Here is a 226,918-nt window from a genome sequence, read left to right as displayed (position 1 = left end):
GCGCGATAAGGTCCTTTTCGAGCGAGCGCAGTTCGCGCAGGCGCTCGCGCACATGGCCCAGATGCGAATCCAGCGCGACGCAGGCCGCGTCGCAGTCGGCCTTGCTGCGCAGGTCGAGCGCCAGCAGCGTGCGCACCTCGTCGAGAGACATGTCCATCGCCCGGCACAGGCGGATGAAGCGCAGCCGGTGCACGTCGGCGTCGCTGTAGATGCGGTAGCTGTTGTCGCTGCGCGCTTGCGGCGCGATGAGGCCTTCCTTCTCGTAGTAGCGGATGTTGGCGGCGCTCACGCCGCTGCGGGCGGCGGCGTCGCCGATGCGATAGCCCTGTTCATTGGCCATGGGTGAATCTTCAAGTGACTTCAAGGTCTGGCATGGTGGCATCGCGGCGCTCGAAGCGCAACGGATCATCAACTGGCCCACGCCCGCCATAATCATTCGATGCCAGATCAGCCCCCTTTCTCCCCTGCGCCCGCAGGTGCCATCACCGACGTCGCCGGCATCGAGGTCGGCCACTACAGCGACCCTCGCCGGCCCACCGGGTGCACCGTGATCCTCGCGCGCGAAGGCGCGGTCGCGGGCGTGGACGTGCGCGGCGCCGCACCCGGAACGCGCGAGACCGACCTGCTCGCACCGGGCAACTTCGTCCAGCAGGTGCACGCGGTGATGCTCTCCGGCGGCAGCGCCTGGGGCCTGGCGGCTGCCGATGGCGCGATGCGCTGGCTGGAGGAGCGCGGCGTCGGCCTCGATGCGCGGTACGGCACCATCCCCATCGTTCCGGCCGCCGTGCTGTTCGACCTGCCTGTCGGCGACGCGCGTATCCGGCCGGACGCTGCTGCAGGCTACGCTGCCTGTGAAGCCGCCTCGTCCGCTCCGCCGGCCGAGGGCAACGTGGGGGCCGGCAGCGGCGCGCTGGTGGGCAAGTTGTTCGGCATCCACCGGGCGATGAAGGGCGGGATCGGCACGGCGTCGGTCACGGTCAACGGCGTGACGGTCGGCGCGCTGATCGCCTGCAACGCGCTGGGCGACGTGATCGACCCCGACACCGCGCAGGTCGTGGCCGGTGCCCGCACCGAAGACGGCAAGGCGCTGCTCGACACCCGCCGCGCCCTGCTCCGCGGGCAACTGCCCAAACCGTTATTGGCAGGAACCAATACGACGCTGGGCGTCGTCGCCACCGACGCCGTGCTCACGAAGGTGCAGGCCAACCGCCTGGCTACCGTGGCGCACGATGGACTCGCGCGTGCCATCAATCCTGTTCACACGATGAGCGACGGCGACACGCTCTTCGCGTTGGCTACAGGTCGCGTGCCCCTCGAAGGCGACGCGCCGGGCATGACGGTCCTGAGCACGATGGCAGCCGAAGTCGTGGCAATCGCCACGTTGCGCGCGGTGCGCGCCGCGAAGTCGGTCCGCATCGGCGAGAGCTACTTTCCCTGCGCGGCGGACCTCGGCTAGCCTCTTCCGTCGGGCATAGCCCTTTGGTCGCAACGGGCAGCCACGATCGCGGAGACGCCGACGACGGCAATCAGCAGCAAGGTACCGAAACCGGAGTACAGCAGCAGCATCAGCGGCGAGATGATCGAATAAAGATGGCGGCCGGCGATGAGCAACAGCACCGCCAGGGCCAGCAGTGCCATGGAGAGCTTTCCCAGGAAGGCCAGTCGGGTCTTGAAGTTCGTCATGATCGGCGCAAGAGTGGCAAAGGTCAGGCAAGGAATGGCCGGGGCCGCGTTTCCGCTATTGGGCGCGCCACGAAGACCTTCATCAATAACCGGGCGGATGTATTGACGTTTGCACGAAGCCTTGCTAGGGCAACGGTGCGTGCGCGCTTCGCAAGCGCTTTGTAACGAGGGCCGCCTCAAAGCCACTGAAAATGCCGCTGCCTCGACAGCCTCGAACAACATCAAGCGCCCGTTTCACTTCACCGCATGCCTCAAGCCATACGCCTTTTCCTTCTTTCGATCCGTGACTTGATCGCTTCCGCAGGTCCGGTCATCTTTCTCGTCATCGGGCTGCTGGTCGCGGCCTACTGGTGGCTCCAGCCCCAGCCACCCAAGCAAGTGACGCTCGCGACCGGCCCAGCCGGAAGCGCCAACGCGGAATTCGGCAAGCGCTATGCCGCAGCACTCAAGACCAGCGGCATCGAGGTCGTGCTCAAGCCGACCGACGGCTCGCTCGACAACCTGCAACTGCTGCGCAGCGATGGCGCAGACGTGGCCTTCGTGCGCGGCGGCAGCGCCGACCCGGTGAAGGACGAAGAGACCGGCCTCACCTCGCTCGGCAGCCTGTTCTTCGAGCCTCTCTGGTTTTTCTACCGCACCGAGGCGGCCCGCAAGGTCGACCGCAAGACCGCGACGCTGACCTCGCTCACGCAGCTGAAGGACCTCCGAATCAACGTCGACAAGCCCGGCAGCGGCGTGCCCGACATCATGGAACGGATGTTCCGCGCCAATCACATGGATCCGGCGACCTTGAACCTGTCGAACCTCGAACAGACGCCGGCGACCGAGGCGCTGCAGGCCGGCCTGCTCGACGTGATCGTGCTGGCCTCGGCGCCGCAGTCGCCGCTTGTGCAGCGCCTGCTGCGTGCCCCGGACATCCAGCTCATGGATTTCGCGCAGAGCGACGCGTACTCCCGGCGCTTCGCCTTCCTGCAGCCCGTGACCTTGCCGCGCGGCGTGGTCGACCTGGCGGCCGATCTGCCGTCGCACGACGTGTCGCTGCTGGCAGCGACGACCTCGCTGCTGGCGCGTGAGCAGACCCATCCGGCCCTGCGGCAACTGTTCGCGCAAAACGCCCAGACGCTGCATGGCGGCGCGGGGTGGTTCAACCGGGCACGCGACTTTCCGAATACCCGCACGAGCGAACTGCCGGTGAGCCCCGAGGGCGACCGCGCGATCAACGGCACGCCGCCCTTCTGGCAGCGCTACCTGCCTTTCTGGGCCAGCAACCTGGTCGAACGCATGTGGCTGGTGCTGGGTGGTCTGCTGGTGTTGATGCTGCCGCTGAGCCGCGTGGTGCCGCCGCTATACCAGTTCCGCGTGCGCCGCCGCGTGTTCCGCTGGTATGCCCGGCTGCGCGATGTCGAGGCACGGCTCGAATCGGGCAAGGGCTCGCACGATGCGCTCGTCAAGGAGTTGGACGATCTCGACCGGGTCGTCAACAAAGTGGCGGTGCCGCTGTCCTACGCGGACGAGTTGTACGCGTTGCGCAACAACATCTACGCGGTCCGCAAGCGTGTGATGGCGAATTCGCCGCGCGACGAAGCGGCCATCGCTGCCGCCCATTCGGCCTGAACGACACCCAGGAATACCGCGGAACCGGCTCCGCCGGGCCGCCGGTATTGCCCCCGGCAGGGGGTGGGCGAAGCGACACGAAGTGCGCGAAGCCTGGGGGCGAGCTATCTCTCCAGGCGCAGCAGTTTGCCGTTGCTGCTATCCGTGAGCAGATACAGCCAGCCGTCCGGCCCCTGGCGGACGTCGCGGATGCGGTCGCCGCGATCGGCAAGAAGCCGTTCGGCCGCTGTCACGGAGTTGCCGTCGAGGGTGAGGCGCCAGAGCGCCGTGCCGGCGAGTGCGCCGATGAAAAGATTGCCCTTCCAGGCCGGGAGCGCATCGCCGGTATAGAAGGCCATCCCGCTCGGCGCAATCGATGACTTGGCCGTTCCCGGCGTCCATGCCGAACCATCGATCTTCTGCCAATAGATGAGCGGCTGTTCCATGCCAGCCTTGGCAGTGCCCTCGCCGACCTGGGTGAGCGTCCCGTATTCCTGCCCGTAGCTGATGACAGGCCAGCCATAGTTTCGGCCGGGCAGCGTCAGGTTGACTTCGTCGCCACCTTGCGGGCCGTGCTCGCTGGTCCAGAGATCTCCCGTCGTCGGATGCAGTGCGGCTCCTTGCGGATTGCGATGCCCGTAGCTCCAGATGTGCGGCTGCGCGCCCGGCGTGGACGCGAACGGATTGCCGGGTGCCGGCGCGCCGTCGGTGGTGATGCGCACGACCTTGCCATTGCCGCGCGTGAGGTCCTGCGCAAAGGCGCGTTGCGTGTCGAGCAGGCGTTCGCCCATCGTGACGAAAAGATAACCGTTGCGATCGAATGCCAGGCGCGAGCCGAAATGCGCAGCGCTGTCCACCTTCGGCGACTGCCGGTAGATGACGACCACGTTGCCAAGGCTGCGGTTGGACGTATCGAGTTCGGCCCGCGCGACGGCGGTGCCGTTGAGGTTGGGATTCGATCCGTCACGCTCGGCGTAGGTGAAGTAGATGCGCCGGTTGCTGGCGAACGCGGGATCGACCGCCACATCGAGCAGGCCGCCCTGCCCGACCACGGCAACCGCCGGAACGCCACTGACCTGGTCAGCGCCACCATTGACGGGCGTACCGTCGGCGTTGCGCAATCTCAACTGCCCGCCGCGCTGCGTGATGAGCATGCGCTTGTCGGGCAGGAAGGCGAGGCCCCAGGGCGTGTCGAGGCCTGTCGCGACCTCGGTGACCTTGAAACTCATCGGCGCCGTAGGACCCGCGGGAGCGGCGGGAGGCGGCGTGGACGGAGTGTTGGTCGGTTGTGCGGGCGGTACCGCCGGCGAAGGGACGATCGCCGTGGCGCCCACGCCAAAGGCTGCGACCGAAATGTTGGCGCCGCCGCCGCCACCTCCACAGCCTGCAAGAAGCCCCAGCGCCGCCGCGAAGCATCGAATTGCCGCTTTCATGCCCGCCCCTTCTCGCACTTGCCGCGCCGAACTGGAATGAGCCGGAGTTTGCCCCTCGGCAGCGCCTTGCGGCGCCCGGATTAGCCCTTGTTACTTCAGCGCCTTGAAGCGCATCCGGTGTGGCTTTGCGCCTTCTTCGCCCAGGCGCTTCTTCTTGTCGGCTTCGTACTCCTGGTAGTTGCCGTTGAAGAAGGTCCACTGGCTGTCGCCTTCGGCCGCGAGGATGTGCGTCGCGATACGGTCGAGGAACCAGCGGTCATGGCTGATGACCAGCACGGAGCCCGCGAATTCGAGCAGCGCGTCTTCGAGCGCGCGCAGCGTCTCGACGTCCAGGTCGTTCGACGGTTCGTCCAGCATCAGGACGTTGCCGCCCGCGATCAGGGTCTTGGCCAGGTGCAGGCGACCACGTTCACCGCCGGACAGCGTGCCGACCTTCTTCTGCTGGTCCGCGCCGTTGAAGTTGAAGCGCCCGGCATAGGCCCGGCTCGCCATCTGGAACTTGCCGACGTTGATGATGTCGAGGCCGTTCGAGATGTCTTCCCAGACGGTCTTTTCGTTGCCGAGCGCATCGCGGTTCTGGTCGACGAAGGCCATCTTGACCGTCTGGCCGATCACCACTTCGCCCGAATCCGGCGTTTCCTTGCCTGCGATGAGCTTGAACAACGTCGACTTGCCGGCGCCGTTCGGGCCGATGATGCCGACGATCGCGCCCGCGGGGATCTCGAAGCTCAGGTTGTCGATCAGGACGCGGTCACCGAAGGACTTGGTGACGTTCTTGAACTCGATGACCTGGTTGCCCAGGCGCTCCGCCACCGGAATGAAGATTTCCTGCGTTTCGTTGCGCTTCTGGTATTCGAAATCGCTCAGTTCCTCGAAGCGGGCCAGACGCGACTTGCTCTTGGCCTGGCGCGCCTTGGGGTTCTGGCGCGACCATTCGAGTTCCTTCTTCAGGGCCTTGGCGTGGGCTTCCTCGCTCTTCTGCTCTTGCGCGAGACGTTCGCCCTTCTGCTCCAGCCACGTGCTGTAGTTGCCCTTCCATGGGATGCCGCGGCCGCGGTCCAGTTCGAGGATCCACTCGGCGGCGTTGTCCAGGAAGTAGCGATCGTGGGTGATGGCCACCACGGTGCCCGGAAAGCGCTGCAGGAACACTTCGAGCCACTCGACGGATTCGGCGTCCAGGTGATTGGTCGGTTCGTCGAGCAGCAGCATGTCGGGCTTGCTCAGCAGCAGGCGGCACAGCGCGACGCGGCGCTTTTCACCGCCGGAGAGCACGCCGATGTTGGCGTCCCATGGCGGCAGGCGCAGTGCGTCCGCGGCAATTTCGAGCTGGTGCTCGGAGTCGGTGCCGGCGGTGGCGATGATGGCTTCGAGCTCGGCCTGCTCGGCGGCCAGCGCGTCAAAGTCGGCGTCTTCGGCGCCGTAGGCCACGTACACCTCCTCGAGGCGCGCTTTGGCGGCGTAGACGGCGCCCATCGCTTCCTCGACCGATTCGCGCACGGTGTGCGCCGCATTCAGCTTGGGCTCCTGCTCCAGGTAGCCGATCGTGAGACCGGGCATGGGCAACGCCTCGCCTTCGATCTCCTTGTCGATGCCGGCCATGATCTTCAGCAGCGAGGACTTGCCCGAGCCGTTCAGGCCAAGTACGCCGATCTTGGCGCCGGGGAAGAAGGAAAGCGAAATGTCCTTCAAGATCTGCCGCTTGGGCGGCACGGTCTTGCTGACCTTGTTCATGGTGTAGACGTACTGGGCCATCAGATTGCTTGCATTCCAGAGGGTGAGAGGGATTGCGCGTTCGCCCGGAACGGGGCGCGCCGAACCAGCGATTATCGACTCATGCGACAATAGCGTCTGTTGCCGGGTCCAGTTGCCCGCAACGCCGGCTCTCTGCCGGGGACGAAGAAAGCCTTTCTCTCTCAAAGGACAGGCTTTCAGGCTCCCACTTCTGACCTTCATCCGCCCTTACTGGCTCGACGTCCGACTTGACGCCCGAGCGGGTGGATACCACTGCGCCGTGTAGGGCGCTTGTTGAACTCAATGAACTTTGATGAACTGAAGCTGGCCCCGGCCATCTTGAAAGCCGTGCATGAGCAGGGCTACGAAACCCCCACGCCGATCCAGGCGCAGGCGATTCCCGCCGTCCTCGACGGCCATGACCTTCTGGGCGGCGCCCAGACCGGCACCGGCAAGACCGCTGCCTTCACCCTCCCCCTGCTGCACAAGCTCACCATGAGCCGCAGCGCCACCAACAAGTTCGGCGGCACCGGCGTTCGCGCCCTCGTGCTGACCCCCACGCGTGAACTCGCGGCCCAAGTCGAGGAATCGGTCCGGACCTACGGCAAGTACCTGCAACTGAGTTCGACCGTGATCTTCGGCGGCGTCGGCATGAACCCGCAGATCAGCAAGCTCAAGAGCGGCGTCGATATCCTCGTGGCCACTCCCGGCCGCCTGCTCGACCTGCAACAGCAGGGCATGCTCGACCTTTCGACGGTGCAGATGCTCGTGCTCGACGAAGCCGACCGCATGCTCGACATGGGCTTCATCCACGACGTGAAGAAGATCCTGGCGCTGGTGCCCAAGGAAAAGCAGAGCCTGCTGTTCTCGGCCACCTTCAGCGACGAGATCCGTGACCTCGCCGCTACGCTGCTGAAGAACCCGCAGAGCATCCAGGTCACGCCGCGCAACACCACGGTGCAACGCATCACGCAGGTGATCCACCCGGTCGGCCGCGGCAAGAAGAAGGCGCTGCTCGCGCACATCATCAACGAGCACAACTGGAGCCAGGTGCTGGTGTTCACCCGCACCAAGTTCGGCGCCAACAGCGTCGCCGAATTCCTGACCAAGAACGGCATCCAGGCAATGGCCCTTCACGGAAACAAGAGCCAGAGCGCACGCACGCAGGCCCTCGCCGGCTTCAAGAGCGGCGACATCCGTGCGCTGGTCGCGACCGACATCGCCGCTCGCGGCATCGACATCGACGAACTGCCCCACGTCGTGAACTACGAGATCCCGAACGTCAGCGAAGACTATGTGCACCGCATCGGCCGCACCGGCCGCGCGGGCGCCAGCGGCGAGGCCGTGAGCCTGGTCTGCCTGGACGAAGAAGGCTTCATGCAGGAGATCGAACGCTTCACCAAGCAGCAGATCCCGGTCAAGACGATCGAAGGCTTCGGGCCCGAGGAAGGCGAACGCGCCGAGCCCATCGCCATGGGCCGCCAGACCATCTGGGGCGGCGCCGGACGTCCGCCGAGCCGAGACGTGATGCAAGCTGCCGCCAAGGCGGCCCGTCAAGAAATGATGCAGCGCATCCGCGAGAACAAGGCCGGCCAGGGCGAACGCGCTGGCGGCGGTGGCAATGGCGGGGGCCAGCGTCGCGGCGGCGGCAACGGTCAGGGCCAGGGTGCCCCGGCCGGTCGCAGCGCCAATGGCGGTGGCCAGGGTCAGGGTCAGCGTGGTCAGGGCGGCCGCGGCCAGGGTCCGGCACGCGGATCGCAAGGACCGGCGCGCGCGCCGCACCATGCACCGGTGCACCATCATCATCACGACCACTTGCCGCATGAAGAGCGCCAGCCGCGTCATCACGGCAACAGCCACAGTCCGACGCAAGCCGATGCGGTGGCGCACCTGCGCGCCGAAGCGCTGGCAGGCGGCGGCGCAGCAGGCCAGCCCGATCCGTTGCGCACGAGCGTCGACAGCCTTGGCGGCGGTCGCGGTCGTCGCGGCGGCGGTGGCGGTGGCGGATACGGCGGCAATCGTTCCGGCGGTGGTGGCGGCGGCGGCCGTTCGGGTGGCGGGCGCTCCGGCGGCGGCTACAGTGGCGGCGGTGGCGGCGGTGGCGGATACGGCGGCGGTGGCCGTTCGTTCGGTCGCTGAGAATTCGACCATCCTGCAGACAAAAGGGCGCTTCGGCGCCCTTTTTCATTGGTGCCCGCCTTTCGGTGGAAACCTCTGAATCCAAAGAAGACAGTTCCTGTAGACCCGACTGGCAGTGCTTTTCTAGACTCCTGGAGTCCCTTCGCAGCAATCCCGGCTGCAGCCGACGCCCTTCAGTTTCGCGGAGTCCGCCGACAACTGAACCGGGCCACTCCAGCGTCTCCGACAGTCCCAGGAAATCATGACTTCTCGTACCCATCGGCGGGCACGACCCGTGGTGGGTGCTCGCCTTGCTTCCAATCTCGCCGTCGCAGCGCTTGCGGCTGCGTCCTTCAGTTCCCACGCGCTGATCGCACCAACGCCCGGACCCATTGCCGAAGAACTGCGACAGCAGGATCGCGAACGCACGATGCACGAACAACAGCAGCGTCGCATCGTCGATGACCGCCTGGCGCCCGCGGTCACCGATGGGCAAGCCTTGCCGAAGGATGAGGCGCCGTGCTTTCGCATCGATCAACTCGCGCTCTCGGGCGAACTCGCTGACGACTTTCGTTGGGCACTGGAATCCGCCGGTCACTCCGGCGGCGTGGTCGATGACTGGCATGGCCGCTGCCTCGGCCCGGTCGGCGTGAACGTGCTCCTGGCACGCGTGCAGCAGGCAATCAGCGCCAAGGGCTACGTCACGACCCGCGTGCTCGTCGGGCCGAAGGATCCGACGACCGGAACCTTGGCTCTGGCGCTGGTGCCCAGCCGCATTGCCGCCATCCGCTTCAAGGACCTCAAGGATGGCGGGAAGCAAGCCGACGTCACGAGCCTGCGCGGTGCGATCCCTGCGCGGGTTGGCGACCTGCTCAACATGCGCGACATCGAGCACGCGCTGGAGAACCTCAAGCGCCTGCCCACTGTCGACGCCGACATCCAGATCGAAGCGCCCATGGCGCCCGATGCCCGGCCAGGTGACAGGGAACTGGTCGTCACCTACATACGCAAGCGCCCACTGCGCTGGAGCCTGAACCTGGACGACAGCGGCATCAAGACCGAGGGCAAGATCCAGGCAGGAGCCACTGTCGCGTGGGATGGCCCACTCGGCCTGAACGATCTTTTCCAAGCCAGCCTGAACCACGACGCCCTCGATCACAAGGGACAGGGCAGGAGAGGGCAGACCATGCATTACTCCGTCCCTTACGGCTACTGGCTGCTGAGCGCGACGGCCTCGCGGAGCGACTACTTCCAATCCGTCACAGGCCTCGCGGACAACTACACAGGCAACACGAACAACACCGAACTGCGCCTGTCACGTTCATTCCACCGCGGCGGTTCGCGCAAGAGCACCACGTCGATACGCGCCTTCCACCGCAGGTCGCGCAGCTCCGTTGAAGACGCCGGCATCGCCCCCCAGAACCGCGTAGCCGGCGGCTGGGAGACCAGCCTCAATCATCGCGAATTCATCGACAAGGCAACGCTGGACGGCACACTGGCCTACCGCCGAGGCACTGACGCCTTCACTTCGCTCGAAGCGCCGGAAGCGTCGTACGGCGAGGGCACCTCGCGCATGAAGCTGTTCACGGCCGAGGTCAGCCTGAAGGCACCTTTCAAGGTCGGCAGCGAGCGACTGCGCTACGGCTCGCTTTGGCGAGGGCAGTGGAATCGAACGCCCCTCGCGCTGGAAGACCAGTTCGCGATTGGCGGGCGCTACACGGTGCGCGGCTTCGATGGCGAGAACAGTCTCCTGGGCGAGCGCGGCTGGTTCATTCGCAACGACCTTGGCTGGGCCGCCGGCCAGAGCGGAGCGGAACTCTATGCGGGCGTGGACTACGGGCACGTCGGCGGTGCTGCCGCCAAGGATCAGGTAGGTGATGAACTGGCCGGTGGCGTGGTGGGTGTTCGTGGTGCCTACCGGGGCCTCAGCTATGACTTCTTCCTGGGAGCACCCATCAGCAAGCCAGAGGGCTTCCCCACCGCGAAGATCGCGGCGGGCTTCAACCTGAACTACGCCTTCTGACTTCTTCGAGTCCCCTCACCCGAGCCGCTTCCCACTCTGCCGGTCGAAGAGATGCACGCTCTCACTGGCAATCACCAGCCCGACCATCTGATCAGGCTGCGCATCCACCCGCCCGTGGATGGCGAGCGTGATCTTCGCATCCCCGACTTCGACCAGCAGTTCCGTCTCCGCACCCGTCGGCTCGACCACGATGACCTTGGCCGGCACGCCGTTGGCCGGATCCGATAGCGTCATGTCGCCCGGCCGGACACCGTAATGCACGGTCTTGCCCTCTTCCGCCGCCGTTCCGGCAGGCACCGGCCACATCGCGCCGTGCGCCTCAACGGTGCAGCGCCCATTGCTGCGCCGTACGGTCCCTTCGATCACGTTCATCGCCGGTGAGCCGATGAACTGCGCGACGAACAGGTTGTCCGGCCGGTCATAGAGTTCGAGTGGCGTGCCGATCTGCTCCACCGCGCCGTCATGCATCACCACGATGCGATCGGCCATGGTCATGGCCTCGATCTGGTCGTGAGTGACGTACACGGTGGTGGTCTTCAATCGCTGGTGCAGCGCCTTGATCTCCGCGCGCATCGCGACGCGCAGCTTCGCGTCGAGATTCGACAACGGCTCGTCGAAGAGAAACACCTTGGGATCGCGCACGATGGCGCGCCCCATCGCGACGCGCTGCCGCTGGCCGCCCGAGAGCTCTCGTGGGTAGCGTCCGAGCAACTTGTCGAGATTGAGGATCTTCGCCGCATCCGCCACGCGCTTCTCGGTCACGCCCTTGTCGGCGTTGCGCAGGCGCAGGCTGAAGCCCATGTTCTCGCCCACCGTCATGTGCGGATAGAGCGCATAGCTCTGGAACACCATCGCGATGTCACGGTCCTTCGATTCGAGTTCGTTGACCACGCGGCCGTCGATCATGATCTCGCCACCGGTGATGTCCTCCAGGCCCGCCAGCATCCGCAGCAAGGTGGACTTGCCGCAGCCCGACGGCCCGACCAGTACGACGAACTCGCCGTCCTCGATGTCGAAGCCGAGCCGCTCGATGATCTGTGTCTTGCCGTAGGACTTCTGGACGTTCTGAAAAGTGACTGATGCCATGTTGTTCTATCTCCCTTAGCTCTTTACAGCTCCGGCCGTGATACCGCCGACCATGTAGCGTTTGAAGGTGTAATAAATCGCCGCAGGAGGCAACGCGTAGATCAAGCCTGTTGCCATGAGCAGTTCCCATGGCGAATCGTCGGCCGCGAGGAAGTTGCCCAGCGCTACCGCGAGCGTCACGCTGCGGTCGTTCGACAGCAGCAGGAAGGCATAGAGATACTCGTTCCACGCCAGCAGCAACGCATAGGTACCGACCGCGACCAGCGACGGCACCATCAGCGGCAGATACACCAGCCTGAAGAGTTGCAACGGCGATGCGCCATCCATGCGCGCAGCCTCATCCAGCTCGTAGGGCAGCTTGTCCGAAGCCTGCTTGAGCACCCAGATGCAGTACGGCGAGGCGATGGTCACCATCGCGAGGATCAGCGACCACTGGCTGTTGAGCAGACCATAGTTGCCCATGGTCTTGTACATCGGCACCGCCAGGAAGGCTGCGGGGATGAAATAGGTGAAGAGCGCCATGTTCATCACCGTGCGTCCACCCTTCACCCGCAGACGGCTGATAGCGAAGGCGGAGGTGGTCGCGACGAACAACGTGATCGCACCGACCGCAACCGCGATCAGCACGGAGTTGCCAAGCTGCACCCAGAAGTGATCGAGATAGAAGTGCCTCTGATGAAAGACCGTGCTGAAGTTGTCCAGCGTCGGCGACTTCGGCCACAGGCGACCACTCGTCGCTTCGCCGCGCGGCGAGATCGCGAACAGCACCATGTGATAGACGGGGATGATCGTCCACAGGAACACGGGGATGCCGATCAGCAGGAGCTTGGCCTCGGTGCCGACGGACTTGAGGGTCCAGCGCTTCATTTCGCCCTCCGACGAGCCGCCTCTAGGAGGGCGAGCGCCCCCTCGGGGGGCAGCGAACACACGCAGTGAGGAGCGTGGGGGTTCATTTCGAGAGCCTCTTCATCATGAAATACACGAGGGGCAGGATGAGCGGCAATGCCACGACGATCGAAGCCATCGACAGATCGACCTGATCGAGTCGCAAGTACCGAATGCCCAGCGTGGCGAGTACGTGCGTCAAGTCAGCCGGACCACCGCCGGTCAACAGGTAGACACTGTTGAAATCACCGAGCGTCCAGATCATCGACAGGATCAGCGACGTCACGTAGAGCGTGCGCAGCGCCGGCCAGCTGATGAACTTGAACTTCTGCCACGAAGTTGCCCCGTCCACCGACGCGGCCTCGTACTGCTCCGTCGGTATCGAAAGCCGGCCCGCCACCAGGATCAGCGTCCAGAACGGCAGCGACTTCCAGATGTGCATCAGCATCGCGAAGCTCAGTGCGAGCGTCGGGTCGTTGAGCCAGTTCGGCCCGTCGAGCCCGGTCAGGTGAAAGATGGTGCTGTTGATCACGCCCCACTCGGGGTTGAGCATGAAGCGCACCGACAGGATGGTCGGGATCGACGGCACCGCCCACGGCAGGATGAAGATCCCCGCGAGGATCTTGATCCACCAGCGCGACTGCACGAAGAAGCCCGAGAGCACCAGCGCCACCAGCATCTTCACGTTGATGGCCACGACCAGGAAGATGATCGTGTTGATGACCGACCGGAAGAAGATCGGGTCGGCCACCAGGTGCTCGTAACTCTGCGGATGGCGTGCCAGCCAGAGGCCGTAGCACACCGGGTAGAGCACGAAGATCACGAACACCAGCAGATAGGGGATGACCATCAGTCTCCCCCAGAACTGCCAGCGCCCGAGCTTGATGGCAGGTGTCGCGGCGGTGCCGGCCGCGGTCACGGCGCTTGCGGTCGAACTCATGACTGCCTCTCCGGACTTTCGGTTTTCGTTGCCCCCCAGATCGTTCCGCCCGGAACGAAAGGCCAGAAACCCCGCGGAACCGGCTTCGCCGGGCCGCCGGGGTTGCCCCCTGGAAGGGGGTGCCCGAGCCACACGCAGTGGGCGAGGCTGGGGGTGATCATCACCGTGCAACCGTCTTGATGCGCTCGATCATCTCGTCGACCGCCTTGTCCACCGGCACCTTGTCGCTCACGACGCGGTTCATCGCCTTGGCCCACACGTTCTCGTTGTTGAGGATGGTGAACTTGTAGTTCTTCGTGAATTCAAAGGTCACCGTGCCCGCGGCGTACTGGTTGAAGACCGACTTGCGATGCGCATCGGCCTGCCAGAACGGGCTCGCCTGCCCTGCCTTGGTCACCGGGAACCAGCGGCCCAGCGAGCCTTCGACGTACGGCGTGAGGTTCTCTTCCTGCATCAGGAAGGAGACGAACTCCTTCGCGCGCTGCTTGTTCTTGCCGTCCTTGAACACCACGCCCGTCTTCACGGCCGTGCGGTAGACCATCTTGGTGCCGTCGGGCTTGGTCGGGAAGCCGGCCGTGCGGATGCGCTCGAAGTAGTTCTTCTTGGCTTCCTCGCGCTGCTCCGGCGTGAGCGTCGCGTTGTTCGAATCGTCGAGCCACTTGGCGGGCAGCGAGATCGTCGCGTTGTGCGTCATCACGGTCGTCTTGTTGTGGAAGGCGACGTTGTTGTCCGGGTCCTTCCAGCTCGTGGACGACGGCGGCGTGCAGCCCTTCTGGTAGGGCGCCACGTAGTCGGTCATGGCGCCGATCAGGCCTGCGCGAACGGCGGGATCGTCGACCAGCAGCTTGCCGCTGTCGCTGACCATCTTGACGTTGTACGCATCCGCGAAGGTCAGGAACGAATAGAACGAGTCGCTCGAATCCACGCCCATCGGCATGCCCGTGCCGAAGGTGCGCTTGCCACTCTTCTGGCGGCTGGCCGGCTGCACCTTCTCGCACCAGAACGACCAGTAGTCCTTCCAGGTGGTCGGGATGTCCGACTCCTTGAAGCCCGCCTCCGCCAGCATGTCGATCCAGTAGTTGATGTGCATCGTCTGCTGCTTGATCGGGAAGGCGTAGTAGGCCTTCGACTTCGTCTGGTCGTTGTAGAGGAAGGTGGTCTCGACCGTGTTGGGCGCGAAGCGCGACGCCATCGGCCCGATCACGCTGCTGATGTCCTCCAGCTTGCCGTCGTACGCCCATTTGCCGGTGACCTGGAAGTCGTAGACGTCAGCGTAGGCCACGTCGGGCGGGCTGCCCGAATCGAGCGCGGAGACGGTCTTGGGGATCATGTCCTGCACCGGGTACTGCGACAGTTCGACCTTCACACCCTTGTGCTTCTCCTCGAACTTCTTGATGGCGGCGAACAAGGCGTCGTCCTCCGCCTTGTAGAAGCCCTTGACCCACCAGACGGTGAGCTTCTCCTGTGCCGAAGCCTGGCCTGCGACGGCAAGGCCCAGGGCCATCAACGTCGGTATCACGAGTGCTTTGAGTTTCATGCTTCTGTCTCCTTGTTTTTTGCGACGGGGTCGCTCGGTCCACGAGCGGAGGGTTGGGAAACTGGAATCCGTGGCGCGCCTCAGGCGGCAGCCTTGAGACGGGGTGGCGGACGGCTGAGTCGCGGCAGGCGCCGGCGCGAGCCGATCACCTCCTCGATGTCCTCGCGCGCACCGTCGATCAGCTTGATGATGGCCCGCTCGGCACGCGCCGGGTTGTGCGCGATCACCGCATCGAGCACCGCGCGATGCATCGGCAGCGATTGCGCCGGGCCGTCCTTCTTGATGGTGGAAATCTCGAAGCTCGTTCGCAGCAAGGCATGCAGCGCCTTGCTCATCTGCGCGAGCATGCGGTTGTTCGCGGCGCGGAGCAGGCCGTGATGAAAGCGCAGGTCGAAGGTCACGTAGTCGCCGCCGAACTCCACCGCGTGCTTCATGCCGGCGTACGCGGCTTCGATTTCCTCGATGTCATCCGCCGTCGCCCGCTCGGCGGCGAGCCGAACCGCTGCCGGCTCGACCGCTCGGCGCAGGTCCTGCAGGTCGCGCAGGAACTCGGGCGTGAGGCCGGCACGGGCCTGCCAGGTGATGACATCGGGGTCGAACCAGTTCCAGCGATCGTCGGGCAACACGCGCGTTCCGACCTTGGGACCGGTCACGATCAGCCCCTTCGCCACCAGCGACTTCACGGCCTCGCGCACCACGGTGCGACTGACGCCGAACTCCTCGCACAGGAGGGGCTCCGCCGGCATCGGTGCCCCGATGGCGTAGCGGCGCGACACGATCGCCTCGCCCAGAAGGTCGAGCGTTCTGCCGTGGGTGTTCTTGGTCACTGGAGGCAACGCCCTCAGGCATCCACTGGCGTGAGCAGGGGTTGGCCCGCAAAGTGCGCGCGCAAGTTGTCGAAGGTCAGTTGTCCCATCGCCTCGCGCGTCTGCTTCGTGCCGCTGCCGATGTGCGGGGTCAGCACCACGTTGGGCATGGCGCGCAGTTCCTCGGGCACGTTGGGCTCGTTCACGAACACATCGAGCCCGGCGCCGGCGATGACGCCGTCGCGCAATGCTTCGATCAGCGCGGGCTGGTCGACGACCGTGCCGCGCGCGACATTGATGAGGTAGCCGTCGGGTCCGAGCGCCTTGAGCACGCGCGCATCGATCATGCCGCGCGTGGCTGCGCCGCCGGGCGTGATGACGACCAGAAAGTCGACCGCCGCCGCGAGCGATGCGGCGTCGGGGTAATACATGTAGTTGAGGTTCGGGCGTGGAGAGCGCGCTGTGTAGGCAATCTCCATGCTGAAAGCGGCGGCGCGGTGCGCGATCGCCTGGCCGATGCGTCCGATACCGACGATGCCCAGCCGGCTGCCCGTGACCTTGCGGCTCAGCGCGATCGGCCCATTGGGCCACTCGTTGGCACGCACGAAGCGGTCGGCCTGCGGAATGCGGCGCGCCACTGCGAGCATCAGGCCGATGGCGAGATCGGCCACGTCGTCGTTGAGCACTTCGGGCGTGTTGGTGACCGGCACGCCGCGCTCGTGCGCCGCCGCGACGTCCACACCGTCGTAGCCGACGCCGAACACCGAGATCACTTCGAGCGCCGGCAACTGCGCGATCAACTCGCGCGGCACCCTGGCTTCACCGTTGGCAACCACGCCGCGGATGCGCGGCGCCACGCTGGCGAAGGCCGCGGGGTCGCTCACGTGGATGCGGTCATGGATGGTGTATTCGCCGCGCAGCGCCTCCATGAGGAAGGGCATCAGGGGCGCGACGACCAGCAGTTCAGGCCGATCGACGCTTCTGGCGGCGGCGCTCATACCTTGATGCCCAGCTTCTGGACCAGTTGCTTGAAGTACTCGTGATCGCGCTGCATCGCCTGTCCGAAGGCCTCGGCATCGAGGTACGCGAAGCCGAGGTTGATCTTCTCGAGTTGCTCGCGAAGCATGGGCTCGTCGGCGGCCTTGCGCGTCGTGGCGCGCAACGTCGTCGCGATCTCGGGCGGCGTGGCCTTGTGCACGGCGAGGCCGCGCCAGGTGCCGATCGACAGGTCGATCTTGCGTTCCTTCAAGGTAGGAACCTTGTCGAAGGCCTTCAGGCGCTGATCGGCCATGACGGCGAGCATCTTCAGCTTGCCGCCCTGCACGTGCGCCGCGACTTCGCCCGGGCTCACGGCGACCGCATCGATGTGACCGCCGAGCAGTGCGACCACGCCGGGTGCCGCCCCCTGATAAGGCACATGGTTGAACTTGACGCCGGCCTTGTCTTCGAGGCCCGCGGCCGCGAGATGCCAGATCGAGCCGTTGCCGGAATTGCCGACCTTCATGTCGCCCGGCTTCGCCTTGGCTTCGGCGAGGAACTCCTCGATGGTGTTCCACGGCGCCTCGGTGCGCACCGTGATCGCCGCTGGGTCCGCATTGAGGCGTGCGATGGGCTGGAAGTCCGCGTAGGTGAACTTGGAGAGGCCGAGGTGCGGCAAGATCACGAGCTCCGCGATCACCACGCTCACCTTGTATCCGTCGGGCTTTCCGTTGAGCACGTCGCTCATGCCCACCACGCCGCTCGCGCCGGGCTTGTCGTTGACGACGAAGGGCTGCGGGAAGTGATTCTTCGCCGCTTCGGCAAAGGCGCGCGCCAGTGCGTCGGTGCCGCCGCCGGCCGATGCGGGCACGACGAGTTCCACGGGCTTGGTCGGATAGGCGTCGGCTTTCACTGCGAAAGCCACTGGCAGCATCGCCGCGGCGCCCAGGCCCTGCAGCATGCGGCGGCGCCTTGCATTGATGGAATGGGGCATGGGAAGGTCTCCTGCTGAACCGGTTTCAATGTCGAATCTGCACTCGACAACGCCGGTCTGCAGCGCTGTCGATTCAAATCATATGATGATTGAAATCGATGCCCCGCAGGACAAACCCTGATGGTCGGCGCGCGTCGGAACAAGAGCGCCTTGGCGCAGCGCGCATCAGCCTTGCGGTGCCGGACCCTTTGCGCGCACCACGAAGCGTCCCGCACGGGCGCCGGTCGCACGGCCCTCGGCCGTATAGCTCAGCACCCCGTTGACCCACACGCGCTCGATGCCTTCGCTGAACTGCCGCGGCTGTTCGAAAGTCGCGCCGTCCTTCACGCGCAGCGGATCGAACAGCACGACGTCGGCCATGCAGCCCGCCTTGATCAGACCGCGCTCGCCGATGCGAAAGCGCGAGGCGGACATGCCCGTCATCTTGTGGATTGCCTGTTCCAGGCGCAGCAGGCCCTTCTCGCGCCAGTAGTTCGCAAGCACGCGCGGAAAGGCTCCCCACAGGCGCGGATGCGGCCGCTCGTCGTGCGGCAGACCATCGGAGCCAATCATCGAGAGCGGGTGCGTGATCACGCGCTGCACGTCGTCCTCGCGCATCTGGAAGTAGCAGGCGTTGCCGGGCTTCAGGCGCACGGCGGCATCCTTCTGCGACACGCCCCACTCCGCCGCGATGTCCGCCAGGTAGCGTCCGCCCACCTCGGGATGCGGCTGGCTGCCGGTGATGAGGATGTCGATGATGCCGTCGACCAGGTCTTCCCGCAGCACGGTGGAGCCGGCGGTGTAGGGGTACACGTCCATGCCGATCTCCTGCCCGCGCGCGAGTTCCTCGATGAGCGGCAAGGTCTCTCGCGTGCGCCCCCAGTTGTCGGGGCCGGCGCACTTGTGGTGCGAGATCACCAGCGGAAGGCCGGACTGCCGTGCGGTCAGCGCAGCTTCCTGCAACGCCGGAAGAATGCCTGCGAGTTCGTCGCGGATGTGCGTCGCATACACGCCGCCATTGCGCGCAGCCACGCTGGCTACCGCGACCAGCTCGTCGACGTCGGCCGCAAAGGCTTCCTCGTAGAACACGCCGGATGACAGCCCCAGCGCGCCCGCGTCCATCGCCTCCTGCATGTCGGCGGCCATCGCCGCGCGTTCCGCTTCGTTGGCGGCGCGGTCCAGCGCCGGCACATGGCGCATTCGCAGCGCGGTGTGCCCGAGCAGCGCCGCGACGTTGACGCCGGGTCGGGCCGCGTTCACCGCATCGGCGTAGGCGCGCATCGTGGCGTGACGGAACTGCCCGCGGCCCAGCAGCGAAAGCGGTGCCAGCGGCGCGTCGGTCACCACCGGCGCGAGCGAGATGCCGCAGTTGCCCACGATCACCGTGGTCACGCCTTGCGACAGTTTGGGCAGCATGTCGGCCTTCTCGATCGCCGCGGCGTCGTCGTGCGTGTGCACGTCGATGAAGCCGGGGGCGATGACCAGGCCGGTGCAGTCGATCTCCTCCGCCGGCTCACGAAGGCTCGCCAGCAGTTCGGGCGAAGTGGCACCGGGCGACGCGACAGACGCGATGCGATCGCCGACCAGCAGGACATCACCGAGCCAGCCGGGACTGTCGCTGCCATCGACGATCTGGCCGCCCCGGAGCAGCGTGGGCCGTGTGTCTTGCATCGTCATGCTCTCTCGTCGTCGGTTGTCTCGGTCGCGCCCGAATACTCTGCGCTGTCGAACCCGTGCTTGTGCAGCAACTGCTTGAACTGCTGGAGCCCGCGCGTGGCGACGGGCCCGAGCTTCTGCGCGAGGCGCACCATCAGGATCTCGATCACGACGAGGTGCGCGAGATAGGCTTCGGTGCCGACGCGCATCACCGCATCCTGCGGCACCGAGACACCGATGACCAGGTCGGCGATCTCGGCCAGTTGCGTGTCGGGTTGCGTCAGCGCCACCACCGTGGCCCCTTGCGACCGGGCGAAGCGCGCCGCCTCCAGCGTGTAGGGCATGCGTCCGACGTGCGAGATGACGAAGGCAACGCCGTCGGGCCCCAGCGTGCTGGCCGAGACCAGTTGCTGGTGCGCATCGAAGATGGCGTTGGACGTGCAGCCCAGCCTGAACAGGCGGCTCTGCAATTCGCTCGCCATGAAGGTCGACGCGGCACCCACCGAATAGCAGTCGATGCGCCGCGCGGCGGCCAGTCGTGTGGCGACCTCATCGAGCACGCCGACGTCGATGCGGCGTCCCAGCTCGGTCAGCGACGACACGGCCGCGTGAATGATCTTGCTGGTCACGTCGCCCGCGCTGTCTTCGGCGAGCACGCTGCGGTGCAAGTACGAACCCGTGACGGCGAGATCCTGGGCCAGAGCCAGCATGAACTCGCGCACGGATTCGAAACCGAAGCTGCGGCAGGTGCGCACGATGGTCGGCATCGAGACGCCGGCCTGCTGCGCGAGTTGCTCCACCGTGGCGGCCACGGCTGCGCGCGGGTCCTCGAGAACGCATTGCACGACGCTGCGTTGTGCAGCCGGCAATTCGGCCATGCGCTCGCGCAGGCGCTGCAGGAGATGGACTGCGGAGTCGTTCATCGGTGCCCTCAAAAGCGCGTGCTGATGGCGCCGGTCACGGCCCCGTCGTCTTCGACCAGTGCGAGCCAGCGCCACTTGTCGAAAGTGGTGCAGGGATGCGAGATGCCCAGCGCCACGCGATCGCCGACATGCGGCACAGGGCCTGCGGGATCGAAGCGCAAGTAGGCATGCTGGTCGTTCAGTGCACTGATCGTCCAGCCGGCAGGCGCTTCGACCGACGAGCGTTGGCCGCGCGGCGCGTGGCGCACCGGGATCGGCATTTCGAGATCGTAGGAAATATCCCGCCGACCACAGGTCAGCAATGCGAGACCCGCCTCTGGCACGGACTGCACCATGGCCCAGACCTCCAGCGCCGCTCGCAGTGATTCATCGAGCCCTTCGCGCTGCTCGACCTGCTTGAGAAAGCGCGCGTAGTTGCCATTGTCGTGCGTGATGTAGCAGCCCGAACGCAGCACGCCCTGCACAGGTCGCGACAGGCCCTGTGCCCGCAGCAGCGGCACGACCAGGTCGAACACAGCCGAACCGCCGGCCGTGAGCATCACGGTGTCGTCGCAGAAAAGGTTCTCGGCGTCGCAGCAGCGCGCGATCTCGAGCACGCGGTTCACCAGCCCGGTGACTTCGCGTGCGTCGTGTGCGCTGTCGCAGCGGGCCAGGCCGCCTTCATAGCATTCGATGCCGCCGAGCTGCACGACGTCCGAGCGCGCGATGGCCGCGGCCAGCGTGAGTGCCTCTTCCAGCGTCCGGACGCCGGTACGCTGGCCCGGTATGCCGACTTCGATCAGGACATCGAAGCGGCGCCTGCATTGCCGCCGCTGCGCCCAATCCTCGATCAGCGCCAGTTGCGCGAGCGAATCGACCAGGAACCACACGCGCAGGTCGTTGTGCCCGGCCAGCAGCATGTCCAGTCCGTCGAGGTCTGCGTCACCCATCACCTGGTTGGCGATGATGGCGCGACGGGCGCCCGCCTCCACGCCCACGGCGAGCTGGTAGATGGTCGCGAAGGTCAGGCCCCACGCGCCGCCGGCCAGTTGCTGCGCGAAGAGTTCGGGGGACATCGTCGTCTTGCCGTGCGGTGCCAGCAAAACGCCCTTGCGGCGCGCGTAGTCCTGCATCCACGCGATGTTGTGTGCGAGCGCGGAGCGGCGGATCACGGCCAGCGGATACGACAGGTCGTCGGCCAGCACGTTCCATCCCTTCTGGCCGATGTCCGCGGCGCGGCATGGCACGGCCTCGAGTGGATAGCTCTTGCTGCGGTGATCGAGGATGAGCTCTTCCGTCATGTGTGTCCCTTGTTGAAGTTCTCGATGATGGGCCAGGGTCGGGCAAAGATCAAAGATCGTTGCGCCAGCAGGCGTGCCAGTGCCCGGGTTGTACTTCGCGCAGTTGCATGTCGGCGCTGGCGCAGCGTTCTTCCGCCAGCGGGCAGCGGGTGCGGAAGACGCAACCCGAAGGCGGGTTCGCCGGGCTCGGCAAGTCGCCCTGCAGCAGCGGCACCACGCGCCGCTGCGCGGGATCGGGAATCGGCGCCGCGGCCAGCAGCGCGCGCGTGTACGGATGCTGCGGTTGCGCGTAGAGCGAGTGGGTCGGCGCGATCTCCATCACGCGGCCGAGGTACAGCACCACGACGCGATCGCACAGGTACTCGACCACGTCGAGATCGTGCGAGATGAAGAGCAGCGTCAGCCCGAGATGCTCCTTGAGTTCGCCCAGCAGGTTGACCACCTGCGCCTGGATCGACACATCAAGCGCCGACAAGGGTTCGTCGGCCACGATGAACTGCGGCTCGACCGCCAGCGCGCGCGCAATGCCGATGCGCTGGCGCTGCCCGCCCGAGAACTCGTGCGGAAAGCGCTCGGCATGCTCGGGGCGCAGGCCCACCTGCTGCAACAGTTGCTCGATGCGCGGCTTGCGTGCGGCACCCTTGGCGAGGCCGTGCGTGTCGAGCGCCTCCGCGAGCACGTCGCGAATCCGCATGCGTGGGTTGAGGCTGGCATACGGGTCCTGGAAGATGATCTGGACCTTGGAGCGCAGCGGCCGGAACTGCGATTGCGACATGCCCGCCAGATCCTGCGGAGCCGCTTCCGATCCCTGCGGCTGGTAGAGCATCTGGCCATCGGTCGGATCGACCAGGCGCGTGAGAAGACGGCCAATGGTGCTCTTCCCCGAGCCCGATTCGCCGACGAGGCCGAGCGTCTCGCCCTTGCGGACGGTGAAGCTCACGTCGTCCACCGCGCGCACGGGATGGCTGCCCTTGCCGAAGTACTTGCGCAGGTTGCGGATATCGAGCAAGTTGTCGCTCGCCAGTGCTTCAGTCGTCATGCTGCCTGCTCCTCGATGAACCCGATGCAGCGCACCATGCGCTGGCCGCCGGCCGATTCGAGCCGGGGCATGCGCGCATCGCAGGCCTCGCGGCGGAATGAACATCGCGGCGCGAAAGCACATCCCGGCGGCGGCGAGAACGGACTCGACACCTGCCCCGGGATCGCCACCAGTTGCGGCCGCCTGCCGCCCGGMGCGGCWGGCGCACCACGGCGCCGCGCCACACCCGGCAGGCAGGCCAGCAGGCCGCGCGTATAGGGATGGTCCGGCCGCGCGAAGAGATCGCGCACCCGCGCCGATTCGACGATGCGCCCGGCATACATCACGGCGACGGCATCCGCGTACTGCGCGACCACGCCGAGGTTGTGCGTGACGAACAGCATGCTCATGCCCGTCTCCTTCTGGAGGCGGCCCATCAGCGCGAGGATCTGCGCCTGGATGGTGACGTCGAGCGCGGTGGTCGGCTCGTCGGCGATCAGCAGCGTCGGGTTGCATGCCATCGCCAGTGCGATCATCACGCGCTGTCGCATGCCGCCGGAAAGCTGGTGCGGATACTCGCGTACCCGTTGCGCGGCGGCGGGAATCTCCACCAGCTCCAGCATGCGCTGCGCATGCGCGAAGGCGGCCTTGCGATCGAGCTTGAGGTGCAGCCGCACCGACTCGGCGATCTGCTCGCCGATGGTCAGCACCGGGTTGAGGCTGGTCATGGGCTCCTGGAAGATCATGCCCAGTTCGTTGCCGCGCAGCGCGCGCTTCTCCGACTCGGGCATGGCGAGCAGGTTGACCCGGCGCCCATCGCGCCGAACGAACCACGCCTCGCCCTCCACTTGCGCGTGCGAGGTCTTCGCATGCAGGCCCATCAGGCTGAGGCTCGTGACGGATTTCCCCGAGCCGGATTCGCCCACGAGGGCCAGCGTTTCTCCGGGACGGATGGCAAAGGACACGTCGGCCACGCTCTGGATGCGGCCGGCCTCGGTCGCGAAGGAGGTGGACAGCCCTTGCACTTCGAGGCGAGGGATCGTCAGGGTGTGGGTGTTCATGCGGCCTTCCTCAGCTTGGGATCGAGCAGGTCGCGCACGCCATCGCCGAGCATCTGCAGCGAGAGTGCGGTCAGCACGATGGCGAGGCCCGGGCAGAAGATCGTCCAGAAGGCCTTGTCGGCGTATTCGAGGCTGCCGGCGATCATCGTGCCCCAGGTCGGAATGTCGGGCGGCACGCCGACGCCGAGAAACGAAAGCCCCGCCTCGGCCAGGATCGCGTAGGCGAAGATGAAGGTGACCTGCACCAGGATCGGCGACATCAGGTTCGGCAGGATGTGCTTGCGCAGGATGCGCGGCGTGCGCACGCCGAGCGCGCGCGCCGCATCGACGAAGAGCAGTTCGCGAAGCACCAGCGTGGTGGCACGCACCACGCGCGCCACGCGCGGCGTGTAGACGATGACGAGCGCGAGCATCACGTTCCACAATGACACACCGAGGATCGAGACGAGTGCGATGCCGAGGAGGATGTCCGGGAAGGACATCATCGCGTCGACGACGCGCATGATCGGCGCATCGAGCCGGCGGAAGAAGCCGGCGAGCATGCCCATCAGCGTCCCGAACAGCACCGCGCCGGCCGCGGTGACGAAGCCGATCAGCAGCGAGTAGCGCGCGCCGTGCACGATGCGCAGCATCACGTCGCGGCCCAACTCGTCGGTGCCGGCCCAATGCTCCAGGGACGGCGCATGCAGGCGGTTGCTGATCTCGATGGCACCCGGATCGGCATCCGAGAGCCACGGATAGACCAGCGCGACGCCCACCACCAGCAGCAGAACCAGCGCCGCGGCCAGCACGACCTTGCGCGAAAACAGGCGGCGCGCGATCGGCATCGCACCGGCGAAGAAAGAAGAGACGGCGGCTTTCATTTCGACTCCAGCCGGATGCGCGGATCGACGAGCGTATAGATGAAGTCGACACCGAGATTGATGAACACGTAGATCGCGGCGATGACCAGCAGCGTGCCCTGGATCACCGGATAGTCGCGGCGCAGCACCGCGCGCACGACCAGGTTGCCGACGCCCGGCAGGTTGAAGACGGTCTCCGTCACCACCGTGCCGCCGATCATCAGCGCGAGCGTGAGGCCCAGCACGGTGACGATCGGCACGAGCGCATTGCGCAGCACGTGCTTGACCATGATCACGCGCTCCGGCAGGCCCTTGGCGCGCGCGGTGCGCACGTAGTCCTCGCCGAGGATGTCGAGCATGGAAGCGCGCGTGAAGCGGATGATCAGCGCCGAGTTCAGCAGGCCCAGTACCAGCGCGGGCAGTAGCAGATGGTGCAGCCGCTCGTGCAACGAGGCGCTGGGGTCACCGTAGCCCGAGGTGGGAAACCAGCCGAGCTTGACCGCGAAGAACTGGATCAGGATCAGCCCCAGCCAGAAGCTCGGGATGCTGGCGCCCAGCATGGCCACGCCGCTCACGGCCTGGTCGGCCGCGCTGCCGCGCCAGATGGCAGCGGCCATGCCGGCAGGGATGCCGATCAGCGCCGCGATGGCGACCGCGAACAGCGCGAGGAACATCGTCGGCTCCGCGCGCTCCATCAGCGCCTGCGCCACCGGGCGCTGGAGAAACAGCGATTGCCCCAGGTTGCCCTGCAGCAGTTCGCCCACCCACAGCACGAACTGCGTCGGCAGGGGCTTGTCGAGGCCGTACTGGGTACGGGCCTTGGCGATGTCCTCGGTGGTCGCCTGGTCGCCAAGCAGCAGCGCGACCGGGTCGCCCGAGGCGAGGCGCGTGAGCGCGAAGACCAGCACAGCGACGATGGCGAGCACCACCACCGCCCCGGCGAGGCGGGTGAGCAAGAAACGCAGCATGGGGAGAGTTCGCTGGAGTGGGGTTTACTTGGCGAGGCCGGTGTTCCAGAAGAACGGCCAGATCGCGGGCGTGTAGCCCTCCAGCTTGGCCGAGCGCGCAGACAGGCTGTTGAACTTGCCGACTTCGATGAAGGGCACCTCGTCATACACGGTCTGCTGCACCTGGCCCCACAGCGCGCCGCGCTTGGCGTTGTCGGTTTCCTGGTTGAAGGCGGTCAGCGTCGCCTTCTTGGCCGGGGTTTCCCACCAGCCCGGCGCACCGTCGCCCAGTTGCGGCGGCGAGAGCATTGGCTCGGGGAAGAGGCCCGAATGCGTGAAGTACACGTCCCAGAGCTTCGCATCGTTGCGGCGCTGCACCAGCGTGGCCCAGTCGACCACCTGCAGGTCGGTCTTGAAGCCGGCCTTCTTGAGTTGCTCGGACATCACGAGCGCCATGTTGTAGTGGAACTCGTACTGACGGCTCGCCATGATGCGGATCGGCTGGCCGTTGTAGCCGGCCTTGGCGGCGAGGTCCTTGGCCGATTGCGGATTGCGCGAGTTGTAGGCGTTGCTGCCGGCCGCCGAGTAATACGGCGTGCCCTTCGGGAAGAAGTTGGGCTCGACCACGAAGAAGCGGTTGTCGCCGAAGCCGGCCGCCATCAGCTCGCCCTGCCCCACCGCGGTCTGCACTGCGCGGCGCAGCGGTTGCGAAGCCAGCACACCTTCCTTGGTGTTGAACACGATGTAGGGGAAGCCGAAATTCTTCGTCACGATCGGCACGACGGCCGGCGCGCCCTTCTCGATGCGGCCCACCGCCTCGACCGGGAGCAGGTCCGCGTACTGGAACTGGCCCGAGAGCGAGCCTTCGACGCGCGTATTGGCATTGGGCACTGGCACGAAGCGCAGTTCGTCGAGCAGCGCCTCGCGTCGTCCGGCGTAGCCGCTGGGCGCTTCCTTGCGGGAGGTGTAGCCGTCATGGCGCACCAGCACCGTGAACTGGTCGGGGCGGCGCTCCTTGAACTTGTAGGGGCCGGTGCCGATGAATTCCTTGAGCTGCGGCGCGATGCTTTCCTTGGCCATGATCGCGGCCATGCCGCTGGGCAGTGCGAGCTGGGCGAGCAGCGGCGCATACGGACTCTTCAGCTTGAGCTCGACGCTGAGCGGCCCCTTGGCCGTGAGCGACGCGACTTCCTTGCCCACCGACTTGCCGCGCGGCGACAGTTCCATCCAGCGCTGCAGCGAGGCGACGACGTCATCGGCGTTCAGGTCACGGCCGTTGTGGAGCTTGACGCCCTTGCGGATCGCGATGGTGTAGGTCAGGCCGTCCTTGGAGACCACCGGCATGCCCTCGGCCAGCATCGGTGCCACGTTCCAGTTGGCATCGAAGGTGTAGAGCGGTTCGTAGACGTGCTGCATGATCGTGCCGACGAGATCCGCGGTGCTGATCATCGGGTCCAGGCCCTGCGGCTCGCCGACCATCGCCAGGTTGGCGGCGCCGCCCTTGGCAGGTTCGGCGAATGCGGCGGCAGGCAGCAGGCCGAATGCGACGGTTGCGGCGAGCGCGCCGGCGACGGTTCGCCATCGCGATGCGCGCACCGGGTTCAGTTGAGAAAAACCAGATGTCGGTACAGTGATGGCGGTTGTTTGCATCGCGGCTCCATGAGTAATAACATTACATCGGCGATCGTATTTCCAGCGGTTTGCTACGTCAAACAGGGGTTTACCCTGATCTTTTCTGTAATTTCATTACACAAACACCATCATGTCCAAAGTTGAAATGCTCGGCCAGTCACCGATTGCCTCCGATCGCCAGGCCCGTCCCCTCTCGCCCGCCACCCGCGCGGGCGACTTCGTCTTCGTCTCCGGCCAGGTGCCGACCGATGACCAGGGACAGGTGATCGTCGGCGGCATCGAGGCGCAGACGCGCCAGGTGTTCAAGCGCATCGAGCAGGCGCTCGCACTGGCCGACTGCACGCTCGCCGACATCGCGAAAGTGAGCGTGTGGCTCAATGACGCACGTGACTTCGGCAGCTTCAACCGCGTCTACATGGAATGCCTGGGCGACCACCGGCCTGCGCGCTCGACGGTCGAATCGCGCCTGATGATCGACGCCAAGGTCGAGATCGACGTCACAGCCTACAAACCCCGAGCGAGCTGACATGAGCCACACCCGCCTGGTTGCCGTCGATTGGGGCACGAGTTCGCTGCGCGGCGCGCTGCTCGACCCCGATGGGCGGGTGGTGGACGAACAGAGCCATTCGCGCGGCATCCTCACCGTGAAGCACGGCGGCTTCACCGAGGTGTTCGAAACGCTCTTCGCCGAGTGGATGCGGCCCCGAGGTACGCGCTGCCTGATCTCGGGCATGGCCGGCAGCAAGCAGGGCTGGGTGGAAGCGCCCTATTGCGCCTGCCCTGCGGGCCTGGTCGAAGTGCGCGACAAGATCATGGAGATCGAGCCCGGCCGCATCTCGATCGCGCCCGGGCTGAGCGACACGCACGATGGCGTGCCCGACGTGATGCGCGGCGAAGAGGTCCAGATCTTCGGCGCGATGGCGCTCACCGGCATCCACGACGGCCTGTTCGTGCTGCCCGGCACGCACAACAAGTGGGCCCGGGTGAAGAAGGGCATGGTGACCAGCTTCCGCACCTTCATGACGGGCGAGTTCTATGCGGTGCTGAGCCAGCATTCGATCCTTTCTCGCACGATCGACACCTCGGCGTCGCTGGACGAAGCGGCCTTCCTCCAGGGCGTGACGCAGGCCGACAACGGCCAGGGCCTTCTGCACAACGCCTTCGGTGCACGAACGCTGTCGCTCTTCGACCGCATGCCGGCGCGCGAGCTGTCCAGCTACCTCTCCGGCATCCTCATCGGCGAGGAACTGCGCACGCAATCGGTCCACGCCGCCGGCGAGGTCGTGCTGATCGGCACGCCCGCGCTCACGCAGCGCTACATGCTGGCCCTGCAGGCTTCGGGCACCAAGGCCAGGACGCTCGGTGCCGAAGCCACCTGGGCGGGCCTGCATGCGCTTCATTCACTGAACCACAGAAAACAATGACCACGCCCTTCGACAAATTCTCCGGCGCGATGCGCCACCTGCCGCTGGTGGCGATCCTGCGCGGCCTGACGCCGGCCGAGGCGCCCGCGGTGGGCGACGCCATCGTCGAAGCCGGATTCCGCCTGCTCGAAGTGCCGCTCAATTCCCCGCAGCCGCTCGACAGCATCGCGCTGATGCGCCAGCGTTATCCGGATGCGCTGGTCGGCGCAGGCACGGTGCTGAGTGCGCAGCAGGTTCGCGATGTGCATGCGGCCGGCGGCGAACTGATCGTTGCGCCGAACTTCAACGCCGACGTGGTCGCCGAGGCGGCGCGACTCGGGCTCGTGAGCCTGCCGGGCGTGATCACGCCGACCGAGGCATTCGGCGCGCTCGCCGCCGGCGCCACGGGGCTCAAGCTGTTCCCGGCCGAGTTGGCCTCGCCGGCGGTCGTGAAGGCCCTGCTGGCGGTGCTGCCCAAGGGCACCCCGTTGATGCCGGTCGGCGGCATCACGCCCGACAACATGGACCAATGGCGCGCTGCAGGCTCGGCTGGTTTCGGCATCGGGTCCGCGCTCTACAAGCCCGGCAAGTCGGCCGAGGCGGTGCGGGAAGATGCGCTGCGTTTCGTCGCCGCCTTTGCCGGCACGCTGCGGGCCTGAGCACGGATCGACACGCCATGTCCGCTGACTCCGACTTCGCCAGCCCTGCCGTCCGCACCCTTCGCCAGGATCTCGCGCTCGCGCTGCGCGCCGCCGCGCACCACGGCCTGTCCGAAGGCGTGTGCAACCATTTCAGCGTCGCGCTGCCAGGCAAGGAAGACCGCTACCTGATCAATCCGCGCGGCCTGCACTGGAGCGAGATCGGCCACGACGACATCGTGCTGATCGATGTGCACGGCGAGGTGCTTGCGGGACGGCATCGGGTCGAGCCGACGGCCCTCTTCATTCACGGCGCTGTCCATCGCATCACGGGCCACGCGGTGGTGCTGCATTGCCATATGCCCTACGCGACGGCGCTGACGCTGACGGCCGATCGCGCCCTCGACCCGACACTGAGCCAGAACGCGATGCGCTTCATGAATCGCATCGCGATCGACGCCAGCTACAACGGACTCGCACTCGACGACCGCGAAGGCGAACGCATCGCCAACACCATGGCTGGCAAGGATGTGGCCTTCCTCGCGAACCACGGCGTGATCGTGGCGGGTGCGAGCATCGCGCATGCGTACGACGACCTGTACTACCTGGAACGTGCCTGCCTGCACCAGGTGATCGCGCAATCGACCGGCCGGCCGCTGGTGCCGGTCGATGCGGCCCTTGCCGCGCACGTGGCTGCGCAGATCCAGGGCGAGAGGGAGCAGTCCGATCTGTTCTTCGAGGCGCTGCGGCGCATGTTGCCTGCGCCTCGGCCGCACCCCGCTCAGTCCGCCTGAATTCTCGACGCCTTGACGACTTCGCCCCAACGCGCCAGTTCCGCCTTGCTGAAGTCCCCGAGCTTCTTCGGATCCATGTAGTCGGCCGCGGCGCCCTGCTCGGCCGCTTTCTGCTGGAAGGCCTGCGTGGCGGTGATCTTGCCGATCTCGCTGCTCAGGCGGTCGATCACCGCTTGCGGCGTCCTGGCCGGCGCGAATACCGCGAACCACGAGGTGGCATCGAGCTTGGGCATGCCGGCCTCGGCTGCCGTCGGGACGTTGGGCAGCGAAGGCAGCCGCGCCTTGCCGGTGACCGCCAGCGCACGCAGCTTGCCGGCCTGGATGTGCTGCATGAAGGGCGGTGGCGTGCCGAAGGTCATGTCGACCTGTCCGCCCAGCAGGTCCTGCAACGCGGGGCCTGTCCCCTTGTAGGGGACATGCGTGAGCTGGATGCCGGCCTGCTGTTCGAGCATCGCGCCAGTCACATGCTGGAGGGACCCGTTGCCCGATGACGCGTAAGTCAGCTTGCCCGGGTTGGCCTTGGCGTAGGCGATCAGCTCGGCCAGGTTCTTCGCAGGCACGCCCTCGCGCACGACGATGACCTGGGGCGCGCTGAGTACGTTGGCGACCGGACGAAAGTCCTCCGCCGCCCATTGCGGCTTCTGCGCGCTCACGTGCGGCGTGATCACGTGGTAGCCGGAGTACTGCATGAGCAGCGTGTAGCCGCTCGGATCGGCACGCTTCACCGCGATGGCGGCGATCGCGCCGTTGCCTCCGCCCTTGTTGTCGACGATCACCGATTGGCCGAGCGCCTTGCCCAGCGGATCGGCCAGCATGCGTGCCGAGATGTCGGTCGTGCCGCCGGGCGCGGTGGGCACGACCAGCGTGATCGGGCGGCTCGGATACGGCCCGTCTTCGGCGATGGCCAGTCCCGCGCCGGCAACGCCGAAAGACGCGACGAGCACGGCCAGCGTGCGGCGTACGGATGGGGTCTTCTTGAAGCTCATGTCTGTCTCGCTTTGGTTGGAAATATCAGAGGGCTCGCGCCATGGCACGTTCACGAATGGACGCGAAATCGGCGGGCACCGGATGCAGGTCGAGCCGGCGGCCGGCCTTGACGATCTGGCTCGGAATGTCATGGCCGATCAGCGCGGGCAGGCGCTTCGATGCCTCGATGAGGAGCGGGAGATCGACGCCGGTGCGATAGCCCATCAGTTCGAGCGCATGGACGATCTCCTCGCTGCACACGTTGCCGGTGGCACCGGGCGCGTAAGGGCAGCCGCCGATGCCGCCGAGCGAGGCATCGAAGCGGTCGGCGCCGGCGTCGATGGCCGCGATCACGTTCGCGAGGCCCATGCCGCGCGTGTTGTGGAAGTGCAGCGTGACCTCGCTGTCCGGCCAGCGCACGCGGAAGGCTGCGGTGAGCGCCGCGACCTGCCCGGGGTAGGCCATCCCGGTGGTGTCGCACAGTGTGACGCCGCGCGCGCCCATCTCTTCGATGAAGCGATGGCACCAGTCGAGCACGGTCGACACCGGCACGTCGCCTTCCATCGGACAGCCGAAGGAACAGGAGAGCGACACGTTGACCGGCACCCTCGCCTGTCGCGCCAGCGCATTGACTTCCGACAGCGCAGCGAAGGATTGCTCGCGCGTCATTCGCAGGTTCGCCAGGTTGTGGCTTTCACTGGCCGACATGACGAGGTTGAGCTCGTCGGCATCCGCGTCGATGGCTCGCTCCGCACCGCGCACGTTGGGCACCAGCGCGCTGTAGACCACGCCGGGCCGGCGTTCGATCTCGCGCAGCACGATCTCCGCATCGCGCAAGGCGGGGATCGCTTTCGGCGACACGAAGGCCGTCACTTCGATCTTCGCCATGCCGGCTTGCGACAGCGCATTGACCAGTGCGATCTTGTCTTCAGTGGGCACGAAGGCCTCTTCGACCTGCAGGCCGTCGCGGGTGCCGACCTCCTGCATGTGGATGCGACGGCCGGCGCCGTTCCAGGGCGCTTCATCGAGATTCATGCGACCACCTTCCTGCTGCGCAGCGCAGCAATGTCTTGTGTTGAAAAGCCGATTTCCCCGAGCACTGCGTCGGTGTCGTCGCCGAGGTGCGGCGCCGAAGAGCGCACAGTGCCGGGCGTGCCGAGCAGCTTGGGCACGACGCCGGGCACGTCGACGACGTAGCCGTCGCGCGTGGTCTGCTGGAGGATCATGTCGCGCGCCCGGTAGTGCGGGTCTTCGTCGATGTCCTTGGCGGTGTAGACCTTGCCGGCGGGCACGCGGGCCTCGCCGAGCAATGCGAGCACGTCGGCCACCGTGCGGGACTGCGTCCACGCCTCGATCGCCTCGTCGAGTTGCGCGACGCGCGCCACGCGGCCGGCGTTGTTGGCGAGTTCGGCGTCGACGCCGAGGTCGTCGCGGCCGATCACCTGCATGAGCCGCTTGAAGATGCTGTCGCCGTTGCCCGCGATGAGCACATAGCCGTCGCTGCACCGATACGCGTTCGACGGCGCAATGCCCGGCAACGCGCTGCCAGCGGCCTCGCGCACCGCACCGAAGGCGCTGTACTCCGGCAGCAGGCTTTCCATGACGTTGAACACCGCTTCGTGCAGCGCCACATCGATCACCTGCCCCTGTCCGCCATTGACCTTGCGGTGATAGAGCGCGGTGAGGATGCCGATGGTGCCGTGCAGCGCGGCCAGCGTGTCGCCGATCGAGATGCCGCAGCGCACCGGCACGCGGCCCGGTTCGCCGGTCAGCTGCCGCAGCCCACCCATTGCCTCGCCGATGGCGCCGAAGCCGGGCAGGTCGCGGTAGGGGCCGGTCTGGCCATAGCCCGAGATGCGCAGCATCACGAGGCCCGGATTCAGCTTCGACAGCACGTCGTAGCCCATGCCCCAAGCTTCGAGGGTGCCGGGGCGGAAGTTCTCGATGAGCACGTCGGCTTCGGCGATCAGCTTGCGCGCGATGTCCTGTCCCTCGGGGCTGCGAAGGTCGAGCGCGATCGAACGCTTGTTGCGCGACTGCACCTGCCACCAGACGGAGGTGCCTTCCTTGATCAGCCGCCAGTTGCGCAATGGATCACCACTGCCCGGGGCCTCGATCTTGATCACGTCGGCCCCGAATTCGCCCAGCGTCTTGCCTGCGAAGGGGCCGGCAATGAGTTGGCCCATTTCGATGACGCGCACACCCTTCAGCGCGGCCGGCGTCATCGGAATGTTGGATACGGATTCTTCGTTCATGCGCGTTGTCTCCAGGGAGTGCATGAATTCTCGAATCGCAGGCCTTGCAAGGGAACGACAAAGCCGCGGAGCCTGCTTTCGCAAAACGCGAAAGCGGACACGGGTTTCCCCGGAGCAGTGACCGCGGTGCAGCTGGCGCCGGGCCTCGGCGAATGAAGGGACCAGCGGCGGGCAGTCTGCATCTTGCGAGGTCGGATCGCCTGACTACAATTTGTGTGCTTAAAACAAAGCACTACACCTCGGTCCCGCGGTGCCCGGCTGAGAGCGAGACGCGGCGGGAATCCCGTAGAAGGCCGTTTGGGGTGTTTTTCAGGGTCGGCCGGGCTCACCGGAAGGTCATCATGACGACAACGATTGCGCAACAGGTCTGCGTCCAACTCCATGACCGATTGACCGCGGCCGAAGCCGGGCTGGCAGCGGACGGCCTGGCATCTCCAGTTCTAGTAGCCGTCGTAGCAGAGTTTCGGCGGAAGTTCTCGAAAACTCGGCCTGCGCTGGAAGGCGACTCTGGCCCAGGCCAACGCGAGGCCATATTCGAGCTTGAGCAGGCAGCCGATAGCGCCAAGTGGGCGGCATTGGCCGACCCGGGCGCGTCCGAAAACGCCAAGCTGACAGTCATCGCCGCTCATGACTCCATATGCTGGTTCAAGGCGACCGGCAGTCTGCTCGACCGAGAGTACGCCGAACCAGACCCGCTCGCCTCGGTCGCCGAATGACCGCGGTCGCGCGCTGCGGCCGGCAGTCCCCAGGCAAGCGCCTTTCACACTCTATTTGGCGACGCCAAGAGGTGGTCGATCAGGAGGCGCACATGCCGCGGCACTGCGCTCGCGTCCCGCAAGCCAATGAGGAGGCGGCGCGCGGCCCACGCATCCTGGAGAGCGATCTGACGCAGGTTCATCGAGCGCAGATGAGGCTGGATCGCCTCGCGCGGCAGCACCGCGACGCCCAGCCCGGCCGCCACCATCTGGCACATCGCATCGAAGCTGCGAACCTGCAGCCGCATCTTCAGGCTTCGGCCCAGCGCCTTGGTTTCGGCCTGCAGGCGCTTGGCGAGTGAGGTGCCCTTGGGCAGGCTGACGAAGTCGTAGTCGATGGCTTCCTCGAAGCGCACCGTCCGGCGTCGTGCCAACGGATGGCCCTGGGGCACCACGAGAACCAGCCGGTCCTCGCGGTAGTTCATCTGGTGCAGGCCGAAGGCAGGAGTGCGGTCCGCAAAGATGCCGAGGTCGGCGCGGCCGTCGAGGACCGCCAGCACCACTTCGCCGCTGTCCTCTTCCTCGAGCTGGATGCGGATGCCCGCGTTGGCGCGGACAAAGGACGAGATGTCCGACGGCAGGAACTGCGTCACCGCCGACGTGTTGGCCCATAGTCGCACGACGCCCACCAGGCCGGTCGCGTAGTCCGACAGGTCAGCCGCCAGTTGATCGACGTCGCTGAGGATGCGTTGCGCATGCACCTGCAGCGCCTGCCCGGCCACCGTCAGGGTGATGCCGCGCGAATGGCGCTCCATCAGCACCGCACCGACGGCGGCTTCGAGGTCGGTGATGCGCTTGCTGGCGGCACCAATGGCGAGGTTCGCCAGTTCGGCGCCCTTGCTGATGCTGCCGCTGCGCGCCACGAGGCTGAAGAGCGACAGCGAGAACAGGTCGAGCCGGTGGAGATTCACGGGTTGGCGGTGCGCGGGACCATCACCTCATTCTGCACTTCCGAGGCGCGACAATCGGGGCTTCTCCACCTTGGAGGTTCGCTATGTTCCGATCCGACGACGCCGGCAAGCTCGTGCTTCGCCTTGGCCTTGCCTTCATCCTCCTCTTCCACGGAATCAGCAAGCTGCACTCGGGCGTCGGCTTCATCTCGGACATGCTGGCATCGCATGGCTTGCCGGCCGCGCTGGCCTACCTGGTCTACGTGGGCGAGATCGTGGCGCCGCTGCTTCTCATCCTCGGCATCTTTACGCGGCCGGCCGCCTGGATCATCGTCATCAACATGATCGTGGCGGTCGCGCTCTTCGGCTCCAAGGAACTGCTGGTCATTGGCAATACCGGCGGATGGGCCCTGGAACTGGAAGGCCTGTACCTCGTAGCGGCGGTGGCCGTGGCCCTGCTCGGCGCCGGCCGCTTCAGCCTTGGCGGAAAAGACAACAACTTCAATTGAGCGGCTAGCTCGCTGCCGCGTACGGCGGCGCTTCGGCCGAAAGCCCCTGCTTCACCTGCCGCGTCAACGGATCGGCCAGCACTTCGAACTGCCCTGCTTCCAGCGCCGCAAGCGTCTGCGCGACCACATCGTCGGGCGACGCCTTGGGGCCGGTGATCTTGCTCGTCATGTCGGTGTCCATGAACGCAACGTGCAGGCTGAGGACTTGCGTGCCCTGCTCGCGCAGCGCATTGCGCAAGCCATTGCTCAGCGACCATGCCGCCGATTTCGATGCGCTGTAGGTGGCGGAGGTCGGCAGGCTGAGCCAGCTCAGGATCGACAGCACGTTCACGATCGCGCCACCGCCGTTCGCCTTCAGCACCGGCGCGAAGGCCCGGCTCACGGCCCAGGGGCCGAAGAAGTTGGTTTCGAACTCGGCCCGCGCCGATTCGAACGCGTCCGGCGTGCCGAGCAGGTTCACGCCGCGCGAGATGCCCGCGTTGTTGATCAGCAGGGTCACGTCGCCGCACTCGCGGGCCGCGGCTTCCGCCTGTTCGGGGCTGGTCACGTCGAGCGCGATAGGGTGCACTCCGGCGAGCGTCACGCTCTTGGGATCACGCGCTGCGGCGTAGACCTTTTTTGCGCCGCCAGCGAGGGCGGCCTTCGCGAAGGCAAGGCCCAATCCGCGATTGGCGCCAGTAATGAAGACGACGGAATCCTTGACTTTCATGATGACCTTTCGAGAGTTTCGACGACCGAATCAGGAGGGTTGAAGCCGGCGCAGCAGGCCCGCGGTGGTGCGCGGCCAACCCACGCGTCCGAACCATGCACCACCGGCGATGGCGGACGCGTTGACCACGCCATAAACCACCAACGCCACCCCTTGCAGGAAGAACACGTTCACGAGTGCGCCGCCCCAGCGCAATGCGAGCCAGCCGCCAAACCCGGCGACGATCAGCCGGGCGACGTTGCCCAGCACAGGCCAGAGCAGCCGGCCGGCGCCCTGCGACGCGAAATAGAGCACCAGCCCGACACCGAAGAAGCCATAGAACGGCCCGACCGCACGCAGGTACTGCGAACCGGCTTCGAGCATGGCGGGATCACTGCCGAACAGCATCAGCCACGGACGCGGGAACAGCGCAGCCGCGAGCCCGATCGACCCCGAGAGTGCGAATGCGATGGCCGCGCCCGCCCATGTGGCGCGCAAGGCGCGTTCGCGCTGGCCCGCACCGATGCAGGTGCCAACCATCGCGACCAATGGCGCGCCGAGGCCGAACACCAGCGGCACGAGCAGGTATTCGAGCCGCGAAGCCGTGCCGTAGCCCGCGATCGCGCCCGGACCGAAGTGCCCCGAGAGTGCCGTCGCAATGCCGATCGCCAGGTTGGTCGCGACCGTCGACACGGCGCCGACGAGGCCGATGTGCAGGATGTCGCTGAACAGCGGCCACTGAAAGCGCGCGTTGGTCCACGACGGCTTCAGCAGGCTGGCATCCGAGCGGAGATAGGCCCACAGTGCGATGGAGCCGCCCAGGTAGTAGATCAACAACGCGACCGCACCACCCGCGATGCCGAGGCCCGGGATCGGACCCCAGCCGAAGATCAGCAACGGCGACAGCGGGATGAGCACGACGACGCCCGCCACGGTCACGTTCGCAGGCACGGCCATGTTGCCCGTGCCGCGGATCACCGCTGCCAGTGAATTGAAGATCCACACCAGCACCGCGCCCGCGAAGGCGACGTGCGAATAAGTCAACGCCGCCTGGAGGGAATCGCCCGTTCCACCCATGAGCGTGTAGAGCCAGCGCCCACCCAGGAGCAGCGCGAACATGAAGAGCAGGCCGAACCCGATCGCGATCGCGATGGCATGCAGCACCAATGAATCCGCGTCGTCACGTCGACCAGCGCCCAGCGCACGCGCGATCGCCGACGCGATGCCGCCGCCCATCGCGCCTGCCGAAGTCATCTGCATCAGCATGACGATCGGGAACACCAGCGCCATGCCTGCCAGTGCGTCGGTGCCGAGCTTGCCGACGAAGTAGGTTTCGATCAGGCCGACCGAGGCCTGCGCAATCATCACCAGCACGTTGGGCGCGGCAAGGCGCAGGAGTGTCGGCACGATCGGCGCCTCCAGCAGGCGCTGGGTGCGTGGGTCGACGGGGCTCACGCAGCTGCCTTGGCCAACAAGGCCGGCCGCGATTCGCGGATCGGCAGATTGATCAGCGCGGCACCGGCGGCCAGCGCGATATCGATGTACCAGATGATGTCGTAGCTGCCCGTCGCCTGGAACACATAGCCGCCGAGGAACGCGCCGAGAAAGCCGCCGATCTGGTGCGCGAGCATCACGATGCCGAACAGCATCGCCATGTTGGCAGGACCGAACATCTTGGCAACCAGGCCTGCGGTCGGCGGCACTGTCGAAAGAAAGGTCACGCCCATGACGGCCGCGAAGACCAGCATGACGGCCGGCGTCTTGGGCGCCAGGAGGAAGACGAGCACCGCGATGCCACGCGTCGCATACAGCAACGCCAGCAGCGACTTCATCCGCCAGCGACCGACGGCCCAGCCCATGAGCAGGCTGCCCACGATATTGAAGAGGCCGATCATGCCGAGCGCCCAGCCGCCGATCTCCGGTGGCAATCCGCAGGCCGCGACCACGCCAGGCAGGTGTGTCGCGAGAAACGCAACGTGAAAGCCGCACACCAGAAAGCCGAGGCTCAGGTAGCGGTAGCTGGGTGTGGCAATGGCCTGGCTGATCGCCTGGCGCGCCGTCAGCGGCTTGGCGCCGCTGGCCGCCGCGGATTGCGCGGCGAGTTGGTTCGAATTGCCCTTCAGCACGAACACGGCCGGCAGCGCGAGCAGGATCAGCACCGCCAGCCACTGCATCGCGCTCGCCCAGCCGACCGTTGCCATCAGCCCGATCGCGATCGGTGCCATGGCGAACTGCCCGAAAGAGCCGCCTGCATTGACGACGCCGGTGGCCAGGCCACGCTTGTTCGCCGGCAGCAGGCGCGTGGTCGCGGCCATCAGCACCGACGGACCGGCCATGCCCGCACCGCCTGCGGCCAGCACGCCGATGGCGAAGATGAGGCCGCCGGTCGAAGTCATCATCGGCGTGATGAAGGTACCGAGTGCCACCAGCAGCACGCCGATGAAGATCACGCGGCCCGTGCCGATGCGATCGGCCACCGCGCCCGCGAAGGGCTGCGTCAGCCCCCACCACAACTGCCCGAACGCGAACGCGAGGCTGATGCTGCCGATGCCGAGGCCTGTGGATGTGTTCACCGACGAAAGGAAGAGACCCATCGTCTGCCGCACACCCATGGTCAGCGAAAACGTGCCGGCCGCAGCCAGCAGCACCAGCCATACGGCATAGCGCGCGACGGGTGTCGTGCCCGCGGTGGACTTGTCATTCATCGAGCTCTCCCTCTCCGGCTTCGCCGCTGTCTCGCAATAGCTCGATGCTTTCGTCGATCATCGTGTGCAGCGCCACGACCCGCTCGATGCCCAGCTTCTCGTTGAATTTTTCCTGCGCGATGCGCCAGTGGCGCTGCGCCTCGGTGCGCTTCTTGCGTCCCTCGCTCGTGAGCGCGATCAGGCGGCTGCGTGCGTCAGGCCCTTCGCTCTGCGTGAGCCAGCCGGCGGCCACCATGGGCTTGAGGTTGCGCGTCAGCGTCGACGCCTCGATCCCCATGGCCTGCGCAAGGTCGACCGGCCGCACCGGCCCCAGGTGGAGCACGTTCGACAGCAGCGAGTACTGCGTCGTCTTGAGCCCGCTCTTGGCGACCTCGGCGTCGTAGTGACGTGCGACCTGGCGCATCAGGCGCCGCAGCCGGAAATTGGTACAGCCTTGCGGCTTCACGGTAGCATCCATGCCGATGATTGTAGCTACAATCATTGCATATGCAACCTTTGAGGGAATGTGAATGACATCGACGGATCGACTGGCGGCCTGGATCGCCGAAGAGGACGCCATCAACGAGCGCCTCGATGCGGGGCCCGGCCCTGGCGTCGCCCGCCCCGAACAGGTCGCCGGCAAGACCGGCCTCGAACTGATGGAGATGATGCTGCGCGCCGAGATTCCCTATGCGGCCATCGCCAAGACGCTGAGCTTCCAGATCATCGAAGTCGGGCCCGGAAAGGCGGTCTTCCAAGGCACGCCGCGCGCGGAACACCTGAATCCAATGGGCGGCATCCATGGCGGCTGGTTCGCCACCCTGCTCGACTCCGCCCTGGGCTGCGCGATCCACACCATGATGCCCGCGGGCCGTGGCTACACGACCGCCGAACTGAGCGTGAACCTGGTCAAAGGTCTCACCATCAAGGTGCCGCGCGTGCGCGCCGAGGGCAAGGTGATCCATTGCGGGCGACAACTTGCGACGGCCGAGGCCCGGCTGGTCGGCGCCGACGGCACCCTCTACGCCCACGCGACGACGACCTGCCTGGTGTTCGAGATGCCGAATCGCTGACGCTCCGGGGCGTGCAATTGCCCCGATCTTGTAGGTGCATTGCCCAAGCAGGCATTCGCGCCAGTGAAAATCATTCTCATTGGCGCACACGTTGCGCCGATGCTTTCAATTCACTGCCGGGAGAAGGACCATGCATCAACACCTCAGCGCGCCTGCTCGCGCGATCAGCGCCCTGGGCTGCGTCGCCGCCGCGATGCTCGCCTTCAGCGCGCCTGCCCATTCGGCGACCGAAGAACTCACCCTCTACACCACGCGCGAACCCGGCCTGATCCAGCCGCTGATTTCGGCGTTCAGCGCCCAGAGCGGCGTCAAGGTCAACACCGTGTTCGTGAAGGACGGCCTCCTCGAGCGCGTGAAGGCCGAGGGCGCCCGCTCGCCGGCCGACGTCCTGATGACCGTCGACATCGGCAACCTCATGGATCTGGTGGAAGGCGGCGTCACCCAGCCGGTGAAATCGGCGACGCTCGATTCAGCCATCCCGTCCAACCTGCGCGGCGCGGACGGCCATTGGTATGCGCTGTCGATGCGTGCGCGCGTGCTCTATGCCGACAAGAGCCTGCCGATCACTTCGTTCCGATACGAAGACCTCGCGGACCCAAAGTACAAGGGCAAGGTCTGCATCCGTGCGGGCCAGCACCCCTACAACACGGCGCTCGTCTCGGCGATGATCGCGCACGACGGCGAAGCCAAGACCGAACAATGGCTGCGCGGCGTCAAGTCCAACCTGGCGCGCAAGGCCACGGGCGGCGATCGCGATGTGGCGCGCGACATCCTCGGCGGCATCTGCGACGTGGGCCTCGCGAACTCCTATTACGTGGGCCAGATGAAGGGATCCAAGGAGGGCACCGACGCGCGCAAGTGGGGGGATGCCATCAAGGTGATCAAGCCGACCTTCGCCAACGCGAAGAGCGGCGGCACGCACGTCAACATCAGCGGCGCCGCGGTCGCGAAGAACGCGCCGCAACGGGCCAACGCGGTCAAGTTGGTCGAGTTCCTGGTGTCGGAGCCGGCGCAGGCGCTGTACGCCGAGATCAACTACGAATACCCGGTGCGCAAGGGCGTTGCGCTGGATTCGATCACCGCATCCAGCATCGGTGAATTGAAGGTCGACCCGCTGCCGGTGGCGGAGATCGCCAAATACCGCAAGCAGGCCAGCGCATTGGTCGACAAGGTCGCCTTCGATCAGTGACGCATCTGCGGCATCTGCGAATTGTCGGCGCCGTCTGGCGGATCGCGTCGATGGCCATCGCCCTCGGCGTCCTTGCGCCGGTCCTGAGCCTCGCCTGGCTCGCGGTGGGCTCAGGCCTGTCGCACTGGTCTCATCTTGCCCAGCACGTGCTTCCGCAGGCCGCGCTCAACACGGCGCTGCTGCTGTCCGGCGTCGGCGTGCTGGTTCTGGTGATCGGCACGGGGTGCGCGTGGCTGGTCACGGCGTGCGACTTTCCGGGTCGCAGCGTGCTGCACTGGGCCTTGCTGCTGCCGCTGGCCATGCCGACGTACATCGTCGCCTTCGCCTATCTCGACCTGCTGCATCCGATCGGCCCGGTGCAGGGCGCGATCCGCTGGGCGCTGGGCTTCGACAGCCCCCGCCAGTTCCGGCTGCCCGACCTGCGCTCGATGCCCGGCGCGATCTTCGTGCTGGGCTTCGTTCTCTATCCGTACGTCTACATGACGGCGCGCGCCATGTTCATGACCCAACCCGCCCACCTGATGGAAGCGGCCCGCACGCTCGGTGCCAGCCGCGCGGGTGCCTTCTTCCGTGTCGCGCTGCCGCAGGCCCGCCCCGCCCTGGCCGTGGGACTGAGCCTCGCGCTGCTGGAGACGCTCAACGACATCGGCGCCTCCGAATTCCTCGGCATCCAGACGCTCACCGTCGCGGTCTACACGACCTGGATCACGCGTTCCGATCTGGCGGGCGCTGCACAGATCGCGTGTGCCATGCTGTTCGTGGTGGTGGCGCTCGTGCTGCTCGAACGCAACGGCCGGCGACACCAGCGATTCGGATCGGCCCAGCGCATGCGCGCGATCCGGCCCCGCCGGCTGCACGGTGCGTCGGCCTGGGCGGCCACTGCCGCCGCCGCATTGCCCGTCCTGCTGGGCTTCGTGGCTCCTGCCCTCTACCTCGCCTGGGAAACGACCAAGCGACTGCGCATGGGCGGCGGCATTTCTTCAAGCCTGATCGCGAGTCTCGGCAACACGATCGGGCTGGCTGCCGGCGTGACCGTGGTCACCGTCGCCGCAGGGCTCGTCGTCGCCTGGGCAGTTCGCAACCAGGGCTCGATGGGCAACGGCGCACGCTGGCAGGCGCGCGCCGCCGTCCTGGGCTACGCGGTGCCAGGGACCGTGCTCGCGATCGGCTTGCTGACGCCGGCTCTCGCCTTCGATGGCGCCCTGGGCTCATTGATCGGCCATCCCGGCCTGCCGCTGATGAGCGCGGGCATCGTGGTCGTCATCGGCTGTGCGATACGCTTTCTCGCGATGCCGGTCGGCGGCATCGAGGCCGGGCTGGCGCGCATTCCGCCTGCGCTCGAACAGGCCTCGCGCCTGCTCGGCGAGACCGCGAGCGGTACGCTGCGCCGCGTGCACCTGCCGCTGCTTCGACCGGCCATTGCCGCGGGCGCGCTGCTCGTCTTCGTCGACGCCATGAAGGAACTGCCAGCAACCCTGCTCCTGAGGCCTGCGAACTTCGACACCCTCGCCACCTTGCTTTACGGGGAAGCGGCACGCGGCACCTATGAAGAAGGCGCCATCGCGGCGCTCGCGATCGTTCTGGTGGGACTGCTGCCCGTCGTGCTGCTCGCCCGCAACGGCCTCGGCGCGCGGGCGGAGGTTGCCTTATGAGCGCGGCGCTCCAACTCGATGACGTGCGCCTCGCGTACGAAGGCACGCGCGGCCTGCACACGGTCGTCGACAGCTTTTCGCTTTCGCTCGAGGCAGGGGACATCGCCTGCCTGCTCGGCCCTTCCGGCTGCGGCAAGACGACGGTGCTGCGCGCCATCGCCGGCTTCGAGCCGGTTCGCGCAGGCACGATCCGGCTCGGCGACAGCCTGCTCTCCTCGGCCACGACGCACGTGCAGCCCGAGCGTCGACGCGTCGGAATGATGTTCCAGGAATACGCCCTGTTTCCCCATCTCACAGCCGCCCGGAACGTGGCCTTTGGCTTGCGACGGTTGGCACGCGAGGCGCAAAGGCAGCGCGTCGCCGCCATGCTCGCGCTGGTCGGTTTGGCCGATGCCGGCGAACGCCATCCGCATGAACTCTCCGGCGGCCAGCAGCAACGCATTGCGCTGGCCCGCGCGCTCGCGCCGGAACCGGCGCTGCTGCTGCTCGATGAGCCGTTTTCGAACCTGGACGCCGCGACGCGCGAACGACTGACGGCCGAAGTGCGCGACATCCTCAAGGCCGCGGGCCAGACTGCCGTCCTCGTCACGCACAACGAGGCCGAGGCCCACGCCATGGCCGATCAGGTCGGTGTCATGCACGACGGACGTCTCGCGCACTGGGCTGCAAGCGTGCGCCCGGCGCGCGACAATGGGTGAACGATCACTCTTCGCCCCCACGACATGCGACTCCTTCACACCATGCTGCGCGTTGGCAATCTCCAGCGCTCCATCGATTTCTACACCCAGGTGCTGGGCATGCAACTGCTGCGCACGTCCGAGAACCCCGAGTACAAGTACAGCCTCGCCTTCGTCGGCTACGAGGGCAATCCGGCCCAGGCCGAGATCGAGCTGACCTACAACTGGGGCACCGAAAGCTACGAACTGGGCACCGCCTACGGCCACATCGCGCTCGGGGTGCCCGATGCGTATGCGGCCTGCGAGAAGATCAAGTCGGCCGGTGGCAACGTCACGCGCGAAGCGGGGCCGGTCAAGGGCGGCACGACGGTGATTGCGTTCGTGACCGATCCCGATGGCTACAAGATCGAGTTGATCCAGCGCGCGGAAGGCGCCGGCGGCGGCGGATTGCGCTGAGGGTCTCGGCTCAACAGCCGAGCAGATCCGCCAGCACCCCGATGTCGCGCGCATGCAGCGTGTTGTCGGGATTCGGCGAGACATCCTTCGGACGCGCGGGCCCGAATTCGTTCGGGCGCTCGATGTAGCCAGTGCGCAGACCGCAGCCTCGCGCGGCGGCGAGATCGTCATGATGAGCGGCGGCCAGCATCACCTGGTTCGGCGTCACGTCGAACACCGCGGCGACGCCAAGATAGGTGCGCGGATCGGGCTTGTACGCCTTGAACACCTCGGCCGACAGCACGCAATCCCATGGCAGACCCGCGCCCTTTGCCATCTCGGTGAGCAGCCCGATGTTGCCGTTAGAGAGGGTGCAGATGATGTACTTGCGCTTCAGCCGCGCCAGCCCCTCGACCGAATCCGGCCACGCCGGCAGGCGATGCCACGCCTTGTTGAGCTCGCGCTTGCGCGCCGAGTCCAGATCGATCACGCCGAAGTCGCGCAGCACGCCTTCGAGGATGCCCATGTGCAATTCGTCGAGCAGCGTGAAGCCGCCCTCGCCTGCCGCGAGGCGTTCCATCACGCCCTTCATCGCAGGCTGGTATCCCGCGCGCCATGCCAGCGCGAAGGCGCCGCCGTCGATGCCCGGCAGGATACGTTCGGCCTCGGCGGCAATGCCGGCGTACCAGTCGACCACCGTGCCGAAGACGTCGAAGGCAATGACCTTCAGGTCACTGCCGTCCAGCACCGCGCTCATCGTGCGAGCTGGCTCGCCTCTCGCGCGAGCGCTTCGATGCGGGTCCAGTCGCCGGCCGCGATGGCGTCGGTCGGCACGATCCACGAGCCGCCCACGCAGGCGACGTTGGACAGCGCCAGGAACTCGTGCGCATTGCCCGCGTGGATGCCGCCGGTCGGGCAGAACTTCACGTCGCCGAAAGGCCCTTGCCAGGCCTTGAGCATCGCGAGGCCGCCGGCCTGCACCGCGGGGAAGAACTTGAGCTCGGTCAGGCCGTCTTCCTGCGCCATCATGACTTCGCTGCCGGTCGCCACGCCGGGCAGCAACGGCAGGCCGAGATCATGGCAGGCCTTGCCGACGGCGCGCGTGTAGCCGGGGCTGACGCCGAACTTCGCGCCGGCCAGCGCCGAAGCCTGTGCATCGGCCGCGCTGCGGATCGTGCCTGCGCCGGCGACGGCTTCGGGCACTTCCTTGGCGATGGCCTCGATGCATTCGAGCGCCTCGCGCGTGCGCAGCGTGACCTCGAGCATGCGGATGCCGCCTGCGACCAGCGCCCGTGCCAGCGGCACCGCATCCTTCACGTCGTGCAGGACGATGACCGGAATCACCGGGGCGTCGCGCATCACGTCGAGCGCGGAGATCGAATCTTTCACAGCCATGTGCAGGCTCCTTCTTCGGCAGTCAATGCATTGCGGCGCATGCCGGCAAACAGGTCGCGGCCCAGGCCGTGACCGTTGGCGGTGCGCAGTTCTTCGGGCAGGGTCGCCGTTTCGCGCGCGGCCCATTCGTCTTCGGGCAGCAGCACGGTGAGTGTGCCTGCGATAGCGTCGAGGCGGATCAGGTCGCCGTCGCGCACCTTCGCCAGCGGCCCGCCGGCCGCAGCTTCGGGCGACACATGGATGGCGGCCGGAACCTTGCCCGAAGCGCCGCTCATGCGCCCGTCGGTGACCAGCGCCACGCGGAAGCCCTTGCCCTGCAGCACCGACAGCGGCGGCGTGAGCTTGTGCAGCTCGGGCATGCCGTTGGCCTGCGGACCTTGCCAGCGCACCACGCAGACCACGTCGCGTTCGAGTTCGCCGGCGGTGAACGCCTGCTGCAAGGCAGCCTGCGACTCAAATACGCGGGCGGGCGCCTCAACCACATGCCGGTCGTCCGGCACCGATGACACCTTGATGACGCTGCGGCCGAGGTTGCCGCTCAGCAGCTTCAGGCCGCCAGTGGCGCTGAAAGGCGTCGACACGGGCCGCGCGACAGCATCGTTCTTCGACGGCGCGGCCACGTGCCACTGGAGCACGTGTTCATCGGACGGCGCGCCCGTCAAGGTCGGAATGTTCGCGAACTCGCGAATGCCGCCGGCGCGAACGCTGAGCACGTCCTCATGCATCAGCCCGGCGTCGAGCAGTTCGCCGATCACGAAGCCGGGGCCGCCCGAAGCCTGGAATTCGTTGACGTCGGCGCTGCCGTTGGGATAGACCCGCGTGAGCAACGGCACCACTTCCGACAACTCGGAGAAATCGTTCCAGTCGATGAGGATGCCCGCGGCGCGCGCCACGGCAACCCAGTGGATCAGGTGATTCGTCGAACCGCCGGTCGCCAGCAGTGCGGCCATGGCATTGACGATCACGCGCTCGTCGACCATTTCGCCAATCGGCGGCACGGCGTACGCGGCATCGGAGGCGCGCCCCAGCACGGTGCGCACCGCCTCGCGCGTGAGCGCCTCGCGCATCGAATCGCCGGGCTGGATGAAGGCCGTGCCCGGCACATGCAGGCCCATCGCTTCGAGCAGCATCTGGTTGCTGTTCGCGGTGCCGTAGAACGTGCAGGTGCCCTGCCCGTGATAGGCCTGCATTTCCGCATCGAGCAGGCCCTGCCGGCCCACGAGGCCCTGCGCCGCCTGCTCGCGCACCTTGGACTTCGCGCTGTTCGACAGGCCCGAAGGCATCGGCCCGGCGGGCACGAACACCGTCGGCAGGTGCCCGAAATGCAATGCGCCGATGAGCAGCCCCGGCACGATCTTGTCGCATACGCCGAGCAGCAAGGCGGCGTCGAACATGTCGTGCGTGAGCGAGACCGCCGTGCTCATCGCGATGACGTCGCGGCTGAACAGGCTCAGTTCCATGCCGGGCGTGCCCTGCGTCACGCCGTCGCACATCGCTGGCACGCCACCGGCCACCTGTGCGGTCGCGCCAAGGCGGCGCGCCTCGTGCTTGACGATGTCCGGATAGCCCTGGTATGGCGCATGGGCCGAAAGCATGTCGTTGTAGGCGGTGACGATGCCGATGTTGGGCGCGCGTTCGCTCACCACCCTGAACTTGTCGTTGGCCGGAATGCCTGCGACCGCGTGCGCCACGTTGGCGCAGCCCATGCGGTCGGAACCGCGATCGCGGTTGCGGGTTTCGGTCAGACGCTGGAGATAGGCGCTTCGGAGCGTTCGGCTGCGCACGCGGATACGCTCGGTGACGTCGCGGACTGTGGGGTGTGTAGTCATGGGGTGGGTCGCTCTGCCGGAAAGCCGCCATGTGACGACGGCTCGGAAGTACATGGTATCAAGTCGAAATGAAAAAGCCCGGTCAGGCCGGGCTTTTTCACTCACGCGCGCAGTGCGGTATCAATCCACCAATTTGACTTCGACGCGGCGCGCTTCGGCGTTGTTGCCCGAACCGGCAGTCACTTCCGGCTTCTTCATCTCGACCTTATCCGCCGGAACACCCAGACCCGTGAGCACGTCGCGCACCATCTCGGCGCGCTTCTTGGCGAGTTGCTCATTGATGGCCGGATCGCCGGTCGTGTCATGGAAGCCCGAGACGACCGCCTTGTGGCCGCTCTCGACACCCTTGATCACGGCAGCCAGTGCCTCGGCGGCGCCCGGTGCCAGGTCGGCACTGGCCGTGGCGAAGTAGAAATTGACGATACCGCCCACGACGCGGATGCTCGCGCCGTCCGGAATGACGATCGCCACGGTTTCCGTCACGACGGCGATGGTGGTCCTCGGCGCCGCGGCCGCTGCCACCGGCTGAGCCGATGCGCCGGCCACATGGCTCTTGTGGTACAGCACGATCCCGATCACGAGGAAGATCACCAGCGCGATCAGGCCCATGACGAAAGCGAGGATGAAGTTCTGCTGACTCTCGTCGTCTACTGTGGCGGACATGGGGGGGTCTCCGTAGTTGAGGGGTCGGTAAATAATGGTGCGGTGAACCATGACCGCCAAATTGTAGGCGTCGCCCCTCCGGCTGCGGGCGACCCCGGTCCGCCTGGCCTGGACCCCATGCCCAAGCCCCTGCGCGACCCCAAGCCGATGCTCGACCGCGTGATCGCCGAATGGGGCGGGCACGAGGATCTCTGGCTCTTCGGCTACGGCTCGCTGATCTGGCGGCCTGACTTCGGCTTCGTCGAACGGCATCCCGCGCGGGTCCATGGCTGGCATCGCGCGCTGAAGATGTGGAGCCGGGTCAACCGCGGCACGGTCGAAAACCCCGGGCTGGTGTTCGGCCTGTTGTCGGGCGGCAGTTGTCGCGGGATGGTGTTCCGCGTGCCCGCGGCGGACGCCCTCGAAACCCTCGGCCGCCTCTGGCTGCGCGAGATGCCCACCGGCGTCTACGACCCCAAGTGGCTCGAATGCGTGACGCCGCATTCCACCGTGCGCGCGCTGGCCTTCACGCTGTCGCGGCGAAGCCCCAATTTCACCGGCGAACTGAGCGACGATCGCTACCGGCAGATCTTCGAGAGCGCGGTGGGCCGCTACGGCAGCTCGCTGGACTATGCGCAGCAGACCTTGCTGGAACTCAAGCGCCACGCCATTCACGACGCGGCACTGGCGCGGCTCTGCAAGCTCGCGGAATCCCGGATGTCGGTATCGGCGCAGACCGACAGCGGAGCGCCGCACGCTCCGGTATACCCTCCTCCATCGGTATCCGATTCCACATCCAAGGAGTAGCCATGCCCCGTCGCTTCATCGCCCCTGCGGCAGTCCTCTTCGCGGCCAGTGTTCTCGCCGCGTGCGGCACCATGGGATCCGGCGCGGGCGTCACGGCCAATCTGGCACCCACCGGCGCGATCTCGCCGAACCCGACCATGGGCAAGGTGACTTTCAAGGCGCTGGAACATGGCGTGCGGGTCGAAGGCGAAGTGCGCGGCCTGGCACCGGGCACGGAACACGGCTTCCATGTCCACGAAAAAGGCGATTGCGGCGACAACGGCAATGCGTCCGGCGGCCATTTCAATCCTTCCGGCGGCACGCACGGCAAGTTCGCCGCGCCCGGCAGCCATGCGGGCGAACTGCCAAGCCTGGTGGCCGACTCGAGCGGCGTCGCACGCTTCAGCGTCGATGTGCACGTCATTTCGCTGACCGAAGGCGCCTCCAACAACGTGGTCGGACGCGCGCTGGTGGTGCACCGCGACCGTGACGACTACACCTCGCAACCGGCCGGCAACTCCGGCCCGCGCATCGCCTGCGCGGTGATCACGCGCGGCTGAGCCGCTCCCGCATCAGCGCCTCGGCGCGCGCAAGTTCCTCGGGCGTGTCGATGTCAGTCACGATGCCGACGTCGTCGACCTCCACCTCGACGACCTGCCGCGCGTCTCTCAACGCCCGGAGGACCGGCGCCGCACCCTGGTTGCCGGACAGCGCTGCGAGTTGCGGCCCGCAACTCGCAGCGAAGCCGACGGGGTGCCCTCTCGCGCCGCGGTAGTGCGGCTGGGCGGCCATTGCCGGGTCGACCAGCGCACGCGCCACAGCCTGCAAGGTGGCCGGCTGCACCAGCGGCAGGTCGGCCGGAAGAATGAGCCAGCCTCCCGCATCGGACGTGGCACGCACAGCAGCCGCGATGGAGTCGCCCATACCTGGATGGCCCACATCCTCCAGGCGCCACGGCAGACCGCTGGCGCGCACGGCAGCCAGCGTGTGCGCGAGCACGGTCGCTCCGGCCAGCGGAGCCTGAAGCTTGTGGCCGACCCCGCCGGCGGCGCGGAAGCGCTCGCCGCGGCCCGAGGCGAGCACGATGACGATGGGCGACAGGGGCGTGGGCGCACTGGACATGGTGCGCAGTATCTCCGCTTCGCATGCGCAACAATGGCGTCATGATGAGTTCCCCCAACGAAGCGCTGGCCGCGCTGCGCAAGAGCTACGAGCGCGCCGAGCTCGACGAAGCCAGCAGCGCCGCCGATCCGCTGCAGCAGTTCGAGCGCTGGCTCGCCGAAGCCATCGACGCGAAACTGCCCGAGCCCAATGCGATGACGCTGGCCACCGTCGGCGGCGACCTGCGGCCTTCCACACGCATCGTGCTGATCAAGGGCTACGACGCGCGCGGCATCGTCTGGTACACCAACTACAACAGCCGCAAGGGCCAGGACCTCGCGGGCAATCCGTGGGCGGCCCTCCAGTTCCACTGGGTCGAGTTGGAGCGCGTGGTGCGCATCGAAGGCCGCGTCGACAGAGTCGATGACGCCGAAAGCGACGCGTACTTCGCAAGCCGCCCTCTCGACTCACGCATCGGCGCCTGGGCCAGTCCGCAGAGCGAGGTGATCAGCGGACGCGACGTGCTGCTGAAGAACGCCGCGGTCCATGCGGCGAAGCACCTGCTCTCGCCACCGCGCCCGCCGCATTGGGGCGGCTTGCGGCTGGTGCCCGATCGCTGGGAGTTCTGGCAGGGACGCAAGAGCCGCTTGCACGACCGACTTCGCTATCGCCAGGAAGACGGCGAATGGGTCCGCGAGCGGCTCGCGCCCTGAGTCGGTCGCTGGCACGTCTACCCCAAGGAGGGGACTCGCGCGAAAATTGGGTCGCCACGCGGAAGGATTCGCGGCCACAATCCGCCTCATCCTTGGATCAGGAGAGTGAAGGTGATGCAGGCCCTGGAGCTCACCGCGGACCGCGCCGTCGGGTGGTCGGTCGCGGCTGACCGAAAGAAGGCCCTTCAAAGCAAGGCGCGTTGGACGGTCTTCGGGTTGTCGATCGCGGGCGCGCTGTTCGCCGCATTGGCCAGCCAGTTTCCTGAAGACATGCCCGGCTCGTATCGCCGAGCGATCGTCGCTGCGCTGGCGGCCGGGCTCCTGGCCTTCGCGACCCTCATCACCAGTCGCTTCCTCGGGCAGGAGAAGACCCGGGGCTGGGTGCTGGCCCGGGCCACCTCGGAGGCACTCAAGCGCGAAGCCTTCCGCTTCGCCGCGCAGGCAGCTCCCTACGACGGAGCCGATGCCTCGAAGAGGCTCACAGAGGAGCGCACCAAGATCGAGGCCGCCGCCGAGAAGGCCGGCGCACCCGCGGACGACCCGGGGCGCAAGGGGTCGTCGCCGCGCGTCCTGTTGTCGCCTGAAGACTATCTCCAGAAGCGGGTCGTCAGTCAGGCCACGGACTACTATCGGAAGAATGCCGCGAAGTACGCCAAGACTTCGAAGTTGCTCCGGCGCGGCGAACTCGTCCTCTCCGCCGCGGCCACGCTCATCACGGTGTACGCCGGCGCCTTCGGCAAGACCTTCGTCGCGACCGGCGGCATCACCTTCGACTGGGCCGCGCTGACGGCGGTGCTCACGACCGTCACGGGCCTGATCCTCGCGCACATCGAATCGTCGCGGCTCGATCACCTCGTCGACACCTACCTCGCAACCGCGAGGCGGCTCGAAGACCGGACGCTGGAATTCGATGAGGCCAAGGCCGACCCGAGCATCTGGTCCGCCTTCGTCAACCGCTGCGAGGACATCATCGCGGCGGAGAACACCTCATGGGTTGCCAAATGGGCCGAGGACAAGCCGTAGTCCGGCCCCAAGCGCGAATGACCGGGACGGATGAACTCCTCAACCCGTACAGCGTCGGCGGCTCGCTGGGCGATCCGCGCGGCTTCGGCTTTTTCGGGCGCGAGGACGTCTTCGAGTTCGTGCTCCAGTCGCTCCAGACGGTGCGGCGCGCGCCCGTGGTGTTGTACGGGCAGCGGCGGATCGGCAAGTCGTCGGTGCTGCGGCAGTTGCCCCGGCATCTGCCGAGGGGTACTGTCAGCGTCTTCTTCGATCTCCAAGGCCAAGCTGCGCTGCCGCTGGACACCGTCCTCTACGGGCTGGCGCGCGAGATCGCCCCCGCCTGCGGATTGACGCGGCCCGGCCGCGAAGAGATCGATTCCGACAGCTTCCCCGAATTCCTGCAGCGGGCCTACGCGGCACTGGGTTCGCCGAGGCGGCTGGTGCTGCTCTTCGACGAATTCGACGTCGTCGACGGTGGCGCCGCGACCAATGCCGCCGAATCCACCTTCCTGGGCTATCTCGCCAAGCTCATCGACATGGACCCGCAGCTCGGCATCGTGATGGTGATCGGCCGCAAGGTCTCCGAATTGTCGGAAGAGTTCGTCGGCGCGATCCTGCGAAACGCGGTGCAGCACCGGCTGGTGAGGCTGACACGACCTCAGTCCGATGCGCTCGCGGTGCAACTCGGCGCCAACGCGCTGGCTTTCGACGAAGCGGCTCTCTCCAAGCTCTATGCGTGGGCCGCGGGCCACCCCTACTGCACGCAGCTCCTGTGCAACGTTCTCTGGCAGCGGCGCATTCGCAACGCCGTCTCCCTGCCAGTCGCCGTCACGCAAGTCGATGTCGAAGCAGCCGTGGCGCCGGCGATCGAATACGGCACGAGCGGCCTGAACTGGATCTACGACGGCCTCGACGCGCCGGCGCACCGCCTGTTCCTGGCCGCGCTGGCCGAGTTGCAGGGCGAGCACCACGGCCGCTCGGCGAGCATGAGCGAGATCGAGAAGCGTCTCTTCAGCCAGGGCGCGCCGATCGACGCGATGGAACTGCGCACGTCGCCGGCGCGGCTTGCGAACTGGGACGTGGTAGACGGCACCTCGGCGGGCTACCGCTTCGCGGTCCCGATGGTCGGCGTCTGGATTCGCGCCAACCGCCCGCTGGTCGAGCTCGAGGCCCAGGCCCGGCTTGCCAATCCACGGGCGTGGCGGCTGTACGAGTTGGCGGTGACCAGCCAGGAAGCCGGCCAGCAGGCCGAGGCGATCGACCTGTACGAGCAGGCCGTGTCGGCCAACCCGGCGCTGATCGAAGGCTTCCTCGGCCTCGGCGTGCATTACCGGCTGCGCGGCAAGCCCGGCGACCTGGACAAGGCGATCGCCGCCTTCGAACGGGCGCTCGACCTCGATCCGGCCGGGCCGCGCACCGGGCTGCTCGAAGCGCTGGTGGAGAAGATCGAGCGCAGCGGCCACGACGACGACGCCCTCGTCAAGGCCTTCAGGCGCATCGTCGAACTCGACGCCGACAGCGCGGAGGCCGCGCACGCACGGCGCCGGCTCGATCATCTGGCGCGGATCAGGATGCCGATCCCGGACCGTCACGCCGAAGCGGAGCGCCTGTTCGAGGCCCTCGACGACAAGGAGGGGCTGCGCGCCATCGAAGATGCCAGGACGACGCTGGCGCCAAGGCGCACCGTCGAGGGCGTCGCGGCACTCGTGGTGCTGCTGGGTTTCTCCCTTGCCCCATTGCTCTTGATCGACCCCATTGCCAAGCACTGGCCCGCGTCCGACGCCAGTCTGCTCTGGCTCCGGCGGGGCTTCGTGGCCGCGGGCGTCGGCGCGTTTCCGGTGTTGGTGAAAGTGTTGACCGTGCGGAGCATCAGCCTCCTCGCGCTGATCTCTCTGGCCTGCGCGGCCGTCACGCTGATCGCCTCGGCATTCGACATCAACCTGTTGCTGTGCGCATTCGGCGGCTTCGTGCTTGCGGCGCTCCTGACCGAAACGCTACTCCCCGGCCCGAAGCCGTCCGACGAGCTCGCGTCGCCCTCGCTGGAGTCCAAGGATGATCCGCCGATGGCCAGCCTGGCGCTGCGCGCTGCGTCCTGGCTGCAGCGCTATGCGCTCCGTGTCGAGGAGAAAGAGCGATGAGCCTGACGGATCTGCCTGCTGACGATGCCCCGCTGCTGCCGGATTGCTTTCATGGCCGCAGGAACGAACTCGACGTGGTGTGTGGCCGCCTGCGACAGGCGGAACTGCTGAGCAGCCAGGTGATCGGCGGGCCGTGCTGCGGCAAGACGTCCCTGCTGCGCTATCTCACCAGCGACCATGCCGGCGAGACGCTGGGCAGCGCCCGTCACCTGATCCGGGTCTACGTCGATGCGCCGCCGCTCGGCGCCGAGTCGGTGCCGGTCGACTTCTGGATCCATGCTTTTCGCGAACTCCGGACCACCGAGAGCGCCAAGGCCGTGATGGCAGCGCGGCCGGAGATCGGCCAGGCGCTCACCCATGCCCTGGAACGTGCCACGAAAGGACAACTCGATCTGTTCGACCTGCAGGATGTCTTCGACAGCTTCGCGGTCGCCGGATACCCGGTGATACTGCTGGTCGACGAGTTCGACACTGTGATCGCCAACGACCGCTATCTGCCCCCGGCGGAGTTCTTCAACCAAGTGCGCAATCTGTGCAACCGCATGCCCCGGGGGCTGGCCTTCGTCGCCTCGGCCTCGCGCCCGCTGTCCGACGTCGGCGGCGTTGCGGCCGGGCCCTCGCCACCGTACAACCACTTCCTGACGGTGCCGATGGAGCCGCTGGGCGAGGAAGACGTGCGCCTGCTGGTCGACCGGCTCGCCGCCCGTGCGGCCGTCACCGTCGCGAGCGATGCCTGGCGGTTGCTGGCGAAGGTATCGGAAGGCCAGCCGATGGTGGCCAGCCGCCTGACGCGCAAGCTCATCGAGGCCTCGGCCGAAGGACGCGCCTTCGGGCTGGCCGAGTGTCAAAGCCTCGTCGAAGATCCTGACGGCCCGGTGGCGCAGCTCACGCGATCCATCCTGACGATGATGAACGCGGTCGAACGGCAGGCGCTAACGACCGCCGTCGAGAAACCAAAGACGCTCACCGACGCCCAGCGCCACCTGCTGTATCGACTGCGCAAGTACGCGCTCCTGCCGCTGGGCGTCGATCACAAGGAGCTGTCTTGAATCCGCTCCAGCAGAGCCTGCGTGCATCGCTGCAGCACTCCATCGCCCAGTACGCCAGCAAAGAGTCGCTGGCACGCGGCAGCCCGGCGACCTTGCGCATTTCCGTGCAGGCCACGGAGGCCGCGCAGTGGCAGGACGGCGTTGTCGCACTGATGCGGCCGGCGCCGAAGGGCTCGCATGACGCGCGCTGGGCGGCCGCCCGCCTGTCGCATGCAGTCTTCGTCGACCCGCCACCGAATGTGGAATTCGGTTATCCGCAAGTGCGGGTCTATTCGGCCGCCGTGCTCGCAGCGCTGGCCGCCGGTCATCCGGCCGCCACGCGCGCCGCGCTGGCGCTGCCGGGGCCGTACCATGGCCTCGACGAATCGGCATGCGTCGAGTACCTCTTGCTCGGCCTGCTCGATGCGCTGGCGGCTCCTCATCCGGCGCTGGAGGAGATCGTCCTGCTGGAGCCGCTGGACATCCGCCGCGTGCTCATCGCCGACAAGTTGCGTGAGCTGTTCCCCGACGCCACTGACGCATCCGCCTGGACCTTCGAATACTACCCCGCGAACGAAGCCAGCCAGCATGCAAGGGCGCCTTTCGAGCAGCGGCTGACGATCCAGGACACGCTCGCGGCCTTCATCGCGATGCCTTTCGCCAGCCGGATGTCGGACGTCTTTCACTACGGCATCCAGAAGCCCGCGCTGCGTTGCAAGTTCAGGCCGGAGCGGCTGGACTTTGAGCATTTCACCGGCTCCATCGTCGAGCAGATCAAGGAGCGCATCCAGCAGGCGCATCTCGTGATCGCCGACGTGACCGGCGGCAATCCGAATGTGTTCCTCGAAATCGGCTACGCGTGGGGCAAGGGCCGGCCGACGCTGCTCCTGCACGGCAAGGGACGAATGGCGGCAACGCGCGCAAAAAGCCGCCCGCCCTTCGACGTTGCCGCCGACAGCCGCATCGACTACGAAAGCATCGAGTCACTGGACAAGCAACTCACCGAAAAGCTGAAAGCGCTGCACGTCGACTTGCGCCGACGCGCAGCGCGCGAGGATTGACTGGCTACAGGCGATCCGCCAACGCCATCACCACCGACAGCGTGACCAGCGCCAGCGACGTCGACATCACCACGCTCGCCGTCACCAGTTCTTCCGCCGTGCGATAGCGCTGCGAGAACAGGAAGACGTTCGCGCCGATGGGCAGTGCCGCGGCCACGACCATCACGATCAGCGGCAACCCGCGCAGTCCCAGTGCCAGGCCGATGCCCATTGTCAGCAACGGATGGACCACGTTCTTGACCACGGCCTGCACCAGCGCGCCTCGCCAGTGCGCACCGACCGGCGTCAACGCAAGCGTGATGCCGACCATGACCAGCGCCACCGGACTGAAGGCACCGCCAAGCAAGGCGATCGGCGTGTCGATGGCCTCGGGCATACGGAGGCCTGTCTGGGCGAACAGCAGGCCCGCGATGATCGGCAGCGGCACCGGGTGGATGATCGCGTTGTAGAGCGCCCGGCCCACGGTGCGCATCATCGAGCGGCGCTCCTCCCCTGTCGTCGACGCGTGCTCGTGGGCCACCGCGAGTTCGAGGACCACGGTTGCGCTCGTCAGCAGCACCAACGAGTGCAGCGAAATCAGCGTGAGCAGCACGATGGTGCCGTCGGGACCGTAGGCGAGCCCGATCAGCGCGATGCCGATCATCACGGTATTGCTGTAGGTATTGGCCAGCGCAAGCACGGCGGCCGTCCGGTTGAAGCCGCGCCACAGCATGGTGACGGCGAAGATCAGCCCCGCAGCGATGAAGTACGCGGCGACCGGCCGCAGGCTCAATTGCTCCACATGGACCGTGCTCATCGACCGGAACAGGAGCGCGGGCGCGAGCAGCAGGAAGATCAGGTTCGACAAGTCCCGCACCGCCTTGCCGCCGACCCATCCCCGCCGCCCTGCCAGGTAGCCCGCGGCGATGAGCAGCACGACAGGCAGGAGCGAGGAAAGTACGGATGAATTCACCGCGGCGAGGATACATGGCGACCAGCTGCCGGCCGCCGCACGATGCCGGGGTGCGAGCCTAGACGGTGGGCAGCCGCTCGAACTGGTCGAGCCGATCGACAGGCGATCGCAGCGAGTTCACTTCGAGGCTGTCGACGACCGCCGACGGCACGCCGTTGCGCAGCCAGCCGCATATCTCGGCAAGCTGTTCGGGCGTGCCCTGCACCATGATTTCCACCGAACCGTCGGACCGGTTGCGGACCCAGCCCGTGATGCCGAGTGCGCGCGCGTGGCGCACGCAGGTCTCGCGGAAGCCGACGCCCTGCACGATCCCGCGTACGCGGGCCAACCGGCTTTCCACCGAACAGTCGTGATCTTCAGGGCGCATGGGCCGACTCCGCGAGTTCCACATTCCTTCGCTTCCGGAATCAAGTTGCAGTGCCAACGGCCCGATGGTCGCGCTCATGTCTTCCGGGCGAAAACGGTAGTTTCCCTCTGAAATGCTTTCGACCTACAGGGACTAGAACGACGCCCGCAAGCCCAGCTTCAGCGACCGCCCCGGCAACGGCGCATTGGGGTATACGGTCGTCGTCAGGATCGAGGTCGCGCTGTAGGCCAGCTGGTTGGTGATGTTGTCGATGCGCGCATACCAGGTGAGGTTGGCGCGCTGCACCCGCATCTTGTAGGTGAGCGAGGCGTTCCACAGCGTGAAGGCGTCGGTCGCGCGGTCGCCGAGCGGCGGCACGCGATCCTGTGCAGCGTTGTAGTCGAAGCCGAGACGTGCGATCCATGGCCCATTGCCATACGCAAGAGTTGCGCCTACGCGTGCGGGCGCGATGCGGGGCAGTGGCTGGTGGGTGTCCGTGTTGACCGCTCGCACGAGATCGCCGCGCCATTCGAGATCCAGCGTCGCGGCATCGTCGAGGCGCGAAAAGCCATCGGTGCCGAGCAGCCGCAGGTTGCCATTCGCCTCGATGCCGGTGAAACGCGCGCGCACGCCCCGGTAGACGTATTCCGCGAAGGTCTCGGGGAACAGCAAGCCTTCAGGCGTGTCGACCGGCGGCGGATCGACTTCGCCATCCACACTGCGCTCTCGCCCGGTCGCCGTGAGTCCGATGTAGTTGCTGAATCGTGTGTAGTAGGCGTTCACGCGGGCGGTGTTCGGACCAGACTTCCACTGGGCGCCAAAGTCCAGGCCCGTCGACTTTTCCTCCTTCAGGTCCGGATCACCGATCTCCCACGCCGCGGTCGCGACGTGCGGGCCGTTCGCGAACAGTTCGTAGTCCTTGGGTGCACGCTCGGTGTAGGCGAGGTTGGATGTGAGCTGCCATTGCAGCGTGAGGTTGACCAGAGCGCCGAATGCGGCACTGCTCGGGCTGAAGTTCCGCTGGCCCACGAAGAAACGCGTGACGGCCGGGTCATCCGGCAAGCCGAGCGACTGCACCTTGACCTGCTCGGTCCGGGCGCCGAAATTGAGCCGCCCCCACGAGGTGCCCAGGTCCTCGGTCACGAAGAGCGCGTTCGACCGCGTGCGGCTGTTCGGTGCGAATGCTTCCTCGCCCGCCGCAGAGAAGCGGCCGCTCTCGCTGGTGAAGCCGACGATGCCCTGGAGGTTGCCGATCGGCCGGTGGCGTGCTTCGAGCCGGAAATCGTTGCTGTCGTTGGTGAAGACCGTGCCGGGCTCGGGACCTTCGAACTCGGTGTGGCGGTACTCGGTGCGGCTCGCCTTCGCGTGCACGTTGGTGAAGAAGCCCCCCGGCTGCCACTCGCCCTCCAGCGCGTAGCGGTCGGACTTCATGCGGATGGTCACGTCGTCCTCGGCCACTGTGCCGTAGGTGCTGCCGTACGTGCTCATCGATGCGCCGAGCCATCCCTGGTCGAAGAACATCGTGCCGCCGACCGCGCCACCCTCCGCCTGATTGGCCGAGTTGCACAACTTGTAGGCGATGCCGGGCCGCTGCGGATTGGCGCAGGGGATCGCGATCGGCACCGAGGCGTCGTCCGAATCGCGCCGGAATGCATCGACGTGCAGCGCATAGCGGTTGTTGCCGCCTTCGAGCACCACGCCGCCGGCCTTCTCGCGGTTGCCGGTCGCGAAGCCCACGTCGGCCCGTCCGCCGAAGCCGTCGATCGGCTCGGTCGGGATGCGGTTGTCGATCACGTTGACCACGCCACCCACAGCGCTGCCGCCGTACTGCAGGGCGGACGGCCCGCGCAGCACTTCGAGTCGATCGGTGACGAGGACATCGACCGGCACCGCGTGGTCGTAGCTCAGCGCCGAAGCATCGGGCGCCGCACCGCCGTTCTGGAGGATGCGGATGCGGTCGCCGTCCTGGCCGCGGATAGTGGGCCGGCTGGCGTTCGGTCCGAAGTAGGTGCTGTTCACGCCCGGCACGCCGTTCAGTGTCTCGCCGAGCGTCGACTGGGACTTGAGAAGCAGCGCATCGTTCGACAGCGAGGTGGTCGGCGCGATCAGGTCGGCGGCGCCGAGCGGATTGCCGGTGACGGTGACTTCACGCAGGGTGGGGGGAGCATCCGCGCCGGATTGGCCCCAGGCGGCAGATGAAAGAAGGGAAAGCACGGCAACGCCCACGGCGCTGCGACGAAGGAAGGATCGCATCTTTGAACACTCGTTGAATCAATGGACAGCCGGCCGCGTCCCGCAAGGCGGGAGCAGCTCGGCAGCAAAGGGGATTCAGCGAGTAGGAGGCGGGCCGCGCGCGTCGAAGAGCGCGACCCATCGGGCGAGTGCCTCGCCCTCGAGCCAGGCGAAGGTGGCCGCCGGCAGCATGACCGGAAGGATCACCACCGGCACGCAAAGTGCGGCCGCGCCATGGGAAAACTGGTCGTACAGCCGGCAATCGGCGTCGGTGTGATTTCCGAACAGCGCGAAGAGACCGCCTTGCGCGTGGCGCGCGTCCGCGGTCTTCGCCGTGCTGCCTTCGTGAGCGGATGCTGTCGGTGCCAGTTCCGCCGAAGGATCATGCAAGGTGCGGTGCATGAAGCCGAGCGTCGTCGCGAGCCACAGCGCGAACGCCAGCGCACAAACGATGGCGCGGGTTCGGGTTCGACTGCGGTGGGCGGCGAGACGCATGGGGTCCGAAGAATACCCCGGCTCACAAGGAAGAAATCTCGGGCAACGAACGGGACCGGCGCGCGCTGCCTCGGCTTGACGCAATCGGGGCGGCTCACTACATTAATAACCCGCCAGTCATTAACCCTCTCCCATGCCCGCCCCTCGATTCCTCAGCGACAAGCTTTGCGCCGTGCGTACCAAGCGCGAGCGTCGCAAGGAAGCCCGTCCCGGCGAGCTGCTGGAAGCGGCACTCGACCTCTTCGTCGACAAGGGCTTCGCGGCTACCCGCTCGGAAGAAGTCGCCGCCCGGGCCGGCGTCTCCAAGGGCACTCTCTTCCTCTATTTTCCGAGCAAGGAAGAGCTGTTCAAGGCCGTGGTCATCGAGAACCTCGCCGGACGCTTCACCGAGTGGAACAAGGAATTCGACGAATACGAAGGCACCACGGCCGACATGCTGCGCTATTGCATGCGCATCTGGTGGGAGCGGGTCGGCTCGACCAAGGCCTCTGGCCTGACCAAGCTCATGATGAGCGAGGGGCGGAACTTCCCCGAGCTGGCCGAGTTCTACCGGCGCGAAGTGGTGCGGCCCGGTCACGAGCTGCTGCGCCGCATCCTGCAACGTGGCATCGACCGCGGCGAATTCGCGCCGGTCGACGTCGAGCTCGCCATCTACACCGTCATCGCCCCGATGATCTTCCTCATGCTCACGAAGCATGCGGCGGCCATCTGTGTCGACGGCGAAACCGAAATCGACCCCGAGAAATACCTGGCGATCCAGGCCGAGACCGTGCTGCACGGACTTAGCTTGCCGCCGAGAGCGCCTGCATGAAACGAAATCTGAAGTGGGTCATTGCGGCCCTGGTCCTGATCCTGGTCGTCGGCGGCGTGCTGCGCGCCGTCGGTGCGCGCAAGGCGCACCAGGCCGCGATCGCCGCGGGCGACACGGTCAAGGAAACCGTCGTCGAGCTTTCGCCCGCGGACGTGGTGCGCGTCAAGCGCCGCGAGCTTGCGGAAGCGCTGTCGGTGTCGGGCACGCTGAAGGCGGTGGACTCGGCACAGGTCAAGGCCCGCGTGGCGGGCGAACTGATCGGCCTCACGGTGCGCGAAGGCGACAACGTCACCGCCGGACAGGTCATCGCGCGCATCGATCCGATCGAATACCAGTCGCGCGTGCGGCAGGCGCAGGAGCAGGCCGATTCGGCCCGCGCGCAGGCCGAGGTGGCGCAGCGTACCTTCGACAACAACAAGGCGCTCGTCGATCAGGGCTTCATTTCCCGGACGGCGCTGGAGACCTCGCAGTCGAACCTCAATTCCGCGCTGTCCACCCACCGTGCCGCGCTCGCGGCCGTCGAGATGGCGCGCAAGTCCCTCGACGACACGGTGCTGAAGAGCCCCATCACGGGCCAGGTGTCCCAGCGGCTCGCGCAATCGGGCGAGCGCGTGGGCGTCGACACCAAGGTGATCGAAGTGGTCGACCTGAGCCGCATCGAGGTCGAGGCCACGGTCGCCGCGGCCGACTCGGTGGCGGTGCGCGTGGGCCAGCGCGCCACGCTGCAGATCGAAGGCAGCAGCAGCGTCGACCCCAAGAGCGGCGAGCGCAGCGTCGGCGCCACCGTGGTGCGCGTGAACCCAAGCGCGCAGGCGGGCAGCCGCAGCGTGCTGGTCTACCTGCGGCTGGATCGCAGCACCGGCTTCCGCCAGGGCCTGTTCGCACAGGGCACGATCGACGTGGGCCGCACCGAGACCCTCGCGCTGCCCTTGTCCGCGGTGCGCACCGACAAGCCTGCACCCTACGTCCAGCTCGTGATCGACGGACGCATCGTGCACCGCCAGGTCGAGACCGGCCTGCGCGGACTGGCCGAGGGCCAGACCATGATCGCGGTGAGCGGAATCGACGACGGCGCGGTCGCCGTAGCGGGCAGCGTTGGCCCACTGCGCGATGGCACGGCCGTGCGCCTGGCGCCGGTCGCGGCGACCACCGCCCGCACCGCGCCCTGAGCGACGCAGCGCCATGTGGTTCACTCGCGTCAGTCTCAAGAATCCCGTCTTCGCGACGATGCTCATGCTCGCGCTGGTGGTGCTCGGCATGTTCTCGTACCAGCGCCTGCAGGTCGACCAGTTCCCGAACATCGACTTCCCGGTCGTGGTGGTCATCACCGAATACCCCGGTGCCTCGCCCGAAATCGTCGAGAGCGAGGTCACCAAGAAGATCGAGGAAGGCGTCAACTCGATCGCCGGCATCAACGCCCTCACCTCGCGCAGCTATGAAGGCCAGTCGGTCGTCATCATCGAGTTCCAGCTCTATGTCGACGGACGCAAGGCCGCCGACGATGTGCGCGAAAAGGTCGCGGCCGTTCGGCCGCTGTTCCGCGACGAGGTGAAGGAGCCGCGCGTGCTGCGCTTCGACCCGGCATCGCGCGCCGTCTGGTCGGTCGCCGTGCTGCCGGAAGGCGACAAGGACAAGCAGCCCAGCGCCGTCGAACTCACCAACTGGGCGGACCAGGTATTGAAGAAGCGGCTCGAGAACGTGCGCGGCGTCGGTTCCGTCACGCTGGTGGGCGGTACCAAGCGCGAGATCAACATCTACCTCAACCCGCAGGCCATGGAGGCCTTCGGCGTCAGCGCCAGCCAGGTGGTCGAAGCGGTGCGCAGCGAGAACCAGGCGCTGCCGGTCGGCTCGGTGCGCTCGCTCGAACAGGACCGAGTGGTGCAGATCGACGCGCGCATGGAACGACCGGAGGACTTCGGCCGCATCATCGTCACGCGCAAGGGCGGCGCGCCGATCCGCGTCGACCAGGTCGCGACCGTGAGCGACGGCGCGCAGGAGCTCGACAGCCTCGCGCTCTACAACGGCCAGCGCACGCTGCTGCTGTCGGTGCAGAAGGCGCAGGACGAGAACACCATCCAGGTGGTCGACGGACTGCAGAAGGCGATTGCCGAGATCAAGCCGCAACTGCCGCCGGGCGTGCGGCTCGAACCCATCGCCGATGCCTCGCGGCCGATCCGCGTCGCGGTCGAGAACGTGCGGCGCACGCTGATCGAAGGCGCCGTGCTCACGGTGCTGATCGTGTTCCTCTTCCTGAACTCGTGGCGCTCCACCGTCATCACCGGCCTGACCTTGCCGATCGCGCTGATCGGCACCTTCTGGTTCATGGCGATGTTCGGCTTCACGATCAACATGATCACGCTGATGGCGCTGTCGCTGTGCGTGGGCCTGCTGATCGACGACGCGATCGTGGTGCGCGAGAACATCGTGCGCCACGTGCAGATGGGCAAGCGCCCCTACCAGGCTGCTCTCGACGGCACGCAGGAGATCGGCCTCGCAGTGCTGGCGACCACGCTGTCGATCGTCGCGGTGTTCCTGCCGATCGGCTTCATGGAAGGGATCATCGGCAAGTTCTTCCACGAGTTCGGCATCACGATCGTCGCGGCAGTGATGATCTCGATGTTCGTCAGCTTCACGCTCGACCCGATGCTGTCGAGCATCTGGCACGACCCCGCGATCGACACGCACGGCAAGCGCGGGGCGCCCGTCACCTTCTACGACAAGACCATCGGCCGCGTGACCGGCTGGTTCGACCGCGCGACGGAGCGCCTGGCCGAGGGCTACCAGTCCATCCTGCGCTGGGCCTTGGTGCACAAGCTGGCGACGCTGGGCGCGGCGCTGGGCATCTTCATCGCGAGCATCTTCATGGTGCCGCTGCTCGGTACGGAGTTCGTGCCCAAGGCGGACTATTCCGAAACAGCCATCAACTTCTACACACCGGTCGGCTCGTCGCTCGAAGTCACGGAAGCCAAGGCGCGCCAGGTCGAAGCGGTACTGCGCGAGATGCCGGAGGTGCGCTACACGCTCACCACCATCAACACCGGCGACGCGCAGGGCAAGATGTACGCGAGCATCTATGTGCGGCTGGTGGATCGCAAGGCGCGCAAGCGCAGCGTGGACCAGATGTCGACGGTGCTGCGCGAGCGCCTGCGCTCGGTGCCGGGCATCACGGTCACGCACGTGGGCCTTCGCGATTCCGTGGGCGGCAACAAGCCCGTCGAGTTCTCGCTGCAAGGCCCCGACCTGAAGGAACTGGAACGCCTGACCGCAAAGGTGATGGAGGCGATCCGACCGATCCCGGGCCTGGTCGATCTCGATTCGAGCCAGAAGCCGAACAAGCCCACGGTGAGCGTCGTCATCCGCCGCGACGCCGCATCGGACCTCGGCCTCGGCGTGACGCCCATCGCCACCGCCCTGCGCACGCTGGTCGCCGGCACCACCGTCGGCAACTGGCGCGCGCCCGACGACCAGACCTACGACGTCAACGTGCGGCTCGCGCCCGAGGTGCGAAATTCCCCGCAGGACCTCGCGCGGCTGCCCTTCGTCAGCACGGCGGTCGGCGCGAACGCCGACGGATCGAGCCGCATCGTGCGCCTGTCGCAAGTGGCCGAGGTGCGCGAATCCACCGGACCGAACCAGATCAATCGCCGCGCCCTCGCGCGCGAAGTCAGCATCAATGCCAACGTCGACGGGCGCTCGGCGGGCGAAGTCTCGGCCGACATCCGCCAGGCGCTCGCCGGCATCGCGTTCCCGCCCGGCTACGGCTGGCAGTTCAGCGGCTCGACCAAGAACATGCAGGAATCCTTCGGCTATGCCGTGTCCGCATTGGCGCTCGCGATCATCTTCATCTACATGATCCTGGCGAGCCAGTTCAAGAGCTTCCTGCAGCCGCTGGCGCTGATGACGGCATTGCCGCTCACCCTGATCGGCGTCGTGCTGGCGCTGATGTTGTTCGGCTCGACGCTGTCGATGTTCTCGATCATCGGCGTGGTCATGCTGATGGGCCTCGTCACCAAGAACGCGATCCTGCTGGTGGACTTCGCCATTCGTGCGCGCGAGCCCGGCGTGGCCGACGACGGCAGCACGGTACCGGGACTGCCGCGTGCCGAAGCGCTTCTGCTCGCGGCACGCGTGCGGCTGCGGCCCATCCTGATGACGACGCTGGCGATGATCTTCGGCATGGTGCCGTTGGCCTTCGCGATCACCGAAGGCTCGGAGCAGCGCGCACCCATGGGGCAGGCCGTGATCGGTGGCGTGATCACCTCGTCGCTGCTCACGCTGGTGGTCGTGCCGGTCGTCTATTGCTACATGGACGACCTCGCGAACTGGGCACGTCGCCGCTGGAATCGCGCGCCCGCGTCGATCCCTGTCAAAGAACCGACGGAGCCCATGCCTAAAATTGAGGGTTTGTCCTGAGTCCCCCACTAGGAAGAATCACATGAATCCCACGCCTACCCTGGAGCGCCTGCGCTTCAACATGATCGAACAGCAGATCCGCCCCTGGGATGTGCTCGACCTCGAAATCCTGGACCTGCTCAACAACATCCGGCGCGAGGACTACGTGCCCGAGGCCCATCGCGCCCTGGCCTTCTTCGACATGGAGATCCCGCTGGAAGGCGCGACCGCGAAGGAAGCCGGCCAATTCATGCTTTCGCCCAAGGTCGAAGCGCGCATGCTGCAGGACCTGCACATCCAGAAGCAGGAGTCGGTGCTCGAGATCGGGACCGGCTCCGGCTTCATGGCCGCGCTGCTCGCCCACCGCGCCGCCCAGGTGCTGACGCTGGAGATCGACCCCGGGCTGGCCGCTTCCGCCGCCGAGAAGCTGCGCCGCAACGGCGTCATGAACGTCGAGGTGCGCCATGCCGACGGCGCCCAGCCACTGCCCAGCGGCCCGACCTTCGACGTGATCGTGCTGAGCGGCTCGGTCGCGCGCATTCCCCAGGGCCTGCTCGGCTCCCTCAAGCAGGGTGGCCGGCTGGCGGCAGTCGTCGGCGACGAACCGATGATGCGCGCCCACTTCGTCACCCGCACGAGCGAAGGCAAGTGGGAAACCATCCAGCCGTGGGACACCGTGGCACCGCGCTTGCTCAACTTCCCGGCGCCTTCGCGCTTCAACTTCTGATCCACACGATTTCATGATCGATCAAATTCGTCCGGCCGAGCTTGCCGACTGGTTCGCCCGCAATCCGAGCGCCATGCCGGTGGTCCTGGACGTGCGCGAGCCCTGGGAACTGCACACCGCCAGCGTGGTGCCCCAGGGCTTCACCCTGGCGACGATCCCGATGAACGAGCTCCCCGCCCGTGTCGCCGAACTCGATGCCGGCCAGCGCATCGCCTGCCTGTGCCATCACGGTGCACGCAGCCAGCGGGTGGCGGCCTTCCTGGCCCAGAGTGGCTTCGCCGAGGTGGCGAACATCGCCGGTGGCATCGATGCGTGGTCCGCGCAGCACGATCCCTCCATACCAAGGTACTGATGCTCGCCCCCAGGCTTGCCCACTTCGTGTGGCCGCCCACCCCCTGCCGGGGGCAACCCCTACGGCCCGGCGAAGCCGGTTCCGTGGGGTTTCCCGACTTTTGCGGCCGAAGCGCGGTCAATGCGTTGCAACGCTGCTGCTGCTACTGAATTCTTCTAGGACATTTCATGCCCGTTCCCAGGTCTCTTCCTCTTTCGGCAGCGCTCGCGATCGTGTTCGCAACGGCGATTGCGCTGCCGGCTCACGGCCAGAGCCTGATCGAACTCTATGACTCGGCGCGCGGCTATGACGCGACCTATCAGGCGGCGCGCGCGCAATATGACGCGAGTCTGGCGCGGGCGGCGCAGGCAAAGGCAGGCATCCTGCCGGCAGTGGGGCTGTCGGCCAATGCTTCGGCCACGCATCAGGAGCTGTCGACCGACAACCTTTCCGCGACCCGTGGCTTCCCGAACCAGTCCGCCGGCATCAACGCGACACAGCCGCTGTACCGGCCCGCAAACTGGGCCGTCTACGAGCAGAGCAAGCGCCAGGTCGACATCGCCGAGGCCACGCTGACCATCGCCGAGCAGGACCTGGTCGTGCGCGTGAGTCAGGCCTATTTCGACGTGCTCTCCGCGCAGGACAGCCTCGCGCTCGTGCGCGCGCAGAAGATCGCCGTGGCTGAGCAACTCGCATCGGCCAAGCGCAATTTCGAGGTCGGCACGTCCACCATTACCGACACGCGCGAGGCGCAGGCCCGCTACGACCTCGTGATCGCCCAGGAGATCACGGCCGAGAACGACCTGCAGGTCCGGAAGATCGCGCTCGACCAGTTGGTCGGCCGACCGGGCGCGAACCCGACGCCCCTGGCCGCGCCGGTGGTGCTGCCGACGGTGCCGGCCGACATGAACACCTGGGTGCAACAGGCCGAGGACGTGCACCCCGCCATCACGCAGGCGAAGCTCGGCCTCGAGGTGGCCAAGCTCGAAGTGGACAAGGCCCAGGCCGGCCACAAGCCCACGCTCGACGCGCAGCTCGGCTACAACGCCACGAACAACCCGAACGGCACGAGCACCAGCACCAGCACCGGCCGCGTGAACGTGCGGGCCGCGAGCATCGGCGTGGTGTTCAACCTGCCCCTGTTCGCGGGCTTTGCGACCGAGAACCGGGTCAAGGAAACGCTGGCGCTCGAAGAGCAGCAGCGCCAGATCCTCGAATCGACGCGCCGCAACGTCTCCCAGGCCACGCGCACGGCCTATCTCGGGCTGATCTCGGGCGCCGGGCAGGTCAAGGCGCTCGAAGCCGCCGAGTCGTCCAGCCAGAGCGCACTCGACGCCAACCGGCTGGGCTACCAGGTCGGCGTGCGCATCAACATCGACGTGCTCAACTCGCAGAGTCAGCTCTTCCAGACCAAGCGCGACCTCGCGGTTGCGCGCTACAACGTGCTGGTGGGCAACCTCAAGCTGCGCCAGGCCAACGGCACGCTGACGCCGGGCGACCTCACCACCGTCAACGACACGCTGGCGACCAACGGCCGTGCGACCGTCGGCAGCGAGGCTTCGCCGAACCAGCCTTCCGCCGCCACAGTGAGCCCTGTGCCCGTGCCAGCGAATCCGGTCTTCGTGATGCCGCCCGTGACGATGCCGCCTTTCAATCCGCAGCCGCCGACGATGCCCGTGCCGCCCCCGCCGCCGGTGATCGTCGTGCCGCCTACACGCTAGGCCTGCCGGCCCTCGGCGAATCCATCATCTCGTGCACCAGGCGATGCGTCGAAAGTGCGGGCGTTGCTCTCCATGCTCGACGAATTCGAGCCCATGTTCAACATCGTCGAACCCTGATCCGTTGACGGAACGCCACATTCCGCTTGGCGGTAAGTGACGACTCCGGTCGACCCGCGCACAATGGTTCGAACCGCCCGGCATCACAGATCGCCAGGCTTGTCCGAAGGAGGGTTCGGCCATGCGATGTGCGTCTCCGCAAGTGCCCGGCAAGGGCGCTTCAGCCCGGCGGCCCCCCGTCGGGTTGGGGGTGCACGTCGCTCGCGCGTGTACGCGTCTGGCGGCCGTCGCCGTCCTCGGCGCGAGCGGTTCCGGCGTCTTTGCGCAATGCACGCCGGCGCCGATCGGCGCCACGGGCCTCTGCCCCGCCGGCGTCGGTCCTGGCGCCATCGCTGAACCACAAGCCGGCGCCTACCTGGGCGACCAGCGCCTGTCGAGCTTTGTCTTCGTGCACAGTCTTCAGGATCGATGGGGGGATTCCTCGCCCGACAACCCCCGCACCGTGTGGTTCCGCGGGGGTGGCCTGGGGATGGCTTCGGGCAGCCCCGGCGGACTCGATGCGAACAGCAACGCGTGGATGATGCAGGGCGGCGGGGACGTGGCGAAGTTCTCGCTGTTCGGCGGCACCGACCGGCTGCATCTGGGCGCGATGGCCGGCTATGCCGGAGGGAGAACCGATGCGAATGTGCCAGGCGCTCCCTTCCAGGCGCGTGGTGAGACCTCGGGTGGCGGTGCAGGCATGTACGGCACCTGGTACCAGAACGATCGAACCCGGCTTGGCTGGTATGCAGACGTCTGGGGCCAGTACTCGCGGTTCAGCAACCAGGTCCAGCCCGGCTTCCCGGATCGCTCGAACTACGACTCGCAGGTCGGCATGCTGTCGGCCGAGACCGGCTACGCGATTCGATTGGGCGAGGCCAGCAACTGGGTGATCGAGCCGCAGGGCCAGATCATCTATCTGCACAACCGTTCGTCCCCTTCCGCTTCCTATGGGGCGATCGATCCCCTGGGAAGCAGCGTCGAAGGAACGCACAGCGGGTTCGCATCGAGGCTGGGGGTGCGCCTGCGCGGAACCGGAATCCAGGACTTGGGCTGGCGAGTGCGTCCTTATGCGGCGTTCAACTGGTGGTATGACAACACGGGCGAGGAGCTCGTGGCGAACCCGTATTCGATACGCGACCTCTACCCGGGCAGCCGCTACGAACTGAAGGCAGGCGTCAATGTCGATCTCAGGTCGGGCTGGGCAGGCTGGGGTGACCTGGGATGGCAATGGGGCAACCAGAACTACCAGGCGTGGACGGTGCGGGGCGGCATGAAATACGCGTGGTAGTCGTTGCTCGCCCCCAGGCTCGCGCACTTCGTGTCGCTCTCCACCCCCTACCGGGGGCAACACCAGCGGACCGGCGGAGCCGGATCCGCGGTGTTTCGCGAAGGGGCCATGCTTTGCTGGCCGCGCAGTTGGGGCCTGCTATTCCAGGTGGGGTTCGGGGCGTTCTTCGGGGGTGGGGGACGCCTGTTCTGCGATGGTTAGCAGGGCGGTTGCCGTGCGTTCGGCGGCGCCTCGGTTGGCGGATGCGAAAGCGAGGGCGGCTTGGGACATGGCTTCGCGGCGGTCCTGTTTTTCTACCAGTTTCAGGGCGGCGGTGACGGCGTGTTCCATGTCGGCGACTCGCAATGAGGCGCCGGCGGACAGGGAGAGTTCGGCGGCTTCGGCGAAGTTGAAGGTGGAAGGGCCCATGATGACCGGGCAGCCGCAGGCGGCGGCCTCAATCAGGTTCTGGCCGCCCAAGGGTTCGAAGCTGCCGCCCAGCAACGCGACGTCGGCTAGGCCGTAGTAGAGCGCCATTTCGCCGAGGGAATCGCCTAGCCAGATCTCGGCTTCCTTGGGGGCGCCGGCGGCGCTGCGGCGGGCGACGGCGAAGCCGTTGGATTCGACCAGGGCGGCCACTTCGTCGAAGCGCTGGGGATGACGGGGCACGATCATCCATTGCACGTCGTGCACGCGCTTGGCGATCGACTGGATCGCATCCTGCGCGGGCGGCACGGGGGCCAGGGCGCCGAAACGCTTGAGGACGTCGAGGAGTTGCTGTTCCTCGCCGTCGCGTGAGCTGGCGAAGACGACGACGGGGCGCGGCAGTTGGCCACGCAACTTGGTGGCCGTGGCGAGTTGACGGGCGTCGGGGGTGGCGTCGAACTTGAGGTTGCCGAAGACGCCGGCCACCTTGGCGCCCAGCGAGACGAGTCGGTGCGAATCGGCCTCCGTTTGCGCCCACACGGCCGCGAGGGATGAATAGGCGGGGCGCGCGAGCCACGCCAGGCGCTCGGCGCCGGCGAGCGACTTCTCGTTCAGGCGCGCATTGGCGAGCACCAGCGGAATGCCGCGTTCGGCGCAGGCGGCGGTCATCTCGGGCCAGACCTCGGTCTCCATCAGCACGCCGATGCGCGGGCGGAAGCGATCGAGAAAGCGCGCCACCGGCTCCGGCGCGTCCCATGGTTGCCACACCTGGAGGTCGCCGGGTTCGAGCAGCTTGGCACCCTCTTCGCGACCCGTGGCCGTGCCGTTGGTGAGCAGGATCGGGATGCCCGGAAACTGACGGCGCAGCTCCTCGATCAGGATGCCGGCCGCGCGGGCCTCGCCGAGCGATACCGCGTGGATCCAGCACCAGCCCGTGCCGTTGGCAGCTTCGTCGTAGTGACCGAAGCGCTCTTCCACGGCATGCGCATAGCCGGGCTCGGCCGCTGCGCGCCGCCGGAGCTTGCGGCGGACCAGCGGCTGGGCCAGGGTGGTGAAAGCGCCGTAGAGGCGCAGCAGCAACGAACGCACGCTCGATGGATCAGTGGGCGGCTTCGGCCAGGGTGGCGTCCGGCTTGGCGCTCTTGAGCAGCGCGAGCATCTCGCCTTCGATGCGATGGAGCGCGGCCTCGGTCTGGCCCTCGAAGCGCAGCACCAGCACCGGCGTGGTGTTCGACGCGCGGATCAGCCCGAAGCCATCGGGCCAGTCGACGCGCACGCCGTCGATGGTCGACACCTTGGCCGGCGCAGCGAACTTCGCGGTCTTGACGAGCTGGTCGACGACCGTGTGCGGCTCGCCCTCGGCGCATTTGACGTTGAGCTCGGGCGTCGAGAAGCTGGTCGGCAAGGCGTTGAGCACGTCGCTGGCATTCGGGCTCTTGCTCAGGATCTCCAGCAGGCGGCATCCGGCATAGGTGCCGTCGTCGAAGCCGAACCAGCGTTCCTTGAAGAAGATGTGGCCGCTCATCTCGCCGCCCAGCGGCGAATCGATTTCCTTCATCTTGGCCTTGATCAGCGAATGACCGGTCTTGAAGATCAGCGGCTTGCCGCCGGCGGCCTCGATGGCCGGGCCCAGGCGCTGCGAGCACTTCACGTCGAAGACGATGGTGCCGCCCGGCACGCGCGACAGCACGTCCTGCGCGAAGAGCATCATCTGGCGGTCCGGATAGATGTTGGTGCCGTCCTTGGTGACGATGCCCAGCCGGTCGCCGTCGCCGTCGAAGGCCAGGCCCAGTTCGGCGTCGCCCGCCTGCAGCGCCGCGATGAGGTCCTTGAGGTTCTCCGGCTTGCTCGGATCGGGATGATGGTTGGGGAAGTTGCCATCGACCTCGCTGAAGAGTTCGGTGACCTCGCAGCCGATGGCGCGCAGGATCGCCGGGGCCGATGCGCCCGCGATGCCGTTGCCCGAATCGACGACGATCTTCAGCGGGCGTGCCAGCTTGATGTCCCCCACGATGCGCTGCGTGTAGGCCTCGGTCACGTCGACCTTGCGCACGCTGCCGCCGGGTGCGAGTTTGGCGCTGTCGGCTTCCATCACCTTGCGCAGGCCCTGGATCTCGTCGCCGTAGATGGCGCGGCCGGCCAGCACCATCTTGAAGCCGTTGTAGTCCTTGGGGTTGTGGCTGCCGGTGACCTGGATGCCGCTGGTCGCCAGGGTGTGGGCCGCAAAGTAGAGCATGGGGGTGGTCACCGCGCCGACGTCGATGACCTCGATGCCGGTGGCGACCAGGCCCTTGATCAGCGCGTTCACCAATGCGGGGCCCGAAAGCCGCCCGTCGCGCCCCACTGCCACCGACTTCTCCCCGGCCGCACGCGCTGCGCTGCCGAAGGCCTTGCCGAGTGCCTCGGCGACTTCCGCGTCGAGCGTGGTGGGCACCACGCCGCGAATGTCGTAGGCCTTGAAGATCGATGCGCTGAGTTGCATGAAGGCTTCCCCTGAGAAGTTCAAGAAATGAAGACCATTGTAGGCATGGCCTCCCGGGGCCAGATGTCCGGAAATGGCCAATCCTGCTCGTACGCCGCCGTATCATCCTTCCATGTCCCCCGCCCCAGCCGCCACCGCCGGACTCGAGGGCGACGCCTGTTACCTCGCCATGAAAGCGCACGACGCGCGCTTCGACGGCTCGTTCTTCACCGGCGTGACCTCGACCGGCGTCTATTGCCGCCCGGTCTGCCGCGTCAAGCTGCCGCGGCGCGAGAACTGCTGCTTCTTCCGCCATGCGGCACAGGCGGAGGCGGCGGGATTCCGTCCCTGCCTGCGCTGCCGGCCCGAACTGGCGCCCCGGGCTGCGAGCTGGTCGACCGAGGACGCATCGCGCATCCTTGCCTTGCAAGCCGCGCGCCTGATCGACGAACCGGACGCCTGGTCCGAGGACGGCCCCGGCGCGGCCCGCATCGCCGCGCGGCTCGGCGTCAGCGACCGCCACCTGCGCCGCATCTTCGAGACGCAATTCGGCGTCTCGCCCCTCCAGTACCTCCAGACCCGCCGCCTGCTGGCCGCGAAACAGCTCATCGCCGACACGCGCCTGCCGATGACGCAAGTGGCGATGGCGAGCGGCTTCGCGAGTGTCCGCCGCTTCAATGCAGCCTTCCTGACGCACTACGGCCTCAACCCCAGTGCGCTGCGCCGTGCCGGTGCTCCGGCGGGTGACCGCGAGGACGCGGCGGTGAACGTGCGCCTGGGCTACCGCCCTCCGTACGACGGCGATGCCATGCTGGACTTCTTTGCGCGTCGTGCCTTGCGCGGCGTCGAGGTGCTGAGCGACACAGGCGGAACACGACAGTTCGCGCGCACGCTGCGCGTGACGCAAGGCGCACGCACGCTCGAAGGATGGCTGCAGCTTCGCTTCGATCCGCTGCGCGAGCAGGTCCTGCTGCGCGTCTGCGAATCGCTCGCCGCGGTGCTCCCAACCGTGATCAGCCGCGTGCGCGCCATGCTCGATCTCGACGCGGAGCCGATGGCGATCAACAGCGCCCTGCATGCGAGCTTCCCGCTCGGCGACGGATTGCGCGTACCGGGCACGGTCGACGGCTTCGAGCTTGCGGTGCGCGCCGTGCTCGGCCAGCAGATCACCGTGGCCGCGGCGCGCACGCTGGGCGCGCGGCTGGTGCAGGCCTTCGGCGAGCCGATCGTCACGCCGATCGAGGGCCTTGACCGCCTGTTCCCGACACCCGCCGCCATCGCCGCAGCAAGCGGCGACGCGCTCGGGCAGTTGGGCATCGTGCGGCAGCGGCAGGCGGCGCTGCTCGCCGTGGCGCGCGAAGTCCTCGACGGCCGTCTCGCATTGCATGCCGGGGCGGACGTGCCCGCCACCCTCGCCGCGTTGCAGGCCCTGCCGGGCATCGGCGACTGGACGGCGCAATACATCGCGATGCGCGCCCTGCGCTGGCCAGATGCCTTCCCGGCCGGCGATGTCGCGCTGCAGAAAGCGCTCGGCGTGACGACGGCACGCGCCGCGGCCGAGGCTTCGCTCGCGTGGCGGCCCTGGCGCGGCTACGCGGTGCTGCGCGCCTGGCACAGCCCCGCACCTTCACCTTCCAACACGGCCGACGCGACGGCCGCTTCATTCCCAACACCTTCCAGCGTCACAGGTTGACCGCCATGAAATTCAGGAACGCCATCATCTACACCACCCACATCGACAGCCCGCTCGGCGGCATCACGCTCGCAGCGACGGACAAGGGCCTTGCCGGCGTCTGGTTCGACCAGCAACGCCACTGGCCAGACATGACCGGATGGCAGCCCCGTGACGACCATCCGGTACTCCGCGAAGCCGCCGTGCAACTCGGGGACTACTTCACCGGTCGCCGGCAGCATTTCGACCTGCCGCTGGACCTCTCCCATGGCACGGCCTTTCAGCAATCGGTGTGGCAGGCGCTGCTCGCCATCCCGGCGGGCAAGACGACCAGCTACGGCGCGCTCAGCGTCGGTGTCGGCAATCCGGCCGCCGTGCGTGCCGTGGGCGCGGCCGTCGGACGCAATCCGATCAGCGTGATCGTGCCTTGCCATCGCGTGCTGGGTGCCGATGGCTCGCTCACCGGCTATGCGGGCGGGCTCGAACGCAAGACCGCGCTGCTCGAACTGGAAGGCGCACTGTGAGCGAAGGCGAATGCACCGCTGAAATCGCTGCAGCCAAGCCGTCCGCCGCGATACCGAAGCCCAAGGCCGCGCAGCCGGCCAGCCGACGATGGCTGGTAGACCTCTTGCTGCTCGGCATGCTGTGGGGCGCGTCTTTCCTGTTCATGCGCATCGGCGCCGCGGAGTTCGGTGCGCTGCCGACCGCCGCGGTCCGCGTGGGCATCGCGATGGTGTTCCTGTTCCCTCTCCTGCTCTTCCGGGGCCAATGGTCCAGCTTCAGGCAGCACTGGAAGCCAGCGCTGGGCATCGGCGTGCTCAATTCCGGCTTGCCCTTCGCCTTCTTCGCGTTCGCGCTGCTGACCATCAACAGCGGCCTCGCAGCGGTCATCAATGCGACCGTGCCGATGTTCGGCGCGTTGGTCGCGTGGGCGTGGTTCGGCGACCGTCCCGACCGCTCGCGCATCCTCGGGCTGGTGATCGGCTTTGCGGGTGTTGCCATGCTGGCGGGCCGCAGCGCGGGCTTCCATTCGGGCGCCGACGAAAGCGCGGCGCGCTGGGCCATCGCATCCTGTCTCGCGGCATGCGTCTGCTATGCCTTCTCGGCGAGCCTGACGCGCAAGCACCTGGTCGGCGTTCCCGCACTGGCGACCGCGACGGGCAGCCAGATCGGCGCCACGCTCGCGCTCGCGCTGCCGGCCCTCTGGCTCTGGCCCGCGCAGATGCCGAGCCTGCAGGCGTGGCTTGCGCTCATCGCCGTCGGCACCGCCTGCACGGGGCTGGCCTACATCCTGTTCTTCCGCCTGATCGAGGCCGCGGGGCCGGCGCGGGCCTTGACGGTGACCTTCCTGGTGCCGGTGTTCGCCCTGTTCTATGGGGCAGTTTTCCTCCGCGAGGAGATCACGCAGTGGATGCTGATCTGCGCAGTGGTGATCGTCTGCGGCGTTGCGCTATCGACGGGGCTTGTCAGGCTGGGCCGTCGAACCGGAGCTTCCTGAAGCGCCATCGCTCGACGAATCCTGGATCAGCGTGGCCACTACGTTGATCGAGAGCGCCAGCACCAGCATGTTGAAGGCGAAGGACACCACGCCATGCACGAGCGTGATCCGCCGCATGTCGCGCGATGTGACCTGCACGTCCGACACCTGCGAGGTCATGCCGACCACGAAGGAGTAGTAGAGGAAGTCGAAGTAGTCCGGCTCCAGCTTGCCCGGAAAGTCGAGCCCCGGCCCCTGCTCGTCGGGATCGATTTCCGCCTGGTAATAGCGGTGCGCATAGTGGAAGGCGTAGATCGTGTGGATCGTCAGCCACGAACTCGTGAGCGCGGCCAGCCCCAGCGCGATGAGCCCGATGCGCTCCATGCCGCGCAGGTTGGGCACTTGCCGCAGCAGCGTCAGGATCACTCCCACGCTGACGCAGACCGCGACCAGCATGATGACCAGGAGCCAGACCCTGGGCGGGTCCATCGACTGCGCGCGCAAGCGGGTGCCGTCCGCGTCCAGGGTCTCCGCCAGCCACCAGGCGGGCAGCAGGTACACCGCTGCGGCGGTGCACCAGCCCACCAGCCCGCATGGCCCGGGGGCGAGCGGCGTGAAACCCATGCCCAGCCCCACCAGCAGACCGATGACGGCCCCGCACAGGAGCCGCTGGCCCCCTGACATCATGACGAATTGCTTGCGCATGCGGCCCACTGTAGCCTCTCCAACTCTTGCAACTCACCCAACTGATCCGGTCGATTGGCGCGACACTGAGACTGTTCTTTCGCCGTGCGATGGGCGACAGTCATGAAAACCGATGAACCACGCATGAAGACCCCACGCCGTTTGCAGGCCCTGCCGCGATGCGTCGTGGGCGCGTTCGCGCTCGTCGCCTCGACCCTGGTGCCGACCCACGCCGCCCCGCCCGCTCCCGGACATGTCCCCGACACCATCGAGCAGCGCGCCGCAGCCTGCATCGCCTGTCACGGCCGGGAAGGTTCGAGCACCGAGGCCGCCTACTTCCCCCGCCTGTCGGGCAAACCGGCGGCCTATCTCTTCAACCAGCTGCAGAGCTACCGTGACGGCCGTCGCTTCAACTCCGACATGACGCACATGGTGCAGCACCTGTCGGATGCCTACCTCCGCGAGATCGCGGACTACTTCGCGGGCATCGACCTGCCCTATCCGCCCGTGCCGACCACCACCGATGCGACGCCGCAGATGCTCGCGCATGGCAAGGCGCTGGTATTCGAGGGCGACTCGGCGCGCGGCATTCCTGCGTGCGCGCAATGCCATGGCCAGGCGCTGACGGGGGTGCTGCCGGGCATTCCGGGGCTGGTAGGCCTGCCGCGCCTCTACCTGTCGTCGCAACTCGGCGCCTGGGTCACCAGCGACCGCCATGCGCTCGAACCCGACTGCATGGCGCAAGTGGGCCGCAAGCTCACGACAGCCGACATCAACGCGGTGACGAGCTGGCTGGTCCTGCAACCCGTGCCGGCCCATCCCAAGCCGGAGGCCAACCCGCCAAGCCCGGTTCCGATGGCGTGCAGCGCGCTGAACACCCGTTGATCCCGCCATGCGACGCCTGCTCTACCTGCTGACCTTTCTCGCCACCCTCGCCGTGCTGGCGGGACTGGCCGTCATCGCGCTCAACCTGCGCGGCGAAGACAAGCTCCCCGACCCACCCGTCGCATTCAACCCCACGCCCGACCAGATCGAACGCGGCCGCTACCTGGCGCTCGCCGGCAATTGCGCCGGCTGCCACACGGCCCGTGGCGGCGCGCCCTACGCGGGCGGCGTCGGCATCGAAACGCCTTTCGGCACGATCTTCGCCAGCAACCTCACGCCGGACCCCAATGCCGGCATCGGCGGCTGGACCTCCGCGCACTTCTGGCGCGCCCTGCACAACGGGCGGTCGAAGGACGGGCGGCTGCTCTACCCCGCTTTTCCGTATCCGAACTTCACCCGCGTGACGCGCGAGGACTCGGACGCGATCTTCGCGTACCTGCAGAGCATCCCGCCCTCGCCCACGCCGAACCTCCCGCACGACCTGCGCTTTCCCTACGACACGCAACCGGCGCTGGCCGTGTGGCGGGCGCTCTCCTTCACGCCGGGCACCTACGTCCCCGACCCGGCGAAGCCGGCCGAATGGAACCGCGGCGCCTACCTCGTCGATGGCCTCGGGCATTGCATCGCCTGCCACGGCACGCGCAACGCGCTCGGCGCCACACAGGAGAAGCTCGGCCTGTCGGGCGGACTCATCGCGGTGGAGAACTGGTATGCGCCGTCGCTCACCTCGAAGCGCGAGGCAGGTGTCGCCGACTGGGACCCGAAGGACGTGGCCGAACTGCTCAAGAACGGCCGCTCGGCGCGCGGTTCGGTGATGGGGCCGATGGCGGACGTCGTGTTCGGCAGCACGCAGCATCTGGACGACGCCGACTTGCGCGCCATGGGCGTGTACCTGAAGACCTTGCCGAACACCGCGTCCGCCGCGCCGGCTTCGACGTCCACGACATCGCGCCGCGATCCGCGCGTCATGGAGCGCGGCGGACGGATCTTCGACCAGCGGTGCGCCTATTGCCACGGCGATCAGGGGCAAGGTGCCGAAGGCGCCTACCCGCCGCTCGCGGGCAATCGCGCGGTGCTGATGGACTCGGCCGTGAACCTGATCCAGATCGTTCGCCATGGCGGCTTCCTGCCTTCCACCGGCGGCAATCCGCGGCCCTATGGCATGCCGCCTTTCCGCTACGTGCTCGACGACACCGATGTCGCGGCCGTGCTGACCTACGTGCGCGGCTCCTGGGGCAACGATGCGCCGCCGGTCACGCCGCGTGACATGCTGCGCCGCTGAGTGCGGCCCTCAGAACGATCCCGGCGGCGCCTTTGCGGTGCGCTGGGCGCGCCGGATGGGCGCCAGCATGCGCGCCAGCGTCGAGCGTGCCGATCCGACGAGTTCGCCGATGGGCGCCTTGAAGGTGTCCGCCGACAGCGATTCTCCCGGCGGCACGGGCGACAGGCCGCACTTGCGCAATACGCGGTTGAGCTGGTGCACGCGCGCCACCCTGCGCGTGACCGAGGTGTAGAAGTTCACGCCGATCGAGATCGCCACCCCGTCCCCGGGCGAAGTCCAGTCGCGATCCGAGCGCGTCATGTGCGGCGAAGTGCTCGGGAAGTACACGCCATCGCCCGGGCGCGTTTCGAACTCGTGGCTGCGCGCCTTGAATTCTTCCTTCAGGCGGACCCTGCGCAGCGAGTGCGCGACGATGAAGTCCTCCACCGCGTCGGCGGGCACGACGACCCGGTCCGTGTGGTCCCAGACGTTCATGACCTTCCGCCCGCGCAACTGGAGCCAGAAGTTGTTCTCGCGGTCGATGTGGAAGGGGGTGACCGACGGCGGCGCCGAGATGAAGATGAAGCCGGTCACCATGAAGATGTCGGGCTGCTCGCGCTCGATGGTCTCGCGCACGTTGTCCAGAATGTTGTTGAGCAGGGCCTGGTAGCGCGGAATGGCTTCGACGTTGTAGAGCGCGATCCACGATCCCGGCTCCTCGATGCGTCGGAAGACCTCCTCGATGCTGCGCCCGTCCGGGTGCTGGCTGTCGTGCGCGAAGCCCGAAGCCTGCGTGAGGCCCGGCCGGACGAAGCGGCATTGCTTCATCGGCGAGAGCTCCCTGGCCAGCGCTTCGAGCTCTGGCAACTGGAACAGCGGATGCTCGTGATAGTTGTGATGGAGCCGACCCACCTTGTGCGTCGTGAAACCAGCCGGGTCGTCCACCCAGAGCCGGCAATTCGACGTCAAGGCCGCCATCCGCTCGATGTCGCTAGCGCCCATGATTCCTCCAGGAACTGTGCAAAAAGCATAGCGGAAGTAACACCAAATTACTATTAACTGGCGGGATATGGCGAAAGTAGGTGTCTGCCCTGTCCCTTGACCCTCCCATGATGTCAAGGTTGATACTCCTTTCATCCGCCGCATCTGCGGCTCGAAGAACAGGAGATTTCGAATGAACAGCAGCCTGGCGCTGTCACCCGGCGCGAGCGACCTGAAGGAATGGTCGCTTCCGATCGAAGGCATGACCTGCGCGTCGTGCGTGGCACGGGTGGAACGGTCGCTCAACGGCGTCCCGGGCGTGACGGAGGCGAGCGTCAACCTCGCCACCGAAGCGGCCAGCGTCCAGACCGATGGGTCGGTGTCGCTGGGCACCTTGCGCGCCGCCATCGAGAAGGCCGGCTACACCGTCGGCGAAACAGCGCCGCCGCCCGAAAGCGCCGGAACCTCCGGCGCGCCGGCCGCAAGACCGCGCAAGCGCAACGACGCCTGGCCCGTCATCGCCGCCGCCATCCTCTCCGCGCCGCTGGTGTTGCCTATGGTCGGGCTGCTATTCGGCGAGGAATGGATGCTCGACAGCTGGCTGCAACTCGCGCTCGCGACGCCCGTCCAGTTCTGGCTGGGCGCGCGCTTCTATCGCGCCGGCTGGAAAGCCCTCAAGGCCCGCGCCGGCAACATGGACCTGCTCGTCGCCCTCGGCACGACGGCGGCCTATGGACTCAGTGTCTACCTGCTCTTCAAACACGCAGGCCACGGCGGCATGCCGCACCTGTACTTCGAAGCGTCGGCCGTGGTCATCACGCTCGTGCTGCTGGGAAAGTGGCTCGAGACGCGGGCCAAGCGGCAGACCACCGAAGCCATCCGCGCATTGAACGCGCTGCGGCCTGATCGCGCCCGGGTTCGCCGCGACGGCATCGACCATGACCTTCCCCTGGCGCAAGTCGGGATCGGCGACCTCGTCGTCGTCCGGCCGGGCGAACGCATGCCGGTGGATGCCCTGGTCATCGAGGGTGCGAGCGAACTGGACGAGTCGCTGATCACCGGCGAAAGCCTGCCTGTCACCAAGCAGGTGGGCGACGCCGTCACCGGCGGCTCCGTCAACGGCCAGGGCCTGCTGGTGGTTCGCACCACCGCCGTGGGCGCGGAATCGACGCTGGCGCGCATAGTGCGGCTGGTGGAATCCGCGCAGGCAAAGAAGGCGCCGATCCAGCGCCTCGTGGACCAGGTCAGCAATGTGTTCGTGCCGGTGGTCATCGGCATCGCGTTGCTGACCTTCCTGGGCTGGGGCCTCGTCACGGGCAACTGGGAAACGGCCATCCTCAACGCCGTCGCCGTCCTCGTGATCGCCTGCCCCTGCGCATTGGGTCTTGCGACGCCGACCGCGATCATGGCCGGCACAGGTGTCGCCGCGCGCCACGGCGTGCTGATCAAGGACGCGGAAGCGCTCGAAGTGGCGCACAGCATCCGTGTCGTCGCCTTCGACAAGACGGGCACCTTGACCGAAGGCCGCCCGGAACTGGTCGCGTTCGAAGCCGTGGATGGCGATACCAGTGCCCTGCTTCGCGCCAGTGCCGCGATCCAATCGGGCAGCGAGCACCCCCTCGCGCGCGCTGTGCTCACTGCGGCAAGGAATGCGGCAGTCGATGTTCCACGCGCTGGCGCGGTGCGCGCCGTCGCGGGACGCGGCATGTCGGCGACCGTCGACGGCCGCGAACTCCGGCTGGGCAGCACCCGCTACATGCGAGAACTTTCGGTGCCGCTCGGCAAGCTCGATGCGCGCGCGACGCTGTTGCAGTCGGAAGGCCGTACCGTCTCGTGGCTGGCGGACGTTACGGCGCGCCCCACGCTCATCGGCCTGCTCGCCTTCGGCGATACGCCCAAGGCGAGCGCGGCCGAGGCCATCCGCCGGTTGCATGCGCAAGGGATTCGCACGGCGCTGGTCTCCGGCGACAACCGCGGCAGCGCGGAAGCGATCGCGCGCCTGCTGAAGATCGACACCGTTCGCGCAGAGGTGCTGCCGGAGGACAAGGCGACGATCATCGCGCAGCTGAAGGCGGGCGGCGAGCGCGTCGCCATGGTCGGCGACGGCATCAACGACGCGCCGGCACTGGCCGCGGCCGATGTCGGTATCGCGATGTCCACCGGCACCGATGTCGCCATGCACGCGGCCGGCATCACGCTCATGCGCGGCGATCCGGCGCTCGTCAGCGACGCCATCGACATCTCGCGCCGCACCTACGCCAAGATCCGGCAGAACCTGTTCTGGGCCTTCGCATACAACGTGGTCGGCATCCCGCTGGCCGCCTTCGGCATGCTGAGCCCCGTGATCGCTGGTGCAGCGATGGCGTTCAGCAGTGTGAGTGTGGTGAGCAACGCGCTGCTGCTGCGGCGCTGGAAGGGAAATGCGCAATGAGCGAAGCCGGGGCAGGAATGGAACCCTTCAACATCGGCGAAGCCGCAGCCCGATCGGGCGTGTCGGCCAAGATGGTTCGGCATTACGAATCTCTCGGCCTGATTCCCGACATCGGCCGTACGGATGCGGGCTACCGCCAGTACACCGAGAACAACGTGCACACGCTGCGCTTCATCCGCCGTGCACGGGACCTGGGCTTCAGCATGGCCGAGATCGCGGAACTGCTGAAGCTGTGGCAGAACAAGCAACGTGCCAGTGCGGACGTCAAGCGCATCGCCCTCGCGCACGCCGAGGACCTGCATCGCCGCATCGAGGAAATGACCGCGATGAAGCGCACGCTGGAGCAGCTCGCGCATTGCTGCCACGGCGATCACCGCCCGGACTGCCCCATCCTCGACGAGCTCGAAAGATAGGGCGAACCTTCACGCGGCTCAGTGCCCCAGCACTTCGCCACGCGGCACTGCCGCTGCCGCGTGCGGCGTCACGGCCTGCTTGACCAGCAAGGCGATTGCCGACACCAGGCCAGCCGCAGCGATCACCGTGAAGACCTGCGCAAAGCCGAACTGCCGCCGCGTGAGTTCCGCCACGAGCAGCGAGCCGGCGATGCCGCCGAAGCGACCCATGCCCAGCATCCAGGAGACACCCGTGGCGCGCCCCGAAGTCGGGTAGAAAGCCGCGGCGAGCGCCGGGAGCGAGGACTGGGCGGTGTTCATCAGCACGCCGGCGACGAACACGACGACCACCAGCGTGGCGACGTTGCCGCTCGACTGCCCGATGGCCCAGATCGCGACGGCGGTGAGCGCAAAGCCGACGGCGATGATGCGGTTGGGGTTGAAGCGGTCCATCAGGAAGCCGAACAGCACCGCACCGACGCCGCCCAGCGGGAACAGCGCGGCAATCAGGCCCGCGGTCTGCGTGTCGAGCCCGGCCTCCTTGAACAGGATCGGCATCCAGTTGATGAGCGCGTAGAAGATCACCAGGCCCATGAAATAGGCCAGCCACAACATCAACGTGCCGACCACGTAGGAGCCCGACAGCACCAGCGCGATGCCGGTCTTTCCGCTGCTCGCGGGCGCGGCTTTCTCGGTCATCGTGAAAGTGGTGGCGCTGGACGCCGATGCGGAAATCTTCACAAGCACGGCACGGATCTTCTCCGCCGCCTGGCGCTTGGCCACCATGTAGCGCACCGACTCCGGCAACCACATCACCAGCGGCACCAGCAGCAGAAGCGGCACCGTGCCGCCCAGCACCAGCACGCTGCGCCAGCCGAAATGCGGGATCATCCATGACGCCAGGAATCCGCCGAACGCGGCGCCGAGCGGGAAGCCGCAGAACATCAGGTTGGTCATGGTGGCGCGTCGGCTGTCGGGGCAGTACTCGCTCATCAGCGTGACGGCATTCGGCATCGCGGCGCCGAGTCCCACGCCGGTGACGAAGCGCAGGACCGCGAGTTCGTCCAGGCTGGTCGCGAAGCCGGACCACAGGCACGCCACGCCGAACACGATGACCGAGAGAATGAGCAGCCGTCGTCGCCCGAGCCGATCGGACAACGGCCCAGCAGCGAGCGCACCGAAGGCCAGGCCGAACAGCGCCGCGCTCAACACAGGTCCGAGCGCCGGTTTCCCGACCTGCCATTCGGTGAGCAGCGACGGCGCGATGAAGCCGATCGCCGCGGTATCGAAACCGTCCAGCAGGACGATGATGAAGCACAAGGTGAAGATCAGCCACTGGAAGCGGGAAAACCGCTTCTCGTTGAGGAAGGTCTGCACATCGAGGGCAGGGGTTGGCGACGACATTTTTTTATCTCCCGTGGGTTGTCATGCAGCGCAGGTGCTGCGGGTGCGGCGCGATGTCTCCAACGCCGATCGGTGGCTCGCCTCGCGCCTATCGGTTTTCGAAGCGGTTGTAGTCGAGGATGCCGGCCTCCAGCGATTGGTCCTTCTGGTAGCGATCGATCACCGCGTCGCTGAAGGCCCAGAAGTCCGGATTCGTGCGCCGAACGGCCCAACGCCTGGCGAAGGCCGCGTAGTCGGCCTCGGAGCGGAGTTGGCCAACGGCGGCGGTCATCGCCGGCAATTCGCTGGCCTTCACGCGGTAGAACGCATTCGGATAGGCGCCGATCACGCCGGGGACGACTGTCAGCGTGTCCTCATCGGGCCGCAGCTCGCGGCGTTCGCCGAGCAGGTGCGACACGCTGCCATGCGCGGTATTGCGGATCAGGCTGAAGGTGCGCAGGTTGCCATCGGGCGTTTCGACCACCAGCAGCGAGCTTTCGGGCAGCCATTGCAGTGCGGCCCCATGCACGCTCTCGAGTTCGTGAAGCGGCGTCCTCAACGCAGGCGCGACATGCCGGTCGATATCGAAACGCAGGTCCAGCACGGGCGCGAGACGGGTCTTCATCAATCCGAGCAGTTCGCGCTTCGGATCGGTCGTCTTGAACGGGATGCGGCTCTCCAGATCCAGCGTCGTCGCCGGACCACCATAGACCTGCTCGCGCGTGTCAAGGCTGTCGCCGCGGTACCACGCGTCCCGCGTTGCCTTTCGTTGTGCCTTGGGCAGCATCACGATGAAGTTGAACTCGCCTTCCATGCGCAGGAAGTCCATGTAGAGCCGCGAATTGAGCTGATGCCCGACATTGCCGTAGACGTCGTAGTTGGCGACCAGCAGGTAATGGATGCGCTCCAGCAGCGGATAGCCGATGACCCACGCTGTCTTGGGCGACTCGCCCACCATGCCCTTGACGACACTCGCGCTGTCGAAGTGCCGGAAGACCGTGAGCGCCGCGTTGTCGTTGCGACCGTCGCCGTCCCAGATCATTCGCAGGTCGAGACTGCCCGGCCCTTGCAGCGATTGCGCAAGGAAATCCGACTTGGCCTTCAGGTATTCGTTCTCGAGCTTCGCGTAGTACAGCCACGGGATCAGGACTTCGGTGTTGCTGCTGCCGGTCGGCAGGCGCAGCAGGTTGGCGTCCCGCGCCAGCAGGTTCGACTGCGCCGCGTCGAAGGCATCGGTCGGCGCCTGGAAGACGACCCAGAAGTGGTCGTCGATGACATCGAGCGCCATCTGGCCACGGCACACCGGCCCCTTGATGAAACCCATGATCGTGAACTCGGCCTCGTCGAGCATGAAGCGGTAGCGAGCGCTGACCGGCAAGGCCTCGAAGGTGGAGAACGGATTGGCGGCCGTGTCGGCGCTGTAGCCCGGCAAGCGGTTCACCGCAAACGGCGCATCGATGAACAGTGCCCGCCAGCGCGCCATGCGTTGGGCGCCCAGCGCGTAAGGCATGTGCGTCTTGGCGACGATGGTCTCTCGCTCGGGCACGATCCGGTAGTACACGCGTTCCACACCGGGATCGTCGACCGGACGGCGGCTCGCGATCAGTTGCACCGGCTGGCCGGGCGGCGTGGCCGACCGCACCAGCTTGAAGTACTGGCGCTGCGGGTCGTCGTCGAAGTAGAGGTGCGCGAGGAAGAGATGCTCGTAGGCATAGCGGCTGAAGAGCCTTTCCTTCAGCGAATCACCGTTGAAGAAGCGTTCCCACTGCGCCACGCGCTGCATCGCCAGCGGCGTCGGCGCGGCCGGGCCTTCATAGGGGGCGCCCTGCTCCAGCCAGCGAGTCAGCGTGTTGTGCTCGGCCGCACTCAGGCCCGGCAGTCCGAAAGGCATGCCGCCCTGAGGCATCGCGCGCTCATAGTGATCGATCTCCGGGCCGGCCGGGCACATCGCCGAGCGGCCGATGGAGAAATCGAGTCCACCGCCGACGACGCCTTCGGTCGGCAAGGGATGCTGCTGCTTGAGCATGAGCAAGCGGTACATCAATCCCGCGGTGCGGTTCGCTTCCGGCGTCGGTGCATGCTCGTTGAGCACCGGGAAGAAGCCGCGCTCACGCCATTCCGAAGGCTTGTCCGCATCGACGAACAGGCGTGACGGTGTCGCGGCCAGCAGCCGGCTGGCGTCGTACACGGGCGTCTTGCTCGCACCGCGCGCCAGCCCTTCCCACGCCGTTGTCTTGAGCTGGCAAGGCCCGTCGTAGCAGGCGTGGCAAGCCACGCACCGGCGGTCGAGGATGGGCTGGATCGTCTGCGCGTACGACTGCCCCGCTGGCGGCGCCATGGGGTGGTCGAAGCGCTGGGGGTCGGACGGACCGAAAAGGTCGTCGAACCGGTGGGTGGCGATCGTGGTGCAGGCAGCGATCAGGAGGACGAGTGTGAACAGGGATGCGACACGACGCATGCGAACAGCCTTGGATTGCGGGGATGGATCGCCCACTGTACCCGGAGCGCCATGACAAACTGGCGTCCCGCCTACTGTAGAAAACGAAAGACGGACGCGTCTACGCGAAACGTCCCGGCCTTCGCTCGAAATCTCGACACCGAAGCAGGAGGCTTCCGGGCACAAGCATTCTCGCGCTCAGCGCACCGCCTCCATCCGGGTCACGACGAGCCTTCCGTCCACCATCTCGGCCCTGAACCGCACCTTGTCGCCCGTCTGCACCGCATCGAGCATGCGGCTGTCGCCAACCTTGAACACCATCGTCATGCCCGGCATGTCCAGATTGGTCAACGGCCCGTGCTTCAGCGTGACCCTGGCGTTTTCCTTGTCGATCTTGCGCACCTCGCCCTCGCTGAGGTCGCCGGGCGCGGACTGCGCATGTGCGAAGCCGGACATGGCGACCACGCTCGCGAGAAGTGCCTTTCGAAAGCCGAACATCCTTGGTTCCTTTGCTGCTTGTGAATGATCAATGACCTGCATGCCCGCGCGGCTTGCGGACCTGCACTTCGATGCCGGGCGCCGGCGCGCCGCTCGGCGGCATTGCCGACGACCCCGTGCCGCGCGCACGCGGCGCCTTCGCCGCCGGCGCCGCCAGTTCGTGCGCGGCGGTGCCCGGCGGATGCCTGAACCAGCCGGGGTTCGAGTAGTCGCCCGCCTTCTGCCCCTTGCGCACCTTGACCACGCTGAACATGCCGCCCATCTCGACCGAGCCGAACGGCCCCTCGCCCCCCATCATCGGCACCGTGTTGTCGGGCAAGGGCATCGCCATCTCGCTCATGTCGCCCATGCCGCGCTCGCCCATCACCATGTAGTCCGGGATGAGCTTCGTGATCTTGCCGACCACGTCGCGGTGGTCCACGCCGATCATCGTGGGCACGTCGTGTCCCATGGCGTTCATCGTGTGGTGGCTCTTGTGGCAATGGAAGGCCCAATCGCCCTCCTCGTCCGCGAGGAACTCGATCTGCCGCATCTGTCCGACCCCGACGTCGGTCGTCACCTCGGGCCAGCGCGCGGCCATCGGCTTCGGTCCGCCGTCGGTGCCGGTGACGACGAACTCGTGACCGTGCAGGTGCATCGGGTGGTTCGTCATCGTGAGATTGCCGAAGCGGATGCGGACCTTGTCGTTGTGTCGCACGTTGAGCGAATCAATGCCCGGGAAGATGCGGCTGTTCCAGGACCAGAGGTTGAAGTCGAGCATGGTCATGATTTTCGGCGTCGCGCTGCCGGGCTCGATGTCGTAGGCATTGAGCAGGAAGACGAAGTCCCGATCGACCTCGTCGATGAGCGGATGCGGGGCCTTCGGATGCGTGATCCAGAAGCCCATCATCCCCATCGCCATCTGCACCATCTCGTCCGCGTGCGGGTGGTACATGAAGGTGCCCGGCCGGCGCGCGACGAACTCGTAGACGAAGGTCTTTCCCGGCGCGATGGCCGGCTGCGTGAGTCCCGAGACGCCATCCATGCCGTTGGGCAGGCGCTGACCGTGCCAGTGGATGCTGGTGCCCTCGGGCAGCTTGTTGGTCACGAAGATGCGCACCCGGTCGCCCTCGACGACCTCGATGGTCGGCCCCGGCGACTGGCCGTTGTAGCCCCATAGGTGCGCCTTGAAGCCGGGCGCCATCTCGCGCACCACCGGTTCGGCGACGAGGTGGAATTCCTTGACCCCCTTGTTCATGCGCCAGGGCAGCGTCCAGCCGTTGAGCGTGACGACGGGGTTGTAGGGCCGTCCGGTCGCGGGCGACAGCGGCGGCATGGTGTCCGGCCTGCCCTGCAGCACCGGCTCGGGCAAGGCGGCCATCGCCACCTTGTGGACCGATGCGGCTGCGATCGCACCGGTGATGGCGCCAGCGGCGCCCAGGAAATTGCGTCTGTGCGTCATGTTCGTCAATGGGTGGTCGCGGAGGTGGGCCTGCCGACGAGCGACGCGGCGAGCGCGGCATCGGCGAGCCAGAACTGTTGCTGGGCGTTGATCGCGGCCATCACGCTCGCGATCTGCTCGCGGGTCTCGGCGAGGAGTTCGAAGACGCCGATCAGCATGCCGTTGTAGCGAAGCATGTTTTCCTCGGCCATGGTCTTGCGCAGCGGCACGACCTCGTCGCGGTAGTGCCGCGCGATGTCGTAGGCGGTGCGGTAGGCGGAATAGCCCTCACGCAACTGCGAAGTGGCACTGCGCACCGCTGCGTCGTAACGATGGGCCGCGGCGAGCGCCTGCGCATTCATCGCATCGCGCCGTGCCGTTCCCCAGTCGAAGAGCGGCAGGCGGATGTCGAGTTCGTAGCCGTCGCGATTGGCCCTCGCGCCGTTGACGAAGAAGGTGTCGTGGCGCGCGCCCGCTTCGACGTCGACGAAGGTCGACAGCAGGTTCAGCCCTTGGGACTTCCCTGCCACGTCGAGTTGCGCCCGTGCGAGCCGGACGTCGAGCCGCTGGTCGTTGGCCGCCCCGGCCACGTCGCTCGCATCGCGCGGCGCCTTGGGCAGATCGGGCAAACGCTCGGGCAACTGGAGCCTTTCCGCCTGCGCATCATCCAGCCCGAGCATGCGAACGAGTTCCTCGCGTGCAGCGCCGGTCGCGTGCTGTGCGGATGCCAGTTGCGTTGTCGCGTCCGCGAGGAACACCTGTTGCCGCGCCCGCTGGAGCTTGCTGAAGTTGCCCACCTGCTGCATGCGCCGGGCGAGTTCGGCGCTGGCCTGCGCGGCCTCGTTCACCTGCACTGCATATTGGAGCGACTGTTGCGCCGCCACCGCGCGCACCCAGGCCTGGCGCACCTGGGTCACCTGGTCGATCACCGCCGAGGCGAGTTGCAACCGCACCTGCTCCGACTGGCTCTTCGACAGGGCCATGCGTTGCGGCAGCAGGATCAGGTCCACCAACCCGACGGACAGCAGGCGGCCCAGTTCGAGTTCGTCGACGAGCCGCAGGCGCTCGAACTTGAAGACCGGGTTCGGAAGCCGGCCTTCCTGATTCGCCGCCGCAATGTCGGCCCAGCCTTGCGCGAGCAGCGCCTGCACGGCCGGACTGTTGGCGAGCGCAACCTGCACTGCATCGGTTTCGGAAAGCGCGCGCGACAGCAACTCGTCGGCGAACGCCATGCGGGCCTTGCGCTGTTCGTCGGTGCGGCTGAGTTCCAGCTTGCCGTCGGTGAACTGCGATGTGCTGGCGTTGGTGTCGTTCAACACCTCGTCGATGCCGACCGACGCGCAACCGGAAAGCAGGAATGCCGCGGCGGCAAGCGCACCCGGTGACAGGGCGCGCCTCACCCGGGCGCCTGCCACCCGGGCAGGCAGTGTGGCCGGCCAACAGGCCGGCGATGAAAGAGACATGGAGTCCTCGCGATGATCATGAACGGAGCGCGCCAGCGGACCCGCGATGGGTCAGGCGACGCACGATGCATGGAGGGCGCGTCAAGCCGCACCGGTAGCACAAGGCGGCCGGTGGCGCGACGCGATCAGGCGCGAGGAGGTTTGTCGGGAACGTCGGTTGCGAGCTTCGCCATCGCGCTCGCCGGCTCGGCCAGATCGGCCTGCGGCAAGGCGTGAAGCAACGCAACCTGTGTGCTGTCCGTCAGGGCGACGGCATGGCACGCGACACAGGTGGAGCACTTGGCGGCGCCATCGCCATGCGCGTGCGAGGTGTTCGTCCCGCTGTCGGGATGGGCTTGCGCCGCAGCGTCATGGTGGTGCGCGGCGCGGTCGCCGAGGACGCCATGGCCCGAATGACCGGCGTGCGAATCCGCCTTCGCGACCTTGGCGGCGGACTGCTGCGGGCCACAGAGGGCCATCGACGCGGCCGCATACCCCTGGAAGGGTACGGCCAACATCACCAGCCACAACAGGAACACGCGCACGCGGAACATCCGCAGGATTCTACGTCCCGAGCGCTGCGATTCACCGGCTCACTGGATCACCCTGTCTGCCCGGTTCATCACCGACCGCGGCACCGTGAAGCCGAGCCGCTTGGCCGTGTTCAGGTTGATCAGCAGCTCGAACTTCGTCGGCTGCTCGATGGGCAGGTCCGCGGGCTTGGCGCCCTTGAGGATCCGGTCGACGTACCGCGCGCCGTCCTTGCCTTCATTGACATAGCCGGGCCCGTAGGCCATGAGGCAACCGTTCTCGGCGTAGTCGCTCCGGGCGCAGATCGTCGGCAATCCGTTCTCTATCGCCAGTTCCGCGATCAGCTTCTGGTTGGAGTTCGCCACCGGATTCAGCGTGACCCACACCGCCGTGGCGCGCGCCTTGACGGCATCCTTGAACACCTGCGCGTACCTGTCGGCGCTGGTGGCCTCCATCGAGTAGAGCTGGATCCCCAGTTTCTCGGCCGGCACCTGGCTGGCTTCCCACTGCGGGATGGAGCCGGGCGCATTCGGGTCCCACAGCACCGCCACGCGAACCGCCTTGGGATCCGTCTCCTTCAGGAGTTCCAGCCGTTTACCGGTGAGGATGGCCGCCACGTTGGTGACACCGGTGCTGTTCCCGCCCGGCCGTGCCAGGCTCTCGGCCAGTCCGGTGGCGATCGGATCGGTGACGCCCATGAAGACGATGGGCACTGTCGAGGTCGTCTTCGCGGCGGCCTGCGCGGCGTTGGATGTCACCGCGACGAGGATGTCGACGTCCATCCGGACCAGTTCGTCCGCCAGCATGGGGAGCCGCCGCAGGTCCTGACTTTCGTGGCGGTAGTCGATAAGGATGTTCTGCCCTTCGACATAGCCGAGGTCGCGCAGCCCTTTGCGGAACGCTTCCAGCCGCGGCGCGTCGGCGCTGGCCGAGACGGCTGCCAGGTAACCAAGGTGCGGCATCTTCTTCGGCTGCTGGGCATGCGCGAGGGAGCCGACCACCAGCGCAGCGCCCAAAAGAAGCCCCAGGATCTTGCTGCGCATCGATGTCCTCCATGTTGCCAGCAGCGCGAGGTCCGATTTTGCGCCGCTTCCGGGCCATCGCCGGAGTGCATGCGCGGTATCGGGTCGGCCAATAGGCCTAAGACGGCCGCTCTTCCCATCGGACGGATGGCGTTGTCCAATTGGCGGCACATGACGCCCCCGGAATCGTCCCCCGCCTCGCTCGCTGGCGATCTCGCGCCGCCGGCCCGCGCCCGACGATTCGCGGTGTTGTCGCAGGCGGCGCGGGACGTCCACCGCGGGCGCCTGTTCCGCAAGTACCTGCTGCTGATCCTCTCGCTGGTGACGACCGTCCTGCTGGCGTCCAGCGCGATCGGCCTCTATTTCTCCTACCAGGAGAACAAGGCGGCGCTGACCAGCTTCCAGCACGAGAAGGCGGTCGGAGCGGCCCTGCGCATCGAGCAGTACGTCCAGCAGGTCTCCCAGCAGCTGGCCTATGCATCCCTCGCGCAGCTCGACGCGTCGGACCTGGAATCGCGGCGCACCGAGTTCTGGCGGCTGCTGCGCCAGGCGCCCGAGGTCACCGACATCGCCCAGCTCGACCGGGCGGGCCGCGAACAGATCGCCGTCTCGCGGCTGGGCATGGACGTCATGGGCTCCGGCAAGGATCGGTCGGCCGAAGCGCCTTTCCGCGAGGCGCTGCCCGACGCCCCCTGGTTCGGGCCGGTCTATTTCAACCGCGACACGGAGCCCTACATGGTCGTGGCGATCCGCTCCGGCGGCGCGAAAGGCCCCGTCACCATTGCCGAGCTGAATCTCAAGTTCATCTGGGATGTGGTGTCGCGCATCCAGATCGGCCAGAAGGGCAAGGCCTACGTGGTCGACAGCAACGGCCTGCTGGTGGCGGACCCCGACATAGGGCTGGTCCTGCGCAAGACGAGCGTGGCCTCGCTGCCGCACGTGCAGGCCGCGGCGGCGGACGGCGCCATCGAAGAGCAGGCGATGGTGTCGCGCGACATCGGCGGCGCCACGGTGCTGACCTCGATGGCGCCGATCAAGTCGCTGGGCTGGAAGGTGTTCGCCGAGCAGCCGATCGCCGAGGTCTACGCCAAGCTGAACGCATCGCTCCTGCGCGCCGCGGTACTGCTGCTCGCAGGCCTGCTGATTTCCGCGGTGGCGGCCTCGATGCTGGCACGCAGCATGGTCCAGCCGATCCGCACCCTGGCGCGAGGCGCGCGGCGCATCGGCGAGGGCAATCTCAACCAGCAGATCGTCGTCAACACGGACGACGAGCTGGAGGGCCTGGCCGACCAGTTCAACCGCATGTCCGCACAGCTTCGCGGGTTGTACGGCGGGCTGGAACGCAAGGTGGAGCTTCGTACCGCTGAACTGAGCTCGGCGCTGGAATTCCAGACCGCAACGGCCGAAATCCTCCGTGTGCTCAGCCGCTCGCCGACGGACCTGCAGCCGGTCCTGCAGGCGGTCGCGGAGCGCTCAGTGCTTCTCTGTCGCGCGCACGGAAGCCGCGTCTGGCTCCCGGACGGCGATCACTTGCGGTCCATGACGAGCTATCACACCGAGGCAGGCATCGAATCGGGCCGCGACGAAGTGCTGCCCATGAGCAAGGGGTCCGTGGTCGGTCGCGCCTTCGTCGAGCGCCGCACCGTGCACGTGGAAGACGTCGCAAAACTGCTCGATTCGAGCTATCCCGATTCCCGCGACCCGCAGACGCGCCACGGCTTCCGCACCGTGCTGGCCGTGCCGATGCTTCGCGAAGGCGCGTCGGTCGGTATCATCGCCGTGCTCCGGAAGCAGGTGCAGCCCTTCTCGAACGCCGAAGTACGCCTGGTGGAGACTTTTGCCGACCAGGCGGTGATCGCGATCCAGAACGCCCGGCTGTTCCAGGAGATCGAGGACAAGAGCCGGCAGCTCGAGATCGCCAACCAGCACAAGTCGGAATTCCTGGCGAACATGTCGCACGAATTGCGCACGCCGCTGAATGCCATCATCGGCTTCTCCGAAGTGCTGACCGAGCGCATGTTCGGCGATGTCAACGACAAGCAGATGGAATACCTGCAGGACATCCACTCATCGGGCCAGCACCTGCTGACGCTGATCAACGACGTGCTGGACCTGTCGAAGATCGAGGCCGGCAGGATGGAGCTCGACCTGACCTGCTTCGACCTCGGCCTGCTGCTGGACAACGCCCTCACCCTCGTGCGCGAACGCGCACAGCGCAATGGCCTGTCGATGTCGCTGCAGGTGGACGAAGGCCTGAACGAATGGGTAGCGGATGCACGCAAGGTCAAGCAGGTGGTGGTGAACCTGCTGTCCAACGCGGTGAAGTTCACGCCCTCGGGCGGCAGCGTGCGTCTCACCGCCCGGCGCATCGAGAACGCCGGGCAGCCGATAGCCGAAGTGAGCGTGGTCGACACCGGCGTGGGCATCGCCCCCAAGGACCAGGCGTTGGTCTTCGACGAGTTCCGCCAAGCGGGCGGCGATTACCTGCGCAAGGCCGAGGGCACCGGGCTGGGCCTGTCGCTGGCCAAGCGCTTCGTCGAACTGCATGGTGGAACGCTGGGCGTCGACAGCCGCCTCGGCGAAGGCGCGACCTTCACCTTCACGCTGCCGCTCCTGACCCTGGAGGCCATTGGATGAGCACAATCCTGATCGTCGAGGACAACGAGAAGAACATGAAGCTGGCGCGCGACATCCTCCAGCACAAGGGCCACGTCACGCTGGAGGCGAAGACCGGCGAACAGGGCGTGCGGCTGGCGATCCTGCACGAGCCCGACCTGATCCTGATGGACATCCTGCTGCCCGGCATGGATGGCATCGCCGCCCTCCACCGGATCCGCGAACAGCCGGCCCTGGACGCCACGCCCGTCATCGCGATCTCGGCCTCGGTCATGCCCGATGCGCAGCACAACATCGTCAACTCGGGCTTTGACGCATTCCTGACCAAACCTGTCTCGCTCAAGCCCTTCCTCGAAGCCGTGGATCGCCTGCTGAACGAAGGGCGTGCGAAATGAGCGCCCACATCCTGGTCGTCGACGATGTCGCGCAGAACCTCCGGCTGCTCTCGGACCTGCTGAGCGCGCGCGGCTACCGCACGAGCACCGCAGCAACCGGCGAAGACGCGCTCGCCAGCATCGCCGCCGACCCGCCCGACCTCGTGCTGCTCGACGTGATGATGCCGGGCATGAACGGCTACGACGTGTGCCGCGCCATCCGCGCCGATCCGGCCTGCGCGGTCCTGCCGGTGGTGCTGGTGACTGCGCTCGACCCGGAACAGGAGCGCGTGAAGGGCCTGAACGCCGGCGCGGACGATTTCCTGAGCAAGCCCATCAACCAGGCCGAACTGATGGCGCGCGTGCGCTCGCTGTTGCGGGTGAAGACGCTGTACGACGAAGTCCAGCGGCAACGCACGGAACTGCAGGCATGGAACGCCACGCTCGAACAGCGCGTGCAGGAGGCGGTGCAGCAGCTCGAACGCGTGGGCCAGCTCAAGCGCTTCTTCTCGCCGCAACTGGCCGAGGCGATCCTGGCCGGCGGCACCGACGACCCGCTGCGAAGCCACCGGCGCGAGATCACCGTCGTCTTTCTCGACCTGCGCGGCTTCACCGCGTTCACCGAGACCGCGGAGCCCGAGGAGGTGATGGCCGTGCTGGCCCAGTACCATGCCGCGATGGGGCGGCTGGTGCTCGCCCACGAAGGCACGCTGGAGCGCTTCTCCGGCGACGGCATGATGATCTTCTTCAATGATCCGCAGCCCATCCCCGATGCACCGGCGCGCGCACTGCGCATGGCTGTCCAGATGCAGGCGGAGATGGCCGCGTTGAGCGGGCAGTGGCGCCGGCGCGGGTACGACCTGCACATGGGTGTCGGCATCGCGCAGGGCTTTGCGACCCTCGGCGGCATCGGCTTCGACGCGCGCATCGACTATGGCGCCATCGGCACAGTGACCAACCTGGCGGCGCGACTGTGCGGCGAGGCCGGGGGCGGGGAGATCCTGATCTCGCAGCGCGTCCTCAGCGCGTTGCAGGACGGTGCGCCGAGTGCCGAGTGGTCGATGCAGGAGGTGGGCGAGCTAGAACTCAAGGGCTTCCAGCGCAAGGTGCCGGCGTGGCGCGTGGTGGTGGCTGCGGGCTGAGAATCCTCTTAGGATGGAGCCATGAAAATGTCGGAAGCAACCAAAGGCCCGTCGGCATCGGAACTCATCTCGGAACGAATCGCGGAACTTGGCGACTGGCGCGGGGAGACGCTCGCCCGCATGCGCGAGCTCATCAAGGCCGCGGACCCCGAGGTCGTCGAGGAGTGGAAGTGGATGGGCACGCCGGTCTGGTCGCACGACGGCATCATCTGCACCGGAGAGTCCTACAAGGACAAGGTGAAGCTCACGTTCGCCAAGGGCGCGGCCCTCAAGGACCCGGCTCGTCTCTTCAACGCAAGTCTCGACGGCAATACACGCCGCGCGATCGACATTGCCGAAGGGGAAGAAGTCGACGCGTCCGCCTTCAAGGCGCTCGTCCACGAGGCGATTGCCCTCAACGCTTCCAAGTCGAAGCCATCGAAGAAGGCGAAGTCATGACCGATCCGCTGCACATCGTGTGCCCGCACTGCCACACCACCAACCGCGTGCGCCAGGCGCAGCTCGGCAGTGCGCCGGACTGCGGCAACTGCCATCAACCGCTGTTCACAGGTCATTCGACCGCACTGGACGAGGCCTCCTTCGACCGCCACGTGGCGCGAAACGAACTCCCCGTGCTGGTCGACTTCTGGGCCCCGTGGTGCGGCCCGTGTCGCCAGATGGCGCCAGGCTACGAACAGGCGGCGGCTCAGCTCGAGCCCAACGTGCGGCTCACGAAGGTCGACACCGAAGCGGTGCCGGCCCTCGGCACGCGCTTCAACATCCGCAGCATCCCGACACTCGCGCTTTTCAAGGGCGGACGGGAAGTCGCCCGTCAGGCCGGCGCGATGGGCGCGGCCGACATCGTCCGCTGGGTGCAGGCCAACTCAAGGTAGTTCGGCAGCCTGCGACTGCCATCACCGCGCGGGAAGCGCGTCGGGATCGGCGCGCGAATCGATCTTGAGCTGGAGAAAGGCCAGGTCGAGCCAACGACCGAACTTGGTGCCGACTTCCGTCAGAAGGCCGACTTGCTCGAATCCGAGCTTCCTGTGCATCTCGATCGAGCCGACGTTCTTCGCATCGATGCCCGCGACCAGCACATGCTTGCCGATGCGGCGTGCGCGCTCGATCAGCGCCACCATCAACGTCTTGCCGATGCCCGCGCCGCGGCAATCCTTGCGGACATACACCGAGTGCTCAACGGTGTGGCGGTAGCCGTCGAAGGCCCGCCAGTCGCCGAATGACGCGTAGCCGGCCACGGCGCCCGCGCCGTCGATGGCCACCAGCACCGGGTAGCCGGCCCGCTGACGATCGGCGAGCCAGGCGGCACGGTTCGCGGCGTCGACGATTTTCTCGTTCCAGATTGCGGTGGTGTGAAGCACCGCGTCGTTGTAGATGGCGACAATGCCTTCGATGTCGCCTGCTTTCGCATCTCTGACCTGCATCTCTCTTCTCCGGGAGGCCGCAGGGCCCCATGGCCGGATTCTCGCCCAGCCCCGAGCTGCAGGCCAATGGGCAGCCAGCCGTCGGCCTGCGCGCCCGGAGCAGTTGACACCCCTCGGGCCATATCTATGATCGACCGGCTGTACGCGCCACCAACTCCCAAGGCACGCCCCGATTCGATATCAAGCGCAACCGCGTCGAAGGCGCCACGCCGTTGGACGGCGCGCGCTTCGACGCCGTGCGCGCAATCAGGATGAACGAAAGACACGAATGCGCAGACACGCCTCGATCGTGAAGTGGGCCAGCACGCTGCTCGCCGCCCTGGCCATGAGCGGGCACGCAGAGCCCGTTCAATGGCGCGGCGAGTTCGTCTACTTCGCCGATTCCGCGATATTCACCGATTGCGCCAGCGGCAAGCCACGGCCCGTGGCCATCCACGACGACTACCTCGCGCTCGAACGCGCCTACCTGCACTGGCGAAGCGCGCCGGGCGCTCCCCTGCTGGTGAACTTCGTCGGCCGGCTCGAAATCATGGAGCCGATGGAAGGCCCCGCGCGCGAGCACATGGTCGTCGACAGGCTCGCATCGGTGGAGCCCGGAAACACCTGCGAGATGGTGTCGACCGGCAAGCCGAAGCCGAGGGCTTCTCTCAGAGACACCTACTGGAAGCTGGCGGACATCGGCGGCACGCCGGTGAAGATGACGCCCACCCAGCAGCGCGAAGTGCGAATCACCATGGCGAGCGACGGTTCGCGCCTGATGGGATTCAGTGGATGCAACCAGTTGGTCGGCAGCTACGAGGCCGACGACCGCAGCCTGCGCTTCCAGGCCGCCGGCACGATGATGGCCTGCGAGCCCGAACTGATGGAACTCGAGCGCAACGTGCTGCAGGCGCTCGGTGTCACCACGGCCTACCGCATCGAGGGCGAGCGCCTGATCCTCGTMGGCGCGGACGGCAGGAAACTCGCGACCTTCGACGCCGTCTACCTGCGCTAGTCAACGCCCGCGATCGCGGAAGTAGGCCGGCGTCTGCCCGGTCCACTTCTTGAACGCCTTTCGGAAATTCGACACGTCGGAGAACCCGCTGCGTGCGGCGATCTCGTCGACCGACAGGTCCGTGCGTTCGAGGAACTCGATGGCGAGCCGCTCGCGTATGCCATCGATGAGCGCCTGGTAGGTAGTGCCGGCCTCGACCAGGCGACGGTGCAGCGTGCGCGTCGACAGGTTCAGCTGCTCGGCCATCTGCTCGGCGCGCGGCAGGTCGTCCATCCGGTTGAGGCATGCCTGCCGGATGGTCTTGACCAGCGCGTGCTCCTGCCCGATGTCTTCCAGCATGCGGCTGCAGAAACTCGCACACACATCGGCCGTGATCGGGTTGGCATTGGGCAGCGGCCAACTCAGCCATGCCGCATCGAACTCCCATTGCATGACGCCCGCGTCGAACTCCACAGGGCAGAGCATGACTTCTTCATAGCGTGCGGCGTAGGACGGTGCCGGATAGGGCAACAGAAGCCGGCGGCCCTTGTACGGGCGCTCCGTCACGTGGCCGATCAACGCCTGGATCGAGCTGAACCAGAACTCCGTCGCCAGGGGCAACAACGCGCCGAGCGCGATGACGTCATGCCCCTCGAAAATGGCCGCGTCGCCCTCGACCCGGAAGCTCTTCTCGAGCACCGGCCCCGCCAGCCGCACGTGCTTGATCCCGAAGGCGACGGCATCGGCCATGGTCGCACTGGTCAGGACGGCGTAGCCGAAGACACCGAAATCAGAGATGCGCTGGCGCTGGCCGGCGATGAGGCCGATCGCCGGCTCCGGACTCAGGCGCTTCACATTGCCGAACAGCGCGATCTTCTGCAGGTGGGAGATGCGCGCTTCCGGATCGGAGATGGCGCTCGGGGCGACGCCTGTCCCTTCGAAAAGCGCATCGGCACCGACGCCGAGGTCCGCCATCGAATCGACCAGGGCCGCCAGCCCCAGCATGCTGTGCGTCGGCGCGCCGAGGTCGCTTCCATAGCGGGCGACGATGCGTGGCGGCTTGCTGGCCAGGGCTTCTTTGGGCACGGTGGTGAGACGGGGGGGATCGCTGCGAATGTTGTGGCCGATTTTCACCCGAATGTGTCGAACTTGAACCTAGGCTTTCTCCCGGGGAGGCCCTAAATTCGAAGGCTGCCGGCGCGGCGCCTCCCCGAGCGGACCGCGAAGAAAAGGAGACACCCTTGAACGACACCACAGACATGCGGCATGTGGCCGCGGCCGCAGCCAGCGAACGCGTGCTGCGCCTCTTCGCCGAGCAACAGGCGGCTTTCAGCAAACACCCCTACCCCGGCGTCGACGAGCGTCGTACCCAACTCCGGGCCCTGAAGCGGCAGGTCCAGCGCTACCAGGATGCGTTGGCCGAGGCCATGAGCAGCGACTTCGGCTACCGGTCCGAGGCCGAGTCGAAGATGCTCGACATGCTGGGTTCGATGCTGGAGATCAACCACGCGATCTCGCACGTCCGGCGCTGGATGAAGCGCAGCCGCCGCTCGACGGAACTCCTGTTCCTCAGCAACAGCGTCGAGGTGCGCTACCAGCCCAAGGGCGTGGTGGGCGTGATCGTGCCGTGGAATTTCCCGATCTACCTCGCCGTGGGACCGCTGATCGCAGCCCTCACGGCAGGCAACCGCGTGATGATCAAGATGCCGGAGGTCACGCCTGCGACGAACGCGGTGCTCAAGGCCCTCCTGGCGGAAGTCTTCCCTGAGAACCTGGTGGCCGTGGTGGGCGAAGAGCTCGCGGACCCCAACGTGTTCACCTCGCTGCCTTTCAACCACATCGTGTTCACCGGCTCGCCGGCGGTCGGCCGCATCGTGATGCGCACCGCGGCGGACAACCTGACGCCGGTCACGCTGGAGCTGGGCGGCAAGTCCCCGGCGCTCGTCACGCGCAACTACCCCGTCGACGATGCGGCCACGCGCATCACGCATGGCAAGTCGGCCAACTGTGGACAGATCTGCGTGTCGCCCGACTACGCGCTGGTGCCGCGAGAACGCGTCGATGATTTCATCGCCGGGGTGCGGCGCACCGTCGGCCGTTTCTACGACGGCAAGACCGACGGCAACGCGAATTACACCTCGGTGGTGAACGAACGGCAGTATCAGCGCGTGCAGTCGCTGCTCGACGATGCGCGCGCCAAGGGCGCCCGGGTCGAAGCCTGCGCGCCGATGCCCATCGGCGAAGGGCGCCAGATGCCCCTGCACATCGTGACGGGCCTGACGCCCGACATGCGGGTGATGCACGAAGAACTCTTCGGCCCGATCCTGCCGGTCGTGCCCTACGACACCATGGACGAAGCCATTGCCTTCATCAATGAGCGCCCTCGCCCGTTGGCCCTCTACTGCTTCAGCCATGACGGCGCCGAACGCGACCAACTGCTGCGCCGGACGCACTCGGGTGGTGTGTCCGTGAACGACTGGGGCTGGCACGTGGTGAACCATGACGCGCCCTTCGGCGGCATCGGCAATTCCGGCATGGGCACCTACCACGGCGAGGAAGGCTTCCGAGAGCTGTCGCATGCGAAGACGGTGTTCCAGCGCCAGCGCTTCTTTCCGATCGACCTCTTCTACCCGCCGTACGGATCGTTCATCCAGCGAATGGCCTTGAAGTTCTTCCTCGGCGAGGCCGATCCAAAGGTGGCAGGAACACACGCCGTCCCATCCAACAAAGAGCAAGCATGAGCATGGAAGAGTTCGACTACGTCGTCGTCGGTGGCGGCTCGGCCGGCTGCGTCCTGGCATCGCGACTCAGCGAGGATCCCGGCGTGACGGTCTGCCTGCTGGAAGCAGGCGGCAGCGACAACAGCATCTTCGTCCAGGCACCTGCGGCGGTCGTGGCCATGCTGCCGATTCCGTTCAAGAACTGGGCATTCAAGACCGTGCCGCAGAAGGGCCTGAACGGACGCCGGGGCTACCAGCCGCGCGGCAAGGTCCTCGGCGGATCGAGTTCGACCAACGCAATGCTCTACGTCCGGGGCAATCGCTGGGACTACGACCATTGGTCGTCCCTCGGCAACCGGGGTTGGTCATACGAGGATGTGCTGCCGTACTTCAGGCGCGCCGAGAACAACGAGACCCATGTCGATTGCGGCTATCACGGCACGGGAGGCCCGCTCAACGTTGCGGAGCTTCGCAGCCCCAGCGCGCTGAACCAGGCCTTCCTGAAGGCGGCCGCGATGAGGGGTGTCCCGAACGTGCGCGACTACAACGGGGCCGAGCAGTTCGGCTCGTTCATGTACCAGGTCACGCAGAAGAATGGCGAACGCTGCAGCGCGGCCAAGGGCTACATCACGCCTCATCTGGCGCGCCCGAACCTGAGCGTGAAGACGAACGCACAGAGTTCGCGCATCGACTTCGAAGGGCGGCGCGCACGCGGCGTCACCTACACGGCTGACGGGGCGGAGAAGCAGGTTCGTGCGCGTCGCGAAGTCATCGTCTCCTCCGGCGCCTTCGGCTCGCCCCAACTCCTGATGCTGTCGGGCATCGGCCCCGGAGAGGCCTTGCAGCAGATGGGCATCCCGGTGGTCGGCAACCTGCAGGGCGTCGGCGAGAACCTGCAGGACCACATCGACCACGTTCAGAGCTATCGCGCGCGCAGCGACTCGCCGACGGTCGGGCTGTCGCTGCGTGGCGGGATGACGGTCGCGCGTGCGATCCCGGAGTGGAAGAAGCACAGGACGGGACTGATCACCACGAACTACGCCGAATCGGGTGCGTTCGTTCGCTCGTCGCCGGACGTGACGGTGCCAGACTTGCAGATGGTTTTCGTGGTCGCGATGGTCGACGACCACAGTCGCAAGATGCATCTGGGCCACGGCTACTCGTGCCACATCGAGGTCCTGCGGCCGCACAGCCGCGGCAACGTGAAGCTGGCCAGCCGCGACCCGCGCGCCGCACCACTCATCGATCCGAAGTTCCTGGACGACAAACGCGATCTCGATCTGCTGGTGAAAGGTGTGCAACTCCAGATGGGCATCCTGCAAGCGAGCCCCTTCGACCCCTATCGCGGGAAGATGCTCTATCCGGTCGACCGCAACGACACCGCTGCCATTGCCGAGGACATCCGCAACCGCGCCGACACCCAGTACCACCCCGTAGGCACCTGCAAGATGGGTGTGGCCAGCGACCCGATGGCCGTGGTCGACGATCGCCTTCGCGTGCACGGCATGGAAGGCCTGCGCGTGGTCGACGCGTCGATCATGCCGACGCTGTGCGGCGGCAACACCAACGCGCCGACCATCATGATCGGCGAGAAGGCGGCGGACATGATTCGCGCCGACGCCCGGGCCTGATCGCGTCGCGGTCGCCCACCCCATTCCAGAAACCACAGAGACAATTTCAATGAAGAGCAGCACACGCGGCATCCTCGCCGCGCTCATCGCATCCGCACTCGCGTCCGGCGCTTTCGCACAAGCGGCCGACGGCCCCGCCACCTTGCCGAAGCCAGCGACACCCGCGACCGAACGCGCCAACCAGGCGGCGGCCCGCAGCATGGCCTTCAATGACAAGCGCGACTTCGAGGATGCGACACGCGGCCTGATCGCGACCATGCCCGACGCCCTCGTGAAGACGGCCGACGGCAAGCTGGTCTGGGACGCCGATCGCTACGACTTCATCAAGGGCGACGCGCCCGCCACGGTGAACCCCAGCCTCTGGCGCCAGGAAAAGCTCAACAACGCACGCGGCCTCTTCAAGGTGACCGACGGCATCTATCAGATCCGCGGCTACGACATCGCCAACATCACGCTCGTGGAAGGAAAGACGGGCTGGATCGTCATCGACACGATGCTCACGGCGGAAATCGCCCGCGCGACGATGGCCTTCGCGATGGAGAAGCTCGGCAGCAAGAAGCCGGTGGTCGCGGTGATCTACACGCACAGCCACGCCGACCACTACGGCGGCGTGCGCGGCGTGATCAACGAGGCCGACGTGCAGGCCGGCAAGGTCAAGGTCATCGCACCGCAAGGTTTCATGGACAACGCCGTCGCCGAGAACGTGCTCGCCGGCAATGCCATGAGCCGGCGCGCCATCTACCAGTTCGGCGCGGGCCTCGATGCCAACGAGCGCCAGGGCGTGGGCAGCGGGCTGGGCAAGGCGCTCAGCAGCGGCACGGTCGGGTTGATCCCGCCCACCGACCTCATCACGAAGACCGGCCAGGAAATGACGGTGGACGGGGTTCGCATCGTGTTCCAGATGGCGCAGGACTCCGAGGCGCCGTCGGAGATGATGTTCTACTTCCCGGACAAGAAGGCGCTCTGCCTCTCCGAAGTGCTTACGAAGCACATGCACAACGTCTACACGATCCGCGGCGCGAAGACGCGCGACGCCTTGTCGTGGAGCAAGTACGCCAACGCTACCATCGACCTGTATCCCGACGTCGAAGTCGCCTTCGCGAGCCACCACTGGCCGACCTGGGGCGGCGACAACATCCGCCAGTACATGGCGAACCAGCGCGACACCTACCGCTTCATCCATGACCAGGCGATGAACCTCGCCAACAAGGGCCAGACGATGGACGAGATCGGCAATGCCGAGTTCTTCCCCAAGGGCCTCGCGACCGATGCGAGCTCACGTGGCTACTACGGCACGCTCAGCCACAACCTGCGCGCGGTCTACAACTACTACCTCGGCTACTACGACGCCAATCCGGCCAGCCTCCACAAGCTGCCGCCGACCGAGACGGCGAAGCGCTACGTCGCCGCGATGGGCGGCGAGGCCGCCGTGCTGGCGACGGCGCGCAAGGCCTTCGATGCCGGCGACTACCGCTGGGTCGCCGAGTTGGTGAACCACGTCGTCTTCGCCAACCCGGACAACGCCGCGGCACGCGCGCTGCAGGCCGACACGCTCGAACAGCTCGGCTATCAGTCGGAAGCCGGCACCTGGCGCAATGCCTACCTGGTGGCGGCGAAGGAACTGCGTGACGGCAACCTCAAGCCGCCGACATCGACCCAGGGACCCGACGTGGTGCGCGGCATGGACCAGGAACTGCTGTTCGACTACATCGCGCTGCGACTGGACCACGAGAAGACGGACGGCGTGAAGGCGAACATCAGCATGGAGTTCACCGACCTGAAGGAAACATGGGCGCTCGAACTCTCGAATTCGGTGCTCAACAACACCAAGGGCCGCGTGCTGAAGAACCCGGACGTCAAGCTCTCGCTGACACGCCCGGCCTTCCTGGCGATGCTGCTGCAGGGCAAGAAGCTGCCCGACATGGTGCAGGCAGGCATGGTGAAGGTCGAGGGCGACCCGAAGGTGCTTGCCGCGGTGTTCGCGAACGTCGAGACCTTCGCGCCGTCGTTCAACGTGGTGACGCCCTGATCCTTCACTCGGCCGGTGGCGTGTGCCACCGGTCCTTCGGCACCAGCACGGGGTCAGCGGGCTGCAGCACGAAATGGGGCGACATGATCTGCACGCCGTATTCGTTGAAGACGTCCTGGATGTGGCTGTGCAGCGCAGAGAGCACATCGAACTTGAACGCGCCGGTGTGCATGAAGACGTTGAGCTCGTATTCCACGTAATAGTCGAGCAGGTGGATCTGCCGCACGGTCGGCTCGATCGTGTCGAGCAGTTCCGGCGTGCGCTTCGCGGCCATCTTGAGCATGGCGTGGACCTGGCGCCATGGCGCGTCGTAGCCGATCGTCACCGAGGTCGACAGCGAGACGCCGGCGGCCTTCCGCGTGAAGCTCTGGTTGACGACGCGTGTGGCGATGATCACCGAGTTCGGCAAGGTGATCTCCTGGTCCAGCCGGGTCCGGATCTTGGTCGAAAGCGCGCCGAGGTCGACGACGTAGCCCTCCGAATCGCCGATCTGCACCCAGTCGCCGTTGCGAAGCGCACGTGAGTAGATGAGCACGAAGCCCGCCATGACCTGCGACACCAGCCCGGAGGAACCCAGGGTCACCAGCACGCCGAAGAAGACGCTGATGCCCTTGAACGCATCCGTGTGCGATCCCGGGATGTACGGATAGGCGACCACCAGCGCGAAGACCCAGACGAGCGCCGCGGACAGCCGCCGCGTCGCGCCGATGGTGTCGGCCTGGAGTGCGGCTGTCGAGACACCGCTGGTCCGGGCGGCTTCGAACATCGCATGCAGGCCGCGCACGCCCAGGCGCGCGATCAGGAAGATGACTGCGACGGTCGCGAGATCGGGAAGCGCATGCAGCACCGCAAGCGTCACCTTGCCCAGGAGCCCGATCATCGAACTCCCCAGGGTCTCGCCCCAGGGCCGGGTATAGGGGAAGCGGCTGAACGAGAATGCCAGCCAGATATAGACGGCCAGGAGCACCAGCGCAATCTTGATCCAGTGAATCAGGTGGGCGAGCACTGACACGAGGATCCGTCGCCAGTCGAGCAAAGGACGGTTGGTTGCACGCTCGCGCATCGCCAGTGTCCGCGCGGCGATGGCACGCGCGAAGCGCTGCAGCGCCCACACGACAAGCACGAGAATCAGGGTCGCCAGCGCCGTCCACGCGACGGAGATGCCGAACTGGCGCGCACTGCCCTGCTCCAAGCGCGCCTGCAGGGCCTCGTGCAACCGTCGGGCCGCATTGCCGGCGACTTGTTCGAGCGGCGGATCGCCCGGCTCCTGGTCCCCGGGGAACAAGGAGAACAGGGTCTCGCCCTCGAGCACCACCGCATAGCCCTGCGTCCCTTCGTAGATGAAGCTCGTGACTTCCACGGGCGATCCGAGGCGGGATGCCGGAATGTCGTCGATGCGCTCGGCGGCGCGGGCCGCCCGCTGCTGCGGCGTCAGACCGAAAGCCGGCGCGCGAAACACGAAGACCGGGCGATTGGCGACGCTCAGCGGGGCGCCCGGCAATTCGTCCGCGGAATGCGCGGCACCGCCGATCAGGATCAGCACGACCGCGGCGGTCCACAGGAAGAGGAACCGCCTCCAGGCTTCGGCAAGTCGAGAAACGCCCACGTGTTGCTTTCGTGAAACGCCCGATGATGCACATCCGCCACGGTCGCGCAAGTGCCCTTTGGTGAAGTGCGAATGAAGTGCGAAGCGTGCGGGAGGCAGTTAGTTGATGACGACCGACAGCGTCGTCCCCGGGGGAACGCGAACGGTCTCGCTGTAGGTGCCCGCCACGTTGGACCGGACCGCCGGGAAGCTCGCCAGCTTTTCCAGCTTGGACGGGACGGCTTGCGGCAGGGCCCTCCTGCTGCGGCCGAGGCTCAGCGGGTCGATCGCCGGCAGGCTGAAGCCGCCTTCGCTGCGGGCCGGCATGCTGTATTCGGCGATGCCGGCGTTCAGCGGGATGACGCCCGCGGACGCCGCCGTAAAGCGACGCAGTTCCTGCGCGATGCCGGAGTCCGGCCGCTGCGACTTGATGGCGCTGTCGAGGATGGCCGCGGAATCCTCGATGCCCGTGCTGGTCAGCAGTGCCTTGTAGAAGGCCAGGCCCAGCTGGCGGTTCAGGAAGCCGCCGAACGAGCCGGTCAATGCGTAGCTCTCGCACGGCTTCCACGCGGTCAGGGTGCAGCTGTAGCTGTCGGCGTCGCGCAGGTAGTTGGGATAGCGCGTGTCGCGAATGGCGTTGTGGCTGGGGTCGATCGACAGGCTCGCCCAGTCTTCCATCATCATCGCGGACATCTCCTCCAGCCATGCCTCGAAGCTGTACGCCGAGCCGAGCTTCACGCCGCGGCGATAGAAGTTCTGCATGTGCATCCCCTCGTGCACCATCGCCGTCGCCATCTGCTTCACGCCCGCTTCGCCGTCGAGGTAGAGCGTCTCCGAGTCCATGTAGAGACCGAGTGACTCGTTGCTGTACGCGAGGTCGCCGCTGCCCTTGGTGAAGTTGTTGAGGGCCCAGAAGTAGCCCACCATGCCATAGGGCTTGCTGTCGCGGTCGAAGTTGACGAAGAAGATGTCGACCGGCTGGCTGCTGCCCGGCAGCAGGCCGCCCGTGTCGTGAGGTCCCCAGAGCGGGCCGCCGGTCCGGACGAGCATGTCGTAGACGCCGCCGGGGCCGGCGAACTTGTCCGCCATGCGGCCGGCAAGATCGGTCGTGACGCGCGGCGCGCCGAGTTCGCCGGCTTCCACCCACAGGTTCACGGTCACGCCATCGCTGGTGGTCCGTTGAGTGACGAGCTTGACCGAGCGCTTCGAATAGTCGTACAGGTAGATGTCGCGCGGGTCGTCGGGAAGGTAAGACGCCTGCGGCACCGTCGACTTGGCGACGAGGGAAGACTTCGAGGAGTGATCGAGCAGCCTGGCGAAGCCGGTGCGGTTGAACTCGCCGATGGCATCCTTGATCGCGCCGGCATCGTCGCTCGCAGGGATGGTCGCCTTGTTCGCCACGATGCTCTGCTCGGTGGTGGAGCGCAGCACGAGGCCGGGAAGCGCCACCTCCGAGTCGCTTTCGTTCGTGAGCACGAGCGTCACCGTCTGGCCGTTGAGACCCGAGATGGCAAGTGGGATGTCGACCGGCACCTGTGTTGCGTTCGCTCCTTGCCAGATGCCGGTGCCCGTCCCCGCGTAGGTGTTGTCATCGAGTGCACTGCAAGATTTGCAAGATGCCTTGACGGCGTTTTCACCCGACACTTTCACATCGGGAGGGGCCGATGCGGCGGGCGCCATCGCCAAGCCTGCCGACCCACCGCCACCGCCACCGCCACCGCCACCGCATGCCGAAAGCGACAGTGCCACCGCCGCTGCGGCCGTCATTCTCCATACCGATTCGAATCGCGAATTGCCGCACATCTCTTGCTCCTGATTCCACGTGTTCGGCGACACGTGAAATCGGAAGCCGGTCGCGCGTCGCACAGGCCCGAAGGAACGCCGGTCGAACCGACGATCGGAAATTCGGGTTGCAAGCGGATATCGGCAGATGCGGGGAAAACTTCAGCCTATGTGGTCACCGCGAGCGCGGCTACCCAATGGCTACCCGACATGTTTCGCGGCGGCGAAGGATCGGACGGCACTTGAGGGTTCGGCACTCGTCCGCTGTTCGACGGGTACTGCGCGCTTGATGTGGCGGTCGCCGAGCAGGAAATAGGACAGCGCCGGGATCAGCACGAGAGCGCCGACCATGTTCCACAGGAACATGAAGGTCAGCAGGATGCCCATGTCGGCCTGGAACTTGATTGGCGAGAAGGCCCAAGTGATCACGCCCGCAGCCAACGTCACACCCACGAGCGCGACCACGCGCCCGGTGAAGAGCAGCGCATCGCTGTAGGCCCGTGCCAGGCTCAGGCCACGCCGCTGGCCGGCGAGCTGCACGCTCAGCAGGTACAGCGCGTAGTCGACTCCGATGCCCACCCCGAGCGCGATCACCGGCAGGGTTGCGACCTTCACGCCGATGCCCAGCAGCACCATCAGCGCCTCGCACAGGATCGAGGTGACAACCAGCGGGATCACCGCCACCATCACCGCCCGCCACGAGCGGAACGTCAGGAAGCACAGCGCGATCACCGCGGCATACACGTACAGCAGCATCGTGCGGTTGGCTTCGTGCACCACGATGTTGGTCGCTGCCTCGATGCCTGCCGAGCCGGCCGCCGGCAGGACCTGCACCACGGCCGGGTCGGTCGGATGCTCGGCGATGAAGTTCTCGACCACGCGCAGCACCTCCTGCAGCGTCTCGGCCTTGTGGTCGGTGAGATAGGCCACCAGCGGCATCACCGAGCATTCGGTGTTGAACATCTCCGGGTTGTTGACCGTGGCCTGCTGCGCGCCGTAGTTCAGGATGTCCTGGTTGCGCGAGATGGTCTGCCACTTCGGATTGCCCTCGAAGGAGCCGGCGGTGATCTGCCGCACGACGTCGGTCAGCGCGATGGTGGTGCGCACCTGCGGCAGCTGCTGCAGTTCCCAGGCCAGGCGGTCGACGTGCACCAGCGTGTCGTACTTCAGGCAGCCTTCCTTCGGCGTCTTGATGATGACCGCGAACAGGTCGCTGGACAGCGTGTAGTTCTTCGTGATGAACGCGTTGTCGCGGTTGTAGCGGGAGTCCGGCCGCAGTTCCGGCGCGCCGGGATCGAGGTCGCCGACCTGAAGCCGCGTGCTGATCGCATAGCCGCCGACGGTCAGCGCCAATGAACCGAGGATGGCTGCGAGCGCCCAGCTGCGCCTTTCCGCGAAGTGGCCCAGCAGGCGCCACACGCGCCCCCCGCGGCCGGCGGCCTGTTCCTGTTCCAGCTCGAGGCTGCGGGCGGCCGCGGCCGGGCTCACGCCGACGTACGACAGCAGCACCGGCAGCAGCAGCAGGTTGGTGAAGATCAGCACGGCGACGCCGATGCTGGCGGTGAGCGCCAGTTCGCGGATCACCGGGATCGGGATCAGCATCAGCACGCCGAAGCCGATCGCGTCCGCCAGCAACGCGGTGACGCCGGCGAGGAACAGACGGCGGAAGGTGTAGCGCGCGGCCACCAGCCGGTGCGTGCCGCGGCCGATGTCCTGCATGATGCCGTTCATCTTCTGCGCGCCGTGGCTGACGCCGATGGCGAAGACGAGGAAGGGCACCAGCATCGAGTAGGGATCGAGCTCCAGCCCCACCAGACGCACCAGGCCGATCTGCCAGAGCACCGCCACCAGCGAGCAGGCCAGCACCATCGCCGTGCTGCGCACGCAGCGCGTATAGCCGTACAGCAGCAAGCCGGCGACGATCGTGGCCACGCCGAAATACAGCATGACCTGCAGCAGCCCGTCGAGCAGGTCGCCGATGATCTTGGCGAAGCCGATGACGTGCACCTTCACGCCCCAGGGCTTGCCGTCCGGTGCGAGGCCGTGCTCGTACTTGTCGCGGATCTTGGTCTCGACTTCGCGCGAGAGCTGCCAGTAGTCAAGGCGGCCATCCTTGCCGCCATCGAGCAGCGGCGCGACGATGGCGCTCGACTTGAAGTCGTTGGCCACCAGGCTGCCGACCAGGCCCGCGCGTGCGACGTTGGTGCGCAGCTTGTCGACGCTGGCAGCCTTGCCGTTGAAGTTGTCGGGCATCACCGGCCCGCCCTGGAAGCCCTCCTCGGTCACTTCGGTCCAGCGCGTGGCCGGCGTCCACAGCGACTTGACCCAGGCGCGATCCACGCCCGGTGTCAGGAACAGGTCGTCGTTGATGTGCTTGAGCGCATCGAGGTAGCGGGCGTCGAAGATGTCGCCCTGCTCGTTCTCCACCACCACGCGCAGGGTATTGCCCATGCCGCGCAGTTCGCTCCGGTTGTTCAGGTAGTTCTGGATGTAGGGATGACCCACGGGGATCATCTTGTCGAAGCTGGCGTTGAGCGCGACGCGGGTGGCGAAGAAGCCGAGCACCAGCGTGGCGACCAGGCAGGCCAGGGTCACCGCGAGGCGGTGGTTGAAGACGGCGCGTTCCAGCCAGTTGCCGGAGTTGCGCGGGAAATCCGCGAGGTCGCGCACGACCGGCATGCGGTCGAGGCCGGAAGAGACTGCCATTTCTATTTTTCCTTGGTCGCCAGCTCGACGGTGCGCAGGCCACGCGGGCCGCCCACGACAAGCGAGGCATTCGAGCTGAACGCGACGGCGGCCAGCGGCATTTGCGGGCGCAGGCCCGAACGGGCGAAGTGGCGTCCGCCATCGACGCTGAGCACGATGTTGCCGCCCTGGTCGACGAGTGCCACGGTGCCGTTGGCCGCGACCGCGCCGCTCACGATGCTGGCGGGCAGGCCGGTTTCCACCGGCTGCCAGGTCTGGCCTTCGTCGACGCTCAGAATCGCATTGCCGCGCATGCCGAAGACCAGCACGCCGGCGCTCGTGGCCACGATGCCGAAGAAGCTGCCCTTGTAGGGCGAGACCAGTGCGCGGAAACGCTGGCCGTCGGCATCGAGCTTCAGCAGCAGCCCGGCTTCGCCGGCGGCGTAGGTCGCGCCGCGCGCGGCGCAGATGGCATAGATGCTCAGCAGGCCAGGGTTGTCGACGCGGTCGAACCACGATTCCCAGCGCTTGCCGCCATCCGCGGTGTGCAACACCAGGCCGTAGGCGCCGACCACGAAGCCCCGGCTGGGGCTCTGGAAGTGCAGGTCGAGGAAAGGCTTGTCGGGGCCGGCCTCGGCATTGCGCCTGGCTTCGTCGAGCAGCTTGCGGTCGGCGTCGCTGGCATCGGCCGCGGCGGTGCGCAGCTGCATCTGTTCAAGCACCAGCGCGTTGGCCTGGCGTCCGTCGAGCAGTCGCGTCCAGCCGAGGCCGCCGTCGCGCGTGCCGAGCACGACGCCGTCGTGGCCGGTGGCATAGCCGATGCTGTCGTCGACGAAGCCGACGGCGGTGAGGTCGATGCTCACCGGCACCATGGACTGCAACCACTGGCGGCCGCCGTCGGACGAATGCACGATGTGGCCGCGCTGCCCGACGGCCACCAGGCGGTCGCCGACGCGCGCGATGCCGGTGATGAGGCGCTGGTCGGCCAGCGCGCTCATGCGTGCGGGCAGGTCGAGCATCTCGCCGACGCTCGCATGGGCGCCCGCGGCGGAAGCCAGTGCGGCCAGGAGGATGCTGCGACGCTGCATGCCCGCTCCCGTCAGCGCACGCCGGAGCCGGCCAGGGCGTCCGCGGACCAGGCGTTGGCCGACTGCGGCTCCATGAACTTCAGGCCGACGTTGTAGGCGCCCATCAGGCCGGTCATGTTGTAGCCACCGGTGGTGAAGTCGTGGAACGACTGGCCGACGCTCGTGGGTGCCGGCACTTCGTAGGCCGGGTTCGAGTAGACGAAGCCGGCGCGGTAGATCTGGCCGCGTGCGTCGTATTCGTCCGAAGCGACGGCGATCCAGCTGTCCTCGTCGATGTAGAAGGTGCGCTTGGCGTAGATGTGGCGCTTGTCGGCCTTCAGCGTTGCCTCGACCACCCACACGCGATGCGGTTCCCAGCGCACATAGTCCGGGTTCAGGTGGTTCGGCGTGGTCGTCGCGTACGGATCCTTTGCGTAGATCAGCTTGAACGCGTTGTAGGGGACGAGCATCTCCTGCTTGCCGACCAGCTTGAAGTCGTAGCGGTCCATCGCGCCGTTGAAGACCCAGGCGTCGTCGTATGTCGAAGCGCCGGCCGATCCGGGGTTCGGCGTGTCGTAGGCGATATCGGGTGCGAGTTTCACGCGGCGCTGGCCGGGCAGGTACTGCCAGGCGCGGCGGCCGTACTTCATCGGGTTGATGTAGTCCTGCGCCAGCAGTGCTTCACCGTTGCGGCGGGCCGGCGCGGTGTAGGCGATCTTGGTGCGGAAGTAGATGTCGCTGTCGCTCGACGCGCCGGTGCGCTTCGGGTCGTAGTACGGGTAGTCCATGTAGATCTGGCCCGTGGTGGCGAGCACCGCCTTGCCGGATGAATCCACATTGATCGAGTCGTACTGCGTGTAGGAGCTCTGGCCGGTGAAGCGCAGCAGGTGGTTCCACATGACCTCGTTGCCGGTCTTCGGGATCGGGAAGGGGATGCCCGCGTAGGTGCCTTCCAGGCCCACTCCGTCGTCGGTGGTCTTGACCGCGGTGGCATTCTTCACCGTGTTCTCGAGCACGTACTTCGGGAAGGCCATCGAGCGATGCGACGGGTACACATCGACGCGCATCGTCGGGTACTTCTTCAGCATCTCCTTGGTGCCTGCGGTGAGCTTGCTCTCGTACTGCGCCATGTTCTGCGCGGTGATGGCGTAGAGCGGCTTCTCGGCGGCGTACGGATCGGGGCGGATGCCCGAGCCCTTCTCGTAGCCGGCCGGCGGCGTGGTCAGGCCGCCGGTGTATTCGGGGATCGTCTTGTCGGCACTGCCGGCGCGCTCGGCGCCGGTCTGCGTGAGTGTGGTGCCCAGCTTCTTCGCCTCTTCGGGCGTGACGGCAGCGAGGGCGAATTGGGCGGCGAGCGCGAATACAGCGCCGGTCACGAGGGTGAGTTTTTTCATGGGAATGTCTCCGTTCGGTAGGGGATCCGTCGACCTCAGAAGGTCGTCTTGAAAGTCAGCAGCACGTGGCCGCGGTCGGACAGCGAGGCGTAGGTGCTGGCCGGCACGTTCATCGCGCCGGCGGCCGTGGTGCTGTAGTCGCCGTAGAAGCCCACGTAGCGCAGCGCGAAGTTGTATTTGTTGCGCACGTCGGCGGCGATGCCGAGCGAGTAGGAGCCGTTGTTCTTGGCGCCGCCCGTAGTCACGGCCGAGACGCCGGAGAGGCCACCGCCCCAGCTCAGCGGCATCGACAGGTCCACGCCCGGATAAACCTGGAACCAGGTCGGCGTGAAATTGATCGCCAGGCCGAAGTAGTCGCGCGTCACCGCATCGACGTTGGCGGCGACCGCACTGTAGGCCGCGCTGCCCTTGAAGACAGCGGCGTTCTGCGCCACGCTCAGCCAGCGGTTCCAGGTGACTTCGGCCATCCAGGTGGCGCTGTCCCACAGCGGCGTCTTGGAGACCGAGCCGACCAGATTGAACACGCCGTGCATGGTGTTGCCCACCGCGCCGGGCGCGCCGCCGCTGGCAAGCTGCGCGGGAGTGATCTGGCCGAGCGCCGGATTTGCCAGGCCGGCGGGGAGTACCTGCACCAGCGCGCTTTGCAGCGGCATGTTGTGGCGGTAGCTCAGTTCCGCGCCGAAGCTCAGGCCGGCGATGTTCTTCGACAGGCTCAGGCCGTAGATGTCGATGTCCTTGCCGTAGAAGGTCTGGTACTGGCCGATGTAGCCGGCGCGGATCTGCGACAGCGTGGCGGCACGCGGGTTGATGTAGCAGGTGGTCGGGCCGATGGCGGTCGCGCCGGCGCGGGCGCAGGCGGCGGCTGGCACGGCGGCCACTGCGGGCGTCAGCGCGAGCTGCGGCTGGATGTCCGCGGTGCGGCGGCCGTAGAGGCCGGCCGTGCCGTCAAGCCAGTCGGGGCTCCAGCGTGCCGAGAGGCCGAAGTCGCCGGTCTTGTCGGGTTCGCCCCCGGTGGCTTGCAGCAGCCGCTGGCCCGGCCCGGTGATCAGCGACTGGCCGCCATACAGCAGCGCGTCGTTGACCGTCAGGTAGCTGCCCGATTCCGGATAGCGCGCCGCTTCCCAGTCGAAAAAGGTCTGGGCCGACAGCGCCAGGTCCGGTGCCGGTTGCACCTGCAGGTTCATCTGCGCGCGCGGGCGATAGAGCTCCTTGGCCTCGATGCCGGGCGTCGCCAGTGCCTTCCAGAGGTCCAGCGAATACTGGCCGTAGGAGATGCCGTGGATGGCACCGCCGCCCAGCAGGCTTTCGCCCCAGTAGACAGTGGTCTTGCCGAGCCGCAGACTGACGTTGGTGTCGCCGAAGTCGCGGCTGCCGAAGACAAAGGCGTCGAGCAGTTCGCCTGACGGGCCCTTGGCATAGCGGCTGGTGTAGGGCGACAGGATGCCTGCGGTCGGCAGGCCGTACGACAGGGTGTTGGCAGTGGCGTTGTTGTGGTTGTCCAGGCTGTTGTAGGCGCCGTCGGCCCAGGCCGCGCCGCTCACGCGAAAGCCGTACTTCTTGTCGACCACCATGTCGAACTCGCTCAGGAGGTCGAGCCGGTTGGCGATCATGGCGCCGTTGCCGAAGTTGCGGTCGCCGTCATCGTTGTTCGGATTGCCGAGGATCGCCTTGGACTGATCCTGCGTGCGATAGCCCAGGTTGTAGCGCACCGTGTTGTCCCAGCGCACCACGACATCCGGATTGCCGGTGTCGAACTCCATGGCGTGCGAGGTCGAGGCGAGCGTGAACAGCGCAAGCGCTGCGGAAGCCAATGCGCTGAGGCGGTGAATGGTGACCGGCATGCGCGCGAAGTGGTGAGGCATTGAATTTTCTCTTGTCTTTATTTCTGATGAGGTGGCGGTCCGCAGGCTAGGCGATCAGCTTGACAACGTTGTGATAGCTGTTCGGCAGCAACCGCGACAGCCAGAACAGCGTTGTGGACTGGTTGCCCGTCACCACGCGCTTCTTGCCTTGGCGCACGCCTTTCAGGATGGCGGCTGCACAGTCCTCCGGCGGAGTGGTCATCAGCTTGTCGCCCAAGGCCGAGAAGCGTCCCTCTTCCTGTCCAGCGTTCCTGCATCGCCGGCCGGCTCGCTCGAAGTTTGTCTTGATGCCACCGGGATGCACGCTCAGCGCCCGCACGCCAGTCCCCTCGAGTTCGCGCCATAGGCACTCGGTGAGCCCTCGAACTCCGAACTTGGAAATGTTGTAGGCGCCCTGGGCCGGAAAGCCGACAAGCCCGAATACGCTCGACATGTTGACAATGCAGCCCTCGCGCTGCGACAGCATCATCGGTAGAAAGGCCTTGGTGCCATAGATCACGCCCCACAGATTGATGCCGAGTTGCCACTCGATCTCGTCGATCTCGAGATGTTCCACAGTGCCGATCACGGTGACGCCGGCGTTGTTGACAACAAGGTGAGCAGCGCCGAAGTCGCGTTTCACGTCGTCCGCGTGCGCGAACACTGCCTCGCGCGACGAGACGTCGAGTGCGTACGCTCGCACTTCGCTGCCAACCGGGAGTTGGCGAATGGTCTGGTCGAGGCCGTTCGCGTCGACGTCGGAAAGCGCGAGTCGCGCGCCGGCTGCAGCCAGTTGCAGGGCCAGCGCTCGACCAATGCCCGAACCGGCGCCGGTGATGACGGCCACCTTGCCTTTGAAATGCGTTTGCACGATGTCTCCTTAGTTCTTGGAAAGAATATGAATGGCCAGGGCAGCCTCTTCGATGCCCTGCAGGCCGCCCCCGTTTTCCTGGATGGCATGGCGTGCGCCGTGAACCTGGCGTGCGCCGGCTTCTCCGCGCAGTTGAGTGACCAACTCGTGGATCTGGCCAAGCCCGGTCGCGCCCAAGGGGTGGCCCTTGGACTCCAGACCGCCGGAGGGATTGATCGGAATGCGTCCGCCGATGGTGAAGTCGCCGCGCTCTGCGGCGGGGCCGCCTTGTCCGAGCTGGACAAGGCCGAGGTTTTCGGCCTGGATGATCTCGCCCATGGCGGACGCATCGTGCACTTCGGCGACATGCATGTCGCCAGGCCCGAGCGCTGCCTGTTCGTAGGCTTGTTGCGCTGCGAGTCGGCCGATGTTCTGTCCAGGGGCGTCGAGGCCGCGCGTCGTGAAGCTGCGAATCACGCTTGCCGCCACTTTGACGCAGCGCGAGCCCGCTGCGCCGAGGCGGCGCAGCCCATCGTCATTGCAGACGATGACAGCAGCCGCACCATCGGAAAGCGGCGCGCACATCGGGAGGGTCAATGGGTAGGTGATCGGCGGCGCCGCCAGGACCTCGTCGATTGTGAATGGCTTGCGAAACTGCGACAGCGGGTTGTGCACGGAGTGCTGGTGGTTCTTGGCCGAAACCGCCGCGATCTGCCGCTGCGTGGTGCCGTGCGTCTTCATGTGATGCCGGCATAGCGCCGCGTAGATCGACATGAAGCGGCTGTAGGGCTTGTCCGATTCCGAACCCGGCGGTGGTTCGACGCCTGCGCCCATCTCCATCAGTCGCGCATAGTTCTGCTGCGCGCGCGAGACATCCCAGCCGGCCTCGAAAAGGGCGAGGGCCTTGGGCTTGTCGGCGATATTCATCTTCTCGGCACCCAACGCCAATGCCACGTCGCAGGCCCCGGCCTTCAGGTGCTGGATGGCCAGATGCAGCGCAGTGCTGCCGGACGCGCACGCGTTCTCGACGTTGAAGATCGGGATGCCTTCGATACCGATCTTGCCGAGCACGACCTGCCCCGGGATCGAGAACTGCCCCTGCAGCGCGCCATTGGTCACGCCGGCATAGAAAGCCGCGCCGATGTCGTGCGTGCCGCAGCGAGCGTCCCGCAGCGCCCCATTGAGCGCTTCGGCCGCCATGTCTTCGAGCGAACGTTCGAGATGACGCCCGAAGACGCTCATGCCGACGCCGGCGATGTAGATGCTGCTCATGCGCTTCAGGCCGCGGTGCGTTGGAGAAAGCGCACGAACAACAGCGAATAGATGACGTCGCCGCTGACCAGGGCCGCCATTTGCGGCGTGACGGTGCCGGATAGCCAGCCGGCCCACACGATGGCGACAATCGCCAACTTGCCCAGGATGCCAAGCGCCACGACGCCGCGATACGCGCTTGGCGACCATCCCACCATCCAATAGCCGCAGCCGAAGACGACGATGGCGCCCAGTGTGATCTGGCCGAACAGCGACTGCAGCGGTGGCTCCAGTCCCAGCGGGTGCGCGAGAAGGACCAGAATGACCACCGCGGACCAGTTGAACAGCGCGGCGGAATAGAAGAGAGCCTTGATTTGCCCGAGCGACATCAGGTCTCTCTTGAAAGAGGTGGATTGCAGCCCGCTCATATTGCCCGCCCCCTCTCGGCCCAATAGGGCGCGCGCAGGTCCTTCTTGAGGACCTTGCCTGCGGCACTGCGTGGCAGTGCAGGCGTGAAGTCGATCGTCTTCGGCGACTTCACCGGGCCGAGCTTCTCGCGGCACAGCGCCAGCAATTCATCCGCGCCGACTTCATGGCCAGGGCTCAGCTCCACGATGGCCTTCACCGCCTCGCCCCATTTGTCGTCGGGAACGCCGATGACGGCGCAGTCCTGCACTGCGGGGTGCGCCCAGATCACCTGCTCGACTTCGCTCGGATAGACGTTGAAGCCGCCGCTGATGATCATGTCCTTCTTGCGGTCGGTGATGTGCAGGTAGCCGTCGGCGTCGAGGCACCCGACATCGCCGGTGTGCAACCAGCCATCCACGATGGCCTCGGCGGTCTTGTCCGGCGCCTTGTAGTAGCCCTTCATCACCAGGTCGCCGCGCACGCAGATCTCGCCTGTTTCCCCAGTTGCGAGTATCTGATTGGATTCGTTCATGATTTCGACACGCACCAGTGGATTCGGCCGACCTACGGAAGACAGCCTTTCGTCTCCGGCAATGCGTCCGAGCACGAAATGTTCTGCCGGCGTGAGGAAGGAAATCGAGGCCGGGCACTCGGTTTGGCCGTAGCCGCCCATCATGACCGGGCCGAAGACCTCGATGGCGCGCTTGAGCTTCTCGACCGACATCGGGGCGGCACCGTAGAGGAAATATCGAAGGGAGGCGAAGTCGGCCTTCTCGATACCCGGCATGTCCAACAGCCTGTAGATCACCGTCGGCGGCAGGAAAAGCTCGGTCACCCTGTGGCGCGCGATCGCTTCCAGCAGGAGCACAGGGTCCGGCTTTGTCAGCACGACCACGGTTCCACCGCGGGCGGTACAGGGCACTGCGAGCATCCCGGCGGTGTGAGTGATCGGCGCGGCGGCCAGGTTCACCGGATACTCGTCGCCGCCATAGCTCGCGGCCGTCATGAAGTGTGCAATGAAGGCCTGCAGGCTTCGGTGCGTGTTCATCACGCCTTTGGGCATGCCGGTGGTGCCGCCGGTGGGCGATATCGCGACCACGTCGTCCATGTCGCAGGGCACGTCAGGTCGGGTGGCATTTGCCGATTCCGTCCAATCCGCCAGCGCTTCCGCACCGGCATAGGAGCCGTCCAGGCAGATCCAGCGCTGAACCTTCGGCAGGCGCTCGCGCAGGGCGTCGATCTGTGCGCCGAAGGCCTCCTGGAAGAAGACGATGTCGCAATCGAAGCTGTCGAGGATGTAGTGGTTCTCTTCGGCGGCATTGCGCACGTTGATAGGGATCCACGTCATGTTCGCACGCCACAGGCCGAGCGTGCAGATCCATGCGGTCACGTCGTTGCCTGCCCAGACGGCGCCGCGCGTGCCCTTGGCAAATCCGTCCGTCAGCAGTTGGTTGGCAATGCGGCAGGACAGGCTGCCGACTTCGTCGAAGCTGTGCTTTCGTTCGTCCTGGATGTAGGCGATGCCGGTCGGATTGATGCGCCAGCCGCGGTCGAAGAAATCGATGATGGCCATGAGGCCTCCTTGGAATCTTGGGGGGCGAGCGCATCCACTGGCCGGCGGCTGCCGGCCCGAGATGCCTCGCGAATGAATGGGTGCGTCAGAGTTGCGTGACGGTGGCTCTCGCCAACCCACGCTGCTCGAGGAAGCCCAGCAGATAGCGATGACCCAGGGCCTTGGAGGCCGATGCGAAGCCGACCTTGGCGGTGTCGCCATCGATGAGCTTGATCGCAGCCGCCGCCTGCAATACGCCGGTGGAAATGTAGGGGGTCAGGCCATGCACGGTGGCGCGCACGGCCGCGAGGTGGCCGCGTCCGATGGCGAAGTCGACGGTGCGCTGGATCGTGGTGCGCTCGCGCGGCGGCATCTGAGGCGTGGTGGAGTCGACGAGATGCTTGATCACCGCATCCTGCTCGCCCTTGCTCAGGTGCTTGTACTCGGCCTCCCACTTCTGGCCGACCGAATGCACCAGCTTCATCACCTCGTTGTCATAGAAGCCGACGGCCGACGTGCAGGACCGCACGCGCGAGTCCTGCTCGAAGAACACCGGCAGCGAGGTGCCACCCCAGGGCAGGCAAAAGATCGGCTGCATGAAATCGGGCGAGACGATGTTGTAGTTGGTGCCGGGCGCATGCTGGACCAGCTTCTTCTCCCACAGGTAGAGCTCTTGCTCGCGATACTGGCCGAAAATCGACGCGGTCGAACCGACGGTGACACCTGAGCCGGCGCCGCGCGGGCCACGGCACAGCGTGGCGGTTTCCAGCGTGTCCACGCCCTCGGTTTCGAGCGCCAGTTCGGCGGCGATTTCCGCGAAGGTATACATGTAGGAAGTAGACGGCGCCACCAGCAGCCCGGCCTGGCGGAACAGACTGCCGAATTGCTCGCGGACTTGCAGGATGTAGGCCTGCTCCCCGGTGCTGTCAAGATAGTGGCAGCCGGCCTTGAGCGAAGCTTCGACGGCCACCAGACCGAAATTCACGAATGGACCGACGGTGTTGCAGACGACCTTGGCGCCCGCGAAGGCTTTCGTCAGCGATGCGACGTCGTGGTCGCATTCGATGATTTCATAGTTGGCGGATTCCAGACGAACCACACGCTGCGCCATCATTTCACGGGTGCGTGCGGCGCTGCGGGCGACTGCGGTGAAAGGAATGTTCTGGTCGATGAGCGCGTCCATGATGAGCATGCCGGTATAGCCACTGGCTCCATAGACGACGACGGGGTGCTTTGCCATTGAGAGTCTCCTGTTCGAGTGTTGCGCTGCTTGAAGTAGGGGCTGAACGCCTCTGCCTTGCCGCCAGTGTCGTAATTTGCCGCGTGCCGCTCAATCACGGAAAGCCGGGAATTTCTTTTCACCGTCGGTTCACGGAATTCCGTGAACGCGTCAGTCACCTTGACGCGCGCCGCCTTCGCCATAGGTACTTACGTAAGCCGCAATCGAAGACCACAATGGGAGAATGCTTCTGTGATGTTGTCCTATGCTCCAAGGCCGCTATCTCTAAAGCTGTCCGCGCCTCGTCCAGTTCCTCATGAGGTCGAGCGCAACGCGGTAGCTGCGCTCCTTGCCCAATCTGCCGCAAGCGTGGTGCTGGTCACTGCTCCAGCGGGATACGGCAAATCCACCGCCATGGGGCAATGCCATCGCACGCTGCAAGGCCAGGAGATCCCGGTGGCGTGGCTGACGGTCGACCAGGACGACAACGATCCGGGGCGATTTGTCTTTCATCTGCAGTCGGCCCTGGCGCCGGTGTTTTCGAAGTTGCCTCCAAAGCGCGCCCTCGCCGATGGCGCCGATGGCGGCGACGGCGGCGATGCCGATTCGGCAGCGGGCAGCCGTGCCTACCAGCTACTCAACGAGTTGGCGGCGGTCCAAACCGGCTTTGTGCTGTTTGTCGACGATGTCGAACGTCTCGACAACCCCGAAGTACTGCACACATTCGTCCGCGTCATCGACACGCTGGGACCGGACCAACGCGTCGTGATCGGCTCGCGTTCGATGCCGGCGCTGGCACTGGGACGGCTTCGAGCGCGCGGGGCGTTGCTGGAGATCGATCGGAAAGCGCTGCGGTTCTCGATGGACGACACGCGTGACTACCTCGCCGCCCGCCCGACCTCACGAATCGACGAGCCCGACTTGGCCATGCTCCAGACCCAGACCGATGGCTGGCCTGTGGCCTTGCAGTTGGCGGCCCCACTCATTGGCTCCTCAGGCGTCAATGCGGCGCTGCGCAGCACCGGGGAATTCTCGCGGGCCATGGCGAGCTATCTCGTCGAGGACGTGCTCGCAAGACTGCCGTCGCGTCAGCTGCACTTCCTGCTGCAAACCGCCTTGTTCGAAACCTTCAGCGCCGCCATGTGCGATGCCGTCTTCGAACGCGACGACAGCATGGTTCTGCTGCAAAAGACCGAGCGCGACAACATTCTTCTGTTTGCTGTTGAATCAGAGGGCCGCGATTGGTATGAGTACCACCCGTTGTTCCTGGCATTTCTTCGCAGCCAACCGGGTGTTCCGGTCGGCGAGATGGCGAATGGGCTGCACGTCAAGGCCGCCATGTGGTTGGCCCGAGAAGGTCGATCGATACAGGCGATCCACCATGCGCTCGCAGGTGGGGCGCCCCAAGTTGCCGTCGAGTGGATGGCGCAAAGCGCCTCCGAGATGATCAACACCGGCCAGATCGATATCCTGCGCAAATGGGTCGATTCAACCCCCGAACACTTGCTGGAAGCACACCCGGACCTGGCCATTTCCGGCGCCTACGCCATGGCCATCCGGCATCGCCACACGGCCGCATTGCGGCTGATCGACGTCGCCGAACGCGTGGCTGCGGCAGATCCGCAAGTCGCCTCCGAGTTGGTGGGCGCAAGGCTGGCCGCTTTCAGCTGGGGTGACGAGGTGCCGAAGGCCACGGCACTCGCCCTCGCCTGCGTGGGCGGCTTCGACGATGCCCCACCGCGAGTTCGCGGTTTGATCCTCAACGTGGCCGCCTACGCTTGCATTTGCCGAGGAGACTACGCACAGGCACTGCACTATCTCGCCGCCGCCAAGCGCGTCTATGTCGGCGAGATCCACGGGATCAATCACACCTTGTGCTTCGAAGGGGCGATAGAGCTGCACCAGGGCAACGTCGGCGAAGCGCGCCTGCGCTTCGAGGCCACGTTGCACAAGATCATCGACGCAGGGTATCGATTCACGGATGCGTCGGGTGTCGCTGCGGCCCATCTGGCTGAAGCCCTCTACGAACAGAACGACCTCCAGGCTGTCGAGCTTCTGCTGGAAGACTACCTGCCTACGATCCGGGACGCCTGCACCGCTGACCAAGTGATCGTCGCCTTTCGAGTGGCGGCGCGCACGCACGCCTTGCGAGGGCGCGCCCAGTCTGCCCAACAGACGCTCTCCGAAATGCTTGATCTTGGCGACGCGTGGGGCATACCTCGCATAGCCTCGGCAGCCCGGCAGGAGAAGCTGAGGCTGGCACTGCTGCGCGGCGACCTGGCGAGTGCGCGCCAACTCATGACGTTGATCGAGCAAAGCGGCGGCTGGAAGGCCGAAGCCGGCCAGTTCCTCTATGCCGACGATCTCGACGATGGCTTCATCGCTGCCGTGCGGCTTTCCATGCGCTCGGGGGCCGCGCCGTCGATGATCCCGCGCGTGCAGGAGGCGGTCGCACAGGCCGAGGCGGCCCACCACACACGCCGTGCCGTGCGCCTGCGCTGCCTGCTGGCACAAGCCTATGAGGCCGCGCTCAAGCGCCCGCAGGCGCTGGAGGTGCTCGAGCAGGCGCTGGACGTTGCGAGTACCAAGGGACTTGTGCGGGTACTGGCCGACGAGCCCTGGCATCTTCAGCCCCTGCTGGATGCGATGGCGACACGAGATGGCATGCACCCCCTGCATCTGGCCACCGTATGCGACGCCATGCGACCCACCTTGACGGCGGTGCCCACGACGCCGGCCCAAAGTGCTGCCGATGGCCTGCTGAGCCCGCGCGAGCGCCAGGTGCTGCGCCTGCTGGCCGATGGACTATCGAACAAGGAACTGAGCCGCAACCTGTTCATCAGCGAGAACACTGTGGAGAGCCACCTTCGTCGCATTAACGGCAAGCTGGGCGCGAAGAACCGCATGCAGGCGGTAACGCGGGCGCGCGAATTGGGTGTGGTCTAGCGCCACCTCGCCGATGTCGAGCTCCATCCCGGCCCTGAACAGCGTCGGACGACTGGCGTGCTGAAACCGAGCGGGATTTCTGCCAGCAGCGGCGCCGCGACAGACGCGACCAGGACCCAGAAGATGGGGATGTGACTCAAGGCAGTGATCCCCTGGCCTTCTTCGGTCCGAGCGGGATCACCAGCGTCGCGAACACCGCATAGCCCTTGATCCGGTTCTCCGCCCAGAACTCCCAGTAGCCACGCAGGTTCGCGTACGCAGGCAGCCCGCCAATGGTGAACGAGTAGCCGACCTCCGGGCCGATCGAAGCGACCTTCGACTTGAAGGGCCCGAGCTTCGCGCCCGAGCCGCTGTCGCCGGTGAGCTGGTAGTAAACGTACCCAACCGCGCCCACCTGCCAGTTTGCAGACAGGAACTGGGAGGCAGCCCAATCGAGATGCGAGTCGATGCCGTTCTTGTAGTTCGTACTGGTGTTCTCGAAGTTGTAGGTGAGGCCCAACACTGCAGAAAACTCGCGCCCATTGTGCTGGTTGAGGTAGGTGTACCCCCCGCCCGCGTCGATCGCGCCATGACCGATGCCGATGTTCGAGAGCCGTTTGCTGTCGTAGGAACCAACCGGAATGTCGCCCGTGGCGTAGGTCATCCAGTTGTGAACGCCGCTCGACCAAGCGAGACTCGCGACCGGATAGAGGTCGGTGAAGCCTGACACTGAGTCGCTTCTTTCGAGTTCCGTGCCGCGCGGCGACACTGACACGCCGGCATGCGTCGTGTTCGTCCCGTAGCCGAATCCGATGCCGACAGCCAACTGGCCGCCGAGCAGCTTCGAGTCGGGCGCGTATGTCGGCTGAGTGAGGATCAACGGCATGCGCGATTTGAGATCGAGCGCGACGCTGTCACCGCGAGGAATCGGGGGGGGGGGCCGCCCGCGCAAGGCAGCAGCGTGAGGCCGAGTGCCCAGAGCGCTTGAGCGCCTTGTGTGGTGAATGTGCGCACGGGCCGAGGATAGTGGCAAAGGTGCCCGTGCACACCTTCCCCAAAGGGCAGTAGACGGCGAGCTCGGGCGCTCTCAAAGTGCTTGAATGAACCTCAACCTGAAAAGAATCAGCCATCGGCTGGGCTTTGCCTTGGTGGCAGCCTCGACGCTGCTCGGATCCCATCGCATTGCACTGGCCCAAGAGACATCCGCACCGGCCGCAGCCCCCGCGAAGTCGTTCAAGGACGAGCGCGCGCTCCGTCTGCTCAAGGCCATGAGTGACACGCTGGCCGGAGCCAAGACCCTTGGATTCAAGGTACGCGGCATCGTCCCGACGCCCTCTCCGACCGGGCAGTACGTCAGCCTGTTCGCTTCTTCGCGCGTGGTGATGCAACGGCCCGACAAGCTGTTCGTGGCGGCGCGTGGAGACCTGTTCCCGAGCGACATCGTCTACGACGGCAAGACGGTGACCGCCATCGGCGCGGATCGCAAGTTCTATGCGCAACGCGAGGCAGCGGGCGGCGCCATCGAATCGCTCATGAAGAGCGAGCTGCCGGGGTCCGACGCCACGACGCCGTTTCTGGATATTCTCGTTCCGGACCCCTATGCGTTCTTGACGAAGGATCTTTCCAGCGCGTTCTGGGTCGGTCAGTCGACCGTCGGCGGAGTCAAGACGGATCACCTGGCGTTCACTGCCGAGGGGCTGGACTGGGAAGTCTGGATCGGTGCCGTGGACAAGCTACCGCGCTTGATGGTCATTTCCTACCGCACCGGCGATCGTCAACCGACGTTCACCGTGGAGTTCTCTGATTGGAAGCTCGGCGCGCCCATTGCGTCGCAAACCTTCAACGCGGCAATCCCCAAGGGTGCGGTGAAGCTCGAGTTCAAGCAGATCGAACAGGTCAAGTGATCACGCAAAGGGCAATCTGATGAAGCAAATCAAGACACTCGTCTTCAACGTCGCGATCGTGGCCGGCACGCTCGCTCCCTTGTCTGCTGCAAATGCATGGGTCGCCGCTGCGGGCGGCTGGCGCGGCGGAGCCGTTGCGGTCGGTGGCGTGCACCGTCCCTACTATCACCCCTACTACCGTGCCCCGGGCTGCTACGGTTGCGGTGCCGCCGCCGGTGCGGTCGCCGGAATCGCGGTCGGCGCCGCGATCGCTACAGCGGCGCGCCCCGCCACGGTCGTGGTCCAACAGCCATCGGCCATCGTCGTCCAGCAGCCCACCTATGTGGTCCACCCACACTTGCCGATCGGAACCCAGGTGGCCCAGATGCCCAGTGGGGCGAAGGACATGGTCGTGAACGGCGTCCACTACTATCAGGCCGGTCCGAATTGGTACAAGCCCTATTTCGGGTCCAGCGGCGTCTACTACGAAGTCGTGCCGACCCCATAGAGGGTCAGCCCGACACGGCAGTCCGGATTCGGGCGCCAAGCTTCAACAGCGCGTCAGCCAGCCGCCGCGCGACGGATGGCCTCGAGAACATCGGCACCGGCATCGTTCTTGCGAAAGTAGGCCGCACAGCCGACGGCTTGCGCCGCGGCGCGCGTTTCCGCGTCGTCGTGCGCAGTGATGAAAATGAACGGCACGTGTCCGCCTCCCGCGACCAGGCGCTGGGCCAGTTCGATGCCCGACATCCCCCCGAGCTGGACATCGAACACCAGGCAGTCGAACCGGGGCTGCTTCGTGTCCGCGAGGAACGCTTCCGCCGAGCCATAGGTGATCGGCTGCATCCCCGACGCGCGCAGCAGCCTGCCAAGGGATCGGCAAAGGCTGTCGTCGTCATCGACGACGGCGACGTAGATGGGGGTGATTGTGCTCATCGGAAGTCGACGTGCACTTTGGGCGCCCCCGAGCCCGCTGTCTACTGCCCCTTAGGGAAGGTGGGCGCGGCCGCCGTCAAAACACCCGCCTCCTGCGACAGTTGCGCGAGCGCCGCGACGGACCCTACCCCCAGTTTCGCCATGATCGCCGTGCGGTGCAGTTTCACGGTGCGTTCGTTGATTCCCAGATCTCCGGCAATCTGTTTGTTGAGCCGGCCCCGCAGAACGTGAGAGAGCACCTCAAACTCTCGCACCGACAGGGTGCTGAAGCGCTCTTCCAGCTCGCGTTGGCGAGCCCTCGCCGCGCTCTCATGCCCGTCCCGCGCCAGGGCGCGCCATACCGCATCGAGCAGGTCCTCCTTGGAGGCTCGTTTTTCCAGAAAGTCCTCCGCACCGTTGCGCATCGCGCGCACAGTCGAAGCAATGTCTCCCTGTCCGGTAAGAAAGAGAATCGGTAGCGGATTGCGAGTCAGGGCGAGCGCCGATTGCAGTTCGAGCCCGTTCAATCCGGGCATATGCAAATCCGCCACCACGCAACCCCGCGCATCGTTGTCGCACTGCGCTAGAAATTCGCTAGCGGACAGGAAGGTCTTCACGGTGAAACCACTGACGAGCAGCAATCGGGAAGTGGCGGTGAGAAACGACGCGTCGTCGTCGACGATGTAAATAGTGGGTTCGGTCACGTTCATGCTGCGGTGAGTTCCATCGAATCGCTCGAGCTTACTGCGCCGCCGACGACTACTTCCCGAAAGGGAAGGTGTGCGCGAACGCCTTTGTCACTATCCTGAGCACCGAAACGAGCCGCACGGCGCAAGCCGGTCCAGCCGTGAGCAAAGCCATGCACCCGCGGTCCGGGCCTGCGGTCTGTCAAACGTCGATGAACGACTGTCCCCTTCAGCACTGCCCGTTAGGGCAATTGCCGGCCCATTGGGGCCGGTGTCATCATCGCGCGGTCCGCTGCAACGGCGCACGCATCACGATCTACAACGCACGAGGGTAAAGATGAAAGTGAAACTTTTGAAATGGCTTACGGTGCTCGCCGGGGCGAGCATCCTGACGGTTGGCTGCGCCAGCAAAGTCGATCCGATCAGCCAGGGGGAGAAGGCCGATGCTGCCAAAGGCGTGGCCGCGCCCAGCATTGCGGAGACCAAGGCGATCGCGGAAGAGGCCTTCGTCTACGGTCTTCCGATCGTGATGAACTATGCTGTGATGTATGAGTTCGCCGTGGACTCGAAGTCCAGCCAGTTCAAGGCGCCCTTCAACAAGATCAACAACCAGCACCACGTCGCCACCTACCAGGACACGGCGATCGTCACGCCCAACAGCGACACGCCCTACTCATTTGTCTGGCTGGACCTGCGCGCAGAGCCGATGGTGATTTCGGTGCCCGCCGTGGAGAAGCAGCGCTACTACGCGGTGCAGCTCATCGACGGCAATACCTACAACTACGGCTACATCGGCAGCCGCGCCACCGGCAGCGCACCAGGCCACTACATGGTGGTCGGCCCGGACTGGAAGGGCGAGACGCCCCCGGGCATCAAGAAGGTCTTCACCTCGACGACCCCGTTCTCGCTCTCCCTCTTCCGCACCCAGCTCTTCAACCCCAAGGACATCTCGAACGTCGAGAAGGTGCAGGCGGGCTACAAGGCGCAGCCGCTTTCCGCGTTTCTGAAGCAACCAGCGCCGCCGGCCGCCCCTGCTGTCAATTTCGTGCCAGCCACGACGGCCGGGATCAAGCAGAACTACTTCGAGTACCTGGACGCCGCGCTTCAGTTCGTGCCGATGACCGCGGAAGACAAGGAGCTCCGAGCCAGGCTCTCGCGCATCGGCATCGGGCCGGGCAAGACTTTCGAGTTCAAGGATCTTTCGCTCGAACACAAGGCCGCCGTGCTGCTGGCCATGAAGGAAGGCGACGAGAAGATTGACAAGTTCGTGGCCACAGGGGTGAAGAATGTCAACGGCTGGAACGTCGGCTCGTTCTTTGGCGATCGCACCTACTACAAAGGCGACTGGCTGAAGCGCGCTGCCGGCGCCAAGTCCGGCGTCTACGGCAACGACGACGTCGAAGCCATGTATCCCATCACCCGCGTGACGGCGACCGGCGAGACCATCGACACCAGCAAACACAACTACACGATCACCTTCCCCGCCGGGCAACTGCCGCCTGTCAACGCCTTCTGGTCGGTGACGATGTACGACGGCAAGAGCCAGCTTCTGATCAAGAATCCCATCGACCGCTACCTCATCAACTCGCCGATGGTGTCGGCGATGAAGAAGAACGCCGACGGCTCGCTCACGCTCTACATCCAGAAGGACTCGCCCGGCAAGGCGCTCGAAGCCAACTGGCTGCCTGCGCCGAACGACACCGTCTACCTGGTGATGCGCCTGTACTGGCCCAAGGAATCGCCGCCTTCGATCCTGCCGGCCGGTGCGGGCACCTGGAAGCCGCCGGGGATCGTTGCTTCGAAGTAGCGGTTCGAGGTCGAAGTGTTTACGAACGCTTCGATGAGACCGGTAGCGTAAAGCGCAGGCTGGCGCCGCTACCTTCAAGGTTCTCGGCCCACAGCCGCCCTCCATGTGCCTCGACCAGTGTGCGCGAGATCGACAGGCCCATACCCATTCCTGCCGGCTTGGTGGTGAAGAACGATCCGAAGATTTGCTCGAACCGCTCCTTCGGAATACCCAAACCGCTGTCGTTGACAGCGATCTCGACCGTCTCGCCGCTGCGACGCATCGCGGTTACCACAATGTTGCGCACCTTGTGTGCTGCTTCGTCGATGGCGTCCATGCCGTTGGAGATGAGGTTGAGCAGCACCTGCTGCAGATGGACCCGATCGCCAAGGATCGGCGGCAGATGATGCGCAACTTGCAAGACGACGCCAATGTGGCGGGCTGCGGCGTCTGGACGGACCAATGCTGTGACATTCTCCAGAAGGTCGTGCACGTTCAGCGGTAAGACCTCGACCTCGTGGCGCCGCAGCATCGCGCGCATGCGATCGATCACGGCACCCGCTCGCTGGTCATCGGCGACGATGTCGTCGACGATCGCGCTGATTTCATCGAGGTCCGCCTGACCGGATTGCAGCATCAGTGCTGCGGCTTCGGCATTGCGCAGGATGGCGCCAAGCGGCTGGTTGATTTCGTGGGCCAGAGCGGCCGCCAGCTGACCCATCACGGACAAGCGGCCTGCGTGAGCGATCTCATGCCGCAGACGCGACATTTCCTGCTCGGCTTCCTTGCGTGCGGTGATGTCACTGCAGGCGCCCCGGCTGCGGACCGCGTGCCGGTGTTCGAACTCGAATCGTCCTTGCGCCGAGATCCACCGCGTGCTGCCATCGGAAACGCGGACGCGAAACTCCGTTTGATAGGGGCCTGCCCTGTCCCCTCCCGCCTCGGAGAAGGCCTGACGAACCATGTCTCGGTCGTCAGCATGCACCTTCAACAGCAATGACTCCAGATCCATCGGCTCGTTCGGCGAAAAGCCGAACAGTTGCCGAGTCCTCGGGCTCGCCCAGAAGGTACCGGACGCGATATCGCGCATCCAGAGTCCCAGGTTCGCGGCTTGCGTGGCGAGCGCCATGCGCTCCTCGCTTTCGCGCAACGCGTGCAGCAGTTTCGTCGCCTGACGTACGTTGCGACTCAGTTCGTAGGCCATTGCAAACACGATGCCCAAAGAGAACAGGCTGACCGTGATGGGCATCTCGACAAAGCCCCAGAACACCAGCACCGCCTGGCCGACACCACCCAGGGCGAAGAAGCAGGTCGTGCCGCCGATGGTGAGCGCAGCAGTCCTGTCGCCGCGGCGCCAGGCCGAGAGGCTGGCATCCACGACAAAAATCGCAAGCAGGCCCATCGCCAACTGGCCGACCAGCATCCATGGGTTGGGCGTCCCGACGGCGATCGAGACGTCCTCGCCCAGGAACGGGATGGCGCGCAGCGCCGAGATCTCTCTGAAGTTCAGTGACCGACCGCTCAGGAAGTTGGGCAGCAGCGTGAAGGTCCGCAGTACGACGACTGTCCACCCCAACCAGGCGCGGCCGCTTTTGAAATAGCTGCGCACGAAGCCGACCAGCGACACGGTGGCGAGCCAGACCGCCACCTGTCCCACGCGATTCGCGATGGCATATTCTTCGGGCGCCTGCGCCTTCATGATGACGAGCTCGCAGAAGGCAAGCGCAGCGGTCGCCCCTGCCAGGACCGAAAAGAACAAACTCGGCCACGCTGCGCGATCCTTCACCCACACCGGAAAATGCACGGCGGCCAGCATGAGGCATGCGGACCCGACCATGGCCCAAATAATGGTGACCCAACTCATCACAGCTCCATTCGGTGATCAAGCCCAATTCTCGCCTGGGCTCGCCTTGGATCGAGTGACGTGGGTTGAGGAGCCGACCCGCGTCAGTTCACGGGTTCGAATTCGTCGTCTGCGCACTGTGTGCGCTTCCCAGGGCAGCGTCTACTGCCCTTTAGGGAAGGCGCGCGCGCGCCTGTTTGCCCATATGCTCGGCCCCAAATTGAAGAGGGGTCAATGTGGGAAGTCGAGCTCGTCCTTATCTCGCCATTGTCGCGATCGTTTCTGGCGCACTGCTTGCCGGCTGTTCGACGCCCGGCTCGAGCAGCACCGGGATCGTGGCGTCGAACAACGCCGAGGCCAAGATCAGCAAGGTTGGATTTCTTTCGGAGCCCGGCCGGTTGAAGCCCACGCCCGGCGGTGAGGGTTTCTTGTGCTGGCTGCAACCGGACGTCCGGTGGGGCAGCTACGACAAGGTCATGATCGAGCGCATCCAGGTCTACCTGGAGCCCAGCGCGACGCAACGTCCAGTGGATCCGACGGACCTGAAGGTGCTGCTCGACTACTTTCATGCCGCCTTGGTCAAGAACCTTCAGCCGAGTGTTCAAGTCGTGGATGCGCCTGGCCCGGGCGTGTTGCGCCTGAAGATTGCGCTGACCTCGCTGATCCCTACCAACACCGTTGCCAGCCTGGCCGGCACGGCGGTGCCCTACGGCTTCGTCGCCGAGATGGGCACGGGCGCGGCGACCGGCCGGCCTGTGGGTTCGACCCCCTACATGGGCCAGACCGGGCTGGAGGCACAGTTCAGGGACGGCGCCACCGGCAAGGTGGTCGGCGAATGCGCGGACACCGAGATTGGACTCAAGTACGCCGCCGACCTGAACAAGGGTGCGACGACCGCGGCGGTTGCATGGATGAACGGCTACGTCAGTTCGTTCACGAGCTGGAGTTATGCGCAGGACGCCTTCAACAAATGGTCGGAGGCGTTCGCGCGTCGATTCGCCGCCCTGCGTGCTGCATCACGATAAGAGGGAAGACATGTCCCTCTCTCGACAGTTTTGGTCCGTCGGTGTCATGGTGGCGGGCCTCCTCGCAGCGTCTGCCCATGCGCAACAAAGCAATGAGGAACTCGCCAAGGCGGCGCAGAACCCGCTGGCCAGCTTGATCAGCGTGCCATTTCAGCTCAACACCAATTTCGACACAGGGCCGGAGCAGCGCACACAAAACGTGCTCAACATCCAGCCAGTCGTGCCCTTCAGCCTCAACGAGGATTGGAACCTGATCTCGCGGACCATCGTGCCGCTGATCTGGCAGCCGGCCTCCTCCCCTTTCGAAGGCTCCACGTTCGGTCTCGGAGACATCCAGCTCAACGGCTTCCTGTCACCGAAGAACTCGGGCAGCTGGATCTGGGGCGTGGGCGCGGTGGCGCAACTGCCCACGAACACCAACGACCGGCTCGGCAACGATCGATGGGGCCTGGGCCCGACGGCCGTCGTGCTTCGGCTCGAGAAAGGCAGTCCCTGGGTCTATGGCGCATTGATCAACAACATCTGGTCGGTGAGTACCTCGTCGACCGATCCGAAGATCAACCAGCTGACCTTGCAGCCATTTCTGAACTACAACTTTCCAGGAGGCTTCTACCTGACCTCGTCGCCCCTCATCACCGCGAACTGGGAGGCGGCCGGGGGCCAGAAATGGACGGTGCCAGTGGGCGGGGGGGTCGGCAAGATTGTCCGCTTCGGCAAGCTGCCGGTGAACCTGCAGGCCTCTGCCTACTACAACGTCGAGCGACCCGACAACGCACCCCGCTGGGCGCTGAGACTCCAGGCGCAGCTGATGTTCCCCAAGTAGCCAAAAGGGAACCTCGCCCGCCGATTCAGGAAACTTCGGGCTAGTGGCCTCGAGCCTCGTCGGCGACATGCGCATGTAGTCGAGCAGGTACTGCTGATGTAAACGGGCGCGATCCCCTCGACAGGACGTCAACGAGTAATGCTACTTGAGGCTGATGCCGAATTCCTTGCCGATCTTGACGTACATCGCGTAGTCATCTTCGAGCTGCCGGCGGAACTCATCTTGCGAGCTGCCGATAGGCGTGATCGCCATGTCCTTCAGACGCGCCAGGACAGCAGGATGCGCCAGCGCCGCGGCAAAGGACCGCTGCAATTTCGCCACGACGTCAGCGGGAGTTCCGGTCGGCGCCAGAACGCCATACCACGGCACTATGGCCACGCTCGGGTAGCCGGACTCGGCCATGGTCGGAACGTTGGGCGCGAGTTCGGAGCGGGTCGGCATTGCGATCGCAATGGGCCGGACACGCCCACCGCGTTGATAAGTGAGCACCTCCGGCAAGTTTCCGAAAGCGAGCTGGATGTGCCCTCCGGCGAGCGCGGTCATCGTTTCGGCCATGCCCTTGAACGGGATGTCCGTGAGCGACACCCCCGTCACCTGTTCGAGTCGCTTGCCATTGACGTGACCGCCGCTGCCTGGCCCCAGCGAGCCGACACTCAATCCGCCATGCGTCGACTTCGCGAGGGCAACAAGCTCCTTCAAGCTTCTTGCCGGCAAGTCCTCCGGTACTGCCACGACCTGGGCGATGTTGCCCAGCAATGTTACCGGCACGAAGTCCTTCTTCCAGTCGTAGTTGACCGGTGCCCCAAGCGCTGGCGCCGACACGATGTTGCCCGCAGTGATGAGCACGGTATAGCCGTCGGGGCGCGCGCGTGCGACCAACGCAGTGCCGATCGTGCTGCCGGCGCCAGGCCGGTTCTCCACGACGACGGGCTGGCCCAGGCTTTGGGTCAGCTGTTCCGCGAGCAGGCGCGCCATGATGTCCAGCGATCCTCCTGCAGCGAAGGGATTGACCAGCGTCGCGGTCTTGGTGGGATAGGCCTGGGCCGCGGCGAAACCTGGAACACTTGCCAGCACCATGCCCGCGCCAGCCATGACCGCGGCGCTCAAGAGGCGCTTCATTCTCATACGAGACTCCTTTCCTAATTGTTCAAAGAGAGCATGCGACGCTGGCATGCATGGTTGCAGTGCGGTTCATTTCCGGCGTTGCACTTCACGCAAGGAACGGTCCATCGGAGTGATTCGAAACCAGAGATTCTTATGGCTGGGTCGCCATGCGACCGGAACCAAACGATCGCTCGAACGATGGCAGCTTTCCTTCTTGCGCCGCAATGCCACTGCGGGTCGCATTAATGCGCGGGTCGAGTGCGCGCCAATCGTCCGCCGTCAACCACAGCCGCAAAAGCAGCCTTGCCTTCTCCGGCTCCGGCCAGTTCTCGAACGCAGTGCGCGCGTGCAGCACCGTGTAGTTGTTGATCAGATAGATCTCACCTGGATCCAGCTGGAACTCAAATGCGAATTCGTAAGTCAGGCGCTCGAGGCAATTGAGCGCGTCGATTTGCAGCTGACTTAGCGGCGCACCACCTTCGCGCGCGGCAGTCTCTATGTAGGAGCGTGTGTATCGGCAGCTCAACTGGCCCTCCACATAGGAGAACACGGGAATCCGATGCGGCGTGATCGGGGCCTCGCCGGGCAGGTTCTCCCCACGGCGGTGGTACGGAAATCCTTCGTACAAGGGCTCGAGATAGTGGGGGAATCGCGCCAGGAGTGCGTTGTGCACAGCCGCCACGCTGGACGCAATGGAGATTCCGCCTTCGCGAGCGGTCCGCACACACATCAGGTCCACGATGTCGGATGTATCGGTATGTGGTGTCAGTTCTTGCTTGTTTCGGTAGGCGCGGGCATGCGGATCCGTGGCGGTCTTGTCCTGAACATGTCCCAACTCGAAGAGCGACTGAGCGTCTCGTCGTCCAAACGGTCCTTTTGCTTTGGCGAGACGCCCACGCTCGCGGACGTATGTTTGCTACCACAGCTTTTCAGCGCAAGACGATTCAATCTCGACCTCTCGGCGTACCCGACATTGAGGCGCATCGAGGCGCGCTGCCAAGAACTCCAAGCGTTTCAGCTGGCGCATCCCAGCGCTCAGCCGGACGCAGAGTGAGCGCTTGATCGGCTCTCCGCGAGATTGCGCAACGACCATTCAACTTTGGCGCGCGTGGGCGCAGGCGTCGCAGGTTGCTTCATGCAATGCATAAGACCTATCGCCTTTCGGCATTACGTGGAGTGAAAGCGCTGCCGATAATCAACAGAGCCCTGTATGGGTGTTAAAGGGGCGCGCGAAGCCTCAGGACCAACCCGGCGCAGATGGCAACTGATCGATCGGTGGAGCACGAATCGGAGCAAGCAGAACAATGGTGCATACAAGACGACGGGCCCTGGTGACGGGCGGAGCAAGCGGGCTCGGGGCCGCGATTTCGCGACGGCTTGCGGAAGAGGGCTATTGCGTGGTGATCGCCGATGTTGACCTCGAAGGCGCGGCCAGTACCGTCAAGACCTTGAAAGGCGACGAGCACGCGCATGTCAAGGCGGACGTTTCAGATCTCGAAAGCGTCCGAGAAGCCTTCGCCGTCGCGGAGTCAACCCACCCGATGGACATCGTCGTCAATGCGGCCGGGATACTGCTGACCGAAGCAGATGCTCGGGTCGCGAAGTTCTGGGAGATCGGTCTGGATCGATGGGAACGCACGATGGCAGTCAACGCCCGGGGCAGCCTTCTCGTCGCTTCGGAGTTCGTTCGTCGACGTATCGAACGCCCCGTCGCAGAGGGAAGAATCGTCTTCTTTTCGTCCATCGTGGGCCAGACGGGCGGTGTCCGTCCCTTCGCCGACTATGCTGCCTCGAAGGCCGCGGTGATCGGCCTGCTTCGTGCCGCGGCGCGGGACTGTGCCGACCTGAATATCACGGTCAACGCCATCGCCCCGGGTCAGATCGAAACGCCCATGTTGCGCAAAAACATTCCGGCGGGAACTCCTGTCGATCCCAATGTCATACCCCTCGGGCGCGTAGGCCGGCCGTTCGAAGTCGCTGCGCTGGTCAACTTCATCGTATCAATCGACGCCTCCTTCATCACGGGTGCCACGTTCGACGCGAACGGCGGCCAGCGCATGCAATGACCAAGGCAAGCCACTCCGTGAATGACGCACCCGTCATTGTGGTCACAGGCGCGGCCGGCGGAATCGGCCAGGCCATCGTGCGCCGTCTTGCCGAAGAGGGGGCTCGAATTCTGGCCGTGGACATGGTTGCCGAGCAACACTTTGGCCTGGAACTGATAGACAATTCCCGCGTCGAGACATTGAGTGTCGACCTTACTGAACTCGGCGCACCAGACCAGGTCGTCGCAAGAGCGCTCGAAAGATTCGGCCGATTGGATGGCGTTGTCAACAACGCTGGCGTTGGAAGTCCGAAGCCCTTGCATCTCACCGAGGACGCCGACTACGACCGATTCGTAGACGTCTGCCTGAGAGCAGTGTTCCGACTCTCTCGCTCTGCCGTAAGGCATTTTCTGGGCACCGGCGAGGGAGTTATCGTGCAGATTGCCTCTGCCTTCGGAGTACTTGGAAACCCGGGGTCATCCGCTTATGCGGCAGCGAAGGCCGGAGTGATCGGCTTGACGAGGCAAATGGCGGCGGAATACGGACCACTTGGCATACGCGTCAACGCCATCGCTCCCGGGGTGATCGCCACGCCGATGACTCAAGATCGAATCGACAACAGCGTCAGGTTCAAAGACTTGATGATCAACACGACCCCGTGGCCTCGAATCGGCAGACCCGACGATGTGGCGCACTCCGTGTCGTTTCTCTGCTCGCGGCGCTCCGAGTTTATCAATGGCCACGTCCTCGTCATCGACGGCGGATGGAGTGCGACAAATCACATTCCTGTCAACAGATCCTAAGGCAATCACCATGATCCAGTTCTATTTTCACCTCGGCCCGAACCCGATGAAGGTCGCCCTCTTCCTCGAGGAAGCTGAGCTCAGCTACGAGCCCCGCCCGGTGGACTCACGAAAGGGTGAGCAACACTCGCCCGAATATCGGGCTATCAATCCAAACGGGAAGGTACCGTCGATCATCGACGGCGAGACGGTGGTCTTCGACAGCACAGCCATTCTGCTCTATCTCGCCGAAAAGACCGGAAAGTTTCTGCCTGACAACGCGCATCGCGGAGAACTCCTTTCGTGGCTCATGTTCCTCTCAAGCGGCGTCGGGCCATTCTCGGGCCAGTCAGTGCACTACCACCACTACATCAAGTACATCAAGGAGGGTGAGGACTATTCACTCAATCGATACGACTTCGAGGCAAATCGCCATTGGTCGATCGTCGAGGAGCGGCTTGCAAAACACCCTTATATGGTGGCCGACCAATACTCCATCGCCGACATGGCAGTGTGGGGCTGGGCGCGGATCATCCCCTACGTATTCGACCTTCCGGAAGCCGAAGCTTGGTCAAAGTTTCCCAATGTCCAACGCCTGGTTAAAGAGATTGACAGCCGAGCCGCTGCGGCGAGGGTTGCCGACTTGAAAGCACGATATTCCTTCAAGTCGGACTGGGACGCTGACGCGCAGAAGAACATGTTTCCTCAGCTGGCCCGCATCAGCCTTTGAAAGCGCCCGGGTCTCCTGTCTCGGGCTGCATCCGGAAAAGTATTGCCACGCACTCTTTGAGTGCCCGTCATCCCCTCTCCTATGCCGCGACGTCTTATTGACTCACGGCATGCGCTGTCAGCGAGCACCATCTGATGAATCGATTCGACTATGACCTGTTCGTGATCGGCGGCGGCAGTGGCGGGGTACGTGCCGCGCGCACTGCCGCGTCCCGAGGCGCCAGGGTAGCCCTTGCAGAGGTGGGGCCGATGGGCGGCACCTGCGTCAACGTCGGATGCATCCCCAAAAAGCTCTATAGCTACGCGTCGTCATATGCAGGTTCATTTGTGACGGCGCGAGACTATGGCTGGGATATCGACGCGGCCTTCAACTGGCAGCGTCTCAAGTCCGCTCGAGCCATGGAGATCGGTCGCCTGAACGACGTATATCAAAGTCTCCTCGAGGGCTCGGGGGTTGCAATCATCACGGGACGTGCCCGATTGATCGACGCTCATACGGTGGAGGTTGGCGCACGGCGCTGGACGGCGGAGAACGTCATTGTCGCAACAGGCGGTCGGCCGTTCCAGCCCCAGGTGGATGGTCTCGAGAACGCTGTCGTTTCCGATCAGGTCTTTGACCTGCCGGAAGTCCCGAAGCGACTGCTCGTCGTCGGCGGGGGGTACATCGCATGCGAATTCGCGTCCATCTTCAATGGACTCGGGTCGCAAGTCACTCAAGTGTTTCGGCGCGATTGGATCCTGAACGAATTCGACGTCGAGATGCGAGAGTTTCTGGTGCGACAGATGGCGGAACTCGGCGTCGGGTTTCGACCTCGTGTCGAGATCCAATCAATCGAAAAATCGAGAGGTGCGCTGCTTGTCACGTCGACGACGGGAGAACGCATCGAGGTCGACGCTGTACTCTATGCAACCGGCCGTATCCCGAATACTGCTGGCCTAGGCCTGGAGAACGTCGCGGTGGCGCTCGATCCGCTTGGACGGATACGGGTCGATGCAGAGTACAGAACGTCGAGCCGTTCGATCTTCGCAGTGGGAGACGTGACGGCTTCACGGCAACTCACGCCTGTTGCATTGGCCGAAGCGATGTCGGTGGTCGACTTGCTGTACCCCGATCCGCTTCAGCCTTCGCGGCGCACGGTGGATTACGAATACTTACCGACCGCCGTCTTCACCCATCCGGCCGTCGCGACCTGCGGCTATAGCGAGGAACAAGCCCGCCAAAAGGGGATGCGGGTGAGTGTCTTTTCGTCGGAATTCAGATCGTTGCGACAGACGCTTTCTGAAAAGGGAGAGCGGACGTTCATGAAACTGGTAGTGGACGCCTCCAGCGATCGTGTCGTGGGATTGCATATGGTGGGCGAAGATGCGCCAGAGATCGTTCAAGGATTTGCAGTGGCGATGCGAGCCGGCGCGTCAAAGAGCGTGTTTGACTCGACTATTGGCATACATCCGACCGTCGCCGAAGAATTCGTGACGCTGCGAACAGCGAGGACGGCGTCCCACGAGCCGGCTTCAATGCTCGGGCCGGAAGAGTGACGAGGATGTTCGCCCCAGTTATCGTCGACTTTGATCGCGACGGCATGGCCTGGATGCGTTCAAGGTCATCATCGGGTGCGCGATAGACCTCTCGATGGTCAAGTTGGGAAGGTCAAGTTTCGTTGGCGCTCAATCGGGAAGACCTTCGACATTTGGACCGTCGCCGCGATGCTCGTCGTCATCGCCGGCGTCCGCGCCAAACTTCCGCGACAAATTCACCGAGTTGCCGGCTCCGCTGGCCAGAGAGCCTCGTGACCACCTTGCAGGTGATTCAAGGGATCACGACGGTCCCCCAACTCAGCACGCAGTCCAGCCCCCATCGACCACCAAATCCGACCCCGTCATGTACGAGGCTTCGTCCGATGCGAGGAATGCGACGGTACGAGCTACTTCCGAGGGATCCGCAGGACGTTCCATCGGCGTGCGGCCGAGAGCCACCTTGCGCAATTCCGGGTCGAGAAGTTTGGGACGAGAGAACGGCGTATCCATCGACCCGGGCAGGACCGAATTTACGCGGATATGGTGCTCGAGATAGTCCATGGCTACTGCCTTGGTCAGCATGCGAACAGCGCCCTTCGACGTCGCGTATGCAGCACTTCCGATCCGGTGGGCGATCAGTCCCCCCATCGAACCGACGTTGACGATCGCGCCTCCGCCCGCCGCGCGCATCAACGGAAGGATGGCCTTGCATCCAAGGAAGGTCCCGCGCACATTGATGCGCATCGTGAGATCGAACACATCGACCTCCATGGACTCGATTCTTCCGAACTTGATAATGCCTGCGTTGTTGACAAGCACGTCCACCTTGGCACAACGTCGCTCGACGGTCTCGAGCGCTCGAAACCATTGAGATTCGTCCGCCACGTCGAGCGCAACCGCAAACGCACGACCACCGCTCGCATCGATCAGATCGGCCGTCCGGGCGGCCGCGGCGGCGTCAATGTCGGCCACGACAACATGCGCACCACGCTCCGAAAGAAGACGGGCGACGTGCTCCCCCAAACCTTGCCCTGCCCCCGTAACAAAGGCCACTTTTCCTGCGAAATCCTGCGTACACATAGTTGCTCCATCCAGGTCCTGGTATCAGGCCCGGATCGTTTTGACGTGACATCGACCTGCTGCTCGAAAGAAGCGCCCTGGCTCGAATCGTCTCAGTTGATCTTCAGGCCCAGACGTTTGACGATCGGAAGATAGGCAGCATAGCCCTCTCTAATATGGCCGACGAGCATTTCCGGCCGGCCGGTGATAGGCAAAAAGGTGCTCTCGGCACAATATTTCTTAAATTCGGGCGACGCGACGACCGAGGTGACGGCGGCGTTGAGTTGTTCGACCAGAGCGTGCGACATGCCGGGCGGCCCCAGCAAGCCATTGAAGATGGGTGGAATCGAAAAGGTCGGATAGCCAGCTTCGGCAAATGTAGGGACGTCCGGCAGGAAAGGAACCCTTTTTTGTTGCGCCACCGCCAGAACTCGAATAGCGCCGGCCTGGATGTGCGGCAATGCGTTGAAGAAGTCGCAGAAGACGAGATCGACGGTCCCTTGCAGCAAACTGAGGATCACGGGAGCCATGCCTGCATAGGGTATCTGCTTGATGTCGATGCCGGCAAGCGCGTTGAACATCTCCAGCTCCAGCACCGACTCGGACATGGACCCGGGCGCTCCTGCATTCAGCGCTCCGGGATTGGCTTTGGCGTAGCTCACCAGTTCGCCGAGGGTTCGGAAGCGACTGTTCGATCGAACGAACAGGCCCATCGGTGACTCGGAGACCTGCGCGATTGCCGTGTAGTCGTTCGGACCGTAGGGCAAGGTGGTATACGTGGCCAGATTCAACGTGAAGGGCTGCCCGTTGGTCAGGTGCAGCGTGTAGCCGTCGGGTGGAGCCTTGGCGACATAAACGGTCGCAGGGATGAGGTTTCCCCCTGAGCGGTTTTCGACGATGACGGGCTGAAGAAGGCGTTTGGACAAACCTTCGGCGACGACTCTGGCGACCTGATCGGTTGGACCTCCTGGCGCGAATCCGACGATCAGCCGAATTGGCTTTGTCGGATAAGCCGGCTCGGCCGCGGCGCATATCGCCTGCACGGGAACCACGGCGGCGGCGAGTGAAAGGCGCAGCAGTCGGCGCTTTGACGAATCCATCTTGTCTCCTTTGAAGTTAGTCTCTTGCACACCGATACAGGCGTTGAGAGGACTGTTGCGTGAATCGGGAATTCCAATCGGGATGGATGAATTTTTCTTGCATATGCGAATGCTAGCCAATGCGGAGATGACATAGCCGCCATTCAAGGCCTGTATTACCTGAAATGGCGATCGTCGTTCCGAGCGGGAGTTCGTGCAGCTGGGGTCGATGGGCGCTTCAGTGCCTCAAAGGCCTAGGTGGCGTGCCACAACCATTCGCATGATGTCGCTCGTGCCGCCGCCGACCATCGGGAAGTACGAATCCCGCAGAAAGCGTTGGACCGGATACTCGCTCATCAAGCCATATCCACCGAAGATGGAGAGCGCCGCCTGGCAGACCTGATGGCATCCTTCAGCCGCGGCTATTTTCGCGAGCGCAGCCTCTGCCGTGATGGGTTTTCCCGCGTCCGCGAGCCCTGCCGCATAGTAGGTGTAGAGCCTCGCCTGTTCGAGCTTTGCGAGCATGTCGACCAGTTTGAATTGCACCGCTTGAAACTTGCCGATCGGCTGACCAAATTGGGACCGCTCCTTGGCGTACCGCAGCGCGGCATCGTAGGCGGCCTGTCCGGTGCCCAGCGCAAGTGCCGCCGTGAAGATACGATCGACGGTCAAGGATCTGTAGGCAGTGAACGAAGACGCATCCCCGGCGTCGAGGACCATCTCATCTGGAACGAAAACGTTGTTCAGCACGAGTTCGGCGGTGTCAGCACAGTGAATCGCAAACTTTTCGAGTCGGCGGCCGACCGCAAATCCCTTTGCGGCGCTCTCGACGAGAAACATTCGGTGGCCCCTGGCCCCGGCTTCCTGGTTCGTCGTCGCGACCACAGTGACAAAGTCCGCGACGGTGCCATTGCTCGTGAACATCTTCGTGCCGCTGAGTGCCCATCCACCTTTCACCTTGACCGCCTTGGTGCGTAGAGAACCTGCGTCCGACCCGGCGTCGGGCTCCGTGATAGCGAAAGCGCCGATCAGCTCCCCGCGGAGCGCCGGCTTGAGAAAACGCTCGCGCAGGCTCGGCCGACCCCATCGGTAAATGGTGTGGGTCGCGGTCGAACCCTGCATGCAAACCCCCGCAGCAAACCCCATCGAGCCGCGAGCAAGCTCTTCGCAGAGGATCGTGAACAAGGTGTACGGGTTGTCCGAGCCGATACCGCCCGCCTCCTCCGGGTACATGACGCCGTAGTAGCCCAGCGAGCCCAATTCTCGAAAAAGCTCTCGAGGAAACACGCCCGCCTTGTCAAGCGCTTCGGCCTGGGGCACCAGGCGGTCGTCCACCCACCGCGCGAGGTGGTTACGAAACTCAGCAGCATCCTGCGTGTTGTGAAACATTCTGGCCTGTCAGCGATTCGATGCGTATTGCTGCCGCAGTTCTTTGCGGAGGATCTTGCCAGCCGGATTCTTCGGCAGGCTTGGGACGAGAAAGATCTCTTTGGGGCACTTATAGGCGGCCAGCCTACCGCGAAGGTGCGCGTCGATCGAAGCGGTGGTGCGGGTCGCGTTCGGCCGGAGCACGATCGCGGCGACGACCCTTTCGATCCACACCGGGTCGGGAAGGCCGAAGACGGCTGCTTCGACGATATCGTCGTCGCCGTAGAGTTCGGACTCAACCTCGCTCGGAAATACATTCTCTCCACCGGTCACGATCATGTCGCTCTTCCTGTCGATCACGTAAAAGTAGCCGTCGGCGTCGACGTATCCCAGATCGCCCGTGCGCATCCAGCCATCGTTCAGCGCGTTCGCGGTCGCGTCGGCGTTCAACCAGTAGCCGCGCATCATGTCCGGGCTGAGCGCCTCGATCTCACCCACTTCTCCGGGGCTGGAGAGGCGATCGTTCGCTCCAGCGATTCGGAGCCTGCGCCCATTCACGGGGCGGCCGCACGACTTCAGCAAATGCTCATTTCCTGGAGTGAGGGCCTTGCGATGGGCCGCCGGATCGAGCACTGTCAGGACGCCAGCTTCGGTCGACCCATAGGACTGAATGAAGTCGGAGTGCGGAAACGTCTCCATCGCACGGCGCAGCAGCTCGGTCGGTATCGACGACGCAGCGTAGAAAATCTTTCGCACTGCGTTCAGATTCGTGCGTGAAATGTTCGGATGGGAAAGCAGCGCACCAATCATGGTCGGCACCAGGTGCACATTCGTGATCTCGCGTCTAGAAAGCTCTGTGAGCACCACTGCGGGATCGAACTTGTCAAGAATGAGGGTCGTGCATCCCGCGCTGAAGCTTGCGAAGAGGTGATACCACATCCCTCCCGCATGGAACATGGGCATTAAGGCCATGGTCGTGTCGGCGTTCGACAACGACAGGAGATCGGTTGCAGCTGACCTGGCGTTGCCGACAGCGCCCGAATGCGTGATCTCAACACCTTTGGGCGCTCCGATGGTTCCGCTGGTGTAGATGAGGGACAAGACGTCCCGCTCGCCGGCTCTCGGATACTTGCACGCGGGCCTCGCACTCGCAAGGAGCTCCTCGTAGGAACGCCAACCAATGGCCGCCGGACCGAACAAGATGAAATGTTGAACTTCAGGAATGCGAACACGGATGAGATCGAGGACTTCGCGATGTGCTTCGTCGACAAAAATGACTTTGGGAGAGCTGTTGCCAATAAGTCGGGCCAGTTCTTCCGGGCGCAGGCGCCAATTGAGCGGAACCACAATCAGATGTGCATCCGAGAGGCCGTAGACCTCCACGTACTCGACCCGGTTGAATGCCAGGATGGCCACCCGATCGCCTGCCTCGAGGCCCAACGAAAGTATGGCGTCGGCCAGGCGACAGATGCGCTGCTCGAATGCCGAGAAGCTGACCTGCCCCCCGTCAAGCGTAGAGAACGCTACCTTGTTCGGGAAGTCCTTCGCTTGCTGGCGAACGATGCTGCCAAAGGTCTTCGTATTTGAGTCAACCGTCATGTTCGCGACACCTTGTTCATCTTGCGATCGAGAAAATCGCGCAGCCGCCGCTTTGCCTCCTCGTCGGCTTGAGCGATTCCGGCCATCAGCATTTCGGTGAACAATCCGCTCTGAGGGTCCTGCTCGACGATGCGAGGCAGCGCCTGGATCACGCCAAAATTCGCGAGCGGTGCATTGCCTGCGATCTTCTCAGCGAGTTCGAGGGCCTTAGCGAGCGCCGTTTCCGGCTCTACGAGGTAGTGGCTCAATCTCAAGAGACGATAGCCATCCTCTGCGCCGTAGACCCGGCCAGACAGCATCATCTCCATCACGGTCGAGACACCGACGAGTCTCGACAACCTCACGGTTCCGCCGGAACCGAGAAAGATGCCGCGCGTGGCCTCCGGAAGTGCAAAGTAGGCCGAAGAATCCGACACCCTGATGTGAGCCGCGGACGCGAGCTCAAGCCCGCCGCCGATGACCGCACCTTCGAGAACTGCGATCACGGGTACCTTGCAGAACTGGATCGTGTCGTTCAGCCGCTGCCCAATCTTTCCAGTCACGAAGCTCTCGGTTATTGAGGTCTCCTTGAGCTCGTTCAAATCCAATCCGGAACAGAAGTTCCCTCCAGCTCCGCGCAGTACGATGCAACTGATGCCATCCGGCACGGTGGCAAAGAGGGTCTGGAGGCTCTCCACCAGCTCGTCGCTCAGCGCGTTTCGCTTCGCAGGACGGTCGAGGGTGACGATCGCAGTCACACCCCTGATTTCGAGCCCGACCGATGCCGAGACCTGCGACATCCAGCCTGCTTGACTGTTCATGCTGTTTCTCCACTTTGCAGCATCGGCAGCGCGGCCTGGAGCTTCAAGACATCGACCAATGCGGAGTCGCGCCATTCAATCCACTCCGAGACGTCACGGCCTACGGCGACCTCCCTTGCGGCCGCAACCAACCGATCGCGAACGGCAGGCGTCAGTTGCGGAGAGGTCCTGGGCGTCCACCATTGCTCAATGGCCTCCCCTGCATGATCGAGGATTCCTCGCATCCCGGCGTCTCCTCCCGCCAGATGCAGCGTCAGCAGACTCCCCATCAAGGCCCATCGCGGTGCAAGCCCGAAACGAACCGCCTGGTCGATGTCGCTCGCGCTGGCGACGCCTTCCAGCAAGCAAGACACGGCTTCGCGAACGAGTGCAAACTGCAACCGGTTCGTCATGTGCCCACTCGCTTCGGCGGTCAAGCGGATCGGTCGTTTGCCGATGTGCCGCGCAAAGCCCATGGCCCACTCGATGACCGCCTCCTCGGTGTTGCGACCGCCGATCACTTCAACCAGCGGGATCAGATGCGATGGATTGAAAGGGTGGACAACCACCACGCGATTCTGGTGGACGCAGGCCGCCTGGAGTTGCGAAGCAGGGATCCCTCCCGTACTCGACATGATGATCTTGTGGGGCTCGGCCAGGCCATCGAGCTCAGCGAGAAGACGGTTCTTGAGGTCCAGGCGCTCGGGTGCGCTTTCCTGGATGACATCGCAACTCGCAATAGCTTCGGCGGCCCCGCCAACGAAACGGATTCGATTAAACGGTGGCTTGTGAGATTGCGCCAGCCCCAGTTCGAGCAGTGCGTCCCAGGCGTCCTCTATGAACTTGATGGCGCGCAACTCGGCGCCTGGCGAGGGATCGTACGCGACGACATCAAGGCCGCGGGCAAGGTAGAGCGATGCCCAACCGGCGCCGACCGAACCGGCACCGATGATGGCCACCGAGCGTACATCCTCAGGTTGAAGATACATTGTTTGCATGGAGGTTCTTTGGCGAATCACGGAGAGAGGTCAGAACCCCTCTACCGCACGTGCGTACCGGTGTGTGGCGTCAGTGGATTGAAGCAAGGCCCATGATCTGCCGCGCTTCGTCCGGTGTGGCAGGCTCAAACCCGAGGTCTCGCACCATGCGAATCAGCCTCTCGACGAGCCTCACATTCGTCGCCAACTCACCTTTTGAATAGTAGAGATTGTCTTCCAGGCCCACCCGGACATGTCCCCCGAGCAGCAAGGAGTTGACAGCCGCCGGCAATTGCGCCGGGCCGATCGCGCTGACGTTGAAGACGGAGTTCTTTGGAAGGTGGTCCACCATGGTCTGGAGGAGTCGCGGCGTATATGGAAGGGCTCCCTGGAACGCATTGACGCCAAGCACGATATTCACGAAGTGCGGCGCCGAGTCCAAACCCTCCGCGATCATTCGACTCACATCCTGGACAACGTCGGCCAAGCCGAAAACTTCCCACTCCGGCTTGATGCCGCGCTCCTTCATCATGATGGCAAGCTGTCGAATCCGCGAAGGCATCGTCGCCACCATGATCTCCTTCCCGCCGAAACTCGCAAAGACCGACTGCGCGTCGAGCGTGCACATCTCCACGCCCTCGCCTTCCATTCCTCTAAGGCGTTCGGCCCAGCGTATTTCCCAGTATTCGCTGTTTCCGACGGGATGAACCATGTCTCCATTGATGCCACCGCCCGTCGAGTTGTTCAGGACGATGTCGCACTTGGCGCGAATCAGTCGGTTGATGGCGGTGTAGATCGCGGGATCGCAGGTCGCCTCGTCGTCGGGCCGGCGCGCATGAACCGCCACCACGCTTGCCCCCTCGTTGAAACAACGATAGACATCCTCCGCAATCTCTTGGGGCTGGGTTGGCAGATGCGGATTTTGTGCCTTGGAGGCCATGCCTCCGGTCGGCGCGATGGTGACGATGACTTTGGGATTGCTCATTTCAAGTTTTCGTGTGCTTAGTGTTCAGTCTCTACGTGTTTGGGCCGCACGGCTTACATCGATAGCCGTGGATCGATGGTTCTCGAAGAACCATCTGCCGCGTTGGGTCGTTCGATGCCTTGGCGCCTTTCCCAGTCTCGAACCGTCATCGCGGGCATGTCGAAGGTGTCGGTAAGCCGCGCATAGGTGGGACCCGATAAGCGACCGACGACGTCGAGCTTCGAGATGTCCGCATGGTGTTGCGCGTTGAGGATGCCGTCGCGGACGTGGAGGTGTACGATCGTCCCAAGGATGATCGATCGTTGACCCTGATCGCCGAGCGTGATCTCCCGTTCGATGATGCATTCGAGGCTCACCGGCGACTCAAGAATCCTGGGGGCATTCACGTACGCGCCCTGCTCGGCGGTCAAGCCCGCCACCTCAATCTCGTCCGCGTCGAACGGAAATTCCACACTGCAGATGTTCATCTGCTCCGCCATTTCGAAGCCAACCAGGTTGACGATGAAATGCCCGGTCTCGCGGATGTTCCGCACCGTATCTTTCAGTTCCCCAGGACCGAGCTTGTAGATTCCGAGGGCGAGCAAGGGGGGATCGTGACTGAGAACGTTGAAGAAGCTAAACGGAGCAGCGTTGACCCTTCCTGAGGCGCTGCAGGTCGTCACGAGAGCGATCGGCCGCGGAATGATCAGGCCGCTTAGAAGTTTGTATCGAAGGTTGAGTTCGGTCTCGCTGATATGGAACTGCATGCTGAATCCGTAGGGAAGCCAACTTTCTATCGAATGGCGGCACCCGTCCGTCGAGGGCCGACGCGCGAGTTCCCAAGAGCCGGCGGGGCTGTTGGACGGCTCGAACCGAACGCGTCTCTCGGTGGAAAGGATGCTACGCGCCGGTCTCTGAACCGCGTAATGCCCTTCGCACATGGTTGCTAGCCGATCGGTGGATAGCGGTCGCGGGCAGAGCTCATCGAGTCAAGGCTAAAAGGGGGTTCGGTGCCCGCGTCGCCATAGAGCACGACTTCCGAGAACAAGGCGTGCATCGGTGTACTTTGAAAACCGGCCTGCAGTCTTTCAGTTTCGGAGAACTGGATGAAACCCAGTGTCGCGCGCGCTTCGACGAGAGAATCGAACCACACTTCCACGACGAAGTCGAAGCGCACGCCGGGGGGCACCTGGCGACCTTGCATGGATATCAGGGAATCGGGGTAAACAGCGCTGAGCGCGAGCCCGCGGACGCGCCGATCGACATCTGGGTGGGTGAGCAGTCGATGCGCATACTCCGTCCGAAAACGCAAATGACATTCTTCCAAGGGCACGTCGGAATGAGCCGCCATGAAGACCATCAATTTGCACTCGCCGCGACCCTCTCGAAGTACGCTCTCTCGTGCCAAGCAATGGATACTCGCATCGCGCTCGAGCATCTTGAGCTCATCCGGGATGACATGCGTCACGAACTCCGACGTTTGGTCGAAAGCGACCGGGGGCGGGCTTTTCGTCGGCCAGATCTGCGTGATGCCGTCGAACGGGAAATGCCTTTCATCAAGGCAACCCTGAATCAGATGGTCTTGCACATACCGCCGGCGGTAGGCCTTGTACTCACGCATACTCAAGACCAATGGACCATGCACCCGCTCCCAATATGCGTCGAACTCCCTGAATTGGAGATTCCGATTTCGCTTCAGGAGAACAATGGCCTTGTCGGCCGACGAATCGGCGAGATCGATCGCGGTCAATTGCATTTCTGTCGTTGGGTCGATGGCGCTTTCTGCCTCTAGTCCCATAGCAACCTTCGGCCTCGTCGACCTAGCGCACGGGTTTTCACTGGCCAGCCCATTCGACCTCCAGCACGCGCATCAAGGAGATGTCCGCGCGTTCCAGCACCGGCCGAGTATTCGGAAGCAGCGGTTGCTTCGACGTTCGATTGCGCGAACTCGTCGTGTCCTCCCGGGTGGATGCGTTAGGCCACGAGGCGAGAATGACGGCGCTGGGCAGCGGCCGCCCACTGATCACCTCGAATACCCCGAGAAGCGAGGCACCGGCACGCGTCAAGGCAGGTGCACGATGCTCGAGCAATGCGGCACGCACGGCTGCAGGCTCACCGACGGCGACTTCATGGATCATCAGCTCCACGATGGAACCGCCCGCGTGAGCGGCCATATCAGAGTTCCAGGGGGTCAGCGCGCGCATAAAGACGACCTCGAAGCGCTCCACGAGCTGACCCCCGGCATTCGTGCGATTCCGGGCGGCGTGCCAGTCGGGGTCTGAGTAAAAGCGGCTCCAAGCCTGGTTTCGTTCTTCAAGCGTCCGCCAAGGCGTGATGTAGGCAAACATCGGCAGATTTGCGCCCGACGTCACACTCCATGCGGCCATCGGATGAATACCGTTCCTGGGAAAGATCCTCGAAAGGTGGTCGAACACCCTGCTCTCCATGTCCTCCTGGCGACCAGGCGCTACTCGGTAAAGACGCAACTCGTAGAGCCTTTCATCGAGTTTGGTGGTCATCCTTTAAATCCCCCTGCAATTAATCTAAGACGAAAGAGGCCCACGCCCCGCCATCGAATAAAGTGTGCGCGCCTGGCCACTGCTGGCGCGAACCGGTCTGCGAATGGCTTTTTATTCACTTTCTGCAACCCCCGAAGCGCATAGCGCGTCGGTTTGATGGCTTTGGCCGAAAGTGCAGGAGACATCGCGCGGATACTGAAGCCCCCGCATATGTGCGTCAGCGCTCAACTGATGCGGCACCACGCTCAAGTGGTGTCCGCACATCGATGTCCCCGAACAGGCCATCGAGTCCACGGGGCTGCGATCGCCAGTACTGCGGGGGGACTTCAACCCGCGCTCCCAGTTCGGCGGCGGCCCGCCAAGGCCAGTGGGGCTCGAAGAGCACCGCGCGAGCCACGGCAACGAAATCCGCACGCCCTTGTGCGACGATCTCTTCGGCGTGCCGCGGGTCCGTGACGAGTCCCACAGCGATTGTTGTCAGCTTCGACTCGGCGCGGATGCGCTCCGCGAAGGGCACCTGATAGCCCTCGCCCAGCACGATCTTCTGCCTCGGAGAGATGCCGCCTGTCGTTACGTGAACATAGCTCGCGCCCGACTGAGCGAGCGACTTGGTGAGCCGCACACTCTGATCGATATTCCAGGATGGCTCCGAATCAATCCAATCGGTTGCGGAGAGGCGTACGCCCAGAGCGACACGTGATGGCGTCGCCTTGCGAACTGCATCGAATACTTCGAGAGGGAATCGGATCCGATTCGTGAAATTGCCTCCGTACTGGTCATGTCTCTGATTCGAGATCGGAGACAGGAACTGATGAATCAGATAGCCATGCGCGAAGTGAAGTTCGATGGAGTCAAGGCCAAGTGACACCGCTCTGCTTGCTGCTGCAACGAACGCATCCTTGATGCACTCGAGGTCGGCAGTGCGGAGCTCGCGCGGTAGGCGGTCGCTTTCAGCGTACGGAAGCGGAGACGGCGCGACGGTCTGCCAAGCGCCTTCGGCCGCTGTGAGACTGTGGCCGCCTTCCCAGGGTGCGTGGCAAGATGCTCTTCTTCCCGCGTGGGATATCTGAATGCCGATCTTCATCGTCGAGTGTTTGCGAATGGCGTGCAACACCCGCCGCAGCGCGGCCTCGTTTGCGTCGGAGTAGAGGCCGAGATCGCCCAGGGTGATGCGCCCCTGCGGTTCCACCGCCGTTGCCTCGAGGATCAAAAGTGCTGCACCCGATAGCGCAAGTTGTCCTAGGTGAATCAGGTGCCAGTCGCTCGCACTACCGTCAACTGCGGAATACTGACACATGGGCGCGACAACGATCCGATTTCGTAAATCCATGGGACCCATCCTGCCTTTCGAGAACAGCCTACTCATGATGCTTGCCCATGTGTTTGAGATCGAATGATGTGAAGCGCGACGAAAGAGGCAAATGGTGATCCCGATCGATGCCGGCTTTAGTCGATATGCGACGAGGCTTCCGGCGTGACGTTGTACGTCAAGCGCTGGCAAACCCGGCCCGCGATTGTTCGGACGCCTCGCGCACTGAAGACACGAGTTCATCGAGAGGTTGTGCGCCGAACCAGCGCTGGTCTGTCATCCTGTCGGCAACAGTGGACAACACAAGGCGGCGCCCTTCCATTACCGCCTGTGAGTGTTCTCTGGCGGAGTTCTCACACAGGGCCCACGTGAAGTGACTGTCCAGAATGGGTGCCCAATGAATGTTCGGATTCTTCTCGACATCGAAGATGGAGCATGCCGGGACCACGGTCAAACCGAGGCCGCATTCAGCGAGGTCCAGGCAGAGCGCGAGCGTGTCCGTCTCGGTCACCAGGTGGAATTTGAGTCCTCGTCGAAGCATCGAACTTTCGACGTGGGACCTCAACACGTTCGGCTTGGCCGGGAGGATGAGCTTCAGATCATGCAGCACATCGATCGATATGGCCCGGTCGCTGCGAAGATCAATCGCGAGGCTCCCTACAAGTACCAGAGGTTCGCGGACCATGGCAGTTTGCCGATAGCCGCTGGCCGGTGTCTCGTCGTAGGCCACGACACAAAGATCGAGAAGCCCTGCCGCCATGTATTCGCGGATCGCATTGCTGACCCCCTCATAGACGCGCAGCGCGACGCCGGGATATTGATCCATCATGTTTTCGACGAAGCGAGACGTAAACACATGTCTCCAAGACGCTGGCAATCCGATCGACAACTGACCAGCGGCCTTCTCGCCGACCTGCTCCTGCAGGATCGTGAACTGCCTGAGCAACGGTCGAGCACGGTCCGCGAGCAGCTTGCCGGCTTCGGTCAGGTGCACGCCGCCTTGCGTGCGCACGAAGAGGGCTGCACCCATTTCGTGCTCCAAGGCCGCGATATTGCGCGAGAGAGCGGGCTGCGACATCTGAAGATCGATCGCCGCGCGATTGATGCTTCCAAGTTCGGCAACTCGAAGCAGGTATTCGAGGAGATTCAGGTCCATTCGATCTCCGAAATTGGGCGCCGGTCCTGGATTGGAAGGGTTGGGCCTCGTTTAGCCGACGACGATCAACGCGTCCAGCGCCTGCGCGCCCTGGTCTGTGACTCGCAATGGATTGATCTCCACTTCCTGAACTTCAGGGTGCGCGGCCAGGAGATTGCCAAGTGCAATGGCGGTTAGGGCGACCGCCTCCCGATCACAGGGAGGCATTCCACGGAATCCTTCGAGGATTTTGTTCCCGCGGAGCTCACCAAGCATGTCGGCCACGTCGAGGGGTCCGATAGGCGCAAGGCGAACTGAGTAATCAGCCAGCGCCTCGGTGAAGACGCCTCCCAGGCCAATGACGACACAGGGCCCCCAAGATGGATCGCGCACCGCGCCGACGATCAGGTCGACTCCCGCAGGTGCCATCTCTTCAACAAGCACGCGGCCCGGGTCGGAAGTGGGAATGCGCTCGATTTGGGACAGCGCATCCAGGAACGAATGCTCATCCCCGATGCCCAGGAAGACACCGCCGGCCTCGGTCTTGTGGGGAATGTCGTCGGCAGCTATCTTGACGGCGAATGGCTTGTGCAATTCCCGAAAGGCCCGCAGTGCCTCGTCGCGGCCCCGGGTCAAGCGTCGAGTAGGGCTCGCTATTCCCCATTCCGAGAGAAAGCGCTTCGCCTCGTCCTCGTTCAGCGAACGGGTCAATGCGGTGGTCATTGGAAGCTTGGCTTGTCCACCCGTCGCGCTCAGCCGCCATTGCGCACGCGAATCCACGTCCAATGCCTGCCCAGCAAGGACCAGACGTTCTGGACTTCGCACCATGGTCAAGCGCGACTTGCGCAGTCCATCCCCGACACAGGCAACTTGCTCGTCCAGCCCCAGTGTTCCGAAGACAATGGGCTTGCTGGTCAACGTATGGGTGGGCACGAGAGCGGCGACCGGATCAAGGACGGCAGGTTCGGACAAGCCGAAGACGAGCAACGCGTCGATACGCGCGTCGCTCGCGACCTGCTCGATGACCTGTGGAAACGTGCACCCTGGCCGCCCGGTATCGACCGGATTCTTGAGATACGTCATCGGCGGAAGAAGCCCCTGCAGCCTGGTCACGGTCTCGCTGCCAAGTTCAGGCACCTGCACGCCAGCGGTTTGCAAGCCGTCAACGATCAGCAGTCCCGGACCTGCTTGGCCCGTGACAAGACCAATGCCATTCCTTTGTTTGGGAGGCAAGCGGCGGTCGGCGAGAACGACGGCAGCCTGTACCAGGTCTTCCGTTCGCTCAACCACAACCGCACCGGCCTGACTCAGCGCAGCGACAGTTCGCGAGTGCGAGCCCATCAGGTTGCCCGTGTGCGAGACGGCGAAGTCGCCCACATCGGAACGCCCGGCGACGAGCGCCACGACTGGCTTGCGGCGGGTGACTTCGCGCAGCACGTCGAACAGCTCGCGTCCTCGCGGGACTCCCTCCAAGTGCACGGCGATCGCTTGCGTTTCCGGATCGTCGGCAAGCATTCTCAGGATGTCCGCCGTGCCGACATCCACGGCGTTGCCGAGTCCTACCGCAAGCGACACCCCCTCACCCAGTTGGCGCAGCAAGAATGCGATGGTGAGATTCACACCGCCGGATTGCGCCACTACCGCGATGCGTCCTGCAGCAATCTGCTCGACGCCGGGGACAAAGCTCGCAACACAAGAAAGATGTGGATTCAGGAAGCCGGAGGTATTGGGACCGAGAAGTCGCAGTCCAGTGGTGGCGCAGATCCGCGCCACTTGCTCCTGTAGCGCGATGCCGGCCGCCCCGGTTTCGCCAAATCCCCCTGAAATGACGAAAAGGCCTCCGACACCTTGCTGGGAAGCAGCAGCGGCAACTTCAACGCACGCAATGGCCGGTACAGCGAGCACCGCGAGGTCGATCTTGTCCGGGCAGGCGGCGAAGCTTGGGAAACAAGCGATCCCACGAATTTCTCGTTCCTTGGGGTGGATCGCAACCACTCGCCCAGGGAATGACCGCAGTGTATGCAATGCTTGTGATCCAGCCTTGGTCTCGTCGAGCGAAGCGCCGACGACAGCGATCGTCCGAGGTGCGAAGAGCCTTCTAAGGTTTGTGCGACGCAGCGTGTCCGGTGCCTGCCGAAAGTCGTTCCTCGCGCTCGGATCCATGCTCATCTCGTTGTCCAATCCTGCCGCCTTGCTGGCGGGTTTTGCCTATGGTAAGGATGACCGCGTCATAAGGATAATGTCGAGTTCCTATACGTGTTATTCATCTTTCGGGGCACCACCTTGGATTCACAGTTGCTCGAATACTTCCTTCGGGTCTCTGATCTGGGAAGCATCAACAAGGCCGCTGCCGACTTGCATATTTCGCAGCCAGCGCTGTCGCGGCATATCGCGAATCTCGAGCAAAAAGTCGGCGCCCAGTTGTTCGTCCGCTCGCGGGGTGGCGTGCGGCTCACAGATGCCGGGAGATTGCTCGCCGATCGAACCCGACCGCTCCTGCGCCAACTGACTTCGATCAAAGAAGAGGTGGGCGAGGCAGCTGCGGGACACCTGAACCTGGGCATTCCTCCGTCATGGCAGGAAGTCTTCACGGTCGAGTTCGTCCAGCGACTGAGCAGAACTTATCCGGGGGTGAAGTTAAGAGTTTCCGAGGGCGTAAGTAACAGCGTGCGAGACCAGATGCTCGCGGGCACGCTCGATTTGTGCATCATTCCGTTTGAGCCTTCACCGCCCGCAGGGTTCCAGCAAACACCACTTGTGAGAGAGCCTCTTATCCTGGTTGGCTCAAATCATAAAGGCCTTGTGCCCTCGCAGCCCCAAACAGTTGCAAGCCTGAGCGCACTCAATCTCATACTGCCCGCGCGCCCAAACGTGCTGCGTTCTCAGGTGGAACACGCGCTCGTACGAAAAGGGCTGACTTTCAAGGTTCTTGTCGAGACAGACTCGCTTGCACTTTGTTTGGACCTTGCCGCGCTGGATCGCGGTTTCACGGTCGTTCCAGCGTGCTCCCTTTATCGTTCAAAAATGGCGCCGAGCCTGAGCTGGGCGCCGGTCAGCGGTATGTTCATGACCTGGGTGCTTCTGGAAAACGAGGCGCGCAGCCATTCACCGACGCTGCGCAGAGGCCGATCGGTGTTGCTGGAAGTGGTCGAGCGCGCTGTAGCGGGATCGGAGTGGTTTGGTGCCGAGCGGCACCGCAACATTTTGACTACCGCCTGAGCGTAGTTCGTCATGCTATGAAGCCTGAGGCGTCCGGGGCGAACGAGGCCCGGGTGCAGACCTCGGCTGAATCAGCATGGAGCCGGGATCGAGCAACTCGTTACAGAGCTCCCTCTTGATCTTGAAATTGCAGCTCCGCGGCGCCGCCTTTGCTGAACCTAGCCAGGATGGCGACATGGGGTAATTGTATTTTCTCGACAAATTGACACTCACCTGAGCTTGCCATCAACAGGTCGCCGTAGCCTTCCTTCACAAGCGTAGTCAACTCCCTATACACAGCCGCCTGGTCCGACACGAGACGCTCGTTTCGATGAAGGAAGGAAGTCTCCCAGCCGACCGACTGTTTCAATCAGCCGCTTTGTCACCGGGAAGTAGTGAAGCTCAAAGGTCTCATCCGGTTCTTTCAAGTGATAGAGCATCACCAGAACGTCATCTTCATTACTCCACTTGACAGTCTGAAGCGTGTTTGCGAGATGGACGACCTTCCACTGACGGCGCTGCGCAACTGTCAAGCCGTCAACAGCCTGCACACTTTCCGCCAGACGCATCTCGACCCCCAATCGAAGCTCCAGGGCTGCGTATAAGAGGTCTTGAAGACTACCGGCATCACGACGCTGTTTGCAACGTTTCAGGTAGCCCGGAACTGTAGTGTCATAGCTCATCGTCCAGACTTACTATTCACTGTCATCGCGACGGCCCTTCGGGCGCATTAGCGTTCTCAGCGGCACGGTCGGCAGAACGTGCTCACCTGATGGCGCGGGACTGTCCTCTTCAGGTTCACGCCGCACCTTTTCGATCAGCACCGGCTCGCCCATCCAATCGCACTTGTCGCACGCCGGCCACTCCAGTTCGTCCTCCGGAAAATCCTCGTGGAATCCACGCTGGGGAGACAGTCGATGCGAACCGCAGGCGGGGCACTCCTCGGGCACCTTCCGTAGCAGTCGCACGACCACGGCCGAACAGTGCCCGATAGCATGCTCAGTGATCGACAAGGCGGCCTCTGCGTCATGCCACTTCGACTTCTTGCTGTGGGTTAGCCAGTTGACGAACTTCCACTCGCTCTCCAGCAACGTCTTGAAGAGATGCCGTCTGTGCTCGTGCGTTGCGCCAGGCAATGCCGTCGCGCAAATGTGATCGACCCATGCCTTCAGGTCCGCACGCTTCGGCTTCTCTTCGGTGGACGCCCAAGGGATGACAGTTTGCGCGGCGCCGACCAACGAGAGCAGCGCTTCGCGACATCGCACACCGACTGCCTGGTAGTCGCCGTCCTCGTGCGCGTGTCGTACCGCCTCGGACGCTTCTTCGAGGTAGCGATAGCATTCCCCGAAGGGCTCAATTGGCAACTCCTCCAACTTGGAGCGATGGTTCATCGGGATGCGCAAACACAGGCCGATGTGGAAAGTCAGCGCAAGGTCCATGTTCGGGAACTGCTCTTGCGAGTAGAGGTTGGTCATCCCCGTGATGACCCACCATCGGTCGATGTCGGTATGCACATCCCACACATCGTGCGTCGAACTGAGGACGTTCTCCGAGTACACCTTCCGGACAAACTCGACGGTCAAGTCGGGTGCCTGCCAGTTCATGTACGCGGTGATCTTGATGGCTTCTTCTCGGGTGGATGCGAGCATGGCGCGAGTATCGACGCAGGCTGTCTTGTACGGACCATCTGGGCCGCCCTACGCGAGCACTCTCGGCTAGGCCAAGCGCTTCAGCGTGAGCGCCATACGCGACACGACCCGGACCAACTGTCAAGACCGTCTTGCAACAGGTGAAGGGCTCGGAAAATCTAGGACACCGCAAGGACACGGAAGCCAAAAAAGAGAAAAGGGTTAGCAGATACTCACCTGCTAACCCTTATCAATATTGGCGGAGTGGACGGGACTCGAACCCGCGACCCCCGGCGTGACAGGCCGGTATTCTAACCAACTGAACTACCACTCCTGGTAGACAACGTTCGCTCCAATTGGAGCCAAGTGCTGCGACTTGTGCCCGCTTCACCAAGCGGTGAAAACTGGCGACCCTACGGGGATTCGAACCCCGGTAGCCACCGTGAAAGGGTGGTGTCCTAGGCCTCTAGACGATAGGGTCAAAACCTTCGGAACCGCGCTGCGATCAGCGCTTGTTTCTTCTTCTCGACGCCTCTGGTGGAGGTAAGCGGGATCGAACCGCTGACCTCTTGCATGCCATGCAAGCGCTCTCCCAGCTGAGCTATACCCCCTTGGGTGTCGAGCCTCAAATTATAGCCTGACTTTCAGGCCTCCTTCAATCTCTTCAAAATAGTTTCGCGAGAAAAAAGCGAGAGCACCGCATCGAGCGACGGCGTCTGTGATGTTCCCATCACAAGCACACGCACCGGCATCGCGAGTGCCGGCATTTTAAGACCATGCGCGGTCAGCACTTCCTTGATCGCGGATGCAATCGCAGCCTTGTCCCATGCGACTGTCGCGAGCTTGTCGACCAGCGTTGCGATGGCCGGACGCACTGCATCGGTGATGTGCTGTGCGCGGTCTGCTTCGCTGGGGGACACATCCGCATAGAAGGCCGCGGCCCAGTTCGCCAGTGCGACAGTGGTGTCGCAACGATCCTTGAAGAGGCCACAGATGGCAGGCAGTCGCTCGTCGGCGACGATGCCCTTCTTCTGCAACTGCTCAGCAGCCAAAGGAGCGAGCGCATCGTCAGCCATCGCCTTGAGATGTTGCGCATTGACCCAGCGCAGCTTGGTCTCATCGAACTGCGCGGCACTGCGTCCGAGGTGGTCGAGGTTGAACCATTCGATGAACTGCGCGCGCGAGAAGATCTCGTCATCGCCATGGCTCCATCCGAGGCGCGCGAGGTAGTTGACCATCGCGTCGGGCAGGAAGCCTTCGTCGCGGAACTGGGTGATGGGCTTCGCACCGTTGCGCTTGCTCATCTTCTCGCCCTGCTCGTTCAACACCGTGGGCAGATGCGCATACACCGGCGGCTCCTTGCCGAGTGCACGGAAGATGTTGATCTGGCGCGGCGTGTTGTTCACATGGTCGTCGCCGCGAATGACGTGCGTGATGGCCATGTCGATATCGTCGACCACGACGCAGAAGTTATAGGTGGGCGTTCCGTCCGGTCGCGCGATCACGAGATCGTCGAGTTCGTCGTTGCCGATCTCGATGCGCCCCTTGACCTTGTCGTCCCATGCGACCACACCGCCCTGTGGATTGCGAAAGCGCAGGACGGGCAGCACACCCTCAGGCACCTGCGGCAGGGTCTTGCCTGGCTCCGCCCGCCAGGTGCCGTCGTAGCGCGGCTTTTCCTTGGCAGCCATCTGCTTCTCGCGCAGTGCATCGAGCTCAGCCACGCTCATGTAGCAGGGATAGACCTGGCCAGCTGCCTGCAATTCGGCGAGCACGGCCTTGTAGCGGTCCATGCGCTGCATCTGGTAGTACGGACCTTCGTCGTGATCGAGGCCGAGCCACTGCATGCCTTCGAGGATCACGTCGACCGCAGCCTGCGTGGAGCGCTCGACATCGGTGTCCTCGATGCGCAGGATGAAGTCGCCGCCGGTCGAGCGCGCAAAGGCCCACGGATAGAGCGCCGAGCGGATGTTGCCGAGGTGGATGAAGCCGGTCGGCGAGGGAGCGAAACGGGTGCGTGTCTTCTGTGTCATGCCAGGGTGCTCAGACCGCGCAACAAGTCGGCCTTGATGTCTTCGATGTGGTCGAGGCCGACCGCGACGCGGATCAGGCCTTGACCGATGCCGGCCGCCAGACGTTGCGCTTCGGTGAGGCGCCCGTGCGATGTGGTGGCCGGATGGGTGATGGTGGTCTTGGTGTCACCGAGGTTGGCGGTGATGCTGAGTACGCGGGTGCTGTCGATCACCTGGAAGGCATTCGCACGAGCCAGTTCCGGCCCGTCGCCCTTCACGTCGAAGGACACCACCGCGCCACCCAGCCCGGACTGCTGGCGCATGGCCAGCGCGTGCTGGGGGTGCGAGGCAAGCCCCGGATAGTAGACACGTGCGACGCCCGGCTGCGTTTCAAGCCACTGAGCCAGCGCGAGCGCACCGGCGCAATGCGCCTGCATGCGGATGCCCAAGGTCTCCAGTCCCTTGAGGACGATCCATGCGTTGAACGGCGACAGCGCCATGCCCGCCGTACGCACCACGGGGCCGAAGACTTCATTGATCAGCTTCGACGATCCGCAGATCGCGCCTGCGAGCACGCGGCCCTGGCCTTCGAGGTACTTGGTGCCCGAATGGATGACCAGGTCGGCGCCCCATTCGGTCGGCCGCTGCAGTGCCGGCGAGCAGAAGCAGTTGTCGACGACCAGCAGCGCACCCGCGTCGTGCGCGAGATCGGCCAACGCGCGGATGTCGCAGACATCGGTCAATGGATTGGTCGGCGTCTCTGCAAAGAGCAGCTTCGTGGTCGGGCGGATCGCCGCCTTCCACTCGGCAACATCGGTCTGCGAGACGAACGTGGTCTCGACGCCGAACTTGCCGAACTCGCGGCCGATCAGGTTGAGCGTCGAGCCGAACACCGAGCGCGAGCACACCACGTGGTCGCCCGCCTTCAACAGCCCCATGCACATCATGAGGATCGCGCCCATGCCGCTCGAAGCCCCGATAGCGGCCTCGGTGCCTTCGAGCGCGGCGAGACGGCGCTCGAAGCTGGCCACGGTCGGGTTCGAGGTGCGCGTGTAGGTGAAGCCTTCTTCTGTGCCTGCAAAGCGGCGCGCGGAGGTCTCCGCATCGGGCTGGACGAAGCTGCTCGTGAGAAACAGCGCCTCGGAGTTCTCGCCGTACTGGCTCCGGTCGAGCGCAGTACGCACCGCGAGCGTGTCACGGTGCAGACCGGGCGGAAGAGATCGTTCGGTCACGTTGACTTTCAGCTCAGATTGGGCAATGCGAGGCGCGACGAGTCTTCCTCGTTTTCCTCGATGCGCGGACGGTTGCCGTTCATGCGCGTGATGGCTTCGGTATCGATGTCACCGGTCACGTAGACGCCGTCGAAGCACGATGCATCGAATCCGTCGAGCTTCGAATTGAGGGAACCGATCGCGCGCTTCATCGCGTCCACGTCCTGGTAGATCAGGGCGTCGCAGCCGATCAGCTCGCGAATCTCCTCGACGGTGCGATCGTGCGCAACCAGTTCGTCCTTGGTCGGCATGTCGATGCCGTAGACGTTGGGGTAGCGCACCGGCGGCGCCGCGCTGGCGAGATACACCTTGCGCGCGCCCGCATCGCGGGCCATCTGGACGATCTCGCGGCTCGTGGTGCCGCGCACGATCGAGTCGTCGACCAGCAGCACGTTGCGCCCCTTGAACTCGCTGCCGATCACATTGAGCTTCTGACGCACCGACTTCTTGCGCACGCCCTGCCCCGGCATGATGAAGGTGCGGCCCACATAGCGGTTCTTCACGAATCCTTCCCGGTAGGGAACACCAAGCAGATGCGCCAGTTGCGTCGCGCTCGGCCGGCTCGATTCGGGGATCGGGATGATCACGTCGATCTCGCTCGGCGGCACGGTCGAGACCACGCGCTTGGCAAGGGTCTCGCCCAGGTTCAGGCGCGCCTGATAGACCGAGATCCCGTCCAGCACGGAATCGGGACGCGCCAGGTAGACGAATTCGAAGATGCAAGGGTTGAGCGTCGGTGAATCGGCGCACTGCTCGGCATGCACCTGGCCCTGCAGGTCGACGAACACAGCTTCGCCTGGCGCGATGTTGCGCTCGAACACATGGCCCGAGCCTTCGAGCGCGACCGATTCGCTGGCCACCATCACGGTGCCGTCCGCGCCGCGGCCCATCGCGAGCGGGCGAATACCGTAGGGATCGCGGAATGCGAGAAGCCCATGGCCGGCGATGAGCGCCACGACGGCGTAGGAACCACGCAGGCGCCGGTGCACATTGCGCACTGCCTCGAACAGGTTCACGGAATTGAGCGCCCCGCCCCGCGTGGCGCGATCGATCTCGTGCGCCAGCACGTTGAGCAGCACCTCGGAATCGCTCTCCGTGTTGGTATGGCGGTGGTCGGTGGAGAACAACTCGGCCCGCAGCGCATGCGCATTGGTGAGGTTGCCGTTGTGCACCAGCACGATGCCGAAAGGCGCATTCACGTAGAAGGGCTGCGCCTCTTCCTCGCTGTAGGCGTTGCCCGCGGTCGGATAGCGAACCTGGCCCAGGCCCACGTCACCGGGCAAGCCGCGCATGTTGCGGGTGCGGAACACGTCGCGCACCATGCCCTTGGCCTTGTGCATGAAGAACTTGCGTTCCAGCAGCGTGACGATGCCCGCCGCGTCCTGGCCGCGATGCTGCAGCAGCAACAGCGCGTCGTAGAGCAATTGATTGACGGGAGCGTTGCTGACAACGCCGACGATTCCACACATGAAGCGATCCTCTCAGGGCAGGTAGCTTGCCAACTTTTCAGGCAAAGCGGGTTTCAGGCCCTGCAATGCCGCATCGAGAACAATGGCGCTTCGCGATTCGTGCCACCAGGCACTGTCGCTCAACGCCAGCAAATGAACAACAACCGCCGTGGCGAGCAGTGCGACCGCGCCACGCACCACGCCGAAGGCGCCGCCGAGAACGCGGTCCACCGGCCGCAATCCGATCGCGGCAACGAGCTTGCGCGTGAGCGACGCCACCATCCCCACGGTGAAGGCCACAGCCACGAACACCAGCACGAAGCCCGCCGCGTAGCGCCACGTCGCCGCCGGATCGCCGAAGGGCAACCACCGGCCCACGTCGTCCGCCAGCCATTGCGCGCAAAGGAAGGCAAGCACCCAACCCGCCAGCAGCATCACCTCGAACACCAGCCCCCGAAACAACCCCAGCAGCATCGAAACCACCAGAAGCGCGACAGCGATCCAGTCGAGCAGGGCCACGTCGGTCAGCGTTGGCTACAAGCTGAGGACGGCTGCCGGCAATGACAAGCCCTTGACCTTGCTGGCAGCGCGGTCGGCCTCGGCGCGAGAGGCGAAGGGCCCGACACGCACACGCGTGCGCTCGCCATCGGCCGTCTTCGCGACGTGCGTGTAGGTCTTGAGTCCTGCCTTTTCGAGTTTCTGGCGCACTTCCTTGGCCTTGTCGGCATCGGCAAAGGCGCCGACCTGGACCACGAAGCGACCATTTTCGTCGGCTGCGGCGGTCGGCTTGGCAGCGGCGGCCGATGCGGCCTTGCCTTCGAGCAATGCACGGGCACGGTCGCCGTCGTCAGCGGACTTGGGCGCCGCGGGTTTGGGCTCCGGCTTCGGCTCGGGCTTGGCTTCCGCCCTGGCTTCGGGCTTCGGCTTGGGTTCTGGTTTGGGTTCGGACTTAGCCTCCGTCTTGGCCGGAGGCTTTGCTTCCGGCGCCGGCTCGGCCCTGGCTTCTACGGCTGGCGCGGACGGCGGTAGCTTGCCGGTCGGAATCTCGGTGCCATCCGCCGCCTCGGTGATGATGCCGCCACCGCCGGATGCGGGCGCCGGATTCGCGCCGGAGTTGCTCGAAGTCGCGGGGGCAGGCGTGGACGGAAGCGTCAGTGGCTTGGTCTTGTTGCGGTCGGGGATCTCGATCGGGATGTCGACCGAAATGGGACGCGGCTGGGTATCGAAGAGCAAGGGAAAGCCGATCACGCCGATCAGCACCAGCACGGCGGCGCCGACCAGTCGATGACGCGCACGGCGGCGCATCGCTTCGATGCTCTCCGCCGGTGCCGCGGCGACCGTGCTGTTTCGCCCTTCGTTGCCCTGAGGACCGCGTGTGCGGAACTTGAAGAACGCCATGAAATTCGTTTTCCTGATGGAGTGCAGCGTGAGGTGGAGAGGCGCCGGAAATCAGGGCTTTTTCAGGAGCCGGGAGACAAGTGCCTGGCTCGCAGACGGGGTGTTCCGTGCTCGAGCACACCACCCACGGTGAAGAACGATCCGAAGACGACAATTCTATCAGTGGGGTCGGCGCGATCGATGGCCGCCTGCAGCGCCTCCATGGGCGCGGCGTGCACGCTGCCGGAGACATCGGTGCGCGTGTTCTGCGCCTTCCATCGGGCGAGCAGATCCGAAGCCTTCGCGGCGCGTTCGGTCGGCAGATCGGTGAAGTACCAGCGGTCGATCATCGGGCCGATGCGGGCGAACATGGGCGCCACATCCTTGTCGGCCATGACGCCGAAAACGGCGTGGGTGGTCGGATAGAAACCCATTGCGTCGAGGTTCTCGGCAAGCGCGGCGACCGCATGAGGGTTGTGCGCCACGTCGAGCACCAGGGCGGGCTCGCCCGGGATGATCTGGAAGCGCCCGGGCAGTTCGACCATGGCGAGTCCGTTGCGCACCGCCTGCGCGGTGATCGGCAGGCGCTGACGCAACGATTCCAGCGCCGCAAGCACCCCCGCCGCATTGACCAGTTGGTTGGCACCACGCAGCGCCGGATAGGCCAGGCCGCTGTAACGACGACCCCGGCCGCTCCAGCCCCATTGCTGCTTGTCGCCCGACACATTGAAATCGCGACCGACCAGCCAGAGATCGGCCCCGATCGCATTGGCATGGTCGATCACGCTCTGCGGCGGAACCGGATCGCTCACGATCGCCGGCCGGCCCGCCCGCAAGATGCCGGCTTTCTCGAAACCGATGCTTTCGCGATCGGGGCCGAGGTAGTCCATGTGATCGAGGTCGATGCTGGTGATCACCGCGCAGTCGGCATCGACGATGTTGACCGCATCCAGCCGTCCGCCGAGGCCGACTTCGAGAATGGCGACATCGGGCTTGTTCGCGGCGATGCACAGCAGGATGGCGAGCGTGGTGAACTCGAAATAGGTCAGCGCAACGTCGCCGCGCCCTTGCTCCACCGTTTCGAAGTGCTTCGCCAGCTCGTCGCCGTCGACGGCTTCGCCGGACAGGCGCAGGCGCTCCTCGAAGCGCACCAGGTGAGGCGAGGTGAACACAGCGGCGCGATAGCCGGCATGCGTGAGGATCGACTCGAGCATGGCGCAGGTCGAGCCCTTGCCGTTGGTGCCCGCCACCGTGATCACCGGGCAGTCGAAAGAAAGATTCAGCCGCTGGGCGACCGCGCGGACCCGGTCGAGGCCGAGTTCGATGTTCTTGGGGTGCAGGCGCTCGGCATGCGAGAGCCAGTCTGCGAGGGATTTCATGGAGGCCGGAATTGTCGCCGACCTGCGCCGCAGGCATCATCGCCGGATGACAACCCTCTACGGCATCCCGAACTGCGACACCGTCAAACGCGCCCGCGCCTGGCTCGACGAACATGGCATCACCTACCGTTTCCACGACTTCAAGAAGGAAGGCGTACCCGAGACAGAACTCGACAAGTGGCTGCAGGCCCCTGGCTGGGAAGCCCTGGTGAACCGCCGCGGCACCACCTGGCGCCGCCTCGACGACGAAACCCGTGCAGCGGTCGTCGATGCCGCATCGGCACGCGCGGCGCTGCTTGCCAATCCGAGCCTGATCAAGCGGCCGGTGGTCAACTGGGGTGCCGGATCCGGCGTTACAACGGGGTTCGACGCCGCCCTCTGGAAAAGCCACGTTGTGTAAACGGTTGAACCTCGACCGTGCGCGTGCCTCCAACCAGGTCGCGTGGGGGCTCGACGCCCCGTTCCAAAGGAGTTGAAATGAATACAAAGATCGTTCGCAGAATCGCAACCGTATCGGTGCTGGCCGCATTGGCAGGAGGAGCCACGCTGGCCCAGGCGGAGCAAGTGTTGGCCCGGGTGATTTCGTCCACGCCGGTGGCCGATTCCAGCGGCGGCACCAGCTACAACGTGACCTACGAATACGCCGGTCGCCAATACACGACCCGCACCGCAACGCCCCCCGGACAGAGCATCTCGATCGATGTCGGCTCCTACGGCGTCGCGACGACCTCCCCCGTGGCGCCGCAGTCGCAGTTCGCGCAAGGCGCGCAGTTCCCGCAAGGACAAGGACCCGACTACAACAACCAGCCGGACTGGAGCAATGTGGTCCCGGAGCAGGGCCTCGTGGTGTCGGGCGGCGGTGCGCCCGCGCCCGTGTATGCGCCCGCTCCCGTCTACGTGCAGCCGGCGGCTCCCGTGTACTACCCGGCGCCTGCCTACTACCCGGCACCGGCCTACGCTTATCCGCAGCCCTACGCCTACCCACCCATCGGCATCTCGCTGGGCTTCGGCTACTCGCGCGGCTGGGGCGGTCGCTGGCGCTGATCGCCAGTCAGGCCGGGGGGCCGGCCGGCAAAGCCTAAAATCACGGGCTTTTCCAACCATTGCACGGGCGCGTCTTGCAACGGCGCGCTGCTGATTGCCGACCGCAACCAGCGCCAGGCCCTCCTATCCAATGAGCACAACCGACTTCCTCCAGAGCGCCGCGGTATCGACCAAGGCGAATGTGTATTTCGACGGCAAATGCGTGAGCCACAGCCTCACGCTTGCTGACGGCACCAAGAAATCGGTCGGCGTGATCTTGCCGTCCGCCCTCACCTTCAATACCGGCGCCCCGGAAATCATGGAAGGCACCGCCGGCAGCTGCGAATACAAGCTCTCCGGCAGCGATGAGTGGGTGGCTTCGGGCGTGGGCGACAAATTCAGCGTGCCGGGCAACTCCACCTTCCAGATCCGCGTCAGCGGCGAGCCCTACAGCTACATCTGCCACTTCGGCTGAACCGGGATTCCGAGCATGTCCACCATCCTCCAGAACGTTCCCGCCGGCCAGAAGGTCGGCATCGCCTTTTCGGGCGGCCTCGACACCAGCGCTGCGCTGCACTGGATGCGCAACAAGGGCGCGATCCCCTACGCCTACACCGCCAACCTCGGCCAGCCCGACGAACCCGACTACGACGAGATCCCGCGCAAGGCCATGTTGTACGGCGCCGAAATGGCGCGCCTGATCGACTGCCGCACGCAACTCGCGGCAGAAGGCCTCGCAGCCCTGCAAGCCGGCGCCTTCCATGTGACCACGGCCGGCGTGACCTACTTCAACACCACCCCGCTGGGACGCGCCGTGACCGGCACCATGCTGGTCTCCGCCATGAAGGAAGACGATGTCCACATCTGGGGCGACGGCAGCACCTACAAGGGCAACGACATCGAGCGCTTCTACCGCTACGGTCTGCTCACCAACCCGGCGCTGAAGATCTACAAGCCCTGGCTGGACCAGACCTTCATCGACGAACTGGGCGGCCGCGCCGAGATGTCGGAATTCATGCAGAAGGCCGGCTTCGCCTACAAGATGTCGGCCGAGAAGGCCTACTCCACCGATTCCAACATGCTGGGTGCGACGCACGAGGCCAAGGATCTGGAGCACCTGGACAGCGGCATGAAGATCGTCCAGCCGATCATGGGCGTCGCCTTCTGGAAGGACGAGGTCGAAGTCAAGCGCGAGGAAGTCACCGTGCGCTTCGTCGAAGGCCGTCCGGTCGCCATCAACGGCGTCGAATACGCAAGCCTGGTCGACCTGATCCTCGAAGCCAACCGCGTCGGCGGCCGCCACGGCCTGGGCATGAGCGACCAGATCGAGAACCGCATCATCGAGGCGAAGAGCCGCGGCATCTACGAGGCTCCGGGCCTCGCGCTGCTGTTCATCGCCTACGAGCGCCTGGTCACCGGCATCCACAACGAGGACACGATCGAGCAGTACCGCGACCACGGCCGACGCCTCGGCAGGCTGCTGTACCAGGGCCGCTGGTTCGACCCGCAGGCCATCATGCTGCGCGAGACGGCCCAGCGCTGGGTGGCGCGTGCGATCACCGGCGAAGTCACCGTCGAATTGCGCCGCGGCAACGACTATTCGATCCTGAACACGGTTTCGCCCAACCTCACGTACAAGCCCGAGCGGCTGACGATGGAAAAGGGCGAGTCGAGCTTCTCGCCCGCCGATCGCATCGGCCAGCTGACCATGCGCAACCTCGACATCGTCGACACGCGCGAGAAGCTGGCGATCTATACGCAGGCGGGACTGCTGTCGTCACCCCAAGGCGCGTCTCTCCCGCAACTTAAAAACGACGACTCCAAATAGGTCGACGCTCGCTTCCAGGAATACCGCGGAACCGGCTCCGCCGGGCCGCCGGTATTGCCCCCGGCAGGGGGTGGGCGTCTACACGAAGTGAGTAAGCCTGGGGGCGAGTCAAACCACCACAGGTTCCGGTTCCAGGCGGATTCCGAAACGCTCGTAGACGCTGGTCTGGATCGCCTTGGCGAGCGTCATCACCTCGCCGCCGGTCACCGGGTTGGTCTTGCCGCCCCGATTGACCAGCACAAGCGCCTGGCGCTCGTACACGCCGGCGTTGCCGACCGACTTGCCCTTCCAGCCGCAGGCATCGATCAGCCAGCCGGCCGCCAGCTTGATGCTGCCGTCCGCCATCGGGTAGTGAACGATCTTGGGGTCGCGGGCAATGATGTCGGCGCATTGCTCAGGCGTCACGGTCGGGTTCTTGAAGAAGCTGCCGGCATTGCCGAGCACGCGCCAGTCCGGCAGCTTGGCTCGGCGGATCGCGCAGACCCAGTCGAAGATCTCCATCGCGCTGGGCGTGAAGTTGCCGGTTTCGGCCATCTTGCGTTCCAGGTCCAGGTAGCCGAGCACCGGCTTCCAGGGCTTGGGCAGGCGGAAACGCACGCGCGTGATCAGCGCACGCCCAGCCAGCCCGAAATCGTTGTCGCCGCTGGCCACGTGCTTGAAGACCGAATCGCGATAGCCGAACGCGCATTGCCCGGCGTCCAGCGTGAAGGTGCCACCCGTTTCGAGGTCGATCGCGTCGAGGGAGTCGAAGCGATCCTGCAATTCGACGCCATAGGCGCCGATGTTCTGCACCGGCGAACCACCCACCGTTCCGGGAATCAGCGCCAGGTTTTCCAGGCCGGGATAGCCCTGCTCCAGCGCCCACAGCACCGTGTCGTGCCACACCTCGCCGGCGCCCGCCTCCACGATCCAGGTGCGCGGCGTCTCTTCGACGAGGCGCAGTCCCTTGATTTCGACCTTCAGAACGAGCGGCTTGACGTCGCCCGTGAGCACGATGTTGCTGCCGCCGCCCAGCACGAATTTCGGCGAATCCCGCCATTTCGCGTCGGCCAGCAGTGCGCCGACATCGGCCTCGCCGGCGATGCGCGCCAGGTGCTGCGCGCGCGCGACGATGCCGAAGCTGTTGTGCTGCTGCAGCGGTACGTTGTGCTCCACGATCATGGGAGAATTGTCGCATTCGGACGCCGCGCGGCACTGCGCGCGGCCTAATCAATCCAGTTGCTGCCCGGAGCCTTCATGCCGTCTTTCGACACTGTCTGTGAACCCAACCTGCCCGAGGTCAAGAACGCAGTGGAGAACACCGCCAAGGAAATCGCCACCCGCTTCGACTTCAAGGGCACCGCGGCCGCCGTCGAGCTCAAGGACAAGGAAATCACCCTCGTCGGCGACGCCGAATTCCAGCTCGTGCAGGTCGAGGACATCCTGCGCGCCAAGCTCACCAAGCGCAGCGTCGACGTGCGCTTTCTCGACAAGGGCGACGTCCAGAAGATCGGCGGGGACAAGGTCAAGCAGGTCATCAAGGTCAAGAACGGCATCGAATCCGAAACGGCCAAGAAGATCACGCGCCTCATCAAGGACAGCAAGCTCAAGGTGCAGGCCGCGATCCAGGGCGACGCGGTGCGGGTGACCGGCGCCAAGCGCGATGACCTGCAGGCCGCGATGGCGATGATCAAGAAGGACGTGCCCGACATGCCCCTGTCCTTCAACAACTTCAGGGACTGATGGCACACCCCCAGGCTCGCCCACTTCGTGTGGCCGCCACCCCCCTCGCCGGGGGCAATACCTGCGGACCGGCGAAGCCGGATCCGCGGTATTTCTGGCGTTCGGGTCGCGGGTTGATGCTTGCGCTGCTGGCGGGTGTCTGCGCTTTTGCGCATGCGCAGTCGGTGATGCTCACCGGCACCATCGGAAGCCGCGCGATCCTGATCGTGAACGGCGGCGCGCCGAAGACTGTGGCAGTCGGGGAGACCTTCCAGGGCGTCAAGCTGTTGTCGCTCCAAGGTGAACAGGCGACCGTCGAGGCGGCAGGAAAGCGTGTCGCGCTACGCATGGACACGCCGGTCAGCATTGGCGGCGGTGGCGGCTCCGGGGGCGGCGGCAACCGGATCGTGCTGCCGGTTTCGAGCGGCGGGCATTTCATGGCGCAGGGCGCGATCAACGGGCGCTCGGTGAGCTTCATGCTCGACACCGGCGCCACCACTGTGGCGATGTCGGCGGCCGATGCACAACGCATCGGGCTCGACTTCTCCAAGGGTGAGCCCGTGCGGATGAACACCGCGAACGGCGTCGCACTGGGCTATCGGTTGAACCTGAATTCCGTGCGCGTCGGCGACGTGGAGGTCTACGACGTCGAAGCCATCGTCTCGCAACAGCCGATGCCCTACATCCTGCTGGGCAACAGCTTCATCAACCGCTTCTCGATGCGGCGCGACGCGGATCAGATGGTCCTGGAAAAACGCTTCTGACGGCTCAGGCGGCTGCGGCCGTCACCACGATCTCGATCTTGTAGGCGGGGTTGGCCATGGCAGCCTGCACCGTCGCGCGCGGTGGCGTGTTGCCGGCCGGAATCCACGCATCCCACACCTCGTTCATCGCCACGATCTCGGAGATATTGGCCAGGAAGATCTGCGTCATCAGGATGCGCGATTTGTCACTGCCCACTTCCGCCAGCAGGCGGTCGACCATCGCGAGCACCTGCGCGGTCTGGCCGCGGATGTCCTGCGTCGTGTCGTCGGGCACCTGCCCGGCGAGGTAGATCGTGCCGTTGTGCACCGCTGTCTCGCTGAGGCGCGGGCCGACGTGGAAGCGTTGGATGGATGCCATGACGTGTTCCTATTTCTATTTCTTCGAGCCGAGCTTCGACTCGGTGCCGGCCGCGAGCCGGCGGATGTTTTCGCGGTGCCGCCAGATCAGCAGCAGGCTGATCGACACCAGGGCCAGCAGCACCGCAAGGTCCAGCGGCCAGGCGATCTCGCCGCCGATGAGATAGTAGGCCGGGGCAAAGAAGGCGGCCACAATGGAGGCCAGTGACGAATAGCGGAAGAAGACGGCGATGATCAGCCACGTGCCGCCGGTCGCAACGCCCAGCAGCCAGTTGATGCCGACCAGCGCGCCTGCAGCCGTCGCGACGCCCTTGCCGCCCTGGAATCCGAAGAACACGGGGTAGAGGTGACCGAGAAACGCGGCCAGGCCGGCCACCGCCGCCGTGCCCTGACCCATGCCGAAGCCCTGCCCGTAGTGCTGGATCAGGAACACCGGCACCCAACCCTTGAGCGCATCGAGCAACAGCGTTGCAAGGGCCGCGCCCTTGTTGCCCGAACGCAGCACGTTGGTGGCGCCCGGGTTCTTGCTGCCGTAGCTGCGCGGGTCGGCCATGCCGAGCGCTTTGCTGACGATCACCGCAAAGGACAGCGAACCCAGCAGGTAGGACAGGACGATCGCGATCAGCGAAGGAAGATAGGAACTCACAGTGTCTCCGGGCCGGCAAACCCGGCGGCGCGCCTCCGAACGAGGCAGCCGGCTATTCTGCCAGCGCGCACTGCACCGGCTTGGCGCCGAGAAGACTGACGCAGACCTGCGGGTCGATACCGACGAGATAGCCGCGCCGCCCGCCGTTGATGGCGATCTTCGGCAGATCGAGGATGGTCGACTCGATGTACACCGGCATCTCGCGCCGCGTACCGAAGGGCGAGGTGCCGCCCACGAGATAGCCGCTGTGACGGTTCGCGACTTCCGGCTTGCAGGGCTCGACCGACTTGGCGCCGATCTGGCGCGCCAGGTTCTTGGTCGACACCGTGCGGTTGCCGTGCATCAGGACGATCAGCGGCTTCGCGTCCTGGTCCTGCATCACCAGCGTCTTCACCACGGTGAAGGGGTCGAGGCCAAGCACCTCGGCGCTGTGCTGCGCACCGCCGTGCTCGAGGTACTCGTAGGGATGCTCGGTGAATGCGACGCCGTTCGCCCGCAACAATTGCGTCGCGGGCGTTTCCGAAACGTGCGTCTTCTTGCTCACGGCTTGGTGGTCAGGCAGCCGGGTCGCGCATTTCCCAGCGGATCTTGTCGATTTCCGCCAAGAGCTCGGGCGAGAGCTTCGTGCCCCATGCGTCCAGGTCCTCGTCGAGTTGGGCCACGGAAGTCACGCCGATGATGGTGCTCGCCACTTGCCACTTGGTGTAGCAGAAGGCCAGCGCCAGTTTGGCCGGTGTGAGGCCATGGTCCTTCGCCAGCGCGTTGTAGCGGCGCGCGGCCTTGAGCGCGTCGGGACGGCCCCAGCGTTGATTGCGCACCGATTCGTAGCTGGAGATGCGCGCGCCCTTCGGCGCATCGGGGCCTTCGGTGCCGCTCTGGTCGTACTTGCCGGTCAGGAGGCCGAAGGCCAGCGGCGAGTAGGCCAGCAGCGAGACGCCGAGGCGGTGCATCGTTTCGTCCAGCCCGTTCTCGAGCGCCCGGCTGACCAGGCAATAGACGTTCTGCACTGTCGCCACTCGCGGCAGGCCGTGCTGCTCGGCGAGCCGCACGAACTCGTGCACGCCGTATGGCGTTTCGTTCGACAGGCCGATCGCGCGCACCTTTCCAGCCTTGACCAGCTTGCCCATCGCTTCGAGTTGCTCATGGATCGAGGTGGCCGACCTTTCCTTGGTCGGGTCGTAGTACATCGCGCCGAAGGCAGGCACATTGCGCTCGGGCCAGTGGATCTGGTAGAGGTCGATCACGTCGGTCTTCAGCCGCTTGAGGCTGGCCTCGCAAGATGCGGTGATGTCGGCGGGCGTCATGCCGTCGCCTTCCCGAACCCACGGCATGCCGCGCGAAGGGCCAGCGACCTTGCTCGCCAGCACGACCTTCTGGCGCATCCCGGGGTTCTTTTCGAACCAGTTGCCGATGATGGTCTCGGTGGCGCCGAAGGTTTCCTTGCGGGCCGGCACCGCGTACATCTCGGCCGTGTCGATGAAATCGATGCCCCGTTCGAGGGCGCGATCGAGGACAGCGTGGGCGGTGGATTCGTCGACCTGCTCACCGAAGGTCATGGTGCCGAGGCAGATCGGCGTGACGTGAAGGTCGCTCTGACCGAGTTGGATTTTTTGCATGGAGCGAAATGCTACCCGTTGGCACGCCGACCTGCTCTGACGTGTCGTGCACCTGACTGTGGGGTCGGCGCCGCCTCCGTATCATCGACGCCGATGTACCAAGCCCTCCGCCCCTCGCGCAGCGAATTCGTTCCCGTCCGCAACCTGAGCTACCACGTGCGCGCCTGGGGCGAACCGACACAAGCCCGTCCGCCGCTGGTGCTCCTCCACGGCTGGATGGACGTCGCAGCTTCCTGGCAGTTTGTCGTCGACGCGCTGGCCGATGCCCGCTGGGTGCTGGCGCCCGATTGGCGCGGCTTCGGCCTGACTGCCGGCGGCAAGGTCGACAACTACTGGATGCCCGACTACCTGGCCGACCTCGACTGGCTGCTCGACCACTATGCGGGCGACACCCCCGTCGACCTGGTCGGCCACAGCATGGGCGGCAATGTCGCGATGCAATATGGCGGTGTCCGGCCGCAGCGGATTCGCCGGCTGGTCAACCTCGAGGGCTTCGGCATGCCCGCCTTCGAGCCAAACCAGGCGCCGGGCCGCTACGCCAAGTGGATCGACGAGCAAAAGCGGTTGCATCGCGGCGAGATGGCGCTCGCGAGCTACTCGGCGGTCGACGGTGTCGCGCGCCGCCTCATGAAGACCAACCCGCGCCTCTCCCAGGACAAGGCCGACTGGCTCGCCGCCCACTGGTCCGCCCCGCGGCCGCATGCGGATGGCGGGGACCGGTGGGAGATCCTGGGCGATCCGGCCCACAAGATCATCAACGCCCACATCTTCCGCTGCGACGAGATGCTGGCGCTGTACGCCGCCATCACGGCGCCCGTGCTGGCGGTGGAAGCCTCGGACGACAGCCTTAGCCAATGGTGGAAGGGCCGCTACACCCTGGCCGAGTACCACGAGCGCCTGAAGAAGGTGCCCAACGCGCGCATCGCCAGCGTCGAGGAGGCCGGCCACATGCTGCATCACGATCAGCCCGCCCGTGTGGCGGCGCTCATCGAGGAATTCCTGGCGGCGTAGGCGCCCGGAAGGGGTCGGCGCCGGCCTGATCGCCCTTCCGGCTTCAGGTCTGTCGACCATGAGAAAATGCACGGTTTTCCCCGAAACCGTCAGGACACCCCATGGATGCAGAGCAAATCAACCAAATCGGCGCAACCCTCGCGGACCTGAGCGCCCGGACGGTCGATTTACGGAGGTATCTTTGACTACGATGCCAAAGCCGAACGTCTGAGGACGGTCAACGCATCGCTCGAAGATCCCAACGTCTGGAACGACCCGAAGAAGGCCCAGGAACTGGGCCGCGAGAAGAAGTCGCTGGATGACGTGGTCGTCACGCTCGACCGGCTCACCAGCGGGCTCTCGGACAACACCGAGCTTTTCGAGATGTCGAAGGAAGAAGGCGACATGGACGGCCTCCAGTCCATCGCCGACGACGCCGCCAAGCTCGAAGCCGACATCAAGCAGCTCGAGTTCCGCCGGATGTTCAACAACCCGGCCGATCCGCTGAATGCCTTCGTCGACATCCAGGCCGGCGCCGGCGGCACCGAGGCCTGCGACTGGGCCAGCATGCTGCTGCGCCAGTACCTGAAGTACGCCGAGCGCAAAGGCTTCAAGACCCAGATCGAGGACGAGACGCCGGGCGACACCGCCGGCATCAAGGGCGCGACCATCAAGGTCGAGGGTGACTACGCCTTCGGCCTGCTGCGCACCGAGACCGGCGTGCACCGGCTCGTGCGCAAGTCGCCCTTCGATTCCTCGGGCGGGCGCCACACGAGCTTCGCGAGCATCTTCGTCTACCCGGAAATCGACGATTCGATCGAGATCGAGATCAACCCGGCCGACGTGCGCACCGACACCTTCCGCGCCAGCGGCGCCGGCGGCCAGCACATCAACAAGACCGACTCGGCGGTGCGGCTCACGCACATCCCGACCGGCATCGTGGTGCAGTGCCAGGACGGCCGCAGCCAGCACAGCAACCGCGACGTCGCCTGGAAACGCCTGCGCTCGCGCCTGTACGACCACGAGATGCGCAAGCGACAGGAAGAACAGCAGAAGCTCGAGGACAGCAAGACCGACGTCGGCTGGGGCCACCAGATCCGCAGCTACGTGCTGGACAACAGCCGTATCAAGGACCTGCGCACCAACGTCGAAATCTCGGCCACGCAGAAGGTACTCGACGGAGACCTTGACGCCTTCATCGAAGCCTCGTTGAAACAAGGGGTCTGATGCAAGGCGCGACGCACAAGGTGGAAGCACTGATCTTCGACATGGACGGCACCATGGTCGACTCCATGCCCTGGCACGCCAAGGCATGGGTCGAGTACGGACGCCGCAACGGCCTCGACATCGACGTGCCGCATTTCATGCGCCGCACCACCGGCCGCACGGCCTTCGAATGCGCCTGCGAGCTGATGGGCCGCGAGGTCACCGAAGCCGAGAGCGCCGAGATCACGCACCAGAAGGAATCGATCTACCGCGAACTCTTCGGCGCAGAGTTCCGCGAGGTAGCCGGCTTCCGCGCCTTTGCCGGCAACGCGGTGGCGCGCGGGCTCAAGATCGCGGTCGGCACGGCAGGCGACAAGCACAACATCGCCTTCACGATGTCGAACCTGCGCCTGGCGCCCGCCCCGCTCGCCATCGTCGGCGGCGACGAGGGCCTTCCGGGCAAGCCGCAACCCGCCATCTTTCTCGAAGCCGCGCGCCGCATCGGCGTGGCGCCTTCGCGCTGCGTCGTCTTCGAAGACGCGCCCTTCGGCATCGAGGCCGCGCGCCGCGGCGGGATGCTCGCGGTGGCGGTCTGCACCACCCACAGCGCCTCCGAACTCGCAGGGCCGCACGTGATTGCGGCTGTGCGTGACTACAACGAACTAGCCAACTCAAACTTTCTGGAGACACTCGATGCTGTTGCGTGATGCCCAAGGCCAACCGATCGCGATCCGTCGCGAGGACTACAGCGCGCCTGCCTACTGGATCGACACCGTCGACCTCACCTTCGACCTCGACCCCGCCAAGACCCGCGTGCTCAACCGCATGCGCCTGCGCCGCAATCCCGATGTGGCGCCCGAGCCCCTTCGCCTCGATGGCGACGAGCTGAACCTCGCCCGCGTACTGGTCGACGGCCAGGGCGCTTCGTTCCGCATGGATGTCGACCAGCTCGTGATCGACAACCTGCCCGATGCCTTCGAGCTGGAGATCTTCACCACCTGCTGCCCGGTGAAGAACACCAAGCTCATGGGCCTTTTCGTGAGCGAGGACACCTTCTTCACGCAGTGCGAGGCCGAAGGCTTCCGCCGCATCACCTACTTCCTCGACCGTCCGGACGTGATGGCGAGCTACACCGTCACCCTGCGCGCCGCGAAGGCCGCCTACCCGGTGCTGCTGTCCAACGGCAACCTCGTCGAGCAGGGCGACCTGCCCGAAGGCCGCCACTTCGCGAAGTGGGTCGACCCCTTCCGCAAGCCGAGCTACCTCTTCGCACTGGTCGCCGGCAAGCTGGTCGCGCGCGAGCAGCGCATCAAGGCGCGCAACGGCAAGGAGCACCTGCTGCAGGTCTACGTGCGCGCCGGCGACCTCGACAAGACCGAGCACGCGATGAACTCGCTGATCAATTCGGTGATGTGGGACGAAGCCCGCTTCGGACTGCCGCTGGACCTCGACCGCTTCATGATCGTCGCGACCAGCGACTTCAACATGGGCGCGATGGAGAACAAGGGCCTGAACATCTTCAACACGAAGTACGTTCTCGCCAACCAGGCCACCGCCACCGACGCCGACTACAGCAACATCGAGAGCGTGGTCGGCCACGAGTACTTCCACAACTGGAGCGGCGACCGCGTGACCTGCCGCGACTGGTTCCAGCTCTCGCTCAAGGAGGGCCTCACGGTCTTCCGCGACCAGGAGTTCAGCCAGGACCTGTGCGCCGAGGCGTCCGCGCGCGCCGTCAAGCGCATCGAGGACGTCCGCGTGCTGCGCACCGCGCAGTTCCCTGAAGACGCAGGCCCCATGGCTCACCCGGTGCGGCCCGACAGCTACATCGAGATCAGCAACTTCTACACCGTCACCATCTACGAGAAGGGTGCCGAGGTCGTGCGCATGATGCAGACGCTGGTCGGCCGCAAGGGCTTCGAGCGCGGCATCACGCTCTATTTCGAGCGCCACGATGGCCAGGCGGTGACTTGCGATGATTTCGCGCAGGCCATCGCCGATGCCAATCCCGAATCCGACCTCGCGCGCCTGCTGCCGCAGTTCAAGCGCTGGTACAGCCAGGCCGGCACGCCGCGCCTCGCCGCGCACGGCGTCTACGATTCGGGCGCGCGCACCTACACGCTGAGCTTCGTGCAAAGCTGCCCGCCCACGCCGGGCCAGCCGGTGAAGGATCCGTTCGTCATCCCCGTGAACATCGGCCTGCTGGGCGCCGACGGCCGCGAACTGCCGCTGCAACTCGAAGGTGAATCGAACGCCGTGCAAGGCACGCGCACCCTCGTGCTGACGCGCGCTGGCGAGCAGGTCACTTTCGTCAACCTCGACGCCGAGCCGGTCCCTTCGATTCTTCGCGGCTTCAGCGCACCGGTGATCCTGGACTACGAGTACAGCGACGCCCAGTTGCTCACGCTGCTGGCGAACGATCCCGATCCGTTCAACCGCTGGGAAGCAGGCCAGCGCCTCGCTCTGCGCGCCGCAATCCGCGCGATCGCCACACCCGCAAGCCCGAACGAACAGCCGTTGAACGAAGCGTTCATGGAGGCAATGCGCGGCGTGCTGCGCCATCCGACGCTCGATGCCGCGTTCAAGGAACTCGTGCTGTCGCTGCCTTCGGAAACGTACATCGCCGAGCAACTCGAAGTCGTCGATCCGCAGCGCGTGCACGCCGTGCGCGAAGCCATGCGCGCGCAACTTGCCACCGCGCTCTTCGCCGATTGGGAACAAGCCTACGAACAGAACCGCGACACCGGCGCGTACACGCCCGACCCGGTCTCCTCGGGCCGCCGCGCGCTGGCCGGGATCGCGCTGACCCATCTGTGCATCGCCGCGCGTGCCTCGGGCGAGGCGATATGGCCCGGCAAGACCCTGCAGCGCTTCAAGGACGCGGGCAACATGACCGACCGATTCAACGCCCTCAATGCGTTGGTCTCATCGGGCCACGCACTGGCGGCGCAGGCGCTCGCCCGCTTCCACGAGATCTTCAAGGACGAGGCGCTCGTGATCGACAAGTGGTTCTCGCTGCAGGCCGGCGCACCCGACCGTGGCGGCGACATCCTGCCGCTGGTGAAGCAGTTGATGAAGCACCCGGATTTCTCGATCAAGAACCCGAACCGCGCGCGCAGCGTGATCTTCAGCTACTGCAGCGCCAACCCGGGCGCTTTGCACCGACCCGACGCCGCCGGCTATGTGTTCTGGAGCGACCGCGTGATCGAACTCGACGCGATCAATCCGCAGGTCGCCGCCCGCCTTGCGCGTGCGCTCGACCGCTGGTGCAAGCTGGCAGAACCCTATCGCAGCGCCGCGCGCGAAGCCATCGCTCGCGTGGCCGCCCGTCCAGATCTCAGCAAGGACACCCACGAGGTCGTGACACGCGCGCTGACGGCCTGACCTACAAGGAACCCCGAATACATGGCTCAACACAAGATTTCACTCACCCGCTACCTCGTCGAACAGCAGCGCGCCGACGGCCTCATTCCCGGCCAGTTGCGCCTGCTGCTCGAAGTGGTCGCGCGCGCCTGCAAGAGCATCAGCCAGGCCGTCAACAAGGGCGCGCTGGGTGGCGTGCTCGGCACGGCCGAGAGCGAGAACGTGCAAGGCGAGATCCAGAAGAAGCTCGACATCATCGCCAACGAGGTGCTGATCGAAGCCAACGAATGGGGCGGCCACCTCGCCGCGATGGCCAGCGAGGAGATGGACAGCATCTACGTCGTCCCGAATCGCTATCCGCAAGGCGAATACCTGCTGCTGTTCGATCCGCTTGACGGCTCCAGCAACATCGATGTGAACGTCAGCATCGGGACCATCTTCAGCGTGCTCAAGAAGCCCGACGACACGCCGGGCGTGCAGGAAGCCGACTTCCTGCAGGCCGGCAGCAAGCAGGTGGCCGCGGGCTATTGCATCTACGGCCCGCAAACGACGCTGGTACTGACCGTCGGCAACGGCGTCGCGATGTTCACGCTCGATCGCGAGCAGGGTTCCTTCATGCTCACGCAGGAAGACATCCAGATTCCGGCTGATACCAAGGAATTCGCGATCAACATGAGCAACATGCGCCACTGGGATGCCCCGGTGAAGCGCTACATCGACGAATGCCTCGCCGGCAAGGAAGGCCCGCGCGGCAAGGACTTCAACATGCGCTGGATCGCCAGCATGGTGACCGATGTGCACCGCATCCTGATGCGCGGCGGCATCTTCATGTACCCCTGGGACAAGCGCGAGCCCGAGAAGGCAGGCAAGCTGCGCCTCATGTATGAAGCGAACCCCATGAGCTGGCTCGTCGAGCAGGCCGGCGGTGCGTCGACCAACGGCCGGCAACGGATGCTCGATCTGGAGCCATCGAAGCTCCACGAACGTGTCGCTGTTGTGCTGGGGTCAAAAAATGAAGTGGAGCGGCTGACGCGCTATCACGACCCGCTATAATCGAGAGCTTAGCCGGTGTAGCTCAGTCGGTAGAGCAGCTCATTCGTAATGAGAAGGTCGGGTGTTCGATTCATCTCTCCGGCACCAAGTACAGCAAGGAAAGCCCGCTATCGAAAAGATAGCGGGCTTCTCTGTTTCTGGGGACCCGCAGGCAAGCTGCAGGCAATCTGGCCGAACGCTCAGCCATACCGGACGAAGAAGCACTGGAACCCTGAGCGCTTTCAGCTCTTGCGCTGAGTCTTCACGGTCTTTTCATACACGCGCGGTTTCGTCAGCACCTCGTGGCGCAGCGCCTGCTCCAGTTCGTCCTCCGTCATCAGCTTGCGCCGGAGCACGACCTCGCGCACGTTGGTCCCGTTGGCATAGGCCTCGGCCGCGACCTCGGTCGCTTCCTTGTAGCCGATGATCGGATTGAGCGCCGTCACGAGCGCGATGGAGCGCTCGATGCTTTCCTTCAGCCGATCAGGGTTGGCCGTGATGCCTCGCACGCAACGCTCGCCCAGCGTGTTGCACGCAGCCGTCAGGTGCTTGAAGCTGCGGAACAGCGCGGTGGCGATGATGGGCTCGAAGGCATTGAGCTGCAGTTGCCCGGCCTCCGCGGCGAAGGTCACCGTGAGGTCGTTGCCGAAGACTTCGAACGCGACCTGGTTGACGACTTCCGGAATCACCGGATTGACCTTGCCCGGCATGATCGACGAGCCCGCCTGCATGGGTGGAAGGTTGATCTCGCCGAAACCCGAGCGCGGGCCACTGGACAGCAGTCGCAAGTCGTTGCAGGTCTTCGACAGCTTCACCGCGATGCGTTTCAGCACGCCGGAGAGCTGTACGAAGGCGCCGCAATCCTGCGTCGCCTCGATCAGGTTCGGCGCCGTGCTGAGTTCGATGCCCGTGATCCGCACCAATGACTTCAGCGCCTTGCCCGCGTACTCGGGATGCGCGGTGATGCCCGTGCCGATGGCCGTCGCGCCGAGGTTGATCTCGCGGATCAGCAGGGATGCCTCGCGCAGCCGCGCCAGGTCTTCTTCCAGCATGACCGCATAGGTCGAGAATTCCTGGCCGAGCGTCATCGGCACGGCGTCCTGCAACTGGGTGCGGCCGATCTTGAGCAGCGGCGCGAACTCGATCGCCTTCACGGCGAAATCGGCGCGCAGCTTGTCCATCGCGACGAGCAGGCGATCGATGGCGAAGCAGGTCGCAATGCGCAGCGAGGTCGGATAGACGTCGTTGGTGCTCTGCGCCATGTTGACGTCTTCGTTCGGGTGCAGGTACTTGTACTCGCCCCGCTGGTGGCCGAGGATTTCCAGCGCCCGGTTGCAGATCACCTCGTTCGCGTTCATGTTGGTCGAGGTGCCCGCGCCGCCCTGGATCATGTCGACGACGAACTGGTCGCGCAGCGCGCCCTTGCGGATCTCCTCGCAGGCGGCGACGATGGCGTGGAGCTTGGCTTCCGGCAGCAGGCCCAGTTCGGCGTTCGCCTCCGCAGCGGCCTGCTTGACCGACGCCAATGCCACCAGGAGTTCGGGATAGGCCGAGATGGTCGTACCCGAGATCTGGAAGTTCTCCTGCGCACGGAGCGTGTGCACGCCGTAGTACGCCTCGGCGGGCACTTCGCGGTCGCCGAGCAAATCGTGTTCGATGCGGAATTGGCTCATGTCGATCCTTCGTTGGTGCCCTGTGTCGAGCGTTGTCTCCAAGCGGGTTATCCATGAATGCCGGTCCGCGGTCAAATGCGCCTGCGTTGGCGGGCACTCGCATCAGTCGTGCATCAGCTCCTGGATCAACTCCCGAACGATCGCCAGGCCTGGCGCCTCGGTGCGCCGGCGCAGCGTCACCAGGCCGAAGCGCGCGACTCTTTCGATCGGCGGCGTCATCCGGAGCTCGACCAGATCGGGCGCAGCCGCGCGAATGGCCAGCAGGACGGCGTCGCTATGCCGTGCCACGTCGACCAGGCTCGCGACCTCCTCGCATTGGAGGGTCACGCAATGCTCCGGGTGCGCGTCGGGGCCGTAGGTCTCGATCAAGCTGCGCGCCACCTCGTCGCTGAGCGGCGTGGAGGCGATCGGATAGCGCCGCACCGCCTCGAAGGTCACCCCCTTGCGCAGGCGGGTCAACGGGTGTCCGCGGCGGCACATGAAGACGCCTCGCATCTCGCGCAGCTCGCTCACCTGCAGGTCGACAGCGGGCACCAGCGAACGGGCGTCGAGCACCAGCGCGTCGAGCGTGCGCGCGCGCAAGGCCTGCGTGAGCAGGTCGGTGCCGCCACGCGCGACGACCACGCGCACTTTCGGATGCCTCGTCGCCATGCGCATCAGCAGCGGCGTCATCAGCATCGCCCCGGGACCGGAACCCATGCCCACGCGAAGCGCACCGCCCTGCCCTTCCTGCATCTGCCGCCCGCTGTCGCGCAAGTCGCCGGCCTCGAACACCAGTTGCCGGGCGCGCTCGACCACCTCGTGGCCGAATGAAGTGAGTTCGCTGCGGCGCCCGACACGGTCGAACAGGGGCATGCCCAGCTCGTCCTCGAGCGCACGGATGCTGCGGCTGAGCGCCGGCTGCGTGATGTACAGCGTCTGCGCGGACTTGCTGAACGAGCCGCTCTCCGCCAGCGCGATCAGGTGCCTCAGTTGAACGAGCGTCATGCACAGTCCTCTGCATTTCCATGAGTTCAGGTAATGCTAATCCCAACAACAATGCATTGGATGTTCTTTGACAGGACTCCTACGATGCGCCTGCGCCCCACCACACCGAGGCGCCGTCGCCGAGCCAGTCATTGAAGAGGCGCACCTGAAGGCGCCAAGAGGAACCCCATGAAGTCGTTCATCCAGCGTTCGATCGCCGCCGGCCTGTTGCTGCTGGCCGCCGGCGCCGCCCTCGCCCAGGGCTTCCCGACCAAGCCCGTGAACCTGATGGTTCCGTACCCCGCAGGCGGACCGTCCGATGCGGCGGCGCGCGTTTTCGCCACGCCGCTCGGCAAGGAACTGGGCCAACCACTGATCATCGAGAACCTCGGCGGCGTCGCCGGCGCGCTGGCGGCGCAAAAGGTGCTCGCGGCACCCGCGGACGGCTACTACCTCTTCCAGGGCTCGCCGAACGAGGTGATCCTGGCGCCGCTCGCCAATGCCGCCGTCAAGCTCAAGGCCGAGGACTTCCGGCTCGTCCATCCGGTGACCGATGCGGTGATGGTCTTCGTCACGCGCAAGGACCTGCCCGTGAACAACGTCGACGAACTGATTGCCCTGGCGCGCAAGTCGAAGGACAAGCCCCTGACCTACGGCAGCGTTGGCATCGGGTCGCTGTATCACCTGATCCTCGAGGACGTGCAGCACCGCACCGGCACCCAGATGATTCATGCGCCGTACAAGGGTAACGCGCCGCTGCTGCAGGACATCGGCGGCGGGCAGGTGGACTTTGCCGTGCTGGTCTACAGCGCCGGCATGGGTGCCATGGCCGACCAGGGCCGGCTCAAGGTGATCGGCCAGCTCGGTGCGCAGCGCTCCGAATTGCTCAAGAACGTGCCGACCGTCAGCGAAGGCAAGGAGCTGAAGGACTTCTCGTACAAGATCTGGAGCGGCTTCATGGTGCCGAAGAACACGCCGGAAGACGTTGTCCAGCGCCTGCACAAGGCGATCGGAACCACGCTGCAGGACCCCGGCGTACGCTCGCAACTGGCGGCACAGACGCAACTGGCATCGCCGCCGATGACGCTGGCCGAATCGGCGAAGTTCTACGACGCCGAGATTGCGCGCTACCGCGCCATCGCCAAGACCATCAACCTGCAACCGCAGTAGGGACCTCCATGACGACCTCGACGCTGCTCGACGCACTGCACGAACAGGCGGATGAATTCATCGGCCTCCGCCGCGACATCCATCACCACCCCGAGTTGGCCTTCGACGAACACCGTACTTCCGAACTGGTGGCGACGAAGCTCAGGGAATGGGGCTACGAGGTCGAGCGCGGCCTCGGCGGCACCGGCGTCGTGGGACGTCTGCGGCGCGGCGACGGCAAGCGCCAACTCGGCCTGCGCGCCGACATGGACGCTTTGCCCATCGACGAGGCCACCGGCCTCGCCTACGCCAGCAGTCACCAGGGCGTGATGCATGCCTGCGGGCATGACGGCCACACGGCCATGCTGCTCGCGGCGGCGCACCACCTCGCGCACCGCGGGCGCTTCACCGGCACGCTCAACCTGATCTTCCAGCCCGCCGAGGAAGGCGGCGGCGGCGCGCTGCGGATGATGCAGGACGGCCTCTTCGACAAATACCCGTGCGACGCGATCTTCGCGATGCACAACATGCCCGGCGTGCCGCAGGGCCGGCTGCTGCTGCGCGAAGGCGCGGCCATGGCCTCGTCCGACTACGCCACCGTCACGCTCACCGGCATCGGCGGCCACGGCGCGCTGCCGCACCGCACCGCCGACCCCGTCGTGGCGGCGGCGAGCATCGTGATGGCGCTGCAGACCATCGTTTCGCGCAACATCGATCCGCTGCAGATGGCGGTGGTCACCGTCGGCGCGCTGCACGCCGGCAAGGCCAACAACGTGATCCCGCAGAGCGCGACCCTGGAGATCAGCGTCCGGGCACTCGATCGCGAAGTCCGCACTCGGCTGGAGCAACGTCTCAAGGCGTTGATCACCGCGCAGGCCGAGAGCTTCGGCGTCACGGCGGCGATCGACTGGCGGCCGGGCTATGCGGTGCTGGTCAACACGCCCGGGGAAACGGCCTTCGCGCGCGAAGTGGCGCTCGAGCTGGTCGGCGCCGATCGCGTCACGCTGCAGGGCCCGCCGCTGTCCGGCAGCGAGGATTTCGCCTTCATGCTCGAGAAGGTGCCCGGCAGCTACCTGCTGATCGGCAATGGCGCCGGCGAGGGAGACGGCCACGGCGCCTGCATGGTGCACAACTCCGGCTACGACTTCAACGACGCCAACGTCGCGATCGGTTCTGCCTACTGGGTGCTCCTGTCCGAGCGGTTCCTGCAAAGCTGACGACGGGTTGCCGGTGGTAGCGTCGCCGCCGCTCAGCAGTCGTAGCGGCGGTAGTTGACGTAGCAGAGTTCGCGAATCCTCTGCTTGTCGATCGCGACCCTTCGCTGCCCTTCGCTGATCCGACGTCGCTCATCCGCAGCCCGCTCGGCTTCCTTGCGCTGTTCTTCGCGTTGCTCCGCGGCAAACTTTTGCGCATCGAGGGCGCGCTGGCGGGCATCCGCACTTTGCGCACGCGACAGGGCCGCCTCGCTCTCGCGGCGGAAAGCCCGCTCCTTGGCCTGCGCGGCGTCCTCCGCCCGAGCGCGCTCCCCGGCTTCCAGTTCAGTGGCCCGCCGATTCTCGGATTCGGCAATCGCTTGCTGCCGCGCCGTCTCGAGGGCCTTGGCCGCCAATTCCTCCTGGGCGACCTGCCGGCGGTACTGGAGGAAGTACCCCCCCGCAAACAGCATGGCCACGAGCAGACCGATGATCACCAGGGCCCTGGGTGCGCCGGACTCTCGCTCGACGATCGGATGAAAGTCCGAGTGGCGTTGAATCGACTGCGCCGCGACTTGCCTGGCGAGCTTCCTGTCGTGCGCCGCGCGCGATTCCGGATCGCTCAGCACCTTGTACGCGTCCGTGACTTCGTTCAATTGGTCCGCGACCCGGGCGTCCTCCGCCATCCGCTCCCGCGTGTACGTCGAACGTGCGCGCTGATAGGCCGCCTCAACATCCTCCGGTGTGGCGTTTCCGGGGATCCCCAAGACCACATACGCTGAAATCATCGCGTCCTTCCGTCGGCACGGCCGGGCGCCCATCGCCTGGCTTTCGCGCACCCAACAACGTTAATTATTGTTACACGAAGGAACTACATTCCTTGAAAAAACTGACTTCCGCGGTCAGCAACCGAAACGACCGCTGTGCTACAGGAGATCCTTCAACGCGACGCGCAACCGGCTGATGGCCTGGCTGTGCAACTGGCACACCCGGCTCTGGCTCACTTCGAGGATCGCGCCGATCTCGCGCAGGTTCAGTTCTTCCTCGTAGTAGAGATTCAACAGCAGCTGATCGCGCTCGGGCAGCCCCGAGATCGCATCCACCAGCTGGTGGCGGAATCCGCTCTCAAGCAGTTGCTCCAGCGGGTCGTCGCTGACGCGCTGGCCCTTGCGGGCTTCCTGCGCGTGCATGTCGATGAAGGGGTTGTCCGATTCGCCTTTCGCGAAGTCCTCGACGTACAGCAACTGACAGCCCTGGATCTCCTGCAGCAGCGACTGGTAGGCCTCCAGGTCCATCTTCAGTTCCTTGGCGATCTCCCCCTCGGAGGGCGGACGGCCGAGCCGGTGTTCGAGGGCCTGGATGGCCTTCTCGACGCCACGCGCCGACTGCCGCAGGCCGCGCGATCCCCAGTCGCTGGCGCGCAGCTCGTCGAGCATCGCGCCGCGGATGCGCTGGCTGACGAAGGTCTCGAACTGCGCTCCCTTGTTGTCCTGGTAACGGCTCGACGCGTCGAGCAGGCCGATCATCCCGGCCTGGATCAGGTCGTCGAGCTCCACGCTGGCCGGCAGCCTGGCGATCATCTGGAGCGCGATGCGGCGCACCATCGGCTGGTGCTGCTCCAGCAGATGGGACTTTTCAATGGTTCCCTGGGCGGTGTACACGTTCAGTCCTTTCCGTTGTTCGGTTCTGCGGGTCATGCGGCCGCTCGCTGCGCAGGCGCGGATTGCGCGGAGGCCATCGCCATGCGAAGCGCGTGCGGCGGGCTCTCGACGGTGTGAGCGCGCTGCGGCTCGGCCGCGCGCCAGGGCCAGCGACCCATGTCGGCAGCGATGCGCCTGAAATCGACCGCAGCGGCGCTGGCAGGAAATGCCTCGACCACGGTCTCGTTCAATCGCCGGGCGTCCGCCATGTGCGGATCGGTGCGCACCCATCCGGCGGCCTGCAACGACACCGCGAGGTAGCGGCTGCCGGTGTTGGCAAGATTGGTGGTGATCCGCTGCGCTTCCTCGGCGCCCGAGACGCCGTTGACCAGGAAGCGCAGTTGCTTCAGGCCATGCGCGTAGTGCAGACGCTTGATGCCCGCATAGGCGGAGGTGATTGACGCCGCATTCGGCTGGAGCACGAGCAGCAATTCGTCCGCCGACTCCGCCAGCGGCGACAGGCGCCCTTCGCTGTCGAGCATTGCATCGACCAGCACAACGCCGTGGCACAACTGTCGCGGATCGGCGTCCACGGCCCGCTCCGCCGGTTGGCCATGCTCATCGAGCAGCAACACATCCTTCCCCTGATGGACCAGGGCCGCGCCCAGGTTCATCGCCGTCGTCGTCGCGCCGTCGCCGCGACCGATGCCGACCACGGCAACGATGCGCGTCGGCGTGTGCGACAGCAGGCGACGCAATCCGTCGGCCTGATCTGCAACCAGCTTGCTCATGCCGCGCTCCTCAATCCTGCTGCTCCAGGGCCCTGGCCTGCTGGGTCGGTGCGGTCGATTCCGTACCGAGCGCCTCCAGCAGCAGGAAGAGCTTGCTCACGCCCACGAACAGCGCATTGCCCGTGAGAGGCCGGCTGGAGCGCGCCGGGCGACCGGTCAGCTGGTTCAGCAGCATCCGCGTGCGATCGGCCCACTCGCCATTCGCATTCAGCAGGCGCCAGACGGTGGTGGTCACCTGGCCGGCGATCAGCAGGCGCTTCATCATGTCCGGATCGCCCAGCTCGCCCATGCCGCCCACGAGCTGAACGCCCTGGCGGATCAGGCGGAAGCACGGGTCCGCTTCGGCGGCCCAGGTCTGCCATTGCGCCAGTTGCCGGGCCGTGACCTGCATGTCGACGTTGGACAGCAGATAGCCCTGCGCGACGATCTTCCGGCTGCGCTCGTCCATCACGCGCGTGACGACACAACGCAGCACCGGCAGCGCGGCGTTGTCGGCGCCCGCGCGCAGGATCACCTCGGCGTGCGCCTCGCATTGCAGCGCGGGCTTGCCGCGGAACATGACGCGCTGCGTCTCGCCGAACTCGAATTCCCTGCGAGCGAGCGCGCTCGACGCACCGGTCTGCGGATCGATGACGCCGGTCGACCCCGGCGCGCGCGCCAGCCACTTCTGGCCCTGTGCCTGCCATTCGGCCATGAATTCGATGGCGGGCAGTCGCGGGAGCACATGCACCAGCGACTTGCCGAGGTCCTGCTGGCGCAGCCAATGCACCTGCCGCATGCCGGGCTTGCGCCGCGCATCGTTGCCGCCGCGCGTGGCGGCCGTGGACAGCCACTGGTTCGGCGCCGAAAGCGGCGAGCCGCTGCGGTCGGACAGCAGCAGGCTGCTTTGGCATTCGTAGGCATCGCCGCCCTCGTTCGAGCGCAGGCCGACCTGTCCGCTCAACGCAAGCACATGGTGGTCGCAGCCGGCCGCGATCTCGCTGCGGGCATGCACCATCAGGTCCTGCAGGACGGCCTTGTGGCCGATGCCTTCGTCGCCCGCGCTGCGCCAGAGGCGGCGCGCGCTCTCGAAGCCGATCTGCGCACCGGCGAGCGCACCGGCAGCGGTCGCCAGTTCTTGCGCGTCGTGCGCCATGGCGCGAATGAGGTTCTGGTACTGCATGCGAAGCCGGTCGGCCTCGGCCCGCGCCTGGACGACCTGCGCGGAGGGTGCCCCACCCGCGGGTTCGTCCTGCATGTCCACCTCGGTGGGCACGAAGAGCGGGTTGTGGCGACGCGGCTGGAAGACGCTGTCCACCAGTTGCGCGCGATCGGCCGGCATCAGGTTCTCCGGCACTTTCTGGCCGCTGGAGATGTAGTGCACCGGCAGGCGATGGCGGATCACCGTGTCGATCAGCGCACCCGGGTGCGTGGCTTCATCCACCTTGGTGAAGATGCACCCCGCGAGCTCGTTGCCGCCTCCGCCGTGGCGATAGGCATGCACCACTTCGTTGAGCGTGTCGCCGTGGCTGGTCGCGTTCAGCAGCAGGAGGCGCTTGACCGGGCGATGGCTGGTGCACAGCATCGCGATCTGGTCGGACACGGCGCGGTCGCGCTGGCTCATGCCGACCGTGTCGATGAGCACCATGTGCTTGTCGCGCAGGTCCTGCAGCACGAGGTGCAGGTCGGCCGCATCCTTCACCGCGTAGACGGGCACGTTCAGGATCTGCCCGTAGATGCGAAGTTGCTCGTAGGCGCCGATCCGGTAGCTGTCGGTGGTCACCAGCGCGAGCTTGTCGGCGCCGAAGCGCATCACGCAGCGGGCGGCGAGCTTCGCCGTCGTGGTGGTCTTGCCGACGCCGGTCGGTCCCATCAGCGCATAGACGCCGCCTTGCGCGAGCAGTGCATCCTCGTCCTCGTGGACCGGTACCGCGCGGATCAGCTCCGAGCGCGCGAAGGCCATGCCCTGCGCATAGGTCTGGCCGGTGGGCAGCTTCTCCAGCATGGCCTTGGACAGGCGTGCACTGAAGCCGGCGCCGAGCAGCGTGCGCAGCAGTCGGCCGCGGACGGGATCCTGTCGCTGCTTGTCGTTCCAGACGACGCTGGCGAGCTGCTCTTCGATCATGCCGCGCATCGAGTGCAGTTCGTTCAGGACGACATCGCTGCCTGCGCTGTCTTGCGCGGGCGGCACCACGATAGGCTTCGCCGGTGCGGCTTGCACTGCCGGTGCAACGGGTGCAGCCAAAGCAACGGGCATCGCCGGCGCGGCGGGTGCAACCGGCATCGCCGGTGCAATGGGCGCGGCTTGCACGACGGGCGTCATCGGCGCGGCGCTCTGCGTCGCCTGGTTCACATCGCCTTCGGCCATCGCCACGATCTCCACGCCGTCGGCGTGAGCGCGGTTGGTCAGCACGATGGCCTCGGCGCCCAGCGCCTCGCGAACGAGGCGAAGGGCTTCGCGGCTGGTGGCCGCGACGAATCTGCGGGCCGTGGTCCGCACGTCTGTTGTCGAAATGCTCAAACTCTTCCTCCAATGGTGGCGGTGATCTTGATGTTGCGAGAGTCAGGGATCTCCGCGTGGGAGAGCACCTTCAATTGCGGCAGGCTGCGCCGCAGGAAGCGCGACAGCAGCACGCGCAGCGCGTGCTGGACGACCAGCACGGGCGCGAGCCCCATCTGCTCCTGCCGCGCGATCGCGGCCTGTGTCTGGCGCAGCAGGCTGTCGGCGAGACCCGGCTCGATGCCGCTGCTGTTGGTCATGGCCTGCTGCAGCACGCTGTCGAGCGAGCCGTCGAGGCCGATGACCTGGAGTTCGGAGTCGCCCGGGAAGAACTGCTGCGTGATCGCGCGCCCCAGGGCCAGGCGCGTCAGCGTGGTGAGTTCCGTGGCGTCCTTGACGGTCGGCGCATGCTCGGCCATCACGTCGAGGATGGTGCGCATGTCGCGGATCGACACTTCTTCGTCGAGCAGGTTCTGCAGCACCTTGTGCAGCGTGCTCAGCGACACGATCTTCGGCACGAGATCCTCGGTCAGCTTCGGTGCCGTCTTCGCGATCTGGTCGAGCAGTTGCTGGACTTCCTGGCGGCCGAGCAGTTCGGCGGCGTGAGTCTGGATCAGGTGGTTGAGGTGCGTGGCCATCACCGTGCAGGCGTCGACCACCGTGTAGCCGTAGATCTGCGCCTGTTGACGCAGGCCGCCGTCGATCCACACTGCCGGCAGGCCGAACGCCGGGTCCTGCGTCGGCGTGCCGGGCAAGGTGCCGGAGACCTGCCCCGGGTTGATCGCCATCCACTGGTTCGGAAACGCCTCGCCGCGGCCGATCTCGACGCCCTTCAGGCTGATGACGTAGGTGTTGGGCTTGATTTCCAGGTTGTCGCGGATGTGGACCACCGGCACCAGGAAGCCGATGTCCTGCGCGATCTTCTTGCGGATGCTCTTGATGCGGCCCAGCAGTTCGCCCTGCTGCGACTGGTCCACCAACGGGATCAGGCGATAGCCGACCTCCATGCCGAGCGGGTCGACCAGCGCGATGTCGTCCCAGGTGGCCTCGGCCGCGTCGGCGGCTGGCACCGCGGCCGCTTGCGCGGCAGCCGCCTCCGCTGCCGCCGCCTGTTGCGGCTTGCGATGGAGCAGCCCGCGGCCGAGCCATGCCAGACCACCCGCGATCAGCAGGAAGGCCAGGTTCGGCATGCCGGGGATCATGCCCATCAGGCCGATGATGCCGGCGGTCAGGAAGAGCACCTGCGGGTTCGAGAAGAGCTGGCCGGTGAGCTGGCGGCCGACGTCTTCGTCGGTCGTGACGCGCGAGACGATCACACCGGCCGCCGTCGAAATCACCAGCGCCGGAATCTGCGCGACCAGGCCATCGCCGATGGCCAGCAGCGTGTAGGTCGTCCCGGCGGTCTTGAAGTCCAGCCCGTGCTGCACAACGCCGACGACCAGGCCGCCGATGATGTTGATGACCATGATGAGCAGGCCAGCCACCGCGTCGCCGCGCACGAACTTGCTGGCGCCGTCCATCGAGCCGTAGAAGTCGGCTTCCTGCGCGACTTCGGTGCGGCGCTTGCGTGCGACGTCCTCGCCGATCAGGCCGGCGTTGAGGTCGGCATCGATCGCCATCTGCTTGCCGGGCATCGCGTCGAGCATGAAGCGCGCGCCGACCTCGGCGATGCGCCCCGCGCCCTTGGTGATGACCATGAAGTTGATCAGCACAAGGATGATGAACACCATCACGCCGACCGCGAAGTTGCCGCCGACCAGGAAGTGCCCGAAGGCCTCGATCACCTTGCCCGCCGCATCCGGCCCGGTGTGGCCATGCAGCAGCACCACGCGCGTGGAGGCCACGTTGAGCGACAGGCGCAGCAGCGTCGAGAACAGCAGCACCGCGGGGAAGGCGGCGAAGTCCAGCGCCTTCATGGTGTACATGCTCACCAGCAGCACCATCACCGACATCGCGATGTTGAACGTGAACAGCAGGTCCAGCAGGAAGGGCGGCAACGGCAGCACCATCATGCTCAGGATCATGATGATGAGGATTGGCCCCGCCAGTCCCTTGAACTGGGTGCTGGAGAACAGCTGCGTCGGCGAACGCATCAGGCTTGCGAGGGAGTTCATGCGGTCTTCACGGTGTAGGCGAGCGCTTCGGGGATGGGCAGGTCCTTGGGCGTGCGCGGCTCGTCGCCGCCTTCGTCCTTCCAGCGCTTGAGCTGGTAGACCCACGCGAGCACTTCCGCCACGGCGGTGTAGAGGCCCGACGGGATCTCGTCGCCGAGACGGGTGTGCTTGTAGAGCGCACGCGTGAGCGGCGGCGCCTCGAGGATGGCGACCTTGTTGGCTTCAGCGATCTCGCGGATGCGTGCCGCCACCAGGTCGGTGCCCTTGGCGACCACGCGCGGCGCGCGCATGTCGCTGTCGACGTACTTGAGCGCCACCGCGAAGTGGGTCGGGTTCGTCACGACGATGTCGGCCTTGGGAATCTCGGCCATCATCCGGCGCTTGGCCATCGCCTGCTGCTGGCGACGGATCTGCGCCTTGATGTGCGGGTCGCCTTCGCTTTCCTTGTGCTCCTGGCGAAGATCCTCGCGCGACATGCGCAGCTTGCGGTAGTAGGTCCACAACTGCCACGGCACGTCGACCAGCGCCACCAGCAACAACGCGGCCGCGATCAATGCGCAATCGCGCCCGACGAGCATGATGGTCTGCGGCAGCGCGGCGCTGACGGGCAGCGACATGAGCTGCATCACGTTCTCGAGGTTGTTCGAGATGACCCAGTAGGCCACGCCGCCGATCAGCAACGACTTGGCCAGGGCCTTGACCAGCTCGGCCAGCGACTGCGTGGAGAACATGCGCACGATGCCGGCGAACGGATCGAGCTTGCCGAAGTTCGGCGCCACGGCCTTGCCCGAGAACAGCCAGCCGCCCAGCATCAGCGGCGCGACCACCGCGGCCACCACCATCATCGCGAACAGCGGCGCCATGGCCATGAGCGTGTGCAGGGCCATCAGCCCGGTCTGCGCGATCATGTGCGAGGGGTCGAACGCCCCGTCGCGATCGAAGTGCAGGCCGCGGCGCATCGCGGCACTCATCGTGCTGCCGAGGGACTCGGCCGTGAACCACAAGCCGCCGATGGCGGTGCCCAGCATCACCAGGGTGGTCAGCTCGCGGGAGCGGGCCACGTTGCCTTCCTCGCGAGCCTTTTCAAGGCGTCGCTCAGAGGCGGGTTCCGTTTTTTCGAGATCGCTTTCCTCAGCCATTCATGCTCCAGGAGCATCGGCGAAGGACGCCTGCTCATGACTGATTATTGGATTCGGAGGGCCGGAACAATCGATCGATCAAGACCGGTATCGCCCCCCTACTCACCCAATAGGAGCAGTTGAATCGCCTCAGAACCCCAGGCTGGCAAGCAGGTCGTCGACCTGAGACTGATCGGTCACGGCCTCGGGGTTGCCCGGCGTGACCTGCGGCCCATTCATCAGGCTGTTGCTGCTGATCTCCTGACGCTTCTCGGCCGGCGAGTTGTCGATGAGCACCTGCAGCAGTTGCGTCTCGACCTCGTTCACCACTTCCATCATCTTCTTGATGACCTGGCCCGTCAGGTCCTGGAAGTCCTGCGCCATGAGGATCTCCATCAGCTGGGAGTTGATGGCGCCGGCTTTCTCCGGAACGTCCTTCAGGTAGCCGCGCGTGTCCATCACCAGTTCGCGCGCATGGTCCAGCTCGATCGGGTTCTTGAACCATTCGTCCCAGCGCTTGCTCAGGCCCTTGGCGTCGCTGGCGAGGCCTTCCTGGAGCGGCTGCGCCACATCGATGGCGTTAAGCGCGCGATGCGCTGCGCGCTCGGTGGTCTCGGCCACGTAGTTCAGCCGGTCTCGCGCACCGGGAATGGCCTGCGCGGCCTTCTCCACCTGCTTGTCGAGGCCCAGCTCACGCATGCCTTCGCGCAATTGACGCGTCAGTTGCCCGATGCGGCCCAGCAACTGCTCGGCGGTGTTCCCGTGATCGGCGTCGGCGGGTTGTTGGCTCATGGCATCCCCCTTACTTGTTGAGCTTTTCGAAGATCTTCGTGATCTTTTCTTCGAGGGTTGCCGCGGTGAAAGGCTTGACCACATAGCCGTTCGCGCCCGCTTGCGCGGCGGCGACGATGTTTTCCTTCTTCGCTTCGGCGGTGACCATCAGCACCGGCAGCTTCGACAGCTCGGGGTCGGCACGGATGGTCTGCAGCATGGTCAGGCCGTCCATGTTGGGCATGTTCCAGTCCGACACCACGAAGCCGAAGTTGCCGCCGCGGAGTTTCTCGATGCCGGCGGCGCCATCCTCGGCCTCGTCGACGTTGAGGAACTCGAGTTCCTTCAGAAGGTTGCGCACGATGCGGCGCATGGTCGGGAAGTCGTCCACAACCAAAATCTTGATGCTCTTGTCGATCACGATATCTCTCACTCCAACAGTTCGTTTAAACCCGATTCGTACGCGCACCGAAGGTGCGCAGGTGTGCCAGCACGCGCCGGCTCATCTCTCCCAGCGGTGCCACCTCGTCGGCGGCACCGATTGCAATGGCTTCCTTCGGCATGCCGAAGACCACGCAGCTCGCTTCGTCCTGCGCCAGCGTGAAGGCGCCGGCCTTCTTCATGCGCAGCAGGCCTTCGGCCCCGTCCTTGCCCATGCCCGTGAGGATCATCCCGATCGCGTTCTTGCCCGCATGCCTGGCGGCCGAATCGAACAGCACGTCGATCGACGGTCGATGCCGGTTCACCGGCGGCTCCTGGTCAAGGTGCGCAACGTAGTTGGCCCCGCTGCGGGCGAGCGACAGGTGGAAGGCGCCGGGCGCGATGTACGCATAGCCCGGCAGCACACGCTCGCCATGCTCCGCTTCCTTGACCGTGATGCGGCAGAGGCCGTCGAGGCGCTGGGCGAAGGATTTCGTGAATCCGGCAGGCATGTGCTGCGCGATGAGCACCGCCGGGCAGTCCGGCGGCAGGGGCTGCAGAACTTCGCGGATCGCCTCGGTGCCGCCCGTGGAAGCGCCGATGATGATCAGCTTCTCCGTACTCAGCAGCGGGCTGCGCAGCAGTGCTTCGGGCGGTGCATCCGCCGAGGCCCGGGCCGCCGCGACGCTGCGCGACGGCAGCAGCCGGGCGCTGAACGCGGTGCGGATCTTGCCCGTGATGAGCTCGGTGTAGTTGAGCAGTCCGTCGCGGACGCCGAGGCGCGGCTTGGTCACGAAGTCGATGGCGCCCAGCTCCAGCGCGCGCAGCGCGATCTCGGAGCCGCGCTCGGTCAGCGACGACACCATCACCACCGGCATCGGCCGCAGGCGCATGAGCTTCTCGAGGAATTCGAGCCCATCCATGCGCGGCATCTCGACGTCGAGCGTCAGCACATCGGGGTTCGTGACCTTGATCAGGTCCCGCGCCACGATGGGATCGGCGGCGGTGCCGACCACCGTCATGTCGGGCTGGCTGTTGATGATTTCGGTCATCACGCTGCGTATCAATGCCGAATCGTCGACGCACAGCACCTTGATCTTGTTCGCGCTCACCAGCTTCCTTTGTGTTTGGCCGCTGGCATGGCGTCGCCGACAGCGCTGTGTGTCCCGTAAGGGGCAGGGGTCGAGCGCCGGGGTGTCGACAGCTTGCGCAGCAGTTCGCCCTCCTCGCGCTGGATCAGTTGCACGTCGGTCTGCCCGCGCAGCTTGCGCACCACCGCCTTGCCGCTGGCGGGCATGAAGCACACGCGGCGCGCGTGCTGGCCGCGCAGGTCCTGCGCCGCGACGCTGATGCGCTCGGCGCGCAGGTAGCGCAGCACGAAGTCCGCATTGCGGTCGCCGATGTTGAGCGTGGTCATGTTGGCCAGCACCGCGGCACCGCCGAAGACCTTGGCCTGCAGTCGCTCCCGGCGCGCGCCGGAGCGGATCATTTCCCGTACGAGCACATCCATCGCATAGGCGCCGTAGCGCATCGATTCGGTCTGGTCGCGCGCCGTGGCTTCGCCATCCTCGGGGAGCATGAAATGGTTCATGCCGGCGATGCCGTTGTCGATGTCGACGATGCAGGCCGCCACGCACGACCCCAGCACCGTGGTGAGCACGGTGTCGGTGGTCGTGACGTAGTACTCCGACGGCAGCAGCTTGACGGCCATGCTGCCCACATCGCGATCGAAGTAGTGGTGGCTGGCCACGGACCCCGGCACTGCAGCGTTCATGCGGAACCTTTGCCCGGGCTGCGCGCCAGCTCATAGACCGTGTGGCCCAGCGGCTTGAAGGTCTGGTTCACCAGGGACGCGTTCTCGGAATGACCCGCGAAGAGCAGCCCATTGGTCTTGAGCAGCGGCGCGAAGCGGTCCAGCACCTTCTTCTGCGTCGGCTTGTCGAAATAGATCATCACGTTGCGGCAGAAGATCGCGTCGACCGGCTCCTTCACCGACCAGGACGGATCGAGCAGGTTGAGCCGCGAGAACTTCACCATGGCCGCGACTTCGGGACGGATGCGCACCTTGCCGGCGTTCGAGCCTGTGCCCTTGTTGAAGAAGCGGCGCAGGCGGTCGGACGAAAGTCGGCCGGCCTGCTCCGCGGTAAACACGCCGGCCGACGCCTTCGCCAGCACCGCGGTGTCGATATCCGTCGCGATGATCTTCGCGGCGCTCGCGCGGTCGCCCAGCGCCTCGATCAGCGTGATCGCGATCGAATAGGGCTCCTCGCCGGTCGAGGCGGCCGCGCACCAGATGGTGACCGGCTGCGTCGCCTTGCGCACATGCTCGGCCAGCGCCGGGAAGTGATGGGGCTCGCGGAAGAACGAGGTCAGGTTGGTCGTCAGCGAGTTGATGAACGACTGCCATTCGTCGCCGTCCTGCCGCGACTCCAGCAGTTCGAGGTAGGTCGAGAACTCGGGCAGCCGCAATTCGCGCAGGCGACGCGACAGCCGGCTGTACACCATCTGCCGCTTCTGCTCGCCCAGGGCGATGCCGGCACGACGATGGATGAGCGTCCGGATCTTCGAGAAGTCGCCGTCGGTAAAGAGGAATTCGGAGTTCACGGCCAGGGTCGGTGCATGGCTTTCAATGTACATAGGGAGCCTCTTTTCCAATGGTTCGATCAGCGGGACAAAAGCCGTTCAAATCGCGGCCCGGCCCTCAGTCGGCCGCCTCGACAGCGCTGACTTCCTGCGACCAGACCATGGCGGAAAGGTGCGCCGCGTTCACCTGCTCGGCGCTGACGAAGAGCGACTCCGCCAGGCGCGCCGGCTCGCCGTTGCCGGTCTCGCAGGCCTCGACCAGCGCGAGGAAGGGTGCGTACACACCCTTTCGCTCCAGAATCGCCTGCTGCACCGACTCGGCGAGTTGCACCTTGGCGAGCACCTCCTGCATCGAGATGCCCAGCAGTTGATCGATGAGCGAGAACATGCCCACCACGAAGAGGTTGTCGGACTCGCTGGACGGCAGCATGCCGTGGCCCATCAGCTCGACGAAGCGGCCGCGCATGATGGCCTTCTTCATCATGAACGGCGAGGTCGCCTTGTTGCTCGTGGCCAGCAACAGCGACAGCCAGCGGAACAGCGGCGAATAACCCAGCATGGCCACCGCGTGGCGCAGCGACGTGATCTCGACGCCTGCGCCGATCGCCGGCGAGTTGATATGGCGCAGCAGGCGGTAGGTCAGCGCGGCATCGCGCTTGAGGGCCGACTCGATGGCGCGCGCGTCCTCGTTGCGCTGGAGCATGTGCATGAGCCGCACGATCAGCATCGATTCGGGCTGCAGCACGTCGGCGCCCTTCTCCAAAGGCGGCGGCGGGTGGTCGCCCTCGACGAACACATCGACGTACCGTGCAGCGCAGGCTTCGAAGTTGCGCCAGCTCTCCATGCGGCTCGCGATCAGCTGCACTGGTTCCTGCTCGGGGCGCCGGCTGTCGCGGACGCTGGCGGTCAGGTCCCTGTCGCCGCTGCCCACGTCGAAGTGGGTGATGACCTCCTGCAGTGCCGGGTCCACCGGCATCGCCTGCGCCCCGCACAGCATGAAGCCGAAGCCCTGCTCGCGAAGGAACAGCAGCATCGAGCGCGTGTCCGCGTCCATAAGGTCGTCGATCCCCATGCACAGCACCACGTTCTCCGGCGGCAACGCCTGAAGCTCGCTCTGGAACAGGGCGTCGACCGTGACGTCGAGGAACAGCACGAGCCGGCCGAGCCGCCACTTGGGCGCGTTGAGATGCTTGGAGATGCTCGAAAGCAGCGCCTTGAACTGCGCCGAGGCGTCTGCGTCCTGGCCGTCGACAGCACGCCAGGCCATCCTGTAGCCCTTGACGCGCTTCTGCGCGTCCAGCTGCAGGGCGTAGCGCACATAGCCGTTCGCGCCGCTGGGCTCCAGCAGGTCCTCTGTCGACCCGTGCGCCTCGTCCTGCAACTCGACGCGCCTGCTGCGCTCGGCTACCGCCGATTCCCCGGCCGATCCCTGGCGCTTGAAAAAATCAAACCGCATGGCAAATGTCTCCGTCTGAAGCTGGTTTCGATCACCCCGTCACTGCACGATGCATGGGGCATTGCCTGGTAGGAGGGGTTCAGGCTGCGATGGCGGCCGTCCGCGACGCGCCGGCCAGGGCCGCGCTGCTCACGGCCTGCGCGCGCTGGATGCGCGGCATGGCGCCGACGTCGATGATGAATGCCACGCTGCCGTCGCCGAGGATGGTCGCCGCCGAGATGCCGGGGACCTTGCGGTAGTTGGTCTCCAGGTTCTTCACGACGACTTGGTGCTGGCCGAGCAACTCGTCGACCAGCAACGCGAAGCGCGCATCGTCGGCCTGCACGATCACCAGGATGCCCTGCGTCGGGTTGACCTGCGCGCCCGACACGTCGAACACGCGGTGCAATTCGATGAGCGGCAGGTACTCGCCGCGCACCTTGATCACGTGCCCATCGGCGGTGATCGAGTGCAGGTGCTCAGGCAGCGGCTGCAGCGACTCGATGACGTAGCTCAGCGGCAGGATGTAGGCCTCGTTGCCGACCTTGACGGACATGCCGTTCAGGATCGCCAATGTCAGCGGCAGCACGATGCGCGTGGTAGTGCCCTGGCCGCCGCGCGACTGGATCTCCACGTGCCCGCCCATCTCCTGGATGTTGCGCTTGACGACGTCCATGCCGACGCCGCGGCCGGAGATGTCGGTGACCTGCTCCGCCGTCGAGAACCCGGGCGCGAAGATGAGCTGCCACACCTCGTCGTCGGGCATCGACTCGCTCACGTTGAGACCCTGCTGCATGGCCTTGGCAAGGATCTTCTCGCGGTTGAGGCCGGCGCCGTCGTCGCTCACCTCGATCACGATGTTGCCGCCGTGATGCTGCGCGGACAGCAGCAACTGGCCCGTGGCTTCCTTGCCCTTCGCCAGGCGGACGTCGGGCGTCTCGATGCCGTGGTCGAGGCTGTTGCGCACCAGGTGCGTGAGCGGATCGATGATGCGTTCGATGAGGCCCTTGTCGAGCTCGGTTTCCTTGCCAAAGGTGTCGAGCCGGACCTGCTTGCCGAGCTTGGCGCTGACGTCGCGGATCACGCGCGGGAAGCGGCTGAACACGTAGTCCATCGGCATCATGCGGATGGACATGACCGATTCCTGCAGGTCGCGGGCGTTGCGCTCCAGGTGGCCGAGGCCGCTCAGGAAGCGCTCGTAGACCACCGGGTCGAGCATGGTCGCGGCCTGCGTGAGCATGGACTGCGTGATGACGAGTTCGCCCACCAGGTTGATGAGCTGGTCGACCTTCTCGACGTCGACGCGGATCGAGCTCGACTCCTTCGCGCCGGGTGCCGCAGCAGCGGCGGGCGATGCGGCAGGCGACTGCGACTTGCCAGGAGCTTCCACGGGGATGGCCACCGCGGAGGCCGGCGCTGGTGCTGCCGCTGCCGGCGCGACCACCGTTTCGGCAGGCGCGGGCTCGGCGGATTCTCGCGTGATGTCGATCTGCGATTCGTCGATGACGAAGCAGCACACGGCGATGATGTCGTCCGGGTCGCAGGTCGTCTCCAGCATGATCGTCAGCTGGTCATTGCTGCGCGTGCGCGAGACGATCTTGCCGAGGTTGTCGAGTTCACCGGCGAGCAGGTCGCACTCGCTGTCCGACAGGCGCGCGAAGCGGATGCGCAGTGCGCCCTCCGCGCCAGCCGCGGCGGCCACGCGCGCAGGCGTCGCCACCACCGCCGCAGCGGGTGCGGGCGCTGGTGTGGAGGCAGTTGCGCCGTCGCCGTTCTCGAGCGCGAGTTTCTGAAGCACGGCACAGATGTGCGCGACCATCTCAGGCTCGGGTTCTTTGCCAGCCTGGTAGGCAGTGAGTTGTTCTTGCAAGGCGTCCTTCGTTTCCAAAAAGGCATCGATCATCGGAGCGCTCAGGCTCAACTGGCCATGGCGCGCCCGGTCCAAAAGGGTCTCCAGCAGGTGCGTGGTTTCGGTCAATGCGGTGAAGCCGAACGTGGCCGCGCCGCCCTTGATGGAGTGGGCCGCGCGAAAGATGGCGTTGAGCTGTTCGCTGTCCGGCGACGCGACATCGAGTTCGAGGAGCAGCTGCTCCATCTGCGCCAGAAGCTCGATCGCTTCGACAAAGAATGCTTGGGAAAACTGACTGAGGTCCATCTTTTCTCTTCCGAAGCCGGCCTGTGACGGCCGGCATTGGTCTCACGGTTACTGCGTCGACGTCGATGATTTGAATGACGTCAACTTCACGTTGCCGCCGCTGGGATTTCCGGATAGCGATGTGCCGGCCCGCGTGGTGGGCAGGGCAGCCTCGCCGCTGTTCTCGCGCTCGATGCGCTCCTGTGTCTGGCGATTGAGCAGGATGATGCTGATGCGACGATTGATCGGGTTGCGCGGTTCGGCGTTGTCCAGGTGCATGCTGTCGGCCAGTCCGACGACGCGCAGCACCTTGGTCTCCGTCATGCCGCCGACGATGAGTTCGCGCCGGGAAGCATTCGCGCGGTCGGCGGAGAGTTCCCAGTTGCCGTACGCCTTGTCGCCGTTGGTGTAGACGATCGCGTCGGTGTGGCCCGACAGCGTGATCTTGTTCGGCAGGTCGTTGAGCGTCGGCCCAAGCTCGCGCAGGATCGCGCGCATGTGCGGCACGACCTTCGCGCTGGCGAGGTCGAACATCGGGCGCTTGTCGCTGTCGACGATCTGCAGGCGCAGGCCCTCGGTCGTGATGTCGATCATGATCTGCGAGCGGAACTGCCTGAAGACCGGGCTGTTCTCGATGAGCGCGTCCAGGCGCTTCTTCATGTCGGCGAGGCGCACCGCGTCCTCCAACTCCTCGCGCTCGGCGTCGGTCAGCTTCTCCTCGCCTTCGGCCTGGATGGGGTCGGGGCCGCCGCCGGGAATCACGCTCGAACTCAGGCTGTTCTTGTCGCCGCCGTGCAGGGCGACCTTGAGAGGCATGCGGAAGTGCTCGGCAATGCCTTCGCGCTGCTTCGGCGTCGAAATGGACAAGAGCCACATCACGAGGAAGAACGCCATCATGGCCGTCATGAAGTCGGCATAGGCGATCTTCCAGCCGCCGCCATGGTGCCCGCCGCCATCTCCGGCGACACGCTTGACGATGACGCGATGCTTCTCTGCGCTCATTGAGCAACCTCCGTGCTGCGCACTGCGGTGCGAGCTTGCTTGGAGCGGTTCGGCGCTGCGCTCATGATTTCATTCCGGGCGCTCAGCGAGCCTTGACTTCCCGAACGTGGTCATCCAGTTCGGTGAAGCTGGGACGCTCGGTCGAGAAGAGCACCTTGCGGCCGAACTCCACCGCGAGTTGCGGTGCATAGCCGTTGAGGCTGGCGAGCAGCGTGACCTTGGCGCACTGGAAGACTTTCATGCCCTCTTCGACCTTCTGGTCGATCACGGTCGACAGCGGCGTCACGAAGCCATAGGCCAGCAGCACGCCCAGGAAGGTACCGACCATGGCGTGCGCGATCAGGGCGCCCATCTCCGAGGGAGGCAGGTTGGCCGAACCGAGCGCGTGGACCACACCCATCACCGCCGCCACGATGCCCAGCGCGGGCAGCGCATCGGCGACGCGCGCGAGGCTGTGCGAAGGCACTTCCGCCTCGTGCCGGATGGTCTCGATCTCGTGATCCATCAGCGCCTCGATCTCGAAGGCGTCGGTATTGCCGCTGATGACCAGGCGCAGGTAGTCGCAGAGGAATTCCATCACGCCGGCGTCGGCCATGATGCTGGGATAGCGACCGAAGATCTCGCTTTCTTCCGGCTTCTCGACGTCGGACTCCAGCTTCATCATCCCTTCCTTGCGCGCCTTGGCCAGGAGTTCGTAGAGCAGTGCCAGCAGGTCCATGTAGAGCTGGCGGTTGTGCTTGGACGAGCGCAGCAGGCGCGGGAGCTCCTTGATCGTCGCCTTGATCGTCTTGCCGTTGTTCCCGGCAATGAAGGCGCCCAGCGCGGAGCCTCCGATCATCAGCAACTCGACCGGCTGGAACAGGACGCCGAAATGACCGCCCATGAGGCCATAGCCCCCGAACACGGCACCCACAACCACAAGATATCCAACCAGCACGAGCACGCGCGTCCCCTTTGCCCTCAGGCGTCAACAAGAATCAAGAATGAAGAGCCTCAGGGGCCTCCGCCGAGGCTTACCGTCGGATCCGCCGCGAGGGCGGGACCTTCGGAAGCAACCGTGTTCACGTCGGCGCCAATGCGCTTCGGATTGCGCGCCTTGCCCGCGCGCGACGGCGGGCGGCAAAGGACGCAGACATAACCGTGTTTGTTGTCGTGCGCGTGCGCGACGAAATGGCCGCCGCAGCGCGTGCATGCGCTGAGTTGCAGCATGTCGCTGTCGAAAAAGCGCACCATCGTGTAGGCGCGCGTGAAATCCAGCACGATTTCGCCACCATGTGCCTCGATCTGTTCGACATACAGGCGGTAGCTCTTGATCAGCGCCTGGAGTTCGCTTTCGTTGGCCTCGAGCAGCATGAAGCGGTACAGGTTGTAGAACATCGACGAATGGATGTTTGCCAGCCACGTCATGTACCAGTCGGTCGAAAAAGGCAAAAGACCCTTGGGCGGCGAAACACCCTTCAATTCCTTGTAGAGACGAATCAAGCGTTCGCGGCTCAGCCCGACTTCCGCTTCGAGGAATTGCAGGCGGGCACCGAGTTCGATCAACTCGACTGCCAATTGGACTTGGCGGACTTCACCAAGAACGCTTTTCTTGGTCATGCCAGTGCGCCCGCCTCACGCGACTGGATCTGACGTGCCGCCATCAGGATGGACATGTGCGCCTGCTGCAGCGTCGTGTCTTTTCCTTCCCCGAATACCGCGAACATGGGATGGTCGTCGAGCCTGAAACTGCACAGCAGGAAATTCGATGCCGCCAATTTGACGATTTGCGTCAACGACATATTGGCCAGCAAATCGGCCAATTCACGGCCAACACCCAAACGGTACATGGCTGCCGCACGATCTTGCTTGGCGAGTTTTTGCGCCAAAAGCATATAGGCAAGATTAATGTCGCCAATCTCTTTCGAGATTTCGCCCACTGCCACATTGCCGTCAATATCATCGAGTTCCACACTGCACTCCGTTCAATTCCAAGTCTGTAGTCTAAACACAATTTTTAACAAATTTAACAATTGCCCGGAGCCCATTCCGAAAAGTGAGACATATCTGACATGGCAGTCAGAATCGTCCCACAAACGAGGTGTTTTCCGAGGGGAATGTAAGTAGATTTCATACAGAAAAAATCACCGGCTGCGTATCGTTGAATTGGCTAAAAAAGTACTCAAAACAAAGGCTGAAACACAAAGTAGTCACTTAATAAAAGACACAGTCCAATGAGTATTCATTTAAATGTGAAACACAAAGTATCAATTCAAAAATGAAGATGTGAAGTAGTTCATGCCTGTCACGCGGCCTCGGCTTCCAGCCCATGAATCCAGGCCATCAGCTCGGCCACCGCCAGGTACAGCTGCGGCGGGATCTGGCGGTCGAGATCGACCTGCATCAGCAGCTTGATCAGGTCCGGCGACTGGTGGACGTAGAGCCCGTTCTCCCTCGCCTGCCGCATGATCGATTCGGCGACCACGCCGTAGCCCTTGGCCACCACGACCGGCGCCTTGGTCTTGTCCGCATAGGACAGCGCCACTGCGCTTTGACGATCGTCCATCTCGCTGTTCATGGCCGGTCCATCGCGGTGACTTGCAGTTCCTGCAGCCGGAAGCCCGCGGCTTCCAGTCGCTGCGCCAGCGCGCCGCCGTCCGCGCGCATGCGCGTCATCGTGGACGCATCGCTGGCGGCAAGGCGCGCCTGCACGTTCGCGCCGGCCAGGCTCAGTCGGAGATCGACCGCGCCCAGTCGCGGCAAGCTCAGGGAGACCGTCGTCGACCAGCGGCGCGGGCTCTCTTCTTCCGATTCGCGGGCTTCACGGTCCGCGACCTCTTCGTGGATCGACCAGTCCATCGGCACGCCGGGCCAGGCCTGACCGCTCCAGCGGAAGACAGCGGTTGCCAAGAGGTCCAGTTGCTGATGGACGAGGGTCATCGCCTGCGGATGAACCACCTCGGCGGGTTGAGCGGGTGTTGCGGCGCTCGATGCGATGGCGGCGCTGGCGTGGCGAACGGCCGCCACTTCTTCCGGCCGATGGGCCAAGAGGTGCTCGGCTGTCGATGGCGCTTCGCCCCGGCGGTACGCGGCTTGCACGCGTGCGGCATCGGGCGGCAGATCCGAATCGGTCGCGGGACGCGCAACACCCGGTGCGGGCATCGGATCGCTGGAGTCCGGGGCGGCTTGCGTGCCGCGCGGAGCCACGGGCGTGGTCGTCGCAGTCGCCACCTCGGCCGTCTGCCCATCGGCCCCGAGGACCGCCACGCCTTGCGCAGCCACTGCAGGCAACACATCCTTCGCGGCGACCGACACCGGCACTTCGACGGACGCGACGGCAGCCGCCATCGCCTGAGCCGCCGCGGGCGCCGCCCAGCGCGCCTGCGGTTCCTGCGCCAGTTGCGCCAGGGTGCGTGTGCCGCTTGCGAACTCGACCAGGTGCGACTCGTAGAAAAGCCCGCTGTCGGACACCGTCTGCGCCAATGCGCCTGCCAGAGCGGCCGTCGACGCAGGCTGGGGTGATGGCCACGTCGGCGCAGTGCCCCGCACCGGACCCGCGTCCCCATGAAGATTGGCCAGCACCGCACTGATGACACGCGCCGCCACCGACAGATCGGCCTCCGAAGGCTGCCGCGCACCCGAGGGCAGCGGGGCGGCCGAAGACCCGACCGGAACCAGCCGGTCGAGCGCGGCGTTGGACGGCAGGCGAACGTCGTTGACGACCTTCTGCACCTGCGACACCGGTCCGGGCGCATTGATCTCCGTCTCGCCCTTGATGGCGAGCACGTCCAGCCGCGGCGAGATCTTCGCGGCGAGCAGGGTATCGATCAATCCGGACAGTCCACTCATGGCGATTCCGTGTGCTTCAGTGCTGCGGCCCGTAGGCGCGGCCGAGGCTGCGCTGCTGGCTCAGCATGGTCATGCGTGCGATCAATTGCTCGATCTGCGGCTTGACCAGTCCGCAGATCTCTTCCTGGTCGGCGCGAATGGCCTCGATCAGGCGTCGTGTTTCCTCGAACTGCACCGGGTCCAGCGTCTCGAGCGGCTGAAGCACCCTCAACCGGTCGACGATCGCCGCGCATTGGGCTTCCAGTTCGGGGAGTCGTCCCCATTCCTTCGCACGTGCCAGCTCGGCCATGAACGCAACGCGCGAGGCGAGTTGACCGTAGCAGTGAACGACTTCGCTCGTGACCGCCATGTTGTCCCTTTTGGTTTTCGTGTTCATTTCGCGTGCGAGTCAGTCGCGCGCGGCGTTGGCGTCGATCTCGCGCCAGGCTGAAGCGATGTTGTCGAGAAGGCCATCGGCTTCGTCGAGCGCCTGCACGTCGTTGCGCAGGTTGGCGACCAGAAGCCTCTGGATGATGTAGTCGTAGAGCGCCGACAGGTTGGCCACGAGCGCTTCGCCCGCAGGGCCGGCTGCCTTCGCATCGAGGCTGGCCTTCAGGCCGCTGTCGACGATGCCGATGGCCTTGGAGATCGCATGGCCCTTGGCCGCGATCTCACCCGCCGCGATGTGATGCCGCGCCATGCCGATCGCCGTCATGGCGCCGTCGAACAGCATGCAGATGAGCTGGTGCGGCGAAGCGCTCATCGCGCTCGTTTCCACGCCCACGCGCGCATACGCGCCGGCGCCGGTCCTGAAGTTGTGAGGTGTGTACATCGCCTGCTCCGCGCGTCGGGGTTACTTGCTGCTGCTCATCGCATCGAACTGCTGCGTGAGGTACTTCATGGTGTTGTTCATGTTGCTCACCAGCAGGTCGAGTTGCGTGAACTGCGCGCGGTAGCGGTCGACCGTGGCCGTCACGTGGTCCTGCATCTTGTTGTACTGGTCGCTGAGCTGGTCCAGCGTCTTGTTCACGCCATCGGTCGCGACTTTCAACGCGCCGCCGGTGGAGGTGAGGTCGTCGACCAGCTTGCTGATCTGCTTGCCGTAGCCGCCGGTGCTGCCGGGTGCGCTGGAGAACAGGTTGGCGACGCCCTCAAGGTCGGTGGTTGCGGCGGTATGCAGCTTGGTTGCATCGACCGACAGCGTGCCGTCCTTCTGGAACCCGACACCGATTTCCGTCAGCACCTTCTTGGCGTTCACATCGGTGCTCTGCGGCGCGGTAAGGGCCTGGCGTACGCGGGTCAGCAGGTTGCGCAGCGTCGAGTCGCCGCTGAGGGCGGCGCCCGTCTTCGCATCCGCGTCGTAGGCCGTGAGCGTCGCGGCCGTGCTCTGCAGCGCGTTGTAAGCCTTGACGAAATCATTCACAGCCGTCTCGACCGAACTCGTGTCGGCCGACGCCACCATGCTGGTGGTGCCCGTCTTGAGCAAGTTCAGTGTCGTTCCCTGGATGGCCTCCTTGACGGTGTTGGTCGGGCTTGTGACCGCGATGCCGTTGACCGTGAGCTTGGCGTTCTGTCCCGCCAGGGTCTGCTGCAGGTTCTGGGTACCGGCCGGGTCGTTGCCCAGCAGGTTCTGCAGGGCCGCATCGCCGGTGACGCCGATGCGCATGCTCGACGCCTCGCCCGTCGTCGAAGACACCAGGACGAGCCGGTTGGGCGTGCCGCTGCCGTCGTTCACGATGGTCGCCTTCACACCGGCCTTGGCGCCGTTGATCGCGTCGCGGATGCCCTCGAGCGTGTTGTTGCTCGAGTCGATGTCGATCTTCACGGCCGTGCGGGCGGGGTCCGCCGTGAAGCTGGAGCCCGTGTACTTGCCGGTGACCGGGTCCAGCGCGCCACCGGAGATGGTGCCGAGATCGATGGTGAGCGTGCCGTTGCCGATGGCCGTCTTCGCACTGGCTTGGCCCGCGGCCACCATCGACTGCGCCTGCGCAAGCTGGGCCACGTTGATGGAATAGCTGCCAGCTGCGGCCGTGGTGTCGGTCGACGCGGACAGGACATCCGTCGACGCGACAGTGGTCTTCACATTCTGGAAGAAAGCGGGCGACGACAGCTTGTTGGCCGCGGTCTGCAGCGTGGAGAGTGCGCTGCTGATCTGGCCGTAGGCGGTCAGCTTGCTCGTGAAGCTGGTGGCGCGCGTCTGGATGTCCTTCAGCGGCAGGCTTTCCGCCGTCTGGAGCTGCGTGAGCAGTGTGCTGAGGTCGAGGTTGGAGCCGACGCCCAAGCTGCTGATCGATGCCATCTTGATTCTTTCTTTTTCGGTTCAGTTGTGTTCAGTCGAGCCGATGCCCTCAGGCGTCGTGGCTCATCAGGAGTCCGGGCACCTTGCCCTGCAGCACCTTCGCGATGCGAACGACCTCTTCGGTCGGGATCTGGCGGATGACCTCGCCGCTTTCCCTGTCGACCACCTTCACGATCACCCTGTCCAGGTCCTTGTCCACTTCGAAGTGAAGACCAACCGAACGGCTTTCCAGCGATGCATTCACTTCCTTCACCGCGGCTTCGAGCTGCGTCGGCGTCGCCTCCTCCACGGCGGCCAATGACGCCTTGGCCTCGCCCGCCGCAGAGGCAGCGGTGCTCGCCGGTCGGACGGCGAGCATCTGCATCCACCACTGGCGGTCTGCCGCGGGGGCGACGGGGATCGACATGTTCCAACTCCTGCTTTGTTCGCTGTCCTATGAGGCCTGTCGCCGAAGCACAAGCCGCAGAGGACAGCGCGGGCGCGCTCGCCCGCACTTGCCGGACCCACCCCCGCCGGGGATGGGCCTGGCTTCCACTTCCGTTGGTCCTTCCGTCGATTAACGCAGGAGGGACAGCACGCCTTGCGTGGTCTGGTTGGCCTGGGCCAGGACCGAGGTACCAGCTTGCTGCAGGATCTGCGCGCGGGTCATGTTCGACACTTCCGTCGCGTAGTCGGCGTCTTCGATGCGCGAACGCGAGGAAGACAGGTTGGTCACCGTGGTGCCGAGGTTCGAGATCACCGAGTCGAAACGGTTTTGCACCGCGCCGAGCTGGCCGCGCAGGTCGTCGATCTGCTTGAGTGCAGCGTCGATCTTGGCCAGCGGGTTGATCGTTGCAGCGCCCGTGAACTCGGCGGTGGTCGTGCCACCAGCGGTGTCGCTCAGTTCGAGGACCGTGCCCGTGATGTCGACCGTTCCAGCGCCCGTGCCGTCGTCGCCGGCATCGACGATCGTTGCCGGGTCGGCGGCGTAGTTCTTGCCCTGGATGGTGACGTAGCCGGTCGTTGCGCCGGTCGAGTCGGCTCCAACCTTGACCAGTTGGCCGGTCACGGTGGTAGCGGTCGTCACGCCGGCGTCGGTGTCGGTGAAGTCGACGCTGGCGGTGTTGAGGGTGACCTTGCCGCTGCCGCTGGTGCGGTCCACGGTGGCGGCGTAGAACTCGTTGCCGGCCTTGACCACGAACACGCCAGTGCCTGCACCAGCCGCGTTCTGCACTTCGTGCAGCGACAGGTCGGATGCCGTGTAGTTCGTGCCGTTGGCGGTATTGAGCGCCGTGACGCTGCCTGCGTCGAAATTGACAGCGGCAGAACCGGTGGCAGCCGTGTTGTCGACGATGGTCGTGATCGCGTCGCCGACCTTCAGTTCGTTCTTCGACACGGTGAGGCTGTTCAGCTTCAGGCTGGCCGAGTCGATCTTCTTCAGGTCGATGTCGATCGTTTCACCGTCGTTCGCGCCGACTTGCACCGACAGCTTCTGGTTCGAGCCCAGGACCTTCACGCCGTTGAAGTCGGTTTGCGACGACGTACGGTCGATTTCCGACAGGCGCTGCGAGATTTCAGCCTGGATCGAAGCCTTGTCGGCGTCCGAGTTGCTGCCGTTGGCCGCTTGCACTGCGAGTTCGCGGATGCGTTGCAGGTTGTTGTTGACTTCGGTCAACGCGCCTTCCGTCGTTTGCGCCAGCGAGATGCCGTCGTTGGCATTGCGCTGTGCAACCGTCAGGCCCTTGATGTTGGCCGTGAAGCGGTTGGCGATGGCCTGACCAGCGGCGTCGTCCTTGGCGCTGTTGATGCGCAGGCCGGAAGACAGACGTTGGATCGCAGTGTTCAGGGACGACTGCGACTTGTTCAGGTTGTTCTGCGTGAGCAGAGAGAGGCTGTTGGTGTTGATGACTGACGCCATGTTCGACTCCTGTTTACAAAGGTTGTGGACTCCGGCCTAGGCCGTAACGCTGGACCCGCTCCCACTTGAGACTCAAGCCATCGTTGGATTTGTTATCGGCAGGGGTTTTGAAACCTTTAGCCCCGGGGGCCCAAAAAAGTTTGCGTGCCCTTCCTTCCACAACCCAGGCGCCTTACGCGGGGAGGTTCATCACCTCTTGATATGCAGACACCAGGCGGTTCCGAACCTGCAGCCCGGTCTGGAAGGCCACGTTGGCCTTCTGCAGGTCGACCATCACGTCGTTGAGCGCAATCCCAGGCTTGCCGAGTTCGAAATCCTCGGCCTGCGCATAGGACTTGGTCTGCGCGGTGCTGATGTTGTCCAGCGAGCGCTTCAGTTCGGCGGCGAAGCCACCGTTCTCGGCGGGCGCGGCCTGCGTGGGCGCGAAACCGGTCTGGAGCGCGGTCACCCGCATCTGCTGCAGGACGGACTCGATGGCGGCAATCGACATGAGGGACTCTCTTCTCTTGTGTACTTAAGGGTTGCAATAGAAGCGCGCAGGCGCTCCGTCGTCCTTTCAGCGTACCAAGGGAAGACCCCCATGCAAGCCGCCAACAGACGGCAAAACCCCCCGTTGTTCGGCCCATCGAATTCGTAACGGCTGCTGACAATCAACCGCGAAACGACAAGCCCGCTGACGACTTCAACGGCCTCCGGCATGACTCCTGAACAAGAAATCTCCTCCTTCACCATGACCACGCACTGCTTCCGCGCCCCGGCCATGACGAGGGCTCGCGCATGAGTTCTGCGGCGCCCGCGAGCGTTGCGCCAACGGCGCCCTCGCTCCCTCCCCTCCTCGAACGGCTGCGAGCGCAGCCGAAGCTCCCGTTGATCATCGGCGCGGCCACGCTCGTGGCCGCCGTGGCGGCCTTCACGCTGTTGAACCGCGGCCCTGACTACAAGGTGCTCTACACCAACGTGTCGGACCGCGACGGCGGTGCGATCATCGCGTCGCTCCAGCAGATGAACGTGCCCTACAAGTTCGCCGACGGCGGCGGCGCGATCCTGATCGCCGGCGACAAGGTGCCCGAAGTGCGCCTCAAGCTGGCAGCGCAGGGCCTGCCCAAGTCCGGCGGCGTGGGCTTCGAGCTGATGGACAACCAGAAATTCGGCACCAGCCAGTTCGCCGAGCAGGTCAACTACCAGCGCGCGCTCGAGGGCGAGATCGCGCGTTCGATCGAGTCCATCGGCACGGTCGAGTCGGCACGCGTCCACCTGGCACTGCCGAAGCCTTCGCTGTTCGTGCGCGAGCAGAAGAAGCCCTCCGCCTCGGTGGTGCTGACACTGGCACGCGGCCGCAGCATCGACGAAGGCCAGGTCAGCGCGATCGTCCACATGATCTCCAGCAGCGTGCCGGAACTGGACCCCAAGGGCGTCACGGTGGTCGACCAGCGCGGCAACCTGCTCTCGGCCGCCAACAGCGGCGCGCGTGGCCTCGACGTGAGCCAGCTCAAGTATGTGCAGGAGATCGAGCAAGGCTACATCCGCCGCATCGAGACCATCCTGCAACCCATCCTGGGTGCGAACAACGTGCGGGCGCAGGTCGCGGCGGACATCGACTTCAATGTGGTCGAACACACCGACGAGAAGTACGGCCCCAACCAGGACCCCCGCCAGGCAGCGATCCGCAGCCAGCAGTCGAGCGAATCGAACCAGCACGGCGGTCTGCCGCCAGGCGGTGTGCCGGGCGCGCTGACGAACCAGCCGCCGGTCAATCCGACGGCGCCGATCACGGGCCCGAAGCCGCCAGCGGCTCCGGCGCCGGGTGCTCCGGGAACGCAGGGCGCAGCGGCAGCCGCCAGCGCCAATGCAGCGAGTTCCACCGTCAGCACCTCGGCCCCGACCGGCCCGGCCAACTCGCGCAAGGACGTGACGACCAACTACGAGCTCGACCGCTCGATCCGCCACGTGCAGCAAGGCGCGGGCGGGGTCAAGCGCCTGTCGGTCGCGGTGGTCGTGAACTACAAGGACGCCGCCGACGGCGCCGGCAAGACCACAAGCCGTGCGCTGACCCCGGTCGAGATCGACCAGATCCGCAACCTGGCGAAGGAAGCCATGGGCTTCAGCCAGGAGCGCGGCGACTCGCTCAATGTCGTGAACAGTGCCTTCGCCGAAGACCGCGAAGCGCCGACTGCCGAGGTGCCGTTCTGGCGCGACCACGAGAACATCGAGCTCGGCAAGACGATCGGCCAGTACCTGCTGCTCGCCTTCCTCGCGCTCTTCGCCTGGTTCGCCGTGCTGCGGCCCCTGCTGCGCAAGCACCTGGCACCGCCGGCACCGCCCGTCGTGGAAGCCCCGCCGCAGAAAGCCACCGGCGAGCCCGCGCTGGACGAGGAACCCAGACCTTCGCCCGAAGAAGCCCTGCGCCAGCGCGAGGCCCTCCGCCACAAGGCCGACATGGACTACGCCCACCACATCGCAGACCAGGATCCCAAGCTGGTCGCCATGCTGATTCAGCACTGGATGAACGCCAATGATCAGTGAACTCGGAACCCGCAAGAGCGCCATCCTTCTGATGGCACTGGGTGAGGACCGTGCAGCCGCCGCGCTGCACCTGCTCCCCACGGCCGAAGTGCAGACGCTCGGCCTCGCCATGGCGAAGCTGAGCTCGGTCTCGAAGGACGAACTCGCGGCGGTGCTCACCGAGTTCCGCCAGGAGACCGAGCAACTCTCCGCGCTGCACCTGGGTTCCAGCAGCTACATCCGTGCAGTGCTGAAGAAGGCGCTCGGCGACGACCGCGCCAGCAGCCTGCTCGAAGACATCCTGCAGGCCGACGAGCCGCACAGCGGCATCGATCGCCTCAACCAGCTCGAAGCCGGCGAAGTGGCCGAGCTCATCCGCGACGAGCATCCGCAGATCCTCGCGACGGTGCTCATCCACCTGGACCGCATGAAGGCATCGGAAGTGCTCGAGAAGCTGCCGACGCGCCTGCGCCACGACGTGATCATGCGGATCGCCACCTTCGGCGGCGTGCAGCCCTCGGCGCTCAACGAGCTGACCGACGTGCTCACCGAAATGCTCTCGGGCCAGGGCCTGAAACGCAGCCGCCTGGGCGGCGTGAGGACGGCGGCGGAAATCGTCAACCTCATGAGCAGCGCGCAGGAAGAAGAGGCGATCGCCCATGTGCGGGAGTCCGACGAGGCCCTCGCGCAACGCATCGTCGACGAGATGTTCGTGTTCGAGAACCTGCTGGGCCTGGAGGATCGCAGCATCCAGCGCCTGCTCAAGGACATCGAGTCCGACTCGCTCATCATCGCCCTCAAGGGCTCGCCGCAGGAGTTGCGCGACAAGTTCCTCAACAACATGTCGCAACGTGCCGCCGAGACGCTGCGCGAGGACATGGAACTGCGCGGCCCCGTGCGCGTGTCCCAGGTCGAGACCGAACAGAAGGCCATCCTGCAAGTTGCACGCCGCCTGGCCGAGTCCGGCGAGATCGTGATTGCCGCGCCGGGTACCGATGACTTTGTCTAAATACCCCTTCGCCTCCGGCGCGCGCTCACGGCTGGCTTCGGCCTACACGCCCGGCGCCGTCCCAGCGGCGGCCGAGAAGCCGGCCCGACCCGTGCTGTCCGCATGGCAGCGCTGGGAGATGGACACACTGAACGAGCCCCCGGCCTCGCCGCAGCGCCATGCGGCGGCGCCTGTCGAGGTCCCGCCATCGCCTGCCCTGATCCACGCCGCCGAGCTGGCGCGCCTGCGTCGCGAAGCACGCACTGCCGGCGAAGCCGAAGGCCGCAGCGAAGGCCGCGCCAAGGGGCATGTCGAGGGCTTGGCCGAAGGTCGCGCCGAAGGCCTGGCTGCCGGTCTCGCCGCCGCAAGCGCGCATGCCGAACAGCTCAAGGCGCTGTCCGCAAGCCTGCCTGCCGCACTCCGCCGTGCCGAAAGCGAACTCGCCGATGCCATCCTCACACTGGCGCTCGATGTCGCGCGACAGGTCGTTCATCGCACCCTGCGCGCGGAGCCCGAGTGGGTGCTTCCGATGGTCCAGGACCTGCTGCACACCGAACCCGCACTGCAAGGCGAGCCGCGCCTGCTGCTGCATCCGGACGATGTCGCGCTGGTGAGGAACAGCCTTGGCAATGAACTGCAGACGGCCGGCTGGCAAGTGCGCGCCGACGAGACCATCGCGCGTGGCGGCTGCCGCGTGCAGTCCGCCACCGGCGAGATGGATGCCAGCCTGGAGACACGCTGGAAGAGCGTGACCGCCGCGCTGCATCGCGACGCCGACGCACAAGGGGTCTGAGCCATGTCCGTCGATACGCAAACCGCCACACCCAATCCCCATGTGCAATCGTGGCTCGCCACGCTGGCGCAGGCGCGCAGCGATGTGAGCCGCGCCCCGATGACCATGCAATCCGGCAAGCTGACGCGCGCCGTCGGCCTCGTGCTCGAAGCCGTCGGCCTGCAGATGCCCGTCGGCAGCGATTGCCTGATCGAACTGCCGGCCGGTCACCCGCAGCGCCATGCCGAAGCCGAAGTGGTCGGCTTTGCCGGCGACCGCCTGTTCCTGATGCCGCAAAGCGAAGTCGCTGGCCTGCTGCCCGGTGCGCGCGTCATCCCGCGTCCGGGCACGACCGGTTCGGCCCTGACCGGCGATGGCCACACCAAGCGCCTGCCGGTCGGCGAAGGCATGCTCGGCCGCGTCGTCGATGCCGCCGGGCGGCCGCTCGACGGGCTCGGCCCTCTCGACATCGCTCGCAAGGTGCCGCTGTCCACGCCGCCGATGAACCCGCTCACGCGCGCGCCCATCGATTCGGTGCTCGACGTGGGCGTGCGCGCCATCAACGCGATGCTCACGGTCGGGCGTGGCCAGCGCATGGGCCTGTTCGCAGGCTCCGGCGTGGGCAAGAGCGTGCTGCTGGGCATGATGGCGCGCTACACCAGCGCCGAGGTGATCGTCGTCGGCCTGATTGGCGAGCGCGGTCGCGAAGTCAAGGACTTCATCGAGAACACGCTCGGCGAGGAAGGCCTCGCCCGCTCGGTCGTCGTCGCCGCGCCGGCCGACAACTCGCCGCTGCTGCGCCTGCAGGGCGCTGCATATGCGACCTGCCTCGCCGAGTACTTCCGCGACCAGGGCAAGGACGTCCTGCTCATCATGGATTCGCTCACCCGCTACGCGATGGCCCAGCGCGAGATCGCGCTGGCCGTGGGCGAGCCGCCGGCCACCAAGGGCTATCCGCCGTCGGTGTTCGCGAAGCTGCCTGCGCTGGTCGAGCGCGCCGGCAACGGTGCGCGCGATGCCGAGGGCCGGGGCGGATCGATCACGGCCTTCTACACGGTGCTCTCCGAGGGCGACGACCAGCAGGACCCGATCGCCGACTCGGCACGCGCCATCCTGGACGGCCATGTCGTGCTCTCGCGCACGCTGGCGGAGGCGGGGCACTACCCGGCCATCGACATCGAGGCCTCCATCAGCCGCGCGATGACCGCGCTGATCACGCCCACGCAGTTCGACACCGTGCGCAAGTTCAAGCAGATGCTGTCGCGCTACCAGCGCAACCGCGACCTGATCAGCGTCGGCGCCTATGCGCCCGGCCACGACCTGCAGCTCGACCAGGCGATCGCGATGTACCCGCGCATCGAGGCTTTCCTGCAGCAGGCGATGGAAGAGCGCACCAACTACGCCGAGTCGATTGCGCGCATCAGCAAGCTCTTCGACGGCCACTGAAACCCGCCAACCGCGTCACCGCAGCAAGGAACCCCATGCCCCAGAGACTCCCCCTCGACACGCTGACCGACCTCGCGCGCACGCAGACCGACGATGCAGCTCGACGCCTCGGTGCCCTGCAAAGTGCGCAGCTCAGTTCGAGCCAGAAGCTGGACCTGCTGCTGCAGTACCGCCAGGACTACTACGACCAGTTGCACGCGCTGATGAACACCGGCCTGCCCACCGCCAAGTGGCGCAACTACCAGGCCTTTCTCGGCACGCTCGACGGCGCCATCGAGCAGCAGCGCGCCATCGTCGCCCAGGCCGCCACGCGGGTGGACCATGGACGAGCCGACTGGCAGCACCACAAGCGCCGCCTCAATTCCTTCGACACGCTCGCGGAACGGGTGCGTCGCCAGGAGATGCTGGCGCAAGCCAAGCGCGAGCAGCGCGACAGCGACGAACGATCGGCCCGGAAGTTCTTCGACCGCGCCGCCAACCCGACCCTTTGACCCCCCCGGATTCGCCCATGCCCACCCTCATCTCGCCTTCCCTCAATGTCCCGAGTTCGCAGGTTTCGTCCTCTGGCCCGCGCGGCCGCGGCGCCGAGCAGGCCGAGGGCCGCAGCTTCGGTGCGGCGCTCGACCGCTCGCGTGGGGCCAGCGCCGCGGCCACGCAGGAGGTCGCCGACACCGACCTGCCCCCCTCCCTGTCGGGACGCAAGCCGTCCCGTCCCGGCGAGAGGAAGAGCGAGCTCACCGCCGCCGACGTGATGGCGCTGTTGGCGCCGCTGCCGGCGCACCTCGCTCCGACCGCCATCGATGGCAGGGCCGGCTCCGCACTCGCTTCGCGCGGTGCGAAGACGGTCGGCGCCACGGTGGACGGCATCTCGCCGGATGCCAGGGCCACCGCGTTGGCCGAAGACGCTACGACCACCGCGGCGGCTTCGACGGACGGCAGCACCGCGCAGGCAACGGAAAGCGCAACCGGTGCGCACGATGCCAAGGACACGACGGCAGACAAGCCCGCAGCGAGCGGCGACCAGCCCTTCAAGGACGCGCTTGCATCATCGCTTCCAGCCAAGGCCACCGAACCCGCCGCAAAGGATGCGACCGCACAACCTGATGTTGGCGTGCCGGTCACCGCGCCAGCGGCCGCAGGCCCGTCGAAGCAGGCAGCGTCCGCCGACAGGGCCACGGTTTCCGCGATCGCTGACAAGGCCCAGCCGGCGCCGCAACTCCCGACGACCGACAGCATCAAGGTCGCAGCAGCCTCGGAGCCCGCAGGCACCAGCCCGCTCGACGCCGGCTCCGACTCCGGCCCGCAGGCCCTGCCGCAGTTCCAGTCCATCGCAGCACCGGCGACCGTTCGCAACAACGCACCAACGACCTCCACGCCCGTCCTGTCGGTCGCTCCGCCCGTGGGAAGCGACGCGTGGGGCCCGGCGATCGGCCAGCAGATGATCCGCATGAGCGCCAGCGGCCATCAGGTGGCCGAGCTGAACCTCAACCCCATCGGCCTCGGCCCGCTCAAGGTCACGCTGACGCTGGGCGACAACCAGGCACAGGCGATGTTCGTGTCGGCCCACGAAAGCGTCCGCAAGGCCGTGGAAGCGGCATTGCCGCAGCTGCGCACGACCCTCGCCGAACAGGGCATCAGCCTGGGCCAGACCTCGGTCGGCGCCGAGACGCGCCAGCCTTTCGGCCAGGACGCCGCCTTCGCGCAGCAGAACCCATCGCGCTCGCCGAACCAGCCCGAATACCCGGGGTCGGCCCGCGCCGAGACCGCCGCCGCGGCTTCGAGCCCCGTCCTGTCGGCGCGGCCCTTGCCCCGCTCCGGAGCGGGCCTCGACACCTTCGCCTGAACCGAATCCCACACGCGCGGCCCTGCGGCAATGAACGGATCTGAAGCGCTTTTCCACGCTTGATCAGCCGTTCGTTTGCCGGGGAGTTCGCAAAGAATAGACCGAACAAGAAACCGATCCGAACCATGGCTTCCTCACCTCCAGTCGCAAACGCCGCCGTCGCGCCCCCCCGCTCGCCGAAGCTGCTGATCGGTCTGCTGATCGGCATCGGCCTGATGGCCGCCGCCGGCGCGGCCTACGTCTTCGTCATTGCACCCAAGGTCGCGACCTCGGAGGCCGCCAAGCCGGTCGTGCCAGAGAAGCCGATCTTCATCACGCTGGAGCCGCTGACCGTCAACCTCCAGGGCGAGGGCCGCAGCAAGTTCCTGCACATCGGCATGTCGCTGAAAGTGCGCGACGAGCCCGCCAAGGCGCAGATCATCGAATTCATGCCCGAGTTGCGCAGTCGCGCACTGCTGATGCTGTCCAACCGCCTGCCCGAATCGCTCGTGTCCACCGAGGACAAGAGCAAGCTGGCCGAGGAGATCCGCACCGAGCTGAACCGCCCCCTGGCCGACAACCTGCCGGCGCAGGGCATCGCCAGCGTCTCCTTCAACACCTTCGTGGTGCAGTGACCCCGTCCAGGCAAGCAAACCATGGCCTATGAACAGGTCCTCTCGCAGGACGAGGTCGATGCGCTGCTGCAGGGCGTCACCGGCGGCAGTGTCGACCAGACCAGCAAGCCTGCGCCGCCGGCCGACGGCCTTCCAGCCTACGATCTCGGCGCCCCCGACCGCGTGGTGCGCAGCCGCATGCACACGCTGGAGGTCATCAACGACCGCTTCGCGCGCGGCCTGCGCGGCGCGCTGCTGAACTTCATGCGCCGCAGCCCCGACATCACGGTCGGGTCGGTGCAGATCCAGCAGTACGGCGAGTTCGTGCGGCACCTGCCCGTGCCGGCGAACATCAACATGCTGCACATGAAGCCGCTGCGAGGCACCGCGCTCTTCGTGTTCGACCCGAAGCTGGTGTTCCTGGTGGTGGACAACCTCTTCGGCAGCGACGGCCGCTACCACGTGCGCGTCGAAGGCCGCGACTTCACCCGCACCGAGCAGCGCATCATCAAGCGCCTGCTGGACATTTCGCTCCAGTGCTATGGGGATGCGTGGCAGCCGGTGTATCCGCTGGACTTCGACTACGTGCGCGCCGAGATGCATGGCAAGCTGGCCAACATCGTCGCGCCCAACGAGGTGGTGATCAACACCACCCTGCAGATCGAGTTCGGCCCCATCGGCGGCTTCCTGCACGTGTGCATCCCCTACTCGATGATCGAGCCGATCCGCGACCTGCTGTCCAACCCGATCCAGGACGAGGTCGAGATCGACAAGCGCTGGGTCAAGCAGATGTCCCGCCAGATGCAGGCCGCGGACGTCGAGCTCACCGCGGACTTCGTCACGATGTCCTCGACCATCGGCGAGATCCTCAAGCTCCAGGTCGGCGACGTGCTGCCCATCGAACTGCCGTCGACCGTCACCGCGCGGGTCGACGGCGTGCCGGTGATGGAGTGCGGCTACGGCACATCGAACGACCGCTACGCCCTGCGCGTGCAACACATGACCACTCACCAAGACAGCGACTCGAAGAACGACCATGACTGACAACACCTCTTCCGCCAGCGACGCGGACGACTGGGCCAGCGCCCTGGCCGAGCAGACCGCAGCCTCTCCTGCCGCGGCCCCCGAGCCCGCACCCGCGCCGGCAGCGGCGCAGGTCTTCCAGCAGATCCAGGAGACGGCTTCGAGCGCCGTCAACGTATCGCCCGTCGACATCGCGCGGGTGATGGACGTGCCGGTGCAGCTCACTGCAGAGATCGGGCGCACGCGCATCACCATCAAGAACCTGCTGCAGCTCTCGCAAGGTTCGGTGGTGGAACTCGACGGACTCGCCGGCCAGCCGCTCGACGTGCTGATCAACGGCTACCTCATTGCGCAGGGCGAGGTGGTGGTGGTGAATGACAAGTACGGCATTCGCCTGACGGACATCGTTACGCCGTCCGAGCGGATGCAGAAACTCGGTAGAACGTGACCCACCCCCAGGCTCGCCCACTTCGTGTGGCTCTCACACCCCCTTCCAGGGGGCAATCCCGGCGGCCCGGCGGAGCCGGTTCCGCGGGATTCCTGCGGTTTGGCGCGCGCCTGCTGGCGGGGGCGATGGCGGTTGCGGCGCTGCCGGCGCATGCTGTGTTGCCGACGGTGCCTTCGCCCGCTGTCGAGGCGGCGGCGCCGGTGGTTGGCGCTTCGGGCCTGATGCAGGCCGGGCTCGGCATGGTGGTGGTGCTCGGACTCATCTTTCTTTGCGCCTGGCTGGCACGTCGCTTTGGCCTTCAGCGCTTCGGCGGCGGACACGTCGTCAAGGTGGTGTCGAGTTCCAGCGTGGGCCAGCGCGAGCGGGTCGTGGTGGTCGAAGTCGGCGCTACGTGGCTGGTGCTGGGTGTCACGCCGAGCCAGATCAACACCTTGCACACGCTGCCGGCGCAAGCGGTGAGCGGCGCACCTGCCTCCCCGGACATGGCGGCGCTCAAGCCCATCGACCTGTTCGCGCAGAAGCTGCGTGAATCCCTCACCGGCAAGTCAAGCCGGACCCCATGATGCGCAGCGTTCTTCGTCGAAGCCTTCAGGGCGGCTTGGTGCTGCTCGCCGCCGCGTTGCCGATGGCGGCATGGACACAAGGCCTGCCGGGCCTGATCAGCACGCCCGGTCCCGGCGGCAGCCAGACCTGGTCGCTCAGCGTGCAGACGCTGGTGCTGCTGACCTCGATGTCCTTCCTGCCGGCGCTGCTGCTGTGCATGACGAGCTTCACCCGCATCCTGATCGTGCTGGGCCTGCTGCGCACGGCCATCGGCACGCAGTCGTCGCCGCCCAACCAGATCCTGGTGGGGCTTTCGCTCTTCCTGACTTTCTTCGTGATGTCGCCGGTGTTCGACAAGGTCTACAACGACGCCTACAAGCCCTTCTCCGAGAACAAGATCGGCACCGACAAGGCGCTCGAGCGCGGCATCGAGCCCTTCAAGACTTTCATGCTGAGGCAGACCCGCGAGAACGACCTCGCGATGTTCGCCAAGCTTGCCAAGGTGCCCGACATGGAGGGGCCCGAGGACGTGCCGCTGCGGATCCTGCTGCCTTCCTTCGTGATCAGCGAACTGAAGACGGCGTTCCAGATCGGCTTCACCATCTTCATTCCGTTCCTGATCATCGACCTGGTTGTCGCGAGCGTGCTGATGTCGATGGGGATGATGATGGTGCCGCCCGCCGGCATCGCCCTGCCCTTCAAGCTGATGCTGTTCGTGCTGGCCGATGGCTGGCAGTTGTTGATCGGCGCTCTGGCGCAGAGTTTTTACACGTAGGGGAAGCGCAATGACACCCGAAACCATCATGTCGATGGGCAACCAGGCGATCCAGGTGTCGCTGGTGCTTGCCGCGCCGCTGCTGCTGGTGGCGCTCGTGGTCGGCCTGATCATCAGCATCTTCCAGGCGGCGACGCAGATCAACGAGGCGACGCTGTCCTTCATCCCCAAGCTGCTGGCCGTGTTCGCGACGCTCGTGATCGCGGGCCCCTGGATGCTCGGGCAGATGCTGGACTACATCCGCGCGCTGTTCATGAGCATTCCCCAGCTCGTGGGCTGATGCCTGCCCGCTGATGCCTCCCGTCTTCTCGGTCACCTCTGCGCAGCTCACTGCGTGGATGGTGATGTTCCTGTGGCCCTTCGTCCGCATGCTGGCGCTGGTGAGCACCGCGCCCGTCTTCAGCGAATCGTGGGTGCCGCGGCGGATCAAGGTGGCGATCGCGGCGATGCTCGCGCTGGTGCTCGCGCCGACGCTGGGGCCGATGCCGTCGGTGCCGGTGGTCTCGGCGGGTGGTGTGTGGATCATCGTGCAGCAGATGCTCATCGGCGCCGCCATGGGCTTCACGATGCGCATGGTGTTCACTGCGGTGCTGGCGGCCGGCGAATACATCGGGCTGCAGATGGGCCTCTCGTTCGCGTCCTTCTTCGATCCGATGAACGGCGGCGCCACGATGGTGGTCGCGCGGCTGCTGAACATGCTGGCGATGCTGATCTTCGTGGCCGTCGACGGGCACCTGATGCTCATCGCCACGCTGGCCGAGAGCTTCCAGACGCTGCCCATCGCCGATGGGCCGCTCTCCGCGCAGGGATGGATGTTCCTCGTGGCTGGTGCGGGCCAGATCTTTTCCAGCGGGCTGATGCTGTCGCTGCCGCTCGTGACTGCGCTGCTCACGCTCAATCTCGCGATGGGCATCCTGAACCGCGCGTCGCCGCAGTTCAGCATCTTCGCGGTGGGCTTTCCTCTGACGCTGCTCGCGGGCATCTGGATGCTGCAGCTGCTCATGCCGCACCTCGGCGCTTTCCTCGAACCGCGGTTTGCAGCGGGGTTCGAGTCGATGATCCAGTTCACGCAGGCATTGAGGCGCTAGACAAAGCTGGCGCCGGCGGGTGATTGCAGCGATCATCGGCGCCCGAAAGGCACGAACGACGATGACTGACAAGGTTCTTGTGTTCTACGGCTCGTACCGGTCCGACCGGATGGGCGTGCGCCTGGCGGACTATGTGGTCGCCGGCCTCAACGCGCGGGGGGCCGATGCGGAGCTGGTGGACGCCAAGGATGTCGACCTGCCCATGCTCGACCGCATGTACAAGGAATATCCCCAGGGAACTGCGCCACCCGCCATGGAAGCGCTCGCCGGCAAGATTCGTGCGGCGGACGCATTCGTGTTCGTGACCGGCGAATACAACTGGGGCCCGCAACCCGGCCTGAAGAACCTGACGGACCATTTCCTCGAGGAATGGTTCTGGCGCCCAGCCGCCGTCGCCAGCTACTCGGCAGGGCGCTTTTCCGGCGTCCGCTCAGGCACGGTCTGGCATTCGATCCTGTCCGAGATGGGCATGGTGGTCGTGTCGAGCACGCTGGCCGTCGGGCCGATCTCGCAGACGCTGGACGCGGGCGGCAAGCCGACCGGGCAAGCGGGCGAAGCGCTGGATCGGTCTTTCGGACGCTTCGCCGACGATCTGGCCTGGTGGACCGAGGCCGCACGCGAGCAGCGGTTGCGCAAGTCGCCGCCTTACTGATTCCCTCCGGCGGCCATGCGCACGGTCGAGCTTCAGTTGCCCGATGCGACCTGCTGGGTGCAGTTGCCGAACTCGCAGCGCAGTGCAATGGACTGGCCGTCGGTGCACGTCACGCTGTAGCGTTCGAATCCCGGCCCCTTGTCCTCCAGCACGGCCCTGGGGCTTTCAGTGCAGTTGCTGGCCTTCGCGAACTTCTCCGCGACGTAGGTGTCCAGGCCGGTCTTGCGGGGCAGGGAGAGAGGATCGCGCCGGGGCGCTGCGGCATAGGTCACCGTCACGTTGGGGTCGAGGTTCCTGTAGCCCTTGCGCGCCATGCAGTTGACCAGCGCGGTCTGTTGCATCTTGGGGTCTGCCGGAGTGCCATCCGGGCTGTCCGTGATGGCTGAAGCGATGCTGCCGATCGCCGCCGCCATGACGATTCCCATCGGCATGACGATCGCCACGCCCACCGCGACGGCATCCACGATTTCGTTGTTGCCGGGCCCGACGCGCATGATTCGGATCTTCTGCGCGACATCGCGGCATGCGTCGACGTCCTGCGCATAGATGGTCGGCGCAACGCCTTCCATGTCGACCATCGGAGCGTAGCCAGCACCGGAACCCTTGCCGGGTTCCGTCGATGGCGGTGGGGTCGCACATCCGCAAAGCAGCGCGGCCGCGCAAGCAGCGCTCACCAATCTGCTCATCGATCGCTCCTCGTTGATCGCAACTGGGGCCGCGATTTGATCACACGTTTTGTTACCCGTGTACGATTTCGTCCCGTCGTCATGGCGGGCGATGCCAAAGCGCAACGGCGCTCGAACAGGAGGTGACCATGGTTGTCAGAGGCGGTTGCCACTGCGGCAACATTTCCTTCGCGCTCACCTGGGAGCCGGAGCCCGCGGAGATTCCGGCACGGGCGTGCGACTGCTCGTTCTGTACAAAGCACGGCGGCGTCTGGACGTCCAACCCGGCCGGCGCGCTCAGAGTGCGGGTCGAGGATTCGTCCCTCCTGTCGAGCTATTCATTCGGAACAGGCACCGCGCAGTTTCACATCTGCGCTCGCTGTGGCGTACCCACGCTGGTGACCAGCACCATCGACGAGCACGTCTATGCCGTCGTCAATGTGAATACTTTCGACAACGTTCCGAGGTCGCTGCTTCGCACCGTTCCAGCCTCGTTCGACGGGGAAAGCATCGAATCGAGGCTGGCCCGCCGGGAGCGCAACTGGATTGCCGACGTGCAGTTCGTCGACGCGGTCGACTGAACCGTCAGCGCGCGGGCCGCGACCCCATGGCCGTGAGCAGGCCCAGGCCGATGAACGACGTGCCCGCCAGCCGGTTGCCCCACACGGCATGCCGCGTGGCGCCTGCCAGGCGCGGCGCGACGAGGCTGGCCGTCATCACATACATCAGGTCCGTGCAGCAGGCGATGGCGATGAAGACGCCGCCGAGCGCCATCGTCTGCACCAGCGGGCTGGCGTGCGCGTCCATGAACTGCGGCAGGAAGGAAGCGAAGAACAGGGTCGTCTTCGGGTTGAGCACCGCCACGACGAAGCCATCGCGGAAGACGCGCCGCAAGGGCTGCACCGGCGCCTGCGAGGTCGTCGCCTGCGCCGCGGCAGGCGTGGCCCGCCACATGCGGATGCCGAGATACACGAGGTAGGCGGCGCCCGCCCACTTCACGACGGTGAAGGCGCCCGACGAGATCGCGAACAAGGCAGCCAGGCCGAGCGCCGCACCGACGGCGTTGGCGAAGTTGCCCAGCGCGACGCCCAGCACCGAAGCGAGGCCGCACGCGCGCCCCTGCGACAGCGTGCGGGCCACGATGTAGACGACGGCGGGGCCGGGCGTGAGCGCCAGCACCAGGCTGGCGCCGATGAATGCGAGAAGCAAGGGGGTAGCGGGCAACATGGGAACACTCCAGTCTTCGGGAGACCGCAAGTATCGCGCAAGGTGCAGTGCGGTTGGCTCAGCCCGGTGAGCAGACGCTGACGACGACCTTGCAGGGCTCGGTGGGGAGATGGCCGTCGCACTGCGCGACCGCAGCCTGCCCCGCGGCATTCGCGGTCGGCGCAATGCCCGTGCCCCATTCACCGTAATTGCCGGTGGCCAGCGCGCCGCAGGACCGATCGAAATAGGCGCGCACATCGCAAGGGCCCGAACGGCCCGCCGCACGATCGCATTGGGCGCGTGCCGCGCGTTCCGCGGCGCTGCGGGACGCGTGGTTGAACGAGTAGCCGTACCACCCGGACCTGGATGCGATCGCTCCCCAACTCGGGGATGGGCCGCCCTTGTCCGGCGGCGCGGCGGAAGCCGCCGAAATGCACCCGCACGTCAGCCCAAGACTGAGCACTGCGCGCGAAAGAAACTGAATCGATTGCATGCCCTCATTTTGAGGTGCACGCACCCCGACGCCTTACAGGTAGTTGAACAAGGCGATCGAGTTCAGCTTCGCGAAGGTGAGTTGCGTGGCCTGCAGCGACGTCTGGCGCTGGTAGAACTCCGAGATCGCGGCGGCCGGATCCAGGTCCTGGATCGCCGACAGGTAGCTCTTGTCCAGCAGGTCGCGCGATGCGCCACTGCTGTCGAGCGAGTCGAGTTCGTTCATGCGCGAACCCACCGACGACAGCACGGTGAGCACGTTGTCGTGCGCATTGGTGACTTTCACGTTGGCCGTGCTCAGGGAGTTCAGCAGCTTGGCCTGGGCTTCCGGACCGCCGCCGGTCAGGGGCGTGCGCAACACACTGACCAGTTCGCTGATCGACGCGAAGATGTCGGTGCCGGCGTTCTTGGCGGTCTTGACATCGAAGGTGTCGCCCGCCGCAGGCGCGCCGGTGACGCTGATTTGCAGCCCGCCGAATGAGATCGGCTGGCCGGCGGTGTAGGCGCCCGACGCCGCCGCCACGGGCGGCGTGTCGTTCGTCGTGACCGAGTAGTTGCCGGCCGCGTCGAAGCTGATCTGGAAGTCCTTGCCGTAGTTCGGATCGGTGGCATCGGTGATACCGACCGAGCCGAAGACGCCCGAGCCCGCGTTGGCAACGCCGCCGGAAGTCACATAGCCCGCCCCGCCCTGCACCGACTGGAACACCGTGCGGCCATCGTCGGAGGTCGAGATCTGGCGTGCGACATCGACCTGCATGAGGCGCTGCCCCTGGTCGCCGAGGTACTGGATGCCGCCACCGGCCTGCGCCACGAACGGCGCGCTGGCGCTCTTGTAGCCGGCGAACAGGAACTGGCCGTTGCCGTCGTCGGCGTTGGCGAGACCCACGAGCTGGTCGAGATTGCTCTGGATGGTGGTCGCCAGCGAGGCGCGGTCGGCATCGGACAAGGTGCCGTTGCCGGCCTGCACCGTCAGCGTCTTGATGTTCTGCAGGATCGAGGTCGCGCCGTTGAGCGAAGTTTCTTCCCGGGTGAGCGACAGCATCGCGCGCTCGCGGCTGGTCGCGTACTGGGCCGACTCGGCGAGCGTCTCGCTGACGCCGAGCGCGCGCGCCGCGCCGACGGGATCGTCGCCGGCGGTGAGGAACTTGCTCCCGGCGGCGAGCTGCTGCTGCACGCGGAACAGGTTTTGCTGCTGCAGGCCCATCGCGCTGATGTTCTGCTCATAAAACGAACTGGTGCTGATGCGCATCACGGCTCCTTGAATCTGGCGTTGGGTGGTCAGTTGCTGATGCCGAGGATCGCGTCGAAGATGGTCGAGGCGGTCTGGATCACCTTGGCATTGGCCTGGTACATCTGCTGGTACATGAGCAGGTTGGCGGTTTCCTCGTCCTGGTTGACGCCGGAGATCGACTGCTGGCTGGCCTTGATCTGGCTGGTCACGCTGTCCTGGGTCTTGCTCGCGACCTGGATTTCCATGGCGCGGTTGCCGACCTGGCTCACCAGTTGGGAGTAGGCGCCGTTGAAGGTGGTCGTGCCGCCGGCCATCGTCGCCTTGCGCTGCAGCGCACCGAGCAGCAGCGCATTGCTGCCGTCGGACACGCCGCCCGCGTTCTTGCCGATGGTGAAAGTGTCACCCGTCGCCGGCGCACCGCTGAGGCTGACGGTGATGCCGTCGAAGCTGATCTTCGCGCCGGCCGTGTAGGGCACCGGCGTACCGGCTGCGTAGTTGTTGACGGTGCCGTCGGCCAGTGTCACGCTGACGGCGGAGGTCGAGGGGAAGCCGGACAGCATGTTGGTCGGGCCGTCGTAGCTCAGGGTCACGTTCGCGGCCAGCGGCGAAGCCAGGTAGGCCGAATCGATGGTCGCCGCGCCGAGCGCGCCGCTGCCCTGGTTGCCCTTGGTGTTGCCGGTGATCACCGGGGAGGCCGCGGCCACCTTGGCCGGGTCGAGAACCTTCACCTGCATGTCGCGCGCGCCGGTGCGCGTCGGCTGGATCAGGAAGGTGTCGCCGGGGTTGGCGGCGCCGCTGGCAGCGGAGACGGTCACGCCGTCGAAGGTGACGGGGAAGTCGGTGTCGTCGTAGGAGCCGACCACCGACTTGTCCGAAAGTCGCGTCACGAGGTACTTCGGCGTGCCGGCCTGCACTTCGACCGAATAGTCGCTGGTCGTGAGCTGGTTGGCATCGGCGATGACACCGGTGAGTGCGAGGTTGCCGGTGTTCTTCGCGTTGGTGTAGATGCCGGGCGTGGCCGTCGAGAAGAAGTCCTGGCCGAGCGCGCCATTCAGGTCGACGCCCAGGTTGTGCTGGTCGTTGAACGCACTCGCCAGCCCGATCGAAAGTCGGCCGATCGCGTTCTGGGCCGGGATGAGCGTCTGCGCCCGGAACGACATCAGCCCGCCGAGCGAACCGCCGCTGAAGACGTTGTCCCTCATCTCCGTCACGTTGCCCGCCAGGCCCACGAGCGCCACGGCCGTGCGCGTCGGGTCCGCTGCGGAAGGCACTGCCTTCAAGCTCGCCGCCTGGTCGCCCACCACGAGGGACTGGCCACTGCCGATGAAGACGTTGTACTTGCCGTTGTCCTGCTCCAGCACCTTGACGTCGACGATCTGGCCCAGTTCGCTCACGAGCTGGTCGCGCTGGTCCAGCAGGTCGTTGGGCGGCTGGCCGCCGGCCACGGCGCTCATCATGCTGATCTGCTTGTTGAGGCCCGCGATCTTGCTGGCGTAGGTGTTGATCTGGTCGACGTTGCCCGAGATCTGGTCATTGACCGACGAGTTGAGGTCGGACAGGTACTGGTCGGTCGAGCGGAACTTGCTCGACAGCGACTGCGCCGAGCTGATGAGCTGCTGGCGCGCCGCCGAGTCGGCCGGCGTGTTGGCGACGCCCTGCACGGCGGTGAAGAAGTTCTGCATCAGCGGGCTCAGGCCAGCGGTCTTGTCGGCCAGGAGCGAATCGATGCGGTTGATCTCGGTGCCGTAGGAGGCCAGCGCCGACGAGGCCGACTGGGCGGAGGCGAGTTGCGCGGTGAGGTAACGGTCGTAGCTGCGCGTGACCGTGGTGACTGTCGCGCCGCTGCCGATGTAACCCGAACCCGAGTTGACCGCCGGGTTGGCCGAGACCTGCGCGACCTGCCGGCTGTAGCCCGCGGTGTACACGTTGGCCGTGTTGTGGGCCGTGGTCACGAGCGCGGTTCGCGCCACGCCGAGACCGCTCAGACCCGTGAAGAACAAGTTTCCTGACATGTGGCTTTACCTGTATGGAGGGTGTTGGGTGCGGCATCGTGTCGATGCCTGCTTGTGTTCTATATCGGCAGTCGGCGGGGAAAGTTGAGGCGACCACCAGGGCCCGCCTTCTGCGCCGGCCTGCGCGAGCCGGCCGACGGCGTGATCCGCGTCAGCGCAGATTCGTCGTCGCCCAACCTGAAGATGCTCACGGCGTCGACGAGATTGCCGGCCTGCTCCTGCAGCGATGCGGCGGCAGCGGCGGCCTCTTCCACCAGCGCTGCGTTCTGCTGCGTCACCTGGTCCATCTGAGTGATCGCCTGGTTGATCTGCTCGATGCCCGAGGTCTGCTCCTGGCTCGCCGCCGTGATCTCGCCCATGATGTCCGTCACCCGCTTCACGCTGCCCACGATCTCGTCCATCGTCTTTCCGGCTTCGCCCACCAGCGCGCTGCCCACGTCCACCTTGCCCACCGAGTCGTCGATCAAGCCCTTGATCTCCTTGGCCGCTGCGGCCGAGCGCTGCGCGAGGTTGCGCACCTCCGCCGCCACGACCGCGAAGCCCCTGCCCTGCTCGCCGGCCCGCGCGGCTTCCACCGCAGCGTTCAGCGCGAGGATGTTGGTCTGGAAGGCGATGCCGTCGATGACGCCGATGATGTCGACGATCTTCTTCGATGAGGCATTGATCGACGCCATGGTGTCCACCACCTGGCTGACCACGCTGCCGCCCTTGACCGCCACTGCCGAGGCCGATGCCGCGAGCTGGTTGGCCTGGCGTGCGTTGTCCGCGTTCTGCTTGACCGTACTGGTGAGTTCTTCCATCGAGGCAGCGGTCTGTTCCAGCGAACTCGCCTGCTCCTCGGTGCGCGAGGACAGGTCCTGGTTGCCCGCCGCGATCTGGCTCGAGGCCGTGGCGATCGTGTCGCTGGACGACTTGATCCGGCCGACGACCGAGGTGAGCTGGTCCTGCATCTGCCTGATCGAGTACAGCAGGCTGCCGGCATGCGCCGAGCCGGCTTCGACGTCCATGCTCAGGTCACCGGTCGCGATGCGGCCGACGACATCCGCCGCGTAGGCCGGCTCGCCACCCAGTTGACGTGCCAGAAGGCGCGCGACCACGATCCCGAGCCCGACGCTGACGACGATGCCGACCAGTGCCAATGCCAGCATCATCAGACGCGAGGTCTGGTAGGTCTCGGCTGCATGCTCCGCGCTGGCCTTGGCGAGTTCGTCGCTGTGCGCCACCATGTTCTTCAGCACTTCCTCGACTGTGCGGGAGTCCTTCAGAAGGCGCGTGCTGTCCTCGACCACCTGGCCATCGAACTGCGAGCTGTCCAGCGATTGCCTGGACACGAGCGTCACGAAGTCGGCCATGCGCTTGTTCAAGGGCGGCAGGAGGGCCTCGTATTGCTCGAAGAGCTTCTTGCCAGCTTCGCTTTCCTCGAACAGGGGCTTGACCTCCGCGGTGCGCGCCTGGAGCCCCTCCATGGATGTCTTGAGTTCCGTCGATCCCGCATTGCGCTCGCCGCGCGTGGCGGCCGACAGCAGCGACATCTGCGCCCGGCTCGCGTAGAGCAGGTGGATGTTCGCTTCCTGGATGGCCTGCAGGGCGCGAAGCTCATGGGTGTAGAGCCGCTCGGTCGAGGCGCTGATGCGCCCCATGTGAAAGATGCCGAGCGCGCTGACGACTGCACCGACCGCCGCGACGACGAGAAAACTCATGACCAGTCTCGCGGTCACACGTAGCCTTTGAAACCACTGCATTTTTCTTCTTTCTTGTGACGGCCGTCGGGGGCGACGCCGGGTTGAGGAATCGGGAAAGCTCAGAATTCGGCCCAGTCGCCAGAGGCCTCCGCGGACGCGGCAGGCTGTGGTCGCCGGGGCGCTGCCGCGACGCGCTGAGGTATCGGCGTCGCCGCTGCGATGGCCTTCGTGCGTTGCGGTGTCGGCTGGTTCTTCGGGTGCCTCCCCGCAATCGCGCGAACCGCATCGTTGTGGCTGCCCAGCCGGAAGACGCTGACCGACTGGACCAGGCCGCCCGCCTGCTCCTGCAGCGATTGCGCTGCAGCAGAGGCTTCCTCGACCAGTGCCGCGTTCTGCTGCGTCACCTGGTCCATCTGCGTGATCGCCTGATTGATCTGCTCGATGCCGGAGGTCTGCTCCTGGCTCGCCGCAGTGATCTCGCCCATGATGTCGGTCACCCGCTTCACGCTGTCGACGATCTCTTCCATCGTCTTGCCCGCTTCGGCCACCTGCTTGCTGCCTTCCTCGACCTTCTCCACCGAGTCGCCGATCAGCGTCTTGATTTCCTTGGCTGCCGCCGCGGAGCGTTGCGCGAGGTTGCGGACTTCGGAGGCCACAACAGCAAATCCACGGCCTTGCTCGCCGGCGCGTGCTGCTTCGACWGCGGCATTCAGCGCCAGGATGTTGGTCTGGAAGGCAATGCCATCGATCACGCCGATGATGTCGACGATCTTGCGCGATGAGGCGTTGATCGAGCCCATGGTGTCGACCACTTGCGAGACCACGCTGCCGCCCTTGACCGCGACTTCGGAGGCCGAGACGGCCAACTGGTTCGCCTGGCGCGCGTTGTCCGCGTTCTGCTTGACGGTGCTGGTGAGTTCCTCCATCGAGGCCGCCGTCTGTTCCAGCGAACTCGCCTGCTCTTCGGTGCGCGACGACAGGTCCTGGTTGCCCGTGGCAATCTGGCTCGACGCGGTCGCGATCGTGTCCGTGCC

Annotated in this window: 211 protein-coding genes, 4 tRNA genes and 1 pseudogene (1 of these 216 cut by a window edge); 87 read left to right on the top strand and 129 right to left on the bottom strand. The window is 65.5% G+C overall.

What is annotated here, in order from left to right:
* Positions 1–340, bottom strand: the 5' portion of a protein-coding gene (locus tag AC1D3B_RS17945; RefSeq protein WP_478192008.1) for a Cd(II)/Pb(II)-responsive transcriptional regulator. It extends 119 nt beyond the left edge of the window; 340 of the gene's 459 nt are visible here — the first part of the coding sequence; the start codon lies at positions 338–340; the stop codon falls past the left edge of the window.
* Between the two features lie 99 nt (positions 341–439).
* Between AC1D3B_RS17945 and AC1D3B_RS17940 the strand changes: the two genes are divergently transcribed.
* The gene (locus AC1D3B_RS17940; RefSeq protein WP_478192007.1) at positions 440–1,456 is read left to right on the top strand and encodes a P1 family peptidase; all 1,017 of its coding nucleotides are present in this window, start codon (positions 440–442) and stop codon (positions 1,454–1,456) included.
* On the opposite strand, the gene AC1D3B_RS17935 is transcribed toward AC1D3B_RS17940, so the two are convergent.
* Positions 1,453–1,908 (bottom strand): hypothetical protein, encoded by a 456-nt coding sequence (locus AC1D3B_RS17935; RefSeq protein WP_478192006.1) that lies wholly within the window; start codon positions 1,906–1,908, stop codon positions 1,453–1,455. The genes AC1D3B_RS17940 and AC1D3B_RS17935 overlap by 4 nt on opposite strands.
* A gap of 21 nt (positions 1,909–1,929) precedes the next feature.
* On the opposite strand from AC1D3B_RS17935, the gene AC1D3B_RS17930 reads away from it, so the two are divergent.
* The gene (locus tag AC1D3B_RS17930) at positions 1,930–3,297 is read left to right on the top strand and encodes a TAXI family TRAP transporter solute-binding subunit (RefSeq protein WP_478192005.1); all 1,368 of its coding nucleotides are present in this window, start codon (positions 1,930–1,932) and stop codon (positions 3,295–3,297) included.
* 104 nt (positions 3,298–3,401) lie between these two features.
* On the opposite strand, the gene AC1D3B_RS17925 is transcribed toward AC1D3B_RS17930, so the two are convergent.
* The gene (locus tag AC1D3B_RS17925; RefSeq protein WP_478192004.1) at positions 3,402–4,709 is read right to left on the bottom strand and encodes a PQQ-dependent sugar dehydrogenase; all 1,308 of its coding nucleotides are present in this window, start codon (positions 4,707–4,709) and stop codon (positions 3,402–3,404) included.
* Between the two features lie 90 nt (positions 4,710–4,799).
* Entirely contained in the window at positions 4,800–6,461 is a 1,662-nt protein-coding gene (gene ettA / locus AC1D3B_RS17920; protein WP_286522890.1) for an energy-dependent translational throttle protein EttA, read from the bottom strand.
* Positions 6,462–6,743: 282 nt separating this feature from the next.
* On the opposite strand from ettA, the gene AC1D3B_RS17915 reads away from it, so the two are divergent.
* Positions 6,744–8,579 carry a DEAD/DEAH box helicase gene (locus AC1D3B_RS17915; protein WP_478192003.1) on the top strand — a complete coding sequence of 612 codons (1,836 nt, stop codon included), beginning with the start codon at positions 6,744–6,746 and terminating at the stop codon, positions 8,577–8,579.
* Between the two features lie 241 nt (positions 8,580–8,820).
* A complete protein-coding gene (locus AC1D3B_RS17910; protein WP_478192002.1) occupies positions 8,821–10,581 on the top strand; it encodes a ShlB/FhaC/HecB family hemolysin secretion/activation protein in 1,761 nt (586 codons plus the stop codon).
* A gap of 15 nt (positions 10,582–10,596) precedes the next feature.
* On the opposite strand, the gene AC1D3B_RS17905 is transcribed toward AC1D3B_RS17910, so the two are convergent.
* The 15 genes from AC1D3B_RS17905 to AC1D3B_RS17835 form a co-directional block, all read right to left on the bottom strand.
* A complete protein-coding gene (locus tag AC1D3B_RS17905; RefSeq protein ID WP_478192001.1) occupies positions 10,597–11,667 on the bottom strand; it encodes an ABC transporter ATP-binding protein in 1,071 nt (356 codons plus the stop codon).
* Between the two features lie 15 nt (positions 11,668–11,682).
* Positions 11,683–12,534: a carbohydrate ABC transporter permease gene (locus AC1D3B_RS17900; RefSeq protein ID WP_478192000.1), complete on the bottom strand. Its 852-nt coding sequence runs from the start codon at positions 12,532–12,534 to the stop codon at positions 11,683–11,685.
* Positions 12,535–12,616: 82 nt separating this feature from the next.
* Entirely contained in the window at positions 12,617–13,492 is an 876-nt protein-coding gene (locus AC1D3B_RS17895) for a carbohydrate ABC transporter permease (RefSeq protein ID WP_478191999.1), read from the bottom strand.
* A gap of 160 nt (positions 13,493–13,652) precedes the next feature.
* Positions 13,653–15,029, bottom strand: a complete 1,377-nt coding sequence (locus AC1D3B_RS17890) for an ABC transporter substrate-binding protein (protein ID WP_478191998.1) — start codon at positions 15,027–15,029, stop codon at positions 13,653–13,655.
* Positions 15,030–15,109: 80 nt separating this feature from the next.
* On the bottom strand, positions 15,110–15,856 hold the full coding sequence (locus AC1D3B_RS17885; RefSeq protein WP_478191997.1) for a FadR/GntR family transcriptional regulator: 747 nt from the start codon (positions 15,854–15,856) through the stop codon (positions 15,110–15,112).
* A gap of 14 nt (positions 15,857–15,870) precedes the next feature.
* Complete coding sequence (locus AC1D3B_RS17880; protein ID WP_478191996.1) at positions 15,871–16,833, bottom strand: 2-hydroxyacid dehydrogenase; 963 nt, start codon at positions 16,831–16,833, stop codon at positions 15,871–15,873.
* Positions 16,830–17,807 carry a Bug family tripartite tricarboxylate transporter substrate binding protein gene (locus AC1D3B_RS17875; RefSeq protein WP_478191995.1) on the bottom strand — a complete coding sequence of 326 codons (978 nt, stop codon included), beginning with the start codon at positions 17,805–17,807 and terminating at the stop codon, positions 16,830–16,832. The genes AC1D3B_RS17880 and AC1D3B_RS17875 overlap by 4 nt, the downstream gene beginning before the upstream one ends.
* Positions 17,808–17,972: 165 nt before the next feature.
* A complete protein-coding gene (locus AC1D3B_RS17870; RefSeq protein ID WP_478191994.1) occupies positions 17,973–19,463 on the bottom strand; it encodes an N-acyl-D-amino-acid deacylase family protein in 1,491 nt (496 codons plus the stop codon).
* Positions 19,460–20,365 (bottom strand): MurR/RpiR family transcriptional regulator, encoded by a 906-nt coding sequence (locus AC1D3B_RS17865; protein WP_478191993.1) that lies wholly within the window; start codon positions 20,363–20,365, stop codon positions 19,460–19,462. The genes AC1D3B_RS17870 and AC1D3B_RS17865 overlap by 4 nt, the downstream gene beginning before the upstream one ends.
* Before the next feature lie 8 nt (positions 20,366–20,373).
* Positions 20,374–21,645, bottom strand: a complete 1,272-nt coding sequence (locus AC1D3B_RS17860; protein WP_478191992.1) for an amino acid deaminase — start codon at positions 21,643–21,645, stop codon at positions 20,374–20,376.
* Between the two features lie 49 nt (positions 21,646–21,694).
* Positions 21,695–22,684 (bottom strand): ABC transporter ATP-binding protein, encoded by a 990-nt coding sequence (locus tag AC1D3B_RS17855; RefSeq protein ID WP_478191991.1) that lies wholly within the window; start codon positions 22,682–22,684, stop codon positions 21,695–21,697.
* Positions 22,681–23,724: an ABC transporter ATP-binding protein gene (locus AC1D3B_RS17850; protein WP_478191990.1), complete on the bottom strand. Its 1,044-nt coding sequence runs from the start codon at positions 23,722–23,724 to the stop codon at positions 22,681–22,683. Before AC1D3B_RS17850 ends, AC1D3B_RS17855 begins: the two co-directional genes overlap by 4 nt.
* Positions 23,721–24,587, bottom strand: coding sequence for an ABC transporter permease (locus tag AC1D3B_RS17845; protein ID WP_478191989.1), 867 nt, complete (start codon positions 24,585–24,587; stop codon positions 23,721–23,723). Before AC1D3B_RS17845 ends, AC1D3B_RS17850 begins: the two co-directional genes overlap by 4 nt.
* Positions 24,584–25,534: an ABC transporter permease gene (locus AC1D3B_RS17840; protein WP_478191988.1), complete on the bottom strand. Its 951-nt coding sequence runs from the start codon at positions 25,532–25,534 to the stop codon at positions 24,584–24,586. Before AC1D3B_RS17840 ends, AC1D3B_RS17845 begins: the two co-directional genes overlap by 4 nt.
* Before the next feature lie 24 nt (positions 25,535–25,558).
* Entirely contained in the window at positions 25,559–27,163 is a 1,605-nt protein-coding gene (locus tag AC1D3B_RS17835; protein ID WP_478191987.1) for an ABC transporter substrate-binding protein, read from the bottom strand.
* A gap of 112 nt (positions 27,164–27,275) precedes the next feature.
* Between AC1D3B_RS17835 and AC1D3B_RS17830 the strand changes: the two genes are divergently transcribed.
* Genes AC1D3B_RS17830 through AC1D3B_RS17815 form a run of 4 tightly spaced genes read left to right on the top strand, consistent with a single transcriptional unit; the run spans position 27,276 to position 29,980 of the window.
* Complete coding sequence (locus AC1D3B_RS17830; protein ID WP_286566876.1) at positions 27,276–27,671, top strand: RidA family protein; 396 nt, start codon at positions 27,276–27,278, stop codon at positions 27,669–27,671.
* 1 nt (position 27,672) lies between these two features.
* Positions 27,673–28,569 carry a 2-dehydro-3-deoxygalactonokinase gene (locus AC1D3B_RS17825; RefSeq protein ID WP_478191986.1) on the top strand — a complete coding sequence of 299 codons (897 nt, stop codon included), beginning with the start codon at positions 27,673–27,675 and terminating at the stop codon, positions 28,567–28,569.
* Positions 28,566–29,207 (top strand): 2-dehydro-3-deoxy-6-phosphogalactonate aldolase, encoded by a 642-nt coding sequence (locus AC1D3B_RS17820; protein WP_478191985.1) that lies wholly within the window; start codon positions 28,566–28,568, stop codon positions 29,205–29,207. The genes AC1D3B_RS17825 and AC1D3B_RS17820 overlap by 4 nt, the downstream gene beginning before the upstream one ends.
* Before the next feature lie 17 nt (positions 29,208–29,224).
* Entirely contained in the window at positions 29,225–29,980 is a 756-nt protein-coding gene (locus tag AC1D3B_RS17815) for an aldolase (RefSeq protein ID WP_478191984.1), read from the top strand.
* Here AC1D3B_RS17815 and AC1D3B_RS17810 read toward each other — a convergent pair.
* The 3 genes from AC1D3B_RS17810 to AC1D3B_RS17800 are packed head-to-tail and all read right to left on the bottom strand — an operon-like array spanning position 29,968 to position 33,201.
* Positions 29,968–30,966 (bottom strand): Bug family tripartite tricarboxylate transporter substrate binding protein, encoded by a 999-nt coding sequence (locus AC1D3B_RS17810; protein WP_478191983.1) that lies wholly within the window; start codon positions 30,964–30,966, stop codon positions 29,968–29,970. The genes AC1D3B_RS17815 and AC1D3B_RS17810 overlap by 13 nt on opposite strands.
* 25 nt (positions 30,967–30,991) lie before the next feature.
* A complete protein-coding gene (locus tag AC1D3B_RS17805; protein WP_478191982.1) occupies positions 30,992–31,981 on the bottom strand; it encodes a hydroxymethylglutaryl-CoA lyase in 990 nt (329 codons plus the stop codon).
* On the bottom strand, positions 31,978–33,201 hold the full coding sequence (locus AC1D3B_RS17800; RefSeq protein ID WP_478191981.1) for a CaiB/BaiF CoA transferase family protein: 1,224 nt from the start codon (positions 33,199–33,201) through the stop codon (positions 31,978–31,980). The genes AC1D3B_RS17805 and AC1D3B_RS17800 overlap by 4 nt, the downstream gene beginning before the upstream one ends.
* 341 nt (positions 33,202–33,542) lie before the next feature.
* Between AC1D3B_RS17800 and AC1D3B_RS17795 the strand changes: the two genes are divergently transcribed.
* On the top strand, positions 33,543–33,917 hold the full coding sequence (locus AC1D3B_RS17795; RefSeq protein ID WP_478191980.1) for a hypothetical protein: 375 nt from the start codon (positions 33,543–33,545) through the stop codon (positions 33,915–33,917).
* A 44-nt stretch (positions 33,918–33,961) separates the two neighbouring features.
* Here AC1D3B_RS17795 and AC1D3B_RS17790 read toward each other — a convergent pair whose 3' ends face one another.
* Positions 33,962–34,867: a LysR family transcriptional regulator gene (locus AC1D3B_RS17790; protein ID WP_478191979.1), complete on the bottom strand. Its 906-nt coding sequence runs from the start codon at positions 34,865–34,867 to the stop codon at positions 33,962–33,964.
* An 83-nt stretch (positions 34,868–34,950) separates the two neighbouring features.
* Between AC1D3B_RS17790 and AC1D3B_RS17785 the strand changes: the two genes are divergently transcribed.
* A complete protein-coding gene (locus tag AC1D3B_RS17785) occupies positions 34,951–35,355 on the top strand; it encodes a DoxX family protein (RefSeq protein ID WP_478191978.1) in 405 nt (134 codons plus the stop codon).
* Positions 35,356–35,359: 4 nt separating this feature from the next.
* On the opposite strand, the gene AC1D3B_RS17780 is transcribed toward AC1D3B_RS17785, so the two are convergent.
* From AC1D3B_RS17780 to AC1D3B_RS17765, 4 genes are read right to left on the bottom strand one after another with little or no spacing between them, the layout of a single operon-like run.
* The gene (locus AC1D3B_RS17780; RefSeq protein WP_478191977.1) at positions 35,360–36,064 is read right to left on the bottom strand and encodes an SDR family oxidoreductase; all 705 of its coding nucleotides are present in this window, start codon (positions 36,062–36,064) and stop codon (positions 35,360–35,362) included.
* A gap of 30 nt (positions 36,065–36,094) precedes the next feature.
* Positions 36,095–37,498 carry an MATE family efflux transporter gene (locus AC1D3B_RS17775; RefSeq protein WP_478191976.1) on the bottom strand — a complete coding sequence of 468 codons (1,404 nt, stop codon included), beginning with the start codon at positions 37,496–37,498 and terminating at the stop codon, positions 36,095–36,097.
* Complete coding sequence (locus AC1D3B_RS17770) at positions 37,495–38,748, bottom strand: MFS transporter (RefSeq protein WP_478191975.1); 1,254 nt, start codon at positions 38,746–38,748, stop codon at positions 37,495–37,497. The genes AC1D3B_RS17775 and AC1D3B_RS17770 overlap by 4 nt, the downstream gene beginning before the upstream one ends.
* Positions 38,741–39,205 (bottom strand): MarR family winged helix-turn-helix transcriptional regulator, encoded by a 465-nt coding sequence (locus tag AC1D3B_RS17765; RefSeq protein WP_478192079.1) that lies wholly within the window; start codon positions 39,203–39,205, stop codon positions 38,741–38,743. Before AC1D3B_RS17765 ends, AC1D3B_RS17770 begins: the two co-directional genes overlap by 8 nt.
* A 52-nt stretch (positions 39,206–39,257) precedes the next feature.
* Between AC1D3B_RS17765 and AC1D3B_RS17760 the strand changes: the two genes are divergently transcribed.
* The 5 genes from AC1D3B_RS17760 to gloA all read left to right on the top strand — a co-directional run bounded on the left by AC1D3B_RS17760 (position 39,258) and on the right by gloA (position 43,774).
* On the top strand, positions 39,258–39,800 hold the full coding sequence (locus AC1D3B_RS17760; RefSeq protein ID WP_478191974.1) for a PaaI family thioesterase: 543 nt from the start codon (positions 39,258–39,260) through the stop codon (positions 39,798–39,800).
* Positions 39,801–39,930: 130 nt separating this feature from the next.
* Positions 39,931–40,989: a Fe(3+) ABC transporter substrate-binding protein gene (locus AC1D3B_RS17755; RefSeq protein WP_478191973.1), complete on the top strand. Its 1,059-nt coding sequence runs from the start codon at positions 39,931–39,933 to the stop codon at positions 40,987–40,989.
* A gap of 50 nt (positions 40,990–41,039) precedes the next feature.
* Entirely contained in the window at positions 41,040–42,641 is a 1,602-nt protein-coding gene (locus tag AC1D3B_RS17750) for an ABC transporter permease (protein ID WP_478191972.1), read from the top strand.
* Complete coding sequence (locus AC1D3B_RS17745; protein ID WP_478191971.1) at positions 42,638–43,339, top strand: ABC transporter ATP-binding protein; 702 nt, start codon at positions 42,638–42,640, stop codon at positions 43,337–43,339. The genes AC1D3B_RS17750 and AC1D3B_RS17745 overlap by 4 nt, the downstream gene beginning before the upstream one ends.
* Positions 43,340–43,363: 24 nt before the next feature.
* Positions 43,364–43,774, top strand: a complete 411-nt coding sequence (gene gloA, locus AC1D3B_RS17740; protein WP_478191970.1) for a lactoylglutathione lyase — start codon at positions 43,364–43,366, stop codon at positions 43,772–43,774.
* A 10-nt stretch (positions 43,775–43,784) separates the two neighbouring features.
* Here gloA and AC1D3B_RS17735 read toward each other — a convergent pair whose 3' ends face one another.
* The 4 genes from AC1D3B_RS17735 to AC1D3B_RS17720 form a co-directional block, all read right to left on the bottom strand.
* Positions 43,785–44,510, bottom strand: a complete 726-nt coding sequence (locus tag AC1D3B_RS17735) for a haloacid dehalogenase type II (protein ID WP_478191969.1) — start codon at positions 44,508–44,510, stop codon at positions 43,785–43,787.
* Positions 44,507–45,148: a bifunctional 4-hydroxy-2-oxoglutarate aldolase/2-dehydro-3-deoxy-phosphogluconate aldolase gene (gene eda / locus AC1D3B_RS17730; RefSeq protein ID WP_478191968.1), complete on the bottom strand. Its 642-nt coding sequence runs from the start codon at positions 45,146–45,148 to the stop codon at positions 44,507–44,509. The genes AC1D3B_RS17735 and eda overlap by 4 nt, the downstream gene beginning before the upstream one ends.
* Complete coding sequence (gene edd / locus AC1D3B_RS17725; RefSeq protein WP_478191967.1) at positions 45,139–46,977, bottom strand: phosphogluconate dehydratase; 1,839 nt, start codon at positions 46,975–46,977, stop codon at positions 45,139–45,141. Before edd ends, eda begins: the two co-directional genes overlap by 10 nt.
* 120 nt (positions 46,978–47,097) lie before the next feature.
* Positions 47,098–47,640, bottom strand: a complete 543-nt coding sequence (locus tag AC1D3B_RS17720; RefSeq protein WP_478191966.1) for an OmpA family protein — start codon at positions 47,638–47,640, stop codon at positions 47,098–47,100.
* 117 nt (positions 47,641–47,757) lie between these two features.
* On the opposite strand from AC1D3B_RS17720, the gene AC1D3B_RS17715 reads away from it, so the two are divergent.
* Together AC1D3B_RS17715 and AC1D3B_RS17710 are read left to right on the top strand one after the other, a co-directional pair.
* Positions 47,758–48,426: a gamma-glutamylcyclotransferase gene (locus AC1D3B_RS17715; protein WP_478191965.1), complete on the top strand. Its 669-nt coding sequence runs from the start codon at positions 47,758–47,760 to the stop codon at positions 48,424–48,426.
* A gap of 2 nt (positions 48,427–48,428) precedes the next feature.
* Positions 48,429–48,965, top strand: coding sequence for a superoxide dismutase family protein (locus AC1D3B_RS17710; RefSeq protein WP_478191964.1), 537 nt, complete (start codon positions 48,429–48,431; stop codon positions 48,963–48,965).
* Here AC1D3B_RS17710 and AC1D3B_RS17705 read toward each other — a convergent pair.
* A complete protein-coding gene (locus AC1D3B_RS17705; RefSeq protein WP_478191963.1) occupies positions 48,952–49,527 on the bottom strand; it encodes a nucleotidyltransferase family protein in 576 nt (191 codons plus the stop codon). The two genes, AC1D3B_RS17710 and AC1D3B_RS17705, sit on opposite strands and share 14 nt — an antisense overlap.
* Positions 49,528–49,550: 23 nt before the next feature.
* On the opposite strand from AC1D3B_RS17705, the gene pdxH reads away from it, so the two are divergent.
* The 5 genes from pdxH to AC1D3B_RS17680 all read left to right on the top strand — a co-directional run bounded on the left by pdxH (position 49,551) and on the right by AC1D3B_RS17680 (position 55,448).
* Positions 49,551–50,219, top strand: a complete 669-nt coding sequence (pdxH, locus tag AC1D3B_RS17700; RefSeq protein ID WP_478191962.1) for a pyridoxamine 5'-phosphate oxidase — start codon at positions 49,551–49,553, stop codon at positions 50,217–50,219.
* A 114-nt stretch (positions 50,220–50,333) separates the two neighbouring features.
* Positions 50,334–51,242 (top strand): DUF4231 domain-containing protein, encoded by a 909-nt coding sequence (locus AC1D3B_RS17695; protein ID WP_478192078.1) that lies wholly within the window; start codon positions 50,334–50,336, stop codon positions 51,240–51,242.
* A gap of 17 nt (positions 51,243–51,259) precedes the next feature.
* Complete coding sequence (locus tag AC1D3B_RS17690) at positions 51,260–53,359, top strand: AAA family ATPase (protein ID WP_478191961.1); 2,100 nt, start codon at positions 51,260–51,262, stop codon at positions 53,357–53,359.
* Positions 53,356–54,408: a hypothetical protein gene (locus tag AC1D3B_RS17685; RefSeq protein ID WP_478191960.1), complete on the top strand. Its 1,053-nt coding sequence runs from the start codon at positions 53,356–53,358 to the stop codon at positions 54,406–54,408. Before AC1D3B_RS17690 ends, AC1D3B_RS17685 begins: the two co-directional genes overlap by 4 nt.
* Positions 54,405–55,448, top strand: a complete 1,044-nt coding sequence (locus AC1D3B_RS17680; protein WP_478191959.1) for a hypothetical protein — start codon at positions 54,405–54,407, stop codon at positions 55,446–55,448. The genes AC1D3B_RS17685 and AC1D3B_RS17680 overlap by 4 nt, the downstream gene beginning before the upstream one ends.
* Positions 55,449–55,452: 4 nt before the next feature.
* Here AC1D3B_RS17680 and AC1D3B_RS17675 read toward each other — a convergent pair whose 3' ends face one another.
* From AC1D3B_RS17675 to AC1D3B_RS17660, 4 genes are all read right to left on the bottom strand, one after another.
* Positions 55,453–56,400: an AEC family transporter gene (locus AC1D3B_RS17675; protein WP_478191958.1), complete on the bottom strand. Its 948-nt coding sequence runs from the start codon at positions 56,398–56,400 to the stop codon at positions 55,453–55,455.
* 58 nt (positions 56,401–56,458) lie between these two features.
* Positions 56,459–56,767, bottom strand: coding sequence for an acylphosphatase (locus tag AC1D3B_RS17670; RefSeq protein ID WP_478191957.1), 309 nt, complete (start codon positions 56,765–56,767; stop codon positions 56,459–56,461).
* 132 nt (positions 56,768–56,899) lie between these two features.
* A complete protein-coding gene (locus AC1D3B_RS17665) occupies positions 56,900–58,999 on the bottom strand; it encodes a TonB-dependent receptor (RefSeq protein WP_478191956.1) in 2,100 nt (699 codons plus the stop codon).
* Positions 59,000–59,074: 75 nt separating this feature from the next.
* Positions 59,075–59,473, bottom strand: coding sequence for a hypothetical protein (locus AC1D3B_RS17660; RefSeq protein ID WP_478191955.1), 399 nt, complete (start codon positions 59,471–59,473; stop codon positions 59,075–59,077).
* 133 nt (positions 59,474–59,606) lie between these two features.
* Between AC1D3B_RS17660 and AC1D3B_RS17655 the strand changes: the two genes are divergently transcribed.
* The 8 genes and pseudogenes from AC1D3B_RS17655 (at position 59,607) to AC1D3B_RS17620 (ending at position 68,842) form a co-directional block, all read left to right on the top strand.
* Complete coding sequence (locus tag AC1D3B_RS17655) at positions 59,607–60,284, top strand: TetR/AcrR family transcriptional regulator (RefSeq protein ID WP_478191954.1); 678 nt, start codon at positions 59,607–59,609, stop codon at positions 60,282–60,284.
* Complete coding sequence (locus AC1D3B_RS17650; protein ID WP_478191953.1) at positions 60,281–61,453, top strand: efflux RND transporter periplasmic adaptor subunit; 1,173 nt, start codon at positions 60,281–60,283, stop codon at positions 61,451–61,453. Before AC1D3B_RS17655 ends, AC1D3B_RS17650 begins: the two co-directional genes overlap by 4 nt.
* 13 nt (positions 61,454–61,466) lie before the next feature.
* Positions 61,467–64,697 (top strand): efflux RND transporter permease subunit, encoded by a 3,231-nt coding sequence (locus tag AC1D3B_RS17645; protein WP_478191952.1) that lies wholly within the window; start codon positions 61,467–61,469, stop codon positions 64,695–64,697.
* Between the two features lie 22 nt (positions 64,698–64,719).
* Positions 64,720–65,403, top strand: coding sequence for a protein-L-isoaspartate O-methyltransferase family protein (locus AC1D3B_RS17640; protein WP_478191951.1), 684 nt, complete (start codon positions 64,720–64,722; stop codon positions 65,401–65,403).
* Positions 65,404–65,416: 13 nt separating this feature from the next.
* Positions 65,417–65,755, top strand: coding sequence for a rhodanese-like domain-containing protein (locus tag AC1D3B_RS17635; protein WP_478191950.1), 339 nt, complete (start codon positions 65,417–65,419; stop codon positions 65,753–65,755).
* Between the two features lie 167 nt (positions 65,756–65,922).
* Positions 65,923–67,455, top strand: a complete 1,533-nt coding sequence (locus tag AC1D3B_RS17630; RefSeq protein WP_478191949.1) for a TolC family outer membrane protein — start codon at positions 65,923–65,925, stop codon at positions 67,453–67,455.
* Between the two features lie 48 nt (positions 67,456–67,503).
* Positions 67,504–67,572, top strand: a pseudogene (locus AC1D3B_RS17625) (hypothetical protein); the annotation flags it as partial.
* Between the two features lie 121 nt (positions 67,573–67,693).
* Positions 67,694–68,842 (top strand): autotransporter outer membrane beta-barrel domain-containing protein, encoded by a 1,149-nt coding sequence (locus tag AC1D3B_RS17620; RefSeq protein WP_478191948.1) that lies wholly within the window; start codon positions 67,694–67,696, stop codon positions 68,840–68,842.
* Between the two features lie 138 nt (positions 68,843–68,980).
* Here AC1D3B_RS17620 and AC1D3B_RS17615 read toward each other — a convergent pair whose 3' ends face one another.
* Positions 68,981–70,336 carry a 3-deoxy-D-manno-octulosonic acid transferase gene (locus AC1D3B_RS17615; RefSeq protein ID WP_478191947.1) on the bottom strand — a complete coding sequence of 452 codons (1,356 nt, stop codon included), beginning with the start codon at positions 70,334–70,336 and terminating at the stop codon, positions 68,981–68,983.
* A 10-nt stretch (positions 70,337–70,346) separates the two neighbouring features.
* Positions 70,347–71,729 carry a phosphomannomutase/phosphoglucomutase gene (locus AC1D3B_RS17610; protein WP_478191946.1) on the bottom strand — a complete coding sequence of 461 codons (1,383 nt, stop codon included), beginning with the start codon at positions 71,727–71,729 and terminating at the stop codon, positions 70,347–70,349.
* Positions 71,730–71,841: 112 nt separating this feature from the next.
* Between AC1D3B_RS17610 and AC1D3B_RS17605 the strand changes: the two genes are divergently transcribed.
* Genes AC1D3B_RS17605 through AC1D3B_RS17595 form a run of 3 tightly spaced genes read left to right on the top strand, consistent with a single transcriptional unit; the run spans position 71,842 to position 74,878 of the window.
* Entirely contained in the window at positions 71,842–73,401 is a 1,560-nt protein-coding gene (locus AC1D3B_RS17605; protein WP_478191945.1) for a DNA-3-methyladenine glycosylase 2 family protein, read from the top strand.
* A 5-nt stretch (positions 73,402–73,406) separates the two neighbouring features.
* The gene (locus tag AC1D3B_RS17600) at positions 73,407–73,904 is read left to right on the top strand and encodes a methylated-DNA--[protein]-cysteine S-methyltransferase (RefSeq protein WP_478191944.1); all 498 of its coding nucleotides are present in this window, start codon (positions 73,407–73,409) and stop codon (positions 73,902–73,904) included.
* Positions 73,901–74,878 carry a DMT family transporter gene (locus AC1D3B_RS17595; protein WP_478191943.1) on the top strand — a complete coding sequence of 326 codons (978 nt, stop codon included), beginning with the start codon at positions 73,901–73,903 and terminating at the stop codon, positions 74,876–74,878. Before AC1D3B_RS17600 ends, AC1D3B_RS17595 begins: the two co-directional genes overlap by 4 nt.
* On the opposite strand, the gene AC1D3B_RS17590 is transcribed toward AC1D3B_RS17595, so the two are convergent.
* The gene (locus AC1D3B_RS17590; protein WP_478191942.1) at positions 74,831–75,562 is read right to left on the bottom strand and encodes a DUF1345 domain-containing protein; all 732 of its coding nucleotides are present in this window, start codon (positions 75,560–75,562) and stop codon (positions 74,831–74,833) included. The two genes, AC1D3B_RS17595 and AC1D3B_RS17590, sit on opposite strands and share 48 nt — an antisense overlap.
* Before the next feature lie 123 nt (positions 75,563–75,685).
* Here AC1D3B_RS17590 and AC1D3B_RS17585 point away from each other — a divergent pair, with 123 nt between their 5' ends.
* Together AC1D3B_RS17585 and AC1D3B_RS17580 are read left to right on the top strand one after the other, a co-directional pair.
* Positions 75,686–76,426 carry a c-type cytochrome gene (locus AC1D3B_RS17585; RefSeq protein WP_478191941.1) on the top strand — a complete coding sequence of 247 codons (741 nt, stop codon included), beginning with the start codon at positions 75,686–75,688 and terminating at the stop codon, positions 76,424–76,426.
* Between the two features lie 7 nt (positions 76,427–76,433).
* Positions 76,434–77,708, top strand: a complete 1,275-nt coding sequence (locus tag AC1D3B_RS17580) for a c-type cytochrome (protein WP_478191940.1) — start codon at positions 76,434–76,436, stop codon at positions 77,706–77,708.
* Positions 77,709–77,717: 9 nt separating this feature from the next.
* Here AC1D3B_RS17580 and AC1D3B_RS17575 read toward each other — a convergent pair whose 3' ends face one another.
* Positions 77,718–78,689, bottom strand: coding sequence for a JmjC domain-containing protein (locus AC1D3B_RS17575; RefSeq protein ID WP_478191939.1), 972 nt, complete (start codon positions 78,687–78,689; stop codon positions 77,718–77,720).
* 172 nt (positions 78,690–78,861) lie between these two features.
* Here AC1D3B_RS17575 and AC1D3B_RS17570 point away from each other — a divergent pair, with 172 nt between their 5' ends.
* Complete coding sequence (locus tag AC1D3B_RS17570) at positions 78,862–81,099, top strand: heavy metal translocating P-type ATPase (RefSeq protein WP_478191938.1); 2,238 nt, start codon at positions 78,862–78,864, stop codon at positions 81,097–81,099.
* Positions 81,096–81,512, top strand: coding sequence for a Cu(I)-responsive transcriptional regulator (gene cueR / locus AC1D3B_RS17565; RefSeq protein ID WP_478191937.1), 417 nt, complete (start codon positions 81,096–81,098; stop codon positions 81,510–81,512). The genes AC1D3B_RS17570 and cueR overlap by 4 nt, the downstream gene beginning before the upstream one ends.
* 18 nt (positions 81,513–81,530) lie before the next feature.
* On the opposite strand, the gene AC1D3B_RS17560 is transcribed toward cueR, so the two are convergent.
* The 7 genes from AC1D3B_RS17560 to AC1D3B_RS17530 form a co-directional block, all read right to left on the bottom strand.
* The gene (locus AC1D3B_RS17560) at positions 81,531–82,895 is read right to left on the bottom strand and encodes an MFS transporter (RefSeq protein ID WP_478191936.1); all 1,365 of its coding nucleotides are present in this window, start codon (positions 82,893–82,895) and stop codon (positions 81,531–81,533) included.
* An 88-nt stretch (positions 82,896–82,983) separates the two neighbouring features.
* A complete protein-coding gene (locus AC1D3B_RS17555; protein WP_478191935.1) occupies positions 82,984–85,332 on the bottom strand; it encodes a fatty acid cis/trans isomerase in 2,349 nt (782 codons plus the stop codon).
* Positions 85,333–85,509: 177 nt separating this feature from the next.
* Positions 85,510–85,809 (bottom strand): copper-binding protein, encoded by a 300-nt coding sequence (locus AC1D3B_RS17550; protein WP_478191934.1) that lies wholly within the window; start codon positions 85,807–85,809, stop codon positions 85,510–85,512.
* A gap of 28 nt (positions 85,810–85,837) precedes the next feature.
* Entirely contained in the window at positions 85,838–87,250 is a 1,413-nt protein-coding gene (locus tag AC1D3B_RS17545; protein ID WP_478191933.1) for a multicopper oxidase family protein, read from the bottom strand.
* Between the two features lie 5 nt (positions 87,251–87,255).
* Complete coding sequence (locus tag AC1D3B_RS17540) at positions 87,256–88,629, bottom strand: TolC family protein (protein ID WP_478191932.1); 1,374 nt, start codon at positions 88,627–88,629, stop codon at positions 87,256–87,258.
* Between the two features lie 188 nt (positions 88,630–88,817).
* A complete protein-coding gene (locus tag AC1D3B_RS17535; protein ID WP_478191931.1) occupies positions 88,818–89,225 on the bottom strand; it encodes a hypothetical protein in 408 nt (135 codons plus the stop codon).
* A 39-nt stretch (positions 89,226–89,264) separates the two neighbouring features.
* Positions 89,265–90,245, bottom strand: coding sequence for an ABC transporter substrate-binding protein (locus AC1D3B_RS17530; RefSeq protein ID WP_478191930.1), 981 nt, complete (start codon positions 90,243–90,245; stop codon positions 89,265–89,267).
* Positions 90,246–90,395: 150 nt separating this feature from the next.
* Between AC1D3B_RS17530 and AC1D3B_RS17525 the strand changes: the two genes are divergently transcribed.
* The 5 genes from AC1D3B_RS17525 to trxC are packed head-to-tail and all read left to right on the top strand — an operon-like array spanning position 90,396 to position 95,228.
* Positions 90,396–92,861 (top strand): sensor histidine kinase, encoded by a 2,466-nt coding sequence (locus tag AC1D3B_RS17525; RefSeq protein ID WP_478191929.1) that lies wholly within the window; start codon positions 90,396–90,398, stop codon positions 92,859–92,861.
* Entirely contained in the window at positions 92,858–93,235 is a 378-nt protein-coding gene (locus AC1D3B_RS17520; protein WP_478191928.1) for a response regulator, read from the top strand. The genes AC1D3B_RS17525 and AC1D3B_RS17520 overlap by 4 nt, the downstream gene beginning before the upstream one ends.
* The gene (locus AC1D3B_RS17515) at positions 93,232–94,356 is read left to right on the top strand and encodes an adenylate/guanylate cyclase domain-containing protein (protein WP_478191927.1); all 1,125 of its coding nucleotides are present in this window, start codon (positions 93,232–93,234) and stop codon (positions 94,354–94,356) included. Before AC1D3B_RS17520 ends, AC1D3B_RS17515 begins: the two co-directional genes overlap by 4 nt.
* Before the next feature lie 21 nt (positions 94,357–94,377).
* Positions 94,378–94,794 (top strand): DUF1801 domain-containing protein, encoded by a 417-nt coding sequence (locus tag AC1D3B_RS17510; protein WP_478191926.1) that lies wholly within the window; start codon positions 94,378–94,380, stop codon positions 94,792–94,794.
* Complete coding sequence (trxC, locus tag AC1D3B_RS17505) at positions 94,791–95,228, top strand: thioredoxin TrxC (RefSeq protein ID WP_478191925.1); 438 nt, start codon at positions 94,791–94,793, stop codon at positions 95,226–95,228. The genes AC1D3B_RS17510 and trxC overlap by 4 nt, the downstream gene beginning before the upstream one ends.
* Positions 95,229–95,249: 21 nt before the next feature.
* On the opposite strand, the gene AC1D3B_RS17500 is transcribed toward trxC, so the two are convergent.
* Complete coding sequence (locus AC1D3B_RS17500; protein WP_478191924.1) at positions 95,250–95,777, bottom strand: N-acetyltransferase family protein; 528 nt, start codon at positions 95,775–95,777, stop codon at positions 95,250–95,252.
* Positions 95,778–96,045: 268 nt separating this feature from the next.
* Here AC1D3B_RS17500 and AC1D3B_RS17495 point away from each other — a divergent pair, with 268 nt between their 5' ends.
* Positions 96,046–96,771, top strand: coding sequence for an META domain-containing protein (locus tag AC1D3B_RS17495; RefSeq protein WP_478191923.1), 726 nt, complete (start codon positions 96,046–96,048; stop codon positions 96,769–96,771).
* Here the strand turns inward: AC1D3B_RS17495 and AC1D3B_RS17490 are convergent, their stop codons facing one another.
* Complete coding sequence (locus tag AC1D3B_RS17490) at positions 96,772–97,884, bottom strand: AraC family transcriptional regulator (RefSeq protein WP_478191922.1); 1,113 nt, start codon at positions 97,882–97,884, stop codon at positions 96,772–96,774.
* Between the two features lie 107 nt (positions 97,885–97,991).
* On the opposite strand from AC1D3B_RS17490, the gene AC1D3B_RS17485 reads away from it, so the two are divergent.
* The 3 genes from AC1D3B_RS17485 to AC1D3B_RS17475 are packed head-to-tail and all read left to right on the top strand — an operon-like array spanning position 97,992 to position 103,130.
* A complete protein-coding gene (locus AC1D3B_RS17485) occupies positions 97,992–99,491 on the top strand; it encodes a coniferyl aldehyde dehydrogenase (protein ID WP_478191921.1) in 1,500 nt (499 codons plus the stop codon).
* Positions 99,488–101,101 (top strand): GMC family oxidoreductase, encoded by a 1,614-nt coding sequence (locus AC1D3B_RS17480; RefSeq protein WP_478191920.1) that lies wholly within the window; start codon positions 99,488–99,490, stop codon positions 101,099–101,101. Before AC1D3B_RS17485 ends, AC1D3B_RS17480 begins: the two co-directional genes overlap by 4 nt.
* Before the next feature lie 49 nt (positions 101,102–101,150).
* Entirely contained in the window at positions 101,151–103,130 is a 1,980-nt protein-coding gene (locus tag AC1D3B_RS17475) for an alkyl/aryl-sulfatase (RefSeq protein WP_478191919.1), read from the top strand.
* Between the two features lie 4 nt (positions 103,131–103,134).
* Here the strand turns inward: AC1D3B_RS17475 and AC1D3B_RS17470 are convergent, their stop codons facing one another.
* The 11 genes from AC1D3B_RS17470 to AC1D3B_RS17420 all read right to left on the bottom strand — a co-directional run bounded on the left by AC1D3B_RS17470 (position 103,135) and on the right by AC1D3B_RS17420 (position 118,785).
* Positions 103,135–104,736, bottom strand: coding sequence for a mechanosensitive ion channel family protein (locus AC1D3B_RS17470; RefSeq protein WP_478191918.1), 1,602 nt, complete (start codon positions 104,734–104,736; stop codon positions 103,135–103,137).
* A 99-nt stretch (positions 104,737–104,835) separates the two neighbouring features.
* Positions 104,836–106,482, bottom strand: a complete 1,647-nt coding sequence (locus tag AC1D3B_RS17465) for a M30 family zinc metallopeptidase (protein ID WP_478191917.1) — start codon at positions 106,480–106,482, stop codon at positions 104,836–104,838.
* A gap of 216 nt (positions 106,483–106,698) precedes the next feature.
* Positions 106,699–109,203 (bottom strand): efflux RND transporter permease subunit, encoded by a 2,505-nt coding sequence (locus tag AC1D3B_RS17460; protein ID WP_478191916.1) that lies wholly within the window; start codon positions 109,201–109,203, stop codon positions 106,699–106,701.
* Between the two features lie 2 nt (positions 109,204–109,205).
* The gene (locus tag AC1D3B_RS17455) at positions 109,206–110,270 is read right to left on the bottom strand and encodes a WD40/YVTN/BNR-like repeat-containing protein (protein ID WP_478191915.1); all 1,065 of its coding nucleotides are present in this window, start codon (positions 110,268–110,270) and stop codon (positions 109,206–109,208) included.
* 11 nt (positions 110,271–110,281) lie between these two features.
* Positions 110,282–111,643 carry a DUF1329 domain-containing protein gene (locus tag AC1D3B_RS17450; RefSeq protein ID WP_478191914.1) on the bottom strand — a complete coding sequence of 454 codons (1,362 nt, stop codon included), beginning with the start codon at positions 111,641–111,643 and terminating at the stop codon, positions 110,282–110,284.
* Between the two features lie 35 nt (positions 111,644–111,678).
* A complete protein-coding gene (locus tag AC1D3B_RS17445) occupies positions 111,679–113,505 on the bottom strand; it encodes a DUF1302 domain-containing protein (protein WP_478191913.1) in 1,827 nt (608 codons plus the stop codon).
* Between the two features lie 46 nt (positions 113,506–113,551).
* Positions 113,552–114,355 carry an SDR family NAD(P)-dependent oxidoreductase gene (locus tag AC1D3B_RS17440; protein WP_478191912.1) on the bottom strand — a complete coding sequence of 268 codons (804 nt, stop codon included), beginning with the start codon at positions 114,353–114,355 and terminating at the stop codon, positions 113,552–113,554.
* 9 nt (positions 114,356–114,364) lie between these two features.
* The gene (locus AC1D3B_RS17435) at positions 114,365–115,606 is read right to left on the bottom strand and encodes a thiolase family protein (RefSeq protein ID WP_478191911.1); all 1,242 of its coding nucleotides are present in this window, start codon (positions 115,604–115,606) and stop codon (positions 114,365–114,367) included.
* 5 nt (positions 115,607–115,611) lie between these two features.
* The gene (locus AC1D3B_RS17430; RefSeq protein WP_478191910.1) at positions 115,612–115,974 is read right to left on the bottom strand and encodes a hypothetical protein; all 363 of its coding nucleotides are present in this window, start codon (positions 115,972–115,974) and stop codon (positions 115,612–115,614) included.
* A 35-nt stretch (positions 115,975–116,009) separates the two neighbouring features.
* A complete protein-coding gene (locus AC1D3B_RS17425) occupies positions 116,010–117,566 on the bottom strand; it encodes a class I adenylate-forming enzyme family protein (RefSeq protein ID WP_478191909.1) in 1,557 nt (518 codons plus the stop codon).
* A gap of 85 nt (positions 117,567–117,651) precedes the next feature.
* Positions 117,652–118,785 carry a saccharopine dehydrogenase family protein gene (locus tag AC1D3B_RS17420; protein WP_478191908.1) on the bottom strand — a complete coding sequence of 378 codons (1,134 nt, stop codon included), beginning with the start codon at positions 118,783–118,785 and terminating at the stop codon, positions 117,652–117,654.
* Between the two features lie 351 nt (positions 118,786–119,136).
* On the opposite strand from AC1D3B_RS17420, the gene AC1D3B_RS17415 reads away from it, so the two are divergent.
* Positions 119,137–121,710: a winged helix-turn-helix domain-containing protein gene (locus AC1D3B_RS17415; protein ID WP_478191907.1), complete on the top strand. Its 2,574-nt coding sequence runs from the start codon at positions 119,137–119,139 to the stop codon at positions 121,708–121,710.
* Between the two features lie 136 nt (positions 121,711–121,846).
* Here AC1D3B_RS17415 and AC1D3B_RS17410 read toward each other — a convergent pair whose 3' ends face one another.
* On the bottom strand, positions 121,847–122,641 hold the full coding sequence (locus AC1D3B_RS17410; RefSeq protein ID WP_478191906.1) for a SphA family protein: 795 nt from the start codon (positions 122,639–122,641) through the stop codon (positions 121,847–121,849).
* 148 nt (positions 122,642–122,789) lie between these two features.
* Here AC1D3B_RS17410 and AC1D3B_RS17405 point away from each other — a divergent pair, with 148 nt between their 5' ends.
* Together AC1D3B_RS17405 and AC1D3B_RS17400 are read left to right on the top strand one after the other, a co-directional pair.
* Positions 122,790–123,593 carry a DUF2092 domain-containing protein gene (locus tag AC1D3B_RS17405; RefSeq protein WP_478191905.1) on the top strand — a complete coding sequence of 268 codons (804 nt, stop codon included), beginning with the start codon at positions 122,790–122,792 and terminating at the stop codon, positions 123,591–123,593.
* Positions 123,594–123,612: 19 nt separating this feature from the next.
* Positions 123,613–124,080 (top strand): hypothetical protein, encoded by a 468-nt coding sequence (locus AC1D3B_RS17400; protein WP_478191904.1) that lies wholly within the window; start codon positions 123,613–123,615, stop codon positions 124,078–124,080.
* Between the two features lie 53 nt (positions 124,081–124,133).
* Here the strand turns inward: AC1D3B_RS17400 and AC1D3B_RS17395 are convergent, their stop codons facing one another.
* On the bottom strand, positions 124,134–124,508 hold the full coding sequence (locus AC1D3B_RS17395; RefSeq protein ID WP_478191903.1) for a response regulator transcription factor: 375 nt from the start codon (positions 124,506–124,508) through the stop codon (positions 124,134–124,136).
* 41 nt (positions 124,509–124,549) lie between these two features.
* The gene (locus AC1D3B_RS17390; RefSeq protein ID WP_478191902.1) at positions 124,550–125,197 is read right to left on the bottom strand and encodes a response regulator transcription factor; all 648 of its coding nucleotides are present in this window, start codon (positions 125,195–125,197) and stop codon (positions 124,550–124,552) included.
* A gap of 313 nt (positions 125,198–125,510) precedes the next feature.
* Between AC1D3B_RS17390 and AC1D3B_RS17385 the strand changes: the two genes are divergently transcribed.
* Positions 125,511–126,980: a DUF1254 domain-containing protein gene (locus AC1D3B_RS17385; RefSeq protein WP_478191901.1), complete on the top strand. Its 1,470-nt coding sequence runs from the start codon at positions 125,511–125,513 to the stop codon at positions 126,978–126,980.
* A 19-nt stretch (positions 126,981–126,999) separates the two neighbouring features.
* Here the strand turns inward: AC1D3B_RS17385 and AC1D3B_RS17380 are convergent, their stop codons facing one another.
* Complete coding sequence (locus AC1D3B_RS17380) at positions 127,000–128,823, bottom strand: PAS domain-containing sensor histidine kinase (RefSeq protein ID WP_478191900.1); 1,824 nt, start codon at positions 128,821–128,823, stop codon at positions 127,000–127,002.
* A gap of 314 nt (positions 128,824–129,137) precedes the next feature.
* Between AC1D3B_RS17380 and AC1D3B_RS17375 the strand changes: the two genes are divergently transcribed.
* Positions 129,138–129,827 (top strand): DUF3313 domain-containing protein, encoded by a 690-nt coding sequence (locus AC1D3B_RS17375; protein ID WP_478191899.1) that lies wholly within the window; start codon positions 129,138–129,140, stop codon positions 129,825–129,827.
* Positions 129,828–129,837: 10 nt separating this feature from the next.
* On the top strand, positions 129,838–130,650 hold the full coding sequence (locus AC1D3B_RS17370; protein ID WP_478191898.1) for a transporter: 813 nt from the start codon (positions 129,838–129,840) through the stop codon (positions 130,648–130,650).
* A gap of 141 nt (positions 130,651–130,791) precedes the next feature.
* Here the strand turns inward: AC1D3B_RS17370 and AC1D3B_RS17365 are convergent, their stop codons facing one another.
* Together AC1D3B_RS17365 and AC1D3B_RS17360 are read right to left on the bottom strand one after the other, a co-directional pair.
* Positions 130,792–131,769 (bottom strand): Bug family tripartite tricarboxylate transporter substrate binding protein, encoded by a 978-nt coding sequence (locus tag AC1D3B_RS17365; RefSeq protein ID WP_478191897.1) that lies wholly within the window; start codon positions 131,767–131,769, stop codon positions 130,792–130,794.
* Positions 131,770–131,905: 136 nt separating this feature from the next.
* Complete coding sequence (locus AC1D3B_RS17360) at positions 131,906–132,589, bottom strand: TauD/TfdA family dioxygenase (protein WP_478191896.1); 684 nt, start codon at positions 132,587–132,589, stop codon at positions 131,906–131,908.
* On the opposite strand from AC1D3B_RS17360, the gene AC1D3B_RS17355 reads away from it, so the two are divergent.
* From AC1D3B_RS17355 to gorA, 5 genes are all read left to right on the top strand, one after another.
* A complete protein-coding gene (locus AC1D3B_RS17355; protein ID WP_478191895.1) occupies positions 132,512–132,808 on the top strand; it encodes a glutathione S-transferase C-terminal domain-containing protein in 297 nt (98 codons plus the stop codon). The two genes, AC1D3B_RS17360 and AC1D3B_RS17355, sit on opposite strands and share 78 nt — an antisense overlap.
* A gap of 250 nt (positions 132,809–133,058) precedes the next feature.
* Positions 133,059–133,820, top strand: coding sequence for an SDR family NAD(P)-dependent oxidoreductase (locus tag AC1D3B_RS17350; RefSeq protein ID WP_478191894.1), 762 nt, complete (start codon positions 133,059–133,061; stop codon positions 133,818–133,820).
* A 17-nt stretch (positions 133,821–133,837) separates the two neighbouring features.
* Positions 133,838–134,602 (top strand): SDR family NAD(P)-dependent oxidoreductase, encoded by a 765-nt coding sequence (locus AC1D3B_RS17345; RefSeq protein WP_478191893.1) that lies wholly within the window; start codon positions 133,838–133,840, stop codon positions 134,600–134,602.
* A 10-nt stretch (positions 134,603–134,612) separates the two neighbouring features.
* Positions 134,613–135,311, top strand: a complete 699-nt coding sequence (locus AC1D3B_RS17340) for a glutathione S-transferase family protein (protein WP_478191892.1) — start codon at positions 134,613–134,615, stop codon at positions 135,309–135,311.
* Between the two features lie 134 nt (positions 135,312–135,445).
* Positions 135,446–136,846: a glutathione-disulfide reductase gene (gene gorA / locus AC1D3B_RS17335; protein ID WP_478191891.1), complete on the top strand. Its 1,401-nt coding sequence runs from the start codon at positions 135,446–135,448 to the stop codon at positions 136,844–136,846.
* Positions 136,847–137,143: 297 nt separating this feature from the next.
* On the opposite strand, the gene AC1D3B_RS17330 is transcribed toward gorA, so the two are convergent.
* The 13 genes from AC1D3B_RS17330 to AC1D3B_RS17270 form a co-directional block, all read right to left on the bottom strand.
* Positions 137,144–137,905, bottom strand: a complete 762-nt coding sequence (locus AC1D3B_RS17330; RefSeq protein WP_478191890.1) for an SDR family NAD(P)-dependent oxidoreductase — start codon at positions 137,903–137,905, stop codon at positions 137,144–137,146.
* A gap of 92 nt (positions 137,906–137,997) precedes the next feature.
* Positions 137,998–138,984, bottom strand: a complete 987-nt coding sequence (locus AC1D3B_RS17325) for a Bug family tripartite tricarboxylate transporter substrate binding protein (protein WP_478191889.1) — start codon at positions 138,982–138,984, stop codon at positions 137,998–138,000.
* Positions 138,985–139,209: 225 nt separating this feature from the next.
* Entirely contained in the window at positions 139,210–140,352 is a 1,143-nt protein-coding gene (locus AC1D3B_RS17320) for an acyl-CoA dehydrogenase family protein (protein WP_478191888.1), read from the bottom strand.
* 9 nt (positions 140,353–140,361) lie between these two features.
* Positions 140,362–141,930: an AMP-binding protein gene (locus AC1D3B_RS17315; protein ID WP_478191887.1), complete on the bottom strand. Its 1,569-nt coding sequence runs from the start codon at positions 141,928–141,930 to the stop codon at positions 140,362–140,364.
* On the bottom strand, positions 141,927–142,709 hold the full coding sequence (locus AC1D3B_RS17310; protein ID WP_478191886.1) for a crotonase/enoyl-CoA hydratase family protein: 783 nt from the start codon (positions 142,707–142,709) through the stop codon (positions 141,927–141,929). The genes AC1D3B_RS17315 and AC1D3B_RS17310 overlap by 4 nt, the downstream gene beginning before the upstream one ends.
* 17 nt (positions 142,710–142,726) lie before the next feature.
* Positions 142,727–143,728 carry a 3-hydroxyacyl-CoA dehydrogenase NAD-binding domain-containing protein gene (locus tag AC1D3B_RS17305; RefSeq protein ID WP_478191885.1) on the bottom strand — a complete coding sequence of 334 codons (1,002 nt, stop codon included), beginning with the start codon at positions 143,726–143,728 and terminating at the stop codon, positions 142,727–142,729.
* Between the two features lie 49 nt (positions 143,729–143,777).
* On the bottom strand, positions 143,778–144,671 hold the full coding sequence (locus tag AC1D3B_RS17300; RefSeq protein ID WP_478191884.1) for a beta-keto acid cleavage family enzyme: 894 nt from the start codon (positions 144,669–144,671) through the stop codon (positions 143,778–143,780).
* Positions 144,672–144,724: 53 nt separating this feature from the next.
* Positions 144,725–145,417 carry a flavin reductase family protein gene (locus AC1D3B_RS17295; protein ID WP_478191883.1) on the bottom strand — a complete coding sequence of 231 codons (693 nt, stop codon included), beginning with the start codon at positions 145,415–145,417 and terminating at the stop codon, positions 144,725–144,727.
* A 179-nt stretch (positions 145,418–145,596) separates the two neighbouring features.
* Positions 145,597–146,400, bottom strand: coding sequence for an EthD domain-containing protein (locus AC1D3B_RS17290; protein ID WP_478191882.1), 804 nt, complete (start codon positions 146,398–146,400; stop codon positions 145,597–145,599).
* 85 nt (positions 146,401–146,485) lie between these two features.
* Positions 146,486–147,169, bottom strand: a complete 684-nt coding sequence (locus AC1D3B_RS17285; protein WP_478191881.1) for an NIPSNAP family protein — start codon at positions 147,167–147,169, stop codon at positions 146,486–146,488.
* 217 nt (positions 147,170–147,386) lie between these two features.
* On the bottom strand, positions 147,387–148,535 hold the full coding sequence (locus AC1D3B_RS17280; protein WP_478191880.1) for an NADH:flavin oxidoreductase/NADH oxidase: 1,149 nt from the start codon (positions 148,533–148,535) through the stop codon (positions 147,387–147,389).
* A gap of 121 nt (positions 148,536–148,656) precedes the next feature.
* Complete coding sequence (locus AC1D3B_RS17275) at positions 148,657–149,634, bottom strand: LysR family transcriptional regulator (RefSeq protein WP_478191879.1); 978 nt, start codon at positions 149,632–149,634, stop codon at positions 148,657–148,659.
* Between the two features lie 51 nt (positions 149,635–149,685).
* On the bottom strand, positions 149,686–151,782 hold the full coding sequence (locus AC1D3B_RS17270; protein ID WP_478191878.1) for an acetate--CoA ligase family protein: 2,097 nt from the start codon (positions 151,780–151,782) through the stop codon (positions 149,686–149,688).
* Between the two features lie 126 nt (positions 151,783–151,908).
* Here AC1D3B_RS17270 and AC1D3B_RS17265 point away from each other — a divergent pair, with 126 nt between their 5' ends.
* A complete protein-coding gene (locus AC1D3B_RS17265; protein ID WP_478191877.1) occupies positions 151,909–152,832 on the top strand; it encodes a LysR family transcriptional regulator in 924 nt (307 codons plus the stop codon).
* 269 nt (positions 152,833–153,101) lie between these two features.
* On the opposite strand, the gene AC1D3B_RS17260 is transcribed toward AC1D3B_RS17265, so the two are convergent.
* The 11 genes from AC1D3B_RS17260 to folC all read right to left on the bottom strand — a co-directional run bounded on the left by AC1D3B_RS17260 (position 153,102) and on the right by folC (position 161,938).
* Positions 153,102–153,494 carry a hypothetical protein gene (locus AC1D3B_RS17260; RefSeq protein WP_478191876.1) on the bottom strand — a complete coding sequence of 131 codons (393 nt, stop codon included), beginning with the start codon at positions 153,492–153,494 and terminating at the stop codon, positions 153,102–153,104.
* 12 nt (positions 153,495–153,506) lie between these two features.
* Entirely contained in the window at positions 153,507–154,394 is an 888-nt protein-coding gene (locus tag AC1D3B_RS17255; protein WP_478191875.1) for a hypothetical protein, read from the bottom strand.
* Positions 154,395–154,696: 302 nt separating this feature from the next.
* A tRNA-Asp gene (locus AC1D3B_RS17250) sits at positions 154,697–154,773 on the bottom strand.
* Positions 154,774–154,844: 71 nt separating this feature from the next.
* A tRNA-Glu gene (locus tag AC1D3B_RS17245) sits at positions 154,845–154,920 on the bottom strand.
* Positions 154,921–154,974: 54 nt separating this feature from the next.
* Positions 154,975–155,050 (bottom strand) — tRNA-Ala (locus AC1D3B_RS17240).
* A 33-nt stretch (positions 155,051–155,083) separates the two neighbouring features.
* Positions 155,084–156,472: a glutamate--tRNA ligase gene (gene gltX / locus AC1D3B_RS17235; protein ID WP_478191874.1), complete on the bottom strand. Its 1,389-nt coding sequence runs from the start codon at positions 156,470–156,472 to the stop codon at positions 155,084–155,086.
* On the bottom strand, positions 156,469–157,683 hold the full coding sequence (locus AC1D3B_RS17230; RefSeq protein ID WP_478191873.1) for an O-succinylhomoserine sulfhydrylase: 1,215 nt from the start codon (positions 157,681–157,683) through the stop codon (positions 156,469–156,471). Before AC1D3B_RS17230 ends, gltX begins: the two co-directional genes overlap by 4 nt.
* A gap of 8 nt (positions 157,684–157,691) precedes the next feature.
* Positions 157,692–159,191 (bottom strand): amidophosphoribosyltransferase, encoded by a 1,500-nt coding sequence (gene purF, locus AC1D3B_RS17225; protein WP_478191872.1) that lies wholly within the window; start codon positions 159,189–159,191, stop codon positions 157,692–157,694.
* A gap of 12 nt (positions 159,192–159,203) precedes the next feature.
* Positions 159,204–159,689, bottom strand: a complete 486-nt coding sequence (locus tag AC1D3B_RS17220) for a CvpA family protein (RefSeq protein ID WP_478191871.1) — start codon at positions 159,687–159,689, stop codon at positions 159,204–159,206.
* Between the two features lie 15 nt (positions 159,690–159,704).
* Positions 159,705–160,568 carry an SPOR domain-containing protein gene (locus AC1D3B_RS17215; protein ID WP_478191870.1) on the bottom strand — a complete coding sequence of 288 codons (864 nt, stop codon included), beginning with the start codon at positions 160,566–160,568 and terminating at the stop codon, positions 159,705–159,707.
* 62 nt (positions 160,569–160,630) lie between these two features.
* Positions 160,631–161,938: a bifunctional tetrahydrofolate synthase/dihydrofolate synthase gene (gene folC / locus AC1D3B_RS17210; protein ID WP_478192077.1), complete on the bottom strand. Its 1,308-nt coding sequence runs from the start codon at positions 161,936–161,938 to the stop codon at positions 160,631–160,633.
* Positions 161,939–161,972: 34 nt separating this feature from the next.
* Here folC and AC1D3B_RS17205 point away from each other — a divergent pair, with 34 nt between their 5' ends.
* From AC1D3B_RS17205 to argG, 4 genes are all read left to right on the top strand, one after another.
* Positions 161,973–162,326 carry an ArsC family reductase gene (locus tag AC1D3B_RS17205; RefSeq protein WP_478192076.1) on the top strand — a complete coding sequence of 118 codons (354 nt, stop codon included), beginning with the start codon at positions 161,973–161,975 and terminating at the stop codon, positions 162,324–162,326.
* A gap of 77 nt (positions 162,327–162,403) precedes the next feature.
* The gene (locus AC1D3B_RS17200) at positions 162,404–162,970 is read left to right on the top strand and encodes a hypothetical protein (RefSeq protein ID WP_478191869.1); all 567 of its coding nucleotides are present in this window, start codon (positions 162,404–162,406) and stop codon (positions 162,968–162,970) included.
* A gap of 130 nt (positions 162,971–163,100) precedes the next feature.
* On the top strand, positions 163,101–163,424 hold the full coding sequence (gene ppnP / locus AC1D3B_RS17195; protein ID WP_478191868.1) for a pyrimidine/purine nucleoside phosphorylase: 324 nt from the start codon (positions 163,101–163,103) through the stop codon (positions 163,422–163,424).
* Positions 163,425–163,439: 15 nt separating this feature from the next.
* Positions 163,440–164,777 carry an argininosuccinate synthase gene (gene argG / locus AC1D3B_RS17190; protein WP_478191867.1) on the top strand — a complete coding sequence of 446 codons (1,338 nt, stop codon included), beginning with the start codon at positions 163,440–163,442 and terminating at the stop codon, positions 164,775–164,777.
* A 108-nt stretch (positions 164,778–164,885) separates the two neighbouring features.
* On the opposite strand, the gene murB is transcribed toward argG, so the two are convergent.
* Positions 164,886–165,938 (bottom strand): UDP-N-acetylmuramate dehydrogenase, encoded by a 1,053-nt coding sequence (gene murB, locus AC1D3B_RS17185; protein ID WP_478191866.1) that lies wholly within the window; start codon positions 165,936–165,938, stop codon positions 164,886–164,888.
* A gap of 75 nt (positions 165,939–166,013) precedes the next feature.
* Between murB and AC1D3B_RS17180 the strand changes: the two genes are divergently transcribed.
* Both AC1D3B_RS17180 and AC1D3B_RS17175 read left to right on the top strand, forming a co-directional pair.
* Positions 166,014–166,499 (top strand): YajQ family cyclic di-GMP-binding protein, encoded by a 486-nt coding sequence (locus AC1D3B_RS17180; RefSeq protein WP_478191865.1) that lies wholly within the window; start codon positions 166,014–166,016, stop codon positions 166,497–166,499.
* Between the two features lie 116 nt (positions 166,500–166,615).
* On the top strand, positions 166,616–167,242 hold the full coding sequence (locus tag AC1D3B_RS17175; RefSeq protein WP_478192075.1) for a retropepsin-like aspartic protease family protein: 627 nt from the start codon (positions 166,616–166,618) through the stop codon (positions 167,240–167,242).
* A gap of 4 nt (positions 167,243–167,246) precedes the next feature.
* Here the strand turns inward: AC1D3B_RS17175 and AC1D3B_RS17170 are convergent, their stop codons facing one another.
* From AC1D3B_RS17170 to AC1D3B_RS17155, 4 genes are read right to left on the bottom strand one after another with little or no spacing between them, the layout of a single operon-like run.
* Complete coding sequence (locus AC1D3B_RS17170) at positions 167,247–167,600, bottom strand: RidA family protein (protein ID WP_435515071.1); 354 nt, start codon at positions 167,598–167,600, stop codon at positions 167,247–167,249.
* A 15-nt stretch (positions 167,601–167,615) separates the two neighbouring features.
* Positions 167,616–168,245 (bottom strand): glycerol-3-phosphate 1-O-acyltransferase PlsY, encoded by a 630-nt coding sequence (gene plsY, locus AC1D3B_RS17165; protein WP_478191864.1) that lies wholly within the window; start codon positions 168,243–168,245, stop codon positions 167,616–167,618.
* Positions 168,246–168,297: 52 nt separating this feature from the next.
* Positions 168,298–168,789, bottom strand: coding sequence for an aminoacyl-tRNA deacylase (locus AC1D3B_RS17160; RefSeq protein ID WP_478191863.1), 492 nt, complete (start codon positions 168,787–168,789; stop codon positions 168,298–168,300).
* 10 nt (positions 168,790–168,799) lie between these two features.
* Positions 168,800–169,861, bottom strand: a complete 1,062-nt coding sequence (locus tag AC1D3B_RS17155) for an aldo/keto reductase (RefSeq protein ID WP_478191862.1) — start codon at positions 169,859–169,861, stop codon at positions 168,800–168,802.
* Between the two features lie 93 nt (positions 169,862–169,954).
* Here AC1D3B_RS17155 and AC1D3B_RS17150 point away from each other — a divergent pair, with 93 nt between their 5' ends.
* From AC1D3B_RS17150 to AC1D3B_RS17125, 6 genes are all read left to right on the top strand, one after another.
* Entirely contained in the window at positions 169,955–170,872 is a 918-nt protein-coding gene (locus AC1D3B_RS17150; protein WP_478191861.1) for an alpha/beta fold hydrolase, read from the top strand.
* A 101-nt stretch (positions 170,873–170,973) separates the two neighbouring features.
* Positions 170,974–172,078 (top strand): peptide chain release factor 2 gene (gene prfB / locus AC1D3B_RS17145; protein ID WP_435515077.1). Its coding sequence is split into 2 segments (ribosomal slippage): positions 170,974–171,054 and positions 171,056–172,078, totalling 1,104 coding nucleotides; the frame shifts between segments, so codons are not numbered across the junction.
* Entirely contained in the window at positions 172,078–172,764 is a 687-nt protein-coding gene (locus AC1D3B_RS17140) for an HAD family hydrolase (protein ID WP_478191860.1), read from the top strand. Before prfB ends, AC1D3B_RS17140 begins: the two co-directional genes overlap by 1 nt.
* Positions 172,751–175,441, top strand: coding sequence for an aminopeptidase N (pepN, locus tag AC1D3B_RS17135; protein ID WP_478191859.1), 2,691 nt, complete (start codon positions 172,751–172,753; stop codon positions 175,439–175,441). Before AC1D3B_RS17140 ends, pepN begins: the two co-directional genes overlap by 14 nt.
* A 21-nt stretch (positions 175,442–175,462) precedes the next feature.
* On the top strand, positions 175,463–176,473 hold the full coding sequence (locus tag AC1D3B_RS17130; RefSeq protein WP_478191858.1) for a class 1 fructose-bisphosphatase: 1,011 nt from the start codon (positions 175,463–175,465) through the stop codon (positions 176,471–176,473).
* Positions 176,474–176,484: 11 nt separating this feature from the next.
* Positions 176,485–176,560: transfer RNA gene (locus AC1D3B_RS17125), tRNA-Thr, on the top strand.
* A 134-nt stretch (positions 176,561–176,694) separates the two neighbouring features.
* Here AC1D3B_RS17125 and AC1D3B_RS17120 read toward each other — a convergent pair.
* Both AC1D3B_RS17120 and AC1D3B_RS17115 read right to left on the bottom strand, forming a co-directional pair.
* Entirely contained in the window at positions 176,695–178,125 is a 1,431-nt protein-coding gene (locus AC1D3B_RS17120) for an aspartate ammonia-lyase (protein WP_478191857.1), read from the bottom strand.
* A gap of 102 nt (positions 178,126–178,227) precedes the next feature.
* Positions 178,228–179,112 (bottom strand): LysR family transcriptional regulator, encoded by an 885-nt coding sequence (locus tag AC1D3B_RS17115; RefSeq protein ID WP_478191856.1) that lies wholly within the window; start codon positions 179,110–179,112, stop codon positions 178,228–178,230.
* 168 nt (positions 179,113–179,280) lie between these two features.
* Here AC1D3B_RS17115 and AC1D3B_RS17110 point away from each other — a divergent pair, with 168 nt between their 5' ends.
* The gene (locus tag AC1D3B_RS17110; protein WP_478191855.1) at positions 179,281–180,261 is read left to right on the top strand and encodes a tripartite tricarboxylate transporter substrate binding protein; all 981 of its coding nucleotides are present in this window, start codon (positions 179,281–179,283) and stop codon (positions 180,259–180,261) included.
* A gap of 8 nt (positions 180,262–180,269) precedes the next feature.
* A complete protein-coding gene (locus AC1D3B_RS17105) occupies positions 180,270–181,457 on the top strand; it encodes a M20 aminoacylase family protein (protein ID WP_478191854.1) in 1,188 nt (395 codons plus the stop codon).
* Between the two features lie 32 nt (positions 181,458–181,489).
* On the opposite strand, the gene AC1D3B_RS17100 is transcribed toward AC1D3B_RS17105, so the two are convergent.
* The 25 genes from AC1D3B_RS17100 to fliE form a co-directional block, all read right to left on the bottom strand.
* Entirely contained in the window at positions 181,490–182,272 is a 783-nt protein-coding gene (locus tag AC1D3B_RS17100) for a DnaJ domain-containing protein (protein ID WP_478191853.1), read from the bottom strand.
* Positions 182,273–182,359: 87 nt separating this feature from the next.
* A complete protein-coding gene (locus AC1D3B_RS17095; RefSeq protein WP_478191852.1) occupies positions 182,360–183,130 on the bottom strand; it encodes an RNA polymerase sigma factor FliA in 771 nt (256 codons plus the stop codon).
* Positions 183,127–183,864: a MinD/ParA family ATP-binding protein gene (locus AC1D3B_RS17090; protein ID WP_478191851.1), complete on the bottom strand. Its 738-nt coding sequence runs from the start codon at positions 183,862–183,864 to the stop codon at positions 183,127–183,129. Before AC1D3B_RS17090 ends, AC1D3B_RS17095 begins: the two co-directional genes overlap by 4 nt.
* Positions 183,865–183,874: 10 nt before the next feature.
* Positions 183,875–186,364, bottom strand: coding sequence for a flagellar biosynthesis protein FlhF (gene flhF, locus AC1D3B_RS17085; RefSeq protein WP_478191850.1), 2,490 nt, complete (start codon positions 186,362–186,364; stop codon positions 183,875–183,877).
* Positions 186,361–188,457 (bottom strand): flagellar biosynthesis protein FlhA, encoded by a 2,097-nt coding sequence (gene flhA, locus AC1D3B_RS17080; RefSeq protein WP_478191849.1) that lies wholly within the window; start codon positions 188,455–188,457, stop codon positions 186,361–186,363. The genes flhF and flhA overlap by 4 nt, the downstream gene beginning before the upstream one ends.
* On the bottom strand, positions 188,454–189,596 hold the full coding sequence (gene flhB, locus AC1D3B_RS17075) for a flagellar biosynthesis protein FlhB (protein ID WP_478191848.1): 1,143 nt from the start codon (positions 189,594–189,596) through the stop codon (positions 188,454–188,456). The genes flhA and flhB overlap by 4 nt, the downstream gene beginning before the upstream one ends.
* A gap of 129 nt (positions 189,597–189,725) precedes the next feature.
* Positions 189,726–190,367, bottom strand: coding sequence for a protein phosphatase CheZ (cheZ, locus tag AC1D3B_RS17070; RefSeq protein ID WP_478191847.1), 642 nt, complete (start codon positions 190,365–190,367; stop codon positions 189,726–189,728).
* A 10-nt stretch (positions 190,368–190,377) separates the two neighbouring features.
* Entirely contained in the window at positions 190,378–190,764 is a 387-nt protein-coding gene (gene cheY, locus AC1D3B_RS17065; RefSeq protein ID WP_286664515.1) for a chemotaxis response regulator CheY, read from the bottom strand.
* Positions 190,765–190,792: 28 nt separating this feature from the next.
* Positions 190,793–191,818 (bottom strand): protein-glutamate methylesterase/protein-glutamine glutaminase, encoded by a 1,026-nt coding sequence (locus AC1D3B_RS17060; protein WP_478192074.1) that lies wholly within the window; start codon positions 191,816–191,818, stop codon positions 190,793–190,795.
* A 56-nt stretch (positions 191,819–191,874) separates the two neighbouring features.
* Positions 191,875–192,540 (bottom strand): chemoreceptor glutamine deamidase CheD, encoded by a 666-nt coding sequence (cheD, locus tag AC1D3B_RS17055; protein WP_478191846.1) that lies wholly within the window; start codon positions 192,538–192,540, stop codon positions 191,875–191,877.
* On the bottom strand, positions 192,537–193,403 hold the full coding sequence (locus AC1D3B_RS17050) for a CheR family methyltransferase (protein ID WP_478191845.1): 867 nt from the start codon (positions 193,401–193,403) through the stop codon (positions 192,537–192,539). Before AC1D3B_RS17050 ends, cheD begins: the two co-directional genes overlap by 4 nt.
* Positions 193,404–193,467: 64 nt before the next feature.
* A complete protein-coding gene (locus AC1D3B_RS17045; RefSeq protein WP_478191844.1) occupies positions 193,468–194,805 on the bottom strand; it encodes an EAL and HDOD domain-containing protein in 1,338 nt (445 codons plus the stop codon).
* A 79-nt stretch (positions 194,806–194,884) separates the two neighbouring features.
* Positions 194,885–196,939: a chemotaxis protein CheA gene (cheA, locus tag AC1D3B_RS17040; protein WP_478191843.1), complete on the bottom strand. Its 2,055-nt coding sequence runs from the start codon at positions 196,937–196,939 to the stop codon at positions 194,885–194,887.
* 48 nt (positions 196,940–196,987) lie between these two features.
* Positions 196,988–197,920, bottom strand: a complete 933-nt coding sequence (gene motB / locus AC1D3B_RS17035; protein WP_478191842.1) for a flagellar motor protein MotB — start codon at positions 197,918–197,920, stop codon at positions 196,988–196,990.
* 82 nt (positions 197,921–198,002) lie between these two features.
* Positions 198,003–198,863: a flagellar motor stator protein MotA gene (gene motA / locus AC1D3B_RS17030; RefSeq protein WP_478191841.1), complete on the bottom strand. Its 861-nt coding sequence runs from the start codon at positions 198,861–198,863 to the stop codon at positions 198,003–198,005.
* Between the two features lie 50 nt (positions 198,864–198,913).
* Entirely contained in the window at positions 198,914–199,519 is a 606-nt protein-coding gene (gene flhC / locus AC1D3B_RS17025) for a flagellar transcriptional regulator FlhC (protein WP_478191840.1), read from the bottom strand.
* Positions 199,516–199,872, bottom strand: coding sequence for a flagellar transcriptional regulator FlhD (gene flhD, locus AC1D3B_RS17020; protein ID WP_478191839.1), 357 nt, complete (start codon positions 199,870–199,872; stop codon positions 199,516–199,518). Before flhD ends, flhC begins: the two co-directional genes overlap by 4 nt.
* 332 nt (positions 199,873–200,204) lie before the next feature.
* Positions 200,205–200,477 (bottom strand): EscU/YscU/HrcU family type III secretion system export apparatus switch protein, encoded by a 273-nt coding sequence (locus AC1D3B_RS17015; RefSeq protein WP_478191838.1) that lies wholly within the window; start codon positions 200,475–200,477, stop codon positions 200,205–200,207.
* A complete protein-coding gene (fliK, locus tag AC1D3B_RS17010; protein WP_478191837.1) occupies positions 200,474–201,748 on the bottom strand; it encodes a flagellar hook-length control protein FliK in 1,275 nt (424 codons plus the stop codon). The genes AC1D3B_RS17015 and fliK overlap by 4 nt, the downstream gene beginning before the upstream one ends.
* A gap of 16 nt (positions 201,749–201,764) precedes the next feature.
* The gene (locus AC1D3B_RS17005) at positions 201,765–202,124 is read right to left on the bottom strand and encodes a flagellar protein FliT (protein ID WP_478191836.1); all 360 of its coding nucleotides are present in this window, start codon (positions 202,122–202,124) and stop codon (positions 201,765–201,767) included.
* A gap of 12 nt (positions 202,125–202,136) precedes the next feature.
* Positions 202,137–202,559, bottom strand: a complete 423-nt coding sequence (gene fliS, locus AC1D3B_RS17000) for a flagellar export chaperone FliS (protein WP_478191835.1) — start codon at positions 202,557–202,559, stop codon at positions 202,137–202,139.
* Between the two features lie 21 nt (positions 202,560–202,580).
* Positions 202,581–204,026 (bottom strand): flagellar filament capping protein FliD, encoded by a 1,446-nt coding sequence (gene fliD / locus AC1D3B_RS16995; protein ID WP_478191834.1) that lies wholly within the window; start codon positions 204,024–204,026, stop codon positions 202,581–202,583.
* 49 nt (positions 204,027–204,075) lie between these two features.
* A complete protein-coding gene (locus AC1D3B_RS16990) occupies positions 204,076–204,432 on the bottom strand; it encodes a flagellar protein FlaG (protein WP_478191833.1) in 357 nt (118 codons plus the stop codon).
* A gap of 150 nt (positions 204,433–204,582) precedes the next feature.
* The gene (locus tag AC1D3B_RS16985; RefSeq protein WP_478191832.1) at positions 204,583–205,923 is read right to left on the bottom strand and encodes a FliC/FljB family flagellin; all 1,341 of its coding nucleotides are present in this window, start codon (positions 205,921–205,923) and stop codon (positions 204,583–204,585) included.
* 172 nt (positions 205,924–206,095) lie between these two features.
* Positions 206,096–206,413, bottom strand: a complete 318-nt coding sequence (gene fliE, locus AC1D3B_RS16980; RefSeq protein ID WP_478191831.1) for a flagellar hook-basal body complex protein FliE — start codon at positions 206,411–206,413, stop codon at positions 206,096–206,098.
* A gap of 287 nt (positions 206,414–206,700) precedes the next feature.
* On the opposite strand from fliE, the gene fliF reads away from it, so the two are divergent.
* The 14 genes from fliF to AC1D3B_RS16910 all read left to right on the top strand — a co-directional run bounded on the left by fliF (position 206,701) and on the right by AC1D3B_RS16910 (position 218,596).
* Entirely contained in the window at positions 206,701–208,446 is a 1,746-nt protein-coding gene (fliF, locus tag AC1D3B_RS16975) for a flagellar basal-body MS-ring/collar protein FliF (protein ID WP_478191830.1), read from the top strand.
* Positions 208,436–209,434, top strand: coding sequence for a flagellar motor switch protein FliG (gene fliG / locus AC1D3B_RS16970; RefSeq protein WP_478191829.1), 999 nt, complete (start codon positions 208,436–208,438; stop codon positions 209,432–209,434). Before fliF ends, fliG begins: the two co-directional genes overlap by 11 nt.
* Positions 209,421–210,206, top strand: a complete 786-nt coding sequence (fliH, locus tag AC1D3B_RS16965) for a flagellar assembly protein FliH (RefSeq protein WP_478191828.1) — start codon at positions 209,421–209,423, stop codon at positions 210,204–210,206. The genes fliG and fliH overlap by 14 nt, the downstream gene beginning before the upstream one ends.
* 3 nt (positions 210,207–210,209) lie before the next feature.
* Complete coding sequence (fliI, locus tag AC1D3B_RS16960) at positions 210,210–211,631, top strand: flagellar protein export ATPase FliI (protein WP_478191827.1); 1,422 nt, start codon at positions 210,210–210,212, stop codon at positions 211,629–211,631.
* Between the two features lie 35 nt (positions 211,632–211,666).
* A complete protein-coding gene (gene fliJ, locus AC1D3B_RS16955) occupies positions 211,667–212,122 on the top strand; it encodes a flagellar export protein FliJ (protein ID WP_478191826.1) in 456 nt (151 codons plus the stop codon).
* A gap of 17 nt (positions 212,123–212,139) precedes the next feature.
* On the top strand, positions 212,140–213,474 hold the full coding sequence (locus AC1D3B_RS16950; protein WP_478191825.1) for a flagellar hook-length control protein FliK: 1,335 nt from the start codon (positions 212,140–212,142) through the stop codon (positions 213,472–213,474).
* A gap of 125 nt (positions 213,475–213,599) precedes the next feature.
* On the top strand, positions 213,600–214,088 hold the full coding sequence (locus AC1D3B_RS16945) for a flagellar basal body-associated FliL family protein (protein WP_478191824.1): 489 nt from the start codon (positions 213,600–213,602) through the stop codon (positions 214,086–214,088).
* A gap of 21 nt (positions 214,089–214,109) precedes the next feature.
* Entirely contained in the window at positions 214,110–215,111 is a 1,002-nt protein-coding gene (gene fliM / locus AC1D3B_RS16940) for a flagellar motor switch protein FliM (RefSeq protein ID WP_478191823.1), read from the top strand.
* Positions 215,104–215,538, top strand: a complete 435-nt coding sequence (gene fliN / locus AC1D3B_RS16935; protein WP_478191822.1) for a flagellar motor switch protein FliN — start codon at positions 215,104–215,106, stop codon at positions 215,536–215,538. Before fliM ends, fliN begins: the two co-directional genes overlap by 8 nt.
* 125 nt (positions 215,539–215,663) lie before the next feature.
* A complete protein-coding gene (gene fliO, locus AC1D3B_RS16930) occupies positions 215,664–216,101 on the top strand; it encodes a flagellar biosynthetic protein FliO (RefSeq protein ID WP_478191821.1) in 438 nt (145 codons plus the stop codon).
* Positions 216,098–216,856 carry a flagellar type III secretion system pore protein FliP gene (gene fliP, locus AC1D3B_RS16925; protein WP_478191820.1) on the top strand — a complete coding sequence of 253 codons (759 nt, stop codon included), beginning with the start codon at positions 216,098–216,100 and terminating at the stop codon, positions 216,854–216,856. Before fliO ends, fliP begins: the two co-directional genes overlap by 4 nt.
* Positions 216,857–216,866: 10 nt before the next feature.
* Positions 216,867–217,136, top strand: a complete 270-nt coding sequence (gene fliQ / locus AC1D3B_RS16920) for a flagellar biosynthesis protein FliQ (RefSeq protein ID WP_028253142.1) — start codon at positions 216,867–216,869, stop codon at positions 217,134–217,136.
* A 13-nt stretch (positions 217,137–217,149) separates the two neighbouring features.
* Positions 217,150–217,944 (top strand): flagellar biosynthetic protein FliR, encoded by a 795-nt coding sequence (fliR, locus tag AC1D3B_RS16915; RefSeq protein ID WP_478191819.1) that lies wholly within the window; start codon positions 217,150–217,152, stop codon positions 217,942–217,944.
* 61 nt (positions 217,945–218,005) lie between these two features.
* Positions 218,006–218,596, top strand: coding sequence for an NADPH-dependent FMN reductase (locus tag AC1D3B_RS16910; RefSeq protein ID WP_478191818.1), 591 nt, complete (start codon positions 218,006–218,008; stop codon positions 218,594–218,596).
* Positions 218,597–218,628: 32 nt separating this feature from the next.
* Here AC1D3B_RS16910 and AC1D3B_RS16905 read toward each other — a convergent pair whose 3' ends face one another.
* Entirely contained in the window at positions 218,629–219,282 is a 654-nt protein-coding gene (locus tag AC1D3B_RS16905; RefSeq protein WP_478191817.1) for a hypothetical protein, read from the bottom strand.
* A 128-nt stretch (positions 219,283–219,410) separates the two neighbouring features.
* Here AC1D3B_RS16905 and AC1D3B_RS16900 point away from each other — a divergent pair, with 128 nt between their 5' ends.
* A complete protein-coding gene (locus AC1D3B_RS16900; RefSeq protein WP_478191816.1) occupies positions 219,411–219,842 on the top strand; it encodes a GFA family protein in 432 nt (143 codons plus the stop codon).
* A gap of 4 nt (positions 219,843–219,846) precedes the next feature.
* Here the strand turns inward: AC1D3B_RS16900 and AC1D3B_RS16895 are convergent, their stop codons facing one another.
* From AC1D3B_RS16895 to AC1D3B_RS16870, 6 genes are all read right to left on the bottom strand, one after another.
* Positions 219,847–220,488, bottom strand: a complete 642-nt coding sequence (locus AC1D3B_RS16895) for a LysE family translocator (RefSeq protein ID WP_478191815.1) — start codon at positions 220,486–220,488, stop codon at positions 219,847–219,849.
* A gap of 58 nt (positions 220,489–220,546) precedes the next feature.
* Complete coding sequence (locus AC1D3B_RS16890; protein WP_478191814.1) at positions 220,547–220,960, bottom strand: DUF4189 domain-containing protein; 414 nt, start codon at positions 220,958–220,960, stop codon at positions 220,547–220,549.
* Positions 220,961–220,993: 33 nt separating this feature from the next.
* Positions 220,994–222,208: a flagellar hook-associated protein FlgL gene (gene flgL, locus AC1D3B_RS16885; RefSeq protein ID WP_478191813.1), complete on the bottom strand. Its 1,215-nt coding sequence runs from the start codon at positions 222,206–222,208 to the stop codon at positions 220,994–220,996.
* A 29-nt stretch (positions 222,209–222,237) separates the two neighbouring features.
* Positions 222,238–224,202 (bottom strand): flagellar hook-associated protein FlgK, encoded by a 1,965-nt coding sequence (flgK, locus tag AC1D3B_RS16880; protein ID WP_478191812.1) that lies wholly within the window; start codon positions 224,200–224,202, stop codon positions 222,238–222,240.
* A 59-nt stretch (positions 224,203–224,261) separates the two neighbouring features.
* Positions 224,262–225,944, bottom strand: coding sequence for a methyl-accepting chemotaxis protein (locus tag AC1D3B_RS16875; protein WP_478191811.1), 1,683 nt, complete (start codon positions 225,942–225,944; stop codon positions 224,262–224,264).
* Positions 225,945–226,003: 59 nt separating this feature from the next.
* A partial coding sequence (locus AC1D3B_RS16870; RefSeq protein ID WP_478191810.1) for a methyl-accepting chemotaxis protein occupies positions 226,004–226,918 on the bottom strand: 915 nt, incomplete at its 5' end.

This window comes from Variovorax sp. P5_A3, assembly GCF_056400665.1.
This window is presented reverse-complemented; position numbering and strand designations above follow the sequence as displayed.

Coding starts and splice junctions, on each gene's coding strand:
- AC1D3B_RS17940 (WP_478192007.1), top strand. CDS start 440: ATGCCAGATCAGCCCCCTTTCTCCCCTGCGCCCGCAGGTGCCATCACC.
- AC1D3B_RS17930 (WP_478192005.1), top strand. CDS start 1,930: ATGCCTCAAGCCATACGCCTTTTCCTTCTTTCGATCCGTGACTTGATC.
- AC1D3B_RS17925 (WP_478192004.1), bottom strand. CDS start 4,709: ATGAAAGCGGCAATTCGATGCTTCGCGGCGGCGCTGGGGCTTCTTGCA.
- ettA (WP_286522890.1), bottom strand. CDS start 6,461: ATGGCCCAGTACGTCTACACCATGAACAAGGTCAGCAAGACCGTGCCG.
- AC1D3B_RS17915 (WP_478192003.1), top strand. CDS start 6,744: ATGAACTTTGATGAACTGAAGCTGGCCCCGGCCATCTTGAAAGCCGTG.
- AC1D3B_RS17910 (WP_478192002.1), top strand. CDS start 8,821: ATGACTTCTCGTACCCATCGGCGGGCACGACCCGTGGTGGGTGCTCGC.
- AC1D3B_RS17905 (WP_478192001.1), bottom strand. CDS start 11,667: ATGGCATCAGTCACTTTTCAGAACGTCCAGAAGTCCTACGGCAAGACA.
- AC1D3B_RS17900 (WP_478192000.1), bottom strand. CDS start 12,534: ATGAAGCGCTGGACCCTCAAGTCCGTCGGCACCGAGGCCAAGCTCCTG.
- AC1D3B_RS17895 (WP_478191999.1), bottom strand. CDS start 13,492: ATGAGTTCGACCGCAAGCGCCGTGACCGCGGCCGGCACCGCCGCGACA.
- AC1D3B_RS17890 (WP_478191998.1), bottom strand. CDS start 15,029: ATGAAACTCAAAGCACTCGTGATACCGACGTTGATGGCCCTGGGCCTT.
- AC1D3B_RS17880 (WP_478191996.1), bottom strand. CDS start 16,833: ATGAGCGCCGCCGCCAGAAGCGTCGATCGGCCTGAACTGCTGGTCGTC.
- AC1D3B_RS17875 (WP_478191995.1), bottom strand. CDS start 17,807: ATGCCCCATTCCATCAATGCAAGGCGCCGCCGCATGCTGCAGGGCCTG.
- AC1D3B_RS17870 (WP_478191994.1), bottom strand. CDS start 19,463: ATGACGATGCAAGACACACGGCCCACGCTGCTCCGGGGCGGCCAGATC.
- AC1D3B_RS17865 (WP_478191993.1), bottom strand. CDS start 20,365: ATGAACGACTCCGCAGTCCATCTCCTGCAGCGCCTGCGCGAGCGCATG.
- AC1D3B_RS17860 (WP_478191992.1), bottom strand. CDS start 21,645: ATGACGGAAGAGCTCATCCTCGATCACCGCAGCAAGAGCTATCCACTC.
- AC1D3B_RS17855 (WP_478191991.1), bottom strand. CDS start 22,684: ATGACGACTGAAGCACTGGCGAGCGACAACTTGCTCGATATCCGCAAC.
- AC1D3B_RS17845 (WP_478191989.1), bottom strand. CDS start 24,587: ATGAAAGCCGCCGTCTCTTCTTTCTTCGCCGGTGCGATGCCGATCGCG.
- AC1D3B_RS17840 (WP_478191988.1), bottom strand. CDS start 25,534: ATGCTGCGTTTCTTGCTCACCCGCCTCGCCGGGGCGGTGGTGGTGCTC.
- AC1D3B_RS17835 (WP_478191987.1), bottom strand. CDS start 27,163: ATGCAAACAACCGCCATCACTGTACCGACATCTGGTTTTTCTCAACTG.
- AC1D3B_RS17830 (WP_286566876.1), top strand. CDS start 27,276: ATGTCCAAAGTTGAAATGCTCGGCCAGTCACCGATTGCCTCCGATCGC.
- AC1D3B_RS17825 (WP_478191986.1), top strand. CDS start 27,673: ATGAGCCACACCCGCCTGGTTGCCGTCGATTGGGGCACGAGTTCGCTG.
- AC1D3B_RS17820 (WP_478191985.1), top strand. CDS start 28,566: ATGACCACGCCCTTCGACAAATTCTCCGGCGCGATGCGCCACCTGCCG.
- AC1D3B_RS17815 (WP_478191984.1), top strand. CDS start 29,225: ATGTCCGCTGACTCCGACTTCGCCAGCCCTGCCGTCCGCACCCTTCGC.
- AC1D3B_RS17810 (WP_478191983.1), bottom strand. CDS start 30,966: ATGAGCTTCAAGAAGACCCCATCCGTACGCCGCACGCTGGCCGTGCTC.
- AC1D3B_RS17805 (WP_478191982.1), bottom strand. CDS start 31,981: ATGAATCTCGATGAAGCGCCCTGGAACGGCGCCGGCCGTCGCATCCAC.
- AC1D3B_RS17800 (WP_478191981.1), bottom strand. CDS start 33,201: ATGAACGAAGAATCCGTATCCAACATTCCGATGACGCCGGCCGCGCTG.
- AC1D3B_RS17795 (WP_478191980.1), top strand. CDS start 33,543: ATGACGACAACGATTGCGCAACAGGTCTGCGTCCAACTCCATGACCGA.
- AC1D3B_RS17785 (WP_478191978.1), top strand. CDS start 34,951: ATGTTCCGATCCGACGACGCCGGCAAGCTCGTGCTTCGCCTTGGCCTT.
- AC1D3B_RS17780 (WP_478191977.1), bottom strand. CDS start 36,064: ATGAAAGTCAAGGATTCCGTCGTCTTCATTACTGGCGCCAATCGCGGA.
- AC1D3B_RS17770 (WP_478191975.1), bottom strand. CDS start 38,748: ATGAATGACAAGTCCACCGCGGGCACGACACCCGTCGCGCGCTATGCC.
- AC1D3B_RS17765 (WP_478192079.1), bottom strand. CDS start 39,205: ATGGATGCTACCGTGAAGCCGCAAGGCTGTACCAATTTCCGGCTGCGG.
- AC1D3B_RS17760 (WP_478191974.1), top strand. CDS start 39,258: ATGACATCGACGGATCGACTGGCGGCCTGGATCGCCGAAGAGGACGCC.
- AC1D3B_RS17755 (WP_478191973.1), top strand. CDS start 39,931: ATGCATCAACACCTCAGCGCGCCTGCTCGCGCGATCAGCGCCCTGGGC.
- AC1D3B_RS17750 (WP_478191972.1), top strand. CDS start 41,040: ATGGCCATCGCCCTCGGCGTCCTTGCGCCGGTCCTGAGCCTCGCCTGG.
- AC1D3B_RS17745 (WP_478191971.1), top strand. CDS start 42,638: ATGAGCGCGGCGCTCCAACTCGATGACGTGCGCCTCGCGTACGAAGGC.
- gloA (WP_478191970.1), top strand. CDS start 43,364: ATGCGACTCCTTCACACCATGCTGCGCGTTGGCAATCTCCAGCGCTCC.
- AC1D3B_RS17735 (WP_478191969.1), bottom strand. CDS start 44,510: ATGAGCGCGGTGCTGGACGGCAGTGACCTGAAGGTCATTGCCTTCGAC.
- eda (WP_478191968.1), bottom strand. CDS start 45,148: ATGGCTGTGAAAGATTCGATCTCCGCGCTCGACGTGATGCGCGACGCC.
- edd (WP_478191967.1), bottom strand. CDS start 46,977: ATGACTACACACCCCACAGTCCGCGACGTCACCGAGCGTATCCGCGTG.
- AC1D3B_RS17720 (WP_478191966.1), bottom strand. CDS start 47,640: ATGTCCGCCACAGTAGACGACGAGAGTCAGCAGAACTTCATCCTCGCT.
- AC1D3B_RS17715 (WP_478191965.1), top strand. CDS start 47,758: ATGCCCAAGCCCCTGCGCGACCCCAAGCCGATGCTCGACCGCGTGATC.
- AC1D3B_RS17710 (WP_478191964.1), top strand. CDS start 48,429: ATGCCCCGTCGCTTCATCGCCCCTGCGGCAGTCCTCTTCGCGGCCAGT.
- AC1D3B_RS17705 (WP_478191963.1), bottom strand. CDS start 49,527: ATGTCCAGTGCGCCCACGCCCCTGTCGCCCATCGTCATCGTGCTCGCC.
- pdxH (WP_478191962.1), top strand. CDS start 49,551: ATGCGCAACAATGGCGTCATGATGAGTTCCCCCAACGAAGCGCTGGCC.
- AC1D3B_RS17695 (WP_478192078.1), top strand. CDS start 50,334: ATGCAGGCCCTGGAGCTCACCGCGGACCGCGCCGTCGGGTGGTCGGTC.
- AC1D3B_RS17690 (WP_478191961.1), top strand. CDS start 51,260: ATGACCGGGACGGATGAACTCCTCAACCCGTACAGCGTCGGCGGCTCG.
- AC1D3B_RS17685 (WP_478191960.1), top strand. CDS start 53,356: ATGAGCCTGACGGATCTGCCTGCTGACGATGCCCCGCTGCTGCCGGAT.
- AC1D3B_RS17670 (WP_478191957.1), bottom strand. CDS start 56,767: ATGCGCCCTGAAGATCACGACTGTTCGGTGGAAAGCCGGTTGGCCCGC.
- AC1D3B_RS17665 (WP_478191956.1), bottom strand. CDS start 58,999: ATGCGATCCTTCCTTCGTCGCAGCGCCGTGGGCGTTGCCGTGCTTTCC.
- AC1D3B_RS17660 (WP_478191955.1), bottom strand. CDS start 59,473: ATGCGTCTCGCCGCCCACCGCAGTCGAACCCGAACCCGCGCCATCGTT.
- AC1D3B_RS17655 (WP_478191954.1), top strand. CDS start 59,607: ATGCCCGCCCCTCGATTCCTCAGCGACAAGCTTTGCGCCGTGCGTACC.
- AC1D3B_RS17650 (WP_478191953.1), top strand. CDS start 60,281: ATGAAACGAAATCTGAAGTGGGTCATTGCGGCCCTGGTCCTGATCCTG.
- AC1D3B_RS17645 (WP_478191952.1), top strand. CDS start 61,467: ATGTGGTTCACTCGCGTCAGTCTCAAGAATCCCGTCTTCGCGACGATG.
- AC1D3B_RS17640 (WP_478191951.1), top strand. CDS start 64,720: ATGAATCCCACGCCTACCCTGGAGCGCCTGCGCTTCAACATGATCGAA.
- AC1D3B_RS17635 (WP_478191950.1), top strand. CDS start 65,417: ATGATCGATCAAATTCGTCCGGCCGAGCTTGCCGACTGGTTCGCCCGC.
- AC1D3B_RS17630 (WP_478191949.1), top strand. CDS start 65,923: ATGCCCGTTCCCAGGTCTCTTCCTCTTTCGGCAGCGCTCGCGATCGTG.
- AC1D3B_RS17620 (WP_478191948.1), top strand. CDS start 67,694: ATGCGATGTGCGTCTCCGCAAGTGCCCGGCAAGGGCGCTTCAGCCCGG.
- AC1D3B_RS17610 (WP_478191946.1), bottom strand. CDS start 71,729: ATGCAACTCAGCGCATCGATCTTCAAGGCCTACGACATTCGCGGCGTG.
- AC1D3B_RS17605 (WP_478191945.1), top strand. CDS start 71,842: ATGTCCCCCGCCCCAGCCGCCACCGCCGGACTCGAGGGCGACGCCTGT.
- AC1D3B_RS17600 (WP_478191944.1), top strand. CDS start 73,407: ATGAAATTCAGGAACGCCATCATCTACACCACCCACATCGACAGCCCG.
- AC1D3B_RS17590 (WP_478191942.1), bottom strand. CDS start 75,562: ATGCGCAAGCAATTCGTCATGATGTCAGGGGGCCAGCGGCTCCTGTGC.
- AC1D3B_RS17585 (WP_478191941.1), top strand. CDS start 75,686: ATGAAGACCCCACGCCGTTTGCAGGCCCTGCCGCGATGCGTCGTGGGC.
- AC1D3B_RS17580 (WP_478191940.1), top strand. CDS start 76,434: ATGCGACGCCTGCTCTACCTGCTGACCTTTCTCGCCACCCTCGCCGTG.
- AC1D3B_RS17575 (WP_478191939.1), bottom strand. CDS start 78,689: ATGGGCGCTAGCGACATCGAGCGGATGGCGGCCTTGACGTCGAATTGC.
- AC1D3B_RS17570 (WP_478191938.1), top strand. CDS start 78,862: ATGAACAGCAGCCTGGCGCTGTCACCCGGCGCGAGCGACCTGAAGGAA.
- cueR (WP_478191937.1), top strand. CDS start 81,096: ATGAGCGAAGCCGGGGCAGGAATGGAACCCTTCAACATCGGCGAAGCC.
- AC1D3B_RS17560 (WP_478191936.1), bottom strand. CDS start 82,895: ATGTCGTCGCCAACCCCTGCCCTCGATGTGCAGACCTTCCTCAACGAG.
- AC1D3B_RS17555 (WP_478191935.1), bottom strand. CDS start 85,332: ATGCGTCGTGTCGCATCCCTGTTCACACTCGTCCTCCTGATCGCTGCC.
- AC1D3B_RS17550 (WP_478191934.1), bottom strand. CDS start 85,809: ATGTTCGGCTTTCGAAAGGCACTTCTCGCGAGCGTGGTCGCCATGTCC.
- AC1D3B_RS17545 (WP_478191933.1), bottom strand. CDS start 87,250: ATGACGCACAGACGCAATTTCCTGGGCGCCGCTGGCGCCATCACCGGT.
- AC1D3B_RS17535 (WP_478191931.1), bottom strand. CDS start 89,225: ATGTTCCGCGTGCGCGTGTTCCTGTTGTGGCTGGTGATGTTGGCCGTA.
- AC1D3B_RS17530 (WP_478191930.1), bottom strand. CDS start 90,245: ATGCGCAGCAAGATCCTGGGGCTTCTTTTGGGCGCTGCGCTGGTGGTC.
- AC1D3B_RS17525 (WP_478191929.1), top strand. CDS start 90,396: ATGACGCCCCCGGAATCGTCCCCCGCCTCGCTCGCTGGCGATCTCGCG.
- AC1D3B_RS17520 (WP_478191928.1), top strand. CDS start 92,858: ATGAGCACAATCCTGATCGTCGAGGACAACGAGAAGAACATGAAGCTG.
- AC1D3B_RS17515 (WP_478191927.1), top strand. CDS start 93,232: ATGAGCGCCCACATCCTGGTCGTCGACGATGTCGCGCAGAACCTCCGG.
- AC1D3B_RS17510 (WP_478191926.1), top strand. CDS start 94,378: ATGAAAATGTCGGAAGCAACCAAAGGCCCGTCGGCATCGGAACTCATC.
- trxC (WP_478191925.1), top strand. CDS start 94,791: ATGACCGATCCGCTGCACATCGTGTGCCCGCACTGCCACACCACCAAC.
- AC1D3B_RS17500 (WP_478191924.1), bottom strand. CDS start 95,777: ATGCAGGTCAGAGATGCGAAAGCAGGCGACATCGAAGGCATTGTCGCC.
- AC1D3B_RS17480 (WP_478191920.1), top strand. CDS start 99,488: ATGAGCATGGAAGAGTTCGACTACGTCGTCGTCGGTGGCGGCTCGGCC.
- AC1D3B_RS17475 (WP_478191919.1), top strand. CDS start 101,151: ATGAAGAGCAGCACACGCGGCATCCTCGCCGCGCTCATCGCATCCGCA.
- AC1D3B_RS17465 (WP_478191917.1), bottom strand. CDS start 106,482: ATGACGGCCGCAGCGGCGGTGGCACTGTCGCTTTCGGCATGCGGTGGC.
- AC1D3B_RS17460 (WP_478191916.1), bottom strand. CDS start 109,203: ATGGCAGTCTCTTCCGGCCTCGACCGCATGCCGGTCGTGCGCGACCTC.
- AC1D3B_RS17455 (WP_478191915.1), bottom strand. CDS start 110,270: ATGCAGCGTCGCAGCATCCTCCTGGCCGCACTGGCTTCCGCCGCGGGC.
- AC1D3B_RS17450 (WP_478191914.1), bottom strand. CDS start 111,643: ATGAAAAAACTCACCCTCGTGACCGGCGCTGTATTCGCGCTCGCCGCC.
- AC1D3B_RS17445 (WP_478191913.1), bottom strand. CDS start 113,505: ATGCCTCACCACTTCGCGCGCATGCCGGTCACCATTCACCGCCTCAGC.
- AC1D3B_RS17435 (WP_478191911.1), bottom strand. CDS start 115,606: ATGAGCAGCATCTACATCGCCGGCGTCGGCATGAGCGTCTTCGGGCGT.
- AC1D3B_RS17430 (WP_478191910.1), bottom strand. CDS start 115,974: ATGTCGCTCGGGCAAATCAAGGCTCTCTTCTATTCCGCCGCGCTGTTC.
- AC1D3B_RS17425 (WP_478191909.1), bottom strand. CDS start 117,566: ATGGCCATCATCGATTTCTTCGACCGCGGCTGGCGCATCAATCCGACC.
- AC1D3B_RS17420 (WP_478191908.1), bottom strand. CDS start 118,785: ATGGCAAAGCACCCCGTCGTCGTCTATGGAGCCAGTGGCTATACCGGC.
- AC1D3B_RS17405 (WP_478191905.1), top strand. CDS start 122,790: ATGAACCTCAACCTGAAAAGAATCAGCCATCGGCTGGGCTTTGCCTTG.
- AC1D3B_RS17400 (WP_478191904.1), top strand. CDS start 123,613: ATGAAGCAAATCAAGACACTCGTCTTCAACGTCGCGATCGTGGCCGGC.
- AC1D3B_RS17395 (WP_478191903.1), bottom strand. CDS start 124,508: ATGAGCACAATCACCCCCATCTACGTCGCCGTCGTCGATGACGACGAC.
- AC1D3B_RS17390 (WP_478191902.1), bottom strand. CDS start 125,197: ATGAACGTGACCGAACCCACTATTTACATCGTCGACGACGACGCGTCG.
- AC1D3B_RS17385 (WP_478191901.1), top strand. CDS start 125,511: ATGAAAGTGAAACTTTTGAAATGGCTTACGGTGCTCGCCGGGGCGAGC.
- AC1D3B_RS17380 (WP_478191900.1), bottom strand. CDS start 128,823: ATGAGTTGGGTCACCATTATTTGGGCCATGGTCGGGTCCGCATGCCTC.
- AC1D3B_RS17370 (WP_478191898.1), top strand. CDS start 129,838: ATGTCCCTCTCTCGACAGTTTTGGTCCGTCGGTGTCATGGTGGCGGGC.
- AC1D3B_RS17365 (WP_478191897.1), bottom strand. CDS start 131,769: ATGAAGCGCCTCTTGAGCGCCGCGGTCATGGCTGGCGCGGGCATGGTG.
- AC1D3B_RS17355 (WP_478191895.1), top strand. CDS start 132,512: ATGTGGTGTCAGTTCTTGCTTGTTTCGGTAGGCGCGGGCATGCGGATC.
- AC1D3B_RS17350 (WP_478191894.1), top strand. CDS start 133,059: ATGGTGCATACAAGACGACGGGCCCTGGTGACGGGCGGAGCAAGCGGG.
- AC1D3B_RS17340 (WP_478191892.1), top strand. CDS start 134,613: ATGATCCAGTTCTATTTTCACCTCGGCCCGAACCCGATGAAGGTCGCC.
- gorA (WP_478191891.1), top strand. CDS start 135,446: ATGAATCGATTCGACTATGACCTGTTCGTGATCGGCGGCGGCAGTGGC.
- AC1D3B_RS17330 (WP_478191890.1), bottom strand. CDS start 137,905: ATGTGTACGCAGGATTTCGCAGGAAAAGTGGCCTTTGTTACGGGGGCA.
- AC1D3B_RS17325 (WP_478191889.1), bottom strand. CDS start 138,984: ATGGATTCGTCAAAGCGCCGACTGCTGCGCCTTTCACTCGCCGCCGCC.
- AC1D3B_RS17320 (WP_478191888.1), bottom strand. CDS start 140,352: ATGTTTCACAACACGCAGGATGCTGCTGAGTTTCGTAACCACCTCGCG.
- AC1D3B_RS17315 (WP_478191887.1), bottom strand. CDS start 141,930: ATGACGGTTGACTCAAATACGAAGACCTTTGGCAGCATCGTTCGCCAG.
- AC1D3B_RS17310 (WP_478191886.1), bottom strand. CDS start 142,709: ATGTCGCAGGTCTCGGCATCGGTCGGGCTCGAAATCAGGGGTGTGACT.
- AC1D3B_RS17300 (WP_478191884.1), bottom strand. CDS start 144,671: ATGAGCAATCCCAAAGTCATCGTCACCATCGCGCCGACCGGAGGCATG.
- AC1D3B_RS17295 (WP_478191883.1), bottom strand. CDS start 145,417: ATGCAGTTCCATATCAGCGAGACCGAACTCAACCTTCGATACAAACTT.
- AC1D3B_RS17285 (WP_478191881.1), bottom strand. CDS start 147,169: ATGACCACCAAACTCGATGAAAGGCTCTACGAGTTGCGTCTTTACCGA.
- AC1D3B_RS17280 (WP_478191880.1), bottom strand. CDS start 148,535: ATGAGTAGGCTGTTCTCGAAAGGCAGGATGGGTCCCATGGATTTACGA.
- AC1D3B_RS17275 (WP_478191879.1), bottom strand. CDS start 149,634: ATGGACCTGAATCTCCTCGAATACCTGCTTCGAGTTGCCGAACTTGGA.
- AC1D3B_RS17270 (WP_478191878.1), bottom strand. CDS start 151,782: ATGAGCATGGATCCGAGCGCGAGGAACGACTTTCGGCAGGCACCGGAC.
- AC1D3B_RS17260 (WP_478191876.1), bottom strand. CDS start 153,494: ATGAGCTATGACACTACAGTTCCGGGCTACCTGAAACGTTGCAAACAG.
- gltX (WP_478191874.1), bottom strand. CDS start 156,472: ATGACACAGAAGACACGCACCCGTTTCGCTCCCTCGCCGACCGGCTTC.
- purF (WP_478191872.1), bottom strand. CDS start 159,191: ATGTGTGGAATCGTCGGCGTTGTCAGCAACGCTCCCGTCAATCAATTG.
- AC1D3B_RS17215 (WP_478191870.1), bottom strand. CDS start 160,568: ATGGCGTTCTTCAAGTTCCGCACACGCGGTCCTCAGGGCAACGAAGGG.
- AC1D3B_RS17205 (WP_478192076.1), top strand. CDS start 161,973: ATGACAACCCTCTACGGCATCCCGAACTGCGACACCGTCAAACGCGCC.
- AC1D3B_RS17200 (WP_478191869.1), top strand. CDS start 162,404: ATGAATACAAAGATCGTTCGCAGAATCGCAACCGTATCGGTGCTGGCC.
- ppnP (WP_478191868.1), top strand. CDS start 163,101: ATGAGCACAACCGACTTCCTCCAGAGCGCCGCGGTATCGACCAAGGCG.
- argG (WP_478191867.1), top strand. CDS start 163,440: ATGTCCACCATCCTCCAGAACGTTCCCGCCGGCCAGAAGGTCGGCATC.
- murB (WP_478191866.1), bottom strand. CDS start 165,938: ATGATCGTGGAGCACAACGTACCGCTGCAGCAGCACAACAGCTTCGGC.
- AC1D3B_RS17180 (WP_478191865.1), top strand. CDS start 166,014: ATGCCGTCTTTCGACACTGTCTGTGAACCCAACCTGCCCGAGGTCAAG.
- AC1D3B_RS17175 (WP_478192075.1), top strand. CDS start 166,616: ATGCTTGCGCTGCTGGCGGGTGTCTGCGCTTTTGCGCATGCGCAGTCG.
- AC1D3B_RS17170 (WP_435515071.1), bottom strand. CDS start 167,600: ATGGCATCCATCCAACGCTTCCACGTCGGCCCGCGCCTCAGCGAGACA.
- AC1D3B_RS17155 (WP_478191862.1), bottom strand. CDS start 169,861: ATGCAAAAAATCCAACTCGGTCAGAGCGACCTTCACGTCACGCCGATC.
- AC1D3B_RS17150 (WP_478191861.1), top strand. CDS start 169,955: ATGTACCAAGCCCTCCGCCCCTCGCGCAGCGAATTCGTTCCCGTCCGC.
- AC1D3B_RS17140 (WP_478191860.1), top strand. CDS start 172,078: ATGCAAGGCGCGACGCACAAGGTGGAAGCACTGATCTTCGACATGGAC.
- pepN (WP_478191859.1), top strand. CDS start 172,751: ATGCTGTTGCGTGATGCCCAAGGCCAACCGATCGCGATCCGTCGCGAG.
- AC1D3B_RS17130 (WP_478191858.1), top strand. CDS start 175,463: ATGGCTCAACACAAGATTTCACTCACCCGCTACCTCGTCGAACAGCAG.
- AC1D3B_RS17120 (WP_478191857.1), bottom strand. CDS start 178,125: ATGAGCCAATTCCGCATCGAACACGATTTGCTCGGCGACCGCGAAGTG.
- AC1D3B_RS17115 (WP_478191856.1), bottom strand. CDS start 179,112: ATGACGCTCGTTCAACTGAGGCACCTGATCGCGCTGGCGGAGAGCGGC.
- AC1D3B_RS17110 (WP_478191855.1), top strand. CDS start 179,281: ATGAAGTCGTTCATCCAGCGTTCGATCGCCGCCGGCCTGTTGCTGCTG.
- AC1D3B_RS17105 (WP_478191854.1), top strand. CDS start 180,270: ATGACGACCTCGACGCTGCTCGACGCACTGCACGAACAGGCGGATGAA.
- AC1D3B_RS17095 (WP_478191852.1), bottom strand. CDS start 183,130: ATGACCCGCAGAACCGAACAACGGAAAGGACTGAACGTGTACACCGCC.
- AC1D3B_RS17090 (WP_478191851.1), bottom strand. CDS start 183,864: ATGAGCAAGCTGGTTGCAGATCAGGCCGACGGATTGCGTCGCCTGCTG.
- flhA (WP_478191849.1), bottom strand. CDS start 188,457: ATGAACTCCCTCGCAAGCCTGATGCGTTCGCCGACGCAGCTGTTCTCC.
- flhB (WP_478191848.1), bottom strand. CDS start 189,596: ATGGCTGAGGAAAGCGATCTCGAAAAAACGGAACCCGCCTCTGAGCGA.
- cheZ (WP_478191847.1), bottom strand. CDS start 190,367: ATGAGCCAACAACCCGCCGACGCCGATCACGGGAACACCGCCGAGCAG.
- AC1D3B_RS17060 (WP_478192074.1), bottom strand. CDS start 191,818: ATGACCGAAATCATCAACAGCCAGCCCGACATGACGGTGGTCGGCACC.
- cheD (WP_478191846.1), bottom strand. CDS start 192,540: ATGAACGCTGCAGTGCCGGGGTCCGTGGCCAGCCACCACTACTTCGAT.
- AC1D3B_RS17050 (WP_478191845.1), bottom strand. CDS start 193,403: ATGTACATTGAAAGCCATGCACCGACCCTGGCCGTGAACTCCGAATTC.
- AC1D3B_RS17045 (WP_478191844.1), bottom strand. CDS start 194,805: ATGCGGTTTGATTTTTTCAAGCGCCAGGGATCGGCCGGGGAATCGGCG.
- cheA (WP_478191843.1), bottom strand. CDS start 196,939: ATGGACCTCAGTCAGTTTTCCCAAGCATTCTTTGTCGAAGCGATCGAG.
- motB (WP_478191842.1), bottom strand. CDS start 197,920: ATGAGCGCAGAGAAGCATCGCGTCATCGTCAAGCGTGTCGCCGGAGAT.
- flhC (WP_478191840.1), bottom strand. CDS start 199,519: ATGACCAAGAAAAGCGTTCTTGGTGAAGTCCGCCAAGTCCAATTGGCA.
- AC1D3B_RS17015 (WP_478191838.1), bottom strand. CDS start 200,477: ATGAACAGCGAGATGGACGATCGTCAAAGCGCAGTGGCGCTGTCCTAT.
- fliK (WP_478191837.1), bottom strand. CDS start 201,748: ATGAGTGGACTGTCCGGATTGATCGATACCCTGCTCGCCGCGAAGATC.
- AC1D3B_RS17005 (WP_478191836.1), bottom strand. CDS start 202,124: ATGAACACGAAAACCAAAAGGGACAACATGGCGGTCACGAGCGAAGTC.
- fliS (WP_478191835.1), bottom strand. CDS start 202,559: ATGTACACACCTCACAACTTCAGGACCGGCGCCGGCGCGTATGCGCGC.
- fliD (WP_478191834.1), bottom strand. CDS start 204,026: ATGGCATCGATCAGCAGCTTGGGCGTCGGCTCCAACCTCGACCTCAGC.
- AC1D3B_RS16990 (WP_478191833.1), bottom strand. CDS start 204,432: ATGTCGATCCCCGTCGCCCCCGCGGCAGACCGCCAGTGGTGGATGCAG.
- AC1D3B_RS16985 (WP_478191832.1), bottom strand. CDS start 205,923: ATGGCGTCAGTCATCAACACCAACAGCCTCTCTCTGCTCACGCAGAAC.
- fliE (WP_478191831.1), bottom strand. CDS start 206,413: ATGTCGATTGCCGCCATCGAGTCCGTCCTGCAGCAGATGCGGGTGACC.
- fliF (WP_478191830.1), top strand. CDS start 206,701: ATGAGTTCTGCGGCGCCCGCGAGCGTTGCGCCAACGGCGCCCTCGCTC.
- fliG (WP_478191829.1), top strand. CDS start 208,436: ATGATCAGTGAACTCGGAACCCGCAAGAGCGCCATCCTTCTGATGGCA.
- fliH (WP_478191828.1), top strand. CDS start 209,421: ATGACTTTGTCTAAATACCCCTTCGCCTCCGGCGCGCGCTCACGGCTG.
- fliI (WP_478191827.1), top strand. CDS start 210,210: ATGTCCGTCGATACGCAAACCGCCACACCCAATCCCCATGTGCAATCG.
- fliJ (WP_478191826.1), top strand. CDS start 211,667: ATGCCCCAGAGACTCCCCCTCGACACGCTGACCGACCTCGCGCGCACG.
- AC1D3B_RS16950 (WP_478191825.1), top strand. CDS start 212,140: ATGCCCACCCTCATCTCGCCTTCCCTCAATGTCCCGAGTTCGCAGGTT.
- AC1D3B_RS16945 (WP_478191824.1), top strand. CDS start 213,600: ATGGCTTCCTCACCTCCAGTCGCAAACGCCGCCGTCGCGCCCCCCCGC.
- fliM (WP_478191823.1), top strand. CDS start 214,110: ATGGCCTATGAACAGGTCCTCTCGCAGGACGAGGTCGATGCGCTGCTG.
- fliN (WP_478191822.1), top strand. CDS start 215,104: ATGACTGACAACACCTCTTCCGCCAGCGACGCGGACGACTGGGCCAGC.
- fliO (WP_478191821.1), top strand. CDS start 215,664: ATGGCGGTTGCGGCGCTGCCGGCGCATGCTGTGTTGCCGACGGTGCCT.
- fliP (WP_478191820.1), top strand. CDS start 216,098: ATGATGCGCAGCGTTCTTCGTCGAAGCCTTCAGGGCGGCTTGGTGCTG.
- fliQ (WP_028253142.1), top strand. CDS start 216,867: ATGACACCCGAAACCATCATGTCGATGGGCAACCAGGCGATCCAGGTG.
- fliR (WP_478191819.1), top strand. CDS start 217,150: ATGCCTCCCGTCTTCTCGGTCACCTCTGCGCAGCTCACTGCGTGGATG.
- AC1D3B_RS16910 (WP_478191818.1), top strand. CDS start 218,006: ATGACTGACAAGGTTCTTGTGTTCTACGGCTCGTACCGGTCCGACCGG.
- AC1D3B_RS16905 (WP_478191817.1), bottom strand. CDS start 219,282: ATGAGCAGATTGGTGAGCGCTGCTTGCGCGGCCGCGCTGCTTTGCGGA.
- AC1D3B_RS16900 (WP_478191816.1), top strand. CDS start 219,411: ATGGTTGTCAGAGGCGGTTGCCACTGCGGCAACATTTCCTTCGCGCTC.
- AC1D3B_RS16895 (WP_478191815.1), bottom strand. CDS start 220,488: ATGTTGCCCGCTACCCCCTTGCTTCTCGCATTCATCGGCGCCAGCCTG.
- AC1D3B_RS16890 (WP_478191814.1), bottom strand. CDS start 220,960: ATGCAATCGATTCAGTTTCTTTCGCGCGCAGTGCTCAGTCTTGGGCTG.
- flgL (WP_478191813.1), bottom strand. CDS start 222,208: ATGCGCATCAGCACCAGTTCGTTTTATGAGCAGAACATCAGCGCGATG.
- flgK (WP_478191812.1), bottom strand. CDS start 224,202: ATGTCAGGAAACTTGTTCTTCACGGGTCTGAGCGGTCTCGGCGTGGCG.
- AC1D3B_RS16875 (WP_478191811.1), bottom strand. CDS start 225,944: ATGCAGTGGTTTCAAAGGCTACGTGTGACCGCGAGACTGGTCATGAGT.